At 64.0% G+C, this 183,964-nt stretch carries 170 protein-coding genes and 10 pseudogenes (1 of these 180 cut by a window edge); 67 read left to right on the plus strand and 113 right to left on the minus strand.

What is annotated here, in order from left to right:
- Positions 1-252, minus strand: partial view of a sensor histidine kinase gene (locus ACQY6T_RS03510; protein WP_428628454.1) — the beginning only. It extends 1,269 nt beyond the left edge of the window; the window shows 252 of its 1,521 coding nt (coding positions 1-252); the start codon lies at positions 250-252; the stop codon falls past the left edge of the window.
- Between the two features lie 207 nt (positions 253-459).
- On the opposite strand from ACQY6T_RS03510, the gene ACQY6T_RS03515 reads away from it, so the two are divergent.
- On the plus strand, positions 460-1,254 hold the full coding sequence (locus ACQY6T_RS03515) for a response regulator (RefSeq protein ID WP_428628456.1): 795 nt from the start codon (positions 460-462) through the stop codon (positions 1,252-1,254).
- A gap of 6 nt (positions 1,255-1,260) precedes the next feature.
- Here the strand turns inward: ACQY6T_RS03515 and ACQY6T_RS03520 are convergent, their stop codons facing one another.
- Positions 1,261-1,815 (minus strand): sigma-70 family RNA polymerase sigma factor, encoded by a 555-nt coding sequence (locus ACQY6T_RS03520; RefSeq protein ID WP_428628458.1) that lies wholly within the window; start codon positions 1,813-1,815, stop codon positions 1,261-1,263.
- 187 nt (positions 1,816-2,002) lie between these two features.
- Complete coding sequence (locus tag ACQY6T_RS03525) at positions 2,003-2,422, minus strand: BLUF domain-containing protein (protein WP_428628461.1); 420 nt, start codon at positions 2,420-2,422, stop codon at positions 2,003-2,005.
- Between the two features lie 172 nt (positions 2,423-2,594).
- Between ACQY6T_RS03525 and ACQY6T_RS03530 the strand changes: the two genes are divergently transcribed.
- The 6 genes from ACQY6T_RS03530 (at position 2,595) to ACQY6T_RS03555 (ending at position 7,524) form a co-directional block, all read left to right on the plus strand.
- Positions 2,595-2,849: a NepR family anti-sigma factor gene (locus tag ACQY6T_RS03530; protein WP_428628463.1), complete on the plus strand. Its 255-nt coding sequence runs from the start codon at positions 2,595-2,597 to the stop codon at positions 2,847-2,849.
- A complete protein-coding gene (locus ACQY6T_RS03535; RefSeq protein ID WP_428628465.1) occupies positions 2,849-3,472 on the plus strand; it encodes a sigma-70 family RNA polymerase sigma factor in 624 nt (207 codons plus the stop codon). Before ACQY6T_RS03530 ends, ACQY6T_RS03535 begins: the two co-directional genes overlap by 1 nt.
- Positions 3,473-3,551: 79 nt before the next feature.
- Positions 3,552-4,724 carry a PQQ-dependent sugar dehydrogenase gene (locus tag ACQY6T_RS03540; protein WP_428628467.1) on the plus strand — a complete coding sequence of 391 codons (1,173 nt, stop codon included), beginning with the start codon at positions 3,552-3,554 and terminating at the stop codon, positions 4,722-4,724.
- Between the two features lie 129 nt (positions 4,725-4,853).
- Complete coding sequence (locus ACQY6T_RS03545; protein ID WP_428628469.1) at positions 4,854-5,624, plus strand: esterase/lipase family protein; 771 nt, start codon at positions 4,854-4,856, stop codon at positions 5,622-5,624.
- Positions 5,625-5,735: 111 nt separating this feature from the next.
- Complete coding sequence (locus ACQY6T_RS03550; RefSeq protein ID WP_428628471.1) at positions 5,736-7,052, plus strand: S41 family peptidase; 1,317 nt, start codon at positions 5,736-5,738, stop codon at positions 7,050-7,052.
- Positions 7,036-7,524 carry a MarR family winged helix-turn-helix transcriptional regulator gene (locus ACQY6T_RS03555; RefSeq protein WP_428628472.1) on the plus strand — a complete coding sequence of 163 codons (489 nt, stop codon included), beginning with the start codon at positions 7,036-7,038 and terminating at the stop codon, positions 7,522-7,524. The genes ACQY6T_RS03550 and ACQY6T_RS03555 overlap by 17 nt, the downstream gene beginning before the upstream one ends.
- A gap of 53 nt (positions 7,525-7,577) precedes the next feature.
- Here the strand turns inward: ACQY6T_RS03555 and ACQY6T_RS03560 are convergent, their stop codons facing one another.
- The 3 genes from ACQY6T_RS03560 to ACQY6T_RS03570 all read right to left on the minus strand — a co-directional run bounded on the left by ACQY6T_RS03560 (position 7,578) and on the right by ACQY6T_RS03570 (position 10,064).
- A complete protein-coding gene (locus ACQY6T_RS03560; protein WP_428628474.1) occupies positions 7,578-8,348 on the minus strand; it encodes a COG4705 family protein in 771 nt (256 codons plus the stop codon).
- Between the two features lie 76 nt (positions 8,349-8,424).
- Positions 8,425-8,817, minus strand: a complete 393-nt coding sequence (locus ACQY6T_RS03565; protein ID WP_428628476.1) for an acyl-CoA thioesterase — start codon at positions 8,815-8,817, stop codon at positions 8,425-8,427.
- Positions 8,814-10,064: a threonine ammonia-lyase gene (locus tag ACQY6T_RS03570; protein WP_428628478.1), complete on the minus strand. Its 1,251-nt coding sequence runs from the start codon at positions 10,062-10,064 to the stop codon at positions 8,814-8,816. Before ACQY6T_RS03570 ends, ACQY6T_RS03565 begins: the two co-directional genes overlap by 4 nt.
- Positions 10,065-10,123: 59 nt before the next feature.
- On the opposite strand from ACQY6T_RS03570, the gene ACQY6T_RS03575 reads away from it, so the two are divergent.
- The 4 genes from ACQY6T_RS03575 (at position 10,124) to ACQY6T_RS03590 (ending at position 15,362) form a co-directional block, all read left to right on the plus strand.
- The gene (locus tag ACQY6T_RS03575) at positions 10,124-11,002 is read left to right on the plus strand and encodes an NAD(P)-dependent oxidoreductase (RefSeq protein ID WP_428628481.1); all 879 of its coding nucleotides are present in this window, start codon (positions 10,124-10,126) and stop codon (positions 11,000-11,002) included.
- Between the two features lie 140 nt (positions 11,003-11,142).
- The gene (locus tag ACQY6T_RS03580) at positions 11,143-12,837 is read left to right on the plus strand and encodes an amidohydrolase (RefSeq protein ID WP_428628834.1); all 1,695 of its coding nucleotides are present in this window, start codon (positions 11,143-11,145) and stop codon (positions 12,835-12,837) included.
- On the plus strand, positions 12,827-14,101 hold the full coding sequence (locus ACQY6T_RS03585; RefSeq protein WP_428628483.1) for an FAD-dependent oxidoreductase: 1,275 nt from the start codon (positions 12,827-12,829) through the stop codon (positions 14,099-14,101). The genes ACQY6T_RS03580 and ACQY6T_RS03585 overlap by 11 nt, the downstream gene beginning before the upstream one ends.
- A 112-nt stretch (positions 14,102-14,213) precedes the next feature.
- Positions 14,214-15,362: an alpha-hydroxy acid oxidase gene (locus tag ACQY6T_RS03590; protein WP_428628486.1), complete on the plus strand. Its 1,149-nt coding sequence runs from the start codon at positions 14,214-14,216 to the stop codon at positions 15,360-15,362.
- 110 nt (positions 15,363-15,472) lie between these two features.
- Here the strand turns inward: ACQY6T_RS03590 and creD are convergent, their stop codons facing one another.
- Both creD and ACQY6T_RS03600 read right to left on the minus strand, forming a co-directional pair.
- Positions 15,473-16,951 carry a cell envelope integrity protein CreD gene (gene creD / locus ACQY6T_RS03595; RefSeq protein ID WP_428628488.1) on the minus strand — a complete coding sequence of 493 codons (1,479 nt, stop codon included), beginning with the start codon at positions 16,949-16,951 and terminating at the stop codon, positions 15,473-15,475.
- 163 nt (positions 16,952-17,114) lie between these two features.
- On the minus strand, positions 17,115-17,864 hold the full coding sequence (locus ACQY6T_RS03600; RefSeq protein WP_428628490.1) for a TorF family putative porin: 750 nt from the start codon (positions 17,862-17,864) through the stop codon (positions 17,115-17,117).
- A 260-nt stretch (positions 17,865-18,124) separates the two neighbouring features.
- On the opposite strand from ACQY6T_RS03600, the gene ispG reads away from it, so the two are divergent.
- Positions 18,125-19,276 (plus strand): flavodoxin-dependent (E)-4-hydroxy-3-methylbut-2-enyl-diphosphate synthase, encoded by a 1,152-nt coding sequence (gene ispG, locus ACQY6T_RS03605; RefSeq protein WP_428628493.1) that lies wholly within the window; start codon positions 18,125-18,127, stop codon positions 19,274-19,276.
- 29 nt (positions 19,277-19,305) lie between these two features.
- Here the strand turns inward: ispG and pip are convergent, their stop codons facing one another.
- From pip to ACQY6T_RS03645, 8 genes are all read right to left on the minus strand, one after another.
- Positions 19,306-20,400, minus strand: a complete 1,095-nt coding sequence (gene pip, locus ACQY6T_RS03610; protein ID WP_428628495.1) for a prolyl aminopeptidase — start codon at positions 20,398-20,400, stop codon at positions 19,306-19,308.
- Positions 20,401-20,477: 77 nt separating this feature from the next.
- On the minus strand, positions 20,478-21,203 hold the full coding sequence (locus ACQY6T_RS03615) for a 2OG-Fe(II) oxygenase (protein ID WP_428628498.1): 726 nt from the start codon (positions 21,201-21,203) through the stop codon (positions 20,478-20,480).
- A 59-nt stretch (positions 21,204-21,262) separates the two neighbouring features.
- Positions 21,263-21,520 carry a hypothetical protein gene (locus ACQY6T_RS03620; RefSeq protein ID WP_428628500.1) on the minus strand — a complete coding sequence of 86 codons (258 nt, stop codon included), beginning with the start codon at positions 21,518-21,520 and terminating at the stop codon, positions 21,263-21,265.
- 154 nt (positions 21,521-21,674) lie between these two features.
- Complete coding sequence (locus ACQY6T_RS03625; protein ID WP_428628502.1) at positions 21,675-23,807, minus strand: HlyD family efflux transporter periplasmic adaptor subunit; 2,133 nt, start codon at positions 23,805-23,807, stop codon at positions 21,675-21,677.
- Positions 23,804-25,138 carry an efflux RND transporter periplasmic adaptor subunit gene (locus ACQY6T_RS03630; protein WP_428628504.1) on the minus strand — a complete coding sequence of 445 codons (1,335 nt, stop codon included), beginning with the start codon at positions 25,136-25,138 and terminating at the stop codon, positions 23,804-23,806. Before ACQY6T_RS03630 ends, ACQY6T_RS03625 begins: the two co-directional genes overlap by 4 nt.
- Before the next feature lie 19 nt (positions 25,139-25,157).
- Positions 25,158-26,084, minus strand: coding sequence for an efflux RND transporter periplasmic adaptor subunit (locus tag ACQY6T_RS03635; protein ID WP_428628506.1), 927 nt, complete (start codon positions 26,082-26,084; stop codon positions 25,158-25,160).
- A gap of 4 nt (positions 26,085-26,088) precedes the next feature.
- The gene (locus ACQY6T_RS03640) at positions 26,089-27,588 is read right to left on the minus strand and encodes a TolC family protein (RefSeq protein ID WP_428628508.1); all 1,500 of its coding nucleotides are present in this window, start codon (positions 27,586-27,588) and stop codon (positions 26,089-26,091) included.
- A complete protein-coding gene (locus ACQY6T_RS03645; RefSeq protein ID WP_428628510.1) occupies positions 27,581-42,184 on the minus strand; it encodes an Ig-like domain-containing protein in 14,604 nt (4,867 codons plus the stop codon). The genes ACQY6T_RS03640 and ACQY6T_RS03645 overlap by 8 nt, the downstream gene beginning before the upstream one ends.
- Before the next feature lie 846 nt (positions 42,185-43,030).
- On the opposite strand from ACQY6T_RS03645, the gene ACQY6T_RS03650 reads away from it, so the two are divergent.
- Positions 43,031-44,704: a M20/M25/M40 family metallo-hydrolase gene (locus ACQY6T_RS03650; RefSeq protein ID WP_428628512.1), complete on the plus strand. Its 1,674-nt coding sequence runs from the start codon at positions 43,031-43,033 to the stop codon at positions 44,702-44,704.
- A gap of 166 nt (positions 44,705-44,870) precedes the next feature.
- Here the strand turns inward: ACQY6T_RS03650 and pnp are convergent, their stop codons facing one another.
- From pnp to ACQY6T_RS03675, 5 genes are all read right to left on the minus strand, one after another.
- Positions 44,871-47,216 carry a polyribonucleotide nucleotidyltransferase gene (gene pnp, locus ACQY6T_RS03655; RefSeq protein WP_428628515.1) on the minus strand — a complete coding sequence of 782 codons (2,346 nt, stop codon included), beginning with the start codon at positions 47,214-47,216 and terminating at the stop codon, positions 44,871-44,873.
- Between the two features lie 191 nt (positions 47,217-47,407).
- Positions 47,408-47,677 (minus strand): 30S ribosomal protein S15, encoded by a 270-nt coding sequence (gene rpsO / locus ACQY6T_RS03660; protein WP_428628517.1) that lies wholly within the window; start codon positions 47,675-47,677, stop codon positions 47,408-47,410.
- 24 nt (positions 47,678-47,701) lie between these two features.
- Entirely contained in the window at positions 47,702-48,712 is a 1,011-nt protein-coding gene (gene truB / locus ACQY6T_RS03665; RefSeq protein WP_428628836.1) for a tRNA pseudouridine(55) synthase TruB, read from the minus strand.
- On the minus strand, positions 48,709-49,263 hold the full coding sequence (locus ACQY6T_RS03670; protein ID WP_428628518.1) for a GNAT family N-acetyltransferase: 555 nt from the start codon (positions 49,261-49,263) through the stop codon (positions 48,709-48,711). The genes truB and ACQY6T_RS03670 overlap by 4 nt, the downstream gene beginning before the upstream one ends.
- Complete coding sequence (locus ACQY6T_RS03675) at positions 49,256-49,858, minus strand: thymidine kinase (RefSeq protein WP_428628520.1); 603 nt, start codon at positions 49,856-49,858, stop codon at positions 49,256-49,258. The genes ACQY6T_RS03670 and ACQY6T_RS03675 overlap by 8 nt, the downstream gene beginning before the upstream one ends.
- 159 nt (positions 49,859-50,017) lie before the next feature.
- Here ACQY6T_RS03675 and ACQY6T_RS03680 point away from each other — a divergent pair, with 159 nt between their 5' ends.
- From ACQY6T_RS03680 to ACQY6T_RS03690, 3 genes are read left to right on the plus strand one after another with little or no spacing between them, the layout of a single operon-like run.
- On the plus strand, positions 50,018-51,433 hold the full coding sequence (locus ACQY6T_RS03680; protein ID WP_428628523.1) for a WS/DGAT/MGAT family O-acyltransferase: 1,416 nt from the start codon (positions 50,018-50,020) through the stop codon (positions 51,431-51,433).
- Between the two features lie 31 nt (positions 51,434-51,464).
- Positions 51,465-51,881: a hypothetical protein gene (locus ACQY6T_RS03685; protein ID WP_428628524.1), complete on the plus strand. Its 417-nt coding sequence runs from the start codon at positions 51,465-51,467 to the stop codon at positions 51,879-51,881.
- A 31-nt stretch (positions 51,882-51,912) separates the two neighbouring features.
- Positions 51,913-52,395: an N-acetyltransferase family protein gene (locus ACQY6T_RS03690; protein ID WP_428628526.1), complete on the plus strand. Its 483-nt coding sequence runs from the start codon at positions 51,913-51,915 to the stop codon at positions 52,393-52,395.
- A 9-nt stretch (positions 52,396-52,404) separates the two neighbouring features.
- Here ACQY6T_RS03690 and ACQY6T_RS03695 read toward each other — a convergent pair whose 3' ends face one another.
- The 3 genes from ACQY6T_RS03695 to ACQY6T_RS03705 all read right to left on the minus strand — a co-directional run bounded on the left by ACQY6T_RS03695 (position 52,405) and on the right by ACQY6T_RS03705 (position 55,390).
- Positions 52,405-52,602, minus strand: coding sequence for a hypothetical protein (locus ACQY6T_RS03695; RefSeq protein WP_428628528.1), 198 nt, complete (start codon positions 52,600-52,602; stop codon positions 52,405-52,407).
- 12 nt (positions 52,603-52,614) lie between these two features.
- Positions 52,615-53,748 (minus strand): acyltransferase family protein, encoded by a 1,134-nt coding sequence (locus ACQY6T_RS03700; protein ID WP_428628530.1) that lies wholly within the window; start codon positions 53,746-53,748, stop codon positions 52,615-52,617.
- 124 nt (positions 53,749-53,872) lie between these two features.
- Positions 53,873-55,390, minus strand: a complete 1,518-nt coding sequence (locus ACQY6T_RS03705) for an acyl-CoA carboxylase subunit beta (protein ID WP_428628532.1) — start codon at positions 55,388-55,390, stop codon at positions 53,873-53,875.
- A gap of 78 nt (positions 55,391-55,468) precedes the next feature.
- On the opposite strand from ACQY6T_RS03705, the gene ACQY6T_RS03710 reads away from it, so the two are divergent.
- Together ACQY6T_RS03710 and ACQY6T_RS03715 are read left to right on the plus strand one after the other, a co-directional pair.
- Positions 55,469-55,975, plus strand: coding sequence for a thioredoxin family protein (locus ACQY6T_RS03710; RefSeq protein WP_428628535.1), 507 nt, complete (start codon positions 55,469-55,471; stop codon positions 55,973-55,975).
- On the plus strand, positions 55,975-56,754 hold the full coding sequence (locus tag ACQY6T_RS03715) for an SDR family NAD(P)-dependent oxidoreductase (RefSeq protein WP_428628537.1): 780 nt from the start codon (positions 55,975-55,977) through the stop codon (positions 56,752-56,754). The genes ACQY6T_RS03710 and ACQY6T_RS03715 overlap by 1 nt, the downstream gene beginning before the upstream one ends.
- Here the strand turns inward: ACQY6T_RS03715 and ACQY6T_RS03720 are convergent.
- Positions 56,751-57,257 carry a hypothetical protein gene (locus ACQY6T_RS03720; RefSeq protein ID WP_428628539.1) on the minus strand — a complete coding sequence of 169 codons (507 nt, stop codon included), beginning with the start codon at positions 57,255-57,257 and terminating at the stop codon, positions 56,751-56,753. The two genes, ACQY6T_RS03715 and ACQY6T_RS03720, sit on opposite strands and share 4 nt — an antisense overlap.
- Positions 57,258-57,337: 80 nt before the next feature.
- On the opposite strand from ACQY6T_RS03720, the gene ACQY6T_RS03725 reads away from it, so the two are divergent.
- Positions 57,338-58,240, plus strand: coding sequence for a DMT family transporter (locus tag ACQY6T_RS03725; protein ID WP_428628541.1), 903 nt, complete (start codon positions 57,338-57,340; stop codon positions 58,238-58,240).
- 126 nt (positions 58,241-58,366) lie between these two features.
- Here the strand turns inward: ACQY6T_RS03725 and ACQY6T_RS03730 are convergent, their stop codons facing one another.
- A complete protein-coding gene (locus tag ACQY6T_RS03730) occupies positions 58,367-59,326 on the minus strand; it encodes an L-threonylcarbamoyladenylate synthase (RefSeq protein ID WP_428628543.1) in 960 nt (319 codons plus the stop codon).
- Between the two features lie 52 nt (positions 59,327-59,378).
- Here ACQY6T_RS03730 and ACQY6T_RS03735 point away from each other — a divergent pair, with 52 nt between their 5' ends.
- The 6 genes from ACQY6T_RS03735 to ACQY6T_RS03760 all read left to right on the plus strand — a co-directional run bounded on the left by ACQY6T_RS03735 (position 59,379) and on the right by ACQY6T_RS03760 (position 67,838).
- Entirely contained in the window at positions 59,379-61,121 is a 1,743-nt protein-coding gene (locus ACQY6T_RS03735) for an acyl-CoA dehydrogenase (protein WP_428628839.1), read from the plus strand.
- Between the two features lie 115 nt (positions 61,122-61,236).
- Positions 61,237-63,528, plus strand: a complete 2,292-nt coding sequence (locus tag ACQY6T_RS03740) for an EAL domain-containing protein (protein ID WP_428628546.1) — start codon at positions 61,237-61,239, stop codon at positions 63,526-63,528.
- A gap of 707 nt (positions 63,529-64,235) precedes the next feature.
- Positions 64,236-66,176, plus strand: a complete 1,941-nt coding sequence (locus tag ACQY6T_RS03745) for a ribonucleoside-diphosphate reductase subunit alpha (protein WP_428628842.1) — start codon at positions 64,236-64,238, stop codon at positions 66,174-66,176.
- A 22-nt stretch (positions 66,177-66,198) separates the two neighbouring features.
- Entirely contained in the window at positions 66,199-66,390 is a 192-nt protein-coding gene (locus ACQY6T_RS03750) for a hypothetical protein (RefSeq protein ID WP_428628547.1), read from the plus strand.
- A 28-nt stretch (positions 66,391-66,418) separates the two neighbouring features.
- Positions 66,419-67,483: a ribonucleotide-diphosphate reductase subunit beta gene (locus tag ACQY6T_RS03755; RefSeq protein ID WP_428628549.1), complete on the plus strand. Its 1,065-nt coding sequence runs from the start codon at positions 66,419-66,421 to the stop codon at positions 67,481-67,483.
- A 130-nt stretch (positions 67,484-67,613) separates the two neighbouring features.
- Positions 67,614-67,838, plus strand: coding sequence for a hypothetical protein (locus ACQY6T_RS03760; protein WP_088442384.1), 225 nt, complete (start codon positions 67,614-67,616; stop codon positions 67,836-67,838).
- Positions 67,839-67,889: 51 nt separating this feature from the next.
- Here the strand turns inward: ACQY6T_RS03760 and ACQY6T_RS03765 are convergent, their stop codons facing one another.
- A complete protein-coding gene (locus ACQY6T_RS03765; RefSeq protein WP_428628552.1) occupies positions 67,890-68,579 on the minus strand; it encodes a hypothetical protein in 690 nt (229 codons plus the stop codon).
- A gap of 447 nt (positions 68,580-69,026) precedes the next feature.
- Here ACQY6T_RS03765 and ACQY6T_RS03770 point away from each other — a divergent pair, with 447 nt between their 5' ends.
- From ACQY6T_RS03770 to ACQY6T_RS03780, 3 genes are all read left to right on the plus strand, one after another.
- Complete coding sequence (locus ACQY6T_RS03770) at positions 69,027-69,206, plus strand: hypothetical protein (protein WP_428628555.1); 180 nt, start codon at positions 69,027-69,029, stop codon at positions 69,204-69,206.
- Positions 69,207-69,254: 48 nt separating this feature from the next.
- Positions 69,255-69,452, plus strand: a complete 198-nt coding sequence (locus ACQY6T_RS03775) for a KTSC domain-containing protein (protein ID WP_428628558.1) — start codon at positions 69,255-69,257, stop codon at positions 69,450-69,452.
- Positions 69,453-69,577: 125 nt separating this feature from the next.
- Entirely contained in the window at positions 69,578-69,892 is a 315-nt protein-coding gene (locus tag ACQY6T_RS03780; RefSeq protein WP_428628560.1) for a GIY-YIG nuclease family protein, read from the plus strand.
- A gap of 154 nt (positions 69,893-70,046) precedes the next feature.
- Here ACQY6T_RS03780 and ACQY6T_RS03785 read toward each other — a convergent pair whose 3' ends face one another.
- Positions 70,047-70,547, minus strand: coding sequence for a hypothetical protein (locus ACQY6T_RS03785; RefSeq protein ID WP_428628562.1), 501 nt, complete (start codon positions 70,545-70,547; stop codon positions 70,047-70,049).
- A 355-nt stretch (positions 70,548-70,902) separates the two neighbouring features.
- Positions 70,903-71,142, minus strand: coding sequence for a DUF2171 domain-containing protein (locus tag ACQY6T_RS03790; RefSeq protein ID WP_428628564.1), 240 nt, complete (start codon positions 71,140-71,142; stop codon positions 70,903-70,905).
- A gap of 150 nt (positions 71,143-71,292) precedes the next feature.
- Between ACQY6T_RS03790 and ACQY6T_RS03795 the strand changes: the two genes are divergently transcribed.
- Entirely contained in the window at positions 71,293-72,015 is a 723-nt protein-coding gene (locus tag ACQY6T_RS03795) for a hypothetical protein (RefSeq protein ID WP_428628567.1), read from the plus strand.
- Here the strand turns inward: ACQY6T_RS03795 and ACQY6T_RS03800 are convergent.
- From ACQY6T_RS03800 to mnmA, 4 genes are all read right to left on the minus strand, one after another.
- Positions 72,012-72,323, minus strand: coding sequence for a hypothetical protein (locus ACQY6T_RS03800; RefSeq protein ID WP_428628570.1), 312 nt, complete (start codon positions 72,321-72,323; stop codon positions 72,012-72,014). The genes ACQY6T_RS03795 and ACQY6T_RS03800 overlap by 4 nt on opposite strands.
- Positions 72,324-72,379: 56 nt before the next feature.
- A complete protein-coding gene (locus ACQY6T_RS03805; protein ID WP_428628572.1) occupies positions 72,380-73,072 on the minus strand; it encodes a DsbA family oxidoreductase in 693 nt (230 codons plus the stop codon).
- Between the two features lie 250 nt (positions 73,073-73,322).
- Positions 73,323-73,763 carry a hypothetical protein gene (locus tag ACQY6T_RS03810; RefSeq protein WP_428628574.1) on the minus strand — a complete coding sequence of 147 codons (441 nt, stop codon included), beginning with the start codon at positions 73,761-73,763 and terminating at the stop codon, positions 73,323-73,325.
- A 71-nt stretch (positions 73,764-73,834) separates the two neighbouring features.
- Positions 73,835-74,986, minus strand: a complete 1,152-nt coding sequence (gene mnmA, locus ACQY6T_RS03815; protein WP_428628577.1) for a tRNA 2-thiouridine(34) synthase MnmA — start codon at positions 74,984-74,986, stop codon at positions 73,835-73,837.
- A gap of 132 nt (positions 74,987-75,118) precedes the next feature.
- On the opposite strand from mnmA, the gene ACQY6T_RS03820 reads away from it, so the two are divergent.
- The 3 genes from ACQY6T_RS03820 to ACQY6T_RS03830 all read left to right on the plus strand — a co-directional run bounded on the left by ACQY6T_RS03820 (position 75,119) and on the right by ACQY6T_RS03830 (position 76,265).
- Positions 75,119-75,499 (plus strand): hypothetical protein, encoded by a 381-nt coding sequence (locus ACQY6T_RS03820; RefSeq protein ID WP_428628579.1) that lies wholly within the window; start codon positions 75,119-75,121, stop codon positions 75,497-75,499.
- Positions 75,500-75,501: 2 nt separating this feature from the next.
- Positions 75,502-75,801: a DUF1153 domain-containing protein gene (locus ACQY6T_RS03825; protein ID WP_428628582.1), complete on the plus strand. Its 300-nt coding sequence runs from the start codon at positions 75,502-75,504 to the stop codon at positions 75,799-75,801.
- A gap of 107 nt (positions 75,802-75,908) precedes the next feature.
- On the plus strand, positions 75,909-76,265 hold the full coding sequence (locus ACQY6T_RS03830; protein ID WP_428628583.1) for a hypothetical protein: 357 nt from the start codon (positions 75,909-75,911) through the stop codon (positions 76,263-76,265).
- A 232-nt stretch (positions 76,266-76,497) separates the two neighbouring features.
- On the opposite strand, the gene ACQY6T_RS03835 is transcribed toward ACQY6T_RS03830, so the two are convergent.
- The gene (locus ACQY6T_RS03835; protein ID WP_428628586.1) at positions 76,498-77,133 is read right to left on the minus strand and encodes an N-acetyltransferase family protein; all 636 of its coding nucleotides are present in this window, start codon (positions 77,131-77,133) and stop codon (positions 76,498-76,500) included.
- A gap of 155 nt (positions 77,134-77,288) precedes the next feature.
- On the opposite strand from ACQY6T_RS03835, the gene ACQY6T_RS03840 reads away from it, so the two are divergent.
- The gene (locus ACQY6T_RS03840; RefSeq protein WP_428628588.1) at positions 77,289-77,642 is read left to right on the plus strand and encodes a helix-turn-helix domain-containing protein; all 354 of its coding nucleotides are present in this window, start codon (positions 77,289-77,291) and stop codon (positions 77,640-77,642) included.
- Here ACQY6T_RS03840 and ACQY6T_RS03845 read toward each other — a convergent pair.
- From ACQY6T_RS03845 to ACQY6T_RS03855, 3 genes are all read right to left on the minus strand, one after another.
- Positions 77,629-78,474, minus strand: a complete 846-nt coding sequence (locus ACQY6T_RS03845) for an alpha/beta hydrolase family protein (protein ID WP_428628589.1) — start codon at positions 78,472-78,474, stop codon at positions 77,629-77,631. The two genes, ACQY6T_RS03840 and ACQY6T_RS03845, sit on opposite strands and share 14 nt — an antisense overlap.
- Positions 78,475-78,566: 92 nt before the next feature.
- Entirely contained in the window at positions 78,567-80,390 is a 1,824-nt protein-coding gene (gene lepA, locus ACQY6T_RS03850; protein WP_428628592.1) for a translation elongation factor 4, read from the minus strand.
- Positions 80,391-80,663: 273 nt separating this feature from the next.
- Entirely contained in the window at positions 80,664-80,972 is a 309-nt protein-coding gene (locus tag ACQY6T_RS03855; protein ID WP_428628594.1) for a hypothetical protein, read from the minus strand.
- A 79-nt stretch (positions 80,973-81,051) separates the two neighbouring features.
- Here ACQY6T_RS03855 and ACQY6T_RS03860 point away from each other — a divergent pair, with 79 nt between their 5' ends.
- The gene (locus tag ACQY6T_RS03860) at positions 81,052-84,801 is read left to right on the plus strand and encodes an Eco57I restriction-modification methylase domain-containing protein (protein WP_428628596.1); all 3,750 of its coding nucleotides are present in this window, start codon (positions 81,052-81,054) and stop codon (positions 84,799-84,801) included.
- Positions 84,802-84,842: 41 nt separating this feature from the next.
- On the opposite strand, the gene ACQY6T_RS03865 is transcribed toward ACQY6T_RS03860, so the two are convergent.
- From ACQY6T_RS03865 to argH, 7 genes are all read right to left on the minus strand, one after another.
- A complete protein-coding gene (locus tag ACQY6T_RS03865; protein ID WP_428628598.1) occupies positions 84,843-85,742 on the minus strand; it encodes a transposase in 900 nt (299 codons plus the stop codon).
- Between the two features lie 86 nt (positions 85,743-85,828).
- Positions 85,829-86,938 carry a HEAT repeat domain-containing protein gene (locus ACQY6T_RS03870; RefSeq protein ID WP_428628601.1) on the minus strand — a complete coding sequence of 370 codons (1,110 nt, stop codon included), beginning with the start codon at positions 86,936-86,938 and terminating at the stop codon, positions 85,829-85,831.
- 58 nt (positions 86,939-86,996) lie between these two features.
- On the minus strand, positions 86,997-87,143 hold the full coding sequence (locus ACQY6T_RS03875) for a hypothetical protein (protein ID WP_428628603.1): 147 nt from the start codon (positions 87,141-87,143) through the stop codon (positions 86,997-86,999).
- 124 nt (positions 87,144-87,267) lie between these two features.
- Complete coding sequence (locus tag ACQY6T_RS03880; RefSeq protein ID WP_428628605.1) at positions 87,268-88,050, minus strand: precorrin-2 dehydrogenase/sirohydrochlorin ferrochelatase family protein; 783 nt, start codon at positions 88,048-88,050, stop codon at positions 87,268-87,270.
- A gap of 165 nt (positions 88,051-88,215) precedes the next feature.
- Complete coding sequence (lysA, locus tag ACQY6T_RS03885) at positions 88,216-89,475, minus strand: diaminopimelate decarboxylase (protein ID WP_428628608.1); 1,260 nt, start codon at positions 89,473-89,475, stop codon at positions 88,216-88,218.
- 17 nt (positions 89,476-89,492) lie between these two features.
- Positions 89,493-89,744 carry a hypothetical protein gene (locus ACQY6T_RS03890; protein ID WP_428628610.1) on the minus strand — a complete coding sequence of 84 codons (252 nt, stop codon included), beginning with the start codon at positions 89,742-89,744 and terminating at the stop codon, positions 89,493-89,495.
- Positions 89,744-91,120 (minus strand): argininosuccinate lyase, encoded by a 1,377-nt coding sequence (argH, locus tag ACQY6T_RS03895; RefSeq protein WP_428628844.1) that lies wholly within the window; start codon positions 91,118-91,120, stop codon positions 89,744-89,746. The genes ACQY6T_RS03890 and argH overlap by 1 nt, the downstream gene beginning before the upstream one ends.
- On the opposite strand from argH, the gene ACQY6T_RS03900 reads away from it, so the two are divergent.
- Complete coding sequence (locus ACQY6T_RS03900) at positions 91,119-91,742, plus strand: TlpA family protein disulfide reductase (RefSeq protein WP_428628612.1); 624 nt, start codon at positions 91,119-91,121, stop codon at positions 91,740-91,742. The genes argH and ACQY6T_RS03900 overlap by 2 nt on opposite strands.
- 207 nt (positions 91,743-91,949) lie before the next feature.
- On the opposite strand, the gene ACQY6T_RS03905 is transcribed toward ACQY6T_RS03900, so the two are convergent.
- The 11 genes from ACQY6T_RS03905 to zwf all read right to left on the minus strand — a co-directional run bounded on the left by ACQY6T_RS03905 (position 91,950) and on the right by zwf (position 106,728).
- A complete protein-coding gene (locus ACQY6T_RS03905; RefSeq protein WP_428628613.1) occupies positions 91,950-92,288 on the minus strand; it encodes a hypothetical protein in 339 nt (112 codons plus the stop codon).
- Between the two features lie 124 nt (positions 92,289-92,412).
- Positions 92,413-93,414 (minus strand): NAD(P)H-dependent glycerol-3-phosphate dehydrogenase, encoded by a 1,002-nt coding sequence (locus ACQY6T_RS03910; protein WP_428628616.1) that lies wholly within the window; start codon positions 93,412-93,414, stop codon positions 92,413-92,415.
- Positions 93,415-93,558: 144 nt separating this feature from the next.
- Positions 93,559-94,494, minus strand: coding sequence for an alpha/beta fold hydrolase (locus ACQY6T_RS03915; RefSeq protein WP_428628618.1), 936 nt, complete (start codon positions 94,492-94,494; stop codon positions 93,559-93,561).
- A 149-nt stretch (positions 94,495-94,643) separates the two neighbouring features.
- Positions 94,644-95,492 carry an alpha/beta hydrolase gene (locus tag ACQY6T_RS03920; RefSeq protein ID WP_428628620.1) on the minus strand — a complete coding sequence of 283 codons (849 nt, stop codon included), beginning with the start codon at positions 95,490-95,492 and terminating at the stop codon, positions 94,644-94,646.
- A 1-nt stretch (position 95,493) separates the two neighbouring features.
- Entirely contained in the window at positions 95,494-96,945 is a 1,452-nt protein-coding gene (locus tag ACQY6T_RS03925; RefSeq protein WP_428628622.1) for a DUF3336 domain-containing protein, read from the minus strand.
- Between the two features lie 23 nt (positions 96,946-96,968).
- Positions 96,969-98,564 (minus strand): wax ester/triacylglycerol synthase family O-acyltransferase, encoded by a 1,596-nt coding sequence (locus ACQY6T_RS03930; protein ID WP_428628624.1) that lies wholly within the window; start codon positions 98,562-98,564, stop codon positions 96,969-96,971.
- 105 nt (positions 98,565-98,669) lie between these two features.
- Positions 98,670-101,015, minus strand: a complete 2,346-nt coding sequence (locus ACQY6T_RS03935) for a glycerol-3-phosphate 1-O-acyltransferase (RefSeq protein ID WP_428628626.1) — start codon at positions 101,013-101,015, stop codon at positions 98,670-98,672.
- A 158-nt stretch (positions 101,016-101,173) separates the two neighbouring features.
- A complete protein-coding gene (locus ACQY6T_RS03940) occupies positions 101,174-102,745 on the minus strand; it encodes an HAD-IB family hydrolase (RefSeq protein WP_428628629.1) in 1,572 nt (523 codons plus the stop codon).
- A gap of 68 nt (positions 102,746-102,813) precedes the next feature.
- Positions 102,814-103,434, minus strand: a complete 621-nt coding sequence (gene eda / locus ACQY6T_RS03945; RefSeq protein WP_428628631.1) for a bifunctional 4-hydroxy-2-oxoglutarate aldolase/2-dehydro-3-deoxy-phosphogluconate aldolase — start codon at positions 103,432-103,434, stop codon at positions 102,814-102,816.
- Complete coding sequence (edd, locus tag ACQY6T_RS03950; protein ID WP_428628633.1) at positions 103,431-105,272, minus strand: phosphogluconate dehydratase; 1,842 nt, start codon at positions 105,270-105,272, stop codon at positions 103,431-103,433. The genes eda and edd overlap by 4 nt, the downstream gene beginning before the upstream one ends.
- Positions 105,265-106,728: a glucose-6-phosphate dehydrogenase gene (gene zwf, locus ACQY6T_RS03955; protein ID WP_428628635.1), complete on the minus strand. Its 1,464-nt coding sequence runs from the start codon at positions 106,726-106,728 to the stop codon at positions 105,265-105,267. The genes edd and zwf overlap by 8 nt, the downstream gene beginning before the upstream one ends.
- Before the next feature lie 114 nt (positions 106,729-106,842).
- Here zwf and glpD point away from each other — a divergent pair, with 114 nt between their 5' ends.
- On the plus strand, positions 106,843-108,357 hold the full coding sequence (gene glpD / locus ACQY6T_RS03960) for a glycerol-3-phosphate dehydrogenase (RefSeq protein WP_428628637.1): 1,515 nt from the start codon (positions 106,843-106,845) through the stop codon (positions 108,355-108,357).
- Between the two features lie 125 nt (positions 108,358-108,482).
- Here the strand turns inward: glpD and ACQY6T_RS03965 are convergent, their stop codons facing one another.
- Entirely contained in the window at positions 108,483-109,148 is a 666-nt protein-coding gene (locus tag ACQY6T_RS03965; RefSeq protein WP_428628640.1) for an MOSC domain-containing protein, read from the minus strand.
- Positions 109,149-109,241: 93 nt separating this feature from the next.
- On the opposite strand from ACQY6T_RS03965, the gene fdhD reads away from it, so the two are divergent.
- Together fdhD and mobA are read left to right on the plus strand one after the other, a co-directional pair.
- Positions 109,242-110,051: a formate dehydrogenase accessory sulfurtransferase FdhD gene (fdhD, locus tag ACQY6T_RS03970; RefSeq protein WP_428628847.1), complete on the plus strand. Its 810-nt coding sequence runs from the start codon at positions 109,242-109,244 to the stop codon at positions 110,049-110,051.
- Positions 110,048-110,557 carry a molybdenum cofactor guanylyltransferase gene (mobA, locus tag ACQY6T_RS03975; RefSeq protein WP_428628641.1) on the plus strand — a complete coding sequence of 170 codons (510 nt, stop codon included), beginning with the start codon at positions 110,048-110,050 and terminating at the stop codon, positions 110,555-110,557. The genes fdhD and mobA overlap by 4 nt, the downstream gene beginning before the upstream one ends.
- Here mobA and ACQY6T_RS03980 read toward each other — a convergent pair.
- From ACQY6T_RS03980 to ACQY6T_RS03995, 4 genes are read right to left on the minus strand one after another with little or no spacing between them, the layout of a single operon-like run.
- Complete coding sequence (locus tag ACQY6T_RS03980) at positions 110,552-111,202, minus strand: DUF1345 domain-containing protein (RefSeq protein WP_428628644.1); 651 nt, start codon at positions 111,200-111,202, stop codon at positions 110,552-110,554. The genes mobA and ACQY6T_RS03980 overlap by 6 nt on opposite strands.
- Complete coding sequence (locus ACQY6T_RS03985) at positions 111,195-113,474, minus strand: FdhF/YdeP family oxidoreductase (protein WP_428628646.1); 2,280 nt, start codon at positions 113,472-113,474, stop codon at positions 111,195-111,197. The genes ACQY6T_RS03980 and ACQY6T_RS03985 overlap by 8 nt, the downstream gene beginning before the upstream one ends.
- A gap of 33 nt (positions 113,475-113,507) precedes the next feature.
- On the minus strand, positions 113,508-114,803 hold the full coding sequence (locus ACQY6T_RS03990; protein ID WP_428628648.1) for a sensor histidine kinase: 1,296 nt from the start codon (positions 114,801-114,803) through the stop codon (positions 113,508-113,510).
- Complete coding sequence (locus ACQY6T_RS03995; RefSeq protein ID WP_428628651.1) at positions 114,800-115,486, minus strand: response regulator transcription factor; 687 nt, start codon at positions 115,484-115,486, stop codon at positions 114,800-114,802. Before ACQY6T_RS03995 ends, ACQY6T_RS03990 begins: the two co-directional genes overlap by 4 nt.
- A 144-nt stretch (positions 115,487-115,630) precedes the next feature.
- Here ACQY6T_RS03995 and ACQY6T_RS04000 point away from each other — a divergent pair, with 144 nt between their 5' ends.
- The 3 genes from ACQY6T_RS04000 to ACQY6T_RS04010 all read left to right on the plus strand — a co-directional run bounded on the left by ACQY6T_RS04000 (position 115,631) and on the right by ACQY6T_RS04010 (position 118,652).
- A complete protein-coding gene (locus ACQY6T_RS04000) occupies positions 115,631-116,689 on the plus strand; it encodes a type 1 glutamine amidotransferase domain-containing protein (RefSeq protein ID WP_428628653.1) in 1,059 nt (352 codons plus the stop codon).
- Positions 116,689-118,125, plus strand: coding sequence for a S41 family peptidase (locus ACQY6T_RS04005; RefSeq protein WP_428628655.1), 1,437 nt, complete (start codon positions 116,689-116,691; stop codon positions 118,123-118,125). Before ACQY6T_RS04000 ends, ACQY6T_RS04005 begins: the two co-directional genes overlap by 1 nt.
- Before the next feature lie 62 nt (positions 118,126-118,187).
- The gene (locus tag ACQY6T_RS04010; protein WP_428628658.1) at positions 118,188-118,652 is read left to right on the plus strand and encodes a pyridoxamine 5'-phosphate oxidase family protein; all 465 of its coding nucleotides are present in this window, start codon (positions 118,188-118,190) and stop codon (positions 118,650-118,652) included.
- On the opposite strand, the gene ACQY6T_RS04015 is transcribed toward ACQY6T_RS04010, so the two are convergent.
- Positions 118,653-119,645, minus strand: a complete 993-nt coding sequence (locus ACQY6T_RS04015) for a dipeptide epimerase (RefSeq protein ID WP_428628660.1) — start codon at positions 119,643-119,645, stop codon at positions 118,653-118,655. It abuts the gene before it with no gap.
- Positions 119,646-119,782: 137 nt separating this feature from the next.
- On the opposite strand from ACQY6T_RS04015, the gene ACQY6T_RS04020 reads away from it, so the two are divergent.
- A complete protein-coding gene (locus ACQY6T_RS04020) occupies positions 119,783-120,178 on the plus strand; it encodes a YkvA family protein (RefSeq protein ID WP_428628663.1) in 396 nt (131 codons plus the stop codon).
- Positions 120,179-120,354: 176 nt separating this feature from the next.
- Here the strand turns inward: ACQY6T_RS04020 and ACQY6T_RS04025 are convergent, their stop codons facing one another.
- Positions 120,355-121,575 carry a polyhydroxyalkanoate depolymerase gene (locus ACQY6T_RS04025; protein ID WP_428628665.1) on the minus strand — a complete coding sequence of 407 codons (1,221 nt, stop codon included), beginning with the start codon at positions 121,573-121,575 and terminating at the stop codon, positions 120,355-120,357.
- Positions 121,576-121,820: 245 nt separating this feature from the next.
- On the opposite strand from ACQY6T_RS04025, the gene ACQY6T_RS04030 reads away from it, so the two are divergent.
- Positions 121,821-123,620, plus strand: a complete 1,800-nt coding sequence (locus ACQY6T_RS04030; protein WP_428628667.1) for an ABC transporter transmembrane domain-containing protein — start codon at positions 121,821-121,823, stop codon at positions 123,618-123,620.
- 52 nt (positions 123,621-123,672) lie between these two features.
- Positions 123,673-124,209, plus strand: coding sequence for a DUF1993 domain-containing protein (locus tag ACQY6T_RS04035; protein WP_428628668.1), 537 nt, complete (start codon positions 123,673-123,675; stop codon positions 124,207-124,209).
- Positions 124,210-124,240: 31 nt separating this feature from the next.
- Here the strand turns inward: ACQY6T_RS04035 and ACQY6T_RS04040 are convergent, their stop codons facing one another.
- The 11 genes from ACQY6T_RS04040 to ACQY6T_RS04090 all read right to left on the minus strand — a co-directional run bounded on the left by ACQY6T_RS04040 (position 124,241) and on the right by ACQY6T_RS04090 (position 134,136).
- Positions 124,241-124,681, minus strand: a complete 441-nt coding sequence (locus ACQY6T_RS04040; protein ID WP_428628671.1) for an ExbD/TolR family protein — start codon at positions 124,679-124,681, stop codon at positions 124,241-124,243.
- Positions 124,682-124,924: 243 nt separating this feature from the next.
- The gene (locus tag ACQY6T_RS04045; protein WP_428628673.1) at positions 124,925-126,046 is read right to left on the minus strand and encodes an OmpA family protein; all 1,122 of its coding nucleotides are present in this window, start codon (positions 126,044-126,046) and stop codon (positions 124,925-124,927) included.
- Between the two features lie 130 nt (positions 126,047-126,176).
- Positions 126,177-126,629, minus strand: a complete 453-nt coding sequence (locus tag ACQY6T_RS04050; RefSeq protein WP_428628675.1) for a DUF2793 domain-containing protein — start codon at positions 126,627-126,629, stop codon at positions 126,177-126,179.
- A 12-nt stretch (positions 126,630-126,641) separates the two neighbouring features.
- On the minus strand, positions 126,642-128,819 hold the full coding sequence (locus ACQY6T_RS04055) for a phage tail protein (protein WP_428628677.1): 2,178 nt from the start codon (positions 128,817-128,819) through the stop codon (positions 126,642-126,644).
- A 3-nt stretch (positions 128,820-128,822) separates the two neighbouring features.
- Complete coding sequence (locus ACQY6T_RS04060) at positions 128,823-129,248, minus strand: peptidoglycan endopeptidase (RefSeq protein ID WP_428628679.1); 426 nt, start codon at positions 129,246-129,248, stop codon at positions 128,823-128,825.
- A complete protein-coding gene (locus ACQY6T_RS04065) occupies positions 129,241-130,056 on the minus strand; it encodes a DUF2163 domain-containing protein (protein ID WP_428628849.1) in 816 nt (271 codons plus the stop codon). The genes ACQY6T_RS04060 and ACQY6T_RS04065 overlap by 8 nt, the downstream gene beginning before the upstream one ends.
- 2 nt (positions 130,057-130,058) lie before the next feature.
- On the minus strand, positions 130,059-132,383 hold the full coding sequence (locus tag ACQY6T_RS04070; protein ID WP_428628682.1) for a DUF2460 domain-containing protein: 2,325 nt from the start codon (positions 132,381-132,383) through the stop codon (positions 130,059-130,061).
- Positions 132,384-132,568: 185 nt separating this feature from the next.
- Positions 132,569-133,144: a tail tape measure protein gene (locus tag ACQY6T_RS04075; RefSeq protein WP_428628683.1), complete on the minus strand. Its 576-nt coding sequence runs from the start codon at positions 133,142-133,144 to the stop codon at positions 132,569-132,571.
- The gene (locus ACQY6T_RS04080) at positions 133,137-133,418 is read right to left on the minus strand and encodes a phage tail assembly chaperone (RefSeq protein ID WP_428628850.1); all 282 of its coding nucleotides are present in this window, start codon (positions 133,416-133,418) and stop codon (positions 133,137-133,139) included. The genes ACQY6T_RS04075 and ACQY6T_RS04080 overlap by 8 nt, the downstream gene beginning before the upstream one ends.
- Entirely contained in the window at positions 133,418-133,732 is a 315-nt protein-coding gene (locus ACQY6T_RS04085) for a gene transfer agent family protein (RefSeq protein ID WP_428628686.1), read from the minus strand. The genes ACQY6T_RS04080 and ACQY6T_RS04085 overlap by 1 nt, the downstream gene beginning before the upstream one ends.
- Positions 133,729-134,136, minus strand: coding sequence for a phage major tail protein, TP901-1 family (locus tag ACQY6T_RS04090; protein ID WP_428628689.1), 408 nt, complete (start codon positions 134,134-134,136; stop codon positions 133,729-133,731). The genes ACQY6T_RS04085 and ACQY6T_RS04090 overlap by 4 nt, the downstream gene beginning before the upstream one ends.
- Positions 134,137-134,185: 49 nt before the next feature.
- Here ACQY6T_RS04090 and ACQY6T_RS04095 point away from each other — a divergent pair, with 49 nt between their 5' ends.
- On the plus strand, positions 134,186-134,521 hold the full coding sequence (locus tag ACQY6T_RS04095) for a hypothetical protein (RefSeq protein WP_428628690.1): 336 nt from the start codon (positions 134,186-134,188) through the stop codon (positions 134,519-134,521).
- A gap of 37 nt (positions 134,522-134,558) precedes the next feature.
- On the opposite strand, the gene gp17 is transcribed toward ACQY6T_RS04095, so the two are convergent.
- The 17 genes from gp17 to ACQY6T_RS04180 all read right to left on the minus strand — a co-directional run bounded on the left by gp17 (position 134,559) and on the right by ACQY6T_RS04180 (position 149,289).
- On the minus strand, positions 134,559-134,951 hold the full coding sequence (gene gp17 / locus ACQY6T_RS04100) for a tail completion protein gp17 (protein ID WP_428628692.1): 393 nt from the start codon (positions 134,949-134,951) through the stop codon (positions 134,559-134,561).
- Positions 134,948-135,493 carry a head-tail connector protein gene (locus ACQY6T_RS04105; protein ID WP_428628695.1) on the minus strand — a complete coding sequence of 182 codons (546 nt, stop codon included), beginning with the start codon at positions 135,491-135,493 and terminating at the stop codon, positions 134,948-134,950. The genes gp17 and ACQY6T_RS04105 overlap by 4 nt, the downstream gene beginning before the upstream one ends.
- A 91-nt stretch (positions 135,494-135,584) precedes the next feature.
- Entirely contained in the window at positions 135,585-136,727 is a 1,143-nt protein-coding gene (locus ACQY6T_RS04110; protein WP_428628698.1) for a phage major capsid protein, read from the minus strand.
- A 5-nt stretch (positions 136,728-136,732) separates the two neighbouring features.
- Entirely contained in the window at positions 136,733-137,098 is a 366-nt protein-coding gene (locus tag ACQY6T_RS04115; RefSeq protein ID WP_428628701.1) for an HK97 family phage prohead protease, read from the minus strand.
- Between the two features lie 80 nt (positions 137,099-137,178).
- Positions 137,179-137,487: a DUF6127 family protein gene (locus ACQY6T_RS04120; protein WP_428628704.1), complete on the minus strand. Its 309-nt coding sequence runs from the start codon at positions 137,485-137,487 to the stop codon at positions 137,179-137,181.
- A gap of 115 nt (positions 137,488-137,602) precedes the next feature.
- Positions 137,603-138,721, minus strand: coding sequence for a phage portal protein (locus ACQY6T_RS04125; RefSeq protein WP_428628706.1), 1,119 nt, complete (start codon positions 138,719-138,721; stop codon positions 137,603-137,605).
- A 58-nt stretch (positions 138,722-138,779) separates the two neighbouring features.
- Positions 138,780-139,274 carry an ImmA/IrrE family metallo-endopeptidase gene (locus ACQY6T_RS04130; RefSeq protein ID WP_428628709.1) on the minus strand — a complete coding sequence of 165 codons (495 nt, stop codon included), beginning with the start codon at positions 139,272-139,274 and terminating at the stop codon, positions 138,780-138,782.
- Positions 139,264-139,665 (minus strand): hypothetical protein, encoded by a 402-nt coding sequence (locus tag ACQY6T_RS04135; RefSeq protein ID WP_428628711.1) that lies wholly within the window; start codon positions 139,663-139,665, stop codon positions 139,264-139,266. Before ACQY6T_RS04135 ends, ACQY6T_RS04130 begins: the two co-directional genes overlap by 11 nt.
- A gap of 86 nt (positions 139,666-139,751) precedes the next feature.
- Complete coding sequence (locus tag ACQY6T_RS04140) at positions 139,752-141,035, minus strand: DNA-packaging protein (protein ID WP_428628713.1); 1,284 nt, start codon at positions 141,033-141,035, stop codon at positions 139,752-139,754.
- A 23-nt stretch (positions 141,036-141,058) separates the two neighbouring features.
- Complete coding sequence (locus ACQY6T_RS04145) at positions 141,059-141,535, minus strand: hypothetical protein (RefSeq protein WP_428628715.1); 477 nt, start codon at positions 141,533-141,535, stop codon at positions 141,059-141,061.
- 169 nt (positions 141,536-141,704) lie between these two features.
- Positions 141,705-142,103, minus strand: a complete 399-nt coding sequence (gene rbfA / locus ACQY6T_RS04150; RefSeq protein WP_428628716.1) for a 30S ribosome-binding factor RbfA — start codon at positions 142,101-142,103, stop codon at positions 141,705-141,707.
- Between the two features lie 3 nt (positions 142,104-142,106).
- A complete protein-coding gene (locus tag ACQY6T_RS04155; protein WP_428628719.1) occupies positions 142,107-142,658 on the minus strand; it encodes a DUF1697 domain-containing protein in 552 nt (183 codons plus the stop codon).
- Between the two features lie 36 nt (positions 142,659-142,694).
- A complete protein-coding gene (gene infB, locus ACQY6T_RS04160) occupies positions 142,695-145,241 on the minus strand; it encodes a translation initiation factor IF-2 (RefSeq protein ID WP_428628721.1) in 2,547 nt (848 codons plus the stop codon).
- A 17-nt stretch (positions 145,242-145,258) separates the two neighbouring features.
- Positions 145,259-146,029 (minus strand): DUF448 domain-containing protein, encoded by a 771-nt coding sequence (locus tag ACQY6T_RS04165; protein WP_428628722.1) that lies wholly within the window; start codon positions 146,027-146,029, stop codon positions 145,259-145,261.
- Positions 146,010-147,659: a transcription termination factor NusA gene (nusA, locus tag ACQY6T_RS04170; RefSeq protein ID WP_428628724.1), complete on the minus strand. Its 1,650-nt coding sequence runs from the start codon at positions 147,657-147,659 to the stop codon at positions 146,010-146,012. Before nusA ends, ACQY6T_RS04165 begins: the two co-directional genes overlap by 20 nt.
- Positions 147,659-148,204, minus strand: coding sequence for a ribosome maturation protein RimP (gene rimP, locus ACQY6T_RS04175; protein WP_428628727.1), 546 nt, complete (start codon positions 148,202-148,204; stop codon positions 147,659-147,661). Before rimP ends, nusA begins: the two co-directional genes overlap by 1 nt.
- A gap of 218 nt (positions 148,205-148,422) precedes the next feature.
- Complete coding sequence (locus tag ACQY6T_RS04180; RefSeq protein WP_428628729.1) at positions 148,423-149,289, minus strand: Crp/Fnr family transcriptional regulator; 867 nt, start codon at positions 149,287-149,289, stop codon at positions 148,423-148,425.
- Between the two features lie 237 nt (positions 149,290-149,526).
- On the opposite strand from ACQY6T_RS04180, the gene ACQY6T_RS04185 reads away from it, so the two are divergent.
- The 6 genes and pseudogenes from ACQY6T_RS04185 to ACQY6T_RS04210 all read left to right on the plus strand — a co-directional run bounded on the left by ACQY6T_RS04185 (position 149,527) and on the right by ACQY6T_RS04210 (position 153,447).
- Positions 149,527-150,138, plus strand: coding sequence for a hypothetical protein (locus ACQY6T_RS04185; RefSeq protein WP_428628731.1), 612 nt, complete (start codon positions 149,527-149,529; stop codon positions 150,136-150,138).
- 289 nt (positions 150,139-150,427) lie between these two features.
- A complete protein-coding gene (locus tag ACQY6T_RS04190) occupies positions 150,428-150,634 on the plus strand; it encodes a cold-shock protein (protein ID WP_088442721.1) in 207 nt (68 codons plus the stop codon).
- Positions 150,635-150,732: 98 nt separating this feature from the next.
- Positions 150,733-150,930 carry a hypothetical protein gene (locus ACQY6T_RS04195; protein ID WP_428628733.1) on the plus strand — a complete coding sequence of 66 codons (198 nt, stop codon included), beginning with the start codon at positions 150,733-150,735 and terminating at the stop codon, positions 150,928-150,930.
- Between the two features lie 302 nt (positions 150,931-151,232).
- Positions 151,233-151,691: a hypothetical protein gene (locus ACQY6T_RS04200; RefSeq protein WP_428628736.1), complete on the plus strand. Its 459-nt coding sequence runs from the start codon at positions 151,233-151,235 to the stop codon at positions 151,689-151,691.
- A gap of 197 nt (positions 151,692-151,888) precedes the next feature.
- Positions 151,889-153,016, plus strand: coding sequence for a cell wall hydrolase (locus tag ACQY6T_RS04205; protein WP_428628852.1), 1,128 nt, complete (start codon positions 151,889-151,891; stop codon positions 153,014-153,016).
- A 43-nt stretch (positions 153,017-153,059) separates the two neighbouring features.
- Positions 153,060-153,447 (plus strand): annotated as a pseudogene (locus ACQY6T_RS04210) (VOC family protein).
- A gap of 158 nt (positions 153,448-153,605) precedes the next feature.
- Here the strand turns inward: ACQY6T_RS04210 and ACQY6T_RS04215 are convergent.
- The 4 genes and pseudogenes from ACQY6T_RS04215 to ACQY6T_RS04230 form a co-directional block, all read right to left on the minus strand.
- A pseudogene (locus tag ACQY6T_RS04215) lies at positions 153,606-155,197 on the minus strand (ATP-binding protein).
- Positions 155,198-155,419: 222 nt separating this feature from the next.
- Positions 155,420-156,198: pseudogene (locus tag ACQY6T_RS04220) on the minus strand (TIGR02186 family protein).
- Positions 156,195-157,133, minus strand: a pseudogene (locus tag ACQY6T_RS04225) (sulfite exporter TauE/SafE family protein). Before ACQY6T_RS04225 ends, ACQY6T_RS04220 begins: the two co-directional pseudogenes overlap by 4 nt.
- Positions 157,134-158,459: 1,326 nt before the next feature.
- Positions 158,460-159,587 (minus strand): glycosyl transferase family protein, encoded by a 1,128-nt coding sequence (locus ACQY6T_RS04230; protein ID WP_428628738.1) that lies wholly within the window; start codon positions 159,585-159,587, stop codon positions 158,460-158,462.
- A 431-nt stretch (positions 159,588-160,018) separates the two neighbouring features.
- Here ACQY6T_RS04230 and nhaA point away from each other — a divergent pair, with 431 nt between their 5' ends.
- The 3 genes from nhaA to ACQY6T_RS04245 all read left to right on the plus strand — a co-directional run bounded on the left by nhaA (position 160,019) and on the right by ACQY6T_RS04245 (position 163,554).
- Positions 160,019-161,302, plus strand: coding sequence for a Na+/H+ antiporter NhaA (gene nhaA / locus ACQY6T_RS04235; RefSeq protein ID WP_428628740.1), 1,284 nt, complete (start codon positions 160,019-160,021; stop codon positions 161,300-161,302).
- Positions 161,302-162,648: a hypothetical protein gene (locus tag ACQY6T_RS04240; protein ID WP_428628742.1), complete on the plus strand. Its 1,347-nt coding sequence runs from the start codon at positions 161,302-161,304 to the stop codon at positions 162,646-162,648. The genes nhaA and ACQY6T_RS04240 overlap by 1 nt, the downstream gene beginning before the upstream one ends.
- A 126-nt stretch (positions 162,649-162,774) precedes the next feature.
- Positions 162,775-163,554, plus strand: coding sequence for a tryptophan 2,3-dioxygenase family protein (locus tag ACQY6T_RS04245; RefSeq protein WP_428628745.1), 780 nt, complete (start codon positions 162,775-162,777; stop codon positions 163,552-163,554).
- A gap of 7 nt (positions 163,555-163,561) precedes the next feature.
- Here the strand turns inward: ACQY6T_RS04245 and ACQY6T_RS04250 are convergent, their stop codons facing one another.
- A complete protein-coding gene (locus ACQY6T_RS04250; RefSeq protein WP_428628854.1) occupies positions 163,562-164,572 on the minus strand; it encodes a zinc-dependent alcohol dehydrogenase family protein in 1,011 nt (336 codons plus the stop codon).
- Positions 164,572-166,311 carry an N-acyl-D-amino-acid deacylase family protein gene (locus ACQY6T_RS04255; protein ID WP_428628746.1) on the minus strand — a complete coding sequence of 580 codons (1,740 nt, stop codon included), beginning with the start codon at positions 166,309-166,311 and terminating at the stop codon, positions 164,572-164,574. Before ACQY6T_RS04255 ends, ACQY6T_RS04250 begins: the two co-directional genes overlap by 1 nt.
- 127 nt (positions 166,312-166,438) lie before the next feature.
- Here ACQY6T_RS04255 and ACQY6T_RS04260 point away from each other — a divergent pair, with 127 nt between their 5' ends.
- From ACQY6T_RS04260 to ACQY6T_RS04270, 3 genes are all read left to right on the plus strand, one after another.
- Complete coding sequence (locus tag ACQY6T_RS04260; RefSeq protein WP_428628748.1) at positions 166,439-167,206, plus strand: class I SAM-dependent methyltransferase; 768 nt, start codon at positions 166,439-166,441, stop codon at positions 167,204-167,206.
- A 1-nt stretch (position 167,207) separates the two neighbouring features.
- Positions 167,208-167,513, plus strand: a complete 306-nt coding sequence (locus ACQY6T_RS04265) for an alkylphosphonate utilization protein (protein ID WP_428628750.1) — start codon at positions 167,208-167,210, stop codon at positions 167,511-167,513.
- 66 nt (positions 167,514-167,579) lie between these two features.
- A complete protein-coding gene (locus ACQY6T_RS04270) occupies positions 167,580-168,284 on the plus strand; it encodes a hypothetical protein (protein ID WP_428628752.1) in 705 nt (234 codons plus the stop codon).
- Positions 168,285-168,296: 12 nt separating this feature from the next.
- Here ACQY6T_RS04270 and ACQY6T_RS04275 read toward each other — a convergent pair whose 3' ends face one another.
- From ACQY6T_RS04275 to ACQY6T_RS04350, 16 genes and pseudogenes are all read right to left on the minus strand, one after another.
- A complete protein-coding gene (locus ACQY6T_RS04275; RefSeq protein WP_428628856.1) occupies positions 168,297-169,586 on the minus strand; it encodes an acyl-CoA dehydrogenase family protein in 1,290 nt (429 codons plus the stop codon).
- Positions 169,587-169,611: 25 nt separating this feature from the next.
- The gene (locus ACQY6T_RS04280) at positions 169,612-170,439 is read right to left on the minus strand and encodes a TIGR04222 domain-containing membrane protein (protein ID WP_428628755.1); all 828 of its coding nucleotides are present in this window, start codon (positions 170,437-170,439) and stop codon (positions 169,612-169,614) included.
- An 8-nt stretch (positions 170,440-170,447) separates the two neighbouring features.
- Complete coding sequence (locus ACQY6T_RS04285) at positions 170,448-171,008, minus strand: glycine-rich domain-containing protein (protein ID WP_428628757.1); 561 nt, start codon at positions 171,006-171,008, stop codon at positions 170,448-170,450.
- Complete coding sequence (locus ACQY6T_RS04290; RefSeq protein WP_428628759.1) at positions 171,005-172,348, minus strand: phosphotransferase family protein; 1,344 nt, start codon at positions 172,346-172,348, stop codon at positions 171,005-171,007. The genes ACQY6T_RS04285 and ACQY6T_RS04290 overlap by 4 nt, the downstream gene beginning before the upstream one ends.
- A 114-nt stretch (positions 172,349-172,462) precedes the next feature.
- The gene (locus ACQY6T_RS04295; RefSeq protein ID WP_428628762.1) at positions 172,463-173,113 is read right to left on the minus strand and encodes a hypothetical protein; all 651 of its coding nucleotides are present in this window, start codon (positions 173,111-173,113) and stop codon (positions 172,463-172,465) included.
- A gap of 66 nt (positions 173,114-173,179) precedes the next feature.
- A pseudogene (locus ACQY6T_RS04300) lies at positions 173,180-173,779 on the minus strand (cupin-like domain-containing protein); the annotation flags it as partial.
- A gap of 25 nt (positions 173,780-173,804) precedes the next feature.
- A complete protein-coding gene (locus tag ACQY6T_RS04305; RefSeq protein ID WP_428628764.1) occupies positions 173,805-174,173 on the minus strand; it encodes a hypothetical protein in 369 nt (122 codons plus the stop codon).
- Positions 174,174-174,322: 149 nt separating this feature from the next.
- Positions 174,323-174,661, minus strand: a complete 339-nt coding sequence (locus tag ACQY6T_RS04310; protein ID WP_428628767.1) for a hypothetical protein — start codon at positions 174,659-174,661, stop codon at positions 174,323-174,325.
- Between the two features lie 284 nt (positions 174,662-174,945).
- Positions 174,946-175,305 carry a DUF389 domain-containing protein gene (locus tag ACQY6T_RS04315; RefSeq protein ID WP_428628769.1) on the minus strand — a complete coding sequence of 120 codons (360 nt, stop codon included), beginning with the start codon at positions 175,303-175,305 and terminating at the stop codon, positions 174,946-174,948.
- A 361-nt stretch (positions 175,306-175,666) separates the two neighbouring features.
- Complete coding sequence (locus tag ACQY6T_RS04320) at positions 175,667-175,792, minus strand: hypothetical protein (protein WP_428628867.1); 126 nt, start codon at positions 175,790-175,792, stop codon at positions 175,667-175,669.
- The gene (locus ACQY6T_RS04325; RefSeq protein ID WP_428628858.1) at positions 175,789-176,010 is read right to left on the minus strand and encodes an FAD-binding protein; all 222 of its coding nucleotides are present in this window, start codon (positions 176,008-176,010) and stop codon (positions 175,789-175,791) included. Before ACQY6T_RS04325 ends, ACQY6T_RS04320 begins: the two co-directional genes overlap by 4 nt.
- Positions 176,011-176,153: 143 nt before the next feature.
- Positions 176,154-176,598, minus strand: a pseudogene (locus ACQY6T_RS04330) (electron transfer flavoprotein subunit alpha/FixB family protein); the annotation flags it as partial.
- Positions 176,595-176,711, minus strand: a pseudogene (locus ACQY6T_RS04335) (electron transfer flavoprotein subunit beta/FixA family protein); the annotation flags it as partial. The pseudogenes ACQY6T_RS04330 and ACQY6T_RS04335, both read right to left, overlap by 4 nt.
- Positions 176,712-176,773: 62 nt before the next feature.
- Positions 176,774-176,842 (minus strand): annotated as a pseudogene (locus ACQY6T_RS04340) (hypothetical protein); the annotation flags it as partial.
- 8 nt (positions 176,843-176,850) lie between these two features.
- On the minus strand, positions 176,851-176,991 hold the full coding sequence (locus tag ACQY6T_RS04345) for a hypothetical protein (RefSeq protein ID WP_428628861.1): 141 nt from the start codon (positions 176,989-176,991) through the stop codon (positions 176,851-176,853).
- Positions 176,976-177,839 (minus strand): signal recognition particle protein, encoded by an 864-nt coding sequence (locus tag ACQY6T_RS04350; protein ID WP_428628772.1) that lies wholly within the window; start codon positions 177,837-177,839, stop codon positions 176,976-176,978. Before ACQY6T_RS04350 ends, ACQY6T_RS04345 begins: the two co-directional genes overlap by 16 nt.
- A gap of 636 nt (positions 177,840-178,475) precedes the next feature.
- On the opposite strand from ACQY6T_RS04350, the gene ACQY6T_RS04355 reads away from it, so the two are divergent.
- The 5 genes and pseudogenes from ACQY6T_RS04355 to ACQY6T_RS04375 all read left to right on the plus strand — a co-directional run bounded on the left by ACQY6T_RS04355 (position 178,476) and on the right by ACQY6T_RS04375 (position 180,170).
- On the plus strand, positions 178,476-178,898 hold the full coding sequence (locus ACQY6T_RS04355) for a cytochrome c biogenesis protein CcsA (RefSeq protein WP_202175741.1): 423 nt from the start codon (positions 178,476-178,478) through the stop codon (positions 178,896-178,898).
- Positions 178,899-178,917: 19 nt separating this feature from the next.
- Positions 178,918-179,109, plus strand: coding sequence for a CNNM domain-containing protein (locus ACQY6T_RS04360; protein WP_428628775.1), 192 nt, complete (start codon positions 178,918-178,920; stop codon positions 179,107-179,109).
- Positions 179,072-179,376 (plus strand): annotated as a pseudogene (locus ACQY6T_RS04365) (CNNM domain-containing protein). Before ACQY6T_RS04360 ends, ACQY6T_RS04365 begins: the two are co-directional and overlap by 38 nt.
- Positions 179,377-179,488: 112 nt before the next feature.
- Positions 179,489-180,103: a CBS domain-containing protein gene (locus tag ACQY6T_RS04370; RefSeq protein ID WP_428628777.1), complete on the plus strand. Its 615-nt coding sequence runs from the start codon at positions 179,489-179,491 to the stop codon at positions 180,101-180,103.
- Positions 180,093-180,170 carry a hypothetical protein gene (locus tag ACQY6T_RS04375; RefSeq protein WP_428628864.1) on the plus strand — a complete coding sequence of 26 codons (78 nt, stop codon included), beginning with the start codon at positions 180,093-180,095 and terminating at the stop codon, positions 180,168-180,170. Before ACQY6T_RS04370 ends, ACQY6T_RS04375 begins: the two co-directional genes overlap by 11 nt.
- A 147-nt stretch (positions 180,171-180,317) precedes the next feature.
- On the opposite strand, the gene grpE is transcribed toward ACQY6T_RS04375, so the two are convergent.
- Entirely contained in the window at positions 180,318-180,719 is a 402-nt protein-coding gene (gene grpE, locus ACQY6T_RS04380) for a nucleotide exchange factor GrpE (protein WP_428628779.1), read from the minus strand.
- 518 nt (positions 180,720-181,237) lie between these two features.
- Between grpE and ACQY6T_RS04385 the strand changes: the two are divergent.
- The 5 genes and pseudogenes from ACQY6T_RS04385 to bamE form a co-directional block, all read left to right on the plus strand.
- A pseudogene (locus ACQY6T_RS04385) lies at positions 181,238-181,525 on the plus strand (NAD(+)/NADH kinase); the annotation flags it as partial.
- Between the two features lie 112 nt (positions 181,526-181,637).
- Positions 181,638-182,018, plus strand: a complete 381-nt coding sequence (locus ACQY6T_RS04390) for a hypothetical protein (RefSeq protein ID WP_428628865.1) — start codon at positions 181,638-181,640, stop codon at positions 182,016-182,018.
- A 14-nt stretch (positions 182,019-182,032) separates the two neighbouring features.
- Positions 182,033-183,532, plus strand: coding sequence for a DNA repair protein RecN (gene recN, locus ACQY6T_RS04395; RefSeq protein WP_428628782.1), 1,500 nt, complete (start codon positions 182,033-182,035; stop codon positions 183,530-183,532).
- Positions 183,529-183,654, plus strand: a complete 126-nt coding sequence (locus ACQY6T_RS04400; RefSeq protein WP_428628785.1) for a hypothetical protein — start codon at positions 183,529-183,531, stop codon at positions 183,652-183,654. The genes recN and ACQY6T_RS04400 overlap by 4 nt, the downstream gene beginning before the upstream one ends.
- A 147-nt stretch (positions 183,655-183,801) precedes the next feature.
- Positions 183,802-183,964: outer membrane protein assembly factor BamE (gene bamE / locus ACQY6T_RS04405; protein ID WP_428628866.1), on the plus strand; the 163-nt coding region annotated here is incomplete at its 3' end.

Genomic DNA, 183,964 nt, shown 5'->3' on the forward strand with positions numbered 1-183,964 from the left:
GTCGAGGCCGTAGGAGGATTTGAACCATTGGCGGCAATCGTCGACCAACGACACCAGCGCAATCGGCGCATCATACAGGTCGGCCACCATCTTGGTAACCCGGTCGAAGGCTTCTTCCGGGCCGGTATCCATGATCCGATATTCGCGAAGCGTATCGAGGCGCAGGCGCTCGGCCTGCTCCGGACTTGCATAACCTCCGTCCGCCAACTGATGCCCCTCGCGTCCTCCTGATCCTGTGGGCCGCTCTGCCATGAATATGGTTCCTAAAAAAGTCTGTTTCCCATCGGGCCTGGAAAGCAGCGTAATTCCACTAACTTACCGATGGGCTTAAGGCGTCCCGGCTGACTCTACGCATCGCACTAAGACAAGTTGCAGCGGTTCGTCTTGCATTTTTGACTCAACTTTGCGGAACCGTCGCCAATCGGGACGCGTATGACGGGTCAAAGCGGGAGGAATATAATGCCATTGGGTGAAGAGCTTCGCGGACATTTGCCGTATCTGCGCCGTTACGCGCGCGCGTTGACGGGCAGCCAGCAGCATGGCGATAATTTCGTCCACACGACGCTGGAAGTCATCGTGGCCGCCCCCGATGAATTCAGCGAAGGCAACGGCACGCGCATCGACCTTTATCGACATTTCCACCGCATCTGGGAAAGCGCGTATATCGACGATGGCGAAGGCGATGATGACGATGAGGATCCGTTGGTGCGCGCCGCAAATCAGCGCCTCGCACAAATCACCCCGCTGGGACGTCAGATATTGCTGCTGACCGCTCTGGAAGGCTTTTCGGTCACCGAGACTGGAGTCATCACCGGCACCGACCATAACACGGTGGAAGCGCTGCTCGCTGAAGCCGTCGGCGAACTCGACCGCGAATCGCGCACGTCGGTGCTGATCATCGAGGATGAGCCGCTGATTGCGATGGAGCTGGAACAGATTGTGCGCGCGCTCGGCCATACGGTCGCCGGGATCGCCACCACCCACGCCGATGCGGTTGCCGCTTTCGAGGCAACCGACGCGGGACTGGTGCTCGCCGATATCCAGCTGGCCGACGGATCGTCCGGGATTGACGCAGTGCAGGACATATTGGCGATCGCGCCGGTGCCGGCGATCTTCATTACCGCCTTTCCCGAGCGACTGCTGACGGGCGGACGGGTCGAGCCGACCTTTCTGATCTCGAAACCATTTCGCGAAAACACGGTCCGCGCCGCAATCAGTCAAAGCTTGCTGTTTACCCCGCAACTGGCGGCGTAGGGGAAATCAATCCCGCGCCGGTCCATTCGCGGTCAGATGATCGACATCGTCCATGATCGCCCGGAAGACGTCGCTCGACGGCAGCAAATCGGCGCTGCGCCGCGGCATCTCGCCGCTTTCCAGTATCGCCTGCAGCGCGGTCCGCGCACGGGAGACCCGGCTCTTCATCGTGCCGACCGCACATTCGCAGATCGCGGCGCCCTCTTCATAGGACAGCTGTCCGGCGCCGATGAGCACCAGCGCCTCACGCTGGTCAACAGGCAGCATCAGTAACGCGCGCTGAACGTCGGCAAGGTGAAGACTGTCGTCCTGATCGTCGGGCGCAACGAGCAGCCTTTCGGCCGCCTGCTCGTCATATTCGGCGGTGAATTTCTTGCGCCGCATCTGCGACAGGAAACAGTTGCGCAGAATGACAAAGGCCCAGCTTTTCATGCTGGCCGGGCCCGGCACATATTGCGCCCGCGCCTTCCACGCCTTCAGCATCGTTTCCTGAACCAGATCGTCGGCCAGATCGGCGTTGCCGCACAGACTGCGACCAAAGGCGCGCAGGTGCGGCAGCATCGCCGCCAGCTCGCGCTTGAAGGTGGCATCGTCGAGCGGTTCGGCGTCGCGCGGAGTAGGCGTCAGGTCGTTGATAATATAGCCTTAGTTTTCTGAACAGCGATCAAGATGCGAGTAAGGCTTAGCGCGTCGGGCGGCCGATGCAAACCGGAACCGCCGACCGCGCCGAATAAGTCACCCTGGACCGTCAACTCTCGGTGGCACCGGACAGGCGAGTGCGGCGACCGAGCGCGATGAAATTGTCCATCATCAATGCGTCTTGCGGATCGAGCCGACCCGTCGCGGCCAAGCGACCCAAGGCGTCGTCATGACCGTGAAAATGCGGGTCATAGAGCATTGACCATTCGGCGAATGCGCGCTCCTCGACCGTGCGGCGGCGAATCTCGATCATGCCACTGTGGCGCGGATCGCTACGGATCACCGCCAAACACGCCTCGACCTTGTCCGGCGACCCTTCCAGCAATTGCAGGAAATTATGACCGTTGAAGATGAGCGCGCCGGTCAGCGCATCGCGTTGATTGTTGCGGCGGGCCTTGACCAGCAACGCGGCAATGTCGTCTTCGCCGATCAGGGGATCGGCCACACTAATATAGATGACGGAAAGCAAGCGACGTTCTCCAGCCTTCCGACATGCGGCAAAGGCAAAGCATAACCCCTCGCCGCAAGCCTGGTCACCTACGCGGCGCACCGAATAGGGCCGCTATGGCATCTTGGCAACGCTTTCGTCGCAAAAAACGAACCAGACGGGAACCTGCGGCGCTTTTCCTCGTTGCTCCGTCATGGCTACGCAAGGCAACAACCGATCGAACGGCACGGGCACCCCGCCCCCGGGGGCTGATGCGCCAAATCGTAAGCAGGGCAGCTTTCCCGGCACCGACAGCGACGAATGGCATCGGACGCTCACGGGTCGGCAAGCGCCCGAGCCCGTCAGCGCCAAGCTGCGGATGATCTATGGCAACATCGTTTCCGAACAATTGCCCGATCAAATGCTCGACCTGCTGTCGCAGCTCGATCAGAAAAGTTCGAAGCAATAATGGTGGGCGTTGGGGCTGAGGCTGTCGAAAGCCTGTCCGACACCGAATTCAAGACGTTGCTCGCTAACGTCATTCCCCATTTGCGCGCCTATGGCCGCAGCCTGTCGGGCAGTCCCGATCTTGCCGACGACCTGACGCAGGACACGATGGTCAAAGCCTGGGCGTCGCGCGAGCGGTTCGAACGCGGGACGTCGATCAAGGCGTGGACATTCGTCATCCTGCGCAACACTTTTTTGTCGCAGATGCGCCGCAACAAATTCGTCGGCGAATATGATGAAACTGCGGTTGAGCGCACGATGTCGACCCCCGCAAGCCAGGAAGACAGCGGCGAGATGGCCGATTTGCAACGCGGGCTAATGGAATTGCCGCAGGATCAGCGCGAGGCGCTTATCCTCGTCGGCGCTGGCGGCATGTCTTATGAGGAAGCCGCAAGCATTTGCGATTGCGCGCTCGGCACGATGAAAAGCCGCGTCTCGCGCGCCCGCGCCGCGCTCGAAGAGATTATGAACAGCGGCCAGTTTTCGCAGAAACGCGCCGATGCGCCGCCCGCGAGCGAAGCTGTCGCCGCGATCATGGACAGCGTCGAGATTATCACTGCACGGCGCGAAGCGGCAAACCGGTAGATCTGGTCAAGCCCTCTCGACTTTGCCGTGCCGCCGCGCCAGATTGGCCTATCCTTCCCCAAGCAAAGCGAGCTTTTTCATGAAATCATTGCCGCTCCTCGCGCTTACTGCCGCGCTTGCCGCGAGCGCTTGCTCCGCCAGCACCGCGTCGAGCAAAGCCGCAGATCCCGCGATGCTCGATGTTTCGGGCGAACAGCCGACGACCCCGGTCGCCGATGCACCGTTCACTGTCCAAGAGGTCGCCAGCTTTAACGAGCCCTGGGCGATGACCTTTGTCCCCGGCACCCGCGCCGCGTTGATCACCGAGAAAGCGGGCAAGCTGAAACTGTGGGAAGAGAATGGCAGGATGCTCGACGTCGCGGGCGTTCCGACGGCCGCCTATGGCGGTCAGGGCGGCTTGGGTGACGTTATCGTTGCCCCCGATTTCGCCACCAGCGGCACCGTTTATCTCAGCTGGGTCGAGCCCGGCGCGGGCGGCACCTTTGGCGCCGTCGTCGGCATGGCCAAGCTGGTCCAGGGCGCGGCCCCGCGGCTGGAAGATCTCAAGACGATCTGGACCCAGTCGCCGAAGGTTAGCGGTCGCGGCCATTTCTCGCACCGCCTCGCCTTTTCTCCCGACGGCAAATATCTGTTTATCGGATCGGGCGAGCGCCAGAAATTCGACCCGGCGCAGGATATGAAGGCCAATTTGGGCAAGATCATCCGCCTGAACCCCGATGGCAGCGTTCCCGCTGACAATCCCTTCGCCGCGCAAGGCGGCGTGACAGCGCAAATCTGGTCGCTCGGCCACCGCAACATATTGGGCCTGGCGTTCGACGGCGCCGGGCAATTCTGGAACCAGGAAATGGGGCCAAAGGGCGGTGACGAGGTCAATCTGGTCGCGGCCAAGGCCAATTATGGCTACCCGATCGTGTCGAACGGCGATCATTATGATGGCAAGGACATTCCCGACCACCCGACCCGCCCCGAATTCGCCGCGCCGAAACTCTGGTGGAACCCGTCGATCTCGCCCGCCGGACTCGTCTGGTACAATGGCGATCTATATCCCGGCTGGAAGAACAGCCTGCTGATGGGCGCGCTGTCCGGCGAAGGACTGATCCGCATGGGCATTAACGGCGACAAGCTGTCCAAATCCGACCGCTGGGATTTCGGCACTCGCATCCGCGAGGTCGAGGTTCGCGACGACGGCACGGTCTGGCTGCTCACCGACGGCGAGGACGGCAAGCTGGTGAAACTGGTCCCGAAAAAGTGACATCGTCCACCGCAGGAAATAGCGTTGTCCCCACGAAGGCGGGAACCCATCTCGGGTGGGCGCATCCTGGAACCGGTCGGCGATAGAGCTCTGGCTTCGCAGGGGTACAGATTCTGGTATAGCCGCCCCATGATCCGCAACCTGCTCACCCGCCGCGCCGAATGGCCGGCGCGCATTCCCGACGATGACGCGCTGCCATCGCTGGGGTTGCTCTGGCGCGAGGTCACGAGTCTGGCGCGCGCGCTGTGGGGCCGGATTCGCCCGATGCCCCCCGAACCCAATCCCGATAGCGATCATCCGCCGGTAATGATACTCCCCGGCTTCCTGTCCGGCGACTGGGCAACCAAAGCGTTGCGCGCCGATCTCCGCCGATCGGGATTTCGCTGTTACGCCTGGGGTCTCGGCTTCAATCGCGGCGCTACTCCCGACATCATCGAGCGCATCGACACTCGCGTACAATGGATCATCGACCGCACCGGCCACGCCCCGGCGCTGGTCGGGTGGAGTCTGGGCGGTATTTACGCCCGCGAATATGCCAAACATCATCCGGCAAAAGTGGCGCGCGTCGTCACCCTTGGTTCTCCCTTTTCCGGCAGCCGCCGCGCCAACCGCGCCTGGCGCCTCTATCATCTGATCGCGCGCCATCCGGTCGACAATCCGCCGATCGATTTCCACCCCGCCCCGCGCCCCGAAATGCCGACCTTCGCTTTATGGTCGGCGTTCGACGGCGTCGTCGCGGTGGGCAGCGCGCGCGGCCAGCCGCATGAAAGCGACCGCCAGGTCGAGGTCGATTGCGGCCATATGGGCTTTGCCTATGCGCCGACGTCGGTGGCCGCGATTGTGAAGGCGCTCAAGGAAGAGGTCGCGTTGCCGCTCCCTCCGGCCGCTCAGCAGCTTTAGTACGCCGTGATCGCCTGACCGCCTGTCGCAACATCCATTCGGCTCTTGCCTCATGACGTTATACAACATATTGCGCAATATATTGTATAACTGAGTCGCAGGTGAATATTGATGCTTTCTGTGAAAAAATTCGGATCGGCGGGGATCGTCGCGGCGGCATGGTTGCTCGGCGTTGCTGCGACAGGCGAGGCGCCGCTTACGGCCGCTGACCGGCAACAGGTAGTCGAGCAGCTCGGCCAGGCTTTGGAGACCAATTATGTCTTTGCCGACAAGGCCAAGACGCTCGCTGCAACGCTCCGCGCCCATCTCGACAAGGGCGATTATGACGGTGCGCAGGACAAGGACGCGCTGGCGCAGGCGCTGACCAAAGACCTGCTCGCCGCCAGCAACGACCTGCATTTTTTCGTCGGCGTCGATCCCGCCTTTGCCGCCGACTATGCCGCCCGGAAAGATCCCGCGCGCGCCGCCGACTTGCGCGAAACCGACCGGCGCGACGAAGCCCGCAAGAACTTCGGCTTTACCGAGCTGCGCCGCCTTGAGGGCAATGTCGCCTATGTCGGAATGTCGCATTTTGCCGATCCCGACCTCGCCTATGATGCAGCCAGCGCGGCGATGCGCTTTATCGAGAACAGCGATGCCGTCATCTACGACATGCGCTACAACAATGGCGGCTATCTCGAGATGGCGCAGCTGCTCGCCAGCCAGCTTTTCCGCGCCGACAAGGATCAGGAGCTGTTCGATTATTATTATACCGACGATGGTCGCCGCATCGCCCGCGGCCAGTGGGTGCTCCCCGCCATCCCGGCAAAGCGGCTGACCGGCAAGCCCGTCTATGTCCTGACCTCGTCGACCAGCTTTTCGGCCGCCGAATGGTTCGGCTATTCGCTCCAGAAGCTTGGCCGCGCGACACTGGTCGGTGAGCGCACCGCGGGCGGGGCGCATCCGGTCGACCGCAAGCCGGTCGGCACCGACTTTTTCGTGCAGGTACCAATCGGCCAGATCCACGACCCCGTCGATCGCGGCGATTTCGAAGGACGCGGGGTTACGCCCGATCATCAAGTCGCCTCCGCCGACGCACTAATCTTCGCGCATCGTCTGGCACTGGCCGACACGGCGAAGCAAGCCGACGCCGCGTGGTTCGCACCCTCACTCGCCGCGCGCGCCAAAGCGGTCCAGCTTACGCCCGCTGGCTTGAAAGCCGTCGCCGGGCGCTATGAAGGCCGGCAGATCGACATCGTTGACGGCAAGCTACTCTACACCTGGCGCGAGCGTTTCCGCGCCACGCTGGAACCGCTGGGCGATGACCTGTTCGCGGTCGAAGGCGTCGACGATTTCCGCTTCCGCATTGCGCGCAAGGCGGGCAAGATTGTCGCGCTCGAACGCATCAACCGCGATGGACCGACCGACAGCTATGCCCGCCTCGACTGACTCCTGGAACAACCTCGACGACATCTCGTTCCTCGGGCGGCTCAGCGAGGCGCTGAGCCAGATGATCGAGGATCAGACGCGCGAGCTGTTCGACGCGGCGGGCATCGTCATCCCGGTGCGCTCCTGCTCGCTGCTCACCGCGCTGCGGCAGGCGGGCGAGGCGTCGGCGGCCGAGCTGGCGCGCGCGCTGGGTCAGTCGCACCAGCTGGTGATCCAGAAATGCCCGGCGCTGCTTCGCCTCGGCCTGATGACCCAGCACCCCGACCCAACCGACGCGCGCCGCAAGCTGTTTCGGCTGACCGAAAAGGGTCATGCCCAAATGGCAATGCAGGATAGCTATAGCGATGAAATTTCCGAGGTGTACCAACGCCTCTTCGAAGAGACCGGCGATGTGCATGCGATGATATTGAAAACCTTGCGGGCGCTCAAAGAGCGGCCCCTTCGCGAACGCGCCGCGCCGAAATCACGCTAGTCGAGGAAGGAGCGGAGATCCACTGAGAGGCGGGAGAAACGCGACCGAAATATTTAGCGGCCCTCCGCCTGAGCCAATTTGGCTCCCGCCTTTTGCGGCAGAATCACTATCAGAAGGACGATGGCGACGATCAGAACGGCTGACGCCAGCGGCCGGCTGAAATCCAGACCACCTTTCGCAATCGGCTTGTCCAGAAAATCGCCGACCGTGGCGCCCAGTGGCCGCGTCAGGACGAATGCTGCCCAGAACAGCGCGACATGACTGACCGCGCTGCGGTAATAGAGCAACGCCAATATGACGAGCAGCGCCCCGAACACAGCCGCAGCCCCCACATAGCCAAGCGGTCCGTCCGCTAGCCAGTCGCCCAGCGCGGTGCCCAGCGTTTGCGACAGGGTGATGGTCGTCCAATAATAGATTTCGGCCCGCGGCTCATGCACCGTCGCCACCGAAATGCTGCCCATCTGTCGATGCCAGACAAAAAGGGATCCGATAACAAGGCCAAATAGCAGCAGCGAGCCGCCGGGATACCCAATGCCCAGCGAACGCGTCGCGAAATCGGCGATCGTCGTGCCGGCGGTTGTCGACGCGATGATCGTAGCCCAATAGAGGAACGGGTGAAAAGCCTCCGCCCTGATCTGCGCGACGACCAGCGCGACAAGAATGGCGGCGAAGATCGCGGTTCCCACGAGATAGCCAAGGTTGAGCGTCATGCTGACGGTGTCCCCGGCGGTCTCGCCAAAGGTCGTCGCCAATGTCTTGATGATCCAGAATCCCAGGGTGACCGCCGGGACCTTGCTCAATGCACCACGCTCGAACGAGTTCATGCCGCACCTCCTGCGCAACTGGGACCAAGGGGACGCGCTTTGACGGGTGAACGACAAGTGAACGCCGACTTGCGCCCTACTCTGAAAACGGCGCCACCACCGCCGCCGTCACCCGCAGCGGCCGTCCGCTGGTCTTGTCGAGCAGCGCCCACACGGTCCGCGCGCGAACATGCACCTTCCCGTCGGCGCCGGTGAACTCCATGAACCGGTCGAACTTCGCCCCCTGCGGCTTGTCGGCAACCCACGTCCGCGCGGTCACCGTTTCGCCGGGGCCGAGCGCGCGCAGATAATCGATCTCGTGCCGCACCACGACCCAGATATAGGCGTCCTTGTGCGCTTGCGGCGCCGCGGCATCCCAATGACCGGTCGCGACCTGCTGGATCCACTGGACCCAGACCGCATTGTTGACATGGCCGAGCTCGTCGATGCTGTCGGGTGTGGCGACGAAATCGCGGGTGAACTCCCTCATGCCAGTTCGACGGTGGTCACCATATAACCCGCATCGCGCAGCGAGGCGACCAGGCTGTCGAGATGTTCGCGGTCGCGCGCCTCACATTCGATGTCGGTGATCAACCCCTTGGCGGGCAGCGTCGTAAAGATGCGCTGGTGATAGATTTCGATGATGTTGACCTGTTTCTCGTCGAACAGCTTCATCACCTTGAACAGCGCGCCAGGGCGGTCCTGCAATCGGATGCGCAGCCGCGCGATGCGGCCCGAGCGCGCCAGGTCGCGGAGCAGCACATTGGCGAGCAGCCGCGTGTCGATGTTGCCGCCGCACAACACCAGCCCGATCCTGCGCCCAGCAAACTCCTCCGGGTGTGCGAGAAGCGCGGCGAGACCTGCGGCGCCCGCGCCCTCGACGACCGTCTTTTCGATCTGGAGCAGCAGGCTGACCGCGCGTTCCAGATGGCGTTCGGCGACCAGCACAATGTCGTCGTTCAGTTCTGCCACGCGCTTACGCGTATATTCGCCGGGTTCCTTGACCGCGATCCCCTCGGCCAGCGTGTCACCCTCGCATGCCATGTCGACGCCGTTGAGCTTGGCGTACATCGACGGGTAAAGTTCGGCCTGCACGCCCACCAGGCGGATGTCAGGATTGATCCCGCGCGCTGCGGTCCCCATGCCGGTAAACAGCCCGCCGCCGCCGATCGGGATGATCAGCGTGTCGATCTCCGGAACATCCGCGAGCATTTCGAGCGCCACCGTCCCCTGCCCCGCCGCGATATGCGGATGGTCGAAGGGATGGACAAAGGTCAGCCCGCGCTCGACTTCCAGCTCGCGGGCATGGGCATAGGCATCGTCATATTTCTCGCCGAACAGTACGATTTCGGCGCCGTGGCTGGCGGTCTGGTACACCTTAACCTGCGGTGTCGTTTTCGGCATCACGATGGTGACAGGCACGCCCAGCCGCTTGCCATGATAGGCCAGCCCCTGCGCATGATTGCCCGCCGACGCCGCGATGACGCCGCGGGCGCGGGCCACGGGGTCCATCAGCAACAGCGCGTTCAGCGCGCCGCGCTCTTTATAAGCCGCCGTAAATTGCAGGTTTTCGAACTTCAGCCAGACCTCGGCGCCGACCATTTCCGACAGCGTCTGCGAATGCAGCGTCGGGGTGCGCACGATCGCGCCGTCGATCCGGGCCGCGGCGGCGCGCACATCGTCGAGGGTGATTGCCGGCAAATCGGCAGCGGACAGGGTGGGTGCGGTCGTGCTCATGATGGGGCTGGCCCTAGCCTATCTGGCGCACCGCGCAAACCATGGTTATGGACCGTTCTATGAGCGAACAAAAATTGCGCATCAGCTTCATCGGCACCGGCGTCATGGGCGGACCGATGGCGGGCCATCTTGCGAAAGCGGGCCATCACCTGACCGTGTACAACCGCACCCGCGCCAAGGCCGAGGCCTGGGTCGCGGCGCATGGCGGCGCGGCGGCAGCGACCCCGGCGGAGGCGGCACGCGACGCTGATGTCGTGCTGACCTGCGTCGGCAACGACGATGATCTGGCGCAGGTTACGCTGAGCCGCGATGGCGCGTTCAAGGCCATGCGCAAGGGCGCGCTGTTCATCGACCACACCACCGTGTCGGCGCGCATCGCGCGCCAACTGTCGGTCGAGGCCGAGGGGCTGGGCCTGCTCGTCGTCGATGCCCCCGTCTCGGGCGGCGAAGCGGGGGCGCAGAACGGCACGCTGTCGATCATGTGCGGCGGCACCAAGGCGGCGTTTGCTGCGGCCGAGCCGGTGATGCAGGCCTATGCCGCGCGGATGGTGCATATCGGCGGCCCCGGCGCGGGGCAGACGACCAAGATGGTCAACCAGATCGCGATCGCCGGGGTGCTGCAGGGGCTGTCCGAAGCGCTGCGTTTCGCCCAGGCGTCGCGGCTCGACACCGACAAGGTGTTCGAGGCGGTGTCGGGGGGCGCGGCGGCAAGTTGGCAGATGCTCAACCGCTGGGACACGATGGCGAAGGACGAGTTCGACTTCGGTTTCGCGGTCGACTGGATGCGCAAGGACCTCGGCCTCGCGCTCGACGAAGCGCGCTCGAACGGCGCGACGATCGCGGTCGCCGCGATCGTCGATCAATTTTACGCCGATGTGCAAAAGGCCGGGAACGGTCGCCGCGACACCAGCTCGCTTATAACAAGGTTGCCGAAATGAACCGCGAACAGACCCACACTCCCCTCCCGCCTGCGGGAGGGGCAGCGAGACTTAGTTCGGCGAAGCCGGGCTTAGTCGCAGCGGGGTGGGCTTCCACGGCTCACCGCCTGCTGCCCACCCCGCTGCGACTAGCCAGCAAGCTGGCAAGTCTCGCATCCCCTCCCGCCTGCGGGAGGGGAGTCGTCGTTGCCGCCCTCGCGCTCGCCCTCGCCGCCCCCGCGCACGCCGACACGCTGGTCGATAACGTGAACGGCATCACGCTCGACAAGGACGGCAAGCTGGTTCGTTTCACCGGACTGGTCATCGACACCCAGGGCAAAGTAAAAACACTGCTCGACCGCAAGGATAAGCGCCCGGAACGCCCCGATTTCAAACAGGACGGCCAAGGCAAGACCCTGATTCCCGGCCTGATCGACGCGCATGGCCATGTCATCGGCATGGGATTCCAGCTGATGCTGCTCGACCTGTCGGACACCAACTCACTGGCCGAGGCGCAGGCGGCGATCCGCAAATATGCCGCCGACAATCCCGAAATGCCGTGGATCATCGGATCGGGCTGGAATCAGGAGAAATGGGGTCTTGGCCGCTTCCCGACCGCCGCCGATCTCGACGCGGCGGTCCCCAACCGCCCGGTCTGGCTCGCCCGCGTCGACGGCCACGCCGGCTGGGCCAACAGCGCCGCGATGGCATCGGCGAAAGTCACTGCCGCCAGCAAGTCGCCCGAGGGCGGGCGTATCGAAATGACGGGCGGCAAGCCGAGCGGCGTGTTCGTCGATGCGGCGATGAGCCTGATCGACGGCGCCAAGCCCAAACCGCTAGCGCGCGACATCGACCGGGCGCTGTATCTCGCGCAGCAAAAGCTGCTCGAACAGGGCATCACTGCGATCGCCGACATGGGCACGACGATCGAGGAATGGCAATCGTACCGCCGCGCCGGCGACAAAAAACAGCTTGCGGTGCGCATCCTCTCCTACGGCGGCGACATCGACAATATGGCGATCATCGCCGGGTCCGAACCGACGCCGTGGCTCTATGACGATCATCTCCGAATGGTCGGGGTCAAACTCTATCTCGACGGCGCGCTCGGCTCGCGTGGCGCCTGGCTGAAAGCACAGTATAGCGACGCAGCGGGGCAAAAAGGCTTGCCGTTGCTGACCCCCGCACAGCTGCGCAACAAGATGGTGCGCGCGTCGATGGACAAGTTCCAGGTCGCGATCCACGCGATCGGCGACGCTGCGAATGCCGAGGCTTTGGACGCGATCACCGATCTCAACGCCGACCTGCCCGGCGACCGCCGCTGGCGCATCGAACATGCGCAGATCATCGACCCCGTCGACATTCCGCGCTTCGCCAGCATGAAAGTCATCGCCTCGATGCAGCCCGTTCACCAGACGAGCGACCGGCTGATGGCCGAAGCGCGGCTTGGCCCCGACCGACTGAAGGGCGCCTATGCGTGGCGCAGCCTTGAAAAAGCAGGTGTTCGCCTCGCCTTCGGTTCGGATACACCGGTGGAAAGCGCCAACCCCTTCCCCGGCCTCGCTGCGGCGATCTCGCGCACCGATGCCAAGGGCGAGCCGTTCGGCGGCTGGCGTCCTGAGGAAGTGGTGAGCCGCGAAACCGCGCTCGACGGCTTCACCCGCGCCGCCGCTTTTGCCGGGTTTGCCGAGGATCGCATTGGCACTTTGATGCCCGGGATGCGCGCCGACTTCCTGATCGTCGACGCCGACCCAATGCTCGCCAGTCCCGACGAGATCCGCAAAATGACGCCGCTCGAAACCTGGATCGGCGGCTATCGCTATTACAAGAAGAGCGAGGGCGCGACCGTTGGCCGCTGATACGCCTCCCAACAATATACCGACGCGCCGTGCGCTGCTCACCAGCCTCGCCGCACTGCCCGTGGCCGCTGCGGCGGCGGCCGCCGAACGCAAATCAAAAAAGCGCAAACCGGCCAAGCCCAAGGTCCAGCACGTCGATGTCGCGATTATCGGCGCCGGGGTGTTCGGCGCGTGGACCGCATGGCATCTCCTGCGCGCCGGCAAGACGGTGCGATTGTTCGACGCCTATGGCGCGGGTCACGCGCGCGCGTCGTCCGGCGGCGAGAGCCGCGTCATCCGCATGGGCTATGGCGCCGACACCATCTATTCGGAAATGGCGCGCGAATCCTTGCCATATTGGAAATCCTTATCCGACACCGCAAGCGCGCCGATCTTTCACAATAGCGGCGTATTGTGGTTCGCGCCGCAGGGCGACGCTTATACCGCACAGTCGCTCGCCTGGTTGCAGGCGAACCGCGTCGGACACGAACATGGCGATGTGAGCTGGCTGCAGAACAAATATCGCCAGATGCAATTCTATCAGGGCGAGACCGGCATCCTCGAAACCGAAACCGGCGCGCTGATCGCCGGGCGCGGCGTGCAGGAAGTGATCGCGGACGCCCAGATTGCGGTCGAGCGCGTCGTCATGCCCGCACCCTTGCTGTCGAAAAAGATCAAAAAACACGCACTCCCTGACGGCGGCACCGCCGATCATCTCGTCTATGCCGCAGGTCCGTGGCTGGCCGAACTTTTCCCGCAGCAATTGATGGGAAAGATCGTCGCGACGCGGCAGGAAGTCTATCATTTCGGCGCGCCGCAGGGCGACACTCGTTTTGCCCCGCCCGAACTGCCCGTGTGGGCCGATTTCAACAACGGTCGGATCGTTTACGGCCTCCCCGACCTGGAGGGCGCGGGGTTCAAGATCGCAGTCGATGTCCACGGCCCGGTGATCGACCCCGATACAATGGAGCGTAGCCTGACCCCTGCCGGGATCGCCGAGGCGCGCGCGTACATCGCGCGCCGTTTCCCCGGCCTCGCTTCGGCGCCGCTGATCGGTGGGCGCGTCTGCCAATATGAGAACAGCTCGAACGGCGACTATCTGATCGATCGCTTTCCGGGGCAGGAGCGCGTCTGGCTGGTCGGCGGCGGATCGGGGCACGGGTTCAAGAACGGCCCCGCGGTGGGCAAGCGCGTTGCAGCACATATCCTCGATCCGAAGCTGGCGGTGGAGCCGCGCTTCAGCTTCGCGACCAAGGGAACCGTGGCGGCGCGGACGGTGTTTTGATGCCCGGCACCGACGCCCAATCCCGTTCGTGTCGAGCGAAGTCGAGACACGTGAGGCAAGGCACGAACGCAGCGTGTCTCGACTTCGCTCGACACGAACGGAAACATAAAAAGTGAACCTCACCGACTGCCACAATATCGACGACTTCCGCATGCTCGCGAAACGCCGCCTGCCTTGGCCCGTGTTCGACTATATCGACGGCGCCGCCGACGAAGAGGTCACCCGCCGCCGCAACCGCGCGGCGTTCGACGATTGCGACCTGATCCCGCGCGTCCTCGCCGGGGTCGAAAGCGTCGATATGCGCACGACCTTGTTCGGCCGCGAAATGGCGATGCCGTTGTTCCTGTCGCCCACCGCGCTCCAACGCCTGTTCCACTGGCAGGGCGAGCGCGCCGTGCTGCGCGCCGCGGCGAACGCCGGCACGATGGCGGGTATTTCCAGCCTCGCGACGATCAGCCTGGCCGAGGCGGGCGCGCTGACCGACGGCCCCAAGCTGTTCCAGCTCTATGTCCACAAGGACGACGGGCTGAACCGCGCGATGCTGGCATCGGCGCGCGATGCGAAATTCGATGCTGTCGCGCTGACCGTCGACACGATCGTCGGCGGCAACCGCGAACGTTGCCTGCGCTCGGGCTTCACCTCGCCGCCGCGCTTCACCGCGGGCAATATGCTGAGCTACGCCGCCAGGCCCGGCTGGGGGCTCAACTATGTGCTGCGCGAAAAATTCAGCCTGCCCAACCTCGCCACCCATGTGTCGGAGGGATCGAGCGTCCCCAAATCGGTCGCCGACTATTTCACCTCGATGCTCGACCAGAGCCTCGACTGGCAGCGCGCCGAGGCGATCCGCAAGCAATGGGACGGCCCCTTTTGCCTTAAAGGAATCGCCGCGGTCGAGGATGCGCGCCGCGCGGTCGAGATCGGCGCGACTGCGATCATGGTGTCGAACCACGGCGGTCGCCAACTCGACGGCAGCATCTCGCCCTTCGACGCGCTCGCCGACATCGTCGATGCGGTCGGCGACAAGATCGAGGTGATCTGCGACGGCGGCATCACGCGCGGGACGCATGTACTGAAAGCGCTGTCGGTCGGGGCCAAGGCCTGCTCGGGCGGCCGCCTTTATCTTTACGCGCTGGCTGCGGCGGGCGAGGATGGCGTCGCCCGCGCCATCGCCCTGCTCCGCGCCGAGATAGAGCGCGGCATGAAACTGATGGGGGCCAAGACCCTGTCGGATCTCGGCCCCCAAAATCTGCGCTGGCGCTGACTTTCCTTCTTTCGTCATCCCCCCGAAAGCGGGGACCCAGTTCCAGCGTCGCGTCGGCATGTACCGTAGAGCTGGGTTCCCGCTTTCGCGGGAATGACGATTAAGAACGGTCAGGCCGCTGGCAAAGCCTCATCCTTCTTGCCCAGCCCGCTCCAGTCGATGCTGCGCGTCATGTACATCACCCCGGCAAGGGCGAAGAACATCAGCACCGAACCGATGAGCAGAGAATAAGCCTCGAGGTTCAGCAGCACATAGAGCAGCGCATACAGCCCGACCAGCATCGCGGCAAGGAACCGCGCGCGTTTCCAGCTTTTCAGCACCGCCGCGCTGTAGAAGGCCAGCAATCCGATGATCGCCGCCGACGCCAGCATATAAGCAAAGGTGAACCCGATCACCTCGGCAAAGGCCAGCAACAGCACGAAGAACAGCACCAGCGCCACCCCGGTCAGCAGATATTCGGCCGGCGCCACCCGCGCGCCCGCGATGATGTCGAACATCAGAAAGGCGACGAAGGTAAAGCCGATGAACAGAAAGCCATATTTGATCGCGCGATCGACCTGGCTGTAGAGGTCAACAGGTTCGATCAGGCTGATCGCTACCGCTTTTGCGGTGCCGCCCGATTCCATGTTGCTGCCGTCGTTTGCCACTGTGGTCACATCGACAGCCTCGGCATAGCGCGGGCCGTTGCCCGAATAGTTGGTTGTGACCGGCGGCGACAGGTCGCCGGTGAGAACCTGCGCCTGTCCCAACGCCAGATTCGGAATTGCATAGGTCGCGGTAAAGCCGCTTGTCTTGACGTCGCGCTTGGCGGGCAGGAAGTCGCCGCCAAAGCTTGGGTTCGGCCAGCTCGACTTGACCGTCCAGCGGGTATCGACGCCGCGCGGGATCAGCTTGAAATCGCCCAGCCCGCGGACGCCGATCTTGTAATCGACCTTCAGCGGCGCGGCTGCGGTCCAGTCGACAAAGGCAAAAGTACCCGAATTGCCGGTCGAGAGCAGCCCCTTGCCGGGCTGAAGCGCGAGCGGGATGCCGTTGACCGCGACGCTATTGCCGTCGACTAGCCCGCGGGCGTCGCTGACCCCCAACCGCACTTCGGCGCGGTCGAGCATCAGCGCCTCACGCGCGACACCAAAGCGGGCGATGTCGGCGGGCAGTGCGAAATCGGCGGTTCCCGAAATCTGGCTTTCATAAACGACGGTCTCGTAAATAGCTTTCTTCCGCTTCTCGGGCTTGATGACGACATCGGCCCGATTCGACTGCGGCGACAGATAGAGGTTGCGGATCGTGTTGACCGTCCGCGTCACATCCTTGCCGTTTTCGGTGACGGTGTTCGTTTCGGTGGCGCGATAGGGGATGACGATTACCGGCCCGGCGATCGTTTGCTGGCCGCCCCAGCCTTGACCGATCGAGGCCTGCGCGGTTTGCGCCTGCTGCTGGCGATCCCACAGCAGGCCGTAAATCATGAGGAGGGGGACCATCAATGCCACCGCGATCAGCACCGCGATGACCAGCTTGACGCCGGGACTTCGCTCGCTGCGCGCGGGCGGCACCGGGCTCGTGACGGGGGGGACGGAAACGCTCTGAGTCATGGGGGATACTCTTGCTGCTTCAACTCGTCGATGAAATTGCACGGTTCGCCGCTGCGGTCAAGCGCGTTGCGCTGACTCGAGCCGGGCGCCCAACGCGCACGAAAAAGGGGGCGGCCTCCCCCGAAGCCGCCCCCTTAGCGCGTGGTCGTGACTCGCTAGCTAATCAGAAGGAGAAGCCCAGCGTAAAGACGACCTGCGGATCGTAAAGCGTATCGATTGCCTTGATGCCCGACTTCTTGATGTCGGTGTCGACATATTGAACTGTGAACGTCGCCGGTCCAGCGGCGAACGAAGCGCCGACCAACCAGTCGATATAGTTGCCGCCGGGCGCCAGTGCGCCGAGCGAGCCATCGGTGTAGCCCACGGCGGCGTTCAGCGTGACCGGCGTTTCGGGGATGCCATAGCCAAGGCCAAGGTTCAGGTAGATATTGTCGTCGTCGCCGAGCGAGCTCTGATCGGGAGCATAAGCCACCATACCGGTCGCCGAAACGGGCCCGATGTCGTGCGACAGCTTGCCGATGATTTCGACATAGTCGCTCGGGCCTGCGAAATCCTGATTGCCGGGATAGACATAATAGGTCGCGCCGATATCGACCGTCGTGCCGGGTGCGATTTCGGTGTTGAAGCCGCCATAAAGGTCGAGTTCGAACTTGCCATAGAGCGGGCTGTCGGGAAGGCCCGAACCCCATGCTCCGACATAGAAGCCGCTTTCATGGCTGACCGTCAGGGTCGGCTGGACTTCGACCTTTTCGTTCGACAGCGAGATGCCGCGGAAACGATAATCCGACGTAACCGCAATGCCGCCCGAAAGCGAGAACGGGCCGCTGGCTTCTTCTTCCTGAGCGAAGGCAGGCGTCGACAGGGCCGACGCGGCGAGCAGCATGCCGAAACACGCTTTGGTAAGAAACTTCATGGGTGATCCCCCTAGAGAAAAAAACGGATCGTCCCGGCCTGCCGTGCGTGTCCACGCCTCTTTTGTCGGGCCTGTGACGACGAACACCTTCGAAATTGCCGATTTTGCTGCAATGCACAAACAAAAATTGCGCGCAGCTCCGATTCAGCACCGGAGTGTGTCTTTCGCGCAACATCTCCCCGAGCCATGCTTGGCTTTGCCAATCGCGCGCCGGACCGCTAAAGAGCGGCGCTGTCCCCCTCTCGATCGAGCCCGAAACCATGAGCGATCACAACCCCGGCCTGCGCCCCTGGCGCGACATTGCGCGGCGTACCAGCCGCCAGATCATGGTCGGCAACGTCCCGGTCGGCGGCGGCGCGCCGATTACGGTTCAGACGATGACCAACACGCTGACCAGCGACGCGGTGGCGACGATCGACCAGATTCGCCGCTGCGAGGAAGCGGGCGCCGACCTGATCCGCGTATCCTGCCCCGACACCGAATCGACCGCGGCATTGGGAAAGATCGTCCGCGCCGCGCGCGTGCCGCTGATCGCCGACATTCACTTCCACTACAAGCGCGCCTTGGAAGCCGCCGACGCCGGTGCTGCGTGCCTGCGAATCAACCCGGGCAATATCGGCAGCAGCGAACGCGTCGGCGAAGTCGTCCGCGCCGCCAAGGCGAACGGCTGCGCGATCCGCATCGGGGTCAACGCGGGCAGTCTCGAGAAAGACCTGCTCGAAAAATATGGCGAACCTTGCCCCGAGGCGCTGGTCGAAAGCGCGCTCGATCATATCAAGCTGCTTCAGGACCATGATTTCCACGACTATAAGGTCGCGGTGAAGGCGAGCGACGTCTTCCTCGCGGTCGCCGCTTATGCGCAGCTCGCCGACGCGGTCGACTGTCCGCTCCACCTCGGTATCACCGAAGCTGGCGGGCTGATCGGCGGGACCGTCAAATCGGCGCTGGGCATCGGCAATCTGCTGTGGGCGGGCATCGGCGACACGATCCGCGTCAGCCTGTCGGCCGAACCCGAGGAAGAAGTGCGCGTCGGCTACGAAATCCTGAAATCGCTCGGCCTGCGCACCCGCGGCGTCCGTGTTGTCTCCTGCCCCAGTTGCGCGCGCCAGGGCTTCGACGTCATCCGCACCGTGCAGGCGCTCGAAGAAGCGCTCGGCCATATCAAGACCCCGATGTCGCTCTCGGTCCTCGGCTGCGTCGTCAACGGCCCCGGCGAAGCGCGCGAAACCGACATCGGCATCACCGGCGGCGGCAACGGCAAGCATATGGTCTATCTTTCGGGGGTCACCGACCATCATGTCGCCGACGCCGATATGATCGGTCACATCGTCAAGCTGGTCGAGGCCAAGGCGGCGGAAATCGATGCGGGCAGTTCGGTCAGCATGGACGTTGCGCACGGCAAGGCGGCGTAACCACCGGCGCTGCGATCGAGCTGGCCGCCCTAGCTCCCGGTCGGCACCGGAAGCCCGTCCATCACCGCGGTCAGCGCCAGCGCATTTTCGCGCTCCATCGCGCTATGTCCGGCGTTGGTCACCACATAACTCACCGGCTCGGCCCCGGCCGCGCGCAGCGCCGCGACCAGCCTTGATGCTTGGGTCAGCGGACAAACCTCGTCGAAACGGCCGTGGACGATATGGATGGGAATCGCCGCCAGCGTGGCGATATTGTCGAATAAATGCCCCGGCGCGATGAACAGTTCATTGGCGAAATAATGCGCCTCGATTTGGGCGAAACACAAAGCGAAATCGGCCTCGCCGAACTTGCCGGTGTTGGCGGCCTCGGGGATCATGTTCGAAATCACCCCTTCCCACAGCGACCAGGTCACCGCTGCTTTGAGTTGGCGTTCTTTTTCCGCGTCGTTCGTCGGCACCATATCGAAAATCGCCTTGTACGACGCCATGACGTCGCCGCGCTCGGCGGGGGTCAGGATGTCCAGCAACGCCGCCCATTCGCCCGGATATTTGATATATGCCCCCGGCGCGGTCAGGCCATACGGATCCGCCTCCCACGTCGCGGCATTGCCCTGATACAGATACTCCAAATCCTCTGGTGCGCCGAGGAAGATGCCGCGCAGAATCAGGCTGGCGCAATGCCCGGGGTGTGCGATCGCATAGGCCATCGCCAGCGTGCTTCCCCAACTGCCGCCAAACACATGCATGGCGCCCGCAATGCCCAGATGGTCGCGCAATTTCTCGATGTCGCCGATCAAATCCGCCGTCGTATTTTTGCTCAGCGCCACCGCCGGCCCCGCCGATGCGACATTGGGTTCGCTCTTGCCGCACCCGCGCTGATCGAACAGGATGACGCGATAGCGCTTGGGATCGAAAAAGCGTGCCATCGCGGGCGCGCACGCGCCGCCCGGACCACCATGCAGAAACATCACCGGCTCACCCGCCGGATTGCCATATTCCTCCCAGTAAATCCGGTGCGCCGGGTCAAGGCCGACCTCCAGCCAGCCGAAATTCAGGCATGGCGGCTGCGGATACACCCACGCGTCGCCGATCTTGCTGCTCGCCTGAAGCCGGGAAAAATCCATCGCTGATGTCCTCGCTGGTGCGGAAAGATGGTTCCGGCTTAACCGTCGCAGCGGCCATGTCCACCCGCTACGCCGCTTTATCCGGCATCGTGAAAGATCACCCCTAGCGTGTGGCGGCGTCCCGACCGCACCATGCTGACCCCATGGCGCATCGCCACCCGGTAATCGCCGCGGCTGCCCGCCACCGGCCGCTCGTTGACCGCGAACACCACGGCATCGCCCTTGCCCAGCGGGACGACGGCGGCGCGCGACTGCATCCGCGGTCGCTGCTCGGTCAGCACAAATTCGCCGCCGTCAAAATCCGCCCCCGGCGCCGACAACAGCACCGCGACCTGCAAGGGAAACACCTCCTCACCGTACAGATCGCGGTGCAGGCAATTATAATCGCCCGGCCCATATCGCAGCAGCAACGGCGTCGGCCTGACCTGTCCCGCAGCGTGGCACACCGCCAGATAGTCGGAATGATCGGCCGGAAAGCGCACGGTCCTCCCCATTCGCTCGTGCCAGCGGTTGGCGACCAGTGCCAGCCGCGGATAAAGCGCCCCGCGCAACCCCGCGACCAACCGCGGCAGCGGATAAGCGAAATAGCGATATTCGCCGCGCCCGAACCCGTGCCGCGCCATTTGGACATGGTTGCGGAACAGCGCCTCGTGCGGATAGACGGCCGCGGTCTCGTCGCACTCCGCCTCGCTCAGCAACCCCGGCAACACCGCCCATCCCTCGCGATCAAGCGCTGCGCCGATCATATCCCAATCCAACGCGGCAAGGCGCGCGGGACCATGTGTGTCGATCATATTTGTCATGCGCCTTCGATGCCACCCCACCCAAACAGGCGCGCCCCGTTTCTTGCTTTCAAACTTCGTCATTCCGGGGAACCCGAGGCCACCGATATTAGAACTTGGCTGGAATCGAGAACGCTAAAGCCCGACGCTGAAAGGGTGGCGTGAACCACGCTGCGCTTATCGCCGGTATGTCCCACGACCGTGTCGGCGAGTGAGCGCATGGCGTTCGAAGCATCAAAATGGGTGTCAGAGCCTGGGAACTTATCGGTGAGCTTGGTGACCTTGCGCTTGGAGGTTTCAGCGACGCCGGATGGCGGCCGGGAATATTCACGGCGCATTCGCCAGTCATGCGATGGCCTCGACTCGCTCGCGTTCGATTTTCGCGAAGGGGCGGGCATCGGACGGCGAGCCGGGAGATCGTGCTGGCGCCCGCGATCGCCGCCAACGCATCGGCGACGCTGTCAGGTAGGCCGCGCACCGCGCAGAGTTGCGTCAGCCGCTCGTCATCGACGCCTCGGCGCGAATGGTCCGCACCAGCGAGCCCAGCATCTGCCCAAACAGACTTTGCGATTGTGCATCGATGCTGATCGATCCGCGCACCGGGCGCAGCGAACCGGCCCCGGGGGTCGCAACAAAGCGAAGCCGGTACAACGCCTCACGGGGGCGCAGCGTTTTTCCCGCATCCTCATTGACCGCGATGGGGCCGCCTTGCGTCGAAGCGAGGATGGGTTGATCCATGTGCTGAACGGCGCTGGCCGACTTTTCCATCAGTTTAGCGACGCGCGACGCCAGCACCGGATCATCGGGGACGAAATGCGCGAGTGCACCGTCCTCGATGCGCGAAATATCGCTCTCCCGAACAAAGCTTTGCACGTCATAGTCGTTCGGCGTCACCACCCGTGCCAGAACCTCGGCGCCGCCCAGCCAGCGACCTCGCGGCGCTTGGGTGTCCAGATCGGTCACCACCCCGGCGATCGGCGCGCGCAGGACCAGGCGCGCGCTGCGCCGGTCAAAGCCAGCAAGCTTGTTGCCCTCCGCCAGCAGTTCGCGTTCCAGCACTGCACGTTCCGACAAATCCTCGGCATCGGCGGCACCGCGCGCAAGCTGTGCCTCGATACCCGCGATACGCAGACGCGATTGCGCTGCGGCGACGTCAATATCGGGCGCGATAAGTTCGATAAGCGGCGCGCCCTTGGCCACGCGCTGACCGTTCCGCACCAGAACCCGTTCGACACGGGCCGGATCGCCCGCCACGATCGGTACCGCCGCGATCGGCCCCATCACCGCAGGTGCGCTGACATGGCGGTCGAGCGGCAGAAAGCCGAGCAGCACGAGGCCGCCCAGTCCGAACACCAACAGTCGCCCCCGGGGCGAGGCGAGGATGCGGCCGCGCCGCAATCGCCATTCGTTGATCTCGCTCCATATCGGCCGCACCAGAAACACCGCCATTTCCACAACGAAAAGAATGATCCCGAGCAGCTTGAAGAACAGGTGATAGACCAGCAGCGCGATGCCAAGGAACAGGATGAATCGATAAATCCAGGTCGCCCATGCATAGACGACCAATATCCGCGCCATCCGCCGGGGCAGGAGCTCGGGCGGTGGTTCGCCCAGCCTGAACAGCAATTCGCGCAGCCGCCAGCGCCCGAGCGCGAAACCGCGCGGCTGAAGGTTCGGCACACCCAGCAGGTCGGACAGCAGATAATAGCCGTCGAACCGCATGAAGGGATTGAGATTGATCGCCAGGCTCATCACCCAGCTCGTGGTTGCCAGAATGAAGGCAACGCTGCGAAGCATCCCTTCGGGCAACAGCGCCCATGCCAAGGTGGCAATGCTGGCGATCATCAATTCTGCGCTGACCCCCGCGCAATCGATCGCCAGACGCTTGCGCCGCGACGTCAACCGCCACGCCCCGGTCGTGTCGGTGTAAAGCACTGGCATCATGATCAAAAAGCTGGCGCCCATGCTCGGCACGCGGCAACCGAAACGCGTTGCGGTATAGGCATGCCCCAGTTCGTGCGCGATCTTCACGACCGAAAGGCCAATGGCGTAGGCAATCAATCCCTGCCAGCTGAAGAAATAGAGGAAAGACGCCGTGAACGCGTCCCACTGACGCGAGACGAGGAACAGGCCGACGATCGCCAACACGACGAAAAAGCCCAAGGCGCGCGGGGACCATAGCGGCGCCACCCGCGGCAACGTGCGCTCCAGGAAATCCGCCGGCTTGACAAGGGGGATCCGGAAAAACAGATAATGATCGACAAGCCAGCGCCACCACGCTTTTCTGCTTTGGCTGCGGATGCGCTCGAAACTGCCGACGCTGTCGGACAGCGGGGCAATCGTCAGATTATTTGCCAGCGAAAATTCGACAACCCGCGTGACTTCGGCATCGGCTTCATCGGCTTCCAGTCCTTCGGCCACCAACCCCTGCGCCGCCTCGTGCATCCGGCCATTGGCCCAACGCGAAAAGATCGTGAACTCGATCCGTCCAAGCTGAAAAAAAGCGTGACGCACCGGATCGAACAATGTCCAGCTCGGCGCACCGTTCACCAACGGCGCGCCCGGTTCGATCCGCAGCTCCTGCCGAAGCAGCGGCATCGCCAAAGGCTGCGCCGCGGCGGTCATATCCCGACGAATTGGCGCAGGCTGGAAATCGGCCGACGCAGCAGCGAATAGAAAAGCGGAACCCAGCTGCCATATATCTTCGCGGTCCCGCGCGATCCCACGCGCGGTGCATCGCCCAAGGGATGCGCGACCACGGCAAAGGACAGCACCCCTTCGGCGGTGGGCCGGGCCTGGTAACTCACCGTTTCGAGACGAGCATCGATCGCCCAGAGCGGCTGTGCATCGAGCCAGACCTTGACCTTGCCGCCTGTCGGCAGCGACATTTGTTCGCGAGTCGGCAGGTCGATCCGGAAATCGACATCGTTCGGATCGACGATCTGCAGGATCGGATCGCCGACATTGACCGCCCGGCCCTCCCAATCGCGGCGATCGCTGTAAAGCGCCGTGCCGGCCTTCGGCGCCGTAACCTCGGCGCGCGCCAGCAAATCGCGCGCATAGGCATGGTCGGCCTGCGCCAGCTCATACTCGGCGTGCATCAGCGTGATATCACGCCCCTCCTCGCGCGCGCCGATGGCGAGGTTGGTCGACCGTTCCACGCGCGTACGCGCCACCTCAAGCTTTTCCGCCGCGACATCGAGGTCGTTGCGCAGCTTGGTGTCGTCGAAACGCAGCACGGGCTGGCCCGCTTTGACCACCCCGTTCGGCGGCACGATAACCCTGTCGATGACGCCCGAAAAAGGTGCGGCGACCACGAATGGGCGGGCAGCGACGACTTCGACCGGCGCCAGTGCCGTCAACTGCACGGGAAAAAGGGCAATGACAGCGAGCCCTACCACAAGCCCGCGCTTTTCTTTGGGACCAAGCCCCTTGACGCGGCGGACGGGCGCGTTGCCGGTCAGCGCCAGCCAACTGTGCCCCACGGTTTCGGCAACGCGATCAAGGCGGAACGCCTCGGTTTCGCGCATCACCGCAGCGCGGGCGACAAGAAGGCCGGCGAAAGGCTGCGCATCGCGGTCCAGCAGCGGCTGCCAGCGCCAGTGGCCGAAGGGATATTCCTCCAGCGCCGCATCGGCGACGAGCGCGGCCGCCGAAAAGTCGTGCGGACGATCCAGTCCCTCGGTCCGCGCCAGTTCCGCTGTCGCTTTTTCGATCGCCTGGATCAGCGGGGCATTGCGATCGACTGTCGCGAGACTGGACGCTGCGATAACGTGAAAACCTGCTCCGATGCGCGATTGGCGGAGCACGAACATCTGATCATAATCGACGATCCGGCGCGTCTCATTGGCGATGTGATAGACAAGTTCGGGTACTGTCGCACGGCGCCGCACCTCGCCCTCATATTGCATAAGCGCCGCCAGACCGGACGGGTCTGGCGATACAACCCGCGGCACCGGCCGCGGCGGGACCGGATCAGGATGACTTGCCATTGCTCGTCGCAGCCGGGACCGTCACAGCATTCGCCTTGGCGGCGTCGGGGAATGACGCGGTTCCGCTCATGCCCGGCAACACCAACCCGGTCGTTTCCGTGATGTCCCCGGTCACGCGAATGGTCTTGCTGACGGCATCGACCGACGCGCCGAGACGCGTGACGACACCTTGGATATCCTGGCCTGTCTCGTCGATCGTGAAACCGAACGCCGCGCCGGGCCGCAGCCACGTCAACCAGCGACTGGGGACGATCAATTCGATCTCGAGATTGCCGCCGCTTTGAATCTTGAGCAACGGCTGCCCACTCGCCGCCACTTCGCGCGAGTGGGCGATCTCTTCGACCACCTTGCCCGAAAAAGGTGCATAGACGGCGCAGTCGGATAGCTGGGCAGCGACCGCCTTAGCCTCGGCATCGGCTTTGCCCAGATTGGCCTGCGACACCGCGACCTCATTCTTGCCGACCGCCTCATATTGATCGAGTTCGACGTTGGTTTCATAGGTCTTGCGATAGGCGGCGGTCGCCGCGTGCGCGGCATTCAGTTGCGCCTGGATCTGCGAGCAGTCGAAACGCGCAAGCAGCGCGCCCTTCGGAAAGGAATCGCCTTCGCCATAAGGCATCGCGACGATGCGGGCCGTCATCCGCGACGCGATCGTTGCTTCCTGTTTCGATTTCACGATACCACGGACGGCGCTCTCGAGCTTGGCCGCTTTGGGCGGTTGGGTCCTGGTAGGCGCCACCTCGGCGGCGACCGCCGGACTCTGCTCCTTCGACCATTTAAGGTCGCTACCCGACCCGCCAGCAGCAAACACGCCGACCGCCACCGCAACGAGCAACGCCACTCCACCGCCAATCAGAAGCTTGTTGCGACCGCCCTGTTCCGGTCCATCTTCGCCAAGCGGTTCATTCATGGTTTCAGTCAACCTTCAGCGCTGTCTCGCGGGCTGCCCATAGCTGCTTGAGCGAATTCGCCAGCGTGGCGACGTCCTCCTTGCCACTGATGTCCGGGCCAAAATCGTCGATACCCATCGAACCGAACAGATTGGCATAGGCATTTTGCGCGGCGGCAAAGGCGATGTCGTATTTCACCTCGCTCACCAGCGTATTCATTTCTTCGCGCAGCAAGGTTTGCTGACTCATCGCGCCAGCTCGATGGCCAGCCCGGACCTGATACATGATCTTGTCCTGAACGCGATATTGATGGCTCGCTGTATCAAGCTCGTCCTTCAAATGACCGAAGCGCGCGCGCGAAACATTGACCTGAGTTATGACGGCCATCGTCAACGCCAGTTCGCGCTGCCGAAGAAGCTCTTCCTGCGCCGCGACGGCCTTTTTCTGCGCCGGATATTTGAACAGATTCAACACGTTCCAGCTCGCCCGCGCCCCCACGTTCAGCCAGTCATTGTTGTACAGGAAATCGTTTGAGTCATAATTGACCCCGATCACGCCGCGGATGTTCGGCAACGCGCTGAGCAGTGCTGCGTCGAGTTCCTTGCTGTTGATGCGCTGGCGATAGCTTACCTCGCGCAGTTCGGCGCGGTTGCGCAGCGCGGCCAACATCATTTCCTCGCCCGACAGGCCGATGGCCGGCAGCGCCTGGGCGCGGTCGGGCAGGACAAGGGCGAATTCGGTGCCGGGCTTCAGATTCATCAGCGCAGCGAGCTGGGCTTTGGCGATCACCAGTTCGCGCTGGAGCTGACGAATATTTGCCTGAATATCGATCAGTTCGCGTTGATAGGTGAGTGCGGTCAGCGGCGCCGACAGACGGCGTTCGGCCAACCGCTCCGAATTGGTCAGCGTCGTGCCGACCGCCCCTTCGAGCTCCTTGAGCTTGGTCAGCAGCCGTTCGGCGCTGACCGCGCGCCAATAGGACGTACGGACGTCTTCGATGATCCGGTTGGCAACTTTCCGGCGGCGCTCCTGCGAAATCAGATACTCGTCCGCCTTTTGCTTGGCGCGGACATATGAGAGACCGAAATCGAGCACATCCCAGCTGAGCCCCAGGTCGGCAGAGAAAATATCCTTCTCTGCCGAGGTCGAAGGCTCGAGCGATTGGCGGCCACTGAGGAGCGACAGCGAGCTGGCGCCCGAATAATTGTTACGGCTGGCATAGCCGCCGCTAGCCACAAGCTGCGGCAGCATATCGTAGCGCGCGACGTCGAGTTCGCGCCCTTTTAGCGCTTCCTCCATCATCTCGACTTTGTAATCGAGATTATATTTCAGGGCGCGAGCCATGGCTTCATACATGTCAATCGGACCGGCGACCGGTTCCTGATTGGCGTCCACGGCCTGGAAGTTGCGGTCGGCGGTCGCAGCAATATCGCTCCGCGCCAGCGGTTCGGGGTTTACCGCACAGCCGGACAGCGCCGCTGCCGCCGAAATCCCCAAAAGTTGCTTATACCCCATTTTACCCATCCTCATACGCCCGACCGTCGAACGCCCCAAGCAGTCTTGCGGTTTCATCGCCTGCGGCCGATTGTTGTGCAGCGATCATCCGGCCCAGCGGCGCAGCGTCGCTGATGCGGTTGCCCGACTCGACTTTCGCATCGAGCTGTATTTCGCCGGTCGCGCCCTGCACGATCACCGGAATTTCGATGGCGGTTCCATCGGCGCGCAGTCCCCGGACGATCAGCCGGATTTCGTCCGCATCAAGCGGCCGTTCGATGATCGCCAGCCCCCGCGCATCCATCCGGATCCAGTCGGGCAGCGGACGACCGTCGCGCATCCGTAGCTGAAATTCGACGACTGGCGACGTGCTCTCGTCGCCGATATCCCGCATTTCCATATAAAGGACGTGGCCGCGCGAAACCGACTCGATCATGATCTGGCCGTCGCTGCCGCTCAGCTGCCGGGCCGAAAAGCCTGTCAGGGTTTCGATGTCGAAGGCGCCCGACCGACTATCCCACATATCTTCGCCCGGCGTGCGCAGCTCGCGCAGGCGATCGAGATGCGTGACGACGTCGGAAATCGGGTGCCCGTCGGCGTCGAACGACGTCGTCCCGTTCAACCAGCTGACGTCGTTGACCGCTGTCAGTACTGGCAAGCCGACGTTCAGATCCGCAGTGCCGTTAAGCGAGCGGATGTCGTTCACCGCCTCCAGGATATAAAGTGGTCCTGTGACGGGGCGCTCGCCGGTCCCGGCGCCGCGGTCGATGAACGTGGGTTCGTTGCGGCCCAGCCCGTCATTTCCAAGCAGCGCGTTCAGATCGATGCCGGCATCGAGGATCGATACGGTGAAGCTCGATACGACCGTCCCGCCCTTTCCGTCGGACACGACATAGGTGACCGTTGCCACGCCGCGAAAACCGAGCGGCGGGGTATAAGTGATCGTGCCATCCGCATTGATGACGGCCATGCCGATCGACGGCGTCGCCGAAATAACTGTGAGCGGATCGCCGTCGATGTCGGTTGCATTGGCCAGCACCGGCACCGTCACGGGGACGTCGACGATCGTCCGCACCGTCTCTGGCGCGTCGACCGGCGGATCGTTGACCGGCGCGACCGTCACCGTGAGGGTTCCGGTGGTCGTCCCCCCCTGGCCGTCGCTCACGGTATAAGTGACCGTATCGGTGCCGTTGAAATTGGGGTTCGGGGTATAGGTGATCGTGCCGTCGGAATTAACGACCACGGTGCCGTTCGGCGCGGTCGCGCCGGTCACGGTCAGCGGGTTGCCCTCTGGGTCGCTGTCGTTGGCAAGCACCGGCACAGTAACCGGGGTGTCTTCATCGGTCGTTGCGATGTCGTCCACCGTATCGGGCGGATCATTTGACGCGATGACGGTAATCGTAACCCCGATCGTGGCGGTCGAGAAACCGCCCTTGCCGTCGCTGATCGTGTACGTGATCGTATCGTTGCCGTTGAAATTCCGGTTGGGCGTGTAGGTAATCGTGCCGTCGGCATTGATCGTCACGGTGCCATTGGCCGCGCTGCCGGCGACCACCGTCAGCGGATCGCCGTCGGGATCGGTGTCGTTGGCCAGCACCCGGATGGTGACCGGCATATCTTCGTCGGTGGTGGCCGCATCATCGATCGCGACCGGCGCATCATTGACCGGCCTGACGACGACAGTAACCGTCGCGGTCGAGAAACCGCCCTGCCCGTCACTGATCGTATAGGTGATCGTGTCGGTGCCGTTGAAATTGGCGTTGGGCGTATAAGCGATCGTGCCATCGGGATTGATCGTCACCGTGCCGTTCGCCGCATTGGCGTTCGTGACCGTCAGCGTGTCGCCCTCTGGATCGCTATCATTGGCGAGCACCGGGATGATGACGGGGGTGTCCTCGTCGGTGGCGGCTGTGTCGTTTGACGCCACGGGCGGATCATTGACCTGCGTGACCGTCACCGTGAGCGTCGCGGTGGCCGTACCCCCGTTGCCGTCGCTGATCGTATAGGTGATCGTGTCGGTGCCGTTAAAATTCGGGTTCGGGGTATAGGTGATCGTGCCGTCAGCGTTGACGATCACGGTGCCATTGGCCGCGGTTGCACCGGTCACGGTCAGCGGGTTGCCCTCCGGATCGCTGTCGTTCGCCAGCACCGGCACAGTAACCGGGGTGTCTTCGCGCGTCGTCGCGGTATCCGGCGCGGCGGTCGGGGCGTCGTTGACTGCACCGACGGTCACGGTCACGGTTGCGGTGGATGTTCCGCCCTGACCGTCCGAAATCGTATAAGTGATCGTGTCGGTGCCGTTGAAGTCGGGGTTCGGCGTGTAAAGGATGGTCCCGTCGGGATTGATGGTCACGGTGCCGTTCGGGGCGCTGGCCGAGACAACCGCCAGCAGATCGCCGTCGATGTCGACGTCGTTGGCAAGGACCGGGATCGTGACCGGTGTATCCTCATCGGTGGAAACCATGTCGTTCGTTGCCACCGGCGGATCATTGGCCGGGGTGACGGTCACCGTCACCGTCGCTGTCGCGGTGCCGCCCTTGCCGTCGCTGATCGTATAAGTGATCAGCGCCGGACCGTTGAAATTGGGATTGGGCACAAAGCCGATCGTGCCGTCGGGATTGATCGTCACGGTTCCGTTGGGCGAACTGGCGACGGTGACGGTCAGCGAATCGCCGTCGATATCGCTGTCATTACCCAGAACGCTGACGGTAACCGGCGTGTCCTCGGACGTCGTTGCGCCGTCATCGACGGCAACCGGAAGGTCGTTCGCCGACGTCACGATCATATTGACGGTGGCGGTTGACGTGCCGCCATTGCCGTCGCTGATCGTGTAGGTAATCGTGTCGGCGCCGTTGAAATTGGCATTAGGCGTATAGGTGATCGTGCCGTCGGGATTGATCAGAACGGTCCCGTTCGCCGCGCTTGCAGTGACGACGGTCAGCGGGTCGCCATCGGCATCGACGTCATTGCCGAGCACACCGATCGTGACCGGCGTGTCCTCGGCCGTCGATGCGGTATCATTGGCCGCGGCCGGCGGATCATTAACGGCCGTGACCGTCACCGTAACGGTTGCAGTCGACGTTCCGCCCTGGCCGTCGGAGATCGAGTAAGTGATCGTGTCGGTGCCGTTGAAATTGGCGTTCGGCGTATAGGTCAACGTCCCGTCGGGATTGATCGCAACGCTGCCGTTGGCGGCCGTCGCGCTTACCACCGTCAGCGCATCGCCATCGGGATCGACGTCGTTCGGCAACACGGCGATCGAAACCGGTACATCCTCGGCGGTCGAGGCTGTATCATCGGTGGCGACCGGCGGCGGATTACCGACCGTCCAGGTAAAGCTTGTGCTCGCGGACAAGCCCGACGGATCGGTCGCTGTCACCGTCACCGCATAGATGCCGCCGTTCAGCTGGCTTGCATCTGCGGCGATCGTGCCGGTGATCCGGCCCGTGACAGAGTCGATCGTGAGACCCGCCGGCAGTCCGGTCGCGCCATAGGTCAGCGTATCGCCGTCGATATCGGCGAAGCTGGCCGCCGTCGCCACATCCACCGCAGCGGCATCGAGATTATTTTGCGACGGCAAGGTGATGGCGGTGGGGGCATCGTTCGCCGGAACGACGGTAATCGTCGCAACGGCGCTCGAAAAGCCACCAAGCCCGTCGGTGACGGTGTACGTAACCGTCGCAATCCCGTTGAAGTCCCGGTCAGGGGTGAACGAAATTGTCCCGTCCGGATTGATGATCGCAGTGCCGTTGGTGGCGTCAGCGGCGACAATCTGCAGCGGCGACGCATCGACATCGTTGACCAGAACGTCGAGCGTGATCGGGACGTCTTCGCTGGTCGAATAGCTATCATCCGCGGCACGCGGCGGAAGATTGGTGATCGTCCAGGTGAACGTCGTCGTTACTGTGCCGCCATTGCCGTCGCTGACCGTGACGGTAACCGGATAAATGCCGTCGCCATTGGGTCCGCCGATCGAGCCGTTCGGGGCGGTCGTGCCGGAAATCATGCCCGTCACCGGATCGAGGGTCAGCCCGGCGGGAAGGCCGGTCGCGGTATAGGTCAGCGTATCGCCGTCAAGATCATTGAATCCGCCCACGATTGTGACATCGATCGGGTCGGAATTGGTGTCGAAACGGTCAGGCAATCCGACGGTGGTCGGCGCATCGTTACCCGGCGTCACCGTCATTATGACCGTCGCGGTCGACGTGCCGCCATTGCCGTCGCTGATCGTGTAGGTAATAATATCCGGGCCGTTGAAATCGCGGTCGGGTGTATAGGTCAGCGTTCCATCGCCGTTGATCACCACCGTCCCGCGCGTCGCCGAGGCACTGATCACAGTCAGCGGGTCATTGTCGGGATCGTTGTCGTTGGCGAGCACGGGGATCGTGACCGGCGTATCCTCGACGGTCGTCGCCGTGTCGTTGGTCGCCGTCGGTGCAGGGTTGGCGATCGTCCAGGTAAACATCTGACTGGTCGTCAGACCGCCCGGATCGGTGGCCGTCACGATCACGGTATAGGCGCCGCCATTGGTCTGGCTGGCATCGGCAGTGATGGAACCGGAAATAATGCCCGTGGCCGGATCCATCACGAGGCCCGGCGGCAGGCCGGTCGCGCCGTAGGTCAGCGCGTCGCCATCGATGTCCGACAAGAACGCCGCCACCGGCACCGGCGGGATCGTATCGCCATCGTTCGACGACCGGTCGGACAGCGGACTGCTGGCGGGTGCGTCATTGACCGGTGTGACGGTCACCACGACAACGGCGGTCGAGAATGCCCCGTCGGTATCAGCGATCGTATAGGTGATGGTCGCCATGCCATTGAAGTTTGGCGGCGGCGTATAGGTGATCGTACCGTCGGCGTTTACCAAGACGGTCCCGTTGCTGGCCCTTGCATCGGTGACGGTCAGCGGGTCGCCGTCGTCGTCGACATCATTGCCAAGAACCGAGATCGTGACCGGCATGTCTTCGGGCGTGGTCGCAACGTCGTCGTTCGCGACGGGGCCGACGTTGCGAATGGTCCAGGTGAATGTCGTCGGCACCGAGCCGCCATTTCCATCACTCGCGGTGATCGTGACCGTATAGATGCCGCTGTTGCCGGGGCCACCCGTCGACGCGCCGGGATCGATGGTGCCGCTGACCACACCCGTCGCCAGATCGATCGTCAGACCTGGCGGCAACCCGGTCGCGACATAGGTTAGCGCATCGCCGTCGACATCCTGGAATTCGGCCGCGAACGGGATCGAAACCACATCGGAATCCAGGTCGAACAGATCGGTGACACCGTCGGTCGTCGGTGCGTCATTGACCGGCGCAATCGTCACGGTAACCGACGCCGTCGTCGTCCCGCCTTGCCCGTCGCTGATCCGGTAGGTGATGGTATCGGTGCCATTGAAATTGGCCCTGGGCGTGTAGGTGATCGTGCCATCGCCGTTAATCACGACGGTGCCATTGATTGCCGTTGCCGTCGTCACGGTCAGGCTGTCGCCGTCCGGATCATTGTCGTTGGCGAGGACCGTTATGGTGACCGGCACGTCCTCGTTGGTCGATGCCGTGTCATTCGCCGCCGTCGGCGCTGGGTTGGTCACCGTCCAGGTGAAGGGCGACCCCGCGCTCGCGCCGGACGGATCGGTCGCCGTGACTATGACGTTGTACACGCCGCCGTTGGTCTGGCTGGCATTGCTTGTGATGGTACCCGAAATCACGCCGGTCGTCGGATTGATCGTCAGACCCGGAGGCAGCCCCGTCGCGCTGTACGTCAGCGTGTCGCCGTCCGCGTCGCGGAAATTGAGCGCGGTGGCGACCGACGTGAGATTGCCATCGGCACTCAGCTGGCCGTTCAGCGGCGGCGTCGCGATCGGGCCGTCATTGACCGAAGCGACCGTAACCATGACCGTCGCGGAAGACATGCCGCCCTGATCGTCGCTGATCGTATAGGTGATCGTGTCGGTGCCGTTGAAATTGGCGTTGGGCGTATAGGTGATCGTACCGTCGGCATTGCGGACGACCGTACCGTTTGCCGCCGTCGCTGAAACCACCCGCAGTGCGTCGCCGTCCGGATCGTTGTCGTTGGTCAGCACCGCTATCGTGACCGGCACATCTTCGTTGGTGGTCGCCGCATCGTCACGGGCGACGGGGGCCGGATTGGTGATGGTCCAGTTGAAGGTTTGCACGGCGCTGAGTCCGCCGGCATCGGTCGCCGTGATCGTCACCGCATAAACGCCGCCATTTTGCTGACTGGCGCTATTGCTGACCGTGCCGCTGACGACGCCCGTCGCTGCGTTGATCGTCAAGCCCGGCGGCAAGCCCGTGGCGCTGTAGGTCAGCGTGCTGTTGTCGATGTCGTTGAACGCCCCCGCGACCGGCACCGAAACGGGCGCCGCGTCGGCATTGGTTCGCGACGGAAGTGTGCCGACAGCGGTCGGCGCGTCGTTGACGGGTGCCACGGTGACCGCGACGATCGCCGTCGATGTGCCGCCATTGCCGTCGCTGATCGTATAGGTGATCGTGTCGGTGCCGTTGAAATTGGCGTTCGGCGTGTAGGTGATCGTGCCATCGGCGTTGCGCACAACCGTACCGTTCGCGGCGCTGGCAGCCGTGATGGTCAGCGGGTCGCCGTCGGGGTCGTTATCGTTGGCAAGCGGGCTGATCGTGACCGGCGTGTCCTCGGGCGTATTCGCCGTGTCATTCACCGCCGTTGGCGCCGGATTGGCGATCGTCCAGGTAAAGCTGGCCGTCGCGCTGCGTCCACCCGGATCGGTCGCCGTGACCTGCACCGAATAGGAACCCCCGCCCACTTGGCTGGCGCCGCGGTCGATCGTGCCGCTGATCACGCCCGTCACCGGATCGATTGTCAGTCCGGCAGGCAGACCCGCCGCGCTGTAGGTCAGCGTATCGCCATCGGCGTCGGTAAAGCTCGCGGCGGTCGGCACGTTGACCCCCGTCTGCGCATCGAGACCGCTGCGGTCGCTCAGCGGCACGGTGACAATAGGCGCGTCCTGCACCGCAGTGACGGTGATCGACACGATAGCAGTGGACGTGCCGCCTTGGTCGTCGGTGATCGCGTAGGCAATCGTGTCCGTGCCGTTGAAATTGGCATTGGGCGTATAGGTGATCGTCCCATTGGCGTTGACGACCACCGTGCCGTTGGCCGCCGTCGCCGACGTCACGCGCAGCGGATCGCCGTCGGGATCGACATCATTGGCAAGAACGGAAATCGTGACCGGCGTGTCTTCGGGCGTGGTCGCCGTATCGTTGCCCGCCGTCGGAGCCGGATTGGTCACCGTCCAGGCAAAGGGCGAAGTCGCGCTGGCGCCGCTCGGGTCGGTCGCGGTCACGACGACATTGTACGTGCCACCATTGGCCTGACTGGCCGACCGATCGATCGTGCCGCTGATCACGCCCGTCGTCGCATTGATGGTCAGCCCGGGCGGCAGGCCCGTCGCGCTGTACGTCAGCGCATCGCCGTCGGGATCGACGAAATTATTTGCCGTGGTCACCGACGTGGCCGCGCCGTCGACGCTGACCTGTCCATTGAGCGGCGGCGTCGCGATCGGACCGTCGTTGACCGGATCGACCGTTACGGTAACCGTCGCGGTCGCGAAGCCTCCCTTGCCGTCGCTGATGGAATAAGTGATCGTGTCGGTGCCGTTGAAATTGGCATTGGGCGTATAGGTGATCGTGCCGTTGGCGTTGCGCACGACGGTACCGTTCGCCGCGCTGGCGGCGGTGATCGTCAACGGGTCGCCATCGACATCGCTGTCGTTCGTCAGCACGCCGATGGTGACAGGCACATCCTCGTTGGTGCGCGCGCTATCATCGACCGCCACCGGCGGATCGTTGACGGGCGCGACCGTTACGGTGACCGTCGCGGTCGAGAAGCCGCCCTTGCCGTCGCTGATCGTGTAGGTGATCGTGTCGGTGCCGTTGAAATTGGCGTTCGGGGTATAAGTAATCGTGCCGTCGGCATTACGCACGACCGTGCCGTTCGCCGCGCTGGCAGCGGAGACGACCAACGGATCGCCGTCGAGATCGGTGTCGTTGCCGAGAACGCCGATCCGCACCGGCGTGTCTTCGTTGGTCGATGCGACGTCGTTCGCGGCGACCGGCGGATCGTTGACCGGCGTGACCGTCACGGTGACCGTCGCGGTCGCGGTGCCGCCCTGGCCATCGCTGATCGTATAGTTGATCGTGTCGGTACCATTGAAATTGGCGTTCGGCGTATAGGTAATCGTGCCGTCGGCGTTGCGCACGACCGTGCCGTTGTTGGCGCTGGCCGCCGTGACGGTAAGGGGATCGCCATCGGGATCGACATCGTTGGTCAGCACGTTGATCGTGACCGGCGCATCCTCTGCTGTCGTTGCGCTGTCGCCATCCGCGGTTGGCCCGGGGTTGGCGATCGTCCAGCTGAAGCTTTGGGTCGCCGCCGCGCCGCTGGGGTCGCGCGCGGTGACAACCACATTATAGACGCCGCCGCCCGTCTGGCTTGCGCTGCGGTCGATGGTCCCGCTGATCACCCCGGTGACCGCATTGATCGTCAGGCCCGGCGGCAGTCCCACCGCCGAAAAGGCCAGCGTATCGCCATCGACATCGCTGAAGCGGCCGGCGGTCGGCACGTTGAGCGCATCGCCGTCGAGATTGGCCCGCGCCGGCAGCGGCGCCCCCGCAACCGGGGCGTCGTTAACCGGGGTAACGGTGACGGTCACCGTTGCGGTAGCCAGCGCGCCGTCGGAATCGCGAACCGTATAGCTGATCGTCGCGGTGCCGTTGAAATTGGCGTTGGGCGTAAAGGTCAGCGTGTTGTCCGCGTTGATAACGACCGTACCGTTGGTCGAACTCGCCGCGGTGACTATCAGCGGATCGCCATCCGGATCGACGTCGTTGGCCAGCACATTGACGGTAACAGGCGTGTCTTCGAGCGTTGCCGCGCTGTCGTTGACGGCGGTGGGACCGACGTTGGCGACATTCCACTGGAACGTCGTGGACACCGTCGCACCGCTTGGGTCGGTCGCGAATATCCTGACCGTATAGGGCGCCGCGTCGGACGCGTCGGGTGAGAGCGTGCCGCTGATCAAGCCGGTTACCGGATCGATCGACAGGCCGGGTGGCAATCCGGTGGCGGCAAAAGTCAGAACGTCGCCATCGACATCCGAGAAGGCCTGCCCCGTCGGCACCGATACATTGCCGCCATCGACGTTCGATTGTCCCATCAACCCGGTCGTGACCGGTGCGTCGTTGATTGGCGCCACCGTGACGGTCACGACCGCCGTTGACTGACCGCCTTCGCCATCGCTGATCGTATAGCTGATTGTCGCCGTGCCATTGAAATTGGCGGGCGGCACATATTGCAGCGACCCGTCGGCATTGATCGAGACGCTGCCGACGCTGGCGGTCGCCGAAACGACCGTCAGCGTGTCGCCATCGGGATCGGCGTCGTTAGCCAGAACGGGAATGCGCACCGCGACATCCTCGTTGGTCGTGACATTGTCATTCGCCGCCGTTGGCGCCGGATTGGCGATGGTCCACGTGAAAGTGGAACTGACCGTCCCGCTGCGCCCGTCGTTGGCGGTCACAGTGATCGTGTAAACGCCGCCGTTCACCTGGCTGGCACTGTTGTCGATCGTGCCCGAAATGACGCCCGTCGCTGGATTGATGCTGATCCCGGCGGGAAGCCCGGTGGCGCCATAGGTCAGCGTATCGCCGTCGGGGTCACTGAACGCGCCGGAGATCGAAAAACTGACGGTCTCATTGTCCAGGTCGCTGTGATTGCCCAGCGTTCCCGCAATCGGCACGTCGTTCACCGAATTGACGGTAACAGTCACCGTCGCGGTCGCGGTGCCGCCTTGGCCGTCGCTGATCGTATAGCTGATCGTATCGGTGCCGTTGAAATTGGCATTGGGAACGTAATTCAGCGTGCCGTTCGGGTTGATCGTCACCGACCCGTTCAATGCGCTGGCGGTCGTGACGGTCAGCGGGTCGCCGTCGGGATCATTATCGTTGGCGAGCACCACAATCGTCGCCGGGGTATCTTCATTCGTCGTGGCGCTGTCGTTGCCCGCGGTGGGGGCGGGATTCGTCACCGTCCATGTAAAGCTGGTCGACACGCTGCGCCCGCCGGGATCGCTGGCGGTCACCTGAACCGCATAGACCCCGCCAGTCGTCTGACTGGCCGACCGGTCGATCGTCCCGCTGATCACCCCGGTCGTCGCATTGATGCTGAGCCCGGGCGGCAAACCCGTCGCGGTATAGCTAAGCGTATCGCCGTCGGGGTCGGTGAAGCTTCCAGCCGTCGCGACGCTGATCCCCGCCTGGGCATCGACATTGCTGCGGTTGCCGAGCGGCGTCACGACGATCGGGGGATCCTGCACCGGGGTCACGATGATCGTCACCTGCGCGTTGGCGGTGCCGCCCTGCCCGTCGCTGATCGTATAATTGATCGTCACATTGCCGTTGAAATTGGCGGGCGGCGCATAGGTGATCGTGTTGTTGGCGTTGACCGTCACCTGGCCGATCGAGGCCACCGCCGCGACCACCATCAGCGGATCGCCGTCGGGGTCGCTGTCGTTGGCCAGAACGTTGATGATCAACGGTGTGTCTTCGGGGGTGCTGACGGTATCGTTCACGGCAACCGGCGCCGGATTGGTCACTGTCCAGATAAAGCTTTGCGTGGCGCTCAACCCGCCGGCGTCACGCGCGGTGACGACGATCGAATAAACCCCGCCATTCACCTGGCTGGCGCTGCGATCGATCGTGCCGCTGATAACGCCGGTGGCGGTGTTGATCGACAGGCCGGCAGGCAGGCCGGTGACGCTGTAGGTCAAGCTTGCGTTGTCGACGTCGGTGAAGCCGCCCGCCGTCGCAACCGAAACGCCCGTGGCGGCATCGGCATTACTGCGATTGGGCAGCGTGCCGACCGGCACCGGGGCATCGTTGACGGCCGCCACCACAACGGTGACGGTCGCGGTCGATGTCCCGCCCTGGCCATCGCTGATCGTATAGGTGATCGTGTCGGTGCCATTGAAATTGGCATTGGGCGTATAGGTGATTGTGCCATTGGCGTTGCGCACGACCGTGCCATTTGCTGCGCTGGCGGCGTTGACGGTCAGCGGATCGCCATCGGGGTCATTGTCGTTAGCGAGCACCGAAATCGTGACGGGCGTGTCTTCGTTCGTCGAGGCGTTATCATTTGCCGCGGTCGGCGCGGGGTTGGTCACCGTCCAAGTGAAGCTTTGCGTCGCGGTCAGTCCGGCGGCGTCGCGCGCGGTAACCACCACGGCATAGCTGCCGCCGCCCGACTGACTGGCCGACCGGTCGATCGTACCCGAAATGACACCTGTCGCGGCATTGATCGTCAGCCCCGCCGGCAGTCCCGTCGCCGAATAGGTTAGCGTGTCGCCATCGATGTCGGTGAAACCGCCCGCGGTGGCGACCGAAACCGCCGCAGCATCGACATTGCTGCGCGGCGCCAGACTGCCAACCGCGGTCGGCGCGTCGTTAACCGGCGTTACCGTAATGGTATCGGTCGCAGTTTCGGTCGTGCCGTTCGACGTCACGGTATAGGTGAAGCTGGTGGTGCCGTTGAAATTGGCGGTGGGGGTGAAGGTGAAGGTGCCACCGCTGTTCAGCCGCAGCGTACCATTGGCGACCGCAACGGTGCTGCCAACGCTGATCGCATTGCCGTTGATCGCCGTGATCGTCCGCGCCGGATTTTCGAAACTGTCGTTGGCCAACGGGTCGTATGTAATCGCCGTGTCTTCGGGCGTCGTCACCGCGTCGTTGACGATGTCGGCCACCGGCGTGACCGTGATGTTGATCGTGTCGAAGTCGGCCTTGCCCTCGATCGTCGTGATGCCATCGACAAAGTTACCGACCGAAGGGCTGCCGCCGGCGGAGCTGACCGCGCGATATTCGAAACGGATGATATTGCCCGTCGCACTGTCGGTCAGCTGACGCGTATAGGCGCCCCACGCCGTATTGCCGTCGGAAAACAACTCGTTGATCAGAACGGTATCGTCGCCGCCGCCAACGACGCCGTCCAGACCCAGATCGGTTGCAACCACGCGCATGACATCGACGCCAAGGCGACCCCGATGCGCGAAGCTGATCGACACATTGCTGCCTGCCGTTGGCGTGAAGTTCTGAAACAGCGCCGCGACCTGATTGGCATTGATCTCGGCGAACTGGTTGCCTTCATAGGCCACAACACCCTGGAAACCCGATTTCCAGATTTCGATCACATTGTCGGTGGCGTCGGTGTCCCAGCCCGGCACCGTCGTTTCGTTGACGAGCTGGAAGGTCGTACCGGGAATAACCGGATTTTCAAAACCACCGTTGGTGAACGCCCCGGCTGGCTGCGGATTGGTGACCGTCCGCATGCTGATCTGCGCGGGGCCGTTGTAATCGGCGGTCGGCGTATAGCGGGCGCCCTGTAGGGCCGCGTTGATCGCCGCGACACTGCCCGAAAAGGTCATCACGCCATCGGCGGTGCCATCGCCTTGCGTAAAGGTCAGCCCGGTTACGCCGCTTAACGAGAAAGTGCCGTTGGTGACGTTCAGCGTCACTGTCTGCACGCCGCCCTCGGCGTCGGAAATGCTGATGGCATTGCCATTGGCGGTCGAAAAGACGAGCGCATTGTCCTCGGCAACCGACTGCGCACCCGGAACGGTATTCAACGGCGGATCGTCGACGGACGTAATCGTGACGGCCACCGTGGCCGTCGACGTGCCGCCCTTGCCGTCGCTGATCGTATAGGTGATCGTGTCGGTGCCGTTGAAATTGGCGTTGGGCGTATAGGTGATCGTGCCGTCGGCGTTGCGCACGACCGTGCCGTTCACCGCGCTCGCCGCCGTTACACTGAGCGGATCGCCATCGACATCGGTATCGTTGGCCAGCACCGCAACGGTGACGGGCGTGTCTTCCGCAGTCGTCGCGCTATCGTTTACCGCCACCGGCGCATCGTTAACGCCGACGATCGTGATCGTGGCCGTCGCGGTGTCGGTGCCGCCATTGGCATCGCGAATGGTGTAGGAAAAGGTTTCGGTGCGCGTCTCGCCCAGTTTCAGACTGTTGTAGATGCCGTTGGACGCATAGCTGAACGTCCCGTCGGCGCGCACGGTCAACGTTGCGCCTGAAGGAAGCGCGGTCGCGGTGCCGACGGTGATTGCCCCGCCGACCGAATTTTGCGCTGCTGAAACGGTAAACGCATCGCCGCGCGGGTCGCTGTCGGCGCCGTTGCCGTTGTTGGCGAAAAGATTGCCGGTAAGGGTCGCGACATCTTCGTTGGTCGACAGATTGTCGTTCACCGCATCGGGCGGTGCGTCGATCGCGACGCCGATCTCGAACCCGTCGCCGGCCCCGGCCGCGGCCGCCGGGTTCATCCGGACACTAAACGTCAGGGTCGTGAAAGTGCCATTGACCTGAACGCTGCCAGCCGCGGTGCCCGCCGTACTGATCAGGCTTGATTCGCTACCCGTCGTGACCACGCCGGTCTGCCGCGTGATAGTCGTGGTGCCGACCACCAAATGCGCCGGCCCAGCCAATTTGGTGAGCGTCGCCCCCGAGGTCAACAAGGTCAGCAAGGCACTATTCGCTGTACCACTGACGCCGCCAAGCCGGTCGAGATTGATCACCGGATTCACGACCGCCTGACTGAAGGTAATCGTAATCGTTCCAAGATCGGTGGTGTTGTTCGAATTATATGTCACCGACAGCGATGGTGTTCCCTGCGCGCTATTGTCGAACGCAGCGATGTTGTTGAACGTATCGTTCGCCAGACCAGCGAAGGTGCTGGTACCCGCGCCAGTGAAAGTGATGGTGGTGGTGATGCCTTCCCTGACGGTGGACGCGCTGCCTGTCCCGATCGTCCAGGCGCCGCTGTTGGTCCGCGTCAGCAAACCATTCCAGTGATCGCTCGCCAGCACGGACGTTTCGACCAGTCCGGCCCGCGTCTCCAGGTCCCAGTCGCCGCCCATTGCCGCCGCGCCCGTGTCGTCGTCCGACGCCGCGACATCGGCGCCCGTAGCGCGGGCGATCGCATCGACCAGTTCCTGCCCCTGCTCGCCCGCGCTGGTGTCGCAGCCATAGATCAATATGTCGCCGTCAGCCGTCAGCTTCGACCCGATCGAGGCAAAAGCGCCCGCCAGTTCGCCCGTCACCGCCGTCCGGTCGATTACCGTGGTGCCCAACGTAAAGCTGTTCGCGGTGCCGTGGCTGACTATATGGATGGCACTGATATCGGACCGACCGGCGAGCGCCGTCATGATCTGATCGACGCCGTCGCGCGACGCATCGATCAGAACGACTTCGCCGCGCTCCGCCCATTCGCGCGCGAGCTCAGCATAGCCCTCCACGCCGGTATCGATAAAGATGATGTTTGTCGCCGTCGGCGCCTCTACGGGGCCGCCGTCGCCATATAGGTCGTGCGGCGTCGCCCACCCTGCGTTGTCCGTCGCATGCGCGTCGCCGAAGTTCGCGCGGTCGCCCTGGCGTTCGCCCCCGAATGCAACGGGCCCCTCTCGCAACAGCGACGCGCGCGCGGAGGAGGCGTCATCGCCGAAATGCGCCGGCGCAACGGGATCCGGGAGCGCCGCTGCGTCGGCAGCCGTCGCAACGGCCGCGCCGTCGAACATCATGCGCGGCTCAAGGGCAAGCAAATGGGGCTGAAGCCGCATTTGACGGAGCTTATGCGGTTGGATCAGGCGATGGTCGTCGGAATCCCTCAACTGCGCTCTTTCTTATCGTGCAAGACATCCGTGATATCGGTTGCCGACAATATAGCTTGCATATGCAATACTAGTCGTAAGTCACCATGGCCAGTTTGAATTGCCCTTTTTCATCGGAAATGCGATGAAACGAATGCAATCCAGCGACGCTTATGAAGCTATTAATAAATACATAATAGATTTGTTAATAAATTAATAAGTCCAAGATGAACGATTCTGTCTGTCGACCTCATATTCGGTCGCTTGGCGGCTTCGCCGCGTGTCGAACGAGCCATCAATATGCCCCCAACCCCAATTATAATTGTTGCGCCAACTCTCTCCTACTGTCTGCTGCCGGTTTGGCGGTCACCGGGATAAGTTCTTTCAGGCTGCCCAGCTTCACGATCGAAGTCGATGGGACCGATACGTCCGCTTTCGCGTGCACCCCCGATCGGTAGATTTTCTTTCCAATGCGCCCAGCGAGATCGCATTCTAAAAGGTGAACGGCGCTGAACGGGCATTCGGCGCCCATCGCATTAAACGGCAGCCTGCGGGATTATCAGCACCCAGCATGGCCCATATCGGGGGCAAGTCAGCCGGATTCCAATTGACGGATCGGCGCAAATCAACGCTTCCGGCAAGTCATAACTTCGGTGTCCCAGCGAAAGCCGGAACAACGAAAGCGCAGGGGTCTGTCAGCCGACGCTCTGGGCGCTTCAATCGAAACCGGAAACGCTCTAGGCTATCCCAAACCAAAAAACGGGAACCCCTTGTCTCATGTCGATCCGCCTTGCCCTCACCGCCTTCGTTCTTGCCGCGCTCGCGGCCCCGGCCGCAGCGCAAACCGCGCCCGCTGCGCCATCGGGCATTGACGCCGCGAACCTCGCCCAGACCGTGCGCACTCTCGCGTCCGACCAGTTTCAGGGCCGCGCGCCCGGCACGATCGGCGAGGAACGCACGGTCGGCTATCTGATCGGTCGGCTTCAGGCGCTCGGGCTCGAACCCGCGGGCGTGGACGGCGGCTGGACCCAGCCGGTGCCGTTGCTGCACACGCGGCTCGGGACAGCGACGACGCTCGCGTTCGGACGCAAGGGCGTGGTCACACCGCTGGCCTCTGGCACCGACATCTATGTGTCGACGCTCCAGCCAAAGGATCGGGCGGTTGTCGACAATGCCCCGATGGTTTTCGTCGGCTATGGCGTCACCGCCGCCGAACGCGGCTGGGACGATTTCAAGGGGCAGGATCTGAAGGGCAAGGTCGCGGTCTTTCTGATCAACGATCCCGATTTCGTCGCCGCCAAGGGCGAAGATGCTTTCGGCAAGTTCGGCGGGCGGACGATGACCTATTACGGTCGCTGGACCTACAAATTCGAGGAAGCGTCGCGGCGCGGCGCGGTTGCGGCGCTGATCGTCCACGACACCGACGGCGTCGGCTATGGCTGGAACGTCGTCAAAAGCGGCGGCGGCGAAAATTACGGCCTCGTCGTGCCGCCCGAGAAGGTGACGAGCCTCGCACTGCAAGGCTGGATCTCGGGCGAAACCGCGACCAGCCTGTTTGCAAACGCCGGACAGGATCTCGCCAAGCTGCGCGTCGCCGCGCGGCGCAAGGATTTCAAACCCGTCGATCTCGGCACCAGCTTCAACGCCGCGATCCCGGTGACGCAGGCGGTCGTGCAAAGCCAGAACGTCCTCGCGAAAATCCCCGGTGCCAAACGCCCCGACGAGGTCGTGATGTATGGCGCCCATTGGGATGCCTATGGTGAAGGCGCGCCCGACGAGGCGGGGCGCATCTATCGCGCCGGTGCCAACGACGACGCGCTCGGGGTCGCGGGACTGTTCGAAATTGCCCGCGGCTTCAAGGCCGCACCGCCACCCGACCGCAGCATCGTCTTCGCCTTCTGGACCGCCGAAGAACGCGGACTGCTGGGTTCCGAAGCCTATGCCGCCAATCCGATCTTCCCGGTCGAAAAGACCGTCGCCAACTTCGGTCTCGACATCCTCCAGACCGCCGGAAAGGCAAAGGACGTCGTCCTGGTCGGCAAGGGACAGGGCAGTCTCGAAGACGACCTAGCGCGCATTGCTGCGGCCCAAGGCCGCACCGTCTCCGTGGAGAGCCTCCCCGAACGCGGCCTCTTCTACCGCGCCGACCATTTCAGCATGGCCAAACGCGGCGTGCCTGTGCTGCTGATGATGGGCATCGCCGGCGCCTCCGACCTCGTCAACGGCGGCAAACCCGCCGGACAGGCGTGGGTCGATGCTTATACCGGCAAATGCTATCATCAGGCGTGCGACGCCTGGGACGAAAGCTGGAACCTCGACGGCGCGGTGCAGGATATTTCGCTGTTCTACACCATCGGCGACGAGCTGGCGCGCTCGGCGCGCTGGCCCGACTGGAAAGTGGGCAGCGAGTTCAAAGCGATCCGCGAAAAAAGCGCCGCGTCGCGCAGATAGCGCGACGGGCTTATAATCTGATCCCAACGTCCCGTTCGACACGAACGGACACTGAGGTCGTGGTGATTTAGGACACCAAGTGCTGGCACCGCGTTTGCGACCGCACAGCAACAAAAAAAGGGGCCGCCTCTCGGCAGCCCCTTTTCCTATTTTCTAACGCGAAGGCTTAGTCCTTCAGGAAGTCGGGCACATGGCCTTGGTCTTCCGGACCTTCGTTGCGTTCGCGGCGCGGGCCGCGATCGCCACCGGCACCGCCGTCACGGCGCGGGCCACGATCACCGCCGCCATCGCGGCGCGGACCACGGTCGCCACGACCTGCGCCGTCGCCGCGCGGGCCACGATCGCCGCCGCCGCCATCACGGCGCGGGCCGCGCGGACCACGGTCGCCGCCTTCACGCGGCGGGCGGGTGTCTTCCAGCTCTTCGCCGGTTTCCTGATTGACGACGCGCATCGACAGGCGAACCTTGCCGCGCTGGTCGATCTCGAGCACCTTGACCTTGACTTCCTGACCTTCGGCCAGAACGTCGGCGACCTTTTCGACGCGCTCATTGGCGATTTCGCTGACGTGGACAAGACCGTCCTTGCCGCCCATGAAATTCACGAACGCCCCGAAATCGACGAGATTGACGACCTTGCCGTCATAGATCTTGCCGACTTCGGCTTCTTCGACGATGCCCGAAATCCACTTGCGTGCGGCTTCGATCTGGGCCGGATCGCTCGACGAAATCTTGATCAGACCTTCGTCGTCGATGTCGACCTTGGCGCCGGTGGTCGCGACGATCTCGCGGATCACCTTGCCGCCGGTGCCGATGATGTCGCGGATCTTCGCCTTGTCGATCTGCATCGTTTCGATACGCGGCGCATAATCGGACAGCTCGGTGCGGGCTTCGCCCAGCGCCTTGGCCATTTCGCCCAGGATGTGCGCGCGGCCTTCCTTGGCCTGGTTCAGAGCGGCTTCAAAGATCTCGCGCGTGATGCCCGCGATCTTGATGTCCATCTGCATCGTGGTGATGCCTTCGGACGTACCCGCAACCTTGAAATCCATGTCGCCGAGGTGATCTTCATCGCCCAGGATGTCCGACAGGATCGCGAAATCCTTGCCTTCGAGGATCAGGCCCATCGCGATGCCCGAAACCGGACGCTTCAACGGCACACCGGCATCCATCATCGCCAGTGAACCGCCGCAAACCGACGCCATCGACGACGAGCCGTTCGACTCGGTGATGTCGCTGGTGATGCGGATCGTGTACGGGAACTCGTCCTTCGTCGGCAGCACCGCGTGCAGCGCACGCCATGCCAGCTTGCCATGACCGATGTCGCGGCGGCTGGGCGCCCCGAAGCGGCCAACTTCACCGACCGAATAGGGCGGGAAGTTATAGTGCAGCATGAAGTTCGAGTAGCTGAGGCCATTCAGGCCGTCGATCATCTGCTCGCTGTCCTTGGTGCCAAGGGTACAGGTTGCGATCGTCTGCGTCTCGCCGCGCGTGAACAGCGCCGAGCCGTGCGCGCGGGGCAGGAAGTGCGTTTCGGCAAGGATGGGACGAATCTGCGTCGTCGTGCGTCCGTCGATGCGCTTGCCGTCCTTGAGGATGGCGCCGCGAACGATTTCGGCTTCGAGCTTCTTGACCAGCTTGCCGGCGGCCATCTGGTCCTGCCCGGATGCATCGGCGAAAGCGGCCTTGCCCGCAGCACGCGCGACGTTCAGCGCGTTCGAGCGGGCCGATTTGTCGGTCAGCTTGTAAGCGGCGGCAATATCCTTGCCGATCAGCTTCTTCAGCTTGTCCTTGGCGGCGGTCAGGTCGCTCTGCTCGGCCATGTCCCAGGGATCCTTGGCAGCCTGTTCGGCCAGCTTCACGATCGCCTTGACGACATCCTTACACGCATCGTGCGCGAACAGCACGGCGCCGAGCATGATCTCTTCCGACAGCTCGTTTGCTTCGGATTCGACCATCATCACCGCGTCGTAAGTGGCGGCGACGACCAGATCGAGGTCGCCTTCGGCAACCTGCGCATCGGTCGGGTTCAGGATATATTCGCCATCGATATAACCGACGCGCGCGGCGCCGATCGGACCCATGAACGGCACGCCCGAGATGGTGAGCGCAGCCGACGCAGCGACCATCGCCAGCACGTCAGGCTCGTTATGGCCGTCATAGCTCAGAACCTGGGCAATGACGTTGATCTCGTTGTAGAAACCTTCGGGGAACAGCGGACGGATCGGACGATCGGTCAAACGCGAAACCAGGGTTTCCTTTTCGGTCGCGCCGCGCTCGCGCTTGAAGAAGCCGCCGGGGATGCGGCCTGCGCCCGAATATTTTTCCTGATAATGGACAGTCAGGGGGAAGAAGTCCTGCCCTTCCTTGACCGTCTTGGCAGCGGTCACGGCGCACAGCACCATCGTTTCGCCCAGCGTCGCGACAACCGCGCCGTCGGCTTGACGGGCAACCTTGCCCGTTTCGAGGGTCAGCGTTTCACCGCCCCACTCGATCGATACTTTTTTCACGTCAAACATGGAGTTTCCTTCGCCCGCCGGGCCCGATGCCGGGCGGGGCCTCTAGTTCCGGGTAATCCGACCCGGGGCGGTGCGGGGCGTCTGTGGCCCCAATGGCGGCCCCGCCGAATGCGGGGCGGCCCTGTGGTCGTGCAAATATGCGGACGACCAATATGACAGCGGCCCCGGAAACCCGGGGCCGCCAGAAATTCTTACTTGCGAAGACCCAGCTTCGCGATCAGCGCCTGATAACGGCCTTCGTCTTTCTTTTTCAGATAGTCGAGAAGGCTGCGGCGCTTGTTGACCATCATCAGTAGCCCGCGGCGGCTGTGATTGTCCTTGTGGTTCGCCTTGAAATGACCGGTCAGGTTATTGATGCGGTCGGTCAGGATTGCGACCTGCACTTCCGGCGAACCGGTATCGCCCTTGCTGCGGGCATTGTCGGTGATAACTTCGGTCTTGCGTTCTGCCGTAATCGACATGCATTTTTCCTTCGAACATCGTGCTTAAAGATTGAAGCCGCGCAAAACCTTCAGCGTTCCCGCCAAAGCCTCGATCAGGGCGATCGGACGATTGTCACCGTCCCGTCCCCAATAGAGCCCGTCATCCGTAGCTACCCCGGTCCAGACACGACCCTGACGGATCGCCCCTGCCGCTTCCGGGGAAAGGTTCAGAGCCGGGATGTCGACCAGCCCTGCCTCGAGCGGCAGAATTACTTCTGATTGGGCGGCCCCTTGACCGAATGCGTTCAATTTGTCCAGCGAAATCGCGTGATCGAGGGTGAAGGGACCAGCCTTGGTGCGCCGGAGCATAGTCACATGGCCGACGGTGCCGACCGCCTGCGCAATGTCGCGGGCAAGCGAGCGGATATAGGTGCCTTTGGAGACGTGGGCGATGAGGGTGACCGAATCCAGATCCTCCCCGGCACGGGGAGGGGGACCATCCGCAGGATGGTGGAGGGGCACAGGAGGCTTGCGCAAGGTTTCGAGGGCACACTCCGCCGAGGGTGCCCCTCCACCAGCTTCGTTGGTCCCCCTCCCCGTTTCGGGGAGGATCGACAGCGAATGCACCGTCACACTCCGCGCCTTCATCTCAACCACTTCACCCCTGCGCGCCAAGTCATAAGCCCGCTGGCCGTCGATCTTGATCGCAGAATAAGCCGGCGGCACCTGCTCGATCGGCCCGGTAAAGCGCGGCAGCACAGCCGCGATATCCGCCAGCGTCGGTCGCACATCGCTGCTCGCAACCACCTCGCCCTCGGCATCCAGACCGTCGGTTTGCGTACCGAACGCGATCGTAAACGCGTATATCTTACTCGCGTCGAGCATCCGCCCGCACAGCTTCGTTGCCTCGCCGAGCGCGATCGGCAGCACCCCCGACGCCAGCGGATCGAGCGTCCCGCCGTGGCCGACCTTGACCTTGCCCAGCCCCGCCTCGCGGCACACCCGTTTAACCGCGCCGACTGCCTGCGTCGAGCCCAGACCCAAAGGTTTATCGAGGATGATCCAGCCGTTCAGCGGACGCGCGCCTGCTGGTCAGCCCAATCGCCCGTCAGCAACGACCACAGCCCGGTGTCGCGTGTATAGCCCGTCCAGGTGACGCGCTCGGCGCGCAGCACGCCCTCTTTGACCGCGCCAAATTTTGCAACCGCCGCCTGGCTGCGCGCATTGCGCTCGTCGATGCGGAACTCGACGCGGCGGATGCCGACCGCAAAGGCATGTTCGATCATCAGCCGCTTCAAAAGCCTGTTGAACCCCGTACCGCGTGCGTCCGGGTGAATGAAACTATTGCCGATCTCGACCGTCTGCGCTGCCAAATCAGGGCGGAGCCATGCGGTCATCCCCACCAGTGTCTCGCCGTCGAAGATCGCATAGGGCATCCGGCCTCCCCCGCCGATCAGCGCGCCAAAGCTCTGGTCGAAATGACCGGGACCAAAGCTCGACGAATAGATCGTCCAGATGTCCCCGTCCGCAGCGCAAACCACGCGCAGCGCCTCGCGATGCGCTTCGGTCAGCTTGACGAGCCTCAGGTTGCCGTCCGCGAGCTCGACATAGAGCCGGTCAAGCATGGGCGAGGGCTTCGGCCGCTTCGCGCCGTTTCGCCATGAAATGCCGCCGGCACATTGCGACATAGCGGTCGTTGCCACCAATCTCGGTCTGCGCGCCCTCGACCACCGCGCGGCCGCTTTTGTCGACGCGCAAGTTCATCGTCGCCTTGCGCCCGCATTCGCACACGGCTTTCAGCTCGACGAGCGCGTCGGCGATGCCGAGCAGCGCCGCCGATCCGGGGAACAGCTCGGCCGAAAAATCGGTGCGCAGGCCATAGCAGAGCACCGGGATGCCGGTCTCGTCGGCGAGCCGCGCGAGGTCGAGCACCTGCGCCCGCGTCAGGAACTGCGCTTCGTCGACGAGCACGCAAGCGAGCGGGCGCTTGGCATTTTCGGCGTTGACCGCCGCCCACAGGTCGCTGTCGGGATCGAATTTATGCGCCTCGGCGATCAGCCCGATCCGGCTCGTCACCTGTCCTGCGCCGTACCGGTCGTCGAGCGCCGCGGTCCACAGCATCGTTTCCATGCCGCGCTCGCGATAGTTGAAATCCGCCTGGAGCAGCGTCGTCGATTTGCCGGCGTTCATGCTGGCATAGTAGAAATAGAGCTTGGCCATCACGCGCTGCTAGCCTCTCCCTTTGGGGGAGGCAATCACCCCCTCTTCGTCATCGCGGCGAAGGACGATTGGGATAGCACGGGCTCCCTCGCTTGACTCGCCCACCGCCCCTGTCATGCTGCCCACAATAAACGCAGCAAAACAGTGGGGAGAGCTGCCATGCGGCTGATGCCGGTGACCGACGCGATGTTTCTCGTCGCCGAAACGCGCGAGACGCCGATGCATGTCGGCGGGGTCAATCTCTACACCCTGCCCGACAAGGTCGACGAAACCGAATGGCTGAACGAGATGCTCGCGCTGCTGCGCCAGCAGGAAGGACTGCGTCGGCCGTTCAGCGAGGTCCTCAAGCTCACGCCGCTCGGCCAGTACGGCCCGATCCGGCTGGTCCCCGATAAGGACATCGACATGCATTACCATGTCCGGGCCGCCGCATTGCCCAAGCCGGGACGGTACCGCGAGATGTTCGAACTCGCCTCGCGCCTCCACGGCACCTTGCTCGACCGCACCCGTCCAATGTGGGAAATCACCCTGATCTCCGGCCTGCCCAACCGCCAGATCGCGACCTATTTCAAGATCCACCACGCCTTCATGGACGGTGCCAGCTCGATGCATTTTACCAACGCGATGCTGAGCAACGACAAGAATTTCAAGCCCACGGCGTCGCCGATGTCGGTCGACGTCTATGAGGCCTATAAGCGCAAATTCCCGACTGCAAAAAAGCCGCCGACCCCCAGCCTTACCGACCTCAAAGCGATTGGCGCCTTCCTGAAGGAGCAATGGGGCAACAGCGTCGGGGTAACCAAGGCGCTCAACCAATATGCCGCGGCGATGTTCGGGCTGGGCGGCGGCGATCTGGCGACGCCATGGGGCGGATTGCCGCGCACCAGCTTCAACCGCAACATCACCGGCGCCCGGCGCTTCGTGGCGCAAAGCTGGTCGCTCGAACGCGTGCGCGCGATGGGCAAGGCGTATGACGGGACGATCAACGATGCGGTGCTCGCGATGTGTTCGGGGGCGATGCGCAAATATCTGCAATCGCTGAACGAGCTGCCCGACAAGCCGCTGAAAGCCATGGCGCCGGTGTCAATCCGCGCCAAGGACGACATCGATTCGGGCAACTCGGTCGCCGCGGTCACCGCCAATCTGGCGACCCATATCGACGATCCGGCCGAGCGCATGCGCACGATCCAGGCGTCGATGAACGCCGCCAAGGCGCAGCTGCGCGAAATGACCGCGCAGCAGATCCAGATCTACACCGCGATCACCCAGATGCCACAGATGCTGACCGCGCTGACCCGCACCGCCGACAAATTCCCGGCCTACAGCGTCACCATCTCGAACGTCCCCGGCCCGCGCGAACAGCTCTACTGGAACGGCGCGCGGCTTGACGGCATGTACCCCGCGAGCATCCCGGTCGACGGCATGGCGATGAACATCACGCAGGTGTCGAACAACAAGAATATCGATTTCGGCATTACGGCGTGCCGGCGCAGCGTACCGCATGTCCAGCGCCTGATCGATTATCTGGAGGACGCGCTGGTCGAACTGGAAGAAGCGGCGGGGATCAAAAAATAGTCACCGCCCCGACAATCGAGGGGACGCAGGGATGCCGAGCAAATATGACGCTCTGGGCCGGTTGGTTCAGCTGCTGCTGCTCGTCGCAGCGGTGGTCGCGATCGCCAACGGCATCTTCATGCTGGTCAAGCCGCTCGACTGGTATGTCTTCATTCCAACCGTCGTCACCACCGGCCCGCCCAACGCGCATTTCATTCGCGATATCGGGCTGGCCTACGCCGGATCGGGATTGATCCTGCTCTATGCCGCCGCCAACCCCGTTCGCCGCTGGCGCGCCGCGATTGTCGGCGGACTGTGGCTGGCCTTACACGGCGCGCTCCACATCTACGAGGTCGCCGCCGGCATCTGCGGCCCCGCCACCTTTTGGGCCGACGCCCCTGTGGTGATCGGTCAACCCGCCCTCGTCATCGCGGCGCTAACCATTCTCTTCATGCGAAAGCGGATTTGACAGCCGCGCTGCCACGCGACACGACGCGACCATGACAATCTCGATCCGCCCCGCCGCCTCCGCCGACCTGCCCTTGATCGCGCAGTTCATCCGCGACCTTGCCGAGTATGAAAAGCTTGCTCACGAAATACGCTTTGACGAAGCAACACTCGGCGAAAAGCTGTTCGGGCCGCGCCCCTATGCCGAGGTGGTGATCGGCGAGCTGGACGGAACGCCCAAAGGATTCGCGCTCTTCTTCCACAATTTTTCGACGTTTGAGGGGCGTCCCGGCATCTATCTCGAAGACCTGTTCGTGCACCCCGACGCACGCGGATCGGGACTCGGCAAGGCGCTGCTCGCGCATCTTGCAAAGCTGTGCACGACACGCGACTGCGCCCGTCTCGAATGGAGCGTACTCGACTGGAATGCCCCGGCAATCGGTTTCTATCAAAGCCTGGGCGCCAGACTGATGGACGAATGGACGGTGATGCGCGTCGACGGCGACGCGCTGACCGGCCTTGCCGACCTTAGCTGAGTATTTCGCTCAGCGCTTTCGCGCGAACCAGACCAGGAAAATGCCGACCACTGCGAGCACCACGCCGTTGCGCGTCCAGCTCGTGTCGCCCAGCATGAAGCTGCTCGCCGGCCAGCGCACGATGTCGAGCCCCTGCAACGCCCACAGGCCGCCGACCAATATCATCGCAACCCCGACGATCGCGAGAATTCCCTTTAATGCACCCATGATGATCTCCCCCTATTTGCGCTGCAACCCGATCAGCGGGCGAAGCCAGCCGATGGTGCGCCCGATCGCATAGAAAAGCCAGCATCCCAATATTGTCGCCGCGACTAGGATCAGGAAGGACGGCAACGCCCCAACCTGACCTTGCCGCAGATACCAGCCGACGACGACGATGATCGTCTGGTGGATGATGTAAAAGGGGAACACCGCCTCGGCGAGCATCGCGCGCCGCGGATGGTCGTGGTTCCACCAGGTATCCGCGATCCCGACCAGCGCGACGATCGCCATCCAGCCATTGACCTGCCGCGCGACATGGTACGGCAGGAACACCCAATCGGGGGCGATGGTATCGCCGGGCCAGGTCCATTCGACCCAAAAGATCGGGACGAAGGCGATCACCGCCAGCACCGCCGCGACCTTCCACCAACGCGCGACCGCTTCGAATAGCGCGGGCCGCACGCGCAGCAGCCAGCCGACGAAAAAGGCGGTCAGATAATGGAGATGCGTCGGCCCATCGTTGAACAAGGCATGCGTCTCGTCATGATCGGGGAACAGCGCATAGATCAGCAGCCAGACCGCAAGCGGCCAGATCAGCAAGCCCCAGCCGTTCAGCAGCCGCGCCGCACCGTCAGCGATCTTCGCGCGTACCGCTACCGGCCCAACCGCGAGTAGCAGCGCCGCCAGCATCGTATAGAACCACAGGTACACGACGAACCACAAATGCTGCCACGTCGGCAGGTCGATGCCCGCCAGCTTGTGAAAGCCGAAATAATCGTGAAGCCAGAAATGGCCGAAGCCGTGGGGATAGCCATGCTGGCCGACCAGTTCGATCCACGGTTGCGGCGGGATGATGACGATCATCCCGAACAGCAGCGGGATCAGCAGCCGCGCGCTGCGCGATCGGGCAAAAGCGCTGCTCCCACCCAGTTTCGCAAACAGCGCCGCGCTCGCATAACCCGACACAAGAAAAAGCAACGCCAGCCGCCAGCTATTGGTCGCCAGCATCGGGATAGCCACCCAGTCGAGCGGCTGGGCGATTTTCACATGCCAGTCCCACGGCACGAAATACATGCCGATGTGATAGAGGATCAGCAGCGCAAACGCCCCGATCCGCAGCCAGTCCATGCCGTAGTGGCGTTGCGCGGTCATGCCTTACTCCCCCATCGTCATTGCGAGCGTAGCGAAGCAATCCCCAGTCACCGGAACGTCATGACGTTGGCTGGAGATTGCGTCGTCGCCGCTCTCCTCGCAATCACGAATTTGATGGGGCCGTCTATTTCACCACCCGCCACGCCAGTTCGGCAAATTCGCACAGCAAAGGCCGCGTGTCGCGCGGGTCGATGATGTCCTCGACCCCGAATTTCTCCGCCGTCCGGAACGGCGAGCGCACCCGGTTCAATCGCTCGCGGATCGCCGCCAGATGCGCCGCGGGATCCTCCGCGGCTTCCAGCTCGCTCTTGTACGCCACCTCGACCCCGCCCTCGATCGGCAGGCTGCCCCAGTCACCCGACGGCCAGGCAAAACGATACTGGAATCGCTCGGCGTTCGACATCGCGCTGCCCGCGATACCGTAAGCCCGCCGCACCACCACCGACGCCAGCGGTACCGTCGCGCGATAAATCGCGTTCATCGCCTGCACCCCGTACCGGATCGTCCCGGTCCGCTCGGCCTCGCCGCCGATCATGAAGCCCGGATTGTCGACAAGGTGGACGATCGGCAGCCGGAACTGGTCGGCCAGCTTGACGAACCGCTCAGCCTTTTCGCTCGTCTTCGCGTCCCACGACCCGCCCAGATACGACGGATCGCTTGCCAGCACCGCGACCGGATAGCCGTCCAATCGCGCGAACGCCGTGATCACCGCCCGCCCCCAACGCGCGCCCATCTCGAAAAAGCTGTCCCGGTCGAACACCGCGTCGCATACGCGCCGCATCGCATAGACCTGCTTCGCCTCACGCGGCACCGCCGACAACAGGCTCTCCTCGCGCCGGTCGATCGGATCGCGGCATTCGGTCCGCAACGCCCGATCATGAATCGACGACGGCAGGTACGACAGGAACCGCCGCGCCGCCGCGAACGCTTCGGCCTCGCTGGCGACTTCATCATCGACCACCCCATTGCGCGTATGCACATCGGTGCCGCCCAATTCCTCGCGGTCCAGCGTATCGCCGATCGCCGCAGCGACCGCCGGCCCCGCCGCGAACAGCTGCGACAGCCCGCGCACCATGACGCTATAGTGGCTCGCCACCACCCGCGCCGCGCCCAGTCCGGCGGTTGGTCCCAAGGCCAATGCCACAACCGGCACCGTATCGAGATTGGCGATAATCTCATGCCAGCCCGGGACGTGTGGGATATAGGTATAGCCCATATCCTCCAGCGTCTTCACCGACCCGCCGCCACCGGTGCCGTCGATCATGCGGATCAGCGGCAGGCGATATTCATGCGCCATCGCCTCGCACTGGACGAACTTGCGATGCAGCGCCGCATCGGCAGCGCCGCCGCGCACCGTGAAATCGTCAGCCGAAGCGACCACCGGCCGCCCGTCGATATTCGCGCGGCCAAAGATGAAATTGCTCGCGGCGAGATCTTCCAGCTCGCCGTCGGGACCATACGTGCCGCGCCCGGCGATCTTGCCGATCTCGCGAAAGCTGCCCGCATCAACGATCCCGGCGAGCCGCGCCCGCGCGTCCATCTTGCCGCGGCTGTGCTGGCGCGCGACCTTTTCTTCGCCGCCCATCTTCTCGGCCATCGCACGCCGCGCGGCGAGTTCTTCGGTCTCTTTTTTCCAGCTCATGCAGCGAAGGCTAACTGACGTTGACGGAAACGTCATGCAAAACCTTGCCCGCTTGGACCTCGCTGCTATCGTACTCCGATGATCCGCAATTTCTCCGTCGCCCTCGCCGCTTCGCTGCTTCTGATAACGCCAACGCTGGCCGCTGACGGCATAGCCCCGCGCACCCTTCCCGGCATCGAAGACGCCTACAAAAGCGACGCCTTCGTCGCCGACCCGATGCTCGCGATCGACGCCGCACTCGCTGCGGCAAAGACGTCGGGCAAGCGCGTCCTGCTCGTCATGGGCACCGGCGGCTGCCACGACAGCGCGTGGTTCGCCAACCTCCTTGCCACCGACCGCTTCGCCCCCGTCCGCCGCCGCTACGAAATCGTCTATGCCGACATCGGCATGCCGCATGTGCGCGGCTGGGGGCGCAATCCCGAGGTGCCGAAACGCTTCGGCTTCAAGAAGATCAAGGGCACCCCGACCATCGCAATCGTCGATGCCGATGGCCAGGTGCTCAACCGCAAAGCGGCGCCGAAATGGCGCAACGCCGCAAGCCGCAGCGACGACGATATCTATAACGAACTGATAGGGGAAATTTGATGACGGAGATGAGCCTCACGGGCCGCACCGCGCTCGTCACCGGCGCCTCGCGCGGCATCGGCCGCGGCATCGCGATCGGCCTGGCCGAAGCCGGTGCCGATGTGGCAGTCAACTACACCCGCGGCGAACAGGAGGCCGCCGAAACCGTCGCCGCGATCACCGCCCTGGGCCGCAAGGCGAAAGCCTATCAGGCGTCGGTCGCCGACGAAGCCGCCTGCGCCGCAATGGTCGCCGCGGTTGAAGCCGATTTCGGGCCGATGTCGATCCTGATCAACAACGCCGGGATCGCCAGTCGCGGTCGCGCAGTCGCCGACACCAGCCCCGAGGAAGTCGACAAACTGTTCGCCGTCCACGCCGGCGGCCCACACCGCCTCAGCCGCCTCGCGCTGCCGCAACTGCGCACCCACAAGCGCAGCGACATCATCGTCATCTCCAGCATCGCGACCTACACCCACTCGCCGAACGGCGCGCCCTACACGATGGCCAAGGCGGCGGGCGAGGCGCTGGCCTATGCGCTGGCCAAGGAAGAGCTGGCAAACGGCGTCCGCGTCAACATCGTCGCCCCCGCGCTGACCGTCAGCGACATGGGCGAAAAACTGTCGCGCGCGATCACCGGTCAGGACGACATCCAGCATCTCGCCGCCAAAATGCCCTTCGGCCGCGTCGCCGTCCCCGCCGACGTCGCTGCCGCGGTGGTGTGGTTCGTCAGCGATGCGAACAGCTATTGCTCGGGCCAGAAACTCAATATCGACGGCGCGGGAATGGCGACGTTTCGTTAGGGTGCACTATCACGAAACAATCGGCCGGTGTTGATGACGACATCGCCGACACAATTCGACGACTTTCGGGGCCAATCAAACGCCATCATGCCCCAGTCGCTCCAAACGGCATATTGGGGGCAGGGTCCATGGTCGCAGAGGCTTTTGATCTTGCCGCCACGATATTTCACGGTAACCCGATCGGTGCGAACGCAAACTCGATTGAGTGCGATCTCGAAGATACTGCCTCCCACTTCCTGGCTCAGACGGACACGGGGATTGCCCAAGGCAGGTTTGGGCCATCTTTCAATGTAGCAGTCGCCGGATCGACATTCAGCGGGCAGGCTAAAGGCGTCAACGAAGTCAGCAGGGCTCGGGTTGCGTTTGGAAACGAGCTGATCCAGCCCATCGAACAGCACCGTCTCGGCTGGGCTGAACGGATCCTTCGGCGCAAGCCAGAAAAGAGAAGCTCCGCCGATGACCAGCATCAGCAGCGTGATATGAAGAATGCCCCGATAGCCCATGATACGGTGTTACATGGGCTATCGGGGCCATGCAAGCCGACGCGTTACCGAATTGGATATTCTCCGCTACAGCCCCACCCATGCGCCCCGACTCACCCTCCCCCGTCATCCCCTTCCTGATCGCCTGCGCGGGCATCGCGACATTTTCGGCGATGGACGTGCTGATGAAGGGGCTGTCGATCGACATCGGCGCATATAACGCGGTGCTGTGGCGCACCGGGGCGGGAACGATCCTCAGCGGCCTGCTCTATTTCGCGTCACGCCCGGCGATGCCCGACCGTGCGACGCTGCGCATCCACGCGGTCCGCTCGCTGTTCGTCGCGGGCATGGCGGTCAGTTTTTTCTGGGCGCTGGCACGGCTACCGATGGCCGAAGCGATCGCGATCGCCTTCATCGCGCCACTCGCGACGCTCTACATGGCGGCCATCTTCCTGGGCGAGAAGATCGGCCCGCGCTCGATCGTCGCGTCGGTGCTCGGCATTGCCGGGGTGCTCGTCATCGTCGCGGGCAAGCTCGGCCGCGGCGACTATGCCCCCGAAGCCTTGTGGGCGGTCGCCGCGGTTGTCGGATCGGCGCTGCTCTACGCCTATAACCTCATCCTCGCGCGGCGGCAGGCGAAGATGGCCGAGCCGATGGAAATCGCCTTTTTCCAGAACGGTTTTGTCGCGCTGATCCTTGCCGTCGGCGCGCCGTGGTTCCTCGCGGTCCCGGGCAGCGGCCACGTCCCGCACCTGCTCGGCGCCGCCTTCCTCGCGGTAACATCGCTGCTCCTGCTCAGCTGGGCCTATGCCCGCGCCGAGGCGCAGATCCTGGCGACCACCGAATATACCGGCTTCCTGTGGGCGATGCTGTTCGGCTGGATGTTCTTCGACGAAGCCGTGACCTGGCCGACGATCGCCGGCGCGGTGCTGATCGTCGTCGGCTGCTTGATTGTGGCGCGGAAGACCCCGCAGCTCGACCCGATCGAACCGGCGGCGGCTTAGCCTCCCCCCTCCCGCTTGCAGGAGGGGCAGCGAGACTTGCGAACTTGTTCGCTAGTCGCAGCGGGGTGGGCATTCGCGACGTCGCTCGCCCACCCCCGACCCCTCCCGCAAGCGGGAGGGGAGAAGCTAGACCGCCGCCCTACTCAATCTGTCGTTGATCGCCGCACCCAACCCCTCAGCGGGAATCCTCGCAACCGCAATCTTCGCCTTCGCACTCGCCGCCCCTGCATGCAGCGCATCGAACAGGCGCGCCGCCGCCTCAGTCAGATCGCCCGCTTCGCTCATCTGGTAATCGCCGCGAACGGCGCCAAACCCGATCCCGAACTCGTCGTCCGCAAAATCCACCGCCCCCAGCCGAACCGGCTTGCCCGGCGCATAATGGCTCGCCAGCATCCCCGGCGCGACGATGTCCGATCCCGTCACCCCGATCACGGGCAAGCCGCTCGCCTCGCCCAGCATATCCGCCGTCACCGGCCCGGGTCGCAGCACCTCCACCGCGCCGTCCCGCACCCGCGCAATCGTTGACTCCACCCCCGCCATGCAGGGACCATCGTCGATCACCAGCGCGATCCGCCCATCGAGCGTCGCCAGCACATGCTCGGCCTTCGTCGGGCTCACCCCCCCGCTCGCGTTGGCGCTCGGCGCCGCCAGCGGAGCGCCGGTCGCCGCCAGCAGCGCCTGCATCGCGCGATGCCCCGGCACCCGCAGCGCAATCGTATCGAGCCCCGCCGTCGCAATGCTCGCGACCGGGCAGTCGGCGCCGCGCGGCACCACCAAGGTCAGCGGCCCCGGCCAGAACCGCGCCGCCAACGCGCGCTCAACCGCGCCGAACGCACCCAGCTGTTCCGCCGCCGCCAGATCGGCCACATGCACGATCAGCGGATTGAAATCGGGGCGTCCCTTGGCAGCATAGATGCGCGCGACAGCATCGGGGTTGCGGGCATCGGCGGCGAGACCGTACACCGTTTCAGTCGGCGCCGCGACCGGCTGGCCCGCCGCGACCAGCGCCGCGGCGCGCGCTATCGCATCCGTGTTAAACGGCCGTAGCTCGGTCGCCATGTTCTCGTTCGTTTGACCCGTCGCCATGCCGCGCTATAGCCGCGCCGAGCACAGAATCGCCAGCAAAAGCGGGGACGAGATGACCTACACGCCGCCGACCACCGAACAACTCTTCGTTCTCGACCATATCGCGCGCATCGACGCGATGGCGGCGCACGACAAATTCGCCGCCGCGACCCCCGACATGGTCGAGGCGATCGTCACCGGCATCGGCGAATTTGCCGCCGAAGTATATGCCCCGCTCAACCGCGTCGGCGACGTCCAGAACCCCAAATGGGAAGACGGCAAAGTCACCATGCCCCCCGGATTCAAGGAAGCGTATCAACAGTTCGTCGACGCCGGCTGGGGCAGCATCGACGGCCCCACCGAATATGGCGGCCAGGGCCTGCCTTTCACCCTCGCGACGGTGATCATCGAGGCGCTCGGCAGCGCCGACATGGGATTCACCCTGTGCAACATCCTGACCCCCGGCGCGATCCACGCGCTGATGGCCTATGGCACCGAAGAGCAACGCCAGACCTGGCTCCCCAACCTCGTTTCGGGCGCATGGAACGGCACGATGAACCTGACCGAGCCCGCCGCGGGCAGCGACGTCGGCGCGCTGCGCTCGACGGCCGAACGCGTGACGGAGGGCGAGCACGCCGGGCTCTACAAGGTTAAGGGGCAAAAAATCTACATCACCTTCGGCGAGCATGACCTTACCGACAATATCGTCCACCTCGTCCTCGCGCGCACCCCCGGCGCGCCCGAAGGAACGCGCGGCATTTCGCTGTTCCTCGTGCCCAAATATCGCCTCGACGCCGAGGGCAAGCCCGCGCATTCGAACGGCGTGCGCTGCGCGTCGATCGAGCACAAGCTGGGCATCCACGGCTCGCCGACCGCGGTGATGATCTATGGCGAGGACGAGGATTGCCTCGGCGAAATCGTCGGCGCCGAAATGGGCGGCATGCGCGCGATGTTCGTGATGATGAACAACGCGCGGCTGATGGTCGGCTGCCAAGGCGTCCAGATCGCCGAACGCGCAACCCAGCAGGCACAGCGCTTTGCCGCCGAGCGCGTCCAGTCGGCGCTCGCGGGCGGCACCGACCGCAATCCCGTCACCATCGATCAGCACCCCGACGTCCGCCGCATGCTATGGCGGATGCGCGCGCAGACCGAGGCGGCGCGCGCGCTGACCTATTATGCCGCGGCGCAGACCGATTTCGGCAAATTGGGCGACGAAGGTGCCGCGCTGCGCGCTGAAATCCTGATCCCGCTGGTCAAGGCGCATGCGACCGACATCGGCTGCGAGGTCGCGAGCCTCGGTATCCAGGTCCATGGCGGCATGGGTTTCATCGAGGAAACCGGCGCCGCGCAGCATTATCGCGACGCGCGCATCGCCCCGATCTACGAAGGTACCAACGGCATCCAGGCCGCCGATCTGGTTGGGCGCAAGCTCGGCATGGCGGGCGGCGACCTTGTCCGCGGCCTGATCGACGACATCGCGCACGGGGCGGGGGAATTTCCCGAACTTCAGCAGCTCGCCGACGCCTGCCGCGCGGTCACCGACTGGATGGTCGCCGCGAACACGGGCGATCGGCTCGCGGGCAGCTATCCTTACCTCACCATGCTCGCGACGGCGACGTGCGGCTGGTTGATGGCGCTGCAACATCAGGCGGCAAAGGCGGCACTCGACGAAGGCAGTGGCGACCGCGAGTTTCTCGAAGCAAAGATCGCTTCGACGCGCTTTTACCTTGCGCAGATCGTCCCTGCGGCGACCGGGCTGGCGCCATCGGCGCTGGCGGGCGACGCGGCGCTGGCGCCTCTGCCGAAATTCGCCTGAAACAGGAGGATTCAAGCGGCGTTTCGGCGCGTGGCCGATGGCAAGAATTTGTTCATGATTAACGCGATGATAACCATCTGAGCCTAGGCACGACCGGCAATTGCTGGAGACGTGCGTGCCCATTCCGGTCAAAAGTCTGATCATCAGCTGGCGCACGATCGCCCTGGCGCTGTTGCTCAGCGTCTTGGTGGGGGTCAGCGGCGCGGGCGAGTTGCCCGATCGGATGATCTCTATGGCGACCAGCCGCCTTGCTGCCCGCGCCGTATCGGGTGAGACGGTCATTGTCGCACTCGACGACAAAACACTACAAGCCATCGGCAATCAGGATTTCGACATCAAGCGCCATATGCAACTGGTGCGCGCCATCGACGCCTCCCCGGCGAAGCGCCTTTTTGTCGACTTTTCTTACGAGCGGCGGACGAAGGAACGGGATTTTCCGAAATTTGCCGCGGCGGTGCGCCAGATGGGCGATCGCATAGTACTTGCCGTGCCGTCGGCCAGTTTCACTGGCAATGACGCCAGCAAGCCACAATGGCCAGATGCCCGTCTCGGACCAAAGGCAAAGATCGGCTTTATCGGTTGGGAATATGAATTTTGGCAGGTGTGGAAAGTGCCACTGGCAGTGCGGGCCGAAGGTCGTATTGTCCCGAGCTTTGCGTCGCTACTTGCGAACCGCCCGCTCGACCCGCCAGGCCAATTTGCCCTCGATCTGTCCTACGACCCAGACACGATCACCCAATATAGCGCGATCGATGTCATGTCGGGTAAACTCGACATGGAACTGCTACGCGGCAAGGACGTGATCTTTGCGTCGGCGTCGGCGACCTTGCCCGACCAGCATTATCTGCCCGGCCACGACAAGGTCCACGGCGCCTATATCCATCTCATTGCAGGCGAGGCGCTCAAGCGCGGCCAGCCGGTAGATATTGGCTGGCTTCCCGCACTTGCCTTCGCCTTCATCTCCATGCTTGCAGCGCTGGCGTGGCAACGCGGCCGCTGGCACGGCTTGTCGGCGCTCGCGCTCACCGGTGGGCTGATCGTGGTCAAGGTGGTAGGCAGTCTTTCGTTGGTCACCATCCACGTCGGCGCCGCATGTTTCCTGATCGCGGCGATGAGCGCAAACGTCGCGCGCACCCGTCGCCGTTCGTCCGCGCAACGCGAAAACCCCGTATCGGGGCTGCCGAATTTCGAAGCGCTGCGCTCGCAGGCATCATTCGGCAGTGCGACGGTTGTCGCTGCCAAGGTCGTCAACTTTGAAGATCTCGCTGCATTCATCCCAGGCGACGGCATCGGCAAGCTGGTTGAACAGGTTACCCGCCGCCTGCAACTGGCGTCACAGGGCACGATCCTCCACCACGATCTCGACGGCACCTTCGCCTGGCTCGTGCCCTATTACCAACATAGCCAGATCGAAGGCCAGCTCGCCGGGCTCGCCGCGCTGTTCAACGCGCCGCTGACGATCGGCGAATTGCGCGTTGACGTCGCGATCGCCTTCGGGGTCAACGACGAGTTTGAGGGATCGAACGCCCAGCGCCTTGCCGCCGCGCTCGTTGCCGCCGAACGTGCGATCCGCACCCGCGCGCTGTGGACCAAATATGTTCCGCGGCAAAAGGACGATGCCGGCTGGCAACTCTCCTTCCATTCACAGCTCGAGGATGCGCTGACCGGGGGCGACATTTGGGTCGCGTTCCAGCCGCAATATGCGATCGCGACCGGCACGCTGGTCGGGGTCGAGGCACTCGCGCGCTGGACGCACCCGACGCGCGGCCCGATCCCGCCCGACGAGTTCATCGTTCAGGCCGAAAAGAGCCAGGACATCTATCGCCTGACTCTGTTCGTCATGGACCAGGCGATCCGCTCGGCAGCGCAGCTTCACGAGCGCGGCCATCGGATCAACATGTCAGTCAACCTGTCGGCGACGCTACTCGACCACAGCGACCTCGTCGGCACGATCCGCGTCATGTTGACCGCACATCATCTGCCGCCCGAAGCCCTCACGATCGAGATCACCGAAACCGCGCAGATCGAAAATAGCCGTCAGGCGCGCCAGACGCTCGCCCAGCTCCGCCGCACCGGCATTCGCCTGTCGATCGACGATTATGGCACCGGCCAGTCGAACCTCGAATATCTGACCGAAATCGAAGCCGACGAAATCAAGATCGACAAACGATTCGTGATGACCATGCGCGATTCGCAGCGGAACCTCGAAGTGGTGAAATCGACCATTGACCTAGCCCATCGTCTGGGCGCGGTTGCGGTCGCCGAAGGCATTGAAGATGCCGAAACCATGGCTCTGCTCAATGGCCTCGGCTGCGATGTCGGGCAGGGTTATCATCTTGGCAAACCACAGCTATTTTCAGAACTCGCCGCAACCCTTTCGGCCCCCCAGCAGAACCGCACGGGATAGCTGCCAGATTGGTGGCAATTTTATGGTTAAGACTCGATTTACCTTACCAAAGATGGTATATACTCCGTTAACTGTTCTTCGTGGGCAGTGCCGACAGGAGATATCTTATGGGTTGGTTTTGGAGATGGATGGGCGGCGGCGGCTCCGGTAACGGCGGCGCGCAAGCTTAATCTGATTTGAATTCTAAAGAGGGGCCTCGGCATTGCCGGGGCCTTTTCTTTTTGTCCGCTATCGGCGCGATGGCTTGTGGTGCCTGCCTCGACGATGTTGCCATCGGCCCGACACCCTCAGCGCCATCGTCTCGCCTCTCACGCCATAAAATTTCCGTTCGCATCGCTATCGCGCCCAGATCCGCGCAATCCCGCGGAAAGGCTGGCGCGACCCTGCTGGATCGGGCGTCGCCAGCGACGAGACGAATCAAAATATCGACGAACCGAGTCCCTAAACCGTCATTTACCGTCTTGCATCGCAGCGCCGACGTGGCACTATAGATGGTGGGTCGGCCGAGGGGGCACCCCAAGCATTAGTGGTTAGCCGAAAATGGCGGATTTCCGTCGCCCACGTCATATGGGCTCGGAAAAGTGCTTCGTGCGGCCAAAAATATGTGCCCCCAAGGTCCGAATAGATGCTAGGCTGGGGCTTCGTCCCGAGTCGAACAAGACAGGAACATATGCGCTGCGGCGCAGTGGCAATCGGGGACGAATATGATGGATTTTCGCGAGACAGAACGGGTGGAGACGAGCGACGTGGCGACGGTGGAACTGACGAAAAACGAAGCGCCGGTAGCGAACGAATCGGCTCCCGAAACGGCCGCAACGGTCAAGCTCAACGACAGCAGCGAGGCGAAAGTCCACGCCCGTCGATTCGACATCGTGACCGATCGCAGCCGCGACGCACTCCTCACCGATTTCGGCAAGGAAACGCTCGAGGATCGCTATCTGCTTCCCGGCGAATCCTATCAGGATCTCTTCGCGCGCGTCGCGTCGGCCTATGCCGACGATCAGGATCACGCCCAGCGCCTGTACGACTATATCTCGAAGCTGTGGTTCATGCCCGCCACCCCCGTTCTCTCGAACGGCGGCACCGGCCGCGGCCTGCCGATCAGCTGCTACCTGAACTCGGTCCCCGACAGCCTCGAGGGCATTGTCGAGACGTGGAACGAAAATGTCTGGCTCGCCAGCCGCGGCGGCGGCATCGGCACCTATTGGGGCAGCGTGCGCGGCATCGGTGAACCGGTCGGCCTCAACGGCAAGACCAGCGGCATCATTCCTTTCGTCCGCGTGATGGACAGCCTGACCCTCGCGATCTCGCAGGGCAGCCTGCGCCGCGGCTCGGCCGCCTGCTATCTCGACATCAGCCACCCGGAGATCGAGGAATTCCTCGAAATCCGCAAACCGTCGGGCGACTTCAACCGCAAAGCGCTCAACCTCCACCACGGTGTGCTGATCACCGACGAGTTCATGGAAGCGGTCCGCGACGGCAAGGAATTCAACCTCCGCTCGCCGAAGGACCAGAGCGTCCGCAACACCGTCGACGCGCGCAGCCTGTTCCAGAAACTCGTCGAAACGCGCCTCGCGACCGGCGAGCCGTACATCATCTTCATCGACCAGGTGAACCGCATGATGCCCAAGCATCACCGTGATCTCGGCCTCAAGGTCACCACCTCGAACCTGTGCAGCGAAATCACCCTGCCCACCGGCCGCGACCATCTCGGCAACGATCGCACCGCGGTCTGCTGCCTGTCGTCGCTCAACCTCGAAACCTGGGACGAGTGGAACGGCGACAAGGGCTTCATCGAAGACGTGATGCGCATGCTCGACAATGTCTTGCAGGACTATATCGACCGCGCCCCGCCCGAAATGGCACGCGCCAAATATTCGGCCAGCCGCGAACGCTCGGTCGGCCTCGGCGTCATGGGCTTCCACAGCTTCCTGCAGGCGCGCGGCCTTCCGTTTGAGGGCGCAATGGCGAAATCGTCGAACCTGCGCGTCTTCAAGCACATCCGCGCCCAGGTCGATCAGGCGTCGATGCTCCTCGCCAAGGAACGCGGCCCCTGCCCCGACGCCGCCGATCAGGGCGTAATGGAGCGCTTCAGCTGCAAGATGGCGATCGCGCCGACCGCGTCGATCAGCATCATCTGCGGCGGCACCAGCGCGTGCATCGAGCCGATCCCGGCGAACATCTACACCCACAAGACGCTGTCGGGCAGCTTCTCGATCCGCAACCCGCACCTCGAAGCGCTGCTCGTCGACAAGGCGAAGAACAGCGACAATATCTGGAACTCGATTCTGGAAAAGGGCGGCAGCGTCCAGCACCTCGACTTCCTGAGCGTTGACGAAAAGGATTGCTTCAAGACCAGCTTCGAGATCGACCAGCGCTGGCTGCTCGAACTGTCGGCCGACCGCACCCCCTATATCGATCAGGCGCAGTCGCTGAACCTGTTCATCCCCGCCGACGTCGAGAAATGGGACCTGCTCATGCTCCACTACCGCGCTTGGGAACTCGGCATCAAATCGCTCTATTACCTCCGCTCGAAATCGGTCCAGCGCGCCGGCTTCGCGGGCGGGGTCGAGGCCGACAACACCGCCGAAGCCCCGGTGTACGAGCTGCAGACCACCGATTACGACGAATGTCTGGCCTGCCAATGATGCGCCGCGCGGGGATCACGCGATGAATGTGAACGCCACATACATCGCGCTTGCCGCGGCCTTCTTTGCGCTCAGCGCCGTGATGACGATGCGCGGGCGCAAGGCAGCCGAAGACCCGGGAGCTAAAAAGAGTCAGCTCTCGGGCATCCTGTTCATGATCGCCGGCACGATATTCATGCTCGCCGGCGTGATGCCCATGTTGCGGTCCCTTTGACCGCCCGAATTTCTGGAGTGTAACCGCAATGCCCCTTCTAGAATCCCGCAACACCTACAAGCCCTTCGAATACCCCTGGGCGTTCGATTTCTGGAAGCGCCAGCAGCAGATCCATTGGGTGCCCGAGGAAGTGCCGCTGGGCGAGGATTGCCGCGACTGGGCGCAAAAGATCAGCGACCATGAACGCAACCTGCTCACCCAGATTTTCCGCTTCTTCACCCAGGCCGATATCGAGGTGCAGGATTGCTACCACGACAAATATGGCCGCGTGTTCAAGCCGACCGAAATCAAGATGATGCTGACCGCATTCAGCAACATGGAAACCGTGCATATCGCGGCGTACAGCCACCTGCTCGACACCATCGGCATGCCCGAAAGCGAGTACGGCATGTTCCTCGAATATGACGAGATGCGCGCCAAGCACGATTATATGCAGCAGTTCGGCGTCGACAATGACGAGGATATCGCGCGCACCCTCGCGATGTTCGGCGGCTTTACCGAAGGGCTTCAGCTCTTCGCCAGCTTTGCGATGCTGATGAACTTCCCGCGCTTCAACAAGATGAAGGGCATGGGCCAGATCGTCAGCTGGTCGATCCGCGACGAAAGCCTGCATTGCGAAGGCATCATCAAGCTGTTCCACACCTTCACTAAGGAACGCGACTGCCTGACCAAGGCGGTGAAGGAAGACATCATCGACACCTGCCAGAAAACGGTGCGGCTCGAGGATGCGTTCATCGACCTGGCGTTCGAACAGGGCCCCGTCCCCGGCATGACGCCCAAGGAAATCAAGCGCTACATCCGCTACATCGCCGACTGGCGCCTGGGCCAACTCGGCTTTTCGCCGATCTACATGATCGAGGAACACCCGCTCCCCTGGCTCGCCCCGCTGCTCAACGGCGTCGAGCACGCCAATTTCTTCGAAACCCGCGCGACCGAATACAGCAAGGGCGCGACCCGCGGCGAGTGGAACAATGTCTGGTCCAGCTTCGACAACCGCAAGAAAGCTAAGGCGAACGACGACACCGCCCCGGTGATCACCGCCGAAACCGACGGCGAAGATATGTTCGCCAAAGCCGGCATCGCCGCCGAGTAAGCAATCTTAAAACCCCTCCCGCTTGCGGGAGGGGCAGCGAGACTTACCAGCTTGCTGGTTAGTCGCAGCGGGGTGGGCTAAGAGCGGCAAGACCGCCATCGCGGCGCCCGCAACAAGCAGAAGAACCCAAATGACCGAAAAACAGAAACTGATCATCCTCAGCCAGCCGCAGCGTTCGACGCTCGAAGGCCTGTCGAACCGCCGCCCCCAACTCCCCACCGACCCGATCCGCGACGAACTCGTCACGCTGGGACTGGTGGTGAAACAGGGCGCCAAATGGGCGCTGACCCCGCAGGGCAAGAAAGTGCTGGCGGCGAGCTCGAACCGGAGGAATGCGGGCGGGTTTTCGGTTTGAGAACCAACTTACAAAAACGACTTCCGGAAGCAGAGATTTGAGGATGAGTCGTTAGGACTCTAGCTCATCTTCGTCCTCTGCCCATACATCAGCCAGCAAATCGATGTGGCGAATTAAGTTTTTGATCGCACGAGCGTTGAGTTTGCCAACGATCCGCAGCTCTGCCCTGCACTCTTTTGTCAAAGGGATAATCACCAACTCCCCGTCGACCGATCGAACTTCTCTTTGAACCTCTTTGTCGGGTTCAGGGGTAGGGGGTATCTCCGTGAGCGGCGGCGCCTCTACCGAAATTGGCTGAGGGCTTACCTCAGAATCTCGGCTAAAACTGTCGGCATATGCCAAACTTTGCCGAAGCGCCTTGATGCACTCGTCTGCTGAGTTCTTCTGAAAGCCCAACTCTCGGATCAAAAAAGCTCTAATAGCTTCATCCGCTTGGGGCACACGCCCATCAAAGCGCGTAAGCACTTCCCCAAAAACGTCGGGACTTTTCGACGAGGTACGAATCGCAGAAGATTTCTCTGAGGCCGATTCTGGTTCAAGAATTGCAAGAGCCAGATCGGATATTCGAGTTTTTTCCCCGATCCCTTCTATCAGCCCATACTGCCTTAAAGAGCCCAAAGCCTTAGCACTTGTGCCCGTCTTTCCGGAGAAGCCCATCAATTGATAGATTGTAGCTGAATCCACTGAGCTACGATGAACTGCATGGTAAATTGCTTCAGCATGACGCAGCGATTCATCCAACGACTGGCTTGGAAAGCGCGGACTCCGGCTTCGATCCCTAGGGTTTAAGCTGCTCATTGAACTTCTCTCCAAAGCTTATCTCTAACACGCATAGCACGACGGGTTAAAATCATCAACTACGATGAATTGGATTATATACTTGAAAATAAGTGATTTTATTCACGGACTGCCGCGGCACGGAGTGACGACCCGCCGCAGGCCAAATTCGAGCACGGCCCATCAGCCTAAAAATTAGTCTAATAGTTGATTTCCGATTGACGTTCATACCGGGCGTGGTATTTCGGAAATGCAAAAGGCGAGAGCCGCATCGCGACTCTCGCCTCCTGATCGGAAACAGGTGTTGGAACCACCTCTTCCTGTCGGGTTGAGGAGTAAACTCCACGCCCGCTTTCAAGCGTGTCGTTACTCCTCAGTTTGCATTCTTGCAACAGTATGGAGTTTAATTACATGAACCACACGACCAAATCCCGCATCGGGACCCGCGCCGCCACTGGTACGAACTGCCCCGAAAGTGGCATCTGGAAGGTTGAAGGCACGCCCTCCACGACCGCCCCGATCGCCAAGGGCAACCGCATGCCGCCGTACGCCGGCAAAGCAGTCGTCTGGGTGCTTATCCAGTACGCGTAATTGCAGGGCGGGCAGCAATGCCCGCCCTCTTTTTGTGGGAGCAACCCAATGCCCTATTTTTCTTCCTCGGCAATCCGCGCGGCGGAATACAACGCGGCCAGCCTTACGCTGGCAATCACCTTCACCAGCGGCCGCACTTACGACTACTACGGCGTTCCGCAATATATCTACAATGGCCTGTTGGCGGCGTCGTCAAAGGGCGAATATTTCAACGACAATATCCGCGATCAATATCGCGATCGCTAATCGATAGGTTGCTTGGATGCCGGATCAAGTCCGGCATGACGAAGCGCGGGGAAGCATCCGGTTTGGGCTAGACTTCGTCACCCCGGACTTGATCCGGGGTCCATCGCCGCCCTAGCCTCCACCCCATGCACGCCGACGTTCAGCCCTGCGCCTATATCATGGCCAGCGCGCGCCACGGCACGCTCTACACCGGCGTCACCTCGCACCTGATCCGGCGCATCAGCCAGCATCGGGACGGCAGCTTCGATGGCTTCACCAAACGCTATGGCGTCAAAACGCTCGTCTGGTTCGAACTCGCCGGGACGATGCACGCCGCGATCACGCGCGAGACGCGACACAAGAACTGGCAGCGCAAGTGGAAGATCGCGCTGATTGAGGCGGCGAACCCGGATTGGCGCGATTTGGCGGAGGAGCTGGGGTTGCCGCCGTTGTGCGCGTGATCCCACACCCTCACACCTCCCCCCTCATTCGTCATGCCGGACTTGATCCGGCATCCATTCCGCCGGCGCCGCATGGACCCCGGATCAAGTCCGGGGTGACGAAAGAGGGGTGGCGCTTCGCGCCTTCGCGTGAAACCGACTTACCCCTCCCCCCTCAATGCACCGACGCCCCCATAACCCCAACACCCCCCGCCCGCGCCACGGCGAACATCACCGCGTCGCGCACCACCTCGGGCCGCTCGTCCAGCATGTACAGCTTCACCAGTTCGCGCGTCACCTCGCTGTCGTCGTCGACGACCAGCCGTAGCGATCGCACGCCGACCTCGCTGCGCGTGACGATGACGTCGCGGATCAGCACCAGCGGCCACCGATGCGCGCCGCCGCAATAGAGCGACACGCCGTCGTGGCGCAGATAGGCGCTGCGCCGCCGCCATATGCTCAGCCAATAGGCCCAGCCGGCCAGCACCGCGGCGATACCAAGCATCACCAGCGGATGGACAAAGATCATGTTGCGAAAAACATCGACGGGATCGCCGCCCCATTCCAGCCGGGCGAGCAATAGGCCGAGCAGCCCAAGGCACCCCGCCTGCCACGCGACCAGCGGCGCCGTGCGCAGCCGGGCGATCACCACCCTGTTCCGACCCTTGTCCGTCATTATGGCCTAGATAGGCATCGCCGCGCCGCCGCGCCACCCCGGCCTGGGGACCGATGCGAAATGATGCGAAATAGGATCCGCGCACGCTTTCCTACATCGCGGAGATATGCCAGCCTCCGGCTCCTGGCTCTTTGACACGTTGAAACCGTTGCCGCGCCGCGGCGCGAAACATCGCGACCGCGCGCGACCTTTGCGACTTTTTACGCAGACGCGCCGTGGATGACCTTGGCGATCTTTCATCGGGCGCCCTGGTTCGGACCGCGCATAAAAACGGCCCGCCCCCGGTCAGGGGACGGGCCACTTTCGTGCCGACGCGCCCGATCGGGACGCCGGCCTTTTGGTTATCTCGAAAAAGCTATTCGGCCTCTTCGAACAGATCGACGGCGTTGGCGCCGGTGGCCGACAGGCGGATCGTGTCGCCATCGACGCTGGCGACCAGGCCGGCGGGCAAATAATGATGCTTGCCGTCGCCGCTGTCGCTTTTGGTCAGCTTGATCCGCTCGCCGTCGAGATGGTCGACGGTGCCGATATGGACGCCGTCGGCGCCGATGACGTCCATATGTTCCTTGATTGCGCTATGGTCATGCTCAGCCATCGTCATTCTCCTTGCCGCCGGGCGGGGATCGCCTGCGGAAATCACCTTCTTCATACGTCCGGAATGGGCTTTCGATCCAGCGCCTCCGACGAATTGCCCGAAAGCAGCGCCCGCTTCCCAACCACGGCGCAAGGGCCTAGTCTGCGGCCCATGCGCACACTCATCGCTTTCGCCGCCGCCCTGTCACTCGCCGCGCCGATAACGGCGGCCGCCTGTTCGCCCGCCCCGGGTTACCGTGTGCCGACGAATATGGAACTGGTCGCGGATGCCGACCTCATCCTGCTCGCCACGGTGTCAGAGGGCGACTTCGCGCCCGACAGCACCCCCGAACAGCAGATCGAGGTCCAGCCGCTGGCGGCGATCAAGGGCGAGATGCCGGCCGGCCCGCTCGCAATGCCGGGATCGATCGCGACGGGTGCCGACGCGCTGCTCAGCAATCCCTATGAGCTTCAGGAAGCGCATCCCCAAAGTTTTGCCGGGGCGTGCAACCGTTATATGTTCCCGCGCGGATCACGCGTCCTGTTCTTCCTGAAGTGGGAGGGCGACCATTGGCGCGCCGCGGGCGGGCCGTTCAGCCGCTGGGCCGAGGATGTGCTGACCGACGAAGCGCCCTGGTTGCAGATCGTTCGGCTCTATGCCGAAGCGGCGGGGTTGCCAGCATCCGAACGCACCGCCTACCTGACCGCGCGCCGCGCCGACTATGGCGCCGAAGGCGACGGCCCGGTGGCGCAACTGATCGCGATGGACATCGATCGCCAGCTCGCCGGACCGAACAATCCGCTGCGTGAAGACCTGCCCCCGCCGCCCGACGACGCGCCCAATGACGTGGACGTCTGGACGATTAACACTAAGGGTGCCGCCGCGATTGATTAAGGCGCGCCGCGCGGCTCGTCGTCTTCAATCCCTCCGGGACCCAGCTCGCCATCCTCGTCGTCGTCGCTGCGCTCGCCGCGATAGGCGTCCATGTCGATCTGACCCGATCGCTCCATCTGGTGCATATGATCGACCAGATCCTGCACATCGTCGCTGGCGTCACCGGTTTTCGCCTTTTCGCTGTCGCCCAGCGGGCGTTCTTTGCGCGCCGCCTCGGCGACGCTCTGCGCCTGCGCGTCCTCGTCGTCCTGCTCGCGGTTATGGGCTTCGGGGGCTTGGGTGTCGGCGTTGCGCGGGGTCTCGGCCATGATCGGCTCCTTGAAAGAGGACGGTGGACAAACGCGCCGCCCTCCTCCCCCGTTCCTCAGGCCGCGGCCGCCAGCACCTTATTTTCGATCACGCGAACGAACATCTCGGGATCCTGCGCGCCGGGGATCAGCATCCGCCCGCCCAGAACGAACGCCGGGACGCCCGTGATATTCTGATCGGCCCAATACGCCTCTTCGGTCCGTACCATTTCGCCGAACTCGCCCGAAGCCAGGATCGCGGCGGCGCGGTGGCGATCTAGCCCCACCGAAGCGGCGACATCGGCCAGTACATCATGGTCACTGACGTCGCGATTGTCGGTGAAATGGGCCGCAAAAAGCGCCAGCTTCAGCGCGGTCTGCACCCCGGTCGCCGCGGCCTGCTCGGGCTCTTCAAGCGCCCCCGCCCACGTCAGCAAGCGGTGCGCGTCGAAACTGTTGCGCATCCGGAAACTGGGACCGCGGTTGAATGCAAATCCCAGATCGGCGGCGACGCCCGCCATCTTGCCGCTGTTCGCGCGGCTCTGTTCGGCGGTGATCCCATATTTGCGCATGACATGCGCGGCGGCGTCCTCACCCTCGGGCGGCATGGCGGGGTTGAGTTCGAACGGATGCCATTGCACCCGAAAATCCAACCGGCCGGCGAAATGCGCCATGACCGCCTGAAACTTCAGCCAGCCAATGATGCACCATGGACACATGACATCGGACACAATGTCGACGCTCAGACGCGGCACGATCGGTTCAGCCAACGAAAAACTCCTGTGCGCCGCGCTCAGCCAGGCGTCTGGCGATCCTTGCCCTTGCGCCGGTCGCCCATGCGGCGATCGGGTCCTTTGTAATCGGGATCTTCAATGACGCGCCTGTCTGTCGACCGTCTATCCGAAGGTGTCCGCTTATCATCATCGGTTGCCATACGCCCCCTCCTCTCCATAAAGGAAACAAGAAGCGACCCGCGCTCAGATACGCATAATATCGTCTAAAATACAAGCAAAGCTGCGGTCAAAGCGCGGTGCCGTCGCCCAAACCCGCCGACCCCAGCGCCGGATCGGCTGCCACCGCCGGTCGCGACAACACCCACCAGCTGCCAACCATCAGGATGACCGACAGCGTCTCGATGATCATCGCGCGAACGATCTCGACACTGACCAGATCGCCCATTCCGGCGCCGAGCAATCGGCCGAGCAAAGCGGTGCCGAAGAGCGCGCCCGGAACGAGCACGGCGCGGCTCCATCCCGGAACCAGCGCGCCGATCGCGGCACTCGCCGATGCGACCAGAAAGAACGAGGACAGATCGGCGCGGACGGTATTCGCGGCAACGCCGTCGATCAGGATGCCAAAGGTTTCGGTATAACTCGCAGGGTTCAGCACACCCTGCACACCAACGATCGCAAACAATGCCGCCCAGAGCAGCAACGCGCCGCGCAAAACCCAGTTGATCATCATAGTCTCCCCGTTTTTTCAGTCGTCAGGCTGAACCAACAGGCAGGAATGTCAATGGTTGCACCGGCGCATCACGCGGCGTCGGCGAAGGTTTCTTCGATCCAGCCGCCGCCCAGGACGCGCGAGCTGTCCGCCGCGTCGTAAAGCACTGCTGCCTGCCCGGGCGCGACGCCATATTCGGGGGCGGCGAAAATCAGCCGGTCGCCTGCAACATGCGCGGGTACCGGCCGCGCCATGCTGCGCACCTTCGCCATCACGTCACGGCCATCGACCGTGCCCAGCCAGTTCGCTTCGCCCAGTCGCGCACCCGCCACCGCGAGCGCGCGGCGCGGACCGACAATCACCTGCTTTTCGACCGCATCAAGGCGGATGACATAAAGCGGCTCGGCCTGTCCGCCGATCTCGATCCCGCGGCGCTGGCCGACGGTGTAATGAATCAGCCCCTTGTGCGCGCCGAGCACCGTGCCATCGACGTGGACGATGTCGCCCTGATCGTCGGCCTCGGGACGCAGCTTGCGGACCAGTGTGGCATAATCGCCATCGGGAACGAAGCAAATGTCCTGGCTGTCGGGCTTTGCCGCAACGCCCAGCCCCAGCTCGCGCGCGATTTCGCGCACCACGCTCTTCTCCATCCCGCCAAGCGGAAAGCGCAGAAAGTCTAGCTGGTTCTGCGTCGTGGCGAACAGGAAGTAGCTCTGGTCGCGCGCCGGATCGACCGCCCGGTGCAGTTCGGCACCGTTCGGCCCCATCACGCGCCGGACATAATGGCCGGTCGCGAGGCAATCGGCACCCAACTCCTTGGCCAGGGCAAACAGGTCGGTGAACTTCACCCCCATGTTGCACCGCACGCAGGGGATCGGCGTCCGCCCCATCAGATATTCGTCGGCAAACTGATCGATCACCGTGTCGCGAAAGCGGCTTTCATGATCATAGACGTGATGGGCGAAACCCAACCGGTCGGCTACCGCGCGCGCGTCCTTGATGTCCTGGCCCGCGCAGCACGCGCCGACGCGTTTCGCCTTGGCGCCATGATCGTATAATTGGAGCGTGACGCCGATCACTTCGGCGCCCGATCGCGCCGCAAGCGCCGCGACGACGCTCGAGTCGACTCCGCCAGACATTGCAACGACGATTCGCCGGTCCTTCAGCGGCATCGCCAGCTGAAAATCGGCCTGCGCAAGGCCGGAAAGAGAGGAAATCGTCTCGATCATGATGCGCGCCATCTAGGGATGCACATCCAAAAAAGCCAGCTTTTCTGCCGCGACCGTCAAGATATTGACGGGGGTTAAGCTTCGCTAACAAGCGATGAAATGGGCATTTACTGGACCTTAGGTGGTCGGCGCTAGACCAGCATCATGAATATCGCCCCTTCCGAATTTCCACGCCTTGCCGGCGCAGCCAGACTGTCAAAGCCCGGCTTTGACATCCTGTTGGCCACATCCAGCGCGCGGCAGGCCGCGCAGCCGACCGTCCGGCTGTTGCGCGCGCATGCGACTCGTCAGGCCCACGCCGCGACGCTTAACGCGCTGCGCCATATGTTCGCAGGGTCGCGCCGCACGTCGGAACAAACGGCGCCGAATATCGTTCGTTTCTTCGATCTGTCGGACGGCGTGAACGCTCTGCCCGAAACTATGAACGACCTGTTTACCAGAGGATTTCAGCCGATGTTGAACCCCTCTGATTTAAAAACAATCGCGTCGGACCAAATCCCCCCCGACGATGAAACCATGGAATGAATATGATCGAGAATCAGAAAATCCGGCCGGCTCAGGTCATCGGCCCCCTCGGCGAACCGCTAACGATCGACTCGCTGCCGCCTCCATCGACGACCCGTTGGGTCGTTCGCCGCAAGGCAGAGGTCGTCGCGGCCGTTAACGGTGGCCTGTTGACTGTCGATGAAGTGTGCGAACGTTACGGGCTTACGCTCGAGGAATTTGCGAGCTGGCAGCGGTCGATTGATCGCAGCGGCATGCCGGGACTTCGCGTCACGCGTATCCAACATTATCGTGACCTGTACGAGCGCCAACAGCGCTTCTGATAGCGGTCAGAAAGGGATCTACGAAAGAGGGCGTTTCGGCGCCCTCTTTTTTTGCGCCGCGTAACATCGCTGGGCGATCACCATAATTCCAAGCCATTTGCAGCTATTTGACGATTTCGTTGCAACCCTATCGTTCACCCCGCGTTAAGCCCCGGAGTCAACTTTGGGAGTCACTCAATATGCGCAAGATGTTCATTACCCTCGCCGCCACGTCCGCCCTCGCTCTTGGCGCCTGCCAGAGCCCTGCAGCCGATAAGGTCGAAGATCAGGCCGAAGCTCAGGCAGACGTGATCGACGCGCAGGCCGACGCCATGCCGGAAGGTGCGGCCAAGGAAGCCACAGAAGCCAAGGCTGATGCGGTCGAAGCGGCCGGCGAAGAAAAGGCGAACGCGATGGACGACAATGGCGAAATCGCTCCGTCGGAAACCGGCGCCATGGCACCGGCTGATCCTGCGAAAAAATAAGGTCTGCCTTCCCTAAAAGGGCAGCGCGAAGGGCGCCGGAATTGATTCCGGCGCCCTTTGTCGTGGCGGGAAATTTTTTCGGTTGATGCCCTCTTGTGACCCGCGTCACCACTTTGTCATCTCAATGCGGCTATGCGGGCGGCATGGACGCAATGCTTCGGCGCTCTGTCCATGGCCTACCCTCCCGCCGTCGGCAGCGACCCCCGGCGGTGGGAGGGACTATCGCCCGATGCTAGCCAGCCCGCGCCAGCGCCCGCAGCACATTCTGCACCCCTGGAGCAGCAGTATCGGCGCGAAGCGCCGCGATCCCCGCCGCGACATCTAGCCGATATTCGGCCACTCCCGCCGACTCTCCCGTCCATTCGGCATCGAGCGATTTCACCAGCCGTTTTGCTGCTGCATTTTCCGAAAGGATATGCACATCGAGCACGGTCAGCCCCTCGGCCAGACAATGAACAAGCAGCGCCGCGGTCATCATCCGCGCCAGCCCCCGACCCTGGAATTCGTCGAGCACCGCGACCGAAAACTCGCCAGCGCGGCCGTGGCCGCTATACCGTACCGCGTGGACCGCGCCGATCGCTGGCTGCCCTTCGCATTCGGTGCAGATCGCCCCCCATGCGATATGGTCGTGCCCATCGACGTCGACGAGCCGCTCGATCACCGCGTCTGGCAGGATCGGCGCCGGCGAGAAAAAGCGTAGATAGCGCGAGTCAGCCGACAATTTGGCGATCCCGTCGCGCAGCAATTGCTCGTCGTCGGTGGTGATGGTGCGCAAGCATACTGCGGTGCCGTCGTTCAGCGCGCTGTGCACCGAAATGTCCGCCATCGCCTTGGTTTTTCTTGGCCCCTGCCCCTCCATCGTGGTCATCCCTGCCTCCCAGCCGGACTACGATAGGGACGCCGCGCGCCGCTGGCAATTCGCCGCCGCCGCGCCGCGCGATTGGTGAGATGTTGAAAGCCGCTTCGTTGGTCAACTTGTAGCACCGTGTCCTCATACAAGAGGCCTATAAGGTACCCAATTTCGTGATCCACGCGCCGATTACCCCCTTGATCGAAGAGGCACCCACGACCGAAACGCTTGGCGCGCGGCTCTCGCGGCTACGCCGGGCGCGAGGACTGAGCAAGACGGACGTTGCCGATCGGCTGACGATCAGCGTCGCCGCCATCTGTCATTGGGAGCAGGACCGGTCGCGACCGAAAGCCGCGCGATTGCAGGCGCTGTCCCAGCTGCTTGGCGTGTCGGCCACCAGCCTGCTGAGCGGCAACAGCCCGGCGACAGGCCAGAGCCTGGCTGACCTGATCGCGCGAACCCGCGCTGAAATTGCCCACGCCGCCGGCACCAATCCAGCGAAGGTGCGGATCGTTATCGAGGTGTAGGCGCGGCGGCGGATAGCCCCAGCGCCGTCAGGATCGCCGTACGCTGTTTGCCCCAGCTTGCGCTGTCCGGCGCGATCAGTTCGACATGCCCTTCGCCCGGGGTCACGTCCATCGTTACCGCCCGCCCGCGCTTGGCCATCGCGGTGATATAGGCTGCGCCCGTCGCGGGCGGGGTGATGCGATCGCGGTCGTTGTTGAACTGCATCTCGCGCGCGGCGCCCAGCGGCATTTCGGGCGGCGAGGTGCGCGCATAGTCGCCCTTCGCCATCGCCGCCGGTGCTTCGGCGCCGCACGCATGGTCGGTGCTTGCTGCCCCGGCGCGCAAGTCGGGCAACCCGCCTTGGCTGATCGCGACATCGATACGGATCGGGCTCGGCCCACGAAGCGCGTCGTCCGCCGCAAGACCCGGCCGCCGTGCCAACCACAGCGCCAGATGGCCGCCGGCGCTGTGCCCGATGGCGATCCGCACCCCATCGGTCTTCAGCCCATATGTCGCGCCTTCTGCCGCGAACAGATCCGCGGCGCGCCCGACATCTTCGTAAGTCCCCGGCATACCGCCACCACGATCGACACCGCGATACTCGATATTCCACACCCCGACGCCGTGCGAGCGTAGATCGTCCGCGATCCAATTCATGATGTCGCGCTCGGCAATCGCGGTCTGCCAGCAGCCGCCGTGGATCATGATCACTGCGGGGTGCGGTCCGGTGCCTTTCGGCACCCACACATCGACGACCTGCAACGCATCCTTGCCATAGCTTAGGGTCGCGTCGGCCACCGGCTTCGCACGCGTCAGCAGGTCGGGCCACGTCATGATCGGCTTGTCGCTCATCGCCCGCTCCCCCTTCACCGGCCCGACTGTGGCGGGAGCGCAGGCGGCAAACAGCAATGCCAGCCCGACAACCGCGCTTTTGGCAAGCCCGGTCAGGCGTCGTCTCCCATCCGCAGCGCGGCGATAAACGCCTCCTGCGGGATGTTCACATTGCCATATTCGCGCATCCGCTTTTTCCCCTCTTTCTGCTTTTCGAGCAGCTTTTTCTTGCGGGTCGCGTCGCCGCCATAGCATTTGGCGGTCACGTCCTTGCGCAGCGCGGCGATGGTTTCGCGGGCGATCACTTTCCCGCCTATGGCTGCCTGGATCGGAATCTTGAACATATGGCGCGGGATCAGGTCTTTCAGCCGCTCGCACATGCCGCGCCCGCGCGTCTCGGCGGTGCCGCGGTGGACGATCATGCTCAGCGCATCGACCGGCTCGTTGTTGACGAGGATGCTCATCTTGACGAGGTCGCCGGGGCGGTGGCCGATCTGGTGATAGTCGAACGACGCATAGCCGCGGCTGATGCTCTTCAGCCGGTCGTAGAAATCGAACACCACTTCGTTGAGCGGCAGTTCATAGGTGATCTGGGCACGGCCGCCGACATAAGTCAGGTTCTTCTGCACCCCGCGGCGGTCCTGGCACAGCTTCAGGATCGAGCCGAGATATTCGTCGGGGACGTAAATCACCGCCTCGATCCACGGCTCCTCGATCTCGTCGATGCGGTTGGGGTCGGGCATGTCGGCGGGGTTGTGGAGCTCGATCTCCTTCGCCGCCTCGTTCTTCGTGTGCCCCAGCTTGAGCTTGTAAACGACGCTGGGCGCGGTGGTGATCAGGTCGAGGTCATATTCGCGGGTCAGCCGCTCCTGGATGATCTCGAGGTGGAGCAGGCCGAGGAAACCGCAGCGAAAGCCGAAGCCGAGCGCCGCGCTGCTTTCCATCTCGAACGAGAAGCTGGCATCGTTGAGGCGCAGCTTCTGGATGCTCTCACGCAATTTTTCGAAGTCGTTCGCGTCGGTCGGGAACATGCCGCAGAACACGACCGGCTGGACTTCCTTGAACCCTGCCAGCGCCTTGGCCGCAGGGCGCTTCGCATCGGTCACGGTGTCACCGACGCGCGCTTGGGCAACATCCTTGATCTGCGCGGTGATGAAGCCGATCTCGCCGGGGCCGAGCTCGGCGAGCTGCTCGATCTTGGGCGTGAAACAGCCGACGCGGTCGATCAGGTGGATGGTGCCCGCCTGCATGAACTTGATCTGCTGGCCCTTTTTCAGCACCCCGTCGATGACGCGGATCAGGATGACGACGCCGAGATAGGGGTCGTACCAGCTGTCGACGAGCATCGCGGTCAGCGGCGCGCTCGCGTCGCCCTTCGGCGGCGGGATGCGGGTGACGATCGCCTCAAGCGCTTCCTCGATCCCGATCCCTGACTTGGCCGAGGCGAGCACGGCATTGTCGGCGGGCAGGCCGATGATATCCTCGATCTCGGCCTTCACCTTGTCGACGTCGGCGGCGGGCAGGTCGATCTTGTTGATCACCGGCACGATTTCATGGTCGTGCTCGATCGACTGATACACATTCGCCAGCGTCTGCGCCTCGACCCCCTGCGCCGCGTCGACGACCAGCAACGCGCCCTCGCACGCCGCCAAGGACCGCGACACTTCATAGGCGAAGTCGACATGGCCCGGGGTGTCCATCAGGTTGAGCTCATAGGTCTCGCCGTCGTGCGCTTTATACTTCAGGCGCACCGTCTGCGCCTTGATGGTGATCCCGCGCTCTTTTTCGATGTCCATATTGTCGAGCACCTGCGCCGACATTTCGCGCGCGGTCAGCCCGCCAGTGAACTGGATCAACCGGTCGGCGAGCGTCGATTTGCCATGATCGATATGCGCGATGATGGAGAAGTTGCGGATGTGGGACATGGGCGTGGTCATGCGGGCGCGTTAGCAGGGGAAATGCGCGCTGTCAGCAGGCTCTTAAAGCCACAAAAGCCCCGCATGTGGGCATCGGATTTGGGGCTTTTGAGGCTTTAATCGATCAAAGGTCGCAAAGGTCACCCACAATGCGCGCGGGCGAAACATCGCAAAGGTCGCGCGCGGCCGCAATGTTTGGCGCGCGGTGGAGCAGCGGGTTCGGACGAGTCAAAGAGCCAGATCGCGAGGCTGGCATGGCGGGATAATGTAGGAAAGGGGTTTTTCGCGCGAAGGTCAGGCGGCGAGCAATTCGTCGATCCGCTGCGCCTCCGCCTCGAACGCGAAGCAGAGTTGCTGAGCCTCATCGGTGGGCAGCCAGCTTACCAGATGGGGAAAGATCAGGCGATTGTAGCGAAGCTTCGCCGCATCCCACGGCGCATCGGCCGACACGGTGCGCGCCGCAGCGATCAACGCCAGTGCATCTTCGCGCACTTCGCCCAGATCGGGCTCGGTGCGATTGATCGCGGGCGCTTCGGTGAAGCCAAGGTCAAATTGTTCGGACGCCATCGGCACGATTGATACACCGAATTTATCGGTCCGCAAGGATCGACAGTGTCAATGATCGCCATTTCCGCTCGGTCTGTGGTGGCATTTTCGTTCGCGTTGCGGCACATCGCCTCTCATGGCCCAAGACCGTTTCAAACCGCTGCTCGATCGTGACTTCCTGAAGGCCGAACTCCACTACGAGTTTCGCGATTTTCTGGAAAACGGGCAGGACGATATTCTGAAAACACGTGTCGCCGACTGGCACAAGCGCGCGGAGAAAAAAGAAACGAAAGCCGAAGCCTCGTTCATCCAACGCTTCTTTGTCGAAACCTGGGGCTATCGCGAGGATGGTACTGGCGCCGATAGTTTTCACCTCAAACCGAAATTCGCGATCGCGGGCGCCGGACAGACCGGCAATCGCGGCGAAGCCGATCTGGCGATCGGGCATTTCGGCGGCATCCGTCCCGAGATTCCGCAAGTCGTGTGCGAATTCAAGGATGTCAAATCGGGCCTCGACAAGCCGCAGAATCGCAAAGGCAACAACAGGTCACCGGTCCAGCAGGCGAAGGATTATCTGTGGAACGCGCGGCGCGGGCTGTTCGGCAACGAGCCCGTCCAGCCGCGCTTTGCCATCGTCACCGACATGAACGAGTTCCGCCTGTACTGGTGGGACCATTTCCCCGATCGCTATCTGCGGTTCAAGATCGACGGCGGCGACCTGTTCAACCCGGCGACCTTGCTCGGCGACAACGACGACAGCGCGTTCGACCGTTTCCTGTTCTGGCGGCTGTTCCAGCCCAACATGCTGCTGAGCGACGCCGGACGCACGCGGCTCGAGCGGCTGATCCAGAAACAGGGCAAGGCCGAAGAAAAGCTGGAGGGCGATTTTTATCAGCATTATCGCGGCTATCGCGAAGTGCTGATCGACCAGATCATGTTGCAGCGTCCCGAAGGCATGACGCGGGGCGGCGCCGTGCGGTTGGGCCAGAAATTGCTCGACCGGTTGATTTTCGTGATGTTCGCCGAGGATATGGGCGGACGGGTCGGCTTCCCGTCGGGCGCGCTGCAGGACCAGCTTAAGACCTTTAGCCAGGACAGCTTGCTGGAAGCGAATGGCGACGAAGTGTGGCGGCGGCTGAAACTCATTTTCCGGATCATGAATAGCGGCGGCCCGCTGGGCGAGGTGACGATCCATCGGTTCAACGGCGGATTGTTCGCGCAAGACGACGCGATCGACGGCCTTGATCTGCCCAACCATATCTTTGTGCGATACGGACAGGGGCTGAACGACGCCAAGCTGGCCGAGCACAAGCAGACATTGTTCTTCCTGTCGGCGACCTATAATTTCGCGCGCGAAGGCGACGCGAAGAACAGCATCGGCCTGTACACGCTGGGCCATATTTTCGAGCAGTCGATCGTCGAGCTGGAAAAGCTGGAGGCCGATGCAGAGGGCCGGACATCGCTGACCGATGTGACCAAACGCAAACGCGACGGCGTGTATTACACGCCCGAATGGGCAGTGCGGCGGATCATCGAAGAGACGGTCGATCCGTTGTTCGCGGCGTGGAAGGCGGAGGCGGGATGGCCGACGGCGGGCGACCCGTCACGCGAGGCGGCCGCATCCTATTGGAAGCGGCTGCAAAACATCCGCATTCTGGACCCCGCGTGCGGATCGGGCGCCTTTCTGATCGTCGCGCTGAAACATCTGGAAGGCGAATTTGCTGCGGCGGCGGCGATCGCGCGTCAGACCGGCGCGATTGAGCGCTTGCCCGTTGAAGACGAAATCACGAGCCAGATCCTGGCGAACAATTTGTTCGGGGTCGACATCAACCCGGCGTCGGTCGAAATCACCAAGCTGTCTTTGTGGCTGCACACCGCGATGCCGAACAAGCCGCTGTCGGGGCTGGACGACAATATCCAGTGCGGCAACAGTCTGGTCGACAAGCGCTTTTACAACAAGCGCGACATATTGGACGCCGACGAACGCGACCGGATCAACACGTTCGAGTGGGAGGGCGATTTCGCGCTGGGCAGTTTCGATGCCGTCATCGGCAACCCGCCCTATGTGAAATTTCAGAACTTCGTGAAGGTCCATGCCGACATGGCGGCGTGGATGGTGTCGGGATCAAGCGGCGCCGGGCCGTATGTGTCGACGGTGACAGGCAATTTCGACCTGTATCTGCCCTTTATTGAAAAGGGTCTGGCGCTGCTGAACGACGGCGGGCGGATGGGCTATATCGCGCCGAACCTGTGGCCGACGCTGGTATATGGCGCAGGGTTGCGCGCGCTGGTTCATGGCGGGCGCCATCTGGAAAAATGGCTGGATTTCCGGTCCCATCAGGTGTTCGAAGAAGCCACGGTTTACACCGCGATCCAGATTTTCTCGAAGGCGCCGGTCGATGCGATCCAGCTGGCCTTTGCCCCCGACGGCGACGTCAGCCGCGTCGACTGGAGCGACGCCAGTCATCGCCTGCCCTATGCCGACATCCCCGACGCGCTGGCAAGCGACCCCTGGTTGCTCGCGCCGATGGCGGTGCGGGCGATGGTAGCGCGGTTGGACCGGGAAGCTTTGCGGCTCGATCAGCCGGAAAATGTGAAGGCGATTTTCCAGGGCATCATAACGGGCGCCGATCATATATTTCATCTGCAGCGATTGGGCCGCGACCGGTACAGTTATGTCCCGCGGCATGGCGGGAAAAAACTGGCGCCCGTGGTCGTCGATATCGAAGATGCCGTGATGAAGCCGCTGGTGTCGGGCGCCGAGGCCAAGCGTTTTATCGAACCGCGCACCGACACCTTTCTGCTGTTCCCCTATGCCGTCGATGCGAGCGGCGCGCGCCTGCTGAGCGCCGAGGCGATGGCCGACCGGTTCCCGAAAGCCTGGGCATATTTGCAGACGTTTGAAGCGGAATTGCGCGCCCGCGAGGGCGGGAAGTTCGACGATGATGGCTGGTACCGGATGGGGCGGAATCAGAATCTGGACAAGCAGGAGGTGCCCAAATTACTGGTCGCCCAGTTGGTACCCCACCTTCGACTTACCTTCGACGACGGTGGAAAATTCTATATCAACAATGTTCGGGTAAACGGCATTTTGCCGCAATCGGGAAATGGGTGGTATCTGCTAGGCGCGCTTAATTCGCCGACGATCAATTTCGTGTTCAAATGGCTCGGTAAGCCGAAAGACAACGGCTATTTTGAAGCGAACAAGCAATTCATAGCGCCGCTGCCGATCCCAAAGCCCGGCCGCGCCGATCGCGCGGGGCTATCAGCACTCGCCAAAGGCATGCAAGAACGCCGAACGATGCAGGTCGATAAGCGCGCCCGCCTCGAAGAACGCCTCGCTGCCACCGCGCGCGAGAACTGGCCGCTGGAAAAGCTGTTGCCCGATGTCCGGCCCGTCGACGCCATCACCGAGGCGACCCCGGAAAGCGTGCCTGCCAGCGAGCGAAAGGCATGGGTCGATGCCGAACGCGCTGCGGAAGAGGAAGCCGCGCTGGCGCGGATCGACGGCATCATTCGGCTCGATTCCGAATTTGCGGTTATTTTGGCCGACGGAAAATTGGCGCTGACGATCGACGAACAGGAAGCGGCGCGCGTCTATGTGACCGAAGCCGAGGCGGCGCTGGTCGAGGCGCAGTGGCGTTGTATCGCCATCGACACCCAGCCCACCGGCAAGGGCGACGCCAAGCGGCTGATCCAGCGGCTGCGCCGCGTCGCAACGCGTGCCGAGCCCGCGGTCGCCGAGCAGATCATCGCGATCGGCAAAGAGCTGGCGGCGCTGGACGGCGTGATCCGCGACGACGAGGCGCAACTGCACGAGATGACTTGCGCGCTGTTCAACCTATCGGCGGAGGAACGCGCACTGGTCGAGGGCAAGCGGGGTTAGAGAATAGGCCTCCCCTAACCCTCCTGCAGGCGGAAGTGGTGCTATAGCGCCAGCCACCGCGCGCAATCGTCCCTCACCCGCGCATCGCTATCCCCCATCCCCCGCTCCAGCACCGCCGCCCTGCCCGCGCCCTCCTCCACCGCCGCAATCGCCGCAATCGCGTTCGCGCGGACCCGTGGCACCGGGTGCGTCCGCGCGAACTGGTCGGCGAGGTCCTTGCCGTTGTCGGTCAGATGCACGGCGCAGCGGAGCAGCATTTCGCCGCTGGTCAGGGTCGGGCGGCTGGCGATCGTGCCGTGTTTGTCCGCTTCCTGGCCCAGATCGACGATATATTGGTCGCGCCAGGGGACTTGCTCGCCCTCGTCCATGATGTTGAGGCTGACCGAGAGGCTTTCGGGCGGGAGCTGGCGGTGGATGTCGCGGTGGGCGCGGTAGAGCATCAGTTTGCCCTTATCGAGCCGGCTGCGCTCGACGAATGTCAGGTTCAGCGGTTCGCCCAGGCGGCCGTCGACCGCTTCGGGGTCATAGTCATAATGGTCGCTGATGTAGCCGGGGCCGAAATAGCCGGCGGTCAGGAAGCTGAAATTATGGTCGTGCGGGACGCCGTAGGAGAAGGCCGCGGGGCCGCTTGTCGTATAGGCGGCGTCGCGTTCGGACGGCCATAGATTGGCGCGCAGGTAAAAGCCGCGCGGGCTGCGGTGAAGGAGGAAGACCTGCGCCGAATAGCGGTTGGCGGCGAGCTGGTCGGTATAGCTGGCCTTCAGCGCCGCGATGAGGTGGTGGCCAAGGAAGCTGCGGTTCTGGGCGAGACCGGCCAGCAGATTGGCGCACTGCGCGATGCTGGCTTCGTCGGTGAGGTCGACGCCGCTTTCGTCGAGGCGGGCGGTGACTTCGGCGAGGTCGAGGGTGGGGGCGGCCGGCGGGGTTATGGCGCGGGGCATGACATTCTCCTGCTCCCCTCCCGCTTGCGGGAGGGGTTGGGGGGGGGAGTGGGCCAGCGACGTTGCGAATGCCCACCCCGCTGCGACTAGCGAACAAGTTCGCAAGTCTCGCTGGCCCTCCCGCCAGCGGGAGGGCATGAAAGGCGCGTCGCGGCGGCGTTGGGGGTGGAAGGCGGCGAGCGTGTGCAAGGCTCCTCGCTTCCACCCCCCTCCGGCCCCTCAGTGACGAGGGGCGGAGATAGCATGGCCCCGGTGGCGGCCGCGGCGCGGCGCACCTCCGGGTGCGGATCGGTTGCCGCCATCTGCGCGAGCGGCGCCCATGCGGCGGCGGGGTCGAGGGCGACAAGTTCGCGCATGGCGTGCCAGCGCGCGGCGAAGTCCTCGCTGTGCGTCTCGGCGACGAACAGCGGCGCGGCGTCGGTGCGGCCGAGGTGGCGGAGCAAGGTCAGCGCCATGGCGCGGAAACTGCTGTCGCGGCGCGAAGCGCTGACGTGGAGCAGGCGGCCGCTGGCGGTGTCATAGGTGCGGATCGGTAGCGGCGACGGCGGCTGGACGGTGAGTTCGAGGAGCAGCATGTCGCCCTGGCCGGGGACGAGCGTGAAGCTTTGCCGCGCGGTGTCGAGGCGCAGCGTCTCGCCGGCGCGCAGCGGGCGCGGCGGTGTGCTGTGGCATGGCGCGGCTGCACTGGCGGTAAAGCCGCCGGTATCTTCGGCGCGGGTGACCACGACATGGTGTTGGCACAGCTGCGCGCCGCCGCTGGCGAGGATGTGGAGCGCGGCGCGGCCGGGGACGAAGGTCGCGGGGCCAGCCGCGGCCTTATGGGTCGCGAAGGGCCAGAGCTGAAGCGTCAGGCGGATCGCGCCGCGATCGGCGAGCACCAGCCCGCCGGGACCACCATCGCCGCCGCCGACCGGGCGCAGCGGCGGGCGCGCGAACGGATCGGCAGCGAGCAGCGCCAGCGCCGCGTCCAGCCGCTCGCGCAGCCACTGCGGGTCGGTCAGCCACGGCAAAAGGCGCTCGATCGCGACATCGGGGGCGAGATCGGCGACCGCGTCGATAGCGGCCAGGAGGCCACCGGGCGCGATGTCGGCAGCGGCCCACACCGCGTCAAGACTTTGCACCGCCTGGCGCATCGCCAGGCGCCGCTGAGCGTCGGCGCGGGGGAAGTGATCGTGGCGGGACAGGGCTGCGGTCATGGCAAGGCGCGCGGGAAAGGACGGAAGCGGATCGCCCTTACCCCTTCCCGCCGACCGCTCAGTCGTAAATGATCAGCGCGATGGTGACCGCGATTTCGAACACCGACGGCCCTGACGACACGCTCTCGCTGACGAGCGAGCCGAACAGTCCGACCGCGGTGTCGAGCAATGGCACCGCGTCGATATCGATGGATGGCAGACCCATATGGCGCTCCTGTGTTGACCAGCGGCAGGTTTGGCCGCCGACGACAGGGCTAGGAAACGGCGGATGCCGCGGCCAGTTAACTTAATTTAATGTCGCAGCGGGTCGTCGAAGATGCGTTGCGGGGTCAAAGATCGTCGCTACCGAAAGCAATCCACAAAGACAGACCCGGGAGCGGATCCGACGGCGGCGCGTCGGCGATATGGCGCGCCGCGTCCGCGCGGGCGCGAATGAGGATCGCCGCGGGTGCCTGCGCGGGATGAAAAATATGATCGGCCTCACCCAGCAGCCGGGCGGCGCGCAAGGACAGATCGTCGGGGTCGGCGCTGATCAAGCGGATGGTTTCGAGGCGCGCGGGCTGGATCATGGCGTCGCTCGCCAGCCAGCTGTCCACCTTGTCGGCGGCATCGCCGTCGAGCGGGTCGAGCGCGCCGCCGCTCGCCAGTGCGGCGTCGATTGCGCGGCGACGGTCGGCGGCGGCCGGCCAACGCGCTTTCATTGCTTCGCGCGCGGCGTGGAGCGCCGATGCAAGGGCGCCGAGGCGGGCGGGCAGCAGCGCCTCGATCCGCTGGCGCACCGCTTTCGCAAGCCCCGCCGACGCGCCGCCGGTGCCGATGGCAATGGTGACCGGGGCGCGGTCGACCATCGCGGGGGTGGTGAAATCGCAGAGGTCGGGGCGGTCGACGACGTTGACGAGCAGGCCGTGAGCGCGGAGGGCGGTGGCGGCGGCGCGGGCTTCGGCTTCGTCATCGAGCGCGACGAAGGCGATGGTCGCACCTTGCTCCCATGCCGGGACGATGCGCCCACCTGCGCGCTCGATCAGGCGCGCCTTGGCGTCGGCGGCCTCCCCCTCGCCGACTAACACGACAATGCGGCCGGTAAGGTTCAGGAAGATGGGGAGTTGGTGCATGGGGTCGTCCTAGCAGAAATGCGGCCAAAATCCTCCCCGCCTGCGGGGAGGTGGCAGGCCGGAGGCCTGACGGAGGGGGGCGGCGTTCTTACGCCACCTCGCTTGAGGGCGCGAACCCCCTCCACCACCCTTCGGGCGGTCCCCCTCCCCGCAAGCGGGGAGGATCTAGTCGATCCAGTCGGGAACGCGTTCAGCGGCCATGATGGTGCTGGCGGCGATACGATCGGCGACTTTGATATAACGGTCGCCGTCGACCAGGACCTCGGGAACCAGGCTGCGGCTGTTGTAGGTCGAGGCCATCGTCGCGCCATAGGCGCCCGCAGTGCGGAACACCGCGAGATCGCCGGCCTCGACCTTGTCGGTGACGCGGTCGCGCGCGAAGGTGTCGCCGGTCTCGCACACCGGACCGACAATCGACGCGGTCATCTTTTCGCCCGTTGGCTTGACCGCCACAAACTCGTGATACGCGTCGTAGAGCGCCGGGCGCGCGAGATCGTTCATCGCGGCATCGACGATCACGAACGGGTTCGTCGCGCCGGGCTTGACCCACAGCACTTCGGTCAGCAGCACCCCGGTGTTGCCCGCGATGACGCGGCCGGGTTCGAACATCAGCGTGACGTCCCAATCCTTCGTCACGCGCGCGACCATCGCGCCATAATCGGCCATGCTGGGCGGATTGTCGTCAGCCTTGTACGACACGCCCAGCCCGCCGCCGAGATCGACATGGGTGATGCTGTGGCCCGCGGCGCGGAGATCAGCGACGAGGCGACCGACGCGCGTGAACGCCGCTTCGAGCGGGTCGAGGCTGGTCAGCTGGCTGCCGATATGCACCGCGATGCCGCGCATCTGGAGGCCCGGCAGCGCGGCGAGGCGGTCGAACATCGCGGGCGCGACGTCGATGCCGACGCCGAACTTGTTGTCGGCCTTGCCGGTCGAAATCTTGGCGTGAGTCCCCGCGTCGACGTCAGGATTGACGCGCAGCACCGCGCGCGCGGTCATTTCCTTCGCCAGCGCGATTTCGGCGAGCGCGATGCCTTCGGGTTCATGTTCGATGTTGAACTGGCCGATGCCGCGGTCGAGCCCCTGCGCCAGCTCGGCGCGGGTCTTGCCGACGCCCGAAAAGACGATATCGTCGGGCGCCATGCCCGCCGCGAGCGCGCGTTCGAGCTCTCCGCCTGACACGACGTCGGCGCCATAGCCCTGCCGCGCGAGGACGCGCAGCACGCCGAGGTTGGGGTTGCTCTTGATCGCAAAGGCGAGGTGCTTGCGCGGCACGTCCTTCAGTCCGTCGCGAAATTCCTGCGCGTGACGTTCGAGCATCGCGCGCGAATAGACATAGACGGGGGTGCCGACTTCTTCGGCGATGCGGGGCAGCGGAATGTCTTCGGCGTGAAGGACGCCGTCACGAAGTGCAAATTGATCCATTATTCTAGTCCTGAGGCTCAGCCCGGAGGCGGCAAGTCGAAATCATCGGGTTCGCGTTGTTCGGACCGTTTGAGAAGTTCGTCGCTGCGCGCAGGCCGGGCCTGCGCATCAGGCGTCGTAAGCTCCTCCGTGGTCGGGGCGCGGGCGGCGCCGACGGGAACGACCGGCGCAGGCTGGCCTGCAACCGGTTTCAGATCTTCCTTGCTGCCGCACGCGCCGAGCAGGGCGGTAGCGGCGATTGTCGCAATGATGAGGCGCTTCGTCGCCATCAAATTGTTCCTTCCAGCGCGGCACGGGCCGCTGCGATCGCCTGCCTTACCCGTTCAGGCGCGGTGCCGCCATAGCTGGTGCGACTGGCGACCGATGCCTCGACGGTCAGCGCCGCGAGCACGTCCGGGGTGATCGCGGCATGGATACTGGCGGCATCCGCTGCGGGCAGGGCCGAAAGCTCCACGGCCAATTCCTCGGCGCGCTTGACGCAGGCGCCGACGACATGATGCGCCTCGCGGAACGGCAGCCCGTTTTCGCGCACCAGCCAGTCGGCAAGATCGGTCGCGGTCGAATAGCCCGATGCGGCGAGAGCGCGCATACGGTCGGTGCGAAAGGTCAAAGTCTCGACCATGCCGGTCATCGCGGCGAGCGACAGCGCGAGCGCGTCGAACGCGCCGAAGACGGTTTCCTTGTCGTCCTGCAAATCCTTGGAATAGGTCAGCGGCAGGCCTTTGACGATCACCGCGAGGCGCTGGAACGCGCCGAGCAATAGACCGGCGCGCCCGCGCACCAGCTCGGCGGCGTCGGGGTTGCGCTTTTGCGGCATGATCGAACTGCCCGTTGACCACGCGTCGGGCAGGCTAATGAAACCGAAGGGCTGGCTGGCCCAGATGACGATTTCTTCGGCGAGCCGCGACAGATGGATCGCGGCGATCGAGGCCGAGGCGCAAAATTCGAGCGCGAAGTCGCGGTCGGACACCGCATCGATGCTGTTCGCCATCGGACGGTCGAAACCGAGTGCCGCGGCAGTGGCGACGCGGTCGATCGGAAAGCCTGTCCCCGCGAGCGCCGCGGCGCCCAGCGGCGATTCGTTGAGGCGGCGGCGCGCGTCGGCAAAGCGGCTGCGGTCGCGGCCCAGCATCTCGACATAAGCGAGCAGATGATGGCCGAGCGTCACCGGCTGCGCGACTTGCAGATGCGTGAAGCCTGGCATGATGCTGTCCGCATGCTCGTCGGCGCGTGCGAGCAGCGCGGCCTGCATCGCGGCGAGCCCGGCGTCGATGCGCTCGCACGCGGTGCGCGTCCACAGGCGGAAGTCGGTCGCGACCTGATCGTTACGCGAGCGCGCGGTGTGAAGGCGTCCGGCGGCCTCCCCGACGATTTCCTTCAGCCGCGATTCGACGGTCATGTGGATGTCTTCGAGCGCGAGATCGACGGGGACGCCGTTCGCCGCAAACTCGTCAGCGATCTGCGCGAGGCCGCGGTCGATCTGGACCGCATCGTCGGCGCCGATGATTCCGGCGGCGCCGAGCATCGCGGCATGCGCGCGGCTGGCCGCTATGTCTTCTTCCCAAAGGCGCTTGTCGACCGGGATCGAGGCGTTAATCTCTTGCATGATCGCCGCAGGTCCGCCACCGAAGCGGCCGCCCCACATGCTGTTGCTGTCCGGAGATTTCGTCATCCGCCGCGTCCCAAATCCATATCTTGCGATCCTCGCCGTGATTTTGGCCGGATCCGTCGCGGGCTGCGATAGGGAAAAGCCGTCGGGCGGGCAAGCCGGGGAAGGCCAAGCAAATGTTTCGCCGGGCCAAGCGAAGGGGCTGGGCCAGTTCGAATATGTGATCGACCGCAGCCACAAGGGTAACGCGGCTCCGACGGCGGCCTTTCGCGGCCCCGACGACACGCCGGTGACGCTGACGGATTTCCGCGGGCGCCCGCTGTTGGTCAATTTATGGGCAACATGGTGCGCGCCGTGCGTCGCCGAAATGCCGACGCTCGATGCGCTCGCGGGGAAAAATGGCGAGCGGATGACGGTGATCGCGGTGGCGCAGGATTTGCAGGGTGCCGAGGTGGTCGATCCGTGGTTCCAGAAGGCGGGGTTGAAGGCGTTGCAGCCTTATCTGGATCCGCAGAACGGGTTGCTCGATGCCGCGAACAGCGCTTTGCCGACGAGCATTTTCTATGATGCCGAAGGGCGCGAGGTCTGGCGGGTTGTAGGGGCGATCGACTGGCAGGGTGCCGAGGCTAAGGCGTTGCTGGCCGAGGCCGGAACCTAGTTTCCCTCCCGCTTACGGGAGGGGTTAGGGGTGGGGCGAGCGCAGCGAGCTTCCGCCGACGCGGAATGCCCACCCCGCTGCGACTAACGAACAAGTTCGCAAGTCTCGCTGCCCCTCCCGCAAGCGGGAGGGGGCTTGGACTCGAAAAGGGCGGGCGCCCATGATGCCCGCCCTTCCCTTGCGACCCAGAGCAAGCTCCGGGGAAACTTAACCGCCGACGGTCACGCGGCCGGTGCGATAGCCCTTCTTGCGCATGGCCTTCACATAATCCTTGTCGGCGTCGATGACCTCGGTTTCCCATTCATCCCACGCGTCCCAGCGGTCTTCGCGGTCGGTGGCGCGGCGCAGGTCGCTGGTCAGTTCCTTCTCCGCCTCGAGAATGTCGGTTTTGTAATTATACCATTGCTGGTTGACCACGCCCGCAATCGGCCGCTCGCGAATGGGCGGCGCTTCGAACCCCGGCGGCATCGATTTATAGGGAACGGCAGCAACCGCGGCGGTGGCGGGGAGCGCCAGAATGACTGCGAGGGTGGTCCATTTTTTCATCGTCCATCTCCTGATTGCCCGCCCGCATGCGGGCCGGTCAGGGGAGTCAACGAAGCAGGCGGCAGATTTCTTCCCGGCTAAACGGAGATTCGGCACGGCTGGCGGCGGATTTGGCGCCGACGGGTCAGCCGGGGTGCGCTTCGTCGCCGACCGCCGAGCGCAGCAGCCCGCGAAACACGTCCTGCGCGGTGCGTTTGCCCTGCGTCACGTCATACACATCGCGCGCGATCGGCATGTCGAGATTATAGCGTTCGGCGAGCGCGATGACGGTCGGGGCGCTCTTCACCCCCTCGGCGACCATGTTCATGCCCGCGATGATCTCGTCGATCGGGCGGCCTTTGCCGAGTTCGACCCCAACGTGGCGGTTGCGGCTGAGCGGGCTGGTGCAGGTCGCGATCAGGTCGCCCATGCCGGTGAGGCCGGAGAAGGTTTCGGGGCGGCCGCCCATCGCGACGCCCAGCCGGGTAATCTCGGCGAGGCCGCGCGTCATCAGCGCCGAGCGGGTGTTGTCGCCCGCGCCTTGGCCGTCGCCCATGCCGACCGCGATCGCGATGATATTCTTGAGTACCCCGCCGAGTTCGCAGCCGAGCAGGTCGGTGTTGGTGTACACGCGGAACAGCCCCGAATGGAACACCGGCTGGAGCGCGCGGACGACGATCTCGTCCTCCATCGATAAGACGCTTGCCGCTGCCTGTCCGGTCATGATCTCACGCGCGAGATTGGGGCCGGTGAGGACGCCGACGGGGTGGCCCGGCAACACTTCCTCGATCAGTTCGGTCATCCGTTTGCCCGACGACAGTTCCAGCCCCTTGGTCAGGCTGATGACCGGCACCCACGGTCGCAGATGGTGGCGCGCTTCCTCGAGCACGGCGCGAAAGCTGTGCGACGGCACCCCCATGATCAGGACATCGGCGCCGGCGACGACTTCGCCGAGATCGCTGGTCGCGCGGAGCGCGGCGGGCAGTTTGATCCCGGGCAGGTATTTATGGTTTTCGTTGTCGCGATTGATGCCGTCGACGGTTTCGGCATCGCGCGCCCACAGCGTGATCGGCGCGTTGCGCGACACCACCGACGCGACCGTCGTCCCCCAGCTGCCCCCACCGAGCAGGCCGACCTTCAACCGCATGCTTCTCTCCCCTGTTTTTTGGGGAGAGTGGCGTGGTTATGGGGGGTTGGCAAGCGGCGACCCATTCGTCATGCCGGACTTGATCCGGCATCCAGCGCCGGCATGGCGTCGTGGACCCCGGGTCAAGTCCGGGGTGACGAGGCTTTAGGACTGCTTGGCCAGAAACGCCTTCATCACCGCCGCCGTCGCCTTGGGATCTTCGATCATCGGGACATGGCCGATATGTTCGAAGATATGGCTCTGACTGTCGGCAATCCCCGCCTCGAGCACTTCGACGCAGCTGACGTCGAGCAGGCGGTCATGACGGCCCCAGATGATCAGCGTCGGCACCTTGACCTCGCCCAGCCGGTCGTTGAGCGGAAAGTCGCGGCCCTCGGTCGCGATGACCCAGAAAATGCCGTCGAGCTGGTCGCGATATTTGAGCGCGTCGGCGTAGAGCACGGGTTTCAGCCGCGCCGGGATATAGGGCGGTTTGTGGACGACCATGCCGACAAGCCGGTCGGCGTCCTCCAGCCCGGCAAGGACGAGCGGATTATAATCCTCGTTCGCCGCCTGTTTTTGCAGGTCGCTTTCGTTGGCGCCATTGACCCCGGCATTATCGAGCAAGGTGAGGGTGGCGAGCGCGCCCGGATAATCGATCGCGTAGCGCAGCGCGATCCAGCCGCCCATGCTGTTGCCGCCGACGTGCGGGCGGTCGAGGCCGAGGGCGTCGGCAAATGCCTTCAATCGCGATGTCTGCGCCGCAAGATCATAAGCGAGGTCAGGATTGCGCTCATTCTCGCCAAAGCCGGGAAGGTCGGGGGCGATCACATGATAATCGCGCGTCAGATACGGCGCGATCATCGACCAGTTATCCTTGTCGCCGGCAAAGCCGTGGACGAGCAGGAGCAAGGGTTTCGCGGGGTCGCCACCCTCCAGATAGGGCCAGTTGCGGCCTTCGACGCTGACGCTTTTCTGCACCATCCGCCCCCGCTGGCGCAGCAACGCGCGCCCGAGCGCGACGAGACGGCCCGGGAAGACGAAATACATCAGCGCCAGCGCGATGAGCGGGGCGAAGAGGAGGATGAGGAGGATTTTCATGGGACTTCCTAAAGCCCCTCACCTTCAGGGGAGGGGTTGGGGTGGGGGCTGCCGGCGTGGTGCAAGGCCGATGGCCCCCACCCCGCTCGACTAAAGGCCCGGCTAACGCCGGACCAAGTCTCGCTACCCCTCCCCTGAAGAGGAGGGGTCTATATTGGCCGCGCCACATGCGCGTCGAACCAGCCGATCAAATCGTCGAGCACGGCATCGCGTTCCGGCTCGTTGTAAATTTCGTGGAACAGGCCGGGATAGATTTTCAGCGTCTTGTCCGCCGACCCGACATGATCGAACAGATATTGCGAACCTGCCACCGACGCGAGACTGTCATCCGAACCATGCTGGAACAGGATCGGCAGCGTGATGCGCGGCGCCCCCGCCTGCGCCGCGGCCATCGCATCCATGAACTCCTTGCCCAGCCGCGCGCCGATCTTGCCGGTGTAAACCAGCGGATCGGCGAGATAGGCGGCGACCACGGCGGGATCGCGGCTGACGCCGTTGGCGTCGAGCGACAGCACGCCAAGGCGCGGGAAGAAGCGCGACAGGAAGCGGCTGATCCACACGGTAAAGCGCGACGGCGGCGCGGCGGGGACGATCGCGGGACCGGAGAGCGCGGCGGCGGCGAACGCCTGTTGGCGTTCGATCAGGAACAAAGTCGAAATCAGTCCGCCCATGCTGTGGCCGAGGAGCAGGCGCGGGGTGGTGCCATGGTTGACCTCGACCAGGGTCAGCAGTTCGGCCAGGCCGTCGGTGAAGGCCGAAAAGCGCGGCACGAACCCGCCCTCGCCGTCCGACAGGCCGTGACCCCAATGATCGATCGCATAGACGGCATAACCTGCATCGGTCAGCCGCTTGGCGACATGGCCGTAGCGCCCTGCATGTTCGGCATAGCCGTGCGCGAGCAGCACCACCGCCTTGGGCAGACCTGTGGGCAGCCAGTGGGTGACGTGGAGTTTGGCCCCGGCGCCGGCCGATCCCGCAGGCAGGATCACCGCCGCCATGTTAGCGAACGGCCTTCTTCAGCGCGGCGGTGCTGCGATGGCCGGGGCCATCGTCGCCTGCCCGGTCGATCCGCGCCAAGATGCCCTCGAGCGCGCGGCTGATCGCGGTCTGGGTGCGGACCATTTCAACCTTGGGCCAGGCGGTGCGCTCGCCGGTGTCGATCAGTTCGTCAATATCCTCCTGCCCCAGGTCGCTCAGGATCTTCGCGGGCGACCAGAATTTGGGCGGGCGGATGATGTTGATGTCGCCGGTATATTCCTGATTGATCACCGACCGCGCCATATTGGCGAGGCTGTTCAAGGGCGGCACCCATTCGAGCGGTTTCTGGAAAATGATCATATTGGCGTTCAGCCACGCCTTGAAGGTCGCCATCGACGCATGTTGGATCGCCTCGATCGGCGCCATCTGCTTGCGTGTGTCGGTCGCGAAGGGCAGCGCGATCGGGTTCGCCTGGCTGACGATATGGTGGTTGACCCCGTAAAGGCGCTCAAGCCGCTTGGTCGGTATATCGTGCGTCACCGACCCGTCGACCCAGCGCCGGTCGGGCTGGTACGGGATGCGGTTGCCGCTGTCGTCGCGCGCCATCAGCATGACGGGCGGGAAGACGCCGGGGACGGCGCATGAGGCGAGCACGGCCTCGCGGATCAGCACATTGGGCGCGGTGATCGCGTTGAGCAGGCGGCCGTTCTGATGCTTTTCGGCGGGCGCGACCGAGACGTTGAGGTGGCGACCGCTGATCTCGAACGCTTCCTGAAAGGTCAGATCGGGGATCAGATCGGCAAGCCGGTCCCGCACTTCGTCCGACGCCAGCCGCTTTTGTTTGGGATCACGCGCAGGATTGGCGAGACGCTCGCTTTCGAGCAGCGCGCCGATCTCGCTGTCCTTGCGGGTGCAGACGACCGCGGCGACGATTGACCCGCCGCTCGCACCCGACATGATCGCGGGCAACACGCCCTCGGACCATAAAGCTTTGACGGCGCCGATGTGGAAGAACAGGAAGCTGCCCGAGCCCGAGAGCAACAATGCAGAGCGGCCGTAGCAATGCTGCGCGCGGCGGAAGAAGTCGCGCTTTTCCTCTTTGCCGATGCTGCGCGCCGCGGCGATCTTGTCGAGCGACGCGACGACCTCGGCGACATAATCCTCGATCAGTTTCTTGGTGCCGAACCGCGCCTTTTGATAAAGGCGCTCGTGGCCCATGCCGTCGATATTGCCGTGGATGCCCTCGTTGAGGACGAACAGCAGCCCCTTGACGTCGCCTGCGGCCGACAGCTTGCGGAGCTTTTCCAGCCGGGCGCGGATCGCCTTGTAATCGAAATGCTTGCTCTCGTCGGCGTCGCGCCAAGTTTGCAGCCCCGATTTCTTGTCATGTTCGCGGGCGGCCTTGGCCCAAGCGAGATAATCGGGCGCGGTCACAAGATCGCGGTCGGCGCTGAGCGTCGGGGTGAAAAGCATTTAATGTTCCTGTTGCGCATGGTCTATTTTTTCGGAGTCTTGCGGGTTGCGTTGCCTTTGGCAACCGGTTTCACCCTGTCCTTTGCGGCAGGTTTTGGGACGGCTTTTGCTTTCGCCTTTGGCTTTGGCGCTGCTTTGACTGCCGGTTTCGGCGTTGCCGTAACGGCTTTGGGCTTTTCGGGTTTCGGTACTGCCGCCATCAAATCGGCGAAACTTTCCTCGATACATTGGCGGAAAAAGGCGATGTCGGGCATGATCGCCCGGTCGGAGGTGACCGAAAAGCTGATCCGGCCATTGTAGCTGGGGGTCGCGATGAACAGCCCCATATTGTTGGCGAGCGGACCCATCGCGAGACTGTGGGTCAATTGCGCCCCGGCCATATAGAGCGGTACCTGCGCCCCCGGGACGTTCGAGATGAACAGGTTGGTCTGGCGTACCGCAAAGCGTTCGTTGGTCAGGATGCGCGCCACCGCCGCCATCGTCGCACCCGGAATATGCTGTGACAGGTCGGTCATCACCCGCGCGCTGATCCCGGCCTTCGCCTCCTTCGCTTGCACCGTGTAATCGCGGATCGCGGCGAGGCGTGCGAGGGGATCGGCGATGTCGGTGCGGATCGGCACGCTCATCGCCGACACCTGATTGCCGGGGACGTCGGCCTTGCCCTTTTTGCCGCGCAGATTGATCGGCGCGACCGCAACGACGCTGTCCTTGGGCAATTCGCCATGATGTTCCAGATACCGGCGCAGCGCTCCGCCACACGTCGCCAGCACGACGTCATTGACCGTCGCGCCGGGGACCTTGGCGCGGATCGGCGCGAAGTCGGCGAGCGCAAAAGTCGCGGCATCGAACATCTTGTGCGGCCCAACCGGCGCGTTGAAACGCGTATCGGGAACGCCGCCGGTGGTCCCGCCCTCGGCCACCGATTTGCGCGCTGCCGTCAGGATGGCGGGGGACATTTTCATCAGCGCATTCATGAACTTGACTGGCGATTGCATCGACGCGCTCCACGCGCGGGTCAGGGCTTCGTTGGTCGAGGGCGCAACACCCAGATCCTCTTCCTGCGGCGGCGCGGCGATCGCCGGGGTGCCAGCCGCGTCGAGATCGCTCATCGCGATAAAGGCATGCGCGCCCGACGCGCCGTCGACCGCAGCATGATGGACACGGTGGAGCATCGCAAAGCTGCCCGGCGCGATGCCGGGGATGCGGTCAAGCCCTTCGATAATGTAAATATCCCACAGCGGACGGTTCATATCCATCGGTTTGGAAAAATAGCGCGCCGTGGCGATACAGAATTGCCGCCAGTCGCCGGGATCGGGCAGGCGCGCATGGCTCATATGCGCCTCGATGTCGAAATGTTCGTCCTCGACCCAATAAGGATGGTCGATGTCCATCGGCAGGCGGTGGAGGCGCCTTTTGAACAACGGCGACGTGTCGGCACGGCTGGCGACGTGGCGAATGATGTCCTTGAACCGCACCAGCCCCTTGGGCGACGTCGCGGGATCATAGATGTACGCGCCCATGATATGCGTCAGGTTGTTCGCCGTCTGCATATAAAGGAACTGGGCATCCTGCGCGCTGAGCTGTTTGAGCATGTTAAGTTCCTTTACAGACATCGTCATTGCGAGGAGCCGAAGGCGACGCGGCAATCTGCAGCCTTCGAGGTTGCGCAGCTTCGATGGCTGGAGATTGCTTCGCTTCGCTCGCAATGACGAAATTGCGGTTGATCATTGCTGCTCTCCCGTCCCCGGCATCCGGTCTGCCAATGCGACCGTCGACAGGCGCATCGTTTCCATCACGTTCGCCAGCCCGCGCAGTTCCAGCAGCAGCGCACGGCGCGCGGCGAGGATGTCGGAGGTCGCGGGCTCAGCGAGCCCCATATGGCGCATCAGCGATAGGCCGTTGGCGAAGAGCAGCTTGCCGATCGCGGCCTCGCTGCTGATCCGGCGAAGCAGATAGGCCTGCTTGCCCTCGGTCAGCGTGGCATCGAGCAGAGCCTTGTCATCGACCGCATCACCCGGCCGCGCGCGGGCGAGCAGGTCGGCGACGATCGAATAGGCCTCCGCGAACGGCAGCAAGATCGCATGGCCGACGACGGGCTGGCAGCGGCGGAGCAGTTGCGCGATGCCGCGGTCGCCGCTCGCAAGGCGGCGGTCCCAGACAGGATCGATGCGCGCCAGCTCGGCCTCCAGCGCGGCGCGATGCTCGTCGCGCGGCGGGTAGAAGAATTCGAATTTGAACAAGTCGCGCAGGCGATCGATTTTGTCCCAGAAGGCCACCGTCGCATCGCCGCTGTCGGCGTCGCGCAGTTCGAACAGCGCAAGTTCGATCATCGCGCGGTCGAGGAAATGATGCGCGATGATGTTGCGGTAGTAACTCGCCATCGGATGCTTGGCGGGGTCGATCGAATAGACATTCTCGCTGCCTGCTTCGTAGCGCGTGAGCAGCCCGCTTGCGACAAGCGTGTCGACGGTCGCCGACAGCGCGCTATCGTCGTGGCTTTCAAGCTCGCTGCTGAGGCGGATATCGCGCGCCCGCGCCCAGTCGGCCACCGCGCCGATCGCGCCGAGCAGTTCGGCAGAGGTCGCGCCGCGCGGCGCCATGCCGAGCAGGATCAGGCACATCACCGACGACACGGTGAGCGGCGTTACCCGATTGGCTTCGACAGCAACCGAAAAAGCGATCTTCTCAAGGGCGCGCTTGTCGTTCGGCTCTGGGGCTTCGTCGACTACAATTGGTTGGCCGATGTCGAGCCGGATACGGCCGGACGGCTTCTTGAGATTGCGCAAGTAGCCAACGAACCAGCCGAGGTTCTCCGCTTTCTTCACGCGGCCTGTCTGTTCCGCAGCATATTCCTCGACATCGAGGATCAGGTCGAAGCTAGTGACGAAGGGCACGAAATGGACGTCGCGCGTGCCCGTCGCATGCGCGGCGTCGAGGACATATTTCATCAGACCATATTTGGGCGGCATCAGCTTGCCGAGCCGCGAGCGGGTACCCTCGAACGCCCACGACAGCGGGAAACGCTTGGCCAGCAGCCAGGCGATATAATGGCGGAGGACGAGCTTATAGACCGGCTGGTCCTGAAAACTGCGACGGATGAAGATCATCCCCGAGCGGCGGAAAAATTCGCCCATCACCGCGAAGTCGAGATTGGCGCCGCCGAAGCTGTGCAGCATCGGCATGTCGTTTTCATAGGTGAGGCGGCTGGGAGTGGCGCCGTCGATATAGGTTTTGTGGGTGAACAGGATCGCAGTGGGATGTTCGCGCAGGATCGCGCGCAGCCGCGCGAGCTCGGCGGCGTCGACCTCCATCTCGGGTGCGTAGCCGCCGAACATCATGCGGTCGAGCCGGGCGCGCAGATCAAGGAACAGCGCGCTGGGCCGCGCGATGACCTCTTTCATCAGCGGGCGGGCTTCGCGAAACAGGTCGGCGACCGGGCGGCCCGTTGCCTCGGACAATTCGGCGAGCGCGGCGCGGAATTTGGGGCTGGTGCGCAGGCCGTCGGCGACGAAGCGCGGCACCTTGTAGCGGGTGCCGCGGATGCCGCGTTCTGCCACATCGAGCGCGAGCCCCGCCTGCCGCGCGACGAAGCCGGCAAATTCGGCGCCGTCGGGGCCAGCCGCGTCGCCGCCGCCGGTTTGCGCCGCGAAACGGTCCCTCAATGCGTCGAGCGTCGCCGCCTCGCCGACCAGGATCTGCGCGCGGCGGCGGTCGCGGAGCAGGATCAGCCGCGCGCGCAGCGGCCCCGGGTGGCGCGGATCGCCGAAGATGATGTGGCGGAACTTGAGCGCCCGATCGCGCTCGAACCCCGGGATGCGCCACGCGACGCGCAGCGGCACCACCTGCCGCGACGGCTGCCCATCGAGCCGGGCGCGGAGCGTTTCGAGCGGCAGGGCGTGATCGTCGTCGGCGATCGCAAGGCTAGTCCATTGCGGCTCGGCCTCGCCCGCGGTGGCATGGACCCAGTCGAGCAACAGCTGGCGTTCGACGCCGTTGCGCGCGTCGATGATATAGAGCCGGTCGGCCGCGTCCTCCGCTATGATGGGGGTGCGGGCGGTTCCGTCGGCCACTGTTCAATAACGCCCCGCCGCGTTGGAAAGAAGGGGAGCATGTCCCCAAATTCCGTTCGCATCGAGCGAAGTCGAGATGCCCGTCGGCATGGCGCTGTCCCCCCGGGTGTCTCGACTTCGCTCGACACGAACGGGAAGCAGATGTCGGGTGATAGTCGTCATTTGCTCGAAGGCTTTTTTGCCGGTTTCGTCGCTGCGGGCTTCTTCGCCGCCGCCTTCTTGGGCTTGGCTTTTTCGGTCTTCACCTCGGGGGCAGCAGCCTCCGGCGCAGGCTCCTTCGCCACCGACTCCGCCACACTTTCCTCGGGCTGGCCCAAAGTGCGCAGAAACATGTTGCGGACGTCGCGAACGTGATTGTTCATCGTCCGGGCGCTCCACTTCGACGTATCGACCGGCGGCAGCACCGTGACGCGCACCGTCGCAGGGCGCATCACAAACTCGTTCTTGGGCGCGACGTCGGTCGCGTTATGAATTACGATCGGGACGATCGGCACGCCGGCTTGCATCGCCAGATGGAACGCGCCCTTCTTGAACGGCTCAAGCTTTGGCGTCAGGCTGCGTGTGCCTTCAGGCGAGATGCAGATCGACTTGCCTTCGATCTTGATGGCATCCACCAGCGGCTCCATCGCCTTGATCGCGCTCTGGCCGTCAGCGCGGTCGACAAAGACGGTGCCGCCCCATTCCATCAACTTGCCGAGGATGGGGATATTCTTGATTTCCTTCTTGCCCACCCCGCCCATGTCGCGGCGGATGAGCTTGGCGAGGATCATGACGTCCGCCTTGCTCTGGTGGTTGAAGATGAAGACGCAGGGGCGCGAGGACCAGAGGTTCTTCTCGTCGTCGACCTCAAGCTCGACCCCGGTGATCGCGGTCGCGAAATCGCCGAACAGCCCGATAGAAAAATTCGCCGCCTCGCGCTGCGAGCGGGTCAGCGCCCAGATCGGCAGGCCCGCGGCGAACGCGCCGACGAGCGAGCCGGTGGCATAGATGGTGCGGGTATAATCGACCCAGCTCGGCGTACCGCGGCTGCCGAAGCGCTGCACCGGCCAGCCGTTCTCTTCGGCGATGGCCTTGAGTTTCAAGTTGGGGTTGAGCGGGCGCGGCTTGCCGACGCGTTCGAGCAGTTCGATGTCGTCGTCGCTGTCCGAATAGAAAAAGCTCTGGTCGAGATCGAGGCCATATTCGGCGGCGAGTTGCTCGGCGGCGAGCACCTTGCCCTCGCCGAAACAGAGCGGGCGGATGATGTCGCCGGTGAACACGCCATCCTCGATCTCATAGGCCGAGCATTTGATGTCGATGATGCCAAGGTCGCGCGCGGTCGGTTCGATCTGATAGATCGTCGCCGACGAGATGATCGCGACGCGGTGCCCCTTCGCCTGATGCGCCTCGATGATCGCGCGCGTCTCGGGATAGATTTTGCGGGCGATATGCTTTTTGTAAAGCTCTTCGCCGAACGCGACGAAGCTCTCTTCCTCGACGCCCTTCATGAATTTCGCGGCGCCCGACATCAGCCCAGAAAAGCCGATCGTGCCCAGGCTGTGCTGCGCGATGACCTGCGCGGTCTCGGCGATTTCTTCCATCGACATTTCACGGCGCTGGAATTTCTCGCGCAGCATCGCGGTCGCGGAATAGCCCGATATGATCGTACCGTCGAAATCGAACAGCGCGGCGATATGCGATCCCGGCTCCGATGCCAGAACTTCATCCAAATGCGGTTGCGGCCTCGCCACGCCTGTCTCCCCACCAACGGCTTGTTTGCCGCCTTATCCCTGCACGATGACAGGTAAAATGGGGTTAATCAATGGCGGGAAAGCGCCGCGGCCTCGCGCGCCAGCACCTCGATCCTCGCCGGGTCGAGCGGCCCCGACGGGACAACCCAGCTGCCGCCGACACACAGCACCGCTTCGAGCGCGAGCCAGTCAGGCGCGGTCGTCAGGCTGATGCCGCCGGTCGGGCAGAAGCGCGCCTGACCGAAGGGACCGGCGAGCGCCTTGAGCGCCGGAATGCCGCCGCTGGTCGCCGCGGGGAAGAATTTGAACCGGTCGAGTCCCAAGTCCATGCCGCGCATGATGTCGCCCGCGTTGGCGGTGCCGGGCAGGAACGGAATGCCGCTCGCGACGGCGGCCTTGCCCAGATTGTCGGTCAGGCCCGGCGAAACGATGAATTCGGCGCCGGAATGGATCGCGCCCGCCAGCATCGCGGGATCGAGCACGGTGCCCGCGCCGACGACCGCGCCTTTCACGGCCTTCATTGCGGTGATCGCCTCCAGCCCGGCGGGGGTGCGCAGGGTGACTTCGAGCACGGTCAGCCCGCCCGCGACCAGCGCCTCGGCCAGCGGCACCGCATCCTCGACCCGGTCGATGACGATCACCGGGATGACGGGGGCAAGGCGCATGATCTGGTCGATGGACTGGCTCAAATGACGGACTCCATAGCAGCAAGAACAGCCGATCCGCCCTTTTCGGCTTCGTCGGCGTGGTGGCGGAACAGGGCGAAAAGTTCGCGGCCGACGCCGACCGCGGGCGGCGGCGCGGCGGCAGGACTGCGCGCGGCCCAGATGGCGGGATCGACGAGCGCGAGCACCTCACCTTGCTTTGCGCAGACGCGGACGATGTCGCCGTCGGCGAGAAAAGCGAGGGGGCCGCTGACGCCGTCGGCGCCAGGTAAGGCTTCGGGCGACAGGTGGATCACCGCCGGCACCTTGCCGCTGGCGCCCGACATGCGGCCATCGGTGAGCAGCGCGACGCGGAAACCGCGGTCCTGTAACACCCCGAGCGCCGGGGTCAGTTTGTGCAGTTCGGGCATGCCATTGGCGCGCGGCCCCTGAAAGCGGACGACGACGATGACGTCCTGTTCGAGTTCGCCCGCCTTGAACGCCGCCAGCACCGCATCCTGATTGTCGAAAATCCGGCACGGCGCCTGGATCGTCCAGCGATCTTCGGCGACCGCGCTGGTCTTGATGATCGCGCGGCCGAGGTTGCCCGTAAGGAGGCGCATGCCGCCGTCGGGCGAGAAGGGCGCAGCGACGGGGCGCAGCATGGTGTCGTCGCGGCTTGTCGCGGGGGCCGTCTGCCATTGCAGCGCATCATCGATCAGCACCGGCTCGCTGCCATAATCGGCCATCGTGCCGCCCACGGTCAGTACATCGCCGTGGAGCAGCCCCGCGCCTAGCAGCTCGCGCACGACATAGCCGATGCCGCCCGCGGCATGGAAATTGTTCACATCGCCCGCGCCGTTCGGATAGACGCGCGCGAGCAGCGGCACGGCATGGCTGAGCTCGTCGAAATCCTGCCAGTCGATGATGATGCCCGCGGCGCGCGCGATGGCGGGCAGATGGATGGCGTGGTTGGTCGATCCGCCGGTGGCGAGCAGGCCGATCGCGGCGTTGACGATTGCCTTTTCATCGACGCAGCGCGCCAGCGGGCGATAATCGTCGCCATCCCAGCCGATCGCCGCCACCCGATGCGTCGCGGCGCGGGTCAGCTCCTGGCGTAATTTCGTGCCGGGGTTGGTGAACGCGCTGCCGGGGACGTGCAGTCCCATCAGCTCCATCATCATCTGGTTCGAGTTGGCGGTCCCGTAGAAGGTGCAGGTGCCCGCGCCATGATAGCTCGCCGCCTCGGCCTCGAGCAGTTCGTCGCGGCTCGCCTTGCCTTCGGCGTAAAGCTGGCGGACGCGCTGTTTTTCCTTGTTCGCGAGTCCCGAAGGCATCGGTCCCGCGGGAATCAGGATTTGCGGCAGATGGCCGAAGCGCAGCGCGCCGATCAGCAGGCCGGGGACGATCTTGTCGCAAATGCCGAGCAGCAACACGCTCTCGAACATCGCATGGCTCAGCGCGATTGCGGTGCCCTGCGCGATATTGTCGCGGCTGAACAGCGACAGGTCCATGCCCGCCTGCCCCTGCGTCACCCCGTCGCACATCGCCGGGACGCCGCCCGCGACCTGTGCGGTCGCGCCGACTTCGCGCGCGAAGAGTTTGATCTGTTCAGGGTAGCGGCCATAGGGCTGATGCGCCGAAAGCATGTCGTTGTAGCTGGTGACGATGCCGATATTCATTTCGGCGCCGGACCGGATCGCGGGCTTGTCGTCGCCCGCGGCGGCAAAGCCGTGGGCGAGGTTGCCGCAGGAGAGATTGCCGCGATTGGTGCCGACTTCGCGTTGGCGGTCCATCAGGTCGAGATACGCGGCGCGGCGCGGCGCGCTGCGGGCGATGATGCGGTCGGTGACCTTGGCGATTACGGGGTTCAACTCAATCATGCCAGCTCGCTCCGTCGCGTTCGATCAGCGCGATCGCCGAACTCGGGCCCCAGCTACCCGCGGTGTAGGTCTGCGGCGCCATGTCGACCGCGGCCCAGGCGTCGCGGATCGAATCGATCCACTGCCACTGTGCCTCCACCTCGTCGCGGCGCACGAACAGGGTCTGATCGCCCTCAATGAAGTCGAGCAGCAAGCGTTCGTAGGCGATCCGCCGCCGCTCGCCGGCAAAGCTGTGCGAGAGCGAGACGTCCATCGTCACTTCTTTCAGCTTGACGCCATCGCGGTCGAGCCCCGGCTGTTTCGCCATCACCTTGACCCGGATATTCTCTTCGGGCTGGAGGTTGATGATCATCATATTGGCGTCAAGCTTGCCCGCCCCGACGCGCGCGAAGATATTGTGCGGCACCGGCTTGAACTGGATCAGCACTTCGGACTTGCGCTCGGGCATGCGTTTGCCGGTGCGCAGGTAAAAGGGCACCCCCTTCCAGCGCCAATTGTCGATGAAAGCCTTGATCGCCACGAAAGTCTCGGTGTTCGACGGCTGGCCAAGCTCTTCGGCATAACCCGCGACCGCGCCGCCATTGACCGCGCCGCTGCTGTACTGGCCCTTGACGCTGTGCGCCTTCACATCTTCGGCGGTCAGCTTGCGCAGCGAGCGGAGCAGCTTGACCTTCTCGTCGCGTACCGCGGTCGATGACACGCTGGCGGGCGGCTCCATCGCGATGATCGCGAGCAATTGCAGCATATGGTTCTGCACCATGTCCTTGAGCGCACCGACGCCGTCATAATAGGAGACGCGGCCCTCCAGCCCCACCGTTTCGGCGACGGTGATCTGGACATGGTCGATCGCCTGCGCGTTCCACAGCGGCTCGAAGAGCATGTTGGCAAAGCGCAGCGCGAGCAGGTTCTGCACCGTTTCCTTGCCGAGATAATGGTCGATGCGGAACACCCGGCCTTCGGCAAAGGCGTCGCCGACCTGTTCATTGACCTCACGCGACGAGGCAAGATCGTGGCCGATCGGCTTTTCCATCGCGATGCGGCATTCGGCGCAGGCGATGCCCGCGGCCTTCAACCCTTGCGCGATCGGCCCGAACATCGATGGCGGGGTCGATAGATACACGCCGATCGGGCGCTGCATCCGGTCGCCGAGCAAGGTAGCCAGTTCGTCATACCCGCTGCCCGCACCCGCATCGATTGCGCAATAATCGACACGAGCCACGAAGGCGTCAACCGCACCCGGCTCAATCCGATCGGCGGGCAGATGCTCGGCCAGCGCGTCGCGCACCTGCGTGTGAAAGGCGGCGCGGTCCATTTTCGAGCGCCCCGATCCGATGATCGTCAGCGCATCGGCGAGCAGCCCGTCGAGATGGAGATTGTAGAGCGAGGGAAAGAGCATGCGCTGCGCGAGGTCGCCCGTCGCGCCGAACAGCACCAATGTCTCGACTTTCACGCTCACAAAAATCCCCTTGGATATCCATCAGGGGAAATGGCGGAGCCAGCGTGCGATTGCAACGCGCATACGTAGCTGCACCCTCTTGGCAAAATCGGCTGGATCGCCATAGGGAGAGATATGCCCGACAGCGCCCAGCCTTATGACCTCATCATTATCGGCGGCGGCGTGAACGGCGCCGGGGTCGCGCGTGATGCCGCGGGGCGCGGGGCGCGGGTGTTGCTGCTCGAGGCGGGCGATCTGGCGCAGGGAACGTCGTCGGCGTCGACCAAGCTGATCCATGGCGGGCTGCGCTATCTGGAGCATTATGAATTCGGCCTGGTGCGCGAGGCGCTGAAGGAGCGCGAGACGTTGTGGGGCATTGCGCCGCACATCATCTGGCCGCTGCGTTTCGTGCTGCCGCACCGGCCAGGGCTGCGTCCGCGCTGGCTGCTGCGGCTTGGGCTGTTCCTCTATGACCATATCGGCGGGCGCAAGAAGCTGCCCGCGACGCGGTCGATCGACCTGCGCCGCCACGTCGCAGGCGAGCCATTGCAGCCGCAATATACCCATGGCTTTGAATATTCGGACGGCTGGGTCGATGACGCGCGGCTGGTGGCGCTCAACGCGCGCGATGCCGCCGAGCATGGCGCCAAGGTTCGCACCCGCACCCGCGCCGACATGCTGCGCTGCGAGGACGGATTGTGGGTGGTCGAGGCGAGCTGCGCCAATGGGCATCAATACCGTTTCACTGGACGCGCGATCGTCAACGCCGCCGGGCCAGCGGTGCTCGACCTGCTGAAGCGCGCCGATGCCGAACCCGACCATGCGATGCGGCTGGTGCGGGGGTCGCACATCGTCGTGCGGCGGTTGTTCCAGCACGACTATGCCTATTTCTTCCAGCTCCCCGACGGGCGGATCTTTTTCGCGATTCCCTATGAGCGCGACTTCACGCTGATCGGCACCACCGACGTCGATCACGACGGACCGGCGAGTGAGGTGCGGGCGAGCGCCGACGAAATCGCCTATCTTTGTGAGGGCGCGAGCCTCTATTTCCGCGAGGCGATCACCCCCGCCGACGTCGTGTGGACCTATTCGGGGGTCCGGCCGCTGATCGAGGATGGCTCGGGGCGTCCCGAAGCGGCGACGCGCGGTTACCGCATCGACCTCGACATGGAAGAAGGCGCGCCGCTGCTCACCATTTATGGCGGCAAGATCACCAGCTATCGCCATGTCGCCGAGGCCGCGGTCGACGAGCTGGTGGGCCATGTGTCCGCTCTGTCGAGGAAGCGCTGGACGGCCAAGGCACCGCTGCCCGGCGGCGATTTTCCGATCAGCGGCGCCGCGGCGCTCAAGGCCGAGATCAAGCTTGCGCATCCTTTCCTGACCGCCGCGACGGTCGATCGCATCGTCAAGGCCTATGGCACCGATGCGCGGCGCTGGCTGGGCGATGCCGATGGCTGGGACGCGCTGGGCGGCGAAATCGCGCACGGGCTGAGCGTGGCCGAGGTGGCATGGCTGGTCGAGCAGGAATGGGCGCAGACGACCGACGATATATTGTGGCGGCGCAGCAAGCTGGGGCTGCATTTCAGGCCGGATGAGGTGGCGAAGCTGGCAAGCTGCCTGGATGCACGCCCCGAACCCCGCCGGGAATGATGCCCTATCTTGGTCCGTTCGCATCGAGCGAAGTCGAGATGCCGTAAAGCGGTGCGCCAACGATGGGTGTCTCGACTTCGCTCGACACGAACGGGATTAGGGGATCAGTTGGTGATCAACGCACCCTAGTCATCCACACCATATTGCTCCGCGAGCTTGGCACGGCGCACTTGCCATGTTTCAGCGAGCACCGGCACGTCGCGCAGCGCGCGGAGGTCGGCGGGGCGATCCTTTGCTTCGCCGCCGATCAGCAGCGCGAACAGCGATGCCAGCGGCCAGTCGGGATAGGGACGTTCCGCCAGTTCGAGACTGTCGCCCGCCCGCACCTCCCCCGCTTCGAGAACGCGGTAGTACCAGCCGGTCCGCCGCGTCTTGACGACCTGCGCCATCACGCCCTTCGTCCCGAAGCGGTGGTCGAGTTTCCAGCACGGCTGGCGCGCCTGGCTTACCTCGACCAGCGCGGTACCAAGGCGGAAGCGGTCGCCGAGGCAGACATTGGTTTCATCGAGGCCCGTCGTGGAAATATTCTCGCCGAACGCCCCGGGTGCATCGAGCAGCGGCACGTCGCCCAGATACTGACGCCACCAATCATAATGGTCGGCAGGATAATGGTGGATGGCTTTGTCGACGCCGCCATGGACGGTACGATCGGCCTGCTCGTCCCCCGCGAGACCCATCGCGCCGACCGCGATCGCTTCGACGACCGGCAGTTTGCCGATCGCGCTCGGTTCGTCTGCGCCGCGAAAGGGACGCACCTGACCCAAAAGGACCGCTAGAATCGGCGTTTGCATGGGCGATTGATACGCCGCACGGCGGAAATGGCAATCGCCCCCCGCCCGACAAGCTGGCTTGCCAACGGCGTCGCCGCGCGGGACAAGGCGGCGATGGAATCCGGGCAGCAATCGATCAACCTCGCGGTGCAACGGCTTGGCCTCGCCGAGCCCGGCGACGCGGCGCTGGTCCGCAGCATTGCCGTGGAGGCGCCCGTCTCGATCGAGGTTGGCGGCATAGGCTATGCGGTGATGATGGCGACCCCGGCCGATCTGGAGGATTATGGCCTGGGCTTTGCGCTGAGCGAGGGTCTGGTCGAGACGGCCGATCAGGTCGAGCGCATCGACGTGCATCCGGTCGAGGGCGGCTGGGCGCTGCGCCTCTGGGTACCGGCCGAACGCAAGGCAATGGCGCTGGAGCGCGCGCGCCAGCGGGTGAGCGAGAGCAGCTGCGGGCTGTGCGGGATCGAGAATATCGAGCAGGTCTTGCGTCCCCTCCCTCCGCTGACCGCGCGCATCGCGACCGACCGCGCCGCGATTGCTACGGCGCTGGCTGCATTGGCGGACCACCAGCCGCTCGGTCGCGCGACGGGCGCAGTGCATGCCGCAGCGTTTTGCTCGCCTGACGGCGCTATCCTGCTCGCGCGCGAGGATGTCGGGCGGCACAATGCGCTCGACAAGCTGATCGGGGCGCTGGCGCGGGCGGGGACCGACCCGGCGGCCGGTTTCATCCTGTTATCGGCGCGGTGCAGTTATGAGCTGGTCGAAAAGACGGTGCGCGCGGGATGTCCGATGCTGGTCACCATTTCGGCGCCGACCAGCCTGGCGGCGGAGCGTGCGGTGCAGGCGGGGCTGACGCTGGTCGCGCTGGCGCGCGCGGACTCGGCGCTAGTCATCAACGATGCACGCGGGATGATCGCGTGAAGACGCTCGGCGCGGTGCTCGCGGGCGGGCGGGCGCGCCGCTTTGGTTCCGACAAGGCGGCCGCGATGCTCGATGGGCAGACGCTGCTGGATCATGCGCTGGCGGCGCTGCGCCCGCATTGCGACGCGGTGATCGTTGTCGGCAGGGGCGAAATCACCGACTGGCCGCGCGCGGACATGGGGCCGCTGGGGGGCATCGCCGCAGCTCTGATCCACGCATCCGATCAGGGCTGCGATCAGGTGCTGACCGTCTCGGTCGATTGCGTGCGCCTGCCGCCCGACCTGCGCGCGTTGCTCCAACCGGCTCCAGCTTTCCTGGCAACCCAGCCGGTGATCGGCCTGTGGCCCGTTGCGGTGCTCGACGACCTGAAGGCGGTGTTGACGGATAGCGACGATCTGGCCGTTCGCGCTTTTGCCCGCCGGATCGGCGCGCGCGCGGTGGCGAGCGACTTCGTGCCGCCAAACATCAACAACGTCGCCGATCTGGAGCAGCTGCGGGATCTATGACCCGCCGATGGCGTTTACCGTGAACGCCAATATGCCCATGTTGAAGATGAACGCCGCCATGCAATGGCCGAGCACGACGCGGCGCATATGCGCGCCCGATATGGCGACGTCCGACGTCTGGAACGTCATCCCCAGCGTGAAAGCGAAATAGAGGAAATCGGGGTATCCGGGCTCCTTGGCCCCCGGCACCTCGATGCCGCCTTGGTCGCGCCCGCCCACCTGCAGATAATAGAGGTGCGCGTAGTGGAGCGTGAACACCATGTTCGCGAACAACCATGCCAGCGCCAGCGTCGCGATGATCAGCGCAATTGCGCTGCGGTCGAGCGCGCCCGGACCCGCGATCAGCGTCCCGACCGCAAACAGGATCACCAGCGACAGCAGCACCGCGATCGCGAGCAGCCCGGCGCGGTTAGCGTCGTTGCTCTCCGCCGTGCGCCGCATCCGATCGGCATCGGCGCCGAGCAAGGGCGCGATCGCGGCCAGAAAGACGAGCGTGGCGATGTCGAAGCCGATCAGTAGCGCGGTGCGCGGATCGCAGCCGAACGCCGATGCGCCGCCGCCCGCGACGATCAGCGCGGCGGCAAAGATCAGGAAACGCGCCGGGGCGATGCGGTGACCGACGGTGATGTCGGCGCGCTTAGCCAACGGCGGTGACCGCGACGACGCGCACCGGGATCGCCTTGGCCGCCGGACAGCCGCTGGTCTTGTCGTAAAAAGCGAGCGGCAACAGCGGGTTGAGCTCGGGATAATAGCCCGCGACCGAGCCGCGCGACATCGGATAGGCGATGATCGTCAGCCCCTCGACCCGGCGGCGGGCGCCGTCGTCGGTGATCGTTTCGAGCGCGACCTTGGCGCCGGCCTCCAGCTTGCGGTCGGCGATGTCATCGGCGTTCATGAACAACACCATCCGGTCGTTATACACGCCGCGATAGCGGTCGTTGTAACTGTAGATCGTCGTATTGAACTGGTCGTGCGAGCGCACGGTCGCCAGCCGCAGCATCGCCGGGTCGGCAACCGGCGCGTTCACCGCGAGTCCTGGCAGGACCAGGAAAGTGGCCTTACCGTTCGGGGTCGCCCAGACGCGGCGGCGCGGCGGGATGTCGAGGTGGAAGCCCGTCGGCGCCTTGATTCGCTCGGCGAAGCCCTCGTAAATCGCGGGATAGACCGCGGCGATCTTGTCGCGGATCAGGCTGTAATCGTCGATATAGCTGGCCCAGCCGGTCTTGCTGTTCGGCAACGTCGCCATCGCCATGCGGCAGACGATTTCGGTTTCGGTCAGCAGATGCGCGCTCGCGGGGTCGAGCACGCCGCGCGAGGCGGTGACGTTCGACATCGAATCCTCAATCGTGACGAACTGTTCGCCCGCCGCGGTCTCGATCCGTTCGGAGCGCGCGATGACGGGCAGGATCAGCGCGTCCTTGCCGTGGACGAGGTGGCCGCGGTTGAGCTTGGTCGCGATGCCGACGGTCAGGTCGAGCTGGCGCATCGCATCATAAGACCGGTCGGTATCGGGAACCGCGCGGACAAAATTGCCGCCAAGCCCGATGAAGACCTTGGCGGTGCCATCAAGCATCGCCTCGACCGATTCGACCGTGTGATGGCCATCTTCGCGCGGCGGTTCGAACCCGAACACATCGCGTACCTTGTCGAGATACGCCTGGCTCGGTTTCTCGTCGATGCCGACGGTGCGGTCGCCTTGGACATTCGAATGGCCGCGGATCGGCGAAATCCCCGCCCCCGGCTTACCGAAATTGCCTTTGAGCAAAAGCAGATTGGCGATCTGCTGGACCAGCTGCGACCCCATCTGATGCTGGGTGACGCCCATGCCGTAACAGATGATCGTGGCGTTCGAGCGGATATAGATTTCGGCGCAGCGCCGGATCTGCGCCTCATTCAGCCCCGATGCGGCGACAATCGCGGGCCATTCCTGCGCGGCGATGTCAGCCTGAAGCGCCGCAAAACCATCCGTGTGCTGCGAGATAAAATCATGGTCGAACACCGCCTCGCCCGCGGCCTCGCGCTCGAACATCACCTTCATCATGCCCTTGATCAGCGCCAGGTCGCCGCCGATCTTGATATGCACGAACTCGCTGGTGACCTCGGTCGAACCGAAGGTCGCCATCTGGACGATATCCTGCGGCTCGGTGAAGCGGACCAGCGCGCGTTCGGGCATCGGGTTGACCGCGACGATCGGCACCCCGCGTTTCCGCGCCTCGACCAGCGGGGTCATCATTCGCGGGGCGTTGGTCCCGGCATTGTGGCCAATCAGGAAGATCGCCTCGGCATGTTCGAAATCATCGAGGATCACCGTGCCCTTGCCGATGCCGATCGAATGCGGCAGTCCGCGGCTGGTCGGTTCGTGGCACATGTTTGAACAGTCGGGAAAGTTGTTCGTCCCGAACTCGCGCACAAAGATCGAATAAAGGAATGCCGTCTCGTTCGCGGTGCGGCCCGAGGTGTAGAATTCGGCCTGATGCGGGCTGTTCAGGGCGCGCAGGTGCCTGCCAATCAGCGCAAAGGCATCGTCCCAGCTGACCGGCACATAGTGATCGGTCGCGGCGTCATAGCGCATCGGCTCGGTCAATCGCCCCTGCATTTCGAGCCAATAGTCGGACTGTTCCATCAGCGCGGACACGCTGTGCTCGGCAAAAAATTCGCGCGTGACGCGGAACTTGGTTGCTTCATGCGCGAGCGCCTTCGCGCCATTTTCGCAGAATTCGAGCTTTTTGGTGCAGCTTGCGTCGGGAAAGGCGCAGCTCGGGCATTTGAACCCGCCGGGCTGGTTCATCGCCAGCAGCGCGCGCGATCCTTTACCGACGACGCTTTGTTCCATCAGCACCTTTGCCGTTGCGGCAGCGGCGCCCCAGCCACCCGCCGGGCTGGTGTAAGTTCGATAGCGGGGTTTGTCCTCGGCCATAGTGCGCGGATTAGCGCAAAGCGGCGTGCTTTTCTATCGGTCGCCGAATTTTAGCGTGAAACAGACGCCGCGTCCCTCGGCGCCCGCGCCGCTGGTGAGGTTGATGCCCGCAGCGGCGCACAAACGCCGCGAAATATCGAGGCCGAGCCCGCTGCCTTCGCTCGCTTCACCTTTGACGAACGGGGCAAACGCATCGGTTGTCGTGCCAAGGCCGGGTCCGTCATCGCTGATCGTCAGGCAATCATGCCGAAATTCGATGTCCAGATGGGCGGCCGCCGCGTGCTGGAACGCGTTGCCAATCAGATTGTTGAGGACGAGCTGCAACGACGTCGGCTCGACGACGATCGCCGCATCGCCCGCAACATCGTTCGACACGGCAAGCTGGTTCGCCGGAAAGCGCACCGCCGCTGCCGCGATCGCCTTTTCGACCATGGGCCGCAAGGCGACGCTTTGCGTCGGCAACGCATCACCCTCGCGCGCCAGCGCCAGCAGCAGGTCGAGCGTTTGCGTCATGTCGATCGTCGCGGTTTCGATCCGGCGCAGCGCTTCGGGGATCAGCGCGGGCAGGTCGCGGCGCAGCGCGATGACTTCAGCAGCGCCGCGAATGACCGCCAGCGGGGTGCGCAGTTCGTGGCTGGCGTCGCGGGTGAAGCTGCGCTCGCGGTCGACAAAGCCGCGGATGCGCTGGAACGCCTGTCCGAGCGCACCCGCCAAAACCCCGATCTCGTTCGCAGGATAATCCTCGACCCGCACGACGGGGACGGTTTCGCTGCCGCCATCGGCGACGTCTTTAGCAAGCCGACTCAGCGGGCGCATCGCGCGATTGGCGAGCCACCAGCCGAGCAACGCCATCACCAGCGCGATGAACAGGCTGAGCCCGATCAGGAACTGGATCATCCCATCGCGCACGGGGCGGACGAGCAGATAGCGGCTGACCTCGGCCACCGCGACGGCAGGCGTTCCCCCCGGAGCCGCGCCGGGGCGCCGGTCGAGCGTGAAATGCGCGACGTGATAATGACGCCCCGCAGCGCCGTAGAATTCGATCTGCTGGGGGTTGGCCGCGACCTGCTGCGCGAGATCAGGCGGCAGGCCGAGCTTGTTCGGATAGATTTTGATATAGGCCAGTTCCGGCGTCGATAAGGATCGGCCGCGGCGCCAGCTTTGCTGCTGCCTTTCGATCTCGCGGGCGACAGCGGTACTGAATAGCCGATCCTCAAGCGTGTAGGCAAAGATGAAGGCCGCCAGCCCAAACACCGCGCTGGTCGCCAACACGGTGGCGACCAGCGCGACCATCACGCGGCGTCGCAGGCTGTAGCGTCGCAGGCTCATTGCGACGCGCTCAGGCGAAAGCCGATGCTGTGGACGGTTTCGATCATCGGCGCGCCGAACGGCTTGTCGACGATTTGCCGCAGCAGATGAATGTGGCTGCGGAGCGCATCGGACGATGGCGGCTCGTCACCCCACAGCTTGCGTCCGATCTCGGCGCGAGTGACCGCTTGGGGCGACGCTTCGGCGAGCAACAGCAGGATGTCCCAGAGCAGCGGCGACAGCCGCAGCAGCTGACCGGCGCGCGTCGCGCTCCGCATGTGCCGGTCGATGGTCAGCGGGCCGATGACGATGCTGTGCGATTGCCCGAGCCGCGGGCGCTGCGCCAGCGCGGTGATCCGCGCGGCCAGTTCAGCGAGCGAAAAGGGTTTGACCAGATAGTCGTCGGCACCGCTGGCAAAGCCCGCCAGCTTGTCGTCGAGGGTATCGCGCGCTGTCAGCATCAGGATCGGGATGCGGTGGTCGGCGCGGCGGCGGATCTCGGCGCACACGCTGAGCCCATCGCGGCGCGGCAGCGCGAGGTCGAGCAGCACGACATCGACCGGGCGCATCAAGGCCTCGCGCACCCCCGCTTCACCATCGGCGGCATAATGGAGCCGATGTCCCAGCGCCTCGAGATAGTCGATGACATTGCCCGCCAGATCGGCGTTATCCTCGACCAGCAAGATGTCGAATGCGTCGTTCAAGCGATGTCCTTTGTCCGCCCGCCCCTTGTTCCACCGCAAATCCTTGGCGATGCAAGGTCAAAATAGCGTCAAAACGGCTTTCACATCGTTCTGACGCCCGGCCTGCCAGACCGGCGGCATCCTGACCCAATGTGGAGCGAGACGATGCACAAGCAGAAGAAGAATTTGGCGATGTTGGTTGTGGGCCTGCTGACCGCAGCCCCCCTGCCCGCACAGGCGCAGGCCGATAGCGGCGCAAAGGCGGACCGCGTGCTCCTGGTCGTCAGCGGCCATGGTGCCGACGCCGGAAAAACGCGCCCCGGCTTCGAGATGGATGAATTGTCGCAGGCCTATGCGGTGTTCGCGGACAATGGGCTGACCGTCGACATCGCGAGTCCGGCCGGGGGTGTTGTCGTCGCCGACGGATTCGATCCCAAAAAACCCTATAACAGCCGCTTCATCGCCGACCCGGCCGCGCAGGCAAAGTTCGCCTCGACGCTCTCCTTGGCCAGCGCGCGCAGCGAGCGTTACGCCGCGGTTTTCATCATCGGCGGCAAGGGCGCGATGTTCGACCTGCCGGTCAATATCGACCTCAAGACTTTGCTCGCGCAAACTTATGAAGCGGGCGGCGTGATCGGCGCGGTCTGCCACGGCCCCGCCGCGCTGATGAACGTGCCGCTGAAGGACGGCAAATCGCTGATCTCCGGACGCGCCGTCACCGGCTTTTCGAACGAGGAAGAATTGCTGTTTGGCAAGCGCTGGGCCGCGGCCTTCCCTGTCCTGCTCGAAGACGGCCTGCGCGGCGCGGGCGCACAATTCAGCGAAGCGCCGATGATGCTGAGCCATGTCGTGTCCGACAACCGCATCGTCACCGGCCAGAACCCGTACTCAACGTCGGACGCGGCCGAAGCCGTTGTCCGTGCGATGGGCCGCAAACTCGCGCCGCGCGAACCCTTCACCGACGAGCGCAGCATCGCGCTGATCGGGCGGATGCTGGCAGGCGACGTTCCCGGGGCGCGCCAATCGCTCAAAGCGAACACCGCGCAATATGACGTCCCCCTCATCGCCGCGTGGGGGCTTTACCGGTCAAAAACGCCGGGCGCCGATCGCAAGATGATCGAAGGCGCGATCACCGCGATGGAAGTCGCACTGCCGCATTATGACGAACCGCAGTTGGTCGCCGCGATCGCTGAAGCCCGCGCCAAGCTGGCGAAAGCGCAGTGATGCCATCGCTCTCGCGTCGTCAGGTCGTGGCGGGTGCGGCGGCTGTGGCCGCCGCTGCCGGGACAGCGGGCTTTGTCGGCTTTGCCGCCGAGCCGTCGGCCGCCCCGCCTTCGGGCCCGCTGCCGATGGCGGCGCTCAAAGCCGATCTGGCGGTGTGGCGCCGCGCGGTGCTCGAACGTCACCCACGCTATTATGGGCAGACGATGTTGGAGGCGCCGGTCGAGGCCGCGTTCCGCATCGCCGCCGCGTCGATCGACGGTGCGCTGACGCGCGAGCAGGCGTTTCCCATCTTCGCGCGGATCAATCCGACCTTTCGCGATGCCCACACGCTGCTGTTGCCGTGGTTGTCGGGCGAGGAGCCCGGGGATGCCGAACGCGCGAGCCAGTTCCCCTTCGGCGCCGCGATCGCGGCCGACGGGCAGCTGCGCCTGCGCAGCGGTTGGCGCAATGACACATCGGGCGAAACGCTGGCGCAGGGGGCGGAAATCCTCGCGATCAACGGCATCGCGACCCCCGACCTGCTCGCGCGCCTTGTCGCATACAGCCACGGCGAAACCGCCAAGCTGCGGATGCATATGCTGTCAGTGATGCTACCCGGCTGGCTCGACGCGGTGATGGGGTGGCGCGACCGGTTTGCGATTACTTTGGCCGGTGCGGCGCCGCCGATGACGCTGCAATGGGTGAAAGGCGCGCGATGGACGCCGGTCGAAAACAGCAAGGCGGCCGAAATGCCTAGGGTCGCATGGCTCGGCGCCGATGCCGCGCTGCTGCGCGTGCCGACCTTCGACGTCGATGAAGACCCTGCCACTTACAATACGGCGATTGATCAGGCCTTCGCTGCGATCACCGCACGCGGCGTATCGCGGCTGATCATCGACGTGCGCGGCAACACCGGCGGTCAGAGCGACGCGGGCGCGCGTGTCATCCAATATGTCCTGAACCGTCCCGCCGCGCAGGTGTCGCGGGCGCGCGAGCGGCTGAACGATGAGAATATTGGCGTGCTCGGTTATCGCGGTGACGCCGGGTCGATGCGCGAATTTGTCGTTGACGACGAACTGATCCAGCCCGCGTCCGCCAACGCGCGGTTCAAGGGCCGCGTCGCGGTGCTGATCGACGAGCTGACCTATTCGGCGGGGATTTTGTTCGCCACGACGATGCAGGACCGCGGACTCGCTACGCTCGTCGGCCGCCCGACCGGCGGCTTCGCCAACCAGACCGGCAACATGATGCCGACGCGCCTGCCCGCCACGGGCTTCACCGCCTTCATCGCCACCCGCGATTTCATCCGGCCGAGCGGCGACCAGCGCGTCGCGCCGGTGCAGCCGGACCTTGTCGTAAACGACGGTGCGAGCGAGGCGGCAATCATACAGGCGGCGCTGGACAACCTCGCCAAACCCGGCGGCACCATACGCCAGATTGACACGCCCGCAGGCTGAACGGGGCAACATCGGGGGCCGTGGTGCGTTGAGCTGTCATCCACCCACAAAAGGAGCCCCCCATGAGCGACGACATCAAGAAGCAGTTCTGGAAAGCACTGGCCGACAGCCCCTATGTCATGGTCGGCGCGACCGGCGAGCGCGAGCATCATATCCCGATGAACGCCCAGCTCGACAAGGACGCCGACGGTGCCTTCTGGTTCTTCACCTCGACCGACAATCGCTTGGCCAGCGGCGGCGCCGCGATGGCGCAGTTTGCCGCCAAGGGCCATGATCTGTTTGCCTGCATTTCGGGGACACTGGTGCATGAAAGCGACCGTGCGGTGCTGGACAAACTGTGGAACAACGGCATCGCCGCCTGGTACGAAGGCGGCAAGGACGATCCCAAGCTCGTCCTGCTCCGCTTTGACCTGGCCGATGCCGAAATCTGGACCGCCGACCCGAGCATCAAGGGCATCTTCAAACTGATGACAGGCATGACGATGAAGGAAGGCGAACTCGGCCAGCACGCCGAAGTGGCGCTATAGTCAAATCACGGGTGGCCCGATCCGCCCGTCACGAAACTCAAATCCCCCCTCCCGGTCCCGCGCCAGCAGCGCGGGACCGTCGAGATCTACCCACCGCGCGCGCTGTGCCAGCACGAACGCTGGCGCGATCGCCAGACTGGTCGACAACATGCACCCGACCATGATCGACAGCCCCGCGGCATCGGCCGCATCGGCGATCCGCAGCGCCTCGGTCAGCCCACCCGCCTTGTCGAGCTTGATATTCACCCCGTCGTAAAAGGCGCCGATGCGCGCGGCATCGGCGGCGGTCTGGCAGCTTTCGTCGGCAATGAAGGGGATCGGCGCATAGACGGGGTCGAGCAGCGCGTCGGCGCCGACCGGCACCGGCTGTTCGACCATTTCGACCCCCAGGTCGGCCAGCGCCTCGGCCTCGCTCAAAATATCGACGTCACGCCAGCTTTCATTGGCATCGACGATCAGCCGCGCTTCGGGCGCGCCCTTGCGCACTGCGGCGACCCGCAAACGATCGTCTTCGCCGGTCAGCTTGAGCTTGAGCAGCCGATAACCGTCGGCCGCCGCAGTCGCCGCCTGTTCGGCCATCGCCCCCGGCGACCCGAGCGAGATGGTGAAAGCGGTCACCCGCGACGTCGGCGCGCCGTCACAGCCCGCAACCTGCCACAACCGCAGCCCCCGCTGTTTCGCCTCGAGATCCCATAGCGCGCAATCGAGCGCATTGCGCGCTGCGCCAGCCGCCATCAATTCCTGCACCGCCGCGCGCGCTTCGGCCGCACCCATGTCGGCGATATGCGTCGCGGCGCGCAAAATCTGGTCGCGGCACCCGGCGGCGTCTTCACCCAGATAATAGACCGGGGTTCCTTCGCCGCGCCCGATTGCACCATCGCTCTCGAACTCGGCAACGACGACATCGACAAATGTCTTGGCGCCGCGCGCGATAACAAACGATCCTGCGACCGCCCAGCGTTCGACCCGCGCGCCTTTCAGTTGGATAGCCATCGTCCGATCATAGGCGAAGCCCATGATCTCACAACAGCGTCGTCGCGAGCGGAGCGAAGCAGTCCCGCGTGGCGCCAAGCCGCCCTGAATCGCTTCGCTCCGCTCGCAATGACGAATAAATTATCTATGGTGCGGCGATGACCGGCAAATCCCTTTCCGAACGCATCGGCGACCTTGGCCACCGCCTCGCGGTCGAGGCCCACGCCGCATGGCTGGCGGCACGCGATCCGCGGGTGCCGATGCTCGCGCGCATATTGGCGATCGCCGTCGCCGCCTATGCGCTGTCGCCAATCGACCTGATCCCCGATTTCATTCCGGTACTCGGCTGGCTCGACGATCTCATCATCGTCCCGCTCGGCCTGTTGCTGGTGCGGCGGCTGATCCCTAACGATCTATGGGTCGAACTCCACGCCGCCGCCGAAGCCGAAGCCGATCGCCCGTCCAGCCGCACCGGCATGGCGTTCATCCTGCTCCTGTGGGCAGGGCTGCTCTATCTGGGATATTGGGCGGTGCGCACGTCGCCCTGGCATTGAACCCGGCAGGTCAAAGCGACGGAAAATGAACCTTCTGCGTTAGGAAAGCGGTCATTCTTCTCCGTCACCCCGGACTTGATCCGGGGTCAACGGCCTCTCGCGCCGCGCTGTGCTGAGGGCGCTATAGATCCCGGATCAAGTCCGGGATGACGAAGGAATAGGTCCGCAAATGGGCCTCACCCGCCGTTGCTGCGGATCCACTTCTCAACCACCGGCGCAATATCGTCGCGCCACTTGCGGCCGTTGAAAATGCCATAATGGCCAACAGTTTTGGCCATCAGATATTTCTTCTTTTCGGTCGGCAGATTCCTGGTCAGTGTCAGCGCCGCCTTGGTCTGGCCGATCCCCGAAATATCGTCGCGCTCGCCCTCGATCGCCAGGATCGCAATATCCTCGATTGCGTTCAGGTCGACCGGCTCGCCACGGTGCAGCATCTCGCCCTTAGGCAGCAGATGGCGCTGGAATACGACATCGACGGTCTGCAGGTAGAATTCGGAGGTCATGTCGCACACCGAACGATATTCGTCGTAGAATTCCTTGGTCTTGTCGGCTTCTTCGCCATCGCCGTCGACCAGATGTTTGAACATCGACCAGTGGCTCATCATGTGATTGCCCAGGTTCATCGACATGAAGCCGGCAAGTTGCAGAAAGCCCGGATAGACGCGCCGCCCGGCGCCCGGATAATAGGCCGGCACCGTCGCGATGACATTTTCCTGAAACCACGCGTGCGGGCGGGTCATCGCATGCTGGTTGACCGCGGTCGGCGCCTTGCGCGTGTCGATCGGCCCGCCCATCATTGTCAGCGTCGCCGGGCGACTCTTGTTCTTGGTCGCGGCCATGATCGCCGCGGCGGCCAGTGCCGGCACCGACGGCTGGCACACCGCCAGCATATGCGCGCCGGGACCGATATGCTCCATCCAGCCGATCAGATAGTCGATATAATCGTCGAGATCGAACTTGCCCGCCTCCAGCGGCACATTGCGCGCGTCGCGCCAGTCGGTAATCCACACGTCATGGCCGGGCAGCATCCGTTCGACGGTGCCGCGCAGCAGCGTCGCATAATGGCCTGACATCGGCGCGACGATCAACAGCTTGGGTGCGCCTTTCGTACCCTTATGCTTGAAGTGCTTGAGTTGGCCGAATGGCTTGCGCGCCTCGACGACCTCGGTAACCCGGACGCTCTCGCCGTCGACTTCGGTCTCGTACAGCTCGAACCCCGGCTTGCCGCGCGGGATCGATGCGTGGGCAAACACTTCCAATGCTGATGCAAACATCGAACTGCCGCTGAAATAGCCCAGCGGGTTGGCGGGATGCTGCATCACTTGCGCCCCCGCGGTCGCGAGCGCACTGGCTCCCGCCAGCCAGTTCTTTTGCATTTCAAAGGCGTGATACAACATGGTGGTTCGGTTCCTTGGCAAGCCCCGGCGCTCTTTGACGCCCGTTTATTGGGGTCAGTCTAGGGCTTCGGTTTTATTGTGCAATGCATCAGAATCATCGCGGGCCGGATATTTGTCCATATTCTGGCCGCACCGCGCGCCTTTTGTTCGCGCACCCGATCCTCCACCCCTGCTTCATAGTCCTTGAAGCCCAGCATCATTCTGCGTCGTTGAGCGCGGGCATTGCCGCTGCTAGGGCGGGTGCGATGGCCAGCACCCCTGAACTTTCCGCCGCGAAAGCCCCCGCCGAACCCCGCCGCAAACTCGGCAGCCTGCGGATGATCTGGCATTATGCCAGCGCCTATCCGCTGCAGCTGGTCATCGCGGCGGTCGCGCTCGGCATTGCCGCGATCGCGACCCTCGCTATCCCTTGGCAATTCAAGGAAATGATCGACAGCGGCTTTGTCGCCGGCGGCGGCGACGTCGCCCCGCATTTCCGGCTGTTCTACGGCATCGTCCTGACCCTCGCCGCCGCCACCGCGCTGCGTTTCTATTTCGTCAGCTGGCTCGGTGAACGCACCGTCGCCGACATCCGCCAGGCGGTTCAGCGCAACCTGCTCCGCCTCGCGCCTGGCTTTTTCGAGGAAAACCGCCCCTCCGAAATCGCCTCGCGAATGACGTCGGATACCACGATCATCGAACAGGTAGTCGGCACCACCGTGTCGGTGGCGCTGCGCAACATGGTGATGGGGATCGGCGGCATCGCCTATCTCTTCACCCTGTCGCCCAAACTGACCGGCGGCATCCTGCTCGGTATCCCGGTGATCATCATGCCGATCGTCCTGCTCGGCCGAAAGCTCCAGAATGTTTCGCGGTCGAGCCAGGACCGCGTCGCCGACATCGGCGCCACCACCTCCGAACAGCTCGGCGCGATGAAGATCGTTCAGGCGTTCGGACAGGAAGAACGCGAGGCAGGCCGCTTTGCCGCGGCGGTCGAGGCGACCTTTGCCACCGCCAAACGCCGCATCCGGCTGCGCGCGATCATGACCGCGATCGTCATCGGCCTGTTGTTCGGCGCCATCACCACCCTGCTGTGGTACGGGGCCGAAGGCGTCGCCGCGGGCACGATCACCGGCGGGACCATCGCCGCCTTCGTCCTCACCGGCGGGCTGGTCGCGGGTGCGTTTGGCGCCCTCACCGAAGTTTACGGCGACCTGCTGCGCGCTGCGGGCGCCGCCGAGCGGCTGAGCGAGCTGCTCAATGCCGAGGCGAGCATCGCCCCCCCGGCCCAGCCGCGCGCCTTCCCAGAGCCCCCCCGCGGTACGCTCGAATTCGCGAACGTCGAATTCCATTATCCGACCCGTCCCGACGCACCCGCGCTGCATGATTTCAACCTCGCGATCCGGCCGCGCGAAACCGTCGCCATCGTCGGTCCCTCGGGCGCCGGCAAATCGACCCTGTTCCAGCTGGCCGAGCGTTTTTACGATCCGCAGGCGGGGCAGGTCCTGCTCGACGGCGTCCCGCTCACCGAAGCCGACCCCGCCGATATTCGCGCTCGTATCGCGATGGTCCCCCAGGAAACGGTGATCTTCGCCTCCTCGGCGCGCGACAATCTGCGCTACGGCAATTGGGATGCCACCGACGATCAGTTGTGGGATGCGGCGCGCGCCGCCAATGCCGAGGAGTTTCTTCGCAAGCTGCCGCAGGGGCTCGATACCTTCATGGGCGAAGGCGGCGCGCGGCTGTCGGGCGGCCAGCGCCAGCGCGTCGCCATCGCCCGCGCCCTGCTGCGCCGGTCGCCCTTACTGTTGCTCGACGAAGCAACGTCGGCGCTCGACGCCGAATCGGAAAAGCTGGTGCAGGACGCGCTCGAAGTTCTGATGCACGATCGCACGACGATCGTCATCGCGCACCGGCTCGCCACCGTGCGCGCCGCCGACCGCATCATCGTGATGGACAACGGCCGCATCGTCGAGGAGGGCAAGCACGACGAACTCGTCGCCGCCGACCGCCTCTACGCCCGCCTTGCGCGGCTGCAATTTCAGGACAATCTCGCCGCGGTCTGACCCGGCCTCGACCACCACCGCGACCGCCCACCGCCCTTAAAAGGATGTGACGATGCTCTATGAATTGACCGTGCCCGCTTACGCCAACGGCCTGCGCGCGCTATCGGCGCAGCTCGACAAGGCGCTGGCGTGGGGCGCCGAAAATGGCGTCGGCGAATTGCAGTTCATCGTCGCACGGCTCGCGCCCGACATGTTCCCGCTCGCGGCGCAGGTTCGCAGCACCTGTTCGCAGGCGATACAGCCGCCTACCCGCCTCGGCGCGGCCGGCGCCCCTGCGCTGACCGACGACGCCACCGACTTTGCCGGGTTGCAGGCCCAGATTGCGGCAACGCTGGCGTGGCTGGACACCGTCGATGCCGCGATCCTCGACAGCGACCCCGACCGCGCGGTCAGCTTCGACCTGCCCAACGGCATGGCCTTCGACATGACCGCACGCACCTATGTTCGCGACTGGGCGCAGCCGCAGTTTTATTTCCATCTCGTGGCGGCCTATTCGATCCTGCGCCACATGGGCGTGCCGCTCGGCAAGGCCGACTATGTCGGTTACGTGACGCGCTATCTGCGTCCCGGAACGGCGCCCGCCACCTGACGGACAACCGGGCACGATCGGCAATCAGCGGTCAGATAACCGCCGCATATCGCTCGATACCGCGAAAGGCGATCGTCGACCCGCCGTTGCGCCGGATCGCGCCGATCGCCTGATCGACGCGCAAATAGCGCGCCCGCGCTTCGGGTTCGAACATCAAGGTCGCCGGATCGGGCCGATCCGAAGCCGTTTTCACGAGCTGGCCCAGCTGCGCCAAGTCGATCGCCTCACCGTTCCAGCGGATCACGTCCGCGGTGTCGATGGTGACCCGGTTTTCGTCGCGCACCTGTGCCAGACCTGGCTCGACTCCCGGCAACGTCACGTCGACGCTATGCGTCGGCGGCGGAATGGTGATGATGAACATCACCAGCATGACCAGCATCACATCGATCAACGGGGTGGTGTTGATGTCGGGGTCGCCATTGGGGTCAGCGCGAAAAATGCTGCGATGAAATAGGCTGCGGCGTCGGCGCATCGTCTCTCTCCCGCTTCGGGCAGGCCGGGCCGCGATGGGCAGGCGCCCGCCCCCTCGTCAAGGGCTCAAGACCATCCCGCGCCCTTTTGTAATGGTATATCATAAAGAACTTCTAGCAAGCGAAATTTGGCTACGGCATCGGACGGCCATCGCCACATGCCGCCACCGCAAAAAGAAAGGGCGGCACCTTGCGGTACCGCCCTTTCTTTTTCGTTCCGTCCCCATCGGGGATGGAAACCGGTCTTACATGCCCGAGTTGGGACCGTAAGTGATTTCCACGCGACGGTTCTGGTCGTTGCGGACGCCATCGGCGGTTGCAACGGCAGGGCGGCTTTCGCCGAAGCCCTGCGCGCTGATCGAGCCATCCGAGATACCGCGAGCGGTCAGATAGCTGCGAACCGCGGTGTTGCGACGTTCCGACAGGCCGACGTTGTACTTGGCCGAGCCCGAGCGATCGGCGTGACCGGCGAGCATGACCTGCGTACCCGTGCAACCACGGTTGTAGGCGCTGATCGCGTTGTCGAGCGTCGAAGCCGCTTCCGGCGTGATGTTCGACTGATCCCAATCGAAGTACACGATGTACGGTCCAGGCTCACACTGCACGACCGGCGGCGGGGGCGGAGGAGGCGGCGGGGGCGGCGGCGGGGGCGGCGGGGGCGGCGGAGCCGGTTCCACCGGCGCCGGAGCACCACCGAAGTTGAACGTCAACGTACCCAGGATCGAGTGCGAACGGAAGCGCGTCGAAACGTCGCGACCAAGCTGATCGACCAGATCGACATTGTCGACGTTGAAGAAGCGATACTTAAGGCCAACGTCGATGCTGTCGCTCAGCGGAGCGCGAACGCCAGCAATTGCCTGCCACGCAAAGCCCGTGTCCGAATCATCGAGGAAGGCACCCGCGAACACAGGTTCGACCGATACGCGAGCCACACCGGCACCGCCGCCGACAAAACCTTGCAGGCCGTCGTCGTCACCAAAGTCAAGCATGCCGTTGACCATGAAGCTCAGGGCATTCGTGTCGCCGTTCAGCGCGGTCGAGCCAGTGAACTGGGTGATAGAAGTACCGGCAGCATTGCCTGGGATACCAGGTGCGGAGATGCGGCCCGACTTGATGTCGGCTTCGCGATAACCGACTTCGACTTCGGCGCGGAAACCACCGAAATCGTAACCAACGGTGCCTTCGAAATCATAACCAGCGCGATGATCGAGCGAAATGGCGCTGTCGGCGGTGCCGATATCCAGATCCAGGTCTTCGATCAGCATTGCGCCGGCGCCCACGCCAACATACCAAGAGTCGTCGCGCGCCAAAGCAGGCGACGCCAGGGCAGTGGAGGCCAACGCCACAGCTACGGCAAGCTTCCTCATAGTAATTCCCCTTTCAAATTGAGATATACGTCTCGGCAGACGTCCTACTCGCCGCTTTGGTTCCGTGCAAGTGAACAAATCGTCAATCTGTTGCTAAAAAGTCGCACTTTTAAAGCCAGCGAGTGGAAATTCAGCCTGAAATCAGAAGGCCATGCGCCTCAAGGTGCAGGATCAACGTCGCAAGGGTGCTACGCGCTTCGACGTCGATTGTCGAGCCGCCAGACGGCGGTCCGATAGTTGCCGGCGCGGCCCATTCTTCGCCGTCGAATCGCAGCCGCGTCCCGTCGGCGACCCGCATCACGGTCGTGCCGGCCCGCGGCGCCACAAATCGCCAGCCACCGACGGTCCAGATCGCGATGGCTTGCGCCTGCCCGCCCCAATCACCCGTAGCGGCTGCACCGACCAGCCAGCATTGCCCCGGTACCGGCGCAACCGGCGGATCGCTCAGCGGCCCTGCCTCCACCGCGGCGTGAACAAGCGCGTCGATCAACGTCAGCGCTTCGTTGTGTGTGACCTCTTTCTGGGCCTGCGCCACGCCCAGCAACGGCAGCGCAAAGCGCGGTGTCATCGGCATTTCGCTCATAGTTTCATCCTTTTATGTAAGCGGCAGCGACAATGGCGGCGACAGTCCAAAGTCGCCGACCTGGCGAATCGCTATCATGGTGCCCGACGGCAGCGCCGCCATAACGGCGGCAGCGATATGCAGCTCCGGGGCTGCGCTTTGCCAAGGCGCAAGTCCGGGGACCGGCGGTGACAGGACGATGCGCCACGCCTCCTGGCTCTCGCCAACCGGCAGATCGACATGGTCGCGCCAGCCCGTGTCGACGCGGCTGCGCCGCCGCCACGAAATGACAACGCCGCCCGCACCGTCGGAAAATGTCCGGCCATGCACGGGCGCCAGCGGCAACATTGCAGCGCCGACCGCCGCAACGGCAATGTCCGTCAAGCCCGTCCCGCCGCGCGGCGCCCACTGCAACCGCGCACCGCCGCTCTCTGCCGCCGCCGCCATCGCTTCGGGCAGCAGCATCGGCGCGCTATCTTCGAGCAACACGAACGGTGTCCCCGCCGCATGGGCGATGGTGCGCGGCGTCCCGGCGCGGCCGCGCAACAAGTGCGACAGCCGCCACACAGCGTCGGCAACCAGCTCGGCGGACCCGAATTGCAGCAGCTCCCCGCCCACCATAGCCCGGTTCGCGCCGCCCAAAAGCGCCGCCGCATCGACCGATTCCAGCATCATGGACGGATTGACCAACCGCACCGTTACGGCATGCGCGTCATCGAACAGATACTCGCTTCCTGGCAACAGCGGCTCCGTCGAATGCCCCAGCGCTGCGGCGGGTCGCACGGTGCCAAGCGCGAGCGGCTCGGCATCGGCGGCGGGAACGAACCAGCAATCGGCGCCGCGCCAGCCATCATTGCTGCCGGCGGCGGCAATCAGGATGCGCGCCGCCGTGGCACCGGGGCTTCCCAAATTGGGCAAGTCGAAGATATGCACCGTTCCGGCGGCATCGGGCCAGTCCGGCGCGCGTACCGGCACGCCCGGCGCGGCGGCAAGGTCCACGGAGGACACCGGCTGATGCCGTTTGAGCTCGAGCAATATGTCGTTCGCGCGCATCTGGCGTCCGGCCAGCCGCCAGGCGCCGCCGTCGGCCAGCGTCACGACATGCCCGACCGGCAGCGCCAACGCCGCCAGATCGGCTTGCCAGATCAACGTCTCGCGCCCATCGGCCGCCGCGGCGGCCAGTCGCTGCGCCAGCGCCCGTGCCGAAGATGCTGGCAATACCGCGGGCAAGTCGACCCGCTCCTCGCGCACCCCGCCGCCCGCAACCGCGCTGGTCTGTTGGCCCAGTTGATAATCGCGTTCAGGCTCATAATGACGCAGCCTGATCGACCCCGGCAGCGACGCCAGCGGCGCGCGTTGCCGCTCGATTACGTCGCGCCCCGTTTCCGCCCGCCGCGCTTCGCAAAAACCATCCAGCATCAGCGGCGCCCCCGCCTGCGCGGCCGGGGCGAGTCGCCATCCGTCCGAAGCACTGGCCATCCGCACGCCATCGACCTCGAACAGCGGCGCCAGCGCGTCGCGCGCCCGGTCGCCCGACGCGGCATAGCCCGCGAACGACCATTCACCCGCGCAGCGTCCGCTCTCGCCGAGCAACGCATTGCCGATCAGTCCGGCATCGACGCTCGCCGCATCGGCCTCGACCTCAAAAGTGAGCGACGGGATCCGGTTGCCGAACGCGCCCAGCTCCAGCTCCTCAAACACCGCATAGCCCAGGCCGCGAAAACCGCTGGCCGATCCCGGCCCAAGCGCTGACGCGATCAGCGGATCAACCGGCTGGTCCTCGCTGCCGTCATGCCAGCGAAATTCGCAGCGCTCCTGAAACGTCCCGCTCGATCCGCGCAGCAGATTGCCGTCGGCCCATATCCGCCGGATCGCGCGAATTGGCCGCGACGACAGCGCCACCGCCAGCGACACCGCATAGCTATATTCGGTCACCGACGGCCGCCCCTTACCGCCGCCGCTTTTGTTGCGCCGCTCGATCAGGTCGGTCGCCCAGATCACGCTGCCCGCGACGCGCATTGTGCCGAACAGCTGCGGGATCTGCTGGCCATAGGTCGATGCCTGGACCTTCAGATCGGCCAGCCTCGGCCCCTCGCGCCCATTGGGCTTGAAAATCGCCGCATCGACCTGCTGACCCAGCGCAGCCCCGATCGCCGCCCCCACCGGTCCGCCGACAATCCCGCCGACCACCGTCAGCACCAGCGTCGCCATCTCTCAATCCTCCTTGGCCAGCTGCCAGCGCGGCGCTGTCAACAGCGCGGCGTCCAGCGGTGATTCGACGACCCGCCGCAGCCCCGCATGGGCGTGGACGCACCGGTCCGGTCCCATCAACACCAGATGAAACTGCTCCGCCGCCAACGCGACCAACGCCACATCACCGCTCTGTGGCGCGCTTACCGCGGGGACAAAGCCAGCACGCCTCAGCGCGTCGGCGATCCGCTGCTGCGACCACCCGCGCAGCGGATAGTCGGTCGGACGAATCAGCCGCCGCCCCGCCGCCGCATAGGCCGCCCACACCAACCCGACACAGTCGAGCCCGGTCGAGGGGTCATATCCCTGCGGCCGGAACCGGACTCCGACCAGCCGTCGGGCGCGGACAAAGGCGCGCGCGCCCCAATCCTGTTTGAACGGCTCAGCCACCGGGATAACGCGTCAGCAGATCATTGCCCGGCAGATGCGCCTCACCGCGAAAATTGATCGCATTGGCAAAGCGGTCGCGGCATGTCGCGAGCTGCTTGTCGCACCCCTCGGTCAATCGAACCCGCACCGCCTCGGTGACGACAAATGCCGGTGCCTCGGCCAGTTGCAACACGGCGCCCATGGCTCCGATCACCGGACTCACCAGCCCACAATTGGCGCCCTCCATCCACTGCAGTTCACCAAACGCCATGTCGGCGACGGGACTGTCGATCGTCACTGCGCGCCCGACGACCGTCAGCACCCGGCGTAGGTGCGTATGCGGCGCCAAGTCGACCCGGCACGCCCGGTCACCCAGCATTGCGCGGCACGACGGCGACGTCGCCGGACAAACCGGCCGGTCAAGCAGCCGCGTCACCCCCTGCAATTCCGCCGCGAACGCCGCCCCGCGCCGCTCGATCGCCCCCAGCGATCCGCGGGCCACCGTTACCGGTGCAACATCAGGCGCCGTCCAGTCGGTCACGAACAATATCAGCTCGGCGCCGTCCCACCGCCCCGCGTCAAGGTCGCGCGCCGCGATCGCATCGCTCGCAATCGCTCCCTCCAAATCCATCGTCGCAGTATCGAGGCTATCGGTCGTCTCGAGCGCCGACGGTTTCATTCCCGGCGCCGCCCGATAGGCGATCCCGCCGATCGTCAGGTCGCGGTCGTGCGAGGTCAGCCCGATTACCACGCCGTCGCGCCGCGCCAGCCGCCAGCACCACGCCAGCGTCACCAGCTCTTCGCGCAGCCAGTCGGGCGCTTCCGTCATCGTCACCACGGCGCCCGCACCTCGACCAGCGGCACATGCGCCAGCTCGCCCGCCAAAAAAGTCGCGCGGCTTGCCTCCAGCCGATCCTCGGCAAAACGCACCGGCACGTCGAACAAAAACCCCGCACGCACCGCCACCCCAGCCGCCGGCGGCGCATCGAACAGCAGCTCACCCTGCGCGGTCACGACGAACGCCACCGTCTCCAGCCCGTCGACCGACGCCCGCACGCTGCCCGCCACCGGTAGCCGGATCGCCCGCACCTGCTCGGCATCTCCCGCGCCATAGCGCTTCACCAGCCCGAACTGCCGCCGAACGCCGTCGCCGGTCCCCAGCATCTGGTCGCCTGCCGTCGGCAGCCCGCCATCCGCCGCCGAGCTGGCATCGAAGGGATCCCGAAAACGAAACGCCCGCGCCGCGCCGCGCCGCCCGCGAAAGAAATCGGTGAGCACTCGCACTGCGGCCTCCGAGCTGATCCCCGGGCCCGCGTCATACCGCATCCGCGCCTCGGCCCATTCGCTCGCGCGCTGTTCATGCCCCGATGGCGAGCTCACGATCTGGGTCGAAAATTCGGTTGCGACCATCGCCTCGCGCCCGATCGCCAGCGGAAAATCCACAGCATCGAAAGCCTGCACGTCATCCTCCCCGTCAAAAGCGACAAAGCCGTCGCGCGCCACCTGCGGCAGCGCCCACACGAACGCCCGCGTCACCCCCGCCCGCCGCGCCGCCGCTGCGGCATCGGCGATCGCCGCCCACTGCCCGCGATCCTCGCGGTTCAGGACAAAGCCCGAAAAATAATGCTGTTCGTGAACGGGATAGCCCAGCCGCGCGACCATCGCCGCGCGGGCAGGCGCCGTTTCGGCGCCCCGCCCCGCAGTCACCCAATCATAATCTTCCAATTGCAGCACATCGAACGCGGGGGCGGCCCATCCGGTCGGCACATTGGCGCGCCGCAATTCGGGCGCCGCGGGATCGAGAACGGTGGGCAGAAAGACCAGCAGGAACGACAGGATTCCGTCCGCTCCCGCCTCGTGCCGCGCCGCGGCGACCAGCGCCGCGGTCGAGGACGCGAGCAGGCTCCCCAATCTATCGAGCATCGCGCGCTGCGGCATTCCCAACGCGCCCCGGACGTCCCCAATCGCGACGCTCGACGAACCCAGCGCCGCGCTCGTCGCCCCATCATAGGCGCAGAGCTTGCCGCCCGCATTCACCCACCACCACGGTTCGCCGACCTGGAATTTTGGCGCCAACCCCGCCTCGCGCCCGATCGCCACAAACGTCCGCGCCACCAGCTGCAAATATCCCATTGCCGCAGCATTGGCAGGCGACAACAAGGTCGACGGCGGCACCCACCCGGTTAGCGCAGGAGCGCCATCGGCATCGCGCTGCTTCCAGTCGTTCCAGCAATAAGCGTCGAACAATTCATACGACAGTGACCAGATCACCCCCAGCCCCGCTTCACCACAGGCCGCGGCCAGGGCGCGGTGCCATTCGCTCGCCGGACGGTTCAGCACCCCGCCCGCCAGGCTGATGTAAAAGCCGCCGCCCAGTGCCTCGAGCCGCATATAATGGCTCATTCCGACATAATGGACGACATCACCGCGATAACCCAATTGCACGATCTGCCGCACCACCCGCGCCGGGGTCAGATGATAGCAATCGTCATACCCATTGGTCATGCCCAGCCCTTGCTCGGGCAACACGACATCGCCGATCGCCAGCACCGAACCCGATCCCGAACAGGCGATCGCGCTCATTTCGGCCCAGCCTTCGACCGGTGCCGCCAGCACCCCTTCGCCGCCGTCGAAACCCGGCGGCACCAGCGAAATGAACATCCGGTCGACATCACCCGCCCATACCCGATCGGCCTCGCCGGGCAGCAGGAAGCCGCCATTCAGCGCGTCGAAATCCAGGCTGATGACCGCGTCCTCGCTTGTCCCGGCCGCATAATTCCACAACCGCACATACCAGGCGCGCGGGACGCCCGCCGCGTCGCGCCCCTCGATCGTCAGCGTCGGCCCGTGCAGCGCGTCGAGCGGCTTGATCCCGCCCGATCGCCAGCGAAATTTCAGCTGCGTGTGCCGGAAATCGCGGCTGGTCTCATAGGCGAGCAGCGGATGATCCCAGCGATCTTCGGCCTCCCAGATCAGCCCTGCCAGATCCTGCTTGCGGTAAAACACCGCCTCGACGCGCAGCACCCGGGGTGTGTTGCTGACGACGCTGGCCATCATCGGCCGGGCAAAATCGACCGTCCAATACCGCGGGTCGAACCGCTTCAACCACCCCTTGCGATGATGCGGCTCGGCCGCCGCTATCAATGCCCAGCCCATCGCATCAGCCTTTCCAGTTTATCACATCAACCCCTCCTCTTCAGGGGAGGGGCAACGGAACTTGCGAGCTTGCTCGCTAGTGAAGTGGGGTGGGGGCCATCGGCCTTGCGCAATGCTGGCAGCCCCCACCCCTTCCCCCTCCCCTGAATGGGAGGGGCTTATGAGAAATACCTGGCTCCCATGCCCTATTCCTCTCCCGCAGCCACCGCGCGCCGCAACGCGCGCGCCAGCTGCCGTCCGGTCTGCGCCAGCCGCTGCGGCTCGCTCCCGGCATCGCCGCGCACATTCACCGTAATTGCGATATTGCGCGCGCCGCCACCTGCCGCCTCGATCCGCCCACTCGCGGTCGGCACGAACAGCTCGGGTCCGCACTCGCCGACACGATAAGCGCGTCCGGCGCTCACCGGCCCGCCCGTCGCGCGTCCCGGCGCCCCCAACAGCGACAGCGCCAGCGCCAACAGCCCACCGCCGCCACCGCTCTGACCGCCTTGGCCACCGCCGCCCAGCGCCGCGCCGATCCCATGCGCAATCGCGGCGCGCGCGATGTCCGCCATGACCGACAGCGCCAGCCGCTTCATATCCTCGAACCCCAGCTTGCCCGACACGATGGCCCGCGACAGCGCGCGCTCGATTGCCCGCCCCGCCTGCTCGGCCTCGGATACCAGTGGCCCGCCCAGCTCGACTCGCAACGCCGCAATGTCGCGCCGGAACGCCCCGGTATCGGCGCGCACCGCGACCACCATCTCGTCAATCTCATCCATCGGGAAATTGCTCCATCAGCGCGGCCAGCGTCGCACCGTCAAACGACGCGTCCGCATCCGCTTCGACCCACCCGCCCAGCGCCGCACGAACATCCGCCGGCGTCGCCGCCCAGAAATCGCCCGGTTGCCACCCGGCGACGCGCGCCATAACCCCCAGCAGTTTGATTGCGACCGGTCCAACGCGCGCCTCACGCTCGCGAGAGGGACCGCGAGACTTGCGAACTCGTTCGCTCGTCGCGGCGGGGTGGGCATCGCCGCGCGCGCCCATCACCATCACCGTCCCGACAATATCTGCCCGAGCAGCACGCGCAGCGCCGGGGTCACCGCCGTCAATCCCTGCGCAACCACGGCCTCGCCGACCGCCTCGCGCGACAGCCCTTCGGGCCGATCCGTCACCAGATGCCAGAACAGGCACGCCAGCTCGCCCAGCCCCAGCCGCCCATCGGCGGCGCGCTCGACCAGCGCGAACAGCGGCCCCAGTTCGCTTTCGGCCGCGACCAGCGCGGCAAAGCTCGGGCGCAGCACATGCACCCGCTCGCCGACCATCAGCTCGGCCTCGCCGCGCAACGCGTTCGCCGCCGCGCTCACAGGCTCACCACCGCGCCGCTCGATTCCAGGTTCAGCGTGTAATTGCGCTCGCCATTATAATCGCCCGCATAGTCCAGCCGCGTCACCAGGAACCGCCCGCGCATCCGCTCACCGCTTTCAAAACTCAGCTCATAATCGTCGATCGTCCCCGCCAGCGCATGGCCGCGCACCCGCACCTCCGCCGCCGATCCGGTAAAAATCCCCGCCGCGCTGACCGACACCGATCGCACTCCGGCGCCGGACAACAGCGCGCGCCAGCCTCCCGAATCCTTGTTCGTGACGTTCACCGCCTCGCCATTCACCGACAATTGCGTGGTGCGCAGCCCGGCGACCGTCTGATAGGTGGGGGGCGCCGCGCCGTTACCGATCTTGAGCAGAAAAGTGCTCCCATTTTCAATTGCCATCGTCTAATCTCCTCGAAAGAAAAACCATCCGAAACCGGGGAGTCGCGGGATGCTGATTACAACATTGCTTTTGGCCGCCATGGCGCCGGCACCGACTGGCGCGGTCGACACGACGCGCGCCGCCTTCACCAAATGCCTGCGCGACGACATGAAAAAGTCACTCGAAGCCAAGGTCGAAGAGGCCGAATATGAAATGGCCGTCAAATCGAACTGCTCGGCCGAACGCGACGCTTTTCGCGCGGCGGTGATCGCCCTTGGCCGCTCGGGCGGCGATTCGGTCGCGGTCGCAACCGAAGACGCCGACATGCAGATCGAGGATTACCACGCCAACTTCACCGACAAGTTCAAGGATTATAAATCCAACAACTCGCTGCCGGGCGATTGATACCGCCGTCGCCCCCGCGCAGGCGGGGGCGATCACCTTATTCGGCCAGACACCGACACCGCACGACCACCTCTTGCCGCCACCCGCCTTCGCGGCCAAAGCCGAACCGCGTCCGCATCACCCGCGCGCTGACGATCGACCACCCGTCCGTCGCCCCGCGCAATGCCGCGACCGCTGCCTCGACCCGCGCCGCCGCCTGGTCATCCAGACTGCTGCCCACGCCAACCAGCGCCAGCGTCAGCCGGACCTCGCGCCCCGCCCGATCCTTGGTTCCCCAATCGACGCCGTCCGCGCCGCCGACTGACACATAAGGCGCGCTCGCCCGCGACGGCGTCCCGTCGAACACTCCATGCACCAGCCCCGCTAGCTCGCTATCGCCCGCCAGCAACGCCAGCGCCCTCGCCCGCACCGCCTGTTCGGCACTGCTCATCGCCCGCCACCCAGACTCAATGTCCGCCACGGCTGCCATAACGCCGCAATCACTGCCGGCGGCGCCGCGTCGGCGCCGTCGCGCGCATCGTATAAATGCTGCGTCATCCGCACGATCCCCTGCCGGATCGCCTCGGGCACGCCCGCGCCATCCTCAGCGAGTCCGGCGCGATAGGTCACCCGCACCCGATCGGCATCGCCGGGGGCGTTGATCGTCAACCGGCCAATACCGTCGGACGCGATCGCCACGCGATACCCGTTGCTATCGGCAACCGTCGCGCCGCCATCAACCGCCAGCAAGGTCACATCCGCGACCGCAACGACGGGCCGCACGGTCAGCCGCACCGTGCCGCCGTCCAGCGGCAGCGTTTCGCTTCCCGACCGCCGCACCAGCCACTGGCCGACAAACGCCTCGCAAATGCTCGTCGCCGCGCGCAGCAATTGCGCGACAACGGCATCGTCGACCGCCGTCCCCATCCGCAACCAGCCGCGCGCCTCGGTCAGGCTCACCGGGGATTCCCCCGGCACCAGGCTCATCGTCATCGCCGTTTCTCCATCAAGAAAAGTCAGCGCCCGGTCCGCCCCGAAAGGGGGTAGGGAGCATGGACCGGGCGCCCATCGCGCCAGCGTCAGATCAGCTGGCGGCGAATTTCATCAGCTTGATGGCCTGCGAATCGATGATCGCTCCGCCGACCCGTTTGGTTGCATAGAAATGCACGAACGGCTTGTTGCTGAACGGATCGCGCAGGATGCGCGTCTCGCCGCGGTCGGCGACCAGATAGCCGGCGCGGAAATTACCGAACGCGATCGACAGGCTGTTCGCCGCGACATCGGGCATGTCCTCGGCCTCGACCACCGGATAGCCAAGCAACGTCGCCGCCTGCCCTTCGACCAACCCCGGCTGCCAGATGAACGCGCCGTCGGTGGTCTTGAACTTGCGGATCCGCGCCAGCGTGTCCGAATTCATCACCCACGTCGCGCCCTGGCGATAGGGCGCGCGCAACGAATGGACCAGCTCGACCAGCTTGTCCTGCGGGTTCGCCGCCGGAAACGCGCCCGCCGTCCCCGTCGCCAGATGCTGCAACGTCCCGAACGCGCGAATGCTGTCGATTTCGTTCGTCGTCGAATAGGTCAGAAACCCCTTCGGCCGGTTGGTGCCATTGCCGTTAACGAACGCCGATCCCTCGGCGACGGCAAACTCGCGGCCCAGCTGCTCAGCCAGCCAGTCCTCGACGTTGAACATCGCATCGTCCAGCATCGCCTGGCTCGCCGCCGGATTGGCGTATAGCTCGCCCGAAGGCGGCACGATCTCGGCAAAGCTGCGCGTCGCCGTCTCGGGCCGCGCCGCGGTCTCGCCGACCCATCCCGCGCCCATCGATCCCGTCGCAATCAGCTTGCGATACCCGCTCGACCCCGTTTGCACGACCGTCGCGATCGACCGGATCGGCGACAAGGATTTCAGCGTCGCCGCGATCGCTCCGTCGATCTCGCGCGGCACCGCAAAACCGCCCTCGCCGCCCGACGCCCCCGACAGGCTCTTCATCTCCACCCCCGCATCAATGCCACGCCGCAGGTACCGCTCGACAAAGGCATCGCGCGCCGGATCAGCTGCCTTGGTCCCGTCGAGCGGCAGGCGCGATGCCGCCACCGTCTGCGCATCGACCTGCGCCCTCAGCGCCGCAACCGACGCCTTCAAATCATCGACCGCCTCGGCCGCCAGCACCGCATCGAACGCCCCATCAAGCGCATCCGCTTTCACTTCGATATCCAATTCCATGCCCGTCACTCCTTCAAAGAATCCACCGCAATCACCCGCGCCGCCGGCTGCATCGGCAGCGCCACCAAACTCACTTCGGCCAGATCGAGCGTCAGCAGCTCGCGAGGATTGCTCCCGCGCGCCGCCATCACCCGATATCCGAACGACAATCCCGTCAGCGCCCCGCGCGCGACCAGCCCCGCCGCCGTGGGGTGCGTCACCCGCGCCACGACACGCAGCCCGCGGCTGTCCTCCCCCAACATCTCGATCGCGCCGATCACCACCCCCGGCCGGTGCTGCCACAACAAAGGCACCGCCCGTCGTTCGCGCAAACTCGCCGCAAAGGCCCCGCTGCGCACCACATCGCCCCCACGATCCACCCGGTCGAACACCGCTGCATAGCCTGCAAACCTGATCCCCCCTCCCGCTTGCGGGAGGGGTTGGGGGTGGGCCGCGACGTTCGCACGCGCCCTCACCGCAGCAACCCCGGCAACCCCAGCTTCACCGCCAGCCCGACGACCAACGCCGCCAGCACCCCGCGCACCGCCCAATCGACCGCCGCCTTCCACGCGCTCGTCTTCGCATCACGCCACGCGCTCAGCAGCTGGCGCAGATCGCCGACATCCTCACGCGCCGCCTCGTCGGCCAGCCCCAGCCGCGCCAAAGCCCGGCGGGCGCCCAACTCGCTCGCCTCCTCGACCACCGCGCGCAGCAACGCCGCATCGGGCGCGCTTGTCCCCGCCAGCGCGATCAACCGCGCCAGCGCTTCTTCTTCGTCCATGTCGATTTTCCTTTCGTCATCCCGGACTCGTCATCCCGGACTTGATCCGGGGGCCGGGATCCACCGCGGCGCGGAAGTCATGGACCCGGCTTAAAGGCCGGGGTGACGATGCGGGCTAGCTAAGCCCCAACAGCGCCTTCTTCTCATCCGCGCTCAGCCAGTCCGCCGCCGACACCTCGTGCCACAACGCCATCCGGTCCTCGGCCAGCGCCGGCACCTTGTCCAAATCCACGCGCAACTCAGCCCCCTCGAACCACCCGCGCAGCCCCTGCGCGATGCCGCCCAAAATCTTTCCTACCAACGGCAAAACCGTCAGTCGCCACAGCGCCCGGTTCGCCTCGCGATAATTGGCATAGGTCGCATCCCCCGGCAGCCCGAGCAGCATCGGCGGCACCCCGAACGCTTGTCCAATCTCGCGCGCGCTCGACTCCTTCAACGCCAGGAAATCCATCTCGGCGGGCGACAGCGATAGCGCCTGCCAGCGCAATCCGCCCTCCAGCAGCAACGGCCGCCCGGCATTCGCCCCGCCCGCAAAGCTCTCCGCCAGCTCCTCGCGCAGCCGCTCGACCTGATCCACCGACAACGGCATCCCCTTGTCGCCCGGATCATGCACCAGCGCGCCCGACGGCCGAGCCGCATTGTCCAGCAGCGCGCGGTTCCACGCCGCCGCCGCATTATGCGCCGCGATCGCGCCAGATGCGGCGCCCAAACATCCCGCACCATAATGATCGTCCAGCGGATGCAGCGCCTTCACATGCACCACCGCGGTCCGCCCGGCGCCATCCTCGGCGGGCAGCACCACCGCCGATCCGCCCGCCTTGTACCGATAGGCGACCGGCCACCCGCGCCCATCGGCCTCGACCGTCACCCGCTCGGGGCGCAGCGCAAACAGCTCGATCGGCGCCCCCGCGCCGTCGGCCAAAATCTGCACATAACCATTGCCGTGCAGCAACAACTGCGACGCCAGCGTCTCGACCAGCCCCTGCCCGCCCGACGTCCCCGCAATCAGCGCCGCCAGCGCCGGATCGCTCGCCACCACCGGCGCCATCCCTGCCGCCTCGGCGACCAATTTCACGCTGCGCTGGACAATCGCATTGCCCAGATAGCCGCTGCGCAACTGCGCCTCATACGACAAGGGCGCGGGCGCCGACCCCATCATCCCATAAGTCCCATACACCCGCGACAAAGCAGGCCGCGCAGCCCCCTGCGCAGCCTTCCGGCCAAACCAGTTCATGATGTTCTCCAAAAGAAAGCCCCGCGGAGGCGGGGCTAATGTTCCTCAATCGAGAAACTTAGCTGGCTAGGCCAAGCGTTTTCAGCCGGATTTCCATCGCTGCCTTGGATACACCAAAGCCCGTCGCCAGTTCGGCAACGCTTGGTTTCTCGATGAATTTTTCGCGAACAAGCTTTCCGGGCATCACGATTTGCGCCGCCAGACGGTTGGCCTGGACTTCATGTTCACGGGTAAAGGGCGACGCGGGATTTTCTTCCGGCGCTCCATACAGCCAATCTTTGTGGCGATTCATTCTAGCGCCATCGATCTGCATGAGATCTCGGTGCAGAAGATAATGCGCCAACTCATGCGCGGCGCTGAAGTGGCGACGCGCAGCGCCCTCGGTCGAATTGACCACGACGCTAAAGCGGTCGCCGACACGCTCGATCCATGCGGACTCGCCGGAACTGAGCGGGCGCTCATAATAATCAATGCCCAGATCAGCGAAAATGGCCTTCAGGTTTACCGGCGCGGTTCCAAGATGCCGGGCAACAGTCTGCATTTCATTTTCCATCGTCGCCCTCCTTTCCGGCGTCGCCTGTAGCGCTCACGATATCGCTCAGATCGATATCGGATATAGTGTCCCGCGGCACGTTCTGCAAACTGTCCTGAACCTCTCGCAAGATGATCGGCGGTGCAATTTTTTGCACTTCAGCCTCCGCAACCTCTTGCGCCTTCTCGATCGTGAGCGCGCGCAGCGCCCAAAATCCATAGAGCGCAGCTATCCCAAACAGCGTTTGAAATACAGTTAGAGAGACAGCGATATGGTCGAAATCCGGCTTTCCGTTCTGGCCCCAAAGCAACAACAGAGCAGCGGTATCAATGATAAGGACAACCATCAGGATCAAAAGCAGGTATCCCTGCTGTTCGACCGTCTTTTCGAGCTTTCTTATTCTTGCTTCCACAAGATCCTCCCTATCTTTCAGATGGCTAGGCCGGATCCCTAATGGGTGTCAATTGCAGGCGCCATGACTAGCTCAACATCAAGAGCCTAGACTCGCCGAACCCCCACAACCCGCCCCATCCGCAACCCCTCCAGCAACGCCGCCAGCGCCCAAACACACGCATCCGCCCGATCCGGCGAGCGCCCCGGCCCCGCATAGCCCCCGCCGATCTGCAACCCGCACAGCTGGTCCTCCAGCTCCGCGAACGCCCCGGCATGCACCACCTGCCCGCGCTCATAAGCCAGCGCCACCGGCTCCGCCCGCCGCGCCTTGCCGACGCTCGCATGCACCGCGCGCACCGGCAGCCGGGCATCGGCCTGCGCCAGCGTCGCGGCGACCATCTCGCCGCCCATATTGCTCTCGGCCACCACCCGCTCGGCGCGCCAGCGCGCTGCCGCCGCCGCGACCGCCTGCGCCCACACCCACGGCGCCGCGCGCTCGACGCTCGCATCCTCGACCACCGCCAGCCGCCCGTCGCGCAGCAAAGCCGCCACCACGATCCCGCACGCATCGCCCTGCGCGCTCGCCGGCGGATCGACCCCGATCACCACCCGCGCCAGCTTGCCGACTTCCTCAGCATCGACCCGGCACCGCTCGATCAATTCCCGCGTCCACAGCGCGCCCTCGACATCCTCGAGCAGCTCACCGTCCAGCTCTTGTCGCCCCAGCCGCGTCCCGTCGTAAATCGCCCCCATCGTCGCCAGCCAGCGCGGCGACAGGTTCAGCCGGTTGCTGTCGGTCGCGCCGCGCGTCACCTGCACGCCCTTTTCCTTCATCAACCGCCGCACCAGCGGCACCCCGCGCGGGGTCGTCGTGGCGACGACCTGCGGCTGCGCGCCGATCCGCATCGTCAGCATCAGATTGTCCCACGCCGCCTCGCCCTGCGGCCATTTGGCGATTTCGTCGCACCACGCCGCTTCATGTTCGGGGCCGCGCAAACTGTCGGGTTCCGCCGCCGAATAGAGCGTCGCGACCGCCCCGTTCGGCCAGGTCAGCCGCCGCAAACTGCTCTCATAATCGGGCCGCAGCGCATCCGGCGCGATCGCCAGTAAACCGCTCTCGCCCTCGACCATCACCTGCCGCGCCTCGTGCAGCGACGCCGCGACCAGCGCGATCCGCGCCCCCGGCGTCGCTTCCGCAAAGGCACGCACCCACTCGGCGCCGGTACGCGTCTTGCCAAACCCGCGTCCCGCCAGCAGCATCCACACATGCCAGTCGCCCGCGGGCGGGCATTGATCGTCGCGCTGCCACCAGACCCAGTTGGTCAACAGCCTTTCCGGCGTGGCATCGCGAAGTCTGTTCGCCCACGCGGCATATTTTTTGGGCGTCATGCCACGCACTTCCGCAAAACTTTTCAAGTTGCTTCATCCGCTTCGACGCTCTCGGCTGCCGCCTGCGCGCGGATTGCATCAAGTTTCGCGAGCAATCGCGCCTTCGCGCTCCCCTGCGTCGCGGCAACGCCGCCGCCGGGCAGCTTCGCCCCGCGCACCGACGCGCGATGCGCCGCCAGCAATGCCAGCCCCAGCCGATATTTCTGCGCCCGCGATTTCAGCGTCGCATCCTTCACATTGCCGCTCGGCGCTACCAGCGCCTCCGACAATAGTTCAGCCTCCAGCCGCGCAAAGCCTTCGCACAGCGCTTCGTGCCAGCGCGCCGCAAACCCGGCATTGCGCCGCCGCTCGCGGTACATCGCATTGCCCGACACCCCCGCCGCCCGCGCCGACGCGGCGACGTTCGACGTCTCCGCCAGCGCTTCTAGGAAGCTGCTCAACTGACCGCGGGTGGGACGCGCCGCACGCCCGTCGCTCGCACCCTTTGCCTTCCACGCCATCGATCGCGTCTCCCCAAACGCCAGTCGGGCCGGAACAGCCTCCCGCAACACGGAAGGCTACCGGCCCGACTCGCAATTCTTCATGATGTGACACTTGTGCCATATCAGCGTGACGATGTCAAGTGAAATAACCTATATGGTTATTTTATCCAATCTGGAACGTGGCGACTTACTCGCTCTCGCCGCCCGCCAGATCGCGCGCAACCTTTGGATCGCGCAGCAATTTTTCGATATGGCTCGCCTCGTCAAAGCTCTCGTCCGACAGGAATTTCAGCTTCGCGGCATATTTCATCGCCATCCGTTCGGCGACGCTTTTTTGCAACCAGGCGGTGTTGGTACGCAGCGCTTTCAGCACCGCCTCCTCCTCCTTGCCGAGCAGCGACTTCACGAACACCGTCGCGTGGCGCAGGTCCGACGACATGCGGACTTCGGTCACGCTCACTGGATGCTTGGTCAGCAAATCGTCATGCACGTCGCCGCGCGCCAGGATGTCCGACAGGATGTGGCGCACCTGTTCGCCAACGCGCAGTGCGCGGACCGTCGGGCCTTTGGTGTCTGCCGTTTTCATGGCTTACGCTTTCTCCAACTGGTCGAGCTTGTCGATGATCCGGGCGATCGAGCGCATGTTGCGCGCCGTGCCCTTATGTTCCAAATGGCGTTCGATCACCCGCGCGGTCAATTTGCTGTCCGCCACGCCGTCCCCATAATCGAGGTAAAGCGCCCGGTCGCCCAGCGCGAGGCGCTCATTCGGCTTGATCCACTTGTCGCTCGCCAGCGCAGCGAACTGATCCGGCGTTGGCTGTCCGTCGAGGAACATGGTGTGGACGAACTTGTCCTCATTAGTCCCGGCGAACGGATTGTCGGCGATTGCGGCGGCCAACTCTTCGCGGCTGCGCACCAAAGCTGCGCAGCGCATATCGAACCGGTCATCGACCATCAGCGTCAGCTTTTCTTCCAGCCCGCGCGTCGGCCGCGCGGGGTGCGAGAAGATGACGTTGCCGCTGGCCACGACGGTCTCGACGTCAGCAAACCCCTCGGCCTCGAACGCCGCGCGCAGGTCGGCCATGGTCAGCCGATTGCCACCGACATTGATGCTGCCGAACAGCGCGACGTAGCGAGCCATGCTGGCGCCTCCTGATCCGCGCGAAGCGGACGCCTGTTACAGCGTCCGGTCGCGCATTTCGACTTCGAAGACTTCGAGGTTGTCGCCCGCCTTGATGTCGTTGGTATCCGACAGCACCACGCCGCACTCCAGTCCGGCGCGCACTTCGGCAACGTCGTCCTTGAACCGGCGCAGCGACGCGATCGTTGTTGCCGACACGATGACGTCGTCGCGGGTAAGACGCGCGTGCAGTCCCTTGCGGATGACGCCTTCGAGCACGAGCAGGCCCGCGGCCTTGTCGCGCTTGCCGGCCGGGAACACATCCTTGACCTCGGCGCGGCCGACGACGGTTTCGATCCGCTCCGGACCCAGCTCGCCCGCCATTTCCTTACGGATTTCGTCGGTCAGGTGATAGATGACATCATGATACATGAAGCGCACTTTTTCGCGCTTCGCGATCTCGCGCGCCTTGGGGTTCGGACGGACATTAAAGCCGATGATCGGCGCATTGGTCGCCGCCGCCAGCGTCACGTCGCTTTCGGTGATCGCCCCGGCGCCCGACTGGAGCACGCGGACGCGGATTTCGTCGGTCGACAGTTTGTTCAGCGCATTGACGATCGCTTCGACCGACCCCTGCACATCGCCCTTGATGATCACCGGGAACTGGATGACGTTGGCCTTGTCGGCCAGCGCTTCGAACATGCCTTCCAAACTGACCGGCGCCTGGACGGTGCGCTTCTTGAGTGCCTCGCCATGACGATAGGCCGCGACTTCGCGGGCGCGCGCTTCATTCTCGACGACGGTGAGCGTGTCGCCCGCCATCGGAACGCCGCCCAGACCCAGCACTTCGACCGGCATCGACGGGGTGGCCGACTTGATCTGCTTGCCCTGGTCGTCGATCAGCGCGCGGACGCGGCCGCTTTCGGCGCCGCAGACAAAGATGTCGCCGACCTTCAGCGTCCCGCGGCGGACGAGGATCGTCGCCACCGGACCACGGCCCTTGTCCAGCTTCGCCTCGACCACAGTGCCTTCGGCGGCGCGGTCGGGGTTCGCTTTCAACTCCATGATTTCGGCCTGCACCGCGATCGCTTCGAGCAGCTTGTCGAGGCCGGTCTTTTTCAGCGCCGACACTTCGACATTCTGCACGTCGCCGCCCATTTCCTCGACGACCAGCTCATGTTCGAGCAGGCGTTCGCGGACGCGCTGGGCGTTGGCGCCTTCCTTGTCGATCTTGTTGATCGCGACAATGATCGGGACGCCGGCCGCCTTCGCATGGGCAATCGCCTCGATCGACTGGGGCTTCAGCCCGTCGTCGGCTGCCACCACCAGGATGACGATGTCGGTGACGTTGGCACCGCGCTGACGCATCTCGGTAAAGGCTTCGTGGCCCGGCGTATCAAGGAAGGTGACGAGCGACCCGTCGGGGGTCTTCACCTGATAGGCGCCGATATGCTGGGTGATGCCGCCGGCTTCGCCCGCCACGACATTCGCCCCACGCAGCGCGTCGAGCAGCGACGTCTTGCCATGATCGACATGGCCCATGATCGTGACCACCGGGGCGCGCGGCTTCAAATGCTCGGCGTCGTCGACGTCCTCGTCGTGACGGATATCGACATCGCCTTCGCTGACGCGTTTCACTTCATGACCGAACTCGGTGACGAGCAATTCGGCGGTGTCCTGATCGATCGTGTCGGTGCTGGCCGACGGGACGCCCATCTTGAACAGCGCCTTGACCAGGTCGCTGGTCTTTTCGGCCATGCGGTTGGCCAGATCCTGGACCGTGATGCTTTCGGGTACGACGACTTCGCGGATCTGCTTTTCGCGCGGACCCGACGAAGCGGTGTGCGAACGCTTTTCCTTTTCGCGGGCACGTTTCAGCGCCGCAAGGCTGCGCGCACGCGCGCCTTCATCTTCGTTCAGCGCGCGGGTAACCGTCAGCTTGCCGGATTGGCGACGACTGTCGCCGCCACGGGCGACCTTGGGGTCAGGGCGCTTGGGTTCGGGGCGCTTCGGCGCCTCGACCGGGGTAAAGCGGCGCGGCGACGGGGCGGCGCTGGTGGTGGCGCGCGGCGCGGGCGTCGGCGCCGGGGCGGCTTCGCCCTGCGGTTCAGCGGCGGTGGGCGCTTCGGCGGCGGGCTCAGCTGCGACGGGCGCAACTGCAGGCGCTGCTTCGGCTTGCTTGGCCGCGGCCTGCTCGCCACGCTGCTTTTCTTCCTCAACGGCGCGGGCACGCGCGGCTTCGTCGCGGCGACGATTGTCCTCCAGCGCGTTCATGCGCGATTCTTCGGCTTCGCGCAGCAGCTGCGACTGAAGTTCCTGACGCGACATCAGGCTCTCGTTTTCGCTGGCGCGCTTCGGCGCGGCGGGCGCCGCCGGGGGCGGCGTCGGGGCGGGCGCAGGCGCCGGGGCGACCTCGACCTCTTCGACCACGGGTTCAGGCGCAGCTTCGCCCGGACGGCCGAGCACACGGCGACGCTTCACCTCGACCACCACCGTATTGCGGCGGCCGTGGCTGAATTGCTGCTGCACCTGTCCGGCCTCGACCGTCCGCTTCAGCCCCAGGGGCTTGCGGGTCAGGGTCGGTTTGTCCTGTTCGTCACTCATCGAAACTCATCATTCCTTCAAAACGCGTCCGAAGCGGCGGAGCCTGTCGGCGTCGCCCCAATATTTTCCTCGCCGACGGGCGGCGGGGCATGCGGATCGGAATCGCGGTTGGCCGCGTCCCTACTCCATCCTGTGAAAAACTGCCAGCGGCTCAAATGCGCCAGCACCCGGGCCGCGGCGCGGGCGTCAATCAACGCCAGATGCACCGCATTCTCGCGGCCCAATGCCATAGATAGGGTGCTTCGGTCCACCGGCAAGACCAGCCCCTCGCGGCCTGATCCTTCGGCGTCCTCGCCGACACGCCAGGCCTGCGCCAGTTTCTTGCGTCCGTCCTCGCCCGCATCATTGGCGTGGAGGAGCAAGCGAACCTGCCCCTTGCGCGCCGCGGTTTCGATTTTTTCATTGCCGCTGAGCAACGTCCCCGACCGCGATTCCAGTCCCAGCCGGTCCATCGTCGCGCGCCGAAGCTGCGTCTCGATGCGTTCGCCCAGATCATCGGGGATCGTGAAATTGCTGTCCTGCAACGCCCGCGCCAACCCGCCCTTCAGCTTGCCTTTCGCTTGCGCCGTTTCCAGCGCGGCGCGGTCGACGCCAATCCATGCTCCGCGCCCCGGCGCCTTGCCATGCACGTCGGGCGCGATGCTGCCGTCGGGGCCAAGCGCCAGGCGCACAAGCCTTTCGGCCGGCGAAACCTCGCCGGTGATAACGCAGCGCCGTTCGGGCACATGCTGGCCGCGCCGACCAGCGCGGTCTGGTTCGCTCAGCTGATCATTGTGCGGGGTCCGCATCAGCGGCCTCCCCGGTTTGCGGCTCCGCTGCGGGGGCCACTTGCGACGCTTCGGCAACCGGTTCGTCGTCGAACCAGTGCGCACGTGCCGCCATGATGATCTCGTTACCCTGTTCTTCGCTCAGGCCATATTCGCCCAGTACGCCGCCCTTGTCCTCGGCGCGCTCGCTGCGCGGCGGGCCACGGCGGTTGTCGGTGCGCTTCTTCGCGATCAGCTCATCGGTCGCCAGATCGGCAAGATCGTCCAGCGTCTTGATCCCCGCCTTGCCGAGGATGACGAGCATCGCTTCGGTCAGATGCGGGATGGCGGCCAGATCGTCCTCGACGCCCAGTTCGCGGCGTTCGGCGCGCGATGCTTCTTCGCGGCGCTCAAGACCCTCGGTTGCGCGGCTCTGCAGCTCCTGCGCCAGTTCCTCGTCAAAGCCTTCGATGCCCGCGAGTTCCTCAATGCCGACATAGGCGACTTCTTCGAGTTCGGTGAAGCCCTCGGCAACCAGCAGCTGCGCCAGCGTTTCGTCGACGTCGAGCTCTTCCTGGAACATCGTCGAACGTTCGACGAATTCGCGCTGACGCTTTTCGCTGGCGTCGGCCTCGGTCATGATGTCGATCTGGCTGCCGGTCAGCTGGCTGGCGAGACGGACGTTCTGGCCGCGGCGGCCGATGGCCAGCGACAGCTGGTCGTCGGGAACGACGACTTCGATGCGGCTGTCATCTTCGTCGATCACGACGCGCTGGACCGTTGCCGGCTGCAATGCGTTGACGACGAAGGTCGCCGTGTCTTCGGACCAGGGGATGATGTCGATCTTTTCGCCCTGCATTTCCTGGACAACCGCCTGGACGCGGCTGCCCTTCATGCCGACGCACGCGCCGACGGGGTCGATGCTGCTGTCATAGCTGATGACGCCGATCTTGGCGCGCGAACCCGGGTCGCGGGCGGCGGCCTTGATCTCGATGATCCCGTCGTAAATTTCGGGTACTTCCTGCGCGAACAGCTTTTTCATGAAGTCGGGGTGGGCGCGGGACAGGAAAATCTGCGGCCCGCGCGTTTCGCTGCGCACCGACAGGATCAGCGCGCGGACGCGATCGCCGACGCGCATCAATTCGCGCGGGATTTGCTGGTCGCGGCGAATGACGCCTTCGGCGCGGCCCAGGTTGACGACGATGTGGCCGAACTCGACCGACTTCACGACGCCGGTGATCAGCTCGTTGCCGCGGTCCTTGAACTCTTCATACTGGCGCTGACGATCGGCTTCGCGGACCTTTTGAAAGATCACCTGCTTCGCCGACTGCGCGTCGATACGGCCCAGGTCGACCGCGGGCAGCGGATCGACGATGAAATCGCCCAACTGGGCATCCTTCTGCAGTTTCTGACCGGCGGCCAGATCGACCTGCTTGAAATAATCCTCGACGGTCTCGACGACCTCGACGACGCGCCACAAGCGCAGGTCGCCGGTCTGGACGTCCAGCTTGGCGCGAATATCATTCTCGGCGCCATAGCGGGCGCGCGCGGCGCGCTGGATCGCTTCTTCAATGGCCTCGATGACGATGCCCTTGTCGATCATCTTTTCGCTGGCGACGCTGTTGGCAATCGCCAGCAGTTCGGCGCGGTTGGCGGAAATGGCAGTGGCCATCAGTCCTGTCCTTCTTCTTCCATTTCGTCGGCGCCTTCGGCTGAAAGCGGGACGGTTGCGGCAATTAATTTGTCGGTGAGCACCAGCTTCGCCGTGTCGATCGCGTCGAACGGCAGCTTATGCTCCCTCTCTTCCTTATCCTGTATCGTCACGACGTCGTCTTCGATACCGATCAGCAAACCGCTGAAGCGCTGACGCCCGTCACGTTTTTCTTTCAACGCGATCTTGGCCTCATGCCCCGCCCAATCGGCGAAGTCGGCAGGGCGCGTCAGTGGCCGGTCGATGCCCGGAGACGACACTTCCAGCCGGTACGCCTGGTTGATCGGGTCCTTGCCCGCTTCCTCAAGCGCGTCGAGCTGGACCGAAATGCGGCGCGACAGGTCGGCGCAATCGTCGATCGTCAGCTGGCGCGTTTCGGGGCGCTCGGCCATCACTTGCAGCGTCGGGTCGCTCTCGCCGCCAAAAAAGGCGACGCGCACCAACGCCAGCCCCATTGCCTCGGCTTCGGGCGCGATGATCGCATTCAGGACGTCAAGATCGGCCAAGTCATTCTTTCAAAATCGGATGACCGGAAAGCAAGTGGGTACAGCCGCCGCGGCCCGCGGCCCCGACGTCCCAACTGGCTAACCATGTCAAGAAGTGCGCTGCGTATAGGCGGGGGCGGATGAGTCGGCAAGGGGGAATGCTGACGGCTAAGCGCGATACGCATGGGTCCGTCGTGCAGCCGCTTTTCATATCAGCGGCCGCCATTGCCTTCTCTAATTTAAGTCGCCGCTTCGCTGGGCGATCTGTCGCGGCGAAGGTAACGACCATCGAACTCGCCAAGTTCTTCCATCATACCCCAATTGGTGATGCACATATTCTTCTTGTCTCGCCTGATCCCGCCCATCCGTCCAAGCTCCTGCAAAGTTCGGTTCACATGGATCGTCGTCAGACCGACCGCATCGGCAATCTGCTCCTGCGTCATAGGCATTTCGTAACAACGATCGCGAGCTAGTTCGACATGGGCAAACCGGACTTCCAGTTCGCACAGCAGATGCGCAATCCGCGACACGGCATCGCGGCGGCCGATATTGACGAGCCACTCACGGAGTATGGCGGCGTCGATCAGCGTATCGCACCAAAGCGCCAGCGCCAGCGCCGACCTGTCGGTCACCAGCTCCTTGATCGCACTTATGGGGATTATCGCAACTCGCGCCTTCCCGACGGTTTGCACGCTATGATCCGCGTCATCGAACAACAGGTTCTGCAGATCCACAAAATCCCCGGCAACCTGAACGGCAACGACCTGACGGCGGCCGCTACTGGTTACCCGGTGCCGAATGACCGCCCCCTCCAGCAAGATGGAACAACTCGACACGCGGTCGCCCTCACGGGTGATATAGGCCCCGGCGGCCAACTGCTTCACGCGATGCGGCAAGGAGGCGAAGGCGGCGATATCGCCAGATGTCATTTTTTGCGACCGCGACAGCCGAACGGCCGTCGCCTCAAGCCCGATTGGTTGTACCAAAATATGCTCCTCATACGGCGGGAGCACTGCGCATCTCTCAGTCGCAGTCAGCCATAAGCGCGACCTGCGATAAAATAATGTAGCAAGATAAACGCCCCTTGTATTAAAAATACTACACATGTGACAGTTCATTGATTTGATTTAGATCACACTGCAAAAAAATTACATAGATTATGTTCTAACTCATGGCCTTTCGAAAGCTCAGACAGCTGAATAAATCCCTCTTCATATCGAAAGTTGAGATCTAAATTTATGAAAAGATTGGAAGATCCGTTTTGGACAGAATTTTTGGTCATTTTGACTTTAAATTTGCTGTCGAATGTAGTTTAACTATTCTGCGGGCAAATCGAGGTATCGATGGGACAGTCTCTTTCCGGACAAGATTTTTCGAACAATCGGGACTGGGATCGTATCGAAGTCTTGGAGAACGAGGTTCTTCGACTAGTCAAAGCGCTCGAACGCATGTCGAAAAACGGCGCTGGTCTGGATTTTCGAAGTGACGACAGGAAATCTTGCCTTACCGAATCTAAGCAGATCGGATTACGCGACGTTCCCGACCTTCGTAAAAGTGAAAGTTCAGAAAAACAGCACTCTTTTTACGATGATTTATCGCCATCGGTCTATCGAGCCCGTCAGGTTCGCGAACGGATACGACAGCGACGCCTTCGCGAACAAAAATTTTCTGCCGACTTATTTTCCGATCCTGCGTGGGATATGATGCTCGATCTTTACGCGGCCCAACAGGAAGGCGGCGATGTATCGGTATCAAGCCTGTGCATTGCCGCAGCGGTTCCGGCGACAACCGCTTTGCGCTGGATCAAGCGATTGACCGACGAAGGCTGGCTCGTCCGGGAGGACGACACGCGTGATCAACGGCGAACCTACCTGCATTTGAGCAGCTTTGCCCGGTACCGGATGGATCAATATTTCGATCAGATTCTCGATATCCCCGAATCTGTCGGTCGATAGACAGATTTTCTTAAACGCTATTCGTCCGAAGTTTCAGCGTCGCATTCCATCTCATCATTTCGGCGCAGAACAGAATCCGGCAACCATCAAACATCCGCAAACGCCTGAAGGGATTCAAGGAACTTCGCGAAAACTTGACTTTTCGCCAAAAATATCCCAGATGTTGCCGCGCTAACGTCGCCTGCGACGGAAATTTGATGCCGCCAGGCTGATACTTCCCTTCACGCGCTACCAGCTCCTCCGGCGCTTTTGCCGGTTGATTATCTGTTTTCGTGAAAGGAAACATCCCATGCCCATCGGCACCGTAAAATTCTTCAACAGCGACAAAGGCTATGGTTTCATTGCCAATGAAGATGGCTCGGGCGACAGCTTCGTCCACATCACTGCCGTCGAGCGCGCCGGCATGTCGACGCTGAACAAGGAACAGCGCGTTTCTTACGAGCTGGAAACCGACCAGCGCGGCAAGACCTCGGCTGTCAATCTTCAGCCTGCATGAATGAACTCCGGCCCGGCGTCCTTGGGGCGCCGGGCCGGACCATTCGCCGATTGATCGGCATTCAGCTCGCTCCAACGCCAAGGGACCACCCAATGGATATGAACGAGCTTTTCTATCATCACCAGATGGCGTTGATCGCCGCTGGCCAGCCCCGCAGTCGCGGCACCAGCGCCCGCCACGCCAATTTCGATCTGCCCGGCCACTACGCCCAGCGCATCGATGCGTATCGCGCCAAGCGCGGCATGCGCAAATATTTCACCGGCCCCCCACATTCCACGACGCCAAAGATCGGCTAGTCGATCCGCTCGATCTTGATATGCGGCCAGCACGGCGTCAGCAGCATCGCCCAGAGTCCACGAGATCGCTAGCCTAGAAGCGAGCGCAGCCACCTCCGATCTTGGGCCTCCGCGCTGCGCCGATTGGATGGGATGGTGGCTGGCCTGCCCGGTTGATAACGCATCATGAAAAATGCGGTTGGAACGGCGCTCTGTGCGAGCCATCACAGACTGCGCAGCGCGCAGCAGTGAAATGTCTCGCGTTATGCAAAGCGCGAAAGCCCGTTGCGCGGCGACAGTTGCCAGACTTTGTGGAGACCGAAATGATGACAAAATATCCGAAAACCGCACGGCAACGGGTCGTCGTGGCGATCATCGCCGCGCTGTTCCTGATCCCGTCCTCGCAAGCGTCGGATCCGGGCGACACACTTGAATATGTTAGCGAATATGGCGTGATGATCGGGCCAGAGGACCGGGTCAGCAGCACCGGTGCCAAACTTTCGAAGCCCGCCGCGATCCTGCAACAGGATCGCTTTAACGTGAATGTCCGCGGGATCCTTCAACCCGGTGACAGCGTCGACAGCTATTTTACCAGCAACGCGCATCGCGCCCAAATTGCCAAGGCCCTGATCGAGTTCGGCGACGATCAGGCGCGGGCTCACCTGATCAATGGCACCTATCCGCTGCTGATCCTGGCGCAACGCCGAATGGGCGACGAAAGGTTGATCCTTTTCATCTCAACATCGGACGGCGAGCCCGCGGACGATTCGGCGCCCGAGTAGCCCGATACGAGAGGCTATATCGCAGCGAGGTTATTTTCTTTCGATGCTTGGTTGTCTTGAGGCTCGTCGCCCGGCGCGTCCCGCCGTGGAACAACCTATAGGCGCTGCAACATTTTGTTGGCGTTTCAGCGTATAAGGCAGACTGGCACCAGTCCGCGCGAATCGGCGGCGGACGGGGCGACGGAATTTGATGATTGATGAAGCCCGAACTCAACTTGACCGCCCGCGCGACATGGCGTGACCCCGCGCCGGAAAAGCCGGCGGGGCCGGGGCGTGCCTTTTGGGCGGCAATCGCCGCCGTCATGTCGGTCGCCTGCCTTGCCTTCCTGCTGTCGAGCGGGCAGCTGCGCGCACCCGTCGTGTTCGGTCCCTACAGCGTTTCGGTCCCGGTCGAATTTCGGGCCTATGACCCGGCGCGCTGGGCGATCATGAATGCCGAAGATTATGAGGCAGCGCTAAAAATCGACTCGACCCTGCCCGACCCAGCCAGCGTCGGTTATGGTGATGCGGCAGCGTTACCGCCCGCCGACCCAGCGCTGCTCCGCGACGAAGCGTTCGTCGGACCACCCGCCAGATCCTATGTCTTTCGCGGCGTGACCGCGCTCGACCGCGAACGCGCCCATTATTGCCTGACCGCCGCCATCTATTACGAGGCCGCGTCGGAAACCGACGACGGCATGCGCGGCGTTGCGCAGACGGTGATCAACCGGGTCCGCCACCCCAGCTTTCCGAACACCGTGTGCGGCGTCGTCTTTCAAGGCTCGCAGCGCGCGGGCGTCTGCCAGTTCACCTTTAGCTGCGACGGCGCGATGGCGCGGGCGCCGAGCAAGCCCAACTGGCTGCGCGCGAGCCGCGTCGCCTCGGCGGCGCTCGGCGGCTTTGTTTTTCCCAAGGTCGGCCTGGCGACCCATTATCACACCCAGGCGATCTGGCCGCGCTGGGGCAAAAGCCTGGTGATGACCAACATCGTCGGCGCGCATATCTTCCATCGCTGGCGCGGCCGCTGGGGCATGCCCGACGCGTTCCGGGCGCCCTATCTCGGCCGCGAGCCGGTCCCCGGTCCCTATCTGCCGCTCGCGCAGCAGCTTGCGATCCTGAAGGGCCAGGGCCTTCCTCCCGGCGCCGGCCCTGTGCCTGCGCTCACGGGCGTAGCCGCGACGCTTCCTGACACCGCCGCGGCGCCGCTCCCCGGCGCGGTGATGCCGGCAACCCCAATCGCGCCGCCGCCCGCGGCGCCCGTTACCCAGACCTACGCCGATCCGCGGCTCAACCAGTCCGGTCAGATCCGCGAAGAATTTCGCGGCAGCGGAGAGTGGAAACAGTGAGCCTTTCGGCTTAAGCTTTCCTTCTCACGATAGGGAGGCTTCCATGGGACATGTCAAAGGCATCGGCGGTCTGTTTTTCCGGGCGCGCGACCCCGACACGCTGAACGCGTGGTATAAAGAACGGCTAGGCATCGGGGGCGGGTGCAGCGCCGACGAAACCGGGCCGATCAACGAATGGGTGTGGAATGTGACCGCCGGGCCGGTGGTGTTTGCCCCGTTCAAGGCCGACACAGATTATTTCGCCGCCGACCGCCAGTTTATGATCAACCTGCGCGTCGACGACCTCGACGCCGTGCTCGCGCCGTTTCACGATGCCCGGCGACGAGGTGATCACCAAGGATGAGTGGAATGACCCGGCAGTAGGCCGCTTTGCGCGGGTGCATGATCCCGAAGGCAATCCGATCGAGCTGTGGGAGCCGCCAAAAAGCTGACCTTCTCTTCCCGTTCGTGTTGAGCGAAGTCGAGACACCCGAAAGGCGCCCACGGCAGATTTGCATCTCGACTTCAGCCGAAGGCTGAAGTTTATCCTGAGCGCCCGCCCTGGGGGGCATTCGAAGGGCTCGATGCGAACGGAAACTGGGTAGGCTTTTTACCGACCTTGGCTGCGCCAGCGCTTCACCACGCGCTCCAGGATTTCGGCCTCGCCGCCGGTTTCTTTCCACAATTTCGAGAACAGCGGATCGCTCGATGCCGGACGCTTGTCCTCTTCCAGCGTGTCGAGATAGACGCGGATCGGGATCGACACACCCTCACCGCAGACGATGCATTCGCGGTTCCGTAACGCCGGGATCGAATCGATAAAACCGCGCGCGCCTTCGGGCATCGCCGCCTTGACGAAATGCTGATCGCGCTCGTTGTTCAGGCGCATCGAGATGATCGTACCGCACTGCGACAGCACGCCTTCGGCCAGATCCGACGGGCGCTGGGTGATCAGGCCCAGCGACACGCCATATTTACGGCCTTCCTTGGCAATTCGTTCCAGAATCTTGCGAACCGCCTGGCCCTGGCCGGTATCCTTGGCCGGGATATAGCGATGGGCCTCCTCGCAGACGAGCAGGATCGGGCGCTGCGGTTTCGCCGCGCGACCAGATCGCATAGTCAAAGGTCAGACGCGACAGCACCGCGACGACGACCCCGGTGATGTCCGACGGCACCCCCGACACATCGATGATCGAGATCGGCCGGCCGTCCGACGGCAGGCGGAAGATCTTGCCGAGGAACCCAGCCATGGTGTCAGCGACGAGCATGCCCGAGAACATGAAATTATAGCGCGGATCGGCGCGCATTTCCTCGATCTTGCCCTTGATGCGCATGAACGGCGCGCTCGACGTCGCCTTATCGAGCCGGCCCATCTCGTTGGTCAGGATGCTGAGCAAGTCGGAGAGCAGATAGGGGATCGGCGAATCGACCGTGATCTTGGTCATGCCCTCGGCCAGCCGGTTCTTGGTGCGCGCTTGTAGCAGGCAGCGCGACAGCACGTCGCAGTCGGCCTGGCGGTCCCGGCCCTCGGCGGTGACGAACACTTCGCAATGTTCCTCAAAATTCATCAACCAATATGGCATGGCGAGGTTATCGACATCGAACAGCGCGCCGATGCCCTTGAACGCCGCCGAATATTCGCCGTGCGGATCGATCATCACGATATGACCTTGCGGCGCCAGTTCGCAGATCTTGTGGAGGATCAGCGCCGCGCTGGTCGATTTACCGGTCCCGGTCGACCCAAGCAGGGCAAAGTGCTTGCCGAGCATCGCATCGACATAGAGCGAGCCGCGAATATCCTTGGTCGGATAAACGGTGCCGATTTCGACATGGGCGCGCTCGTCGGCGGCATAAATCTGTTTAAGGTCGGCGCTGGTCGCGGCAAACACCTGACAGCCCGGGATCGGATAGCGGGTGACGCCGCGGCGAAAAATTCGCGATGCGGCCGGTGATCTTTTCCTCTTCGCCCTCGCCAAGGAAGTCGATGGTCGCAAGGATCAGTCCTTCGCCGCGGGCGTGGAGCTGCTGATCGCGGATGCTGGCGATCAGCCAGATGTTGCCCACGCGGACCTTCACCTGCGCGCCGACTTGGCCGGCCATCGCTACGGCGGCATCGCTCGACGTCGCCAATTTGGCGATAGTCGCGGCATCAAGCAGGATTCGCGAGGCCGAACCCGAAATTTCGGTGACTTCGCCGATCATCAGGTCGTCGCGATGATGGTTGATCACCGGCGCCACCGCGATCGCAGCACCGCCACCGGCAAGCCGAACATGCTGCGCCGCCGTCGAATCTCCGGCGGGAAATCCGCCACCTTGCATATCCATCAAAACGCCCCGCCTAACATGATCCCGGACGCCGGTATCGCAGGCCCGGGTAAATATAGGCTAAAGGCTCGAGCACGAACCCTGCCGTCTGACCGGTGGTCAACGACGGCGGAATATCGCCGATGCGGCGTAGCCGAGCAGCAGCGACAGTGCGACCGCGCTCAGACCGTATAGAAAGCCGTGCCGCTGCGCCGCCAGCGCCACGAAGCGTTCGAATCCGGCCTTGCGGATTTGGACATCGCGCGACGCGGACCGCCAGCACACGCCCGCGACTGATCAGAAACGTTTCGGCGCGATACGTACCCACCGGCACGCGCGCCGGCACGGGAATCCGGGCGCGATAGAGCACGCCTTCGGTAATCTCGACCGCCACCGGATTTTCATAAAACAGCCCAAGCCGACGATAGAGGTCGGTGAGTCCGGCTTCGAAGCGTTGCAACTTCGTTGCCTCCGAAAAACCCGTCGGCGACATCGACAAATTAGCGAGGCCGAGTTCGAAAATGGCTGCGGTCCGTTCGTCGACCAACTTGTCGATCGGGCGCGACGATCCGATCGCATAAAAACCGGGCGACGTGCGCAGCCGGATGCTGCTGGCATTGACCCATATCCCGGCCACCCGCCGCTTTTCGCGGAGCACGATCGGACGCACCGGCCCCCTTCAGCACGACGACGATGTCGGCGCGGTCGTCGGGTAGCCGCTGCCCTGGATAGAGGATCGCGCCGAACAGCAGCAATTCTTCGCCCGTAAAACTATATTGAATGTCGATCGCCCGGCTCGACACGTCGGGGACGAGCCGCGGATCGCTCGCCTGCGCCGCGGCGCCCGTCGGCGGCACCAGCGCGGCGAGCGCCAGGGTCAAGGCGGCGGTCCGCCTCATTGCACCGTGTAGATTTCGTCGGGCCGGATAAACAGGTCGACGCCCATCCGGATCGCAACCAGCAGGACGATGACCGCCAACGCCATGCGCAAATATTCGGGCTTCACCTTTTGCGCAAAACGGGCACCAAATTGAGCCCCGGTCACGCTGCCGATCAAAAGCAGCCCGGGCCAGCACGATATCGACCGCACCGGTGGTCATCGCATGCACCATCGTCCGTCGCGATCGTCACGAAACAGGATCTGGAACAGCGATGTCCCCACGGACGACCTGCGTCCCCCATTACCGAGCAGAAAGATCATCGCGGGAACCATGATGAAGCCGCCGCCGACGCCGAGCAGCATCGTCCAATACGCCCGACCACCATGCCCAGCAGCAGCGGCGCAAAAAGGCGAAATATACAGACCCGAGCGATAGAACCGCCAGCGCAGCGGGCAGGTTGGCGACCATCGGATGGTGGCGCCCGTTTGCGCGCCGGTGGCGCAAACGCCCCGCCCGCACGGCGCGCAGCGCGCCCCAGGCCTCGCGCGCCATCAGCGTCCCCTACCCGAACCGAGCAACGCGACATAAAGGGATGTTGATCGTCCGTGTCGATCTGGCCCCCAGGCGGTCAGCAATTCGAACAAGCCCGGCGCCAATCAGCGGACCCGACCAGGCCGCCGGCTACCAGTAACGGCCCCCATCCGCAGGTCGACCCCGTCGCGTTCCAGAATGCGCCCATCCACCCCCGACACACTCGCACCGGTGGACCTGTGTCGCCCGCCGGACGCCGCGGCAACGGTGGGCGGAATACCGTAAAAAAATCAGCAAAGGCGTGGTCAGGAACCCGCCGCCAACCCCGAACATCCCCGACAGAAAAGCCGACGCCCGCCGCCCAGTAGCACGATGACCAGCGCATTGACCGAAAGATTGGCGACGGGAAGGTAAAGGTCCATGGCCCCCGAATATGGTTCAGCGGCGCCGGAAACAGCGCCGATTCCCAAAGACCCTAGACGATTTTTTTCGGGCCGGGGAATCGGCTGCGACAGCTAAATTTCGTCGCGTTCTAAAAGTCGGTGGGCCAGCGTCAGGGCAAGTCCGCTTTCGGGTTGCGCATCACCCGCCAACGCGCCTGCCGCCAGTCTAGCGCAATCCGGCTGCCTTCGCCGACCTCGGGCAGCCGCAGCGTCCACTCCGCGGACCGGACGTCGACGCGGCGCGACCCCCTGGCTGCACGGCCCCCGGCGGCCAGCGCGCCCACCCCGCAAGGGCGATGTCTCGTCCGAAACCAAGCCGCCGGTCGATCACGATCGCCCCATCAGCGAACCCGTCACGTCGCCCGCGCGCCCGACGATGCCGGCCTGGCCATAAGCTTCAAGCCGGAATCCGTGCGGCAGCGCGGACATCGCTGACGCCCCGCCTGTGACCCATCGCCGCAAGCGCGGTACGTCCCCTCTTGCCCGATGGCGACGCGCTGCTCCATCGCGATATCGACCGGCCAATGTGCCACCGGCGCAAAAGCCCAGTCCAAAGGCGAGTTTCGCGCTGTTCGGGGCGCCGCACGGCAAAGGTGGCACGGCCATAAGCGCGGGCGCGACCGGAGTCGCCAAAAAACCATAGCCAAGGACGCAGGACCCCGCCCTGACTGCCGCCAAGTTGGCCTGGCCCGCTGCAATCGCGCCGGGCGCGGTCCGAGCGCCCACCGCGCAAATAGAGCCAGCCGCCAAGCGGACCCAGCCCGACATCTGGACGCCGCATCCAGAACGGCTTGCCCTGCCCCGGCGCGGCGCTTGGCGTTATCGCTGGCCGGAAAACCAATCGGCCATGCCCGCGCGGCATCGCCGCTCGCGCCGCGCCGCCGAGGTGCTGGGGGGAGAAGTCGCGCCACCAGCGCGGCACGAAGGACTGTGGCGATCGCCGCCTCCAATCGCCCGCCCGAAACGTCAACAGCACCGGCAGCCCGCCGAAGCAGCGCTGGGGCGTCCATCGCCCCCCGACATGGCGACCAAGAGCGGGCAGACGACGCGGCGGCGATTTGCGTTGCCCGGTTTGTCATCGATCGGTGCCGCGGCATGCGCGGCAACTGCTCAATGACCAGCCGGTCGCGGCAAAAGGGCGACGGCACCGACCAGGGCGGCGTTTGCGGCATCTGGCGGCGGCGGTACAGCAGGCTGCCAATGCGCCGCAACGCGCAGCACGGTCCCAGCCGCCGCCGGACGCAAAAGCAAAAGAAAGCGCAGCCCCTCGCGCGTCACGCCCCGGACGGCAAAGCGCCCGCGCGCTCATCGCGCCACCATGGGCGCGGTCGCAACCTCTACCGCCATGTCGCTCTCGCGATGCTCGGTCTTGTCCCACACGACTTCGCCCGAGCGCAACATCCGCCAATAGATCATCACCGCCCGCCGCGCCGCCAGCATCGCCATGATGTTGGCGACGAAGGCGCGCGGTACAGCCCAGGCCGCCTCACGCCAACCATAGCACCGCCCCGCAAACAGGCTGCGCATCCCCAGTCGCCAGACGAGCATCATGGCGTTGAGCGCCAAAAGCATACGCGTCCCGTCGCCTAAGGTCTCTGCTTTCCACCCAAGAACGGCCTGCCCCGCCCAGCCGAACGCAGTCAGCATCAAGCCGGTATAGGCCGCCAGCAGGACGAGCGCGGCAAGCGGGGCGCGGCGGTCGCGCCAAAGCATCCAGCGCGCAAGCCAGATGTGGCCGGGCGAACCCGCCATCGTATGGCGGCGCGATCCGGGCCAACCCAGATGATCCCATCCCGCCAGCGCAATCCCGGCGATCCAGCGCGCCTTTTGCCGGACGGCGGCGTCGGCGCGATCGGGAAAGGCGCCGCGCGACACGATCCGGTCGCCCATCGGCCCGGGCGCATCGACAAAACGCGCCTTCAGACCATAAGCGCCGATCACCATGCCAAGCTCGTAATCCTCGGTCAGGCTGTTGTAACGGAACGGATCACCGCCGCGATCGATCGCCAGCAACGCGAGCGTGTGGCGCGTCAGTGCACAGCCGACCCCCGCCGACGGTAAAGGCATGCTCAGCCGCGAGCGGACGACCAGTTCCTTGCCATGCGCTTCGGCAAACTCGTCACCATAATGGCCACCGATCCACCGCGCGCCGCGCGCAATGATCGGCACCACCGGGATCTGCACCATCGCATTCTCGCCCAGATGGCGGCGATAGAGCGCGATCTCGCCGGGGTGGACCAGGTCTTCGGCATCGTGAAGGACGATCGCGGCAAAGCGCATGCCCTCGGCGCGCTCGTCCTCGCCCAGCGCGGCCCACATCCGGTTGAGATTGTCGCCCTTGGTCGTCGGCCCGTCGCGCTCGTTGACCACCAGCCGCAATCGGCGATCGCTGGCAACCAGCGGCGAGATCGCAAACAGCGTCGCGGGCGTCATTGGGATAACAGCCGATGTAAATGCGGACGTCTTCGCCATCCCACGCGGCCAGCGATCGGCGGAGCATGACCGGCAATATGCGATGCTCATCCCACGCCGGAACAAAGACCGCCAACGTCCCGGCCAGCGACCGCTTGTCGGGCGCATCGGGTAACCGGCGGTCGCGCGTGCCGAGCCACAAAGCGTCGAACAACAGGTCGTCCAGTCCGATCAGCAATATGCCCACCGATGCAAACAGCATCAGTTCGTCGCTGGCCCCGTGCACCAGCCATTCCAGCCATGCGGTCGATAGCTCCACCCACCAGCCTCGCGCCACCGTGGCGTCACGCCACCCACGCCCTCATTGCTAATGCGCGAGGTGCATTTGTAAAGCCGAGCGCATGGAGCTAGGACACCGCCAATCCCCACCGACGATGAGAGCTCACCGACCCATGAATGGCAGTTTTCCGCCGCGTTCGGCCTTGCGAGATTTTCTTGAGAGCGAAAGCGCGGGCGGCATGCTGCTCATTTTCGCAGCCATTTTGGCGATGATTGTTGCCAATTCGTCGTTAGGCACCGTTTATCACGACGCGATCCACGCCGTCACCGGCCCGGTGCTCAGCGACAAGCTGGGTCCGATGACGGTGCATCTGTGGATCAACGACGGGTTGATGGCGATTTTCTTCCTGCTCGTCGGGCTCGAAATCAAGCGGGAATTCGTCGACGGGCGGCTGGCCAGCTGGGACCGGCGGCGGCTGCCGTTCATCGCGGCGGCGGCGGGCATGGCCGTCCCTGCGGCGCTTTATATGCTCTTTGCGGGCGGCGAACCCGGACTGGCGCAAGGCTGGGCGATCCCCGCTGCAACCGACATTGCGTTTGCGATGGGGGTGCTGGCCCTGCTCGGCAAGCGCGCGCCGACCTCGCTCAAGCTGTTCCTGGTCACCGTGGCGATCGTCGATGACATGGGCGCGGTCGCGATCATCGCGCTGTTTTATACGGCGAAGATCAACCTGCTCGCGCTCGGCGCGGCGGCGGCCATCCTCGGCCTGATGTTCGCGATGGGGCGGCTTGGCGTCAAAAGCCTGCTCATCTATTTTCTGCTGTTCCTGTTGCTTTGGTACGCGATGCTGCTGTCAGGGGTGCACGCCACGATCGCCGGGGTGCTCGCCGCGATGGCGATCCCCTTCGAGCGCACCCCCGGCGCGCCCGACAGCCAGACCTCGCCGCTGCACCGGCTCGAACATGGGCTGCATCCGTGGGTCGCCTTTGCGATCGTGCCGCTGTTCGGCTTTGCCAACGCCGGGGTCGACATCGGCGGCCTGACCGCCGAACAGATTTTCGCACCGCTGCCGCTCGGCATCGCCGCAGGGTTGTTCCTGGGCAAGCAGATCGGCATTTTCGGGAGTGTCTGGCTGGCGGTCAAACTCGGGATCGCGGGCAAGCTGCGCGGCGCGACCTGGCTGCAAATCTATGGCGTCGCAATGCTATGCGGCATCGGCTTCACGATGAGTCTGTTCATCGGCGGCCTCGCCTTCCCCGGCGACGCGCTGCTGGTGGAGGAAGCCAAGATCGGGATATTGATGGGGTCGCTCGCCGCGGCGCTGGTCGGCTATGCGGTGTTGCGTTTCGCCCCGCTGCATCCCGAACATGGCGCGGTCGAACGAACGTCCGATGCGGAGATCGCCGCCGATGGCGATGTGCGTGACACCTCCGAAAGCCAAGCTATAGCGAGGTGATGCGCAAACTCCTCGCCCTGTCGCTGATCGCTGCTTTGCCCGGCTGCGCCGCCAGCACGTCCGAACGCCCCGCTGGCGGCGTCGGGGTCGCGGCGCTCGACGTGCGCCGCACTCCCGCCTCGACCCAGGCGCTGGACGAGATCGCCGCGGCCTATCTGCAGCTGACGCTCGAGATCGGGACGCACGAGCCGGGATATATCGACGCCTATTACGGTCCGCCCGAATTGCAGAAAGCCGCCGAGGCCGCGCCGCGCGACAAGCCGGCGCTGCTCGCCGCGACGCGCGACCTGACGGCGCAAATTGATCTGGCAGCGCGCCGCCTGTCCGACCCGCTCGACCGCCGCCGCGCGACTTTCCTCCGCGCCCAGCTACGTGCCGCCGAAACGCGCTTGCTGATGATGCAGGGTACGCGCTTTGCCTTTGCCGACGAGGCCGAACGTTTGTTCGGGGTCCGCCCGCAGCTGAAACCGCTGGCGAGCTATGATGCCGAGCTGGCCAAAATCGACGCGCTGGTTCCCGGCGCCGGGCCATTGGCGACGCGGGTCGAGGCCTATCTCGACAATTTCACCATCCCCACCGACCGGCTGCAAAAGACCTTCGACGCCGCGATCGCGCGCTGCCGCGGGCGGAGCATGGCGCATATCGCGATGCCGACGGGTGAAAGCTTTCGCCTCGAGTTCGTCACCGGCAAGAGCTGGAGCGGCTATAATTATTACCAAGGCGGCTATCACAGCCTGATCCAGGTCAACACCGACCTGCCGATCCGCCTGTCGCGCGCGCTTGATCTGGGCTGCCACGAGGGGTATCCGGGCCACCACCTGCTCAACATGAAGCTCGAGGAAAAGCTGGTCAAAGATCGCGGCTGGGCCGAGTTCAGCGTCTATCCGCTCTACAGCCCGCAAAGCCTGATCGCCGAGGGCAGCGCCAATTACGGAATCGAACTGGCCTTCCCCGCCGAGAACAAGGCCGAAACCGAACGCGACATATTGATGCCGATCGCCGAAATCGCACCGCCCTCCGACGATCGCTACTGGCAATTGCTCGCGGCGATCAAACGCGCGTCAGGGGCTCGGCTAACGATTGCGCAGCAATATCTCGACCGCGAAATCGACCGCCCGACGGCCGTCCAGCTCACCCAGAAATATCTGCTCGTGTCGCCCAAGCGCGCCGAACAGTCGGTCAGCTTCACCGATCAATACCGCAGCTATGTGATCAACTACGGTCTCGGCGAAGCGATGGTGCGCGCGTATGTCGAGCGCGGCAAGCCGACCCGCGACCAGATGTGGCAGCGGATGGCGAAGCTGATCAGCGAACCGACGCTGCCTGCGGACCTGCTCGCGCGGTGAGCATCGCCGCGCCGCTGCTCTGGCTCGGCCAGTCGGGATCGCCGCGGCGTCCGCCTGCGGGGGTGTATCCGCACGGCTGATCGTAACGATCCGCTCAACCATTCCAATTTCGCAAGGGATACCCCCATGCTCGACAAACCCGACATCCACGCCCGCCTCGAAGCCCCGGTCCTGAAGGATTATGGGGTCTATCTCGCGGTCGACCGCCTGCTCGATTGCCAGAAACCGCTCGCCACCCTCGTCACCCCCGACGAATTGCAATTCCAGATCGTCCATCAGGTCGAGGAATTGTGGATGAAGCTTGCCGCCTTCACCCTTGCCGAAATCGATCAGCATCTACGCGATGGCCAGATCATGCGCGCTATCACCCTATTCGGCCGCGTCCATATGCTGCTGCGCATGATGACGGACCAGCTGGCGCTGATCGAAACGATGAGCCCCTATGATTATCAGGCGATCCGGCTCCAGCTCGGCAACGGGTCGGGCCAGGAAAGCCCCGGGTTCCAGATGCTGCTGACCTTACCCGCGGGACTATGGGACACCTATCGTACCCTGTATCTGGACCCTGCCCAAAAAGAGTCAGGCGCCCGTACCCTGACCGACATCTACGACACCGGCTACGCCCATGACGAAGCCTATTTGGTCGCCGAGGCGCTGATCGAATTCGACGAGCTGTTCCAGAAATTTCGCGCCCACCACATCTACCTCGTCCATCGCTCGATCGGCATGGGATCGAAAGCGATCAGCGGCCGCGCCGTTGACCTGCTCGACGCCGGCGCGCGTCACCGCTTCTTCCCCGAACTATGGGCGATCCGCGTCCAGATGACCGACCGCTGGGGCGCCGAATATGGCGTCAAACGCGACAGCATCCGCCAAGGTGAAGCTGGGCATGGGAGTGGGGTTTAGATCCTACTCAGATGTCGACGACGATCTTCCCGAAATGCGCGTTCGCGGCCTGATGGCGGAATGCATCGGCTAAGCGTTCCAGCGGGAAGTGATCGCTGATGATCGGCCGGATACCATTCGTCTCGACGCCCGCGATCATCGCGAGTTGTTGCGCTCGACTGCCGACCGTAAGCCCCTGGACGCGCAGATTCTTGCTCATCAGCAGCGCGGTCTGCACCGGCCCGACAATGCCCGCGAGCACCCCGATCAGCGCGACATGGCCGCCGACGCGCGTCGCGACCATCGACTGGTCGAGCGTCCCCGCCCCGCCGATCTCCACGACCGTATCGACGCCCCGCCCGCCCGTGAGTTCGAACGCCTTCGCGCCCCACGCAGGCTCTGCCTTGTAATTTATCAGTTCATCGGCACCGAGTGCTTTCAACCGCTCAAGCTTCGCATCGGACGAGCTGGTCGCAATCACCTTCGCGCCCGCTGCCTTGGCGAATTGCAAAGCGAACACCGACACCCCGCCACTACCCTGCACCAGCACGGTCGAGCCCGGCTGCGTCACGCCATCAACGAACAGCGCGCGCCAGGCAGTCAGGCCTGCGCAGGTCAGCGTCGCTGCCTCGGCCGCCGAATAGCCTTGGGGTGCGCGGGTGAACCAATGCTGCGGCGTCACCACGACTTCGCGCGCATAGCCGTCGGTGCTGTCACCGGGCACATTGGTCAGGGCGCTCATCGAAGGCGAGTCGCCATCGTCCCAACCGGGGAAGAAGAGCGACACGACGCTGTCGCCGACCTTGTAATCGGTCACACCCTCGCCGACCGCATCGACCGTGCCGGCCCCGTCGGACATCGGGATGCGCCCGTCGACGGTCGGAATCATCCCGGCGACGACGGCGAAGTCGTGGAAATTCAGCGACGACGCGCCGATCCGCACCCGAATTTCGCCCGGCCCCGGATCGCCGGGGTCGGCCAGATCGACGAGCGTCAGATTGTCGAGCGAGGCGGGCGCGCGAAGCCGAACCGCCCGCATCATTCCGCCGCCATCGCCATTTCGACGCGCTGCGGTCCGCGGATCACGCCGCCGGGGGTCGGCCCCTGCATCGCGCCGTCCTTGAACGTGACTTCGCCCGACTTGATCGTCGCGACATAGCCGTCGGCCTTTTGCAGTAGGCGCTTGCCGCCCGCGGGCAGGTCGAAAGCGAGCCAAGGCTTGCCGAGCTTGATCGCGTCCATGTCGATGACGTTCAAATCGGCGAGATAGCCCGGCGCGAGCACGCCGCGATCCTCCAGCCCATAAAGCAAGGCTGTATCGCGGCACTGCCGCTTGACCGCATGTTCGAGCGCGATGCGCTTGCCCGCCCGGTCGCGCACCCAATGCTGGAGCATGAAGGTCGGCGAGGCGGCGTCGCAGATCGTCCCGCAATGCGCGCCGCCGTCGGACAGGCTGTTCACCGTGTCGTCGGCATGCTGCAAATCCTCAAGGAAATTCAGGTTGCCGTCGCGGTAGTTGAGGATCGGGAAATAGATGAAGCCCTTGCCGTCGTCCTTCATCAGCAGGTCGTAGGCATATTCGCCCGGCGAAACCCCCGCCGCGGTGGCGCGCGCCATGATGCTTTCGTCCATCTTGGGCTCATAATTGAAATCGGGGTCCATTTCGAACTGCACCGGCCAGCCCTCGGCAACGATCTTCAGGAAATCGATGATGTCGCTTTCGGGCCAGACATTCTCCTCGGCGATCATCCGCGCCTTGAACGCGGGATCCTTCAGCTTTGGGAGCTGCTGATCCCACGGCAGGTCGATGATCTCGTTCCACGCCGGTTTGAAACGGAACGGATGCACCGTCCCCTGCCACGCCATGATGATGCCGTTGCCGCGCAGCGCGATCTGCGCGACGATGTTGGCGCCGGTCGCATTCTGGCGCCGCATTTCCTCTATCTGCTCCTCGAGCGGCAATTCCTTGGCGATCGACTGGAGCGCGGCGAAGGTCACGGGCAGCCCGGTTTCGCGGCTGAGGTCGCCCATCCACTGAAACTCGTTCCACTCGCGTTTCAGGTCGCTCGCCATTTCGAACACGCCATAACCGACGCGCCCCATCGCGCGGCCGATTGCGATCAGTTCCTCCGCGGTCGCGGTGGTGCCGGGGACGAGTTCGCCGTCGATCGACTTGTGGAGCACGGTGCGGCTGGTCGAAAAGCCAAGCGCGCCCGCGCGAATGCCTTCTTCAACGATTCGCGACATTTCGGCGATGTCGGCATCGGTCGGGATCGCACCGGGTTTCTCGCGGTCGCCCAGCACATAGGCGCGAACCGCGCCGTGCGGCACATGACACGCGACATCGACGGTGCGCGGCAGTTTCTCCAGCGCGTCCATATATTCGGGGAAGGTCTCCCAGTCCCATGACATGCCTTCAGCAAGCGCGGTGCCTGGGATGTCCTCGACCCCCTCCATCAGCGAAATCAGCCATTCGTGGCGGTCGGGCTTGGCGGGGGCAAAGCCGACCCCGCAATTGCCCATCACGACGGTGGTGACGCCGTGCCAGCTCGACGGCGCCATTTCGGCGTCCCACGTTGCCTGGCCATCATAATGGGTGTGGACGTCGACGAAACCGGGGGTGACGATTTTGCCGCTGGCATCGATTTCCTGTGTACCAGCGCCGAGTGTTTCGCCAACCGCGACGATGCGATCGCCGTCGATCGCGACGTCGGCGACAAAGGGCGCGCCGCCCGAACCATCGACGACGGTGCCGCCGCGAATCACCAGATCAAACATCCCGAGTCTCCCGATCTTTTTAGTTTCACGAAGAAACCTATCATCAAAATCGCGATATGCAAATAAACCCACCCGGCCTGCGACAAGCCGCTATGACGGCAGGACAAGACAAGAGGGAGTCGATGCCATGATCCGCCCGAATTTCGCTGCCATCACCCTGTCATTGCTGCTCGCGGGCTGCGCTCCTGCCGCAATGGACAGGGCCGCTGCACCCGCAACTGCTGACTATGCCGCCGCGCTCGCTGATCCGGCGCGCCCTGCCGCCGACCGCGAGCGCGATGCAGCGCGCAAACCCGCCGAGTTGCTGGCATTCGCGCAGATCGCGCCGGGCGAAAAGGTCGGCGATTATGTGATGGGCGGCGGCTATGTCACGCACCTGCTCGCCGCGGCGGTTGGCCCCAAAGGGCATGTCTATGCGTTCCAGCCCGCCGAGTTCATCGCGTTCAAGGCGCAATATGGCACCGATCAGGCCGCGGTCGATGCCGCCTATGCCAATGTCGATGCCGTTGCTGGACCGTTCGCCGCACCCGCCTTTGCCGAACCGCTCGACACGATCATCACGGTACAGAATTTCCACGACCTGTATCTGAAACCTTTTCCCGAAGGCACGGGTGCCAAGGGCAGCGCGGCGTTGTTTGCGGCGCTGAAACCCGGCGGGACGCTGATCATCGTCGATCATAGCGCTGCCGACGGCACCGGCACGACGCTGGCCGACAGCCTGCACCGAATCGATAAAGCGGCGGTGGTCGAAATATTGACCAAAGCCGGGTTCAAACTCGAAGCGGAAAGCGACCTCTACAAGCACGCCGACGACCCGCGCACCGCGAATGTCTTCGACCCCGCGATCCGCGGCAAGACCGACCAGTTCGCGCTGCGGTTTCGGAAACCGGGCTGACATGGCCGACGATGATTATGTCTATGACGAAGCGAGCGGCGAATGGATGGCGGCGGGCGACATCGCCGCGCGCGATGCCGCCGACGCCGCCGGACCCGAGGTGCGCGACGCGGTCGGCAATCTGCTGAACGACGGCGATTCGGTGGTGCTGGTCAAGGACCTGACCGTCAAAGGCGCGGGCCAGACATTGAAGGTCGGCACGGTGATCAAGTCGATCCGCCTGACCGGCGACGATCAGGAAATCGACTGCCGCCATGAAGGCATCAAGGGGCTGGTGCTGCGCGCGGAGTTTGTGCGGAAACGGTAAAAGAAGGGGGTTGCCCGGCGAGCGCCGGGATGACCGACGGTCAACGACAGGGGGAGGTATGCGTCGATGCGTCTGACGATGATATTGGGAGTGAGTATTTTTGCATTTTCGGTACTGGCGTCCAGCGCTGCGCAGGCCAAGGTGACCGAGCCGCCAAAGATCACGTCACCGGCCAAGCTCAAGCCGGGCGAAGGCGCCGTCAGGCTGTCGGTGCGCACCCAAAAACAGTTCACCGAAACCTTCTTTCTCTATTTCGTCCGGCTCGACGAAAACGGCGGCGACAGCGATTCCTATGTCCGGATCGAGCGCGGCGCCGGGGTGCCGTTCGCCGGTAGCAACATGATCGACGTCAAAGCCGTCATTTATCGGATGCCGGTAGGCCGTTACCGGCTGCTGGGTTACACGATGCGGTGCGAGGGCGTGCCCTTTGAAGGCGCGCTTTGCAGCGGATCGATCAGCGGCCCGTTCCCCACCGGCTATTACAAAAATCCGGCGCCGACCTTTGACGTGAAGGACGGCAGCTTTGCCGACGTCGGCGATTTCATCCTCGAATATACCGGGCCGCGTCCGATCGGCGAAATCAACGGCATCGCCGAGGTCGACGAGCATCGGTCGGATATTCGCTGGAAACCGATCGCCGCAGCCAGACCGGCCGCCTTCGCCAATCTCGCCGATCCGGGCGCGCCGACGATCCCGGCCGCGTTCCAATCAAGGATCACCTGCGAGACCCGTCCGAAAGGCGTGATGCTGTATATTCCATTCGCCTGCTGAACGGGGTCGGCGCTATCCCAGCGTCCCCCTCTTCGGCCCCAGATACCCAAACAGATACGCCCCCACTTTCCGCATCTGGATCTCCTCCGCGCCCTCGGTGATCCGGTAGCGGCGGTGGTGGCGATAGATATGTTCGAAGGGCTTGTGGCGCGAATAGCCGATGCCGCCATGGACCTGCATCGCGCGGTCGGCGGCTTCGCAGCACAGCCGGTTCGCCCAGTAATTGCACATGCTCACCTTGTCGGAAAGTGTGTGTTCGATGTCCTTGTGCGGGGTGTTGTCCATGTCCCACGCGGTCTTGCGGATCAGCAGCCGCAGCATTTCGGCCTGCGTCGCCAGCTCGACGAGTGGGAACTGGATCGCCTGATTGCGTGCGAGCGCCTCGCCGAACGGCTTGCGTGTCCGCGCATATTTCACGCTTTCCTCGATGCAGAAGACCGCGGCGCCCAGCGATGAAGCCGCCTGCCGGATGCGGTTCTGGTGGACGAAGCTCTGCGCGATCGACAGCCCGCCGCCGACCGGGCCAAGCCGCGCGCTGTCGGGTACCCAGACATCGGTAAAGGTCATGCGCGGATGGTCGGTCGGCATGTTGAACGTCCACATATATTCGTCGACCGTCATGCCGGGCGTGCCAGTGGGGACGAGCAAACAGGTAATCCCTTTTGCGTCGCCATCCTTGCCGTCGGTGCGGCAAAAGGTCGCGCAGTGGGTTGCGACATGCATGCCGGTGATCCACATCTTGCGCCCGTCGATCCGCCAGCCGTCGACCCCATCGCGCGTCTCGCGCACCCCGCGCGTCTCCATATGAGTGGCGTCGCTGCCATGGTCGGGTTCGGTCAGGCCGAAGGCGGTGCGGCGCTTGCCCTCGAATCCGCCGAGGATGAACTCCGCCTTCTGCTCGTCGCTTGTCGCGAACTGCTCGAACATCTCCACGAAGGGGAAATTGCCGACGATGCTATGCTCGTTTTGCAAATCATTGTGGAGTCCCAGCCCCTTGGCGGCGAAATGCTCGCGGATGACGGCCATCCACAGGTTCGACCCATCCTTGCCGCCATATTTCTTAGGCGCCGAGAACCGCCAATGGCCCGCGGCATCGGCCTTGCGCGTTGCAGCGCGCAGCAACTGCTCCCAATCGTGGCGCGGCAGCCCCTGATTGTCCCAGTCGGTGCGCGCATGTTCGCGGCGATGGTCAAAGAAACGGATATTGTCGTCGGCGTCCTCCAGCGGCTTGATCTCGGCCGCGATGAAGGCATCGAGTTCGTCCAGATACGCCTGCAAATCGGCGGGCATCGCAAAATCCATCATTCACTCTCCATCTTGTTCTTTTCTATCCGCCGCAACCGCCACAGCCACCGCCGCCTCCGCAGCCACCGCCATCGCCGCCCCCGCTGCTGTCGCCGCCCGACGAGCCGCCGTCGCTTTGCGCGCGCATCTGGTGGAGCATCGCGAACGCCGACCCCGCAAGCACGACGGTGCCGAACAAGGCAACGGCGGTTCCCGTTTCAGCGGTCGTCGGCGCACGCCGCAGCCGTTCGTAGCGCACCCGCGCCTCGGCCAGCGCTAGAGTCCCGCGCTGGGTCCGGCGGTCGACCGCAAAGACGCGGATCAGGATCGCGATCAGCGTGACAATCAGGAATGCGGCGAGGAAGCCAACCGGTTTGTCGCGCGACAGCCCGACCATCAGTTTCGCCGCACCCAGCCCAAACAGTGCCATCAGGGGTAGCGCAGCGAGCAGGCCGATCCGCCGCGCTTCGCTCCGATCAAGGAACAGACCGCCCGCGATCAGCCGCCGTTCGACGGGGCCGACGTGCGGCTTTGTCGCCTTCTCTAACGCAGCCCAATCGGCCGGCATCGCCGCCGCGAGCAGCGCGCGGTCGAGCGGGCTGTTGCCGCCCGCGCCGCCGCCGCGCACGAAGCGCTTGCCGTCCTGCACCACTAGCGCGCCCGCGGCGAGCAACCGCGCCACCGCGGCCTCGACCATCCGCGGTCCCGCCCCGGCCAGGAACGCGAGCCCGTCCTCGTCAGTCATCGCGCCGCCGCGTCCCTCGGGCCTCACGCGCGCGCCGATGATCGCCGCCAGGATCAGCGCGGCGACGAACAAACCCCCATAAAGGAAAAGGAACGCCGGACCGTTCCAGTTGAGCGGGTTACCCATAGCCTCTCCTACCGTCCGATGCCCAGCCACAGCCCGGCCAGCGTCAAAGCTATCACAGCTGTCGCGAGCGCGCCAAGGCGCAGCGCATGTTTCGAGACGACGATATGATCGGCCAGCCCAACGCGCACCGCGCGCGGATCGACGAGCAGGCGCCGATGCGCCGACGGCCAGATGTCTGCCGGCGGCGGCGCGCCGAACCAGCGTTCGTAGCTTGCCAACGTATCCGCATATTGCGCGAAATATCGATGCAGTTCCTGATCGCCGCCCGCGGTCGGCCCATGGTGAAAAGGCTGCCCCAACACCTTGCCGCAAAGGCGGTCCCAATAATCGCGGCTGTAGGTCAGGTGGAGATGCCACGCCTGATCGACCGCGTCGGAGGGCGTGACGGGATGCCCCGCGACTATGGCGAGAAACAGGAAGCGGCGATATTCGTGCATGACGCGCGCGGCCTGTTCGGCACCCCAGCGATTTTCGCGTGCCAGCCGCGCCTCGAACGAAAAGGGCGCGTCGTCGGGCCCGACGCGATAGTCCGATAGCGCTTCCCACAAGGGCTGGTCGGCAGCGGTCATCCGCCCCAGAGCGTGCGGGCGCGGGCAAGCGCGACATATTTGGGGCTGTCGACCGCGCATTTATCGAGCACCGCGCGGCGCAGTTTCGCAAGCAGGCCGGGTTCGGCGAGCGTCGCCTTGCCACTCAGCACCGCACCGGCCAGCGCCTTGTCCTCGGCGCGCACGGCAGCATCAAGGTCGCGCATGACGATCCCGAGCGCGTTCATCGCGACCGCGACCTCGAACTTGCCGTGACCCTCGGCCAGCGGCTTGATCGCATCGCCCAGCCAGTCGCGCACCGCCTGCACCATCTCGCGGTTGGTCGGTTCACCCGTCGGATCGGCCAGCGCCCGCTGTGATGGCGGCAGCGCCGCCGCGCGCTCTATTTCGGGCGCTTCGGCCCCGAGCAACAGCAGCAGGTCGAGTTCCTGCTCGGCGGTGCGGCGACCGACGACCACGCGCTCGACGGTCGGGTCGGCGCCGCTGCGCCACGCCTGCCCCATCTGCAAACAACCGAGCGCCCACCACAGGGTGCGATAGACGAGCCAGAAATGAAAGCGGTCGCGATCGACCTGCACGCCGCCCGCAGCTTCATAGGCCGCGAAATAGTCATCGAGGCTACCGACCCCGAACGCCGGTTGATCGATCCGACCGAACCGCCACACCGTCATGCACCCGAACGCCAGATCCTCATGCGCGTCGCCGCGGTGCGCCAGTTCCCAGTCGAGCACGACGGCGAGCCCACCCCCATCGACCATGATATTGCCCATCCGGTAATCGCCATGGACGAGCACGGGCTCGGCAGGCGCCGGCAGATGGTCCTCGCACCATTTGATCGCCAGCGCGATCACCGGCCGGTCGCCGCCATAGTCCAGAAAGCGCGCCTTCAGCTCGGCAAGCGCGGTGGCGGGATCCATCAGCGGGATCGCGGCGGGAATGGCCTCCGCCGGAATGGCGTGGATGCGCGCCAGCTCGCGCCCCAGATCGGCGATCAGCGAGGGCGGCGGGTCGGCCAATATCTTTGCCGGGTTCACCTCGGCGATCACCCGCCGCATCACATAGCCGGTGCCCATGCCGTCGCTGTCGGCCAGCACCCCGACAACCTCGGGCGCCTTTACCCCCGCGCCATGCGCCGCGATCACCAGCGCCGCCTCGTCGGCATGGCCATAGGGTCGCCCCGCCATATAATCCGCCGACGGCGCGCGGCGCAGCACATAAGCGGCCGATCCTTTGGGGCCAGCCCAATCGAACGCCCAGCTTTCCATATTGGCCCCGCCCGACAGACGGACCAGCCCCGACAATTCGCCAGGGCCGAAAATGCGGGTCATGAAGCCGGACAGGGCGTGACTCAGATCAATCATCGGGCGATGATGATTGCAGTTTACGTAAACGGCAAGTGAACATTTGTCTGCCGCGCGGGAGCGCTACACCAACAGGGACGCGATCCAGCGCAACGGTGTATCACCGCAATGCCTCTAGCGCCGCAAGCTCCCGATGCGCCGGTCGTACCATTTGCCAGCGAAATGCAGCGCCCACGCGAGCGGGCCAATCAACAGGATCCAGCCCCACCAATCGATCCGTTCGATCAGGCGCTCGTCGACGTGCGAGGCGAAGGCGAGCAGAATGACCGGTGCCACCACCGCGATCGACGCCGTCTGGAACCAGTTGTGCCCGCTGCCCAGCCGCGCGGGGTCGATCGGCAGCGGCGCGCGCGCGGCGACCGCCGCCTCGATGCCGTCGCGGCGCGTGCGCCAGCCCGCGACATAATCCCAGATTTCGATGCCGATCATGCCGACCTCGACGATGAACACCCCCAGCCCGATCGCGGGCGCATGGTATCGCGGCGCGATCGCCAGCTGGTCGAGCAGCCAGCCACCTCCGAACACGATGGTCAGCAGCGCGCCGATCGCCCACGTCGCCTGCGCCGGGATCGCCGCGATCATTGCATCGACATGCGCCTCGACCTCATCTCGCCAGCGCGCGATCTCGTCGGGCTTTACCCCCCGCGCGCGTCCATCGCGGCCGCGATAGGCTGGACCCATCGCGGTATCGACGAACCAGCGGTCAAAACGCCGCAGTTCGGTATCGCGCATCTGGCGTTGCTGATAGTCGCTGATCAGGGCCATCAATGCTCTATCGCGAACAGAGCTTACGATCCGGCTAATCGACCAACCGCATGACCCGCCGCCCGATCACATCGCGCCATAGGATGCATAATCCTCGACATGCACATTTGGCCGACGAAAACTGGTAAAACTCATGCTTGCCGACAGGTCGAGCGCTTCGACCTGATGCCACCAGCCGACCGGCAGGAAGATCGCTTCGCCGGGGTCAATGATCGTTTCGAGCACCGGCGGGGTGTCGGCGGTGCCTGGTCCGGCGGGCAGCGCCGCATTGCCCCAATCCGAGAAGCAATGACGGCTGTTTTTCATTCGATCGGACGCCCAGGGCGGCGCCATTCGCACTCGCTTGCGCCCCATCACCTGGACGAGCAGATTGTTGGTCAGATCATGGTGCCACGGGGTCAGCGTCCCCCTTGGTCCCAGCCAGAAAAAACCGCCGCGCGTCGGCGTTGTGTCGAGCAGCTCAATCGGCGCCAAATCGTCCCACAGCATCCCCAGCGCCTCCGCGTTCGTGCCGCTGTTGTATGCGGTGAGATAGATGTCATTGCTCGCCTCGCCCTTGCGGAGCCAGTCGATCAGTTCGGCGAAACGGACGAGGCGGCGATGCTCTTCCTTGGCAATTTCGTAATCGGGATCGCGCGTCCGCTCGACCTGTGCCTCGACCACGGCATCTCCAGCAACGGTGGCGAAATGATCAAGTGACCAACATTTGAGTGCCGCCCAATGATCCCACGATACCGGTCAGCTTGGCGGGCCGATTGGCCTCATAATAATGTCGGTAGAAATGATCGACCTTGGGCGCGGGGAGCGTATCGAGTGCAAATCCACCCTCGGCCTCGATCGTCAAGCGTTGCTGAATGGCGAACAGCCAGCGCTGCTTCGTCATCCGTGCCGCTTGCCGCCGTAGCACCGCTGCCATCGGGTCCTTGCCAAGCCGGTCGATCTCGTATTTCGCCGACGCCGCCGATACCCCCCCATTGACCAGCCGAGCGTGCAGCGCGGTGTCGTCATCGCCCGCCGCCAGCCCTTCGGCCAGCAAGACGCGTTTGTCGGAGTGAGCCATCATATTCTCCTTGGCCGATTCGCGATTAGCGGAAAGAGGCGTTCCCGCTCAAGGACAGGATTGTGACAAGTAGATGCTTGTCAGGACCGGCATGATGGAAATTCCCGTAATCCAGCATGAATCACGGCGCGGGAGCGGCAGCCGCTGTATCAGGCTCCTCGGCGGGGGATGCCGCAGTCAGCGCGCCATTCTGGATCAGCCATTGCGCATAATCGGCCTGCCACCGATGCCATGATCCGGTCGACCGCCGCCGCCACCTGTTCACCCTCGGCCTCGCGGTCGCGCTGCACCACGACGCGGCGCGCCTGCGCGTCGATCAGGACGCGATCGCGCGACACCAGCTCGCCGACGGTCAGGTTGGCGAGGATGTTGCGGCTGTCGGCGTCGCGCTGTTCCAGTGTGGCGAGGCGGCGGTTGAGCTGCTCCTCGACCTCGACTGCGGCGTTGGTTTGCTGGCGCAGCTGCACGATGCTGACGCGAAACGTCACGGCGAAGTTGGTCGCGGACCGTGTTCGCCAGCTGCTGGTTAAGCTGCCCCGCATAACGATCGACCAGGACGACGCCATCGACGGCGACGCGGTCGGCCCTCGATCCGCACATTCAGGCTATCGACGCGGTCGCTTTCGCCGAGCAATTTGCGCAGTTCGGTCTGCACCGCCGACCGCGCGCTAACCTCGCCCGCCAGATTATTGAGCGTCAGCGCCAACGGGATCGATAGAATGCCGAGCGGTCGCTACGATGCCGACGACCTGCATCGCGGTGTGCTGCGGTGTCAGCGATGGACCGAATTTATTGAGCCGCGCGACGATTGTTGCCGCAAGGCGATCGCCAGCGTGTTGGTCAGGAACAACAGCGCCGCGCCAACGGCGAAATCGAAGCGCCCCGTTGCGAGGCCGAAGCCGATCGTTGAGAGCGGCGGGACCAGCGCGGTCGCAATCGCGACGCCAACCATCACCCCCGACAGCTTGCGCATGATCGCATAGACGCCGGCGATGCCGCCGACGACTGCGACGCCGAGGTCGAGCAAGGTCGGCTGGGTGCGCGCGCGAATTTCCGGGGTGACGTCCTTGATCGGCGACAGCCAGATGATCAGCATCGCGACAAGGATCGCGACCGCCATACCGGCGGCCATTGTGATCAGCGCGCTTTCCCAATGTCGCAAGGCCAAAGCCGATGCCCATGATCGGGCCGAGCAACGGTGATACGAGCATCGCACCGATCACCACTGCGGTCGAGCCTTGCAGCAGGCCCAGGGTCGCGATCGCCGCCGAAAGCGTAATCAGCAACAGGAATTTCTGATTGAGCCGCGCATCGCGCGCGACGCTGGCCAGCGTCAGGGCGCGGCCGTGGACTTCCTCCTCGGCCGCGTCATCATCGTCATCGCGGGTTTCGCGGCCGGCCCCGGGTCGCGCGGACCGGCGTCCCCCCGCATTGAACGGGGCGTCGCCAAGTCCGGGGACTCCGGGATGGTCGCCAGCCACCGGCGCGGCCGTTTAGATTTTGCCGGTGAGTTCGGGAACGGCGTTGAACAGATCGGCGACGAGGCCGAAGTCGGCGACCTGGAAGATCGGGGCGTCTTCGTCCTTGTTGATCGCAACGATCGTCTTGCTGTCCTTCATCCCGGCGAGATGCTGGATCGCGCCCGAGATTGCCGATGGCGAAATAGACCTGCGGCGCGACGATCTTGCCGGTCTGGCCGAACCTGATAGTCGTTGGGAACATAACCCGCATCGACCGCAGCACGCGAAGCACCGAGCGCAGCGCCGAGCTTGTCGGCGAGCGGCACGATGACTTCTTCATATTTCTCCGACGAGCCCAGCGCGCGGCCACCCGACACGATGATCTTGGCCGAGGTGAGTTCGGGACGCTCCGACTTGGCGATTCGGCGCCGACGAAGCTCGAAGTGCCGGCGTCGCCGCCAGCCGAGACGGCTTCTATGGTGCCCGATCCACCGCTGGTCGCGGCCTTGTCGAACGCTGTGCCGCGCACGGTCAGGACCAGCTTCGCGTCGCTGCTCTCGACAGTCGCGATCGCGTTGCCGGCGTAGATCGGGCGGGTGAAGGTCTTGTCGCCCTCAACCGAGAGGATCTCGCTGATCTGCATCACGTCGAGCAGCGCAGCAACGCGCGGCGCGATTATTCTTGCCGGTGGTCGTCGCAGGCGCGAGAAACGCGTCGTGGCTGCTCATCAGTTCGGCGACGAGCGGCGCAATATTTTCGGGCAGATTGTGACCGAAGGCGGCGTTGTCGGCGACATGCACCTTGCCGACGCCAGCGATCTGTGCGGCTTCCTTGGCAACCGCATCGACCCCGCTACCGGCGACGAGCAGATGGACTTCGCCGAGCTTCGATGCGGCGGTGACCACCGCCAGCGTGGCGTCCTTGACGGCCTTGCCGTCATGTTCGACCCAAACGAGCGTTTTCATGAGTGCACTCCCATGGCTTTCAACTTGGCAACCAGTTCATCGACATCGGCAACCTTGACGCCGGCCGAGCGGACCGGCGGTTCCGAAACCTTGACCACCTTGACCCGCGGCGCGGTACCTGCATGCCGCAGCCGGCGGCGATACGGCGCTTACGCGAACCTTTGATGATTTCCGGCTTAGCGCGCTCTTTCAGGGTCATCGAGTTGATGATCGCTTCCATACGCACCAGCACTTTGTCGTCCATCTGCGCTTTCACGTTGTCCGGGAATCTGCCCCCATGCCCGGCAGCTTGCCCATCAGGCTGGCCATGCCGCCCATGTTTTTCATCTGGCGCAGCTGCTCAAGGAAGTCGGTGAGGTCGAAACCGTCACCTTTCTTCAGCTTGGAGGCCAGCTTCTCGGCCTGCGCGCGGTCACCTTGCTCTCGATATCTTCGATCAGCGACAGCACGTCGCCCATGCCGAGGATACGGGAAGCGACGCGGTCCGGATGGAACGGCTCCAGCGCTTCGGTTTTCTCGCCGACGCCGAGGAATTTAATCGGCTTGCCGGTAATATGGCGAATCGACAGCGCCGCGCCGCCGCGGGCGTCGCCGTCCACTTTGGTCAGCACCACGCCGGTCAGCGGCAGCGCTTCGTTAAAGGCCTTCGCGGTATTCGCCGCATCCTGACCGGTCATCGCATCGACGACGAACAGGGTTTCAACCGGGTTAATGGCGGCATGGACGTGCTTGATTTCGTCCATCATCGCTTCGTCAACGTGCAGACGACCGGCGGTATCCACCAGCAGCACGTCGTAGAATTTGAGTTTCGCTTCTTTCAGCGCCGCGTTGACGATATCAACCGGCTTCTGCCCGACGTCAGACGGGAAGAAATCGACGCCGACCTGCTCGGCCAGGGTTTCCAGCTGTTTGATCGCCGCCGGGCGGTAAACGTCCGCGGAAACGACCAGCACTTTCTTCTTGTGCTTCTCGCGCAGGAATTTCCCCAGCTTACCGACGCTGGTGGTTTTACCGGCACCTTGCAGGCCCGCCATCAGCACCACGGCCGGCGGCTGCGCGGCCAGATCGAGCGTCTGGTTCTCTTCGCCCATCGCCGCCACCAGCTCGTTGCGGACGATTTTGACGAACTCCTGACCCGGGGTCAGGCTTTTATTGACTTCATGGCCGACCGCGCTCTCTTTGACGCGGCTGATGAAATCACGGACCACCGGAAGCGCAACGTCCGCTTCCAGCAGCGCCATACGCACTTCGCGCAGGTGTCTTTAATATTGTCTTCTGTAAGGCGTCCGCGGCCGCTAATGTTGCGCAGCGTACGCGACAAACGATCGGTTAAATTATCAAACATTGTCTCTCGCCTGAGGTGGAAACGGTCGGTCGCCGCAGCGACACACAAAACGAATGTGGCGGAGTATAACACGACATCAATCTGAATGTGCTGCAACGGTTGGAGCAGAGGCCTGCTAACGTTATACTGCTTCTCTTCTTATTTAGCCAACAGCCGACACCTATGCCTGTTTTTGCTCTACTCGCCCTTGTCGCCTACTCCGTCAGCCTCGCGCTGATTATCCCGGCTTGCTGCAAAAAAACAGCAGCTGGCGGCGAATGGCGATTTTATCTGCGACTATCGCCTTGATCTGCCATGCTTTTGCGCTGGAAGCACGGATATTCCCCGGCGGCGAGAGCGGGCAAAATCTCAGCTTACTGAACGTCGGGTCCGCTGGTCAGCCTGATGATCTGTACGGTGATGACTATCGTGGCCTCGCGCAATCGCGGCTGGCTGCTGCTGCCTATCGTCTATGCCTTCGCGCTGATCAACCTGGCCTTCGCCACATTCGTGGCCTAACGAATATATCACTCACCTGGAAACCACCCCAGGGATGCTGGTGCATATCGGCCTGTCGCTCTTCTCGTACGCCACGCTGATCATTGCCGCGCTGTATGCGCTGCAGCTGGCGTGGATCGACTACCAGCTCAAGAATAAAAAGCTGGCCTTCAGCAGCGAAATGCCGCCGCTGATGAGCATTGAGCGCAAAATGTTCCACATCACCCAGGTCGGCGTGGTGCTGCTGACCCTGACGCTGTGCAGCGGCCTGTTCTACATGCACAATCTGTTCAGCAGCGAAAATATCGATAAAGCGGTGCTGTCGATTATTGCGTGGTTCGTCTATATCGTCCTGCTGTGGGGGCACTATCATGAAGGGTGGCGCGGACGTCGTGTGGTCTGGTTCAGCGTCGCTGGCGCCGGTCTGCTGACGCTGGCCTATTTTGGTAGCCGCGTGCTGCAGCAGTTCGTGAGCTAAGTCTTTTAAGGAATCCTACGTGGAACATATCTCCACCACCACGCTGATCATAACGCTGATCGTCATGGTGATTATCTCTGCCTATTTCTCCGGTTCCGAAACCGGCATGATGACGCTGAACCGCTACCGGTTGCGCCACATGGCGAAACAAGGCAACCGCCCCGCCAAAGCGCGTGGAGAAGCTGCTGCGCAAGCCGGACCGCCTGATTAGCCTTGTGCTGATCGGCAATAACCTTGTCAACATTCTCGCCTCGGCGCTGGGCACCATCGTCGGCATGCGCCTGTACGGCGACGCCGGCGTCGCGATCGCCACCGGCGTACTTACCTTGTGGTGCTGGTATTTGCCGAAGTGCTGCCGAAGACCATCGCCGCCCTCTATCCGGAAAAGGTCGCCTACCCCAGCAGCTTCCTGTTGGCGCCCCTGCAGGTGCTGATGATGCCGCTGGTGTGGCTGCTGAATACATCACCCGCATACTGATGCGCATGATGGGCATCCGCACCGATACCGTCATCAGCAGCGCCCTGAGCAAAGATGAACTGCGCACGATTGTGAATGAATCCGTTCACAAATCTCACGACGCAATCAGGATATGCTGCTGTCGGTGCTGGACCTGGAGAAGGTCAGCGTTAACGACATCATGGTGCCGCGCAATGAGATTGTCGGCATCGATATCAATGATGACTGGAAATCTATCGTCCGCCAGCTGACCCACTCCCCGCATGGCCGCATCGTGCTCTACCGCGATTCGCTGGACGATGCCATCAGCATGCTGCGCGTTCGCGAAGCCTACCGTCTGATGACGGAGAAGAAAGAGTTCACAAAAGAGATCATGCTGCGGGCGGCAGATGAGATCTACTTTGTGCCGGAAGGCACGCCGCTCAGCACCCAGCTGGTGAAATTTCAGCGCAATAAAAAGAAAGTCGGTCTGGTGGTCGATGAATACGGCGATATTCAGGGGCTGGTCACCGTCGAAGATATTCTTGAAGAGATTGTCGGCGACTTCACCACCTCCATGTCACCCACCCTGGCGGAGGAAGTGACCCCGCTTAACGACGGCACGGTGATTATCGACGCAGCGCCAACGTTCGCGAAATCAACAAAGCGTTTAACTGGCACCTGCCGGAAGATGAAGCACGCACCGTCAACGGTATATCCTCGAAGCGCTGGAAGAGATCCCGGTCCCGGGCACCCGCGTGCGCATTGAGCAGTACGATATAGATATCCTCGACGTGCAGGACAACATGATCAAACAGGTGAAAGTGATGCGGTGAAATCATTACGCGAGAGCGTCGCGGAGTAGCGCTAGCGAAGGAATTAATATCACGGTGGGCTGCGGCCCGCCGTTTTTTTATCTCGCGCCGGGAGCGATGACACAAAAAACGGCCGCCCGCAGGCAGCCGTTGAGCAAGCAGCAAGCGTTATTTCGCTTTCGCTACCGTCACCATCGCGGCGCGAATAGTACGGCCGTTCAGGGTATAACCTTTCTGCATCACGGCCAGCACGTTGCCCGCCGCCACATCTTCAGACTCGACCATCGCAATGGCCTGGTGGACGTTCGGATCCAGCGGAACGTTGGTGTCGGCGATCACTTCCACGCCGAACTTACGCACCACGTCCAGCATAGATTTCAGGGTCAGTTCGATCCCCTCCACCATCGGCGCCAGCTCCGGGTTAGCCTTGTCAGCCACTTCCAGCGCGCGGTCCAGGCTGTCGATTACCGGCAGCAGTTCATTGACGAATTTTTCCAGCGCGAATTTGTGCGCTTTTCTCGATATCCTGCTCGGTACGACGACGCAGGTTATCTTCGTCAGCTTTGGCACGCAGCATCACTTCACGTCACGTTTCTGCGCTTCAGCCAGCTGGGCTTCCAGATTCGCAATTTTTTCATCGCGCGGATCCACCTGCTCAGCCGAAAACTTCAGGCTCTACCGCCTCAACGTCGTCGTGCTGCTCCGTGATAATTTCTTCCGGGGCTTGCCTTCAGGCGTTTTCTGTTCTTTACTACTCATGAATTTCTCCGCGTTTTTTTCGCATTCATCTCGCTAACTTCGCTTATTATGGGGATCAGTTTCCGGGTTTCAAGGAAGCGGACAGATTGTCACTATTTCATTTAACGCAAGGACATCCAGATCATGAAGAACCATTTCAAGTGTATCGGCATTGTGGGACATCCTCGTCACCCCACCGCCCTGACCACACATGAAATGCTCTGGCGCTGGCTGTGCAGCAAAGGGTATGAAGTGCTGGTTGAACAGCAGATCGCCCATGAACTTCAGCTCAGCAACGTGAAACCGGCACGCTGGCGGAGATTGGCCAACAGGCCGATCTCGCGGTGGTGGTGGGCGGCGACGGCAATATGCTCGGCGCGGCGCGGACCCTGGCCCGTTACGACATTAACGTCATCGGCATTAACCGCGGCAACCTCGGCTTTCTCACCGACCTTGACCCGGACAACGCCCTGCAGCAGCTCGCCGACGTGCTGGAAGGCCACTACATCGCCGAGAAACGCTTTCTGCTGGAGGCCCAGGTGTGTCAGCAGGATTGCCAGAAACGTATCAGCACCGCCATCAACGAAGTGGTGCTGCACCCCGGCAAAGTGGCGCATATGATTGAGTTCGAAGTCTATATCGACGAAGTCTTTGCGTTCTCTCAGCGATCCGATGGCCTGATTATCTCCCACTCCGACCGGCTCCACCGCCTACTCGCTGTCGGCTGGCGGCCCAATCCTTACGCCGTCGCTGGACGCCATCACCCTGGTGCCGATGTTCCCGCACACCCTTTCAGCGCGACCGCTGGTGATCAACGGCGACAGCACCATCCGCCTACGCTTCTCTCACCGCTGCAGCGATCTGGAGATCAGCTGCGACAGCCAGATTGCCCTGCCGATCCAGGATGGCGAAGATGTCCTCATTCGCCGCTGTGATTATCACCTCAATCTGATTCACCCTAAAGATTACAGCTATTTCAATACATTAAGCACCAAGCTCGGCTGGTCGAAAAAATTGTCTGATTTCACGGCTGCCTCTTTACTGGATAAAAACCAGTCTATACTGTACGAAAACACAGTATTGGTTTTCATACAGGAAGGCAGCTATGTTGGCGCAACTCACCATCAGTAATTTTGCTATCGTTCGTGAACTGGAAATTGATTTCCCACAGCGGCATGACCGCCATCACCGGGGAAACCGGCGCCGGGAAATCCATTGCCATCGACGCGCTGGGGCTGTGCCTCGGCGGCAGAGCGGAAGCCGACATGGTGCGTCGCGGCGCCACCCGTGCCGACCTGTGCGCGCGCTTCGCGCTGAAAGATACCCCTGCCGCCCAGCGCTGGCTGGAAGAGAATCAGCTGGAGAGCGGGCGTGAGTGTTTACTTCGCCGGGTGATCAGCGCCGACGGCCGCTCGCGCGGCTTCATCAACGGCACCGCCGTCCCGCTCTCGCAGCTGCGCGAGCTGGGCCAGCTGCTGATCCAGATCCACGGCCAGCATGCCCACCAGCTGCTGACCAAACCCGAACACCAAAAAACGCTGCTCGACGGCTATACCGGTGAGTATGCGCTTACTCAGCGTATGGCCGAGCACTATCGCCAGTGGCACCAGAGCTGCCGCGAGTTGGCCCAGCATCAGCAGCAGAGCCAGGAGCGCGCCGCCCGCGCCGATCTGCTGCAGTATCAGCTTAAAGAGCTGAACGAATTTAACCCGCTGCCGGGAGAATTCGAGCAGATTGACGAAGAGTACAAGCGCCTGGCCAACAGCGGCCAGCTGCTCAGCACCTGCCAGCACGCCCTTTACGGTACTGGCGGACGGCGAAGAGGCCAATCTGCAGAGCCAGCTTTATACCGCGAAGCAGCTGGTCAGCGAGCTGGTGGCATGGACAGCAAGCTTTCCGGCGTCCTGGATATGCTGGAAGAGGCGGCCATTCAGCTCAGCGAGGCCAGCGACGAGTTGCGCCACTACCATGACCGTCTGGATCTCGATCCGAACCGTCTGTTTGAACTTGAGCAACGGATTTCCCGACAAATCGCGCTGGCGCGTAAACATCAGGTGATGCCGGAAGAGCTGCCGGCGGTTTATCAGGCGATGCTGGAAGAGCAGCGCCTGCTGGACGACAGCGCCGGCTCGCTGGAATCCCTCAGCCAGCAGGTGGTCGAACATCATCAGCTGGCGCTGGAGACCGCGCGCCAGCTGCATGCCCTGCGTCAGGCCAGCGCCGACGAGCTGACCCAGCTTATCACTGAGAGTATGCACTCACTTTCGATGCCGCACGGGGTCTTCGCGATTGAGGTCGCGTTCGATGAACGCCATCTCACCGCCGACGGCGCCGACCATATTGAGTTCCGCGTCACCACTAACCCAGGTCAGCCGCTGCAGCCAATCGCCAAAGTGGCCTCCGGGGGCGAACTGTCGCGCATTGCGCTGGCGATTCAGGTGATCACCGCGCGTAAAATGGAAACCCCGGCGCTCATCTTCGACGAAGTGGACGTCGGCATCAGCGGCCCCACCGCCGCCGTGGTCGGCAAGCTGCTGCGCCAGCTGGGCGAGTCCACGCAGGTGATGTGCGTGACCCACCTGCCGCAGGTCGCAGCTGCGGCCACCATCATTTCTTTGTCTGCAAAGAGACCGATGGCGAGATGACCGAAACCCATATGCAGCCGCTGGATAAACGTGCTCGCTTGCAGGAGCTGGCCCGTCTGCTGGGCGGCAGCGAAGTCACGCGCAACACCCTGGCGAACGCGAAAGAGTTGCTTGCGGCGTAAACTTTTTGATTTTCACAGGGTCATAGTGAACAGCAAATTGCCTGCTGACCTGCAGCCGGAGGTTTCCAACGGCGCGAAGGTCTATTATTATCGGCATATTACAGATGAGCCACGTACTGCTCGGGCCCAAAAAGGAATCAAATCACTATGCGCTGTAAAACGCTGACTGCTGCCGCAGCGGTTCTTCTTATGTTGACCGCAGGCTGTTCCACTCTGGAACGAGTGGTTTACCGTCCTGACATCAACCAGGGTAACTATCTGGCACCAAACGATGTAGCAAAAATTCGTGTCGGTATGACGCAACAGCAGG

The organism is Sphingopyxis sp., assembly GCF_965279725.1.
GTDB lineage: Bacteria > Pseudomonadota > Alphaproteobacteria > Sphingomonadales > Sphingomonadaceae > Sphingopyxis.

Coding starts and splice junctions, on each gene's coding strand:
- ACQY6T_RS03720 (WP_428628539.1), bottom strand. CDS start 57,257: ATGGGCTATCGGGGCATTCTTCATATCACGCTGCTGATGCTGGTCATC.
- ACQY6T_RS04065 (WP_428628849.1), bottom strand. CDS start 130,056: ATGACGGAAGCGCCCGACTGGCTGCGCGAAGAGCTGGTGACGCTGGCG.
- ACQY6T_RS03575 (WP_428628481.1), top strand. CDS start 10,124: ATGAGCGAACAAAAATTGCGCATCAGCTTCATCGGCACCGGCGTCATG.
- ACQY6T_RS04050 (WP_428628675.1), bottom strand. CDS start 126,629: ATGAGCGAAATGCCGATGACACCGCGCTTTGCGCTGCCGTTGCTGGGC.
- ACQY6T_RS03835 (WP_428628586.1), bottom strand. CDS start 77,133: ATGACCACGATGGAGGGGCAGGGGCCAAGAAAAACCAAGGCGATGGCG.
- ACQY6T_RS04285 (WP_428628757.1), bottom strand. CDS start 171,008: ATGACCGCTGCCGACCAGCCCTTGTGGGAAGCGCTATCGGACTATCGC.
- ACQY6T_RS03985 (WP_428628646.1), bottom strand. CDS start 113,474: ATGGCCGAGGACAAACCCCGCTATCGAACTTACACCAGCCCGGCGGGT.
- ACQY6T_RS03770 (WP_428628555.1), top strand. CDS start 69,027: ATGAACCACACGACCAAATCCCGCATCGGGACCCGCGCCGCCACTGGT.
- ACQY6T_RS04070 (WP_428628682.1), bottom strand. CDS start 132,383: ATGGGCTGGGCATTGATAGCGGCGGCCGAGCCGCATCATCGCAAGGGG.
- ACQY6T_RS03735 (WP_428628839.1), top strand. CDS start 59,379: ATGACCTACACGCCGCCGACCACCGAACAACTCTTCGTTCTCGACCAT.
- ACQY6T_RS03710 (WP_428628535.1), top strand. CDS start 55,469: ATGATCCGCAATTTCTCCGTCGCCCTCGCCGCTTCGCTGCTTCTGATA.
- ACQY6T_RS04370 (WP_428628777.1), top strand. CDS start 179,489: ATGCTGCTGTCGGTGCTGGACCTGGAGAAGGTCAGCGTTAACGACATC.
- ACQY6T_RS03535 (WP_428628465.1), top strand. CDS start 2,849: ATGGTGGGCGTTGGGGCTGAGGCTGTCGAAAGCCTGTCCGACACCGAA.
- ACQY6T_RS04055 (WP_428628677.1), bottom strand. CDS start 128,819: ATGGCGACGCTGGTGCTGACGGTGGTCGGCGGGATTGTCGGCGGACCG.
- ACQY6T_RS04090 (WP_428628689.1), bottom strand. CDS start 134,136: ATGGCAATTGAAAATGGGAGCACTTTTCTGCTCAAGATCGGTAACGGC.
- ACQY6T_RS04025 (WP_428628665.1), bottom strand. CDS start 121,575: ATGTTGTATCACGCCTTTGAAATGCAAAAGAACTGGCTGGCGGGAGCC.
- ACQY6T_RS03700 (WP_428628530.1), bottom strand. CDS start 53,748: ATGACCGCGCAACGCCACTACGGCATGGACTGGCTGCGGATCGGGGCG.
- ACQY6T_RS03755 (WP_428628549.1), top strand. CDS start 66,419: ATGCCCCTTCTAGAATCCCGCAACACCTACAAGCCCTTCGAATACCCC.
- ACQY6T_RS03880 (WP_428628605.1), bottom strand. CDS start 88,050: ATGCACCAACTCCCCATCTTCCTGAACCTTACCGGCCGCATTGTCGTG.
- ACQY6T_RS04095 (WP_428628690.1), top strand. CDS start 134,186: ATGCTGATTACAACATTGCTTTTGGCCGCCATGGCGCCGGCACCGACT.
- ACQY6T_RS04265 (WP_428628750.1), top strand. CDS start 167,208: ATGGCCGACGATGATTATGTCTATGACGAAGCGAGCGGCGAATGGATG.
- ACQY6T_RS03570 (WP_428628478.1), bottom strand. CDS start 10,064: ATGAGCACGACCGCACCCACCCTGTCCGCTGCCGATTTGCCGGCAATC.
- ACQY6T_RS03870 (WP_428628601.1), bottom strand. CDS start 86,938: ATGACCGCAGCCCTGTCCCGCCACGATCACTTCCCCCGCGCCGACGCT.
- ACQY6T_RS03760 (WP_088442384.1), top strand. CDS start 67,614: ATGACCGAAAAACAGAAACTGATCATCCTCAGCCAGCCGCAGCGTTCG.
- ACQY6T_RS04015 (WP_428628660.1), bottom strand. CDS start 119,645: ATGGCTATCCAACTGAAAGGCGCGCGGGTCGAACGCTGGGCGGTCGCA.
- ACQY6T_RS03910 (WP_428628616.1), bottom strand. CDS start 93,414: ATGCGGTTGAAGGTCGGCCTGCTCGGTGGGGGCAGCTGGGGGACGACG.
- ACQY6T_RS03540 (WP_428628467.1), top strand. CDS start 3,552: ATGAAATCATTGCCGCTCCTCGCGCTTACTGCCGCGCTTGCCGCGAGC.
- ACQY6T_RS03780 (WP_428628560.1), top strand. CDS start 69,578: ATGCACGCCGACGTTCAGCCCTGCGCCTATATCATGGCCAGCGCGCGC.
- ACQY6T_RS03925 (WP_428628622.1), bottom strand. CDS start 96,945: ATGCTTTTCACCCCGACGCTCAGCGCCGACCGCGATCTTGTGACCGCG.
- ACQY6T_RS04270 (WP_428628752.1), top strand. CDS start 167,580: ATGCGTCTGACGATGATATTGGGAGTGAGTATTTTTGCATTTTCGGTA.
- ACQY6T_RS04190 (WP_088442721.1), top strand. CDS start 150,428: ATGCCCATCGGCACCGTAAAATTCTTCAACAGCGACAAAGGCTATGGT.
- ACQY6T_RS03865 (WP_428628598.1), bottom strand. CDS start 85,742: ATGCCCCGCGCCATAACCCCGCCGGCCGCCCCCACCCTCGACCTCGCC.
- ACQY6T_RS03860 (WP_428628596.1), top strand. CDS start 81,052: ATGGCCCAAGACCGTTTCAAACCGCTGCTCGATCGTGACTTCCTGAAG.
- ACQY6T_RS04240 (WP_428628742.1), top strand. CDS start 161,302: ATGCGCAAACTCCTCGCCCTGTCGCTGATCGCTGCTTTGCCCGGCTGC.
- ACQY6T_RS03640 (WP_428628508.1), bottom strand. CDS start 27,588: ATGGGTAAAATGGGGTATAAGCAACTTTTGGGGATTTCGGCGGCAGCG.
- nhaA (WP_428628740.1), top strand. CDS start 160,019: ATGAATGGCAGTTTTCCGCCGCGTTCGGCCTTGCGAGATTTTCTTGAG.
- ACQY6T_RS04155 (WP_428628719.1), bottom strand. CDS start 142,658: ATGGCTCGCTACGTCGCGCTGTTCGGCAGCATCAATGTCGGTGGCAAT.
- ACQY6T_RS04230 (WP_428628738.1), bottom strand. CDS start 159,587: ATGACGCCCGCGACGCTGTTTGCGATCTCGCCGCTGGTTGCCAGCGAT.
- ACQY6T_RS04040 (WP_428628671.1), bottom strand. CDS start 124,681: ATGCGCCGACGCCGCAGCCTATTTCATCGCAGCATTTTTCGCGCTGAC.
- ACQY6T_RS03675 (WP_428628520.1), bottom strand. CDS start 49,858: ATGGCCAAGCTCTATTTCTACTATGCCAGCATGAACGCCGGCAAATCG.
- ACQY6T_RS04400 (WP_428628785.1), top strand. CDS start 183,529: ATGACCGAAACCCATATGCAGCCGCTGGATAAACGTGCTCGCTTGCAG.
- ACQY6T_RS04205 (WP_428628852.1), top strand. CDS start 151,889: ATGAAGCCCGAACTCAACTTGACCGCCCGCGCGACATGGCGTGACCCC.
- ACQY6T_RS03875 (WP_428628603.1), bottom strand. CDS start 87,143: ATGGGTCTGCCATCCATCGATATCGACGCGGTGCCATTGCTCGACACC.
- ACQY6T_RS03820 (WP_428628579.1), top strand. CDS start 75,119: ATGAATATCGCCCCTTCCGAATTTCCACGCCTTGCCGGCGCAGCCAGA.
- ACQY6T_RS03550 (WP_428628471.1), top strand. CDS start 5,736: ATGCTTTCTGTGAAAAAATTCGGATCGGCGGGGATCGTCGCGGCGGCA.
- ACQY6T_RS03915 (WP_428628618.1), bottom strand. CDS start 94,494: ATGAAAATCCTCCTCATCCTCCTCTTCGCCCCGCTCATCGCGCTGGCG.
- ACQY6T_RS04250 (WP_428628854.1), bottom strand. CDS start 164,572: ATGCGGGCGGTTCGGCTTCGCGCGCCCGCCTCGCTCGACAATCTGACG.
- argH (WP_428628844.1), bottom strand. CDS start 91,120: ATGTGGGGCGGCCGCTTCGGTGGCGGACCTGCGGCGATCATGCAAGAG.
- ACQY6T_RS03800 (WP_428628570.1), bottom strand. CDS start 72,323: ATGGCCGAGACCCCGCGCAACGCCGACACCCAAGCCCCCGAAGCCCAT.
- lepA (WP_428628592.1), bottom strand. CDS start 80,390: ATGACCACGCCCATGTCCCACATCCGCAACTTCTCCATCATCGCGCAT.
- lysA (WP_428628608.1), bottom strand. CDS start 89,475: ATGGATCAATTTGCACTTCGTGACGGCGTCCTTCACGCCGAAGACATT.
- ispG (WP_428628493.1), top strand. CDS start 18,125: ATGAGCGATCACAACCCCGGCCTGCGCCCCTGGCGCGACATTGCGCGG.
- ACQY6T_RS03685 (WP_428628524.1), top strand. CDS start 51,465: ATGCCGAGCAAATATGACGCTCTGGGCCGGTTGGTTCAGCTGCTGCTG.
- edd (WP_428628633.1), bottom strand. CDS start 105,272: ATGATTGAGTTGAACCCCGTAATCGCCAAGGTCACCGACCGCATCATC.
- ACQY6T_RS03900 (WP_428628612.1), top strand. CDS start 91,119: ATGCTGTTGCTGTCCGGAGATTTCGTCATCCGCCGCGTCCCAAATCCA.
- ACQY6T_RS04045 (WP_428628673.1), bottom strand. CDS start 126,046: ATGAGGAAGCTTGCCGTAGCTGTGGCGTTGGCCTCCACTGCCCTGGCG.
- ACQY6T_RS03565 (WP_428628476.1), bottom strand. CDS start 8,817: ATGAGGGAGTTCACCCGCGATTTCGTCGCCACACCCGACAGCATCGAC.
- ACQY6T_RS04140 (WP_428628713.1), bottom strand. CDS start 141,035: ATGACGCCCAAAAAATATGCCGCGTGGGCGAACAGACTTCGCGATGCC.
- ACQY6T_RS04130 (WP_428628709.1), bottom strand. CDS start 139,274: ATGGAAAATGAAATGCAGACTGTTGCCCGGCATCTTGGAACCGCGCCG.
- ACQY6T_RS04315 (WP_428628769.1), bottom strand. CDS start 175,305: ATGGCCGCCGGTATGGCGGTCGCGATCCTTGTCGCGATGCTGATCATC.
- rbfA (WP_428628716.1), bottom strand. CDS start 142,103: ATGAAAACGGCAGACACCAAAGGCCCGACGGTCCGCGCACTGCGCGTT.
- ACQY6T_RS04145 (WP_428628715.1), bottom strand. CDS start 141,535: ATGGCGTGGAAGGCAAAGGGTGCGAGCGACGGGCGTGCGGCGCGTCCC.
- ACQY6T_RS03920 (WP_428628620.1), bottom strand. CDS start 95,492: ATGGCGGCGGTGATCCTGCCTGCGGGATCGGCCGGCGCCGGGGCCAAA.
- ACQY6T_RS04180 (WP_428628729.1), bottom strand. CDS start 149,289: ATGTGTAGTATTTTTAATACAAGGGGCGTTTATCTTGCTACATTATTT.
- ACQY6T_RS04010 (WP_428628658.1), top strand. CDS start 118,188: ATGAGCGACGACATCAAGAAGCAGTTCTGGAAAGCACTGGCCGACAGC.
- ACQY6T_RS04020 (WP_428628663.1), top strand. CDS start 119,783: ATGACCGGCAAATCCCTTTCCGAACGCATCGGCGACCTTGGCCACCGC.
- ACQY6T_RS04195 (WP_428628733.1), top strand. CDS start 150,733: ATGAACGAGCTTTTCTATCATCACCAGATGGCGTTGATCGCCGCTGGC.
- ACQY6T_RS04110 (WP_428628698.1), bottom strand. CDS start 136,727: ATGGAATTGGATATCGAAGTGAAAGCGGATGCGCTTGATGGGGCGTTC.
- ACQY6T_RS03785 (WP_428628562.1), bottom strand. CDS start 70,547: ATGACGGACAAGGGTCGGAACAGGGTGGTGATCGCCCGGCTGCGCACG.
- ACQY6T_RS03715 (WP_428628537.1), top strand. CDS start 55,975: ATGACGGAGATGAGCCTCACGGGCCGCACCGCGCTCGTCACCGGCGCC.
- mnmA (WP_428628577.1), bottom strand. CDS start 74,986: ATGGCGCGCATCATGATCGAGACGATTTCCTCTCTTTCCGGCCTTGCG.
- ACQY6T_RS03745 (WP_428628842.1), top strand. CDS start 64,236: ATGGATTTTCGCGAGACAGAACGGGTGGAGACGAGCGACGTGGCGACG.
- ACQY6T_RS04260 (WP_428628748.1), top strand. CDS start 166,439: ATGATCCGCCCGAATTTCGCTGCCATCACCCTGTCATTGCTGCTCGCG.
- ACQY6T_RS04165 (WP_428628722.1), bottom strand. CDS start 146,029: ATGCGGACCCCGCACAATGATCAGCTGAGCGAACCAGACCGCGCTGGT.
- ACQY6T_RS03620 (WP_428628500.1), bottom strand. CDS start 21,520: ATGCGCCGTGAATATTCCCGGCCGCCATCCGGCGTCGCTGAAACCTCC.
- ACQY6T_RS03930 (WP_428628624.1), bottom strand. CDS start 98,564: ATGACGATGTCTGTAAAGGAACTTAACATGCTCAAACAGCTCAGCGCG.
- ACQY6T_RS03600 (WP_428628490.1), bottom strand. CDS start 17,864: ATGAAGTTTCTTACCAAAGCGTGTTTCGGCATGCTGCTCGCCGCGTCG.
- ACQY6T_RS04320 (WP_428628867.1), bottom strand. CDS start 175,792: ATGAAGGACAGCAAGACGATCGTTGCGATCAACAAGGACGAAGACGCC.
- ACQY6T_RS03625 (WP_428628502.1), bottom strand. CDS start 23,807: ATGACCGCCGCGGCGCAGCCTTTGGCGATGCCGCTGCTTCGGCAGGAG.
- ACQY6T_RS04105 (WP_428628695.1), bottom strand. CDS start 135,493: ATGACGATGAGCCTGGTGCCGGGGGAATCCCCGGTGAGCCTGACCGAG.
- ACQY6T_RS03750 (WP_428628547.1), top strand. CDS start 66,199: ATGAATGTGAACGCCACATACATCGCGCTTGCCGCGGCCTTCTTTGCG.
- ACQY6T_RS03650 (WP_428628512.1), top strand. CDS start 43,031: ATGTCGATCCGCCTTGCCCTCACCGCCTTCGTTCTTGCCGCGCTCGCG.
- ACQY6T_RS03520 (WP_428628458.1), bottom strand. CDS start 1,815: ATGCTGCCGCACCTGCGCGCCTTTGGTCGCAGTCTGTGCGGCAACGCC.
- ACQY6T_RS04350 (WP_428628772.1), bottom strand. CDS start 177,839: ATGGCGCTGCTGGAAGCGGACGTTGCGCTTCCGGTGGTCCGTGATTTC.
- ACQY6T_RS04275 (WP_428628856.1), bottom strand. CDS start 169,586: ATGGATTTTGCGATGCCCGCCGATTTGCAGGCGTATCTGGACGAACTC.
- ACQY6T_RS03680 (WP_428628523.1), top strand. CDS start 50,018: ATGCGGCTGATGCCGGTGACCGACGCGATGTTTCTCGTCGCCGAAACG.
- ACQY6T_RS03705 (WP_428628532.1), bottom strand. CDS start 55,390: ATGAGCTGGAAAAAAGAGACCGAAGAACTCGCCGCGCGGCGTGCGATG.
- ACQY6T_RS03515 (WP_428628456.1), top strand. CDS start 460: ATGCCATTGGGTGAAGAGCTTCGCGGACATTTGCCGTATCTGCGCCGT.
- ACQY6T_RS03990 (WP_428628648.1), bottom strand. CDS start 114,803: ATGAGCCTGCGACGCTACAGCCTGCGACGCCGCGTGATGGTCGCGCTG.
- ACQY6T_RS03795 (WP_428628567.1), top strand. CDS start 71,293: ATGCGCACACTCATCGCTTTCGCCGCCGCCCTGTCACTCGCCGCGCCG.
- creD (WP_428628488.1), bottom strand. CDS start 16,951: ATGACTCAGAGCGTTTCCGTCCCCCCCGTCACGAGCCCGGTGCCGCCC.
- ACQY6T_RS04290 (WP_428628759.1), bottom strand. CDS start 172,348: ATGATTGATCTGAGTCACGCCCTGTCCGGCTTCATGACCCGCATTTTC.
- rpsO (WP_428628517.1), bottom strand. CDS start 47,677: ATGTCGATTACGGCAGAACGCAAGACCGAAGTTATCACCGACAATGCC.
- ACQY6T_RS04000 (WP_428628653.1), top strand. CDS start 115,631: ATGCACAAGCAGAAGAAGAATTTGGCGATGTTGGTTGTGGGCCTGCTG.
- ACQY6T_RS03825 (WP_428628582.1), top strand. CDS start 75,502: ATGATCGAGAATCAGAAAATCCGGCCGGCTCAGGTCATCGGCCCCCTC.
- fdhD (WP_428628847.1), top strand. CDS start 109,242: ATGGAATCCGGGCAGCAATCGATCAACCTCGCGGTGCAACGGCTTGGC.
- ACQY6T_RS04355 (WP_202175741.1), top strand. CDS start 178,476: ATGCTGGTGCATATCGGCCTGTCGCTCTTCTCGTACGCCACGCTGATC.
- ACQY6T_RS03555 (WP_428628472.1), top strand. CDS start 7,036: ATGCCCGCCTCGACTGACTCCTGGAACAACCTCGACGACATCTCGTTC.
- ACQY6T_RS03725 (WP_428628541.1), top strand. CDS start 57,338: ATGCGCCCCGACTCACCCTCCCCCGTCATCCCCTTCCTGATCGCCTGC.
- pip (WP_428628495.1), bottom strand. CDS start 20,400: ATGGATTTTTCCCGGCTTCAGGCGAGCAGCAAGATCGGCGACGCGTGG.
- ACQY6T_RS03530 (WP_428628463.1), top strand. CDS start 2,595: ATGGCTACGCAAGGCAACAACCGATCGAACGGCACGGGCACCCCGCCC.
- ACQY6T_RS03545 (WP_428628469.1), top strand. CDS start 4,854: ATGATCCGCAACCTGCTCACCCGCCGCGCCGAATGGCCGGCGCGCATT.
- ACQY6T_RS03670 (WP_428628518.1), bottom strand. CDS start 49,263: ATGCTTGACCGGCTCTATGTCGAGCTCGCGGACGGCAACCTGAGGCTC.
- ACQY6T_RS04305 (WP_428628764.1), bottom strand. CDS start 174,173: ATGGCTCACTCCGACAAACGCGTCTTGCTGGCCGAAGGGCTGGCGGCG.
- ACQY6T_RS04075 (WP_428628683.1), bottom strand. CDS start 133,144: ATGGATGAGATTGACGAGATGGTGGTCGCGGTGCGCGCCGATACCGGG.
- pnp (WP_428628515.1), bottom strand. CDS start 47,216: ATGTTTGACGTGAAAAAAGTATCGATCGAGTGGGGCGGTGAAACGCTG.
- ACQY6T_RS03615 (WP_428628498.1), bottom strand. CDS start 21,203: ATGACAAATATGATCGACACACATGGTCCCGCGCGCCTTGCCGCGTTG.
- ACQY6T_RS04185 (WP_428628731.1), top strand. CDS start 149,527: ATGGGACAGTCTCTTTCCGGACAAGATTTTTCGAACAATCGGGACTGG.
- nusA (WP_428628724.1), bottom strand. CDS start 147,659: ATGGCCACTGCCATTTCCGCCAACCGCGCCGAACTGCTGGCGATTGCC.
- ACQY6T_RS04120 (WP_428628704.1), bottom strand. CDS start 137,487: ATGGACGAAGAAGAAGCGCTGGCGCGGTTGATCGCGCTGGCGGGGACA.
- ACQY6T_RS03905 (WP_428628613.1), bottom strand. CDS start 92,288: ATGAAAAAATGGACCACCCTCGCAGTCATTCTGGCGCTCCCCGCCACC.
- ACQY6T_RS03790 (WP_428628564.1), bottom strand. CDS start 71,142: ATGGCTGAGCATGACCATAGCGCAATCAAGGAACATATGGACGTCATC.
- ACQY6T_RS03965 (WP_428628640.1), bottom strand. CDS start 109,148: ATGCAAACGCCGATTCTAGCGGTCCTTTTGGGTCAGGTGCGTCCCTTT.
- ACQY6T_RS03890 (WP_428628610.1), bottom strand. CDS start 89,744: ATGGCGACGAAGCGCCTCATCATTGCGACAATCGCCGCTACCGCCCTG.
- ACQY6T_RS04005 (WP_428628655.1), top strand. CDS start 116,689: ATGCCATCGCTCTCGCGTCGTCAGGTCGTGGCGGGTGCGGCGGCTGTG.
- ACQY6T_RS04080 (WP_428628850.1), bottom strand. CDS start 133,418: ATGGTGATGGGCGCGCGCGGCGATGCCCACCCCGCCGCGACGAGCGAA.
- ACQY6T_RS04255 (WP_428628746.1), bottom strand. CDS start 166,311: ATGTTTGATCTGGTGATTCGCGGCGGCACCGTCGTCGATGGTTCGGGC.
- ACQY6T_RS04245 (WP_428628745.1), top strand. CDS start 162,775: ATGCTCGACAAACCCGACATCCACGCCCGCCTCGAAGCCCCGGTCCTG.
- ACQY6T_RS04030 (WP_428628667.1), top strand. CDS start 121,821: ATGGCCAGCACCCCTGAACTTTCCGCCGCGAAAGCCCCCGCCGAACCC.
- ACQY6T_RS04295 (WP_428628762.1), bottom strand. CDS start 173,113: ATGGCCCTGATCAGCGACTATCAGCAACGCCAGATGCGCGATACCGAA.
- infB (WP_428628721.1), bottom strand. CDS start 145,241: ATGAGTGACGAACAGGACAAACCGACCCTGACCCGCAAGCCCCTGGGG.
- ACQY6T_RS03775 (WP_428628558.1), top strand. CDS start 69,255: ATGCCCTATTTTTCTTCCTCGGCAATCCGCGCGGCGGAATACAACGCG.
- ACQY6T_RS04125 (WP_428628706.1), bottom strand. CDS start 138,721: ATGAACTGGTTTGGCCGGAAGGCTGCGCAGGGGGCTGCGCGGCCTGCT.
- ACQY6T_RS03695 (WP_428628528.1), bottom strand. CDS start 52,602: ATGGGTGCATTAAAGGGAATTCTCGCGATCGTCGGGGTTGCGATGATA.
- gp17 (WP_428628692.1), bottom strand. CDS start 134,951: ATGAGCAGTGCCGAACAGGCGGTGCGGGCGAGGGCGCTGGCGTTGCTG.
- ACQY6T_RS03560 (WP_428628474.1), bottom strand. CDS start 8,348: ATGAACTCGTTCGAGCGTGGTGCATTGAGCAAGGTCCCGGCGGTCACC.
- ACQY6T_RS03810 (WP_428628574.1), bottom strand. CDS start 73,763: ATGATCAACTGGGTTTTGCGCGGCGCGTTGCTGCTCTGGGCGGCATTG.
- ACQY6T_RS03690 (WP_428628526.1), top strand. CDS start 51,913: ATGACAATCTCGATCCGCCCCGCCGCCTCCGCCGACCTGCCCTTGATC.
- ACQY6T_RS03730 (WP_428628543.1), bottom strand. CDS start 59,326: ATGGCGACGGGTCAAACGAACGAGAACATGGCGACCGAGCTACGGCCG.
- ACQY6T_RS03645 (WP_428628510.1), bottom strand. CDS start 42,184: ATGATGTTCGACGGCGCGGCCGTTGCGACGGCTGCCGACGCAGCGGCG.
- ACQY6T_RS04280 (WP_428628755.1), bottom strand. CDS start 170,439: ATGGGTAACCCGCTCAACTGGAACGGTCCGGCGTTCCTTTTCCTTTAT.
- ACQY6T_RS04035 (WP_428628668.1), top strand. CDS start 123,673: ATGCTCTATGAATTGACCGTGCCCGCTTACGCCAACGGCCTGCGCGCG.
- glpD (WP_428628637.1), top strand. CDS start 106,843: ATGCCCGACAGCGCCCAGCCTTATGACCTCATCATTATCGGCGGCGGC.
- ACQY6T_RS03635 (WP_428628506.1), bottom strand. CDS start 26,084: ATGAATGAACCGCTTGGCGAAGATGGACCGGAACAGGGCGGTCGCAAC.
- ACQY6T_RS03845 (WP_428628589.1), bottom strand. CDS start 78,474: ATGAGCGACAAGCCGATCATGACGTGGCCCGACCTGCTGACGCGTGCG.
- ACQY6T_RS04200 (WP_428628736.1), top strand. CDS start 151,233: ATGATGACAAAATATCCGAAAACCGCACGGCAACGGGTCGTCGTGGCG.